The sequence below is a fragment of the Microbulbifer maximicatervae (SeqCode) genome (genome assembly GCF_052467385.1).
The window spans coordinates 3343673-3574358 of record NZ_CP174311.1; the positions used below are offsets into that span (position 1 = coordinate 3343673).

Annotated in this window: 197 protein-coding genes and 1 riboswitch (2 of these 198 cut by a window edge); of the genes, 67 read left to right on the forward strand and 130 right to left on the reverse strand. The window is 48.3% G+C overall.

Annotation, left to right across the window (positions count from 1 at the left end; translation table 11 throughout):
- The 3 genes in view from ACJJIR_RS14255 to ACJJIR_RS14265 are tightly spaced (each overlapping or abutting the next) and all read right to left on the reverse strand, a layout consistent with a single transcriptional unit that may run on beyond the window.
- Positions 1 to 748 carry the 5' portion of a 4-phosphoerythronate dehydrogenase gene (locus tag ACJJIR_RS14255; protein WP_444905845.1) on the reverse strand. Its footprint begins 374 nt before the window's first position, so the window shows 748 of its 1122 coding nt (coding positions 1-748); the start codon lies at positions 746 to 748; its stop codon lies off the left edge, out of view.
- Complete coding sequence (locus tag ACJJIR_RS14260) at positions 745 to 1638, reverse strand: 5'-3' exonuclease (protein WP_444905846.1); 894 nt, start codon at positions 1636 to 1638, stop codon at positions 745 to 747. Before ACJJIR_RS14260 ends, ACJJIR_RS14255 begins: the two co-directional genes overlap by 4 nt.
- On the reverse strand, positions 1635 to 2219 hold the full coding sequence (locus ACJJIR_RS14265; protein ID WP_444905847.1) for an elongation factor P hydroxylase: 585 nt from the start codon (positions 2217 to 2219) through the stop codon (positions 1635 to 1637). Before ACJJIR_RS14265 ends, ACJJIR_RS14260 begins: the two co-directional genes overlap by 4 nt.
- A 293-nt stretch (positions 2220 to 2512) precedes the next feature.
- Between ACJJIR_RS14265 and ACJJIR_RS14270 the strand changes: the two genes are divergently transcribed.
- Complete coding sequence (locus ACJJIR_RS14270; protein ID WP_444905848.1) at positions 2513 to 3199, forward strand: hypothetical protein; 687 nt, start codon at positions 2513 to 2515, stop codon at positions 3197 to 3199.
- Between the two features lie 75 nt (positions 3200 to 3274).
- Here the strand turns inward: ACJJIR_RS14270 and tusA are convergent, their stop codons facing one another.
- A complete protein-coding gene (gene tusA / locus ACJJIR_RS14275; protein ID WP_282933554.1) occupies positions 3275 to 3505 on the reverse strand; it encodes a sulfurtransferase TusA in 231 nt (76 codons plus the stop codon).
- Positions 3506 to 3623: 118 nt separating this feature from the next.
- On the opposite strand from tusA, the gene ACJJIR_RS14280 reads away from it, so the two are divergent.
- The gene (locus ACJJIR_RS14280) at positions 3624 to 3911 is read left to right on the forward strand and encodes an antibiotic biosynthesis monooxygenase family protein (RefSeq protein WP_413665059.1); all 288 of its coding nucleotides are present in this window, start codon (positions 3624 to 3626) and stop codon (positions 3909 to 3911) included.
- On the opposite strand, the gene ACJJIR_RS14285 is transcribed toward ACJJIR_RS14280, so the two are convergent.
- The 4 genes from ACJJIR_RS14285 to ACJJIR_RS14300 all read right to left on the reverse strand — a co-directional run bounded on the left by ACJJIR_RS14285 (position 3886) and on the right by ACJJIR_RS14300 (position 5938).
- Positions 3886 to 4524: an alpha/beta family hydrolase gene (locus ACJJIR_RS14285; protein WP_444905849.1), complete on the reverse strand. Its 639-nt coding sequence runs from the start codon at positions 4522 to 4524 to the stop codon at positions 3886 to 3888. The genes ACJJIR_RS14280 and ACJJIR_RS14285 overlap by 26 nt on opposite strands.
- Positions 4517 to 4741 carry a YheU family protein gene (locus tag ACJJIR_RS14290; protein ID WP_108732557.1) on the reverse strand — a complete coding sequence of 75 codons (225 nt, stop codon included), beginning with the start codon at positions 4739 to 4741 and terminating at the stop codon, positions 4517 to 4519. The genes ACJJIR_RS14285 and ACJJIR_RS14290 overlap by 8 nt, the downstream gene beginning before the upstream one ends.
- 62 nt (positions 4742 to 4803) lie before the next feature.
- The gene (locus tag ACJJIR_RS14295) at positions 4804 to 5616 is read right to left on the reverse strand and encodes a class I SAM-dependent methyltransferase (RefSeq protein WP_444905850.1); all 813 of its coding nucleotides are present in this window, start codon (positions 5614 to 5616) and stop codon (positions 4804 to 4806) included.
- Positions 5617 to 5632: 16 nt separating this feature from the next.
- The gene (locus ACJJIR_RS14300) at positions 5633 to 5938 is read right to left on the reverse strand and encodes an MTH1187 family thiamine-binding protein (RefSeq protein ID WP_282933558.1); all 306 of its coding nucleotides are present in this window, start codon (positions 5936 to 5938) and stop codon (positions 5633 to 5635) included.
- Between the two features lie 131 nt (positions 5939 to 6069).
- Here ACJJIR_RS14300 and ACJJIR_RS14305 point away from each other — a divergent pair, with 131 nt between their 5' ends.
- The 4 genes from ACJJIR_RS14305 (at position 6070) to mnmC (ending at position 9712) form a co-directional block, all read left to right on the forward strand.
- On the forward strand, positions 6070 to 6600 hold the full coding sequence (locus ACJJIR_RS14305) for a glycine cleavage system transcriptional repressor (protein WP_108732554.1): 531 nt from the start codon (positions 6070 to 6072) through the stop codon (positions 6598 to 6600).
- An 82-nt stretch (positions 6601 to 6682) separates the two neighbouring features.
- Complete coding sequence (gene trmL / locus ACJJIR_RS14310; RefSeq protein WP_444905851.1) at positions 6683 to 7156, forward strand: tRNA (uridine(34)/cytosine(34)/5-carboxymethylaminomethyluridine(34)-2'-O)-methyltransferase TrmL; 474 nt, start codon at positions 6683 to 6685, stop codon at positions 7154 to 7156.
- Between the two features lie 14 nt (positions 7157 to 7170).
- Complete coding sequence (fldB, locus tag ACJJIR_RS14315; RefSeq protein WP_444905852.1) at positions 7171 to 7710, forward strand: flavodoxin FldB; 540 nt, start codon at positions 7171 to 7173, stop codon at positions 7708 to 7710.
- A 13-nt stretch (positions 7711 to 7723) separates the two neighbouring features.
- Positions 7724 to 9712 (forward strand): bifunctional tRNA (5-methylaminomethyl-2-thiouridine)(34)-methyltransferase MnmC2/FAD-dependent 5-carboxymethylaminomethyl-2-thiouridine(34) oxidoreductase MnmC1, encoded by a 1989-nt coding sequence (gene mnmC / locus ACJJIR_RS14320; protein WP_444905853.1) that lies wholly within the window; start codon positions 7724 to 7726, stop codon positions 9710 to 9712.
- Here the strand turns inward: mnmC and ACJJIR_RS14325 are convergent.
- On the reverse strand, positions 9705 to 10340 hold the full coding sequence (locus ACJJIR_RS14325) for a DUF502 domain-containing protein (RefSeq protein WP_444905854.1): 636 nt from the start codon (positions 10338 to 10340) through the stop codon (positions 9705 to 9707). The two genes, mnmC and ACJJIR_RS14325, sit on opposite strands and share 8 nt — an antisense overlap.
- A 9-nt stretch (positions 10341 to 10349) precedes the next feature.
- On the opposite strand from ACJJIR_RS14325, the gene ACJJIR_RS14330 reads away from it, so the two are divergent.
- The gene (locus ACJJIR_RS14330; RefSeq protein WP_444905855.1) at positions 10350 to 11162 is read left to right on the forward strand and encodes a glutaminyl-peptide cyclotransferase; all 813 of its coding nucleotides are present in this window, start codon (positions 10350 to 10352) and stop codon (positions 11160 to 11162) included.
- On the opposite strand, the gene ACJJIR_RS14335 is transcribed toward ACJJIR_RS14330, so the two are convergent.
- A complete protein-coding gene (locus ACJJIR_RS14335; RefSeq protein WP_157953964.1) occupies positions 11146 to 11574 on the reverse strand; it encodes a hypothetical protein in 429 nt (142 codons plus the stop codon). The two genes, ACJJIR_RS14330 and ACJJIR_RS14335, sit on opposite strands and share 17 nt — an antisense overlap.
- 153 nt (positions 11575 to 11727) lie before the next feature.
- On the opposite strand from ACJJIR_RS14335, the gene recQ reads away from it, so the two are divergent.
- The 3 genes from recQ to ACJJIR_RS14350 all read left to right on the forward strand — a co-directional run bounded on the left by recQ (position 11728) and on the right by ACJJIR_RS14350 (position 15664).
- The gene (gene recQ, locus ACJJIR_RS14340; protein WP_444905856.1) at positions 11728 to 13533 is read left to right on the forward strand and encodes a DNA helicase RecQ; all 1806 of its coding nucleotides are present in this window, start codon (positions 11728 to 11730) and stop codon (positions 13531 to 13533) included.
- A 98-nt stretch (positions 13534 to 13631) separates the two neighbouring features.
- Positions 13632 to 15143, forward strand: coding sequence for a CoA-acylating methylmalonate-semialdehyde dehydrogenase (locus ACJJIR_RS14345; protein WP_444905857.1), 1512 nt, complete (start codon positions 13632 to 13634; stop codon positions 15141 to 15143).
- A 278-nt stretch (positions 15144 to 15421) separates the two neighbouring features.
- Positions 15422 to 15664, forward strand: coding sequence for a hypothetical protein (locus tag ACJJIR_RS14350; RefSeq protein WP_444905858.1), 243 nt, complete (start codon positions 15422 to 15424; stop codon positions 15662 to 15664).
- Between the two features lie 113 nt (positions 15665 to 15777).
- On the opposite strand, the gene ACJJIR_RS14355 is transcribed toward ACJJIR_RS14350, so the two are convergent.
- The 3 genes from ACJJIR_RS14355 to djlA all read right to left on the reverse strand — a co-directional run bounded on the left by ACJJIR_RS14355 (position 15778) and on the right by djlA (position 18205).
- Positions 15778 to 16623, reverse strand: coding sequence for an OmpW/AlkL family protein (locus ACJJIR_RS14355; RefSeq protein WP_444905859.1), 846 nt, complete (start codon positions 16621 to 16623; stop codon positions 15778 to 15780).
- 429 nt (positions 16624 to 17052) lie between these two features.
- Positions 17053 to 17361 carry a BolA family protein gene (locus ACJJIR_RS14360; protein ID WP_444905860.1) on the reverse strand — a complete coding sequence of 103 codons (309 nt, stop codon included), beginning with the start codon at positions 17359 to 17361 and terminating at the stop codon, positions 17053 to 17055.
- 46 nt (positions 17362 to 17407) lie between these two features.
- A complete protein-coding gene (djlA, locus tag ACJJIR_RS14365; protein WP_444905861.1) occupies positions 17408 to 18205 on the reverse strand; it encodes a co-chaperone DjlA in 798 nt (265 codons plus the stop codon).
- 236 nt (positions 18206 to 18441) lie between these two features.
- Between djlA and ACJJIR_RS14370 the strand changes: the two genes are divergently transcribed.
- The 3 genes from ACJJIR_RS14370 to ACJJIR_RS14380 all read left to right on the forward strand — a co-directional run bounded on the left by ACJJIR_RS14370 (position 18442) and on the right by ACJJIR_RS14380 (position 20970).
- A complete protein-coding gene (locus ACJJIR_RS14370; RefSeq protein WP_444905862.1) occupies positions 18442 to 19047 on the forward strand; it encodes a hypothetical protein in 606 nt (201 codons plus the stop codon).
- A 136-nt stretch (positions 19048 to 19183) separates the two neighbouring features.
- Entirely contained in the window at positions 19184 to 20602 is a 1419-nt protein-coding gene (atzF, locus tag ACJJIR_RS14375; protein WP_444905863.1) for an allophanate hydrolase, read from the forward strand.
- A gap of 23 nt (positions 20603 to 20625) precedes the next feature.
- Positions 20626 to 20970 (forward strand): allophanate hydrolase-related protein, encoded by a 345-nt coding sequence (locus ACJJIR_RS14380; RefSeq protein WP_444908426.1) that lies wholly within the window; start codon positions 20626 to 20628, stop codon positions 20968 to 20970.
- Here ACJJIR_RS14380 and ACJJIR_RS14385 read toward each other — a convergent pair.
- Entirely contained in the window at positions 20897 to 21778 is an 882-nt protein-coding gene (locus tag ACJJIR_RS14385) for a LysR family transcriptional regulator (RefSeq protein ID WP_444905864.1), read from the reverse strand. The genes ACJJIR_RS14380 and ACJJIR_RS14385 overlap by 74 nt on opposite strands.
- Before the next feature lie 193 nt (positions 21779 to 21971).
- On the opposite strand from ACJJIR_RS14385, the gene ACJJIR_RS14390 reads away from it, so the two are divergent.
- Entirely contained in the window at positions 21972 to 22520 is a 549-nt protein-coding gene (locus ACJJIR_RS14390) for a hypothetical protein (RefSeq protein WP_444905865.1), read from the forward strand.
- Complete coding sequence (locus tag ACJJIR_RS14395; RefSeq protein WP_282933577.1) at positions 22521 to 23168, forward strand: type 1 glutamine amidotransferase; 648 nt, start codon at positions 22521 to 22523, stop codon at positions 23166 to 23168.
- A 91-nt stretch (positions 23169 to 23259) separates the two neighbouring features.
- Here ACJJIR_RS14395 and ACJJIR_RS14400 read toward each other — a convergent pair whose 3' ends face one another.
- The 4 genes from ACJJIR_RS14400 to ACJJIR_RS14415 all read right to left on the reverse strand — a co-directional run bounded on the left by ACJJIR_RS14400 (position 23260) and on the right by ACJJIR_RS14415 (position 27389).
- A complete protein-coding gene (locus ACJJIR_RS14400) occupies positions 23260 to 23706 on the reverse strand; it encodes a magnesium transporter CorA family protein (protein WP_282933578.1) in 447 nt (148 codons plus the stop codon).
- 266 nt (positions 23707 to 23972) lie between these two features.
- On the reverse strand, positions 23973 to 25289 hold the full coding sequence (locus ACJJIR_RS14405; RefSeq protein ID WP_282933579.1) for a sodium ion-translocating decarboxylase subunit beta: 1317 nt from the start codon (positions 25287 to 25289) through the stop codon (positions 23973 to 23975).
- Positions 25290 to 25308: 19 nt separating this feature from the next.
- Positions 25309 to 27099, reverse strand: coding sequence for a sodium-extruding oxaloacetate decarboxylase subunit alpha (gene oadA, locus ACJJIR_RS14410; RefSeq protein WP_444905866.1), 1791 nt, complete (start codon positions 27097 to 27099; stop codon positions 25309 to 25311).
- Between the two features lie 53 nt (positions 27100 to 27152).
- Positions 27153 to 27389: an OadG family protein gene (locus tag ACJJIR_RS14415; RefSeq protein ID WP_444905867.1), complete on the reverse strand. Its 237-nt coding sequence runs from the start codon at positions 27387 to 27389 to the stop codon at positions 27153 to 27155.
- A gap of 565 nt (positions 27390 to 27954) precedes the next feature.
- Between ACJJIR_RS14415 and ACJJIR_RS14420 the strand changes: the two genes are divergently transcribed.
- Positions 27955 to 28959 (forward strand): tRNA dihydrouridine synthase, encoded by a 1005-nt coding sequence (locus tag ACJJIR_RS14420; protein ID WP_444896593.1) that lies wholly within the window; start codon positions 27955 to 27957, stop codon positions 28957 to 28959.
- A 66-nt stretch (positions 28960 to 29025) separates the two neighbouring features.
- On the opposite strand, the gene ACJJIR_RS14425 is transcribed toward ACJJIR_RS14420, so the two are convergent.
- The 10 genes from ACJJIR_RS14425 to ACJJIR_RS14470 form a co-directional block, all read right to left on the reverse strand.
- Positions 29026 to 29811 (reverse strand): outer membrane lipoprotein-sorting protein, encoded by a 786-nt coding sequence (locus ACJJIR_RS14425; RefSeq protein WP_444896592.1) that lies wholly within the window; start codon positions 29809 to 29811, stop codon positions 29026 to 29028.
- Entirely contained in the window at positions 29804 to 31018 is a 1215-nt protein-coding gene (locus ACJJIR_RS14430) for an ABC transporter permease (RefSeq protein ID WP_444896591.1), read from the reverse strand. The genes ACJJIR_RS14425 and ACJJIR_RS14430 overlap by 8 nt, the downstream gene beginning before the upstream one ends.
- Positions 31006 to 31689: an ABC transporter ATP-binding protein gene (locus ACJJIR_RS14435; protein ID WP_444896590.1), complete on the reverse strand. Its 684-nt coding sequence runs from the start codon at positions 31687 to 31689 to the stop codon at positions 31006 to 31008. Before ACJJIR_RS14435 ends, ACJJIR_RS14430 begins: the two co-directional genes overlap by 13 nt.
- 23 nt (positions 31690 to 31712) lie before the next feature.
- Positions 31713 to 32327, reverse strand: a complete 615-nt coding sequence (locus ACJJIR_RS14440; RefSeq protein ID WP_444905868.1) for a hypothetical protein — start codon at positions 32325 to 32327, stop codon at positions 31713 to 31715.
- A 613-nt stretch (positions 32328 to 32940) separates the two neighbouring features.
- Positions 32941 to 33636, reverse strand: a complete 696-nt coding sequence (locus tag ACJJIR_RS14445) for a hypothetical protein (protein WP_444905869.1) — start codon at positions 33634 to 33636, stop codon at positions 32941 to 32943.
- Between the two features lie 278 nt (positions 33637 to 33914).
- Positions 33915 to 35053 (reverse strand): IS3 family transposase gene (locus ACJJIR_RS14450; RefSeq protein WP_444905442.1). Its coding sequence is split into 2 segments (ribosomal slippage): positions 33915 to 34804 and positions 34804 to 35053, totalling 1140 coding nucleotides; the frame shifts between segments, so codons are not numbered across the junction.
- A gap of 781 nt (positions 35054 to 35834) precedes the next feature.
- Positions 35835 to 36596: a LytR/AlgR family response regulator transcription factor gene (locus ACJJIR_RS14455; RefSeq protein ID WP_444905870.1), complete on the reverse strand. Its 762-nt coding sequence runs from the start codon at positions 36594 to 36596 to the stop codon at positions 35835 to 35837.
- A complete protein-coding gene (locus tag ACJJIR_RS14460) occupies positions 36584 to 37591 on the reverse strand; it encodes a sensor histidine kinase (RefSeq protein ID WP_444905871.1) in 1008 nt (335 codons plus the stop codon). The genes ACJJIR_RS14455 and ACJJIR_RS14460 overlap by 13 nt, the downstream gene beginning before the upstream one ends.
- A 12-nt stretch (positions 37592 to 37603) precedes the next feature.
- Positions 37604 to 38773: a hypothetical protein gene (locus ACJJIR_RS14465; protein WP_444905872.1), complete on the reverse strand. Its 1170-nt coding sequence runs from the start codon at positions 38771 to 38773 to the stop codon at positions 37604 to 37606.
- Positions 38774 to 38918: 145 nt separating this feature from the next.
- On the reverse strand, positions 38919 to 39554 hold the full coding sequence (locus ACJJIR_RS14470) for a CHAP domain-containing protein (RefSeq protein WP_444905873.1): 636 nt from the start codon (positions 39552 to 39554) through the stop codon (positions 38919 to 38921).
- Positions 39555 to 39934: 380 nt separating this feature from the next.
- Here ACJJIR_RS14470 and ACJJIR_RS14475 point away from each other — a divergent pair, with 380 nt between their 5' ends.
- From ACJJIR_RS14475 to ACJJIR_RS14495, 5 genes are all read left to right on the forward strand, one after another.
- The gene (locus ACJJIR_RS14475; RefSeq protein WP_444905874.1) at positions 39935 to 41524 is read left to right on the forward strand and encodes a VCBS domain-containing protein; all 1590 of its coding nucleotides are present in this window, start codon (positions 39935 to 39937) and stop codon (positions 41522 to 41524) included.
- A 22-nt stretch (positions 41525 to 41546) separates the two neighbouring features.
- Positions 41547 to 41843, forward strand: a complete 297-nt coding sequence (locus tag ACJJIR_RS14480) for a hypothetical protein (RefSeq protein ID WP_444905875.1) — start codon at positions 41547 to 41549, stop codon at positions 41841 to 41843.
- A 576-nt stretch (positions 41844 to 42419) separates the two neighbouring features.
- Positions 42420 to 43502: an efflux RND transporter periplasmic adaptor subunit gene (locus tag ACJJIR_RS14485; RefSeq protein WP_444905876.1), complete on the forward strand. Its 1083-nt coding sequence runs from the start codon at positions 42420 to 42422 to the stop codon at positions 43500 to 43502.
- Positions 43499 to 46600: an efflux RND transporter permease subunit gene (locus tag ACJJIR_RS14490; RefSeq protein WP_444905877.1), complete on the forward strand. Its 3102-nt coding sequence runs from the start codon at positions 43499 to 43501 to the stop codon at positions 46598 to 46600. The genes ACJJIR_RS14485 and ACJJIR_RS14490 overlap by 4 nt, the downstream gene beginning before the upstream one ends.
- A 212-nt stretch (positions 46601 to 46812) precedes the next feature.
- Positions 46813 to 47145 (forward strand): hypothetical protein, encoded by a 333-nt coding sequence (locus tag ACJJIR_RS14495; RefSeq protein WP_444905878.1) that lies wholly within the window; start codon positions 46813 to 46815, stop codon positions 47143 to 47145.
- A gap of 64 nt (positions 47146 to 47209) precedes the next feature.
- Here ACJJIR_RS14495 and ACJJIR_RS14500 read toward each other — a convergent pair whose 3' ends face one another.
- Together ACJJIR_RS14500 and ACJJIR_RS14505 are read right to left on the reverse strand one after the other, a co-directional pair.
- Complete coding sequence (locus ACJJIR_RS14500; RefSeq protein WP_444905879.1) at positions 47210 to 48424, reverse strand: hypothetical protein; 1215 nt, start codon at positions 48422 to 48424, stop codon at positions 47210 to 47212.
- A 158-nt stretch (positions 48425 to 48582) separates the two neighbouring features.
- Positions 48583 to 50184, reverse strand: a complete 1602-nt coding sequence (locus ACJJIR_RS14505; RefSeq protein ID WP_444905880.1) for a sodium:solute symporter — start codon at positions 50182 to 50184, stop codon at positions 48583 to 48585.
- A 246-nt stretch (positions 50185 to 50430) separates the two neighbouring features.
- Between ACJJIR_RS14505 and ACJJIR_RS14510 the strand changes: the two genes are divergently transcribed.
- From ACJJIR_RS14510 to ACJJIR_RS14530, 5 genes are all read left to right on the forward strand, one after another.
- Entirely contained in the window at positions 50431 to 51651 is a 1221-nt protein-coding gene (locus tag ACJJIR_RS14510) for an ROK family transcriptional regulator (RefSeq protein ID WP_282933612.1), read from the forward strand.
- 114 nt (positions 51652 to 51765) lie between these two features.
- Positions 51766 to 52752, forward strand: a complete 987-nt coding sequence (locus ACJJIR_RS14515) for a glycoside hydrolase family protein (RefSeq protein WP_444905881.1) — start codon at positions 51766 to 51768, stop codon at positions 52750 to 52752.
- A 353-nt stretch (positions 52753 to 53105) separates the two neighbouring features.
- Positions 53106 to 55610: a TonB-dependent receptor gene (locus tag ACJJIR_RS14520; protein ID WP_444905882.1), complete on the forward strand. Its 2505-nt coding sequence runs from the start codon at positions 53106 to 53108 to the stop codon at positions 55608 to 55610.
- Between the two features lie 198 nt (positions 55611 to 55808).
- Positions 55809 to 56741: an ROK family protein gene (locus tag ACJJIR_RS14525; protein ID WP_444905883.1), complete on the forward strand. Its 933-nt coding sequence runs from the start codon at positions 55809 to 55811 to the stop codon at positions 56739 to 56741.
- Between the two features lie 248 nt (positions 56742 to 56989).
- A complete protein-coding gene (locus tag ACJJIR_RS14530) occupies positions 56990 to 57889 on the forward strand; it encodes an alpha/beta hydrolase (RefSeq protein ID WP_444905884.1) in 900 nt (299 codons plus the stop codon).
- A gap of 417 nt (positions 57890 to 58306) precedes the next feature.
- On the opposite strand, the gene ACJJIR_RS14535 is transcribed toward ACJJIR_RS14530, so the two are convergent.
- From ACJJIR_RS14535 to pdxH, 5 genes are all read right to left on the reverse strand, one after another.
- Positions 58307 to 59287, reverse strand: a complete 981-nt coding sequence (locus ACJJIR_RS14535) for a PQQ-binding-like beta-propeller repeat protein (protein WP_444905885.1) — start codon at positions 59285 to 59287, stop codon at positions 58307 to 58309.
- Between the two features lie 14 nt (positions 59288 to 59301).
- Positions 59302 to 59643: a hypothetical protein gene (locus ACJJIR_RS14540; RefSeq protein WP_444905886.1), complete on the reverse strand. Its 342-nt coding sequence runs from the start codon at positions 59641 to 59643 to the stop codon at positions 59302 to 59304.
- A 177-nt stretch (positions 59644 to 59820) separates the two neighbouring features.
- Positions 59821 to 61158 (reverse strand): RDD family protein, encoded by a 1338-nt coding sequence (locus ACJJIR_RS14545; protein WP_444905887.1) that lies wholly within the window; start codon positions 61156 to 61158, stop codon positions 59821 to 59823.
- Positions 61158 to 62849 (reverse strand): Hsp70 family protein, encoded by a 1692-nt coding sequence (locus ACJJIR_RS14550; RefSeq protein WP_444905888.1) that lies wholly within the window; start codon positions 62847 to 62849, stop codon positions 61158 to 61160. The genes ACJJIR_RS14545 and ACJJIR_RS14550 overlap by 1 nt, the downstream gene beginning before the upstream one ends.
- A 236-nt stretch (positions 62850 to 63085) precedes the next feature.
- Positions 63086 to 63724: a pyridoxamine 5'-phosphate oxidase gene (gene pdxH, locus ACJJIR_RS14555; protein ID WP_444896569.1), complete on the reverse strand. Its 639-nt coding sequence runs from the start codon at positions 63722 to 63724 to the stop codon at positions 63086 to 63088.
- 261 nt (positions 63725 to 63985) lie between these two features.
- Between pdxH and ACJJIR_RS14560 the strand changes: the two genes are divergently transcribed.
- The 5 genes from ACJJIR_RS14560 to tdh all read left to right on the forward strand — a co-directional run bounded on the left by ACJJIR_RS14560 (position 63986) and on the right by tdh (position 69916).
- A complete protein-coding gene (locus ACJJIR_RS14560; protein ID WP_444905889.1) occupies positions 63986 to 65599 on the forward strand; it encodes a 5-guanidino-2-oxopentanoate decarboxylase in 1614 nt (537 codons plus the stop codon).
- Between the two features lie 28 nt (positions 65600 to 65627).
- Positions 65628 to 67061: an aldehyde dehydrogenase family protein gene (locus tag ACJJIR_RS14565; RefSeq protein WP_444896567.1), complete on the forward strand. Its 1434-nt coding sequence runs from the start codon at positions 65628 to 65630 to the stop codon at positions 67059 to 67061.
- Between the two features lie 65 nt (positions 67062 to 67126).
- A riboswitch (SAM-I-IV-variant riboswitch) is annotated at positions 67127 to 67253 on the forward strand.
- Positions 67254 to 67311: 58 nt separating this feature from the next.
- Complete coding sequence (locus ACJJIR_RS14570; protein ID WP_108732493.1) at positions 67312 to 67527, forward strand: hypothetical protein; 216 nt, start codon at positions 67312 to 67314, stop codon at positions 67525 to 67527.
- Positions 67528 to 67605: 78 nt separating this feature from the next.
- Positions 67606 to 68805, forward strand: coding sequence for a glycine C-acetyltransferase (locus ACJJIR_RS14575; RefSeq protein ID WP_444905890.1), 1200 nt, complete (start codon positions 67606 to 67608; stop codon positions 68803 to 68805).
- An 85-nt stretch (positions 68806 to 68890) separates the two neighbouring features.
- Complete coding sequence (gene tdh / locus ACJJIR_RS14580; RefSeq protein WP_444896565.1) at positions 68891 to 69916, forward strand: L-threonine 3-dehydrogenase, zinc-binding type; 1026 nt, start codon at positions 68891 to 68893, stop codon at positions 69914 to 69916.
- A 210-nt stretch (positions 69917 to 70126) separates the two neighbouring features.
- Here the strand turns inward: tdh and ACJJIR_RS14585 are convergent, their stop codons facing one another.
- The 9 genes from ACJJIR_RS14585 to ACJJIR_RS14625 all read right to left on the reverse strand — a co-directional run bounded on the left by ACJJIR_RS14585 (position 70127) and on the right by ACJJIR_RS14625 (position 102663).
- The gene (locus ACJJIR_RS14585) at positions 70127 to 70438 is read right to left on the reverse strand and encodes a hypothetical protein (protein WP_444905891.1); all 312 of its coding nucleotides are present in this window, start codon (positions 70436 to 70438) and stop codon (positions 70127 to 70129) included.
- The gene (locus tag ACJJIR_RS14590) at positions 70419 to 70979 is read right to left on the reverse strand and encodes an N-acetylmuramoyl-L-alanine amidase (protein WP_444905892.1); all 561 of its coding nucleotides are present in this window, start codon (positions 70977 to 70979) and stop codon (positions 70419 to 70421) included. The genes ACJJIR_RS14585 and ACJJIR_RS14590 overlap by 20 nt, the downstream gene beginning before the upstream one ends.
- 517 nt (positions 70980 to 71496) lie before the next feature.
- Positions 71497 to 77949, reverse strand: coding sequence for a LamG-like jellyroll fold domain-containing protein (locus tag ACJJIR_RS14595; protein ID WP_444905893.1), 6453 nt, complete (start codon positions 77947 to 77949; stop codon positions 71497 to 71499).
- Between the two features lie 2235 nt (positions 77950 to 80184).
- Positions 80185 to 80541, reverse strand: coding sequence for a hypothetical protein (locus tag ACJJIR_RS14600; protein ID WP_444905894.1), 357 nt, complete (start codon positions 80539 to 80541; stop codon positions 80185 to 80187).
- Entirely contained in the window at positions 80538 to 84761 is a 4224-nt protein-coding gene (locus ACJJIR_RS14605) for an RHS repeat-associated core domain-containing protein (protein ID WP_444905895.1), read from the reverse strand. Before ACJJIR_RS14605 ends, ACJJIR_RS14600 begins: the two co-directional genes overlap by 4 nt.
- A 66-nt stretch (positions 84762 to 84827) precedes the next feature.
- Positions 84828 to 85337, reverse strand: a complete 510-nt coding sequence (locus ACJJIR_RS14610; protein WP_444905896.1) for a tetratricopeptide repeat protein — start codon at positions 85335 to 85337, stop codon at positions 84828 to 84830.
- A 37-nt stretch (positions 85338 to 85374) separates the two neighbouring features.
- Entirely contained in the window at positions 85375 to 86511 is a 1137-nt protein-coding gene (locus ACJJIR_RS14615) for a FlgD immunoglobulin-like domain containing protein (protein WP_444905897.1), read from the reverse strand.
- Positions 86508 to 87398 (reverse strand): hypothetical protein, encoded by an 891-nt coding sequence (locus tag ACJJIR_RS14620; protein WP_444905898.1) that lies wholly within the window; start codon positions 87396 to 87398, stop codon positions 86508 to 86510. Before ACJJIR_RS14620 ends, ACJJIR_RS14615 begins: the two co-directional genes overlap by 4 nt.
- Before the next feature lie 88 nt (positions 87399 to 87486).
- The gene (locus tag ACJJIR_RS14625) at positions 87487 to 102663 is read right to left on the reverse strand and encodes a beta strand repeat-containing protein (protein WP_444905899.1); all 15177 of its coding nucleotides are present in this window, start codon (positions 102661 to 102663) and stop codon (positions 87487 to 87489) included.
- A 658-nt stretch (positions 102664 to 103321) separates the two neighbouring features.
- Here ACJJIR_RS14625 and ACJJIR_RS14630 point away from each other — a divergent pair.
- The 4 genes from ACJJIR_RS14630 (at position 103322) to ACJJIR_RS14645 (ending at position 106779) form a co-directional block, all read left to right on the forward strand.
- Positions 103322 to 104326 (forward strand): chromate resistance protein ChrB domain-containing protein, encoded by a 1005-nt coding sequence (locus tag ACJJIR_RS14630; protein WP_444905900.1) that lies wholly within the window; start codon positions 103322 to 103324, stop codon positions 104324 to 104326.
- Positions 104327 to 104355: 29 nt separating this feature from the next.
- Positions 104356 to 105045, forward strand: coding sequence for a hypothetical protein (locus ACJJIR_RS14635; RefSeq protein ID WP_444905901.1), 690 nt, complete (start codon positions 104356 to 104358; stop codon positions 105043 to 105045).
- Between the two features lie 155 nt (positions 105046 to 105200).
- Positions 105201 to 106058, forward strand: a complete 858-nt coding sequence (locus tag ACJJIR_RS14640; protein WP_444905902.1) for an AraC family ligand binding domain-containing protein — start codon at positions 105201 to 105203, stop codon at positions 106056 to 106058.
- A 91-nt stretch (positions 106059 to 106149) separates the two neighbouring features.
- On the forward strand, positions 106150 to 106779 hold the full coding sequence (locus ACJJIR_RS14645) for a LysE family translocator (protein ID WP_444905903.1): 630 nt from the start codon (positions 106150 to 106152) through the stop codon (positions 106777 to 106779).
- A gap of 14 nt (positions 106780 to 106793) precedes the next feature.
- On the opposite strand, the gene ACJJIR_RS14650 is transcribed toward ACJJIR_RS14645, so the two are convergent.
- The 3 genes from ACJJIR_RS14650 to ACJJIR_RS14660 all read right to left on the reverse strand — a co-directional run bounded on the left by ACJJIR_RS14650 (position 106794) and on the right by ACJJIR_RS14660 (position 110826).
- On the reverse strand, positions 106794 to 108038 hold the full coding sequence (locus ACJJIR_RS14650) for a cation:proton antiporter (RefSeq protein WP_444905904.1): 1245 nt from the start codon (positions 108036 to 108038) through the stop codon (positions 106794 to 106796).
- A 50-nt stretch (positions 108039 to 108088) separates the two neighbouring features.
- Entirely contained in the window at positions 108089 to 109063 is a 975-nt protein-coding gene (locus ACJJIR_RS14655) for a hypothetical protein (protein ID WP_444905905.1), read from the reverse strand.
- Between the two features lie 479 nt (positions 109064 to 109542).
- Positions 109543 to 110826, reverse strand: coding sequence for a hypothetical protein (locus ACJJIR_RS14660; protein WP_444905906.1), 1284 nt, complete (start codon positions 110824 to 110826; stop codon positions 109543 to 109545).
- Between the two features lie 318 nt (positions 110827 to 111144).
- Between ACJJIR_RS14660 and ACJJIR_RS14665 the strand changes: the two genes are divergently transcribed.
- The 3 genes from ACJJIR_RS14665 (at position 111145) to ACJJIR_RS14675 (ending at position 113153) form a co-directional block, all read left to right on the forward strand.
- Positions 111145 to 111600 carry a Cif family virulence factor gene (locus tag ACJJIR_RS14665; protein ID WP_444905907.1) on the forward strand — a complete coding sequence of 152 codons (456 nt, stop codon included), beginning with the start codon at positions 111145 to 111147 and terminating at the stop codon, positions 111598 to 111600.
- A 154-nt stretch (positions 111601 to 111754) separates the two neighbouring features.
- Positions 111755 to 112846, forward strand: a complete 1092-nt coding sequence (locus tag ACJJIR_RS14670; RefSeq protein ID WP_413664984.1) for a PA0069 family radical SAM protein — start codon at positions 111755 to 111757, stop codon at positions 112844 to 112846.
- Complete coding sequence (locus tag ACJJIR_RS14675; RefSeq protein WP_444905908.1) at positions 112821 to 113153, forward strand: GIY-YIG nuclease family protein; 333 nt, start codon at positions 112821 to 112823, stop codon at positions 113151 to 113153. The genes ACJJIR_RS14670 and ACJJIR_RS14675 overlap by 26 nt, the downstream gene beginning before the upstream one ends.
- Positions 113154 to 113172: 19 nt before the next feature.
- Here the strand turns inward: ACJJIR_RS14675 and tmpT are convergent, their stop codons facing one another.
- From tmpT to ACJJIR_RS14690, 3 genes are all read right to left on the reverse strand, one after another.
- A complete protein-coding gene (tmpT, locus tag ACJJIR_RS14680) occupies positions 113173 to 113811 on the reverse strand; it encodes a thiopurine S-methyltransferase (RefSeq protein WP_444905909.1) in 639 nt (212 codons plus the stop codon).
- A gap of 240 nt (positions 113812 to 114051) precedes the next feature.
- A complete protein-coding gene (locus ACJJIR_RS14685; RefSeq protein ID WP_413664981.1) occupies positions 114052 to 114561 on the reverse strand; it encodes a DUF1097 family protein in 510 nt (169 codons plus the stop codon).
- Positions 114562 to 114921: 360 nt separating this feature from the next.
- Positions 114922 to 115617 carry an SDR family oxidoreductase gene (locus tag ACJJIR_RS14690; RefSeq protein ID WP_444905910.1) on the reverse strand — a complete coding sequence of 232 codons (696 nt, stop codon included), beginning with the start codon at positions 115615 to 115617 and terminating at the stop codon, positions 114922 to 114924.
- Positions 115618 to 115630: 13 nt separating this feature from the next.
- Here ACJJIR_RS14690 and ACJJIR_RS14695 point away from each other — a divergent pair, with 13 nt between their 5' ends.
- The 5 genes from ACJJIR_RS14695 (at position 115631) to ACJJIR_RS14715 (ending at position 120158) form a co-directional block, all read left to right on the forward strand.
- Complete coding sequence (locus ACJJIR_RS14695; RefSeq protein ID WP_413664979.1) at positions 115631 to 115993, forward strand: DUF3301 domain-containing protein; 363 nt, start codon at positions 115631 to 115633, stop codon at positions 115991 to 115993.
- Positions 115994 to 116001: 8 nt separating this feature from the next.
- Positions 116002 to 116223 carry a DUF1653 domain-containing protein gene (locus ACJJIR_RS14700; protein ID WP_413664978.1) on the forward strand — a complete coding sequence of 74 codons (222 nt, stop codon included), beginning with the start codon at positions 116002 to 116004 and terminating at the stop codon, positions 116221 to 116223.
- 385 nt (positions 116224 to 116608) lie between these two features.
- A complete protein-coding gene (locus ACJJIR_RS14705; RefSeq protein WP_444898054.1) occupies positions 116609 to 117115 on the forward strand; it encodes a phosphatase PAP2 family protein in 507 nt (168 codons plus the stop codon).
- Positions 117112 to 118185 carry an MJ1255/VC2487 family glycosyltransferase gene (locus ACJJIR_RS14710; RefSeq protein ID WP_444905911.1) on the forward strand — a complete coding sequence of 358 codons (1074 nt, stop codon included), beginning with the start codon at positions 117112 to 117114 and terminating at the stop codon, positions 118183 to 118185. Before ACJJIR_RS14705 ends, ACJJIR_RS14710 begins: the two co-directional genes overlap by 4 nt.
- Positions 118186 to 118355: 170 nt before the next feature.
- Positions 118356 to 120158: an acyl-CoA dehydrogenase gene (locus tag ACJJIR_RS14715; protein ID WP_444905912.1), complete on the forward strand. Its 1803-nt coding sequence runs from the start codon at positions 118356 to 118358 to the stop codon at positions 120156 to 120158.
- Between the two features lie 28 nt (positions 120159 to 120186).
- Here the strand turns inward: ACJJIR_RS14715 and ACJJIR_RS14720 are convergent, their stop codons facing one another.
- From ACJJIR_RS14720 to ACJJIR_RS14775, 12 genes are all read right to left on the reverse strand, one after another.
- Positions 120187 to 121554 carry an ATP-binding protein gene (locus ACJJIR_RS14720; protein WP_444905913.1) on the reverse strand — a complete coding sequence of 456 codons (1368 nt, stop codon included), beginning with the start codon at positions 121552 to 121554 and terminating at the stop codon, positions 120187 to 120189.
- A complete protein-coding gene (locus ACJJIR_RS14725; RefSeq protein WP_444905914.1) occupies positions 121551 to 122225 on the reverse strand; it encodes a response regulator transcription factor in 675 nt (224 codons plus the stop codon). The genes ACJJIR_RS14720 and ACJJIR_RS14725 overlap by 4 nt, the downstream gene beginning before the upstream one ends.
- 34 nt (positions 122226 to 122259) lie before the next feature.
- Entirely contained in the window at positions 122260 to 122577 is a 318-nt protein-coding gene (locus ACJJIR_RS14730) for a PepSY domain-containing protein (protein WP_444905915.1), read from the reverse strand.
- Positions 122578 to 122642: 65 nt separating this feature from the next.
- Positions 122643 to 123206, reverse strand: coding sequence for a glycine zipper 2TM domain-containing protein (locus ACJJIR_RS14735; RefSeq protein WP_444894508.1), 564 nt, complete (start codon positions 123204 to 123206; stop codon positions 122643 to 122645).
- 142 nt (positions 123207 to 123348) lie between these two features.
- A complete protein-coding gene (locus ACJJIR_RS14740) occupies positions 123349 to 124050 on the reverse strand; it encodes a DUF3106 domain-containing protein (protein WP_444905916.1) in 702 nt (233 codons plus the stop codon).
- On the reverse strand, positions 124043 to 124282 hold the full coding sequence (locus ACJJIR_RS14745) for a hypothetical protein (protein WP_444898060.1): 240 nt from the start codon (positions 124280 to 124282) through the stop codon (positions 124043 to 124045). Before ACJJIR_RS14745 ends, ACJJIR_RS14740 begins: the two co-directional genes overlap by 8 nt.
- Positions 124266 to 124652 carry a hypothetical protein gene (locus ACJJIR_RS14750; protein ID WP_444905917.1) on the reverse strand — a complete coding sequence of 129 codons (387 nt, stop codon included), beginning with the start codon at positions 124650 to 124652 and terminating at the stop codon, positions 124266 to 124268. The genes ACJJIR_RS14745 and ACJJIR_RS14750 overlap by 17 nt, the downstream gene beginning before the upstream one ends.
- Positions 124649 to 125173, reverse strand: coding sequence for an RNA polymerase sigma factor (locus ACJJIR_RS14755; protein WP_444898061.1), 525 nt, complete (start codon positions 125171 to 125173; stop codon positions 124649 to 124651). Before ACJJIR_RS14755 ends, ACJJIR_RS14750 begins: the two co-directional genes overlap by 4 nt.
- Positions 125174 to 125529: 356 nt before the next feature.
- Complete coding sequence (locus ACJJIR_RS14760) at positions 125530 to 125946, reverse strand: hypothetical protein (RefSeq protein WP_444905918.1); 417 nt, start codon at positions 125944 to 125946, stop codon at positions 125530 to 125532.
- 149 nt (positions 125947 to 126095) lie between these two features.
- Complete coding sequence (locus tag ACJJIR_RS14765) at positions 126096 to 127460, reverse strand: L-cystine transporter (RefSeq protein ID WP_444905919.1); 1365 nt, start codon at positions 127458 to 127460, stop codon at positions 126096 to 126098.
- A 162-nt stretch (positions 127461 to 127622) separates the two neighbouring features.
- A complete protein-coding gene (locus tag ACJJIR_RS14770) occupies positions 127623 to 128063 on the reverse strand; it encodes a TlpA family protein disulfide reductase (RefSeq protein WP_444905920.1) in 441 nt (146 codons plus the stop codon).
- Entirely contained in the window at positions 128002 to 129405 is a 1404-nt protein-coding gene (locus ACJJIR_RS14775; RefSeq protein WP_444905921.1) for a YihY family inner membrane protein, read from the reverse strand. Before ACJJIR_RS14775 ends, ACJJIR_RS14770 begins: the two co-directional genes overlap by 62 nt.
- A gap of 172 nt (positions 129406 to 129577) precedes the next feature.
- Between ACJJIR_RS14775 and arsC the strand changes: the two genes are divergently transcribed.
- The 4 genes from arsC to sppA all read left to right on the forward strand — a co-directional run bounded on the left by arsC (position 129578) and on the right by sppA (position 132852).
- Positions 129578 to 129922, forward strand: coding sequence for an arsenate reductase (glutaredoxin) (gene arsC, locus ACJJIR_RS14780; RefSeq protein WP_444905922.1), 345 nt, complete (start codon positions 129578 to 129580; stop codon positions 129920 to 129922).
- Positions 129922 to 130542, forward strand: a complete 621-nt coding sequence (gene wrbA, locus ACJJIR_RS14785; protein WP_444905923.1) for an NAD(P)H:quinone oxidoreductase — start codon at positions 129922 to 129924, stop codon at positions 130540 to 130542. The genes arsC and wrbA overlap by 1 nt, the downstream gene beginning before the upstream one ends.
- A gap of 10 nt (positions 130543 to 130552) precedes the next feature.
- Positions 130553 to 130900, forward strand: a complete 348-nt coding sequence (locus ACJJIR_RS14790; protein ID WP_413664962.1) for a DUF2069 domain-containing protein — start codon at positions 130553 to 130555, stop codon at positions 130898 to 130900.
- Between the two features lie 86 nt (positions 130901 to 130986).
- Positions 130987 to 132852, forward strand: a complete 1866-nt coding sequence (gene sppA, locus ACJJIR_RS14795) for a signal peptide peptidase SppA (protein ID WP_413664961.1) — start codon at positions 130987 to 130989, stop codon at positions 132850 to 132852.
- A gap of 30 nt (positions 132853 to 132882) precedes the next feature.
- On the opposite strand, the gene ACJJIR_RS14800 is transcribed toward sppA, so the two are convergent.
- The 21 genes from ACJJIR_RS14800 to leuC all read right to left on the reverse strand — a co-directional run bounded on the left by ACJJIR_RS14800 (position 132883) and on the right by leuC (position 158736).
- Positions 132883 to 133176, reverse strand: coding sequence for a DUF3175 domain-containing protein (locus ACJJIR_RS14800; RefSeq protein ID WP_413664960.1), 294 nt, complete (start codon positions 133174 to 133176; stop codon positions 132883 to 132885).
- 339 nt (positions 133177 to 133515) lie between these two features.
- Positions 133516 to 134724, reverse strand: a complete 1209-nt coding sequence (locus ACJJIR_RS14805) for an MFS transporter (protein WP_444905924.1) — start codon at positions 134722 to 134724, stop codon at positions 133516 to 133518.
- Between the two features lie 36 nt (positions 134725 to 134760).
- The gene (locus ACJJIR_RS14810) at positions 134761 to 136791 is read right to left on the reverse strand and encodes a transglutaminase TgpA family protein (RefSeq protein WP_444908427.1); all 2031 of its coding nucleotides are present in this window, start codon (positions 136789 to 136791) and stop codon (positions 134761 to 134763) included.
- The gene (locus ACJJIR_RS14815; protein ID WP_444905925.1) at positions 136791 to 137723 is read right to left on the reverse strand and encodes a DUF58 domain-containing protein; all 933 of its coding nucleotides are present in this window, start codon (positions 137721 to 137723) and stop codon (positions 136791 to 136793) included. The genes ACJJIR_RS14810 and ACJJIR_RS14815 overlap by 1 nt, the downstream gene beginning before the upstream one ends.
- Before the next feature lie 82 nt (positions 137724 to 137805).
- Positions 137806 to 138717 (reverse strand): AAA family ATPase, encoded by a 912-nt coding sequence (locus ACJJIR_RS14820; RefSeq protein WP_413664957.1) that lies wholly within the window; start codon positions 138715 to 138717, stop codon positions 137806 to 137808.
- Positions 138718 to 138865: 148 nt separating this feature from the next.
- Positions 138866 to 140047: an O-succinylhomoserine sulfhydrylase gene (locus ACJJIR_RS14825; RefSeq protein ID WP_444905926.1), complete on the reverse strand. Its 1182-nt coding sequence runs from the start codon at positions 140045 to 140047 to the stop codon at positions 138866 to 138868.
- A 185-nt stretch (positions 140048 to 140232) separates the two neighbouring features.
- Entirely contained in the window at positions 140233 to 141720 is a 1488-nt protein-coding gene (gene purF / locus ACJJIR_RS14830) for an amidophosphoribosyltransferase (RefSeq protein WP_282931878.1), read from the reverse strand.
- Positions 141721 to 141765: 45 nt separating this feature from the next.
- The gene (locus ACJJIR_RS14835; RefSeq protein ID WP_444905927.1) at positions 141766 to 142260 is read right to left on the reverse strand and encodes a CvpA family protein; all 495 of its coding nucleotides are present in this window, start codon (positions 142258 to 142260) and stop codon (positions 141766 to 141768) included.
- Between the two features lie 241 nt (positions 142261 to 142501).
- Entirely contained in the window at positions 142502 to 143146 is a 645-nt protein-coding gene (locus ACJJIR_RS14840; protein WP_444894518.1) for an SPOR domain-containing protein, read from the reverse strand.
- Positions 143127 to 144401, reverse strand: a complete 1275-nt coding sequence (gene folC, locus ACJJIR_RS14845; RefSeq protein WP_444894519.1) for a bifunctional tetrahydrofolate synthase/dihydrofolate synthase — start codon at positions 144399 to 144401, stop codon at positions 143127 to 143129. Before folC ends, ACJJIR_RS14840 begins: the two co-directional genes overlap by 20 nt.
- Positions 144402 to 144477: 76 nt before the next feature.
- Entirely contained in the window at positions 144478 to 145332 is an 855-nt protein-coding gene (accD, locus tag ACJJIR_RS14850) for an acetyl-CoA carboxylase, carboxyltransferase subunit beta (protein ID WP_282931874.1), read from the reverse strand.
- Between the two features lie 160 nt (positions 145333 to 145492).
- Positions 145493 to 146302: a tryptophan synthase subunit alpha gene (gene trpA / locus ACJJIR_RS14855; RefSeq protein ID WP_444905928.1), complete on the reverse strand. Its 810-nt coding sequence runs from the start codon at positions 146300 to 146302 to the stop codon at positions 145493 to 145495.
- Between the two features lie 92 nt (positions 146303 to 146394).
- Positions 146395 to 147618, reverse strand: a complete 1224-nt coding sequence (gene trpB, locus ACJJIR_RS14860; protein WP_108732438.1) for a tryptophan synthase subunit beta — start codon at positions 147616 to 147618, stop codon at positions 146395 to 146397.
- 177 nt (positions 147619 to 147795) lie between these two features.
- The gene (locus ACJJIR_RS14865; RefSeq protein WP_108732437.1) at positions 147796 to 148404 is read right to left on the reverse strand and encodes a phosphoribosylanthranilate isomerase; all 609 of its coding nucleotides are present in this window, start codon (positions 148402 to 148404) and stop codon (positions 147796 to 147798) included.
- A gap of 125 nt (positions 148405 to 148529) precedes the next feature.
- Positions 148530 to 149423: a tRNA pseudouridine(38-40) synthase TruA gene (truA, locus tag ACJJIR_RS14870; RefSeq protein ID WP_444905929.1), complete on the reverse strand. Its 894-nt coding sequence runs from the start codon at positions 149421 to 149423 to the stop codon at positions 148530 to 148532.
- A gap of 131 nt (positions 149424 to 149554) precedes the next feature.
- Positions 149555 to 152938 carry a motility hub landmark protein FimV gene (locus tag ACJJIR_RS14875; RefSeq protein ID WP_444905930.1) on the reverse strand — a complete coding sequence of 1128 codons (3384 nt, stop codon included), beginning with the start codon at positions 152936 to 152938 and terminating at the stop codon, positions 149555 to 149557.
- Between the two features lie 197 nt (positions 152939 to 153135).
- Positions 153136 to 154131: an Asd/ArgC dimerization domain-containing protein gene (locus tag ACJJIR_RS14880; protein WP_444905931.1), complete on the reverse strand. Its 996-nt coding sequence runs from the start codon at positions 154129 to 154131 to the stop codon at positions 153136 to 153138.
- A 190-nt stretch (positions 154132 to 154321) separates the two neighbouring features.
- Positions 154322 to 155437 carry an aspartate-semialdehyde dehydrogenase gene (gene asd, locus ACJJIR_RS14885; protein WP_444905932.1) on the reverse strand — a complete coding sequence of 372 codons (1116 nt, stop codon included), beginning with the start codon at positions 155435 to 155437 and terminating at the stop codon, positions 154322 to 154324.
- Positions 155438 to 155551: 114 nt separating this feature from the next.
- Positions 155552 to 156610, reverse strand: a complete 1059-nt coding sequence (gene leuB / locus ACJJIR_RS14890; protein WP_444908428.1) for a 3-isopropylmalate dehydrogenase — start codon at positions 156608 to 156610, stop codon at positions 155552 to 155554.
- 30 nt (positions 156611 to 156640) lie between these two features.
- Entirely contained in the window at positions 156641 to 157288 is a 648-nt protein-coding gene (leuD, locus tag ACJJIR_RS14895) for a 3-isopropylmalate dehydratase small subunit (RefSeq protein ID WP_444894524.1), read from the reverse strand.
- Positions 157288 to 158736, reverse strand: a complete 1449-nt coding sequence (leuC, locus tag ACJJIR_RS14900; protein ID WP_282931866.1) for a 3-isopropylmalate dehydratase large subunit — start codon at positions 158734 to 158736, stop codon at positions 157288 to 157290. The genes leuD and leuC overlap by 1 nt, the downstream gene beginning before the upstream one ends.
- A gap of 197 nt (positions 158737 to 158933) precedes the next feature.
- On the opposite strand from leuC, the gene ACJJIR_RS14905 reads away from it, so the two are divergent.
- The 3 genes from ACJJIR_RS14905 to ACJJIR_RS14915 all read left to right on the forward strand — a co-directional run bounded on the left by ACJJIR_RS14905 (position 158934) and on the right by ACJJIR_RS14915 (position 161890).
- The gene (locus ACJJIR_RS14905; RefSeq protein WP_282931865.1) at positions 158934 to 159806 is read left to right on the forward strand and encodes a LysR family transcriptional regulator; all 873 of its coding nucleotides are present in this window, start codon (positions 158934 to 158936) and stop codon (positions 159804 to 159806) included.
- A gap of 163 nt (positions 159807 to 159969) precedes the next feature.
- Positions 159970 to 160707 (forward strand): TIGR04219 family outer membrane beta-barrel protein, encoded by a 738-nt coding sequence (locus ACJJIR_RS14910; protein WP_444905933.1) that lies wholly within the window; start codon positions 159970 to 159972, stop codon positions 160705 to 160707.
- Positions 160708 to 160837: 130 nt separating this feature from the next.
- Positions 160838 to 161890 carry an NAD(P)H-dependent flavin oxidoreductase gene (locus ACJJIR_RS14915; RefSeq protein ID WP_444905934.1) on the forward strand — a complete coding sequence of 351 codons (1053 nt, stop codon included), beginning with the start codon at positions 160838 to 160840 and terminating at the stop codon, positions 161888 to 161890.
- 39 nt (positions 161891 to 161929) lie between these two features.
- Here the strand turns inward: ACJJIR_RS14915 and ACJJIR_RS14920 are convergent, their stop codons facing one another.
- Both ACJJIR_RS14920 and ACJJIR_RS14925 read right to left on the reverse strand, forming a co-directional pair.
- Positions 161930 to 162670 (reverse strand): carbon-nitrogen hydrolase family protein, encoded by a 741-nt coding sequence (locus ACJJIR_RS14920; protein WP_444905935.1) that lies wholly within the window; start codon positions 162668 to 162670, stop codon positions 161930 to 161932.
- 317 nt (positions 162671 to 162987) lie between these two features.
- Positions 162988 to 164280 (reverse strand): class-II fumarase/aspartase family protein, encoded by a 1293-nt coding sequence (locus ACJJIR_RS14925; RefSeq protein ID WP_444905936.1) that lies wholly within the window; start codon positions 164278 to 164280, stop codon positions 162988 to 162990.
- 728 nt (positions 164281 to 165008) lie between these two features.
- Between ACJJIR_RS14925 and ACJJIR_RS14930 the strand changes: the two genes are divergently transcribed.
- Together ACJJIR_RS14930 and ACJJIR_RS14935 are read left to right on the forward strand one after the other, a co-directional pair.
- Positions 165009 to 165779, forward strand: coding sequence for a class I SAM-dependent DNA methyltransferase (locus tag ACJJIR_RS14930; protein ID WP_444905937.1), 771 nt, complete (start codon positions 165009 to 165011; stop codon positions 165777 to 165779).
- Positions 165772 to 166707 (forward strand): TauD/TfdA family dioxygenase, encoded by a 936-nt coding sequence (locus tag ACJJIR_RS14935; protein ID WP_444905938.1) that lies wholly within the window; start codon positions 165772 to 165774, stop codon positions 166705 to 166707. Before ACJJIR_RS14930 ends, ACJJIR_RS14935 begins: the two co-directional genes overlap by 8 nt.
- A 388-nt stretch (positions 166708 to 167095) precedes the next feature.
- Here ACJJIR_RS14935 and ACJJIR_RS14940 read toward each other — a convergent pair whose 3' ends face one another.
- From ACJJIR_RS14940 to ACJJIR_RS15045, 22 genes are all read right to left on the reverse strand, one after another.
- The gene (locus ACJJIR_RS14940; RefSeq protein ID WP_444898083.1) at positions 167096 to 167443 is read right to left on the reverse strand and encodes a hypothetical protein; all 348 of its coding nucleotides are present in this window, start codon (positions 167441 to 167443) and stop codon (positions 167096 to 167098) included.
- 267 nt (positions 167444 to 167710) lie between these two features.
- Positions 167711 to 168205: a DoxX family protein gene (locus ACJJIR_RS14945; protein WP_444905939.1), complete on the reverse strand. Its 495-nt coding sequence runs from the start codon at positions 168203 to 168205 to the stop codon at positions 167711 to 167713.
- A 597-nt stretch (positions 168206 to 168802) separates the two neighbouring features.
- Complete coding sequence (locus tag ACJJIR_RS14950; protein WP_444905940.1) at positions 168803 to 169219, reverse strand: hypothetical protein; 417 nt, start codon at positions 169217 to 169219, stop codon at positions 168803 to 168805.
- A gap of 495 nt (positions 169220 to 169714) precedes the next feature.
- A complete protein-coding gene (locus ACJJIR_RS14955; protein ID WP_444905941.1) occupies positions 169715 to 170230 on the reverse strand; it encodes a ClbS/DfsB family four-helix bundle protein in 516 nt (171 codons plus the stop codon).
- A gap of 416 nt (positions 170231 to 170646) precedes the next feature.
- Complete coding sequence (locus ACJJIR_RS14960) at positions 170647 to 170985, reverse strand: energy transducer TonB (RefSeq protein WP_444905942.1); 339 nt, start codon at positions 170983 to 170985, stop codon at positions 170647 to 170649.
- Between the two features lie 121 nt (positions 170986 to 171106).
- The gene (locus tag ACJJIR_RS14965) at positions 171107 to 171451 is read right to left on the reverse strand and encodes a lipocalin-like domain-containing protein (RefSeq protein WP_444905943.1); all 345 of its coding nucleotides are present in this window, start codon (positions 171449 to 171451) and stop codon (positions 171107 to 171109) included.
- 61 nt (positions 171452 to 171512) lie between these two features.
- Positions 171513 to 171863: a hypothetical protein gene (locus ACJJIR_RS14970; protein WP_444905944.1), complete on the reverse strand. Its 351-nt coding sequence runs from the start codon at positions 171861 to 171863 to the stop codon at positions 171513 to 171515.
- 35 nt (positions 171864 to 171898) lie between these two features.
- Positions 171899 to 172510: a hypothetical protein gene (locus ACJJIR_RS14975; protein WP_444905945.1), complete on the reverse strand. Its 612-nt coding sequence runs from the start codon at positions 172508 to 172510 to the stop codon at positions 171899 to 171901.
- Between the two features lie 68 nt (positions 172511 to 172578).
- Complete coding sequence (locus tag ACJJIR_RS14980; RefSeq protein WP_444905946.1) at positions 172579 to 173367, reverse strand: YwqG family protein; 789 nt, start codon at positions 173365 to 173367, stop codon at positions 172579 to 172581.
- A gap of 103 nt (positions 173368 to 173470) precedes the next feature.
- Positions 173471 to 173824, reverse strand: coding sequence for a hypothetical protein (locus ACJJIR_RS14985; RefSeq protein ID WP_444905947.1), 354 nt, complete (start codon positions 173822 to 173824; stop codon positions 173471 to 173473).
- Positions 173825 to 173868: 44 nt separating this feature from the next.
- Positions 173869 to 175233, reverse strand: coding sequence for an IS4 family transposase (locus ACJJIR_RS14990; protein WP_444905948.1), 1365 nt, complete (start codon positions 175231 to 175233; stop codon positions 173869 to 173871).
- 846 nt (positions 175234 to 176079) lie between these two features.
- On the reverse strand, positions 176080 to 176463 hold the full coding sequence (locus ACJJIR_RS14995; protein ID WP_444905949.1) for a hypothetical protein: 384 nt from the start codon (positions 176461 to 176463) through the stop codon (positions 176080 to 176082).
- A gap of 96 nt (positions 176464 to 176559) precedes the next feature.
- A complete protein-coding gene (locus ACJJIR_RS15000; protein WP_444905950.1) occupies positions 176560 to 177000 on the reverse strand; it encodes a DUF6795 domain-containing protein in 441 nt (146 codons plus the stop codon).
- Between the two features lie 114 nt (positions 177001 to 177114).
- Entirely contained in the window at positions 177115 to 177621 is a 507-nt protein-coding gene (locus ACJJIR_RS15005) for a hypothetical protein (protein WP_444905951.1), read from the reverse strand.
- Between the two features lie 14 nt (positions 177622 to 177635).
- Positions 177636 to 178205: a hypothetical protein gene (locus ACJJIR_RS15010; RefSeq protein WP_444905952.1), complete on the reverse strand. Its 570-nt coding sequence runs from the start codon at positions 178203 to 178205 to the stop codon at positions 177636 to 177638.
- Between the two features lie 90 nt (positions 178206 to 178295).
- Positions 178296 to 178637: a hypothetical protein gene (locus ACJJIR_RS15015; protein WP_444905953.1), complete on the reverse strand. Its 342-nt coding sequence runs from the start codon at positions 178635 to 178637 to the stop codon at positions 178296 to 178298.
- A 103-nt stretch (positions 178638 to 178740) separates the two neighbouring features.
- Entirely contained in the window at positions 178741 to 179040 is a 300-nt protein-coding gene (locus tag ACJJIR_RS15020; protein ID WP_444905954.1) for a hypothetical protein, read from the reverse strand.
- 95 nt (positions 179041 to 179135) lie between these two features.
- Entirely contained in the window at positions 179136 to 179525 is a 390-nt protein-coding gene (locus ACJJIR_RS15025; RefSeq protein ID WP_143730940.1) for a tetratricopeptide repeat protein, read from the reverse strand.
- A 205-nt stretch (positions 179526 to 179730) separates the two neighbouring features.
- Complete coding sequence (locus ACJJIR_RS15030; RefSeq protein ID WP_444905955.1) at positions 179731 to 180213, reverse strand: hypothetical protein; 483 nt, start codon at positions 180211 to 180213, stop codon at positions 179731 to 179733.
- A 158-nt stretch (positions 180214 to 180371) separates the two neighbouring features.
- Positions 180372 to 180671 (reverse strand): hypothetical protein, encoded by a 300-nt coding sequence (locus ACJJIR_RS15035; RefSeq protein ID WP_444905956.1) that lies wholly within the window; start codon positions 180669 to 180671, stop codon positions 180372 to 180374.
- Positions 180672 to 180847: 176 nt separating this feature from the next.
- Positions 180848 to 181282: a hypothetical protein gene (locus ACJJIR_RS15040; protein WP_444905957.1), complete on the reverse strand. Its 435-nt coding sequence runs from the start codon at positions 181280 to 181282 to the stop codon at positions 180848 to 180850.
- A 138-nt stretch (positions 181283 to 181420) separates the two neighbouring features.
- Positions 181421 to 181804 carry a hypothetical protein gene (locus tag ACJJIR_RS15045; protein WP_413662942.1) on the reverse strand — a complete coding sequence of 128 codons (384 nt, stop codon included), beginning with the start codon at positions 181802 to 181804 and terminating at the stop codon, positions 181421 to 181423.
- Positions 181805 to 182114: 310 nt separating this feature from the next.
- Between ACJJIR_RS15045 and ACJJIR_RS15050 the strand changes: the two genes are divergently transcribed.
- Entirely contained in the window at positions 182115 to 183056 is a 942-nt protein-coding gene (locus tag ACJJIR_RS15050; protein ID WP_444905958.1) for an IS110 family RNA-guided transposase, read from the forward strand.
- Positions 183057 to 183095: 39 nt separating this feature from the next.
- On the opposite strand, the gene ACJJIR_RS15055 is transcribed toward ACJJIR_RS15050, so the two are convergent.
- The 9 genes from ACJJIR_RS15055 to ACJJIR_RS15095 all read right to left on the reverse strand — a co-directional run bounded on the left by ACJJIR_RS15055 (position 183096) and on the right by ACJJIR_RS15095 (position 190051).
- Positions 183096 to 183488 carry a contact-dependent growth inhibition system immunity protein gene (locus ACJJIR_RS15055; protein WP_444905959.1) on the reverse strand — a complete coding sequence of 131 codons (393 nt, stop codon included), beginning with the start codon at positions 183486 to 183488 and terminating at the stop codon, positions 183096 to 183098.
- A gap of 107 nt (positions 183489 to 183595) precedes the next feature.
- Entirely contained in the window at positions 183596 to 183895 is a 300-nt protein-coding gene (locus ACJJIR_RS15060; protein ID WP_252082806.1) for a hypothetical protein, read from the reverse strand.
- 120 nt (positions 183896 to 184015) lie between these two features.
- Complete coding sequence (locus ACJJIR_RS15065) at positions 184016 to 184585, reverse strand: hypothetical protein (protein ID WP_444905960.1); 570 nt, start codon at positions 184583 to 184585, stop codon at positions 184016 to 184018.
- A 127-nt stretch (positions 184586 to 184712) separates the two neighbouring features.
- Positions 184713 to 186002: a group II intron reverse transcriptase/maturase gene (gene ltrA / locus ACJJIR_RS15070; protein ID WP_413662935.1), complete on the reverse strand. Its 1290-nt coding sequence runs from the start codon at positions 186000 to 186002 to the stop codon at positions 184713 to 184715.
- A gap of 599 nt (positions 186003 to 186601) precedes the next feature.
- Positions 186602 to 186961 (reverse strand): hypothetical protein, encoded by a 360-nt coding sequence (locus ACJJIR_RS15075; RefSeq protein WP_444905961.1) that lies wholly within the window; start codon positions 186959 to 186961, stop codon positions 186602 to 186604.
- 91 nt (positions 186962 to 187052) lie between these two features.
- Positions 187053 to 187487, reverse strand: a complete 435-nt coding sequence (locus tag ACJJIR_RS15080) for a hypothetical protein (RefSeq protein ID WP_444905962.1) — start codon at positions 187485 to 187487, stop codon at positions 187053 to 187055.
- A 628-nt stretch (positions 187488 to 188115) separates the two neighbouring features.
- Positions 188116 to 188460 (reverse strand): hypothetical protein, encoded by a 345-nt coding sequence (locus ACJJIR_RS15085; RefSeq protein WP_444905963.1) that lies wholly within the window; start codon positions 188458 to 188460, stop codon positions 188116 to 188118.
- A 530-nt stretch (positions 188461 to 188990) separates the two neighbouring features.
- Positions 188991 to 189314 (reverse strand): hypothetical protein, encoded by a 324-nt coding sequence (locus ACJJIR_RS15090; RefSeq protein ID WP_444905964.1) that lies wholly within the window; start codon positions 189312 to 189314, stop codon positions 188991 to 188993.
- A 383-nt stretch (positions 189315 to 189697) separates the two neighbouring features.
- Entirely contained in the window at positions 189698 to 190051 is a 354-nt protein-coding gene (locus ACJJIR_RS15095) for a hypothetical protein (RefSeq protein ID WP_444905965.1), read from the reverse strand.
- An 862-nt stretch (positions 190052 to 190913) separates the two neighbouring features.
- Between ACJJIR_RS15095 and mutS the strand changes: the two genes are divergently transcribed.
- From mutS to ACJJIR_RS15115, 4 genes are all read left to right on the forward strand, one after another.
- Positions 190914 to 193565 (forward strand): DNA mismatch repair protein MutS, encoded by a 2652-nt coding sequence (mutS, locus tag ACJJIR_RS15100; RefSeq protein WP_444905966.1) that lies wholly within the window; start codon positions 190914 to 190916, stop codon positions 193563 to 193565.
- Between the two features lie 139 nt (positions 193566 to 193704).
- Positions 193705 to 194028, forward strand: a complete 324-nt coding sequence (gene fdxA, locus ACJJIR_RS15105; RefSeq protein WP_108732342.1) for a ferredoxin FdxA — start codon at positions 193705 to 193707, stop codon at positions 194026 to 194028.
- Between the two features lie 63 nt (positions 194029 to 194091).
- A complete protein-coding gene (locus ACJJIR_RS15110; RefSeq protein ID WP_444905967.1) occupies positions 194092 to 194787 on the forward strand; it encodes a polysaccharide deacetylase family protein in 696 nt (231 codons plus the stop codon).
- 45 nt (positions 194788 to 194832) lie between these two features.
- Positions 194833 to 194991: a DUF1328 domain-containing protein gene (locus ACJJIR_RS15115; protein ID WP_282931841.1), complete on the forward strand. Its 159-nt coding sequence runs from the start codon at positions 194833 to 194835 to the stop codon at positions 194989 to 194991.
- A 25-nt stretch (positions 194992 to 195016) separates the two neighbouring features.
- Here the strand turns inward: ACJJIR_RS15115 and ACJJIR_RS15120 are convergent, their stop codons facing one another.
- A complete protein-coding gene (locus ACJJIR_RS15120; RefSeq protein WP_413664916.1) occupies positions 195017 to 195559 on the reverse strand; it encodes a carboxymuconolactone decarboxylase family protein in 543 nt (180 codons plus the stop codon).
- 82 nt (positions 195560 to 195641) lie between these two features.
- On the opposite strand from ACJJIR_RS15120, the gene dinB reads away from it, so the two are divergent.
- The 4 genes from dinB (at position 195642) to ACJJIR_RS15140 (ending at position 198600) form a co-directional block, all read left to right on the forward strand.
- On the forward strand, positions 195642 to 196718 hold the full coding sequence (gene dinB, locus ACJJIR_RS15125) for a DNA polymerase IV (protein ID WP_444905968.1): 1077 nt from the start codon (positions 195642 to 195644) through the stop codon (positions 196716 to 196718).
- 273 nt (positions 196719 to 196991) lie between these two features.
- The gene (locus tag ACJJIR_RS15130; RefSeq protein WP_282931838.1) at positions 196992 to 197519 is read left to right on the forward strand and encodes an RNA polymerase sigma factor; all 528 of its coding nucleotides are present in this window, start codon (positions 196992 to 196994) and stop codon (positions 197517 to 197519) included.
- A 13-nt stretch (positions 197520 to 197532) separates the two neighbouring features.
- Positions 197533 to 197997, forward strand: coding sequence for a hypothetical protein (locus ACJJIR_RS15135; RefSeq protein ID WP_444905969.1), 465 nt, complete (start codon positions 197533 to 197535; stop codon positions 197995 to 197997).
- 75 nt (positions 197998 to 198072) lie between these two features.
- Positions 198073 to 198600 carry a hypothetical protein gene (locus tag ACJJIR_RS15140; RefSeq protein ID WP_444905970.1) on the forward strand — a complete coding sequence of 176 codons (528 nt, stop codon included), beginning with the start codon at positions 198073 to 198075 and terminating at the stop codon, positions 198598 to 198600.
- Positions 198601 to 198689: 89 nt separating this feature from the next.
- On the opposite strand, the gene ACJJIR_RS15145 is transcribed toward ACJJIR_RS15140, so the two are convergent.
- Genes ACJJIR_RS15145 through ACJJIR_RS15170 form a run of 6 tightly spaced genes read right to left on the reverse strand, consistent with a single transcriptional unit; the run spans position 198690 to position 203744 of the window.
- Complete coding sequence (locus ACJJIR_RS15145) at positions 198690 to 199148, reverse strand: MaoC family dehydratase (RefSeq protein WP_444905971.1); 459 nt, start codon at positions 199146 to 199148, stop codon at positions 198690 to 198692.
- A gap of 49 nt (positions 199149 to 199197) precedes the next feature.
- Positions 199198 to 199974, reverse strand: coding sequence for an SDR family NAD(P)-dependent oxidoreductase (locus ACJJIR_RS15150; protein WP_413664910.1), 777 nt, complete (start codon positions 199972 to 199974; stop codon positions 199198 to 199200).
- A 2-nt stretch (positions 199975 to 199976) separates the two neighbouring features.
- Positions 199977 to 200753, reverse strand: a complete 777-nt coding sequence (locus ACJJIR_RS15155) for an SDR family oxidoreductase (RefSeq protein WP_282931833.1) — start codon at positions 200751 to 200753, stop codon at positions 199977 to 199979.
- Positions 200754 to 200777: 24 nt separating this feature from the next.
- Positions 200778 to 201830 (reverse strand): phosphotransferase, encoded by a 1053-nt coding sequence (locus ACJJIR_RS15160; protein ID WP_444905972.1) that lies wholly within the window; start codon positions 201828 to 201830, stop codon positions 200778 to 200780.
- Complete coding sequence (locus ACJJIR_RS15165) at positions 201823 to 203055, reverse strand: acyl-CoA dehydrogenase family protein (protein WP_444905973.1); 1233 nt, start codon at positions 203053 to 203055, stop codon at positions 201823 to 201825. The genes ACJJIR_RS15160 and ACJJIR_RS15165 overlap by 8 nt, the downstream gene beginning before the upstream one ends.
- Positions 203056 to 203069: 14 nt before the next feature.
- Complete coding sequence (locus ACJJIR_RS15170; protein WP_444905974.1) at positions 203070 to 203744, reverse strand: histidine phosphatase family protein; 675 nt, start codon at positions 203742 to 203744, stop codon at positions 203070 to 203072.
- 108 nt (positions 203745 to 203852) lie between these two features.
- Here ACJJIR_RS15170 and ACJJIR_RS15175 point away from each other — a divergent pair, with 108 nt between their 5' ends.
- Positions 203853 to 204746: a LysR family transcriptional regulator gene (locus tag ACJJIR_RS15175; protein WP_444905975.1), complete on the forward strand. Its 894-nt coding sequence runs from the start codon at positions 203853 to 203855 to the stop codon at positions 204744 to 204746.
- A gap of 225 nt (positions 204747 to 204971) precedes the next feature.
- The gene (locus tag ACJJIR_RS15180) at positions 204972 to 207008 is read left to right on the forward strand and encodes an oxidoreductase (protein ID WP_413664906.1); all 2037 of its coding nucleotides are present in this window, start codon (positions 204972 to 204974) and stop codon (positions 207006 to 207008) included.
- Between the two features lie 84 nt (positions 207009 to 207092).
- Here ACJJIR_RS15180 and ACJJIR_RS15185 read toward each other — a convergent pair whose 3' ends face one another.
- The gene (locus ACJJIR_RS15185; protein ID WP_444905976.1) at positions 207093 to 208265 is read right to left on the reverse strand and encodes an MFS transporter; all 1173 of its coding nucleotides are present in this window, start codon (positions 208263 to 208265) and stop codon (positions 207093 to 207095) included.
- A gap of 730 nt (positions 208266 to 208995) precedes the next feature.
- Between ACJJIR_RS15185 and ACJJIR_RS15190 the strand changes: the two genes are divergently transcribed.
- Positions 208996 to 213753 (forward strand): CapA family protein, encoded by a 4758-nt coding sequence (locus tag ACJJIR_RS15190; protein ID WP_444905977.1) that lies wholly within the window; start codon positions 208996 to 208998, stop codon positions 213751 to 213753.
- Positions 213754 to 213898: 145 nt separating this feature from the next.
- Here ACJJIR_RS15190 and ACJJIR_RS15195 read toward each other — a convergent pair whose 3' ends face one another.
- The 5 genes from ACJJIR_RS15195 to ACJJIR_RS15215 form a co-directional block, all read right to left on the reverse strand.
- A complete protein-coding gene (locus tag ACJJIR_RS15195; protein ID WP_444905978.1) occupies positions 213899 to 214807 on the reverse strand; it encodes a transglutaminase-like domain-containing protein in 909 nt (302 codons plus the stop codon).
- Positions 214807 to 216051 (reverse strand): beta-barrel domain-containing protein, encoded by a 1245-nt coding sequence (locus ACJJIR_RS15200; protein ID WP_444905979.1) that lies wholly within the window; start codon positions 216049 to 216051, stop codon positions 214807 to 214809. Before ACJJIR_RS15200 ends, ACJJIR_RS15195 begins: the two co-directional genes overlap by 1 nt.
- Positions 216052 to 216073: 22 nt before the next feature.
- The gene (locus ACJJIR_RS15205; protein WP_444898133.1) at positions 216074 to 218272 is read right to left on the reverse strand and encodes a type I secretion system permease/ATPase; all 2199 of its coding nucleotides are present in this window, start codon (positions 218270 to 218272) and stop codon (positions 216074 to 216076) included.
- Complete coding sequence (locus tag ACJJIR_RS15210; RefSeq protein WP_444905980.1) at positions 218269 to 219699, reverse strand: TolC family outer membrane protein; 1431 nt, start codon at positions 219697 to 219699, stop codon at positions 218269 to 218271. The genes ACJJIR_RS15205 and ACJJIR_RS15210 overlap by 4 nt, the downstream gene beginning before the upstream one ends.
- Before the next feature lie 144 nt (positions 219700 to 219843).
- Positions 219844 to 223464, reverse strand: coding sequence for a BapA/Bap/LapF family prefix-like domain-containing protein (locus ACJJIR_RS15215; protein WP_444905981.1), 3621 nt, complete (start codon positions 223462 to 223464; stop codon positions 219844 to 219846).
- A gap of 275 nt (positions 223465 to 223739) precedes the next feature.
- Between ACJJIR_RS15215 and ACJJIR_RS15220 the strand changes: the two genes are divergently transcribed.
- Both ACJJIR_RS15220 and ACJJIR_RS15225 read left to right on the forward strand, forming a co-directional pair.
- A complete protein-coding gene (locus tag ACJJIR_RS15220) occupies positions 223740 to 225299 on the forward strand; it encodes a carboxylesterase/lipase family protein (RefSeq protein WP_444905982.1) in 1560 nt (519 codons plus the stop codon).
- A gap of 10 nt (positions 225300 to 225309) precedes the next feature.
- The gene (locus tag ACJJIR_RS15225; protein ID WP_444905983.1) at positions 225310 to 225858 is read left to right on the forward strand and encodes a histidine phosphatase family protein; all 549 of its coding nucleotides are present in this window, start codon (positions 225310 to 225312) and stop codon (positions 225856 to 225858) included.
- Positions 225859 to 225900: 42 nt separating this feature from the next.
- On the opposite strand, the gene pepN is transcribed toward ACJJIR_RS15225, so the two are convergent.
- Positions 225901 to 228552, reverse strand: coding sequence for an aminopeptidase N (pepN, locus tag ACJJIR_RS15230; RefSeq protein ID WP_444905984.1), 2652 nt, complete (start codon positions 228550 to 228552; stop codon positions 225901 to 225903).
- Positions 228553 to 229047: 495 nt separating this feature from the next.
- On the opposite strand from pepN, the gene ACJJIR_RS15235 reads away from it, so the two are divergent.
- A protein-coding gene (locus tag ACJJIR_RS15235; RefSeq protein ID WP_444905985.1) for an intermembrane phospholipid transport protein YdbH family protein crosses the window boundary here: on the forward strand, positions 229048 to 230686 show its 5' portion. 1352 nt of this gene lie beyond the right edge of the window; only the first 1639 of its 2991 coding nucleotides appear in the window; the start codon lies at positions 229048 to 229050; its stop codon lies off the right edge, out of view.

A 230686-nucleotide genomic window follows, 5' to 3' on the forward strand; every position in this document is an offset into this window, starting at 1 on the left:
CATGCTGCAATAATTCAATATCGATATCCGGTTCGTTCTCCCATACGTCCAGTACGGAAGTAAAACGCTTGCCCCGCTGGATTTCCGCCAGCAGTGCCCGGTTGTCTACCACCCCACCCCGGCCGGCGCTAATCAATACGCTGCCATCGCGGAGCTGGCGCATCTGCTCTGCTCCAATCATATGGAAACTGGGGTAGGTGCCGCCCTTAACCAGCGGTGCGTGAAGGCAAACAATATCCTGGCTCAGCACCTTTTCCAGCTCACTCGCATCCGGGTTTTCCGGTAGCCAGGGATCGTAAACTGCGCAGGAAACCCCGAGGGCATGCAAGCGCTGTTGCAATAATCCGCCCACATTGCCGCAGCCCACTATGCCGAAGCTGCGCCCATGCCAGTCAATTTCCAGTGCGGCCAGGGTGCAGAAAACATACTCCACCACGGAGTTGGCATTGCAGCCAGGCGCGGCACTCCAGAAGATCTCATTGCGCTCCAACCACTGGGTGTCCAGGTGATCAGTACCTATGGTGCAGCTGCCAACAAAGCGCACCCGGGTCCCCTCCAGCAGGCTTTGATCAACCTGGGTGACCGAGCGCACCAACAAAATATCTGCATCAATTAATTGTTCTCGGCTCAAGGTGCGGCCGTGGTAGCGCTCCAGCGTTCCCAGATCACCGAAATACTCCTCCAACGCAGGAATATTCTCATCGGCGACAATTTTTAATCCCGCACTCTGTGCAGCGCTATCCGTCATGTAAGTTCTCCATCAACACCCGCTAAGGTGCGTTCAATCTTCTTGCTCAGGCCGCCGATACCAAATTCCTCCGCCAGGGCACGGGCCAGATAGACATCTACCGGCTGTGGGCGCAAATCTGCCAGTTTTATATCCAGGGGAACCCGCTCCTCAAGACTGGTCAGGCGCTTGGCGAGGTGCAGCTGCTCTTCGTATTCCTCTATCCGGGCCACCAATCCCTTGGCTCCGCGAATGGGCATTGTGGCAAGGGTATCGAGCTGCTCCAGCAACATTTCTATAGTGTCGAATGTCTCTAACAGGCGTGCCGCAGTCTTTGGGCCAACGCCGGGTATCCCGGGAATATCATCGCTGGTGTCTCCCACCAGGGCCAGATAGTCGGGAATCTGCTCCGGGCGCACACCGAACTTTTCCCGTACGCCCTCGCCATCCAGGTGCCGGTCGTTGGCAAAATCCCACAGGGATACAGCGCCCCGAGCCAGCAGCTGCCCCAGATCCTTGTCCCGGCTCACGACCACTGGGTTATGCCGGTGCAGCTTCCGGGTTAACGTGGCCAGTATGTCATCGGCCTCGTAGCGCTCACTGGAAAAGCTGACAATACCCAGTACCTCAGCCATTTCCCGGCACGCCGCCAGCTGGAAAGCCAGGGCTTCATCGGGTAGTGCGCGACTGCACTTATAGTCCGGGTAAATCTCATTGCGAAAACAGCTTCCCAATGATTCGTCGAAGGCGCAGGCAATATAGCTCGGTTGTCGCGCCAACATATCCAACAGGAAGTTAGTAAAGCCGTAAACGGCTTCAGTGGAGTAGCCACTGCGACTTTCCCAGTTGGGCGGCAGCGCAAAGTAGTAGCGAAAAATATATACCGATGCGTCTATGAGATAACTATTCAAGAGAGATCCGCCAATTGGTAGCTGCCCCGATCAAAAGGATTGGAACAGCCGAATTCCTTCATCAGGGCTTCGGCGAATGCACGGACCCGAGGGTTGGGCCGGGTATCACAATAGTCCAGAACTTGCTGCCAGATGGCCTTTTTAAACGGGTCGCTAGCGCCCAATCCATTTTCCAGATTGTCAGCGCTCACGCGGAAACTGAGTCCGCAAGCCCGTGCAAAGATCCATTCAAGGGCCTGTGGCTTGACCTCTACCTGCTCGAACTCAGCCTGCTGGTCGGCACTGCGACCATCCGGCGCATACCAGTAACCGTAATCCGGCAACTGCCGCCGGGCCTCTCCGGCGACACACCAGTGCGCCACTTCATGCAAAGCACTGGCGGGATAGTCCAAGGTGAACTCTACCTGGTGGTAGGTTTGACCTTCCCCCCTGGGCCGGTAATAGGGCTCGCAAAAGCCCCCGCGAAGTCGGGTATTGAGCCCATTTGGGTCTGAAAAACAGTGATCGAAGACTCTGACGATACGATCAGCCATTGGCAGTTTCGTAGGAACAGAAGCCATTTCTGCGGTTGCAACAGGCAAGGCGTTCTCCGGGATACCTCAAAGGCGGGGACTATATCAACGCCTGCGCCCCGATCAAAGCGCAGGCGCTTGCGGGGCGCAAAAGGCGCTGGTTGTATTTCGGCAAATCAACATATACCTTTAGGAACAGGGATGCCGCAGAGGGCGTGTCCTTCTAGCGTCTCCCCGAGGAGGGAATTAAAGCAATCAAACACCCTCCTGCCCCAGTCTTCCTTCAGAGGTAGGGCATTTCGCTGTCGCACCTTCATCTGACGTGGAGACGGTATACAACCGGCCCTGCAAGGAGGTGTTCCATGACAGACCACAGTATCAACAATGTGGTTGACCTCTTCACCGGCGAGCCCATCGAAACTTCTGCGGACAGGCGCTTTATTCGCCTATCGCCGGAGCTAGACGGCTTGGAAATGCTCTACTCCAACAACTCCAGCGGCACAGATCTATATAGCCTGAAAGTTTTATGCTGGGGTCTCAAAGCAAATGGCGAGGTCGTAGGCCTCGTTCCCTGGTTAAACACCATAGTGGCCTGTCCCGACATCAAGGACCCTCTCGACGGACGCTTTGAGGGCTACTATGACCCCGGCATCGAGGAAATCTTCCATCAGCCCCCCATTCACAAGATCGTCGAGCTGGAGACTGCGGCGGAATACTTTGAATACGAGAGCAATAAAGCTGAGGAAGTACTCCAGGAGATCCCCGACACCATCGGCACCCACGCTGTGTTTATGGATGAACAGCGCGAGAACCTGACACTGATTGAGGTCGTCAGCTGGAGGTTGCACGCCGACGGGGATATTCACGGCATGCTAATAGACCACGATATTGTTGAAACCACTCCGGTTTTACCGGGGGATCACTGCCTGTACCCCGCGCAGGAGAGCGAGGGATTCCGGTACTTTTTCCAACACCATATCGCTAACAAAATTAAATCCGAGGACCCCGAAGCCCTGGCCGCTATCGCTGCCCTGGTGACAGCTCCCTAGGGACTGTTGGGTCTTAGTATTCAGGAGTGTGCCAGCCCCCGCCAATGGCATGGGGGCTGGAGCAACCGCGACCCGCTATTCCGCTTTTTTAATCCAGTAGACAAATTCGTCATTTTCCTCTGCGTGCTGTACCAGCTCATATCCAAGAAATTGGCAGAACTTGGGCACATCCCGCTGAGTGGAGGGGTCGGTAGCAACCATTTTCAACACTTCACCATCGGCGACATTGCGCACCGCTGAATGCAGCATCATGACGGGTTCCGGGCACAGGAGGCCACGGGCATCTAAGGTGTGATCTGACTTCATAGGTATCATTGTGCGCAATTTTGCCGCCGTCGTCATCTCCAGAGGCATGAGGGCCGCGCGGTAATTCCCTTGCGCCCGCACTAAAATCCTCATAGGGCTAACGCAATTCGGGCTGACAATGATCTACGTGTTGATAGAACGGGAAATTGCGGCAGAAATGCAGGGCAGCTATGAAGAGGCCGCCCGCAAAATCCTCACTTGCGCCTACCGCACCGTAGGCTTTATCGAGGGGCAGACCTATATCGAGAAGGGCAATCCCTTGCGGCGCTTTACACTCTCCAAATGGCAATCTGAGCTCCATTGGCAACACTGGTATACCAGCCAGGAGCGCCGCGCACAGATGAATCTACTCAACCCACTGATGGTGCGGGAAGAGCGCATTACTGTCCTGGAGATCGCAGCATAAACTGGGCAGCCAACTCTACTGCGGATTGCCAATGCTGAAGCTGGTTAAAACCGCTGGCGCGACGGGGTTTAAAGTCGTGATCGCCATCTTCCAGCCACTCGACCTCAATGGTGTTCGCCAAACCGTAGCCTTCTACCTCAGCCCGGCGGCCTAATGGGTCGCGATCTCCCTGTATCACCAAGGTCTGGCAGCGAATATCCACCAAATGCTCGGTACGCAGCTTTTCCGGCTTGCCCTGGGGGTGAAACGGATATCCCAGGCATACGGCACCGGCAATCGCCTTCTGCCCCCAGTATTCATCCGCCAATAGACTCGCCACGCGCCCGCCCATGGACTTACCACCGATAAACAGGGGCAACTCGGGGCCTAACTGGACGATTTGCTCGCGGAAAGACTCTTGCAGCTGGGGCATGGTATTGGGTGGCCGCTTACTTCCCCCGGTGCGCCGCTGCGCCATATAGGGAAACTCAAAACGGACAACTTCCACACCCTGCTCACACAACCCCTGCGCCAGGAACTGCATAAACTCACTGTCCATCGGCGCCCCGGCGCCATGGGCAAACAGGAAGCGCGCAAGGGGCTCTCTCGGGCTATCGATCAACCATTCAGACATCGGGGGGCAGGTCCTCGGCCAGGACCAGGTTTACGGTTTCTTCACCGGGCTCAAACCAGATCACCACTTGGCCGGATTGCAGCTGGCGACGCAGGCTGGCAACTTTGTCCACCAGTTCCACTTCACGCTCACCGTATTCGGTGCCCTCGCGAGTGGCGTACTCTTCCAGCAGACTTTGCAGGGTATCGGCATCTAGTTGTTCGAAGGGAATAATCATACAGCGACTAATTCAGGTAGGCTGGGAGCAGCCATAGCCACCCCCAGAATATTGTAAAACGATCAGGACTTGGGTTTGCGGAAGCGCAGGGTCATACGATCGCTCTCGCCGATAGCGAGATACTTTTCACGATCCTCTTCACCCAAGCGCATTACCGGTGGTAAGGTCCAGACGCCTTTGGGGTGGTCAGCAGTGTCTTTGGGGTTCGCATTTACCTCGCTGGCCTCTTCGAACTCAAAGCCCGCTTTTTTAGCCAGGTCAATAACATACTCCTGGGTGACATAACCACTTTTCACCATATCTTCCAGGCTGGTACCTGGCTTGGCACGGTGCTCAACGACCCCCAGAACACCACCGGGCTTCAGCGCGGCAAAAAAGCTGGCAAAAGCTTCATCGGCATAATCACGATACATCCAGTTGTGCACGTTGCGGAAAGTTACTACGGCATCGGCACTGCCTGCCGGAGCAATCTCGCGACCGGTTTGCGGGGCAAACTCAGTCACAATTACTTTCTTGTAAGCCTTATCGTTAGCAGCCAGCTTTGCTTTGAAGTTCTTCAGGGAGCGCTTGAAGTAGTCGGACTCACTATTCTCAGGGAAGTGCGCCGCGTATAGGGTCCCCTTCTTGCTCAGGTAGGGCCCGAGAATTTCGGTATACCAACCGCCGCCCGGGGTAATTTCCACTACCGTCATATCCGGCTCGATCCCCATAAACTCCAGGGTCTCCGCTGGGTTGCGGTACTGATCGCGGGCGACATAATCCTTGTTGCGATGATCCCCCTTAATGGCAGCAGAGAAATCTGCGGCCTGGGCTGTGCCCGCCAAAGCCAGTGCACCGGCCAGGGCCACCAGGGATTTCTTAAAATTGCTCGTCATAGTTTTTCCTGTGTTGTTATCGTTGGTCCAACTTCATTTGCACACTGTCGATCTTATCCTGCATAGATTGCTCGCGGTCAATACGAGTTCCCAATTTCAGACTGGAACTGATTCGGTCGGCGCCCATTTGATGCACTCGCTCGTGGCACTCTTTAACTGCCGCCATCACCTTATCCCAGTCCCCCTCGATATTGGTACCGTATGCGTGCAGGCGATAGGAAAGCCCCGCCTCTTCCAGCACCCGTTCACACTCAGCAACGTATTTACTGACGGAAACACCAACGCCGATAGGGATCACACATAAGTCCGCAATCACGTTCATCAACAGTCCCTCGTTAAAGTACTTGGATATTGGTTTCAAAATAACGCTTTTGAGATTGGCCGATAGAGTTATTCGACAAGATCCTATTACAATGTCAGCTCAACGTCTCTCGTGAAGCAAAGGAACCCTATATGCAACAGCATCTCGTTATCTCCATGATCTCTGATGACAAGCCCGGTGTCGTGGAAAAGCTTTCAGCAGTTATCGCAGATAACGGCGGCAACTGGGAAGACAGCCATATGGCCCACTTCGCTGGGAAGTTTGCCGGAATCCTGCGGGTGGCGGTGCCCGCAGATAAAAGCGAGACACTTAAAGAGGCGTTGTCAGCCCTGACAAACGCAGGCTACAACCTGGTCATTGAAGATGCCATTGCAGTATCCGCCAAACCCCAGCAGACGCTGACGCTGAAACTGGTTGGCAACGACCGTCCCGGCATAGTCCGCGAGATCTCGCGCGCCCTTACCGCCCACCATATCAATATGGAGCATCTGGAAACCACTTACGGCAGCACGCCCTGGAGCGGTGAGCCCCTGTTTAATGCCGAGTGCACCATCAGTGTGGCCGAAGACATAGATCTCGACGGCCTGCGTGACGATCTGGACCAGATTGCCAATGAACTCGGGGTCGAGATCGATTGCGAGGAGATCGCCACCCCCATCTAATTGTGGAATAATCCGCAGCCGTACAGGGCCGGGCACTGCTGTCCGGTCTAGCTAGAAGTCTCTCCAGCGCAAACGCCACCTCATGTTCAAGATTGTTCTATACCAACCTGAAATAGCGCCAAATACCGGCAATATTATTCGACTTTGTGCCAATACTGGGGCAGAGCTGCACCTTATCGAGCCCTTGGGTTTCGATATGGATGACAAACGCCTGCGTCGCGCCGGCCTCGACTACAGCGAGTACAGTCGCGTGGTGCGCCACAAGGACTGGCAGACCTTTATCGATAGAGAACAACCCGCCAGGGTGCTGGCGCTCTCCACCAAGGGGAGCAAAAGCCATACCGCGATCGAATTCCAGGCGGATGACGCCATTGTGTTCGGCCCGGAGACCCGGGGGCTACCCGCAGAGTTCCTGCAAGCAGTAGGGGCCGAAAACACGTTGCGTATCCCCATGCGTGCCGAGAGCCGCAGTATCAACCTGTCCAATGCCGCCGCCATTGTTATCTATGAGGCCTGGCGACAATTGGATTTTAGTGGCGCCGTGTCCCAGCAGTAAGAAGTTCACCTTTTATGCAAAGTTCCCAAGCCCCAATCGGACTCTTTTACGGTTCCAGCACTTGCTATACCGAAATGGCTGCGGAGAAGATCCGCCAGTGTATCGGTCCTCAATGGATTGATATCCACAATATCGCAGAGGCGGATATTGGCCTCGCCGAAGACTACGACTTCCTTTTGTTCGGCATTCCCACCTGGGACTACGGCGAACTGCAAGAGGACTGGGAAAATATCTGGGACGACTTGGCCGCGCTGGACCTGCACGAGAAAAAGGTCGCGCTGTTTGGTCTGGGCGATCAGGAAGGCTACCCCCAGTGGTTCCAGGACGCCTTGGGCTATTTGCATTCACAGCTCCTCGCCTGCGGTGCCCGTGCAGTGGGCTATTGGTCCGCAGAAGGTTACGAGTTTGAAGAATCCAAGGGGCTAACCGCCGATGGCAGCCAGTTTGTCGGGCTGGCCCTGGATGAGGAGAACGAATTCGATCTGAGCGAGGAGCGTATCCAGCGCTGGTGCGACCAGGTAATGCGCGAGTTTGGCTTGCAGGATGAGGGCTGACGGAAGTCTTATTGTGAGCGAACCGGACAAGAAGTACGCAGAAATTGAATGGCGTGAAGACGGCCAGCCGCTGTCTCGCGCCTACGACGATATCTATTTTTCCAGCGCCTCCGGCCTGGAGGAAACCCGCTACGTTTTCCTGCAGCAAAATGCCCTGGCTGAACGCTGGCAACAGCTCGCGGAGAGCGGCACCTTTACCATCGCCGAGACTGGCTTCGGCACCGGCCTGAACTTTCTCGCCGCCGCGGAGCTTTGGCAGAAAACAGCCCCGGAAAGTGCTCGCTTGCACTTTATTTCGGTCGAGAAGTTCCCACTGCGTCCCAACGACCTGCGCAGGGCACTGGATCTCTGGCCACAACTGGCCCCGTTCGCCCAGCCCTTGATTGATAGCTACCCTCCCCTGCTGGCCGCCGGCATTCACCGGCTGCACTTTGGCCCAGTCAGCCTGACCCTGATTATCGGGGAGGCAAGTGAGGCCCTGAACAGCTTGCGCCTGCAAAGGGGCAGCGATCACCAGGTAGACGCTTGGTTCCTGGACGGTTTTGCCCCAGCCAAGAACCCGGATATGTGGACACCAGAGCTGTTTAATAACATGGCCGCTCTGAGCAGTCCCAGCGCCACTTTCGCCACCTTTACCTGTGCCGGGCTGGTTAAGCGCGGACTCCGCGATGCCGGTTTTTCCCTGCGCAAGGTTCCCGGCTTCGGGCGCAAAAGAGAGATGCTGTGTGGCACTCTGGAGAGCCCACAAGTGAGCAAAACCAGAGAAACTCCGTGGCACCTGCCTCACCAGGAAAGCAAGCCTCCTAAAACCGTCGCTATTGTCGGCGCGGGAATAGCCAGTGCCACTATTGCCCGGGCACTGGCAGAGCGCGGCATCGATGTTCAGGTATTTGAACAGGGTGAGGAACCCGGCTCTGGCGGCTCTGGGAATGACCAGGGAATTCTATACGCCAAGTTATCTCCCAAGCCCGGCCCCAACGGAGACTTCAATCTCCACGCTTTGATGTTTGCCCAGCGCTACTATCGCAGCCGCTGCTCTAAAGTGAGCCACTTCAGCGGTCTACTGCAATTGGCGCAAACTGAGCGGGAACAGCAATTACAGAGTCAGGTTGCCGCCACACTGGCGGAGAGCGATGGGCAGCTATTGGCTGAACCTGTCGATGCTCGAGCGGCCAGCTCCCTGGCCGGCGTCGACCTACCCGTGGGTGGACTGCACTTTCCTCACGCCGGGTGGATTGAACCGCGCAAAGTCTGCGCCACTTTATTGCAGCATCCAAATATCACCCTGCACAGCAACAGCTTGGTAAAAGAATTAGAACGAGAATCGAGCGGTTGGTCAGTAAAAACAGACCGCAGTGACTTTCAATTTAATGCGGTAGTTCTGTGCGGTGCCAATGATATTCGCCAATTTGCCCCTGCGGCGGCCCTCCCCCTGAAGCCAATTCGCGGGCAGGTGTCCAGAGCAGCAGCCACTGAAAATTCTTCGCAGTTACAAATGGCTCTGTGCGGTGAGGGTTATATCACTCCTGCCTATCAAGGGCGTCAGAGCTTTGGGGCCACCTTTAAGCTTAAGGAGACCGCTACTGACCTACGGGTTAGCGAGCACAGCGAGAATCTACAAACCCTGGCAGAGCTACTGCCGCAAATAGCCGATGAGTTCTCACAACAGTCTCTCTCTGGCCGAGCGGCTTTGCGCGCAGCGACCCCCGACTACCTACCCTTAGTCGGCCCCTTACCCAACTGGGACTCTATCAGCGATACCTATGTCGCACTGCGCAAGAACCGCAAGCAGTACGTCCCCGAGCGGGCTGACTACCAGCAAGGTCTCTATGTAATGGGAGGCTTGGGTTCCCGTGGCTTTACCTACGCACCACTAACAGCCGAGGTACTGACTGCCTGGATGCTCAACGAGCCCCTTCCGGTCAGCGCAACCCTGGCCAAAGCACTGCACCCGGCTCGCTTTGCCATTCGCGATCTGGGTAGGAACCGGGATATCAAGTAGAGGAGGCTCCAGTCTCCTTCTTCTCTGAAGACAGCAAGTTGGCACTGCCGGAACCACAGGCGACGATCGTCTTCATCGCTGCCTCAACACTCACGCCGGGCAGTATTTCTACGCACTCTGCCGGTACGTGAAACACAAACCCGGAGGTGGGTACCGGCGCTGTGGGCACATAGACAGTCATATCTCCATTGGGGTGTTGAGAAGTGACAATTGCGGTGACAGTGAGCGGATTATCAATGCCGTGAATGCGGACCTTGGCTACCGGCCCCGCCAGCACACCTTCACCACCGCCACCAATAAACTGGATCACCACATCTTTGATGGTGCTGTAACCCGGCGCCAGGCGTCCCAACCAGTGATCCACATGGCGGTGTAACCAGCTGCCAACACTGGTTTTCACCAACAAACCAATCGCGAAACAACCACCGAGAATCAGGGCTATCACCACGAGCCTGGCAAGGGTATTCTTAAATTCTGTATGCGCCTCAAGCCACACCACAGCGGGAGCTACAAGATCACTAACTTGACCGAACAGCCACTGAAACAGCAGGACAAAGATAGCTATAGGCAGCACCACTGCGAGTCCGCCCAACAGCGTCAAAGTGATAAAAGTTTTAATTCTGGTCATAGGCTATTGATGAACCGACTTCTCGTGAACAGCTGGATACTGTTATTGCTTTACGCCCCGTGGCCACAAAGTGCAGCTGCAGAGACACAACTCCAAACAATCCCTTTTTCCATCCTGGAAGAGCGCCAGCGTGGAGGGGACCATTTCACCCAGGGGCTTTTCTACGATGGTCAACGCTGGTGGGAGAGCAGTGGTCGCTACCGCCGCTCCTGGCTCGCCGAGTATACCGACCCTGGGGCCAATCCAGTAAGACGCAAATGGCTTGCTAGGAATCGTTTCGCTGAAGGGCTCACAGTTCTCAACGATAAACTTTACCTGCTGACCTACAAGGCGGGAGAGGTCCATGTCTACCACGCAGACAAGCTCCAACATTTGAAGGTCATGCACTATCGAGGCGAAGGCTGGGGCCTCACCAGTAATGGCCAGCAGCTGATTATGAGTAATGGCAGTGGCGAACTGGTTTTCCGCGATCCCGATACTTTTGAGGTAGTGCGACACCTCAAAGTTCAAGGCGGAGGTAAAAATTGGTCCAGACTCAATGAATTGGAATTTGCCCAGGGCCTGATTTGGGCAAATATATGGCAAGAAAAACAGATTATTGCCATCGATCCGGAGAGTGGCCAGGTGCGCGGCATTATCGATCTCAGCGCTCTCAATCCGGCCGGCAGAAATCATCCTGACACCGTGGCCAATGGGATCGCCTGGGACAAAGCCAAAAATGGGCTCTGGGTAACTGGAAAGTACTGGAAACAGCTCTATTTGATTCGCCCTGCAGGACTGGGCTTTGAGCGTACCAGTAGAGTTTCTAACGCTGATCCGTAACGGTCAGCACCCCCCCATCCCGGAGATAGTCCATCGCAGACAACTGCAACTGCAAGCGATAGCCGTGCCCCCGGCTCTGTAGGCTGACGCCTTCCAAACTCGCCTCGCCGTCATACAGCGTGGTGAATTTCCCTTCTTCATTTTCCCACTGAATATTTTCAACTTTTTGCATGCCGGGTAACTCAAGAGTGACCACTGTGAACTCTTCCGGCAAAGGCTGTAGCTCAACCTGGGCAACACCCGATGCGGTCGCCAGGGAAAATGCCAGTTGGTTTTCCGGTGCTGTTTGCCACCCCAGGTGAGTGTCAGCAACAACAGATTGAACCAGATTATGTGGGGAGGTGGAGGCGCACCCCAGAAGTCCGGCAGGAACCGTCAACGACAACACAGTTGACAAAATCAATGTGCGCATAGCCCTATCCTTAGCTTGCCGCTGTGATGGCGTAGGATTATAACCCGCGAAATATGTCACAGGCGTAAAGCCGTCAATTTCATTCAATTTCAGCGGCATACTCATCAATAAACATACCACGCGCGATCGAGCCACAAGGTATACTCCCCGCCCATGAATTCCCCACAACATATTCTCGAACACGTTTTTGGCTATACCGATTTCCGCGATCCTCAAAAAGCAGTTATCGACACACTGGTAGCCGGCAATGATGCCCTGGTATTAATGCCCACCGGCGGTGGTAAATCCCTGTGCTACCAGATTCCCGCCCTGGCGCGCCCCGGGTGTGGAGTTGTAATCTCCCCCCTGATTGCCCTGATGCAGGACCAGGTAGAAGCTCTTCAGGAAGCCGGCATCCGCGCCGCTTACTTGAATTCATCAGTGGCCTATGACGAAATCCAGGCAATCGAAAGCCAGCTATTACACGGTGAGCTGGATCTCCTCTATCTAGCCCCGGAGCGGTTGCTACAGCCACGAACCCTGTCATTACTGCAACGGGTAGAACTGTCGCTGTTTGCCATTGATGAAGCCCACTGTGTTTCCCAATGGGGGCATGACTTTCGCGCCGACTATCTGCAACTCAACTGCCTGCACGAGCAATTCCCCCGGGTACCCCGTATTGCCCTGACAGCGACAGCAGACAAGCGCACCCGTGCAGAAATTGCTCGCCGCTTGGACTTGGAAGAGGCCCGCCACTTTGTCAGCAGCTTCGACCGCCCCAATATCCAGTACCGCATTGAGCCCAAGGACAACCAGCGCCGCCAACTGCTGCAATTCTTACAAAACGGACACCAGGGCAACGCCGGGGTTATTTACTGCCTGTCCCGAGCCAAAGTGGAGAACACTGCGGAGTGGTTGAGCCAGCAGGGCTTCACTGCCTTGCCCTATCACGCCGGGCTACCCGCCGAGACCCGCGCCGAGCACCAGCGCCGCTTCCTGCGTGAAGAGGGCGTCATTGTTGTCGCCACCATTGCATTTGGTATGGGGATTGATAAGCCGGATGTGCGTTTCGTTGTTCACCTGGACCTGCCCAAAAGCATCGAAGCCTACTATCAGGAAACGGGCCGTGCCGGCCGCGATGGTGGGGCCTCAGTTGCTTTACTCCTCTACGGTCTCGAGGATGTGGTAAAGATCGGCCAGATGGTGGAGTCCTCAGAGGGCAGCGAAGAACACAAGCGCCAGGAACGCAGCCGCCTGAATGCCATGCTTGGGCTGTGTGAAATCACCAGCTGCCGCCGCCAGGCCCTACTGGACTATTTTGCGGAACCCCTGGACGAACCCTGCGGCAACTGTGACACCTGTCTGGAGCCGCCTGCCACCTGGGATGCCAGTGAGGCAGCGGTAAAACTTCTCTCCTGTGTCTACCGCACCGGACAGCGCTTTGGCGCTAGCCACGTGATCGATGTACTGCGCGGCTCCGAGAACGAGAAAGTCCGCAAATTCGAGCACGATCAGCTCTCCACTCATGGCATCGGCAAAGACCTGAGCGCAGCCGAATGGCGGGCAGTCGTGCGGCAGCTGATTGTTCGCGGCTACCTGGAGGTCGAGGGGGAATTCCAGGGGCTGAGGCTCACTGAAATTTGTCGCCCGCTGCTGCGACGGGAGGAAACTCTCAGCCTGCGTAAGCTTCCCCCAAAAGCGGCTCGCTCGCAGAGCCGTGACAATCGCAGCCTGGATGATCTCAGCCCAGAAAACCAAGTGCTTTGGGAAGCCCTGCGCAACTGTCGCAAACAGTTGGCAGAAGAGCGCGGCGTGCCGCCTTATGTCGTCTTCCACGATGCGACCCTGCGCGGTATGGTACAAGCCCACCCGCAAACACGCAGCGAGCTATTAGCGGTCTCCGGCGTTGGAGACAGTAAGCTCGAACGCTTCGGCGATGCATTTTTGGCGGTTCTCAGGGATTTTCCCAAACACGAATAACTCCGAACAGTCGGGAGCTTTTCCCCAAAACACAGAGCTGTGTTACAAAGGGGCAAAGCAGTAGAACAATAATTGATAAACCCGACTGAGAGAGAACTATGAAAGTAATCGGCCACCTGATTAATGGCAACATGGTCTATGACACCGGTGCCGCAGGTAACTCCGAACTCCAAGAGGTCACCAACCCCTCCACCAACGAAGTGATCGCCCAGGTTTCGCTAGCCTCTAAAGCGACTGTTGAAGAGGCCATTAGTGCAGCTGAAGCAGCCTTCCCCGCTTGGCGAAACCTACCGACGGCCAAGCGAGTACGAATTATGTACCGCCTGCGAGACCTGCTGCAGGAGAACGCCGCAAAGATCTGTGAGCTGATTACCCTGGAACACGGCAAAGTCCTTGACGATGCGATGGGGGAATTACAGCGAGGCATCGAGAATATCGAGTACGTTTGCTCTACTCCAGAAATGCTAAAGGGCGAACACAGTAAAAATGTCGGGCCGGCAATAGACTCCTGGAGCGAATTCCAACCGCTGGGTGTTTGTGCCGGCATAACCCCCTTTAACTTCCCCGCTATGGTCCCCCTGTGGATGTGGCCCATGGCAATTGCCTGCGGCAATACCTTTGTACTAAAACCCTCCGAACGCACCCCCTCCTCTGCACTGTTTATCGCGGAGCTGGGTATAGAAGCCGGCATCCCTACAGGGGTACTGAATGTGGTTAACGGCGGTAAAGAGGCCGTCGATACACTCCTCACTGATAAACGTGTCCAAGCGGTAAGCTTTGTGGGATCGACTCCGATTGCAGAGTATGTCTACACCACAGGCACCGCCCATGGAAAAAGAGTGCAAGCGTTTGGTGGTGCCAAGAACCATGCGATCATCATGCCCGATGCCGACCTGGACAACGCTGCCGCTGCTCTAATGGGCGCAGCCTATGGTTCCTGTGGTGAACGCTGTATGGCCATCTCTGTCGCTGTAGCGGTAGGCCATGAAACCGCCGATGTCCTTGTTGAGAAGCTCAAAGTACAAATTGCTGATCTGAAAATCGGCGATGGTATGGACAGCCAAAGCGATATGGGGCCACTGGTAACCCGGCAACACTTACAAAAAGTGGAGAGTTATATTGCCGCTGGTATCGAAGAGGGTGCCGAGTTGGCTGTAGATGGGCTCAACCAAACCGTTTCCGGTTTTGAAAATGGTAATTACCTGGGCGCCTGTCTGTTCGATCGAGTCACTCCGGAAATGTCGATTCATAGTGGGGAGATATTTGGCCCGGTACTCTGTGTGATGCGTGTCGAAACCATGCAGGAGGCCATGGATATTATCGATGCTCATGAATACGGTAACGGCACCTGTCTATTTACTCGCGACGGTGAGGCCGCACGCTATTTCAGCGACAATATTAAAGTTGGAATGGTTGGTATCAACGTACCTCTGCCGGTACCGGTAGCACACCACAGTTTTGGTGGCTGGAAGCGTTCACTGTTTGGCGACCTCCACGCCTACGGCCCCGATTCAGTGCGTTTTTACACCAAGCGCAAAACCATTACCCAGCGCTGGCCTGCCAGTGGTGTAAGGGAAGGTATTCAGTTCAGTTTTCCTTCAAATCAGTAATTACTGAAACAAATCATTATAAGAAGGCCCATAACTAAGCGGGCCTTCTTCCTATCTCCAGATATAAACTGCTAGCAGGCATAAAGCTTCAGGACTCCAACCTCTACGCTCCTTAAACACTCCCCTGCCCCGATTTTCACACTTAGCACCAAAACCTTATATTTATCTCACTAACTGACTCACAAAAAAACAAATAGGTTCTTATTTTTTAATGCATCTCATTTACTTTAGATTGACAGGGTGGGATTATTTATTTAGCAATAATTGGAATAACCATTATGAAAACCAAAGGTCTCGCTATTGCCCTTATTGCTGTACTGACCGCTACCCATCAGGCAGCAGCACAACAGGATGCATCATTTAAGAAATGTAAAAAGTGGCAACAAAAAATTGAACACTTCCGCGAAGAAAGAAAAGATGGCGGATCGGGAGAGCAGATGGAGAAATGGAAAGACAAGATAAAAAAATTGAGAGAGAAATTTAAAGAATACAATTGCGATCAATATAAGCGCCACTTGTAATCAAGAATTGGCAACTGCAGCACTCAAGAAAGGTTAAGCGCCTTCCCCTTAATATCAGATGAGCATTAAATAAAAAAGGACGCCGAAGCGCCCTTTTTTGGCTGCATGTTTGATTACCAGTGGAAATCAAACTTGTAGCCTACGCCGATATTGAACGACCAGGGGTCGAAGAGGTAATCACCACCAAATCTGTGGCGATAGAACTCATTATCATCATCGGTATCGAACCAGAAGACATCTGCCTCAATATCGGTATCTACATCATAGTAAATAGCCGCGAGGTTAATCAGCCAGCTACTATCGTGACCGAAGTTAAAGTCGACACCAATTTGCCAAGTGTAACCCCAGTTGTCACCCAGGTTTACACGTCCATCCCAAGGCCGGAACACTTCAACATCATCATCGAAAACCCACCAGCCCCAATTCCTCAGGCGCTCATCGGTGAAGTCGGTATAGTTGATACCTACTCCCATATAAGGCTGAACCATGCAGCTGGGATCTAAGGGATAATAATTCAGATAAGCAGCCGTGATCTGAGGCTTCCATCTGGCGAAATCGCGACGGCGATGGAAATCATCAAAGTCTGGGTTAAAACGACGTAACCAGGGCCGGTTATCTCCTCCTGTATGGCGGTCACCCTCAGTGTAACTCAGGGATACACTCATATGGTCGGTGGCCCGCCACTCTACATTGATAAACCAGCCCCACTCATCACTGGGATCAACGTTGGAGCGGAATGCACCCCAATCGTCAATAAAATCATCCGGCCCCTCGAAGAACCTGTCCGCAAACGTGACATTATCCGAATTGGGCGAGATATAGGCCCCACCAATTCGAACCTTAAACTCCTGGGTCTTTGGTGGGGGAGGGGCATAGCCAGCCGGTCCTGCCGAAGCGACACTAGAGATTGCTAAGGCTAGGGGCGTCATAACGGGGATCAGAATACGCGTCATCTTCATTTGTGGTAACTCCATTGATATTCAGCAGATCAAACAGCAATCAGCCCAATCAATGGTCAGTCTAGTCGCACGAAGTAACAGGTGTAGAAAAAACAAACAAATGTTGGCGTGTAAAAAAGTATTTATTGTTTTCTGGCACTTAAACCGCTTTTTGGCGTTTAATTTTCCCGAACAAAGTATGATTTTTAAAATGGATAGGCGCCTCTTGGAATTCTAGCGGCCGCCAGAGCAAGAGGGGTATGAAGAGATCTAAATTTATAAACAAAAAATTAACGCCATTTCACCACTGATTCTTACAACCAGCAAAAGCTTATGAGGGCTTTCGTGACGCAAAAAGAAACTGAAAATTTTTGAATGGCTGTTTAAATGAAAAACGCGACAGGCTCCAGAACTGGAACCTGTCTGAGTTGTTTTAAATAAAGCGCTGAATTACGACTTTTTTCCACCACCCTGGCATTCAGGACTCTGGGGGGCCTGTCCCTCCCACTCTTCCGGGCTGTAGGTGTGCAAAGCCAGAGCATGTATTGGGCCAGCCATTTCTTCAGACAAAGCCGCATAGACTTTTTGATGGCGCTGCACTTTCCTTGCTGAATTGAACGCCTCACTCACCAAAACGACCCGAAAGTGCATTTCAGAGCCAACAGGCACATTGTGCATATGACTTTCACATTGCACTTCAATATGCTGAGGGGAAAATTCCGCAGTCAGTTTATGTTTAATTGTCTCAGCAAGACTCATCTATCAACTCCTTTATTTTCGATACAGCAAGGCTACTTTCCAGAACCTAGCTGACAACCTTAGCCTGTTGCTTTCTCGCCTCCACAATCGCTTCATAGGCAACAGTAATGCTTTTCATCTGATCATCAGCATGACGCATAAACTCTTCAGGCAACCCCTTGGAAGCAATTTTATCGGGATGGTACTCTGCTGCTTTTCGGCGATAAGCTAATTTAAGCTCTTTATCGCTAGTCTCCGGGGTACAACCCAGCACTGCGTAATGCTGCTCCAGATTTGCAGCCGTACTCCTACCCCCGTGCAAAAACTCATTTTGCATTGCCGCAAATAAAGATTCATGCAACCCAAGATCAACAGTGATGCGTTTTAAAATTTCTTTTTCTGCGCTGTGTAATTCACCATCGGCATAAGCAACAGCAAATAATAGGCGATACACCATTTCCCGCATTGCTTGATCGCGAACCAGCTGGCGATACTGTTTTGCGTAATCGTAAATGCTGTACTTATCAGTCTTGGCATTTTCAAAAATACGGATTGCATGCTTGCGCTCCTCAGTGCCCAGACGGAGGTTGTTTCTAATAAAGCCCTCTATAAACTCCACTTCAGCTTTAGAAACCAGGCCATCTGCCTTAGCCATTTTTGCCAACATCGAAAATAGAGTCACGATGAAGATTGTCTGGGCTCCATCCCTGCTCAGGGCCGAAGCAGCCTTCCCAAGGCGCTGCTGCAAACTGGAACCAAATGAACTGCCGATCCAGGCTCCCAATGCCGCACCAATTGGGCCGCCAAAAGGGCCACCGAACATAAAACCAAAGCCTGCACCTATCCCCGCCCCTAACCAGGACATACGCTCTCCTAGACGCTAAAAGTCGCGCCCGCTATATAAGAATCAAACATGTAAAACGCGCCTATCATACCACGTACTACGGCGCCTTAATCCCCAAATATGAATAACTGGTCACAACCCAATAGAACTGAACCCGCCAGGTCTATCTTTTGACGCGGCAATCAATCTCGAAACTATCACTAGCCCTCAGGCCCAATTATGTTTGAGAGTGAAAATCGAACTTAAAGGCAAGCCGAATGAAAATGCGGCCAAACACAGCTCTCTTTCGCCCCCTATTGGCTTTGTGTGCCATAGCACTCCTCACGTTAACCGGTTGCGATCAACATCGAGGTGCATCCCAGGAAGAGGAGGCCAGCAGCACTCCAGGGCACCAGGACTGGGAAACTATCGTAGAGGTCCTTCTGCACCCCCGCTGCCTCAATTGCCACCAGTTGGAGATGCCACTTATAAATGAAGGGTCTCCCCATGTTCCTAGAGTGGAGCGCGGTCCAGATAATATGGGGGCAGGTACCATGCGTTGCAATAACTGCCATTCAAATAAAAACAACCCTGTTACCGGTGCGCCTGGAGCTCCAGGGTGGGTTATGGCACCCATTGAGTTGAACTGGTCACAAAAATCCTCGGCTCAAATCTGCAAGCTGCTAACTACTCCCCAGGACAACGGCGGGCGAGCACCAACCAGTCAACTGGAGTTTGTCAGTACCAGCCCACTGGTATTGTGGGGATGGCACCCCGGAGACAGCCGCCAACCGGTAAATATCCCCCACGACAAGTTCATTGAAGCAATGAAAGGCTGGATTGCAGCAGGGACACCTTGCCCATCAGAGAGGGCATCAAACTAATTATGTATTTACTAAATCTAAAATTATGCGGTTTACAGTGAGATGAAAATTCTTGAAAAAATATAATCTTAGTAATACAAACATCGAAATAAATAACAGTCCGGTATCTAGTTGAAGTTATTCTCGGAACCCTTTTATGGCCCACGATTTAACGCTAGACCATCTAAGAAACACCTACTCCCAAGGTATTACAACACCGCGTGAACTCATTGCCAGTCTATTAAAGCAAGCACAGCAGCAAGCCAATTATAACGCCTGGATAACCCTATTAACGCGAGAAGAGGTAGAGCCCTATCTAGAAGCATTGGACCGAATAAGGCCCAGCGATCTGCCATTATACGGAGTGCCCTTTGCTATCAAGGATAATATTGATCTTGCTGGAGTACCTACAACAGCAGCCTGCCCAGACTTTAGCTATACCCCTCGCGAAAGCGCATTTGTTGTAAAGCTTTTGATTGAAGCAGGAGCCGTGCCGCTCGGCAAAACCAATCTCGATCAATTCGCCACCGGTCTAGTAGGTGTTCGCTCCCCTTACGGAGAAGGTAAAAACTCTTTTAACCAGGAGTATATTTCTGGCGGGAGCAGTGCGGGATCAGCTATTGCCACAGCACTTGGGCAAGTCAGTTTTGCTTTGGGAACAGATACTGCTGGCTCTGGTCGGGTACCTGCGGCACTCAATAATTTAATAGGCCATAAACCCACTCGGGGACTGCTGAGCACTACAGGGGTTGTCCCCGCCTGTAAAAGTCTCGACTGCGTGTCAATATTCGCCCTAAATTGTCAAGATGCCGCCAAGCTACTTGATATTACGGCGAAATTTGATTCAGCCGATATCTATAGCCGTACCACCCCATCTTCAAATAGGCTGCAGTACTTCCAGGAAAGCTTCCCTAACAATAAGATCAGTTTTTCTTTTGGTATACCTGAACAAGTTGATTTTCAAGGGAACAAAGAAACCCAGGCACTCTTTAATCAATCTATCAAAAAATTAAAAGTGCTGGGCGGGCAGGCTGTAACTGTAGGCTTTAATCCTTTTATAGAAGCGGCAAAGCTACTATACGAAGGTCCCTGGGTAGCCGAGCGCTGGATTGCAACTCAAGGTGTAAAACCGAAATCCATGCTTGAGGTAATCCGGAAGGTTATTAACTCCGCGAAAACAAAAACTGCAGCTGATGCTTTCTTGGGACAATACCGCTTACAGGCACTAAAGAGAATCTGTGATAAAACACTGGAGAATGTCGATTTTATCATTATTCCCACTATACCGACTGCTTACACCCGCCAGCAAATATCCGAGCAACCCATTCAAAGAAATTCTATTCTCGGAACCTACACAAATTTTATGAACTTATTGGACTATTCTGCGACCGCAGTGCCCGTTGGCTTCCTTAGCTCCGGAATTAGCTGGGGAGTCACTTTGTTTAGCCAGAAACATTGCGATATGTCCCTGCTAAGTTTTTCTAATAGTTTACACCAGGCCTGTAATCTCCCATTGGCTGCTACAGGAGAACGCCCGGGAGAGACATCTAACCAAGACAGCGGCTCTCGCCATTAGCTACACCGGACAAGCTGGCAAAAATTGTAGTCTGTGGTGCACATCTCAAAGAGCAACCTCTCAACTGGCAACTCACTGAGCGGGGAGAACAGTTACATCAGAAAACAACAACCAGTCACCAATACCGTCTCTATGTTCTCCCCGAGGAGGAGCGCCCCGCTCTGGTTCGCGATGAATCAGGAGATGGGCAAGCCATCCAGGTGGAAATATGGCAGTTGCCAACCGAATATTTCGGCAGTTTAGTTGCTGCAATACCCTCTATGGAAGCTGGCTTAACTGGCTCCAATCCAAACACTAAGCCCACTCGGCAAATTTACTTAGCCAGGAGGCATTCATTTTCCTTCCTACTACAAAGAGCTCTTCACTAGATTTTATATCGCTATCCTCCACCCTAACGACCACCCCACCCATTTCAGTTATCAGAGGCTCAGGCAGAAAAGCGAGCAGCCTACTATTTTTCACTAGCTGGCAAAGAACCCCATAATCATTTACAACGACCTGTACCTTACGAGGATAATTAATTTCCGGCCAGCCATCACTACCTATCCCCCGCTCTTCACCACAGAAGGGTGATATCCTCGGTGCGGCAAATGGATATTGCAAGATATCTGACAGTGAAGCCTTCACCTCAGCCCCCTGCTCCACGATCAAAGAGTGATCAGGCCCTGCAGCAATACACATTGATACTGAGCCAAGTGGCCGAGCATCCATTGTGGATGACAACTGCCCCAAAACCGCTCCGGTTATCAGGGCCAGGTCTACCTCCCCCCTGGATAACATCTTCAATGCCAAGGCTTCATAGGCCGATGTGAATGACAACCGCCCCCCTGCTTCCTCAGTAGTAAATTTGCGGTGGATAAATGTACCCCAGGCTAGTTGCAGCATGGTCGGAGCAGCAATTCGGCACTCCTGATTTACCTTTAGCTCGCCAACTTCAGAGCGAATTCTTCTGGAAATCGCCACCATCTCAACCGCCCGACTTTGCAGTCTGCGGCCTGCGTCATTGATTTTCAGTTGCTTGCCAACTCGATCAAACAGGCGAGTACCCAGCTCTCCTTCCAGCCGCTTTAATGTTTTACTCAATCCACCCGGGCTCGTATCCAGCCTGTCTGCGGAGCGCTGCAGGTTCTCCGTCGCAGCAATCACTAGAAACTTCTCAAGTGCTTCTATTTCCATTGTGGAATCAAATGTCTCTATTTTTGAATCGATTATTCACTAGAGTACTCTTAGAATCCCCTGCATCCAAGGTCATAGCTACACAAAACCGATGAAAAATATTCTTCTCTTTTTGGCGCTGACAATCAGCTCAAGCGTATGCTTCACACAATCTTCATTAGCACAAAGTGACAATTCAGTCGGAATTCATGGCATGGCCCTGTTTACCGTCGGCGGGCAAATTATTGCCACACACATGCCACTACATGGCGGAAAACACAGTCATCAAGTTATTTTGGAATTGGAGACTGATGACCAGGAGGAGGTGCAAAACCTCCTCAAGCGAAACGAGTTAGTTACATTGCTTCCAGAGGAATTTTCTTTACGCGAACTACGCGAGGGAAAACTCAATGCCTTTAACGCCCAAATGTTTACAGGGCATTTTGAACGAGGAGGAAAACTTGCGCTGCAAGCTGTTACTTTCAGGGTAACCTCTCGACTAATGGATAGCCCCCTTACCCGAACAGAAAATGGGCACTACCAATTAATACTTCTTAAAAATTACACTTTGCTTGTGCATGAAATTGCATCCACCCCCAGCTTCGACCAAATACTGCTGGTCAGCACCGACCATGATTTTTTCAGCGACATTTATAGCGGCAGTTTAAAACCGCTTTCGAAAAATAGCTGGCCAAAAAGCCTAACTAAAGCTGGCATCCACTATAAGGAAGAACTGTATTTTGAAAATCAGGATTTCCAGTAAATGACCAAACCAATACTGATTATCCAACATGAGGAAACTGAGGGCCCGGGGTATATTTATGACTGGGCTACAGAGAAGCGAATACCGCTTTCTATCATTAACCCACAGAAATCACCACTACCTCAAAGCGACTTTAGCGGAGTTATTATCCTTGGTGGAATGATGAACGTTTGTGAGCGTGAAAGGCTCCCCTGGCTTGCCAATGAGATTGCATGGGTAAAAAACTGCATTGAACTTCCGATCCCAATATTGGGCATCTGCCTTGGGGCACAGATTCTTGCATATGCATTGGAAGCAGAGGTCCGCCAACTTCCTCAAGAGGAAATGGGCTGGCTACCTATAAGGTCTACAACAGCACTGAATTTCAATTTAGAGAATGTATTCCAGGCACATAGCTATTTCTTTGAAATTCCGGAGGGGGCAATTTGCTTGGCAGAATCTGACTTGTGCCCTCATCAGGCGTTTATATTCGGAAAAAATGTGTTGGGATTACAATTTCATCTAGAGTGGTCACAAACGGATGTTGCCAAGTTATTTCCCGAACACTTTAAAATCCACGGCTCCCCAGAGGCGCTTCATCGCAAAGGGCGTAATTTATTATTTCAGCTGCTTGATGCGCACTTCACACAGTTAAATGTGAGTTTTTGATACTATTGATTGGGTGGGCGGAATTGGGGAATTCAGCAGGCTTCATAAACTGAATTTCCCCTAACACTCACAAACCAATTCAACAGCTCATCTATTCAGAGCACTTGATCCTTGACTCAGAGCAAAAACCACTGCGCTGAGTACAGAGTTCAAGTAATTTCCCCTTCGCCTCAATACGGCTAAAGCCATTTGAATGCATGCCTCCCGCCACTGGATCCTTCATATAACAGGCCCACTTTGGACGCTCCTCTACTAGAGCTGGCGGTACCAGTTCGGGCTGAGCGTCAATACTCGCCTGCAACTCCAAAATCAAGTCCTGAAGCCGATGGACATTTTTTCGTAACTTAACCACTTCTTTTTCTAAGTCACGAACATTTTCAGCTCCAACACCCTGTTTGTGGTCAGAGTGTACTTCTTTACGGAGCTTAACCACCTCTTTCTTTAACTGGCGGACTTCTTCCGCAGTTTGATGATTATCATGTGCAAATACACTAGTGGAGAAAAGAGCAAAGGCAATTAAGAATGGCAAACTACGCATTGGGGTTACTTCCTAATGAATTTTTATTCCAGTAAAAATTTTGGGAGGAATATAGCGCAACTAACCTTAACTCAAAATGAATTCTATCGATGGAGATGCTCTGTTGACCGGATAAACATACCAACTCCAGCTATGACTGCCTCTTCACATTATTTAAATCAGAAGGATCTGTTTTAACCAGCAAAAGCGGACAAAATGCATTTGTTTTAGGTCAACAAAAAAGGGCGAACACTGTTCGCCCTCTCTTCCAAAGCCATGGATTTTGGTTACCCGCCAGTAAGGCTCCGCACCATACTGATCATCACACCCGCAGCCACCGCAGAACCGATAACACCGGCTACGTTGGGGCCCATTGCGTGCATCAACAGGAAGTTGTGAGGATTGGATTCAAGCCCCACTTTGTTGGATACCCGCGCGGCCATAGGTACGGCAGAAACACCGGCAGAACCAATCAATGGGTTAATCTTGTGCTTGCTGAATACATTGATCAACTTGGCCATCAACACGCCAGCCGCAGTGCCGATCGCAAACGCCACAATACCCAAAGCCAAAATACCCAGGGTTTTAGGATCGAGGAATTTGTCTGCCGCCAATTTCGAACCAACGGAAAGTCCCAGGAAAATAGTGGTGATATTGATCAGCGCGTTCTGAGCGGTGTCCGACAAACGGGAAACGACTCCGCACTCACGCATCAGGTTACCAAAGCAGAACATACCCAACAGCGGTGCAGCAGCCGGCAGGAACAGGGCCACCAAAATCAGCAGCAACATCGGGAAGGCAATTTTTTCCCGCTTGCTCACATGGCGCAATTGCACCATTTCAATTTTGCGTTCCTGCTCAGTGGTCAGGGCTCGCATAATCGGCGGCTGAATCATAGGCACTAGCGCCATATACGAATAAGCCGCTACAGCAATAGCCCCCAACAGGTCCGGGGCCAATAGGCTGGAAACATAGATAGCTGTAGGGCCATCTGCTCCACCGATAATACCGATCGCAGCGGCATCGGCGATTGAGAAGTCCATAATCCCCGCTACCGAGAGACCCACAGCACCGAGCACCGTGGCAAAGATCCCAAACTGGGCCGCTGCACCGAGGAACAAGGTGCGCGGATTGGCGAGTAGCGGACCAAAGTCAGTCATAGCCCCTACGCCCATAAAAATTACCAACGGCGCAATGCCGGAAGCAATAGCTACGGAATAGAAGTTATACAGCATACCGTTGTTGAAACCGGCATCTCGGGCAAACTCAGCTGCTTGCACCTGCACGGCTGCCGGCGCACTGGCCAGAGCTTCCTTTAGCGCGGGTAAAGCTGAAGTACTATCAAGGCCCAGGATCTGGGCCATTTGCGCCAAAACAGCTCCATCTCCCTGGGTAAGGGCTGTCTCTGCGGCTGAGAGTGCCAAATCAGCACCGGGAATATTTGCCAGGATTCCGCCGAAACCGATAGGCACCAAAAGCAGGGGCTCAAAGTTTTTGCGAATGGCCAAAAACAGCAGGCCCAGGCCCACCAAAATCATAATGAACTGGCCCGATGCCATCTGCGCGACGCCGGAGGAATGCCAAAGAGTAATCAGATTATCCACGTGTGACTCCTACCTTTGGCTATGCAATAGACAGCAGGGCATCACCCACCGCCACTGAATCGCCTTCTTTTACTGCCACACTGGCGACGTTACCGGCACGAGGGGCACTCACCACAGTTTCCATCTTCATCGCTTCCAGTACTAACACCGCCTGGCCTTCGCTCACCTGATCCCCAGGCTTCACCATTACTTTGAAGATATTTCCAGCGAGAGGCGCATTAACCGGCTCACCTCCGGTAGCAGGCACGGAAGGTGCACTAGCTACAGGTGCGGGAGCACCACCGGACACAGGGGCAATATTGGTTAAGTCGCCACCATCGGCCACAGTGACGGTGTAGCTCTGCCCCTCCACAGTTACCGTATAAACTTCTTCACCTTTGTCGTTCTTGACTGCAGCGCCTTCATTACCGGTAGGTACTGGCTCGAAAGCTTCTGGATTGCCACGGTTCTTCAGGAACTTCAGACCAATCTGCGGGAAGAGTGCATAGGTAAGCACATCGTCGATCTCCCCCTCACCACCGGTCAGGGCCACATCTTGTTCACCCGCTTTCTCTTGAAGCTCCAGGGTTAACTTGTCCAACTCTGGTGCCAACAGGTCTGCCGGGCGGCAGGTAACCGGATTCGCCCCATCCAGTATCCGGACCTGCAGCTCCTGGTTAACTTCAGCTGGTGTCGCACCGTATTCGCCTTTCAAGACGGCGGCAGTCTCTTTAGAGATCGACTTGTAACGCTCTCCAGTCAGGACATTGAGCACCGCCTGGGTACCCACAATCTGGGATGTGGGGGTAACCAGCGGGATACAGCCCAGGTCTTCACGCACCCGAGGGATTTCCTCGAGTACATCATCCAGGCGATCCCCGGCGCCCTGTTCGCGCAGCTGGTTTTCCATATTGGTGAGCATGCCACCGGGAACCTGAGCCACCAGGATGCGGGAATCCACGCCTTTCAAGGAACCCTCAAACTTCGCGTACTTCTTGCGGACGTTACGGAAGTAGGCCGCAATTTCTTCCAGCAGGTTAATATCCAGCCCGGTGTCTCGCTCAGTGCCTTCCAAAATGGCCACCAACGCTTCGGTTGGGCTGTGACCATAGGTCATGGACATAGAGCTGATCGCGGTGTCCACGTTGTCGATACCCGCCTCGATACACTTGAGAGCGGTAGCCGTAGATAAACCGGTAGTAGCGTGGCACTGCATATGGATGGGGATGTCCACGGCGGCCTTCAAACGTTTCACCAGCTCGTAGCCCTCATAGGGGCGCAGCAGACCGGCCATGTCCTTGATCGCGATGGAATCCGCTCCCATATCCTCGATCTGGCGCCCCAGATCCACCCATAAGTCCATGGTGTGTACTGGGCTCACGGTATAGGAGATGGTGCCCTGAGCGTGCTTCTCTTGTTTCTTCACCGCAGCCAGTGCTGTTTTCAGGTTGCGCATATCGTTCATCGCGTCGAACACGCGGAACACGTCTACCCCATTGACTGCAGCGCGCTCTACAAACTTCTCAACCACGTCATCCGCATAGTGGCGGTAGCCGAGAATATTCTGTCCCCTGAACAGCATCTGTTGAGGCGTATTCGGCATAGCTTTCTTCAATTCACGAATACGCTCCCAGGGATCTTCGCCGAGATAGCGAATGCAGGAGTCGAAAGTGGCCCCCCCCCAGGACTCCAGAGACCAGAAGCCAACTTTATCGAGCTTCTCAGCAATCGGCAGCATATCGTCCAGTCGCAGTCGGGTAGCGAACAGTGACTGGTGGGCATCGCGCAGGACTACATCGGTAATCCCCAATGGCTTTTTAACCTCAGTCATGGGTTATCTCTCTCGGCAGAAATTATTGGAAATTGTTTGAAAGCGATTGGTGGTTAGCGTCTTTTGCGATGCTGTTCGATCGCCGCTTTAATCACCGCATGTAAATGGACCTTATCATTCCCTGCGGTTGGGGAAGGCGTGTGGGATACGGGCTCCGCTTCGGGAAAATAGCGGGAGATGATTCTCGACATAATACCGGTACCGATCACCAGCAATAGCAGAAAAGTAAAAACAATTCCCATACCAAACAGGGTGATATCTAGCCCCTGTTGCAAAAGTGTTTCTTGCACTGTTTATTCCCCCTGGCACCAGGCAATAAAACCAGCCATTCCGGACGGTTTCATCTGTCCCCGTAACACTATGAATTTACGTACCTATTTATTCAGGACAGCTGAAACACCCCAATTGATATTTTGTGCATATGTAAAATCTTCGCTCACAATTAAACAAATTTATGTCGTACAACCAATAAACTTGCCCGGGAAAATCTCACTTAGCCCAGCCGTCCCAAATTTCTGCACATCGGAATCTTATTCCCTAGACCGGTAATTTCAACCGCCGCTGCACCTGATCCTCCCCCAAAAAGAGCGGGCACACAGGAAAAAATTCATTAGTTCCAAAATGCTGATATTTTTCTATTATCAATACAAGTTGCTTTTAAAATCAAACACTTATTGGTTTCAGAGGCAACGGAGGGGTCTAAATTACCACGCCCAATTTTGGTGCAAAACATCAATAGGCTGAGTTTATTTCTCCTACTTTTATATACTGAAGAATGATCGATTTTGCGCCATTACAATAACTTGCTGATAGAATATGCGCCTTTAGATTTATGATTTACCTCTCAACTGACTTATGACCGACAAGACACCTACCCCAGAACCTACGATTTACCAGGCACCAATGGAGGGGGTAATCGACCATCACGTGCGTGCCCTGCTCTCCGCCATTGGAGGAGTCGATATCTGTGTTACAGAGTTTGTTCGTGTCACTAATACTCGCTTGCCTCGCAGAGTATTCACCCGCTTGTGCCCAGAGGTCGACAAAGGTGCAAAGACCCCAAGCGGGATTCCAGTACGGTTACAGCTGTTAGGCGGCAACCCCAATGCAATGGCAATTAATGCAGTAAAAGCAGTTGAGTTCGGTGCTACAGCAATTGATCTCAATTTCGGCTGCCCTGCAAAATCAGTGAATAACAGCGACGGTGGCGCCTGCCTATTACAAAGCCCTCACAGAGTGGAAGCTATTGTAGGAGCGGTTCGCCGCGCTGTCCCTGAAAACATCCCTGTCACCGCAAAAATCCGACTGGGCTTTAATGATCGCTCTAGCTATATGGATAACGCCCAGGCCGCAGCAGCTGGCGGCGCAAATGAACTGGCAGTACACGCTCGCTCCAAAGTCGATGGCTATAAACCCCCAGCCTACTGGGAATACATCGGTGAAATTCGCCAAAAACTGGAAATCCCAGTCATTGCCAACGGGGATATTTGGACACTTGAGGAATTTCAACGCTGCCGTGAAGTAACCGGATGCGAAGCATTTATGTTTGGTCGCAGCCTGCTAGCCAGGCCAGATTTGGGCAAGCAGATAAAAGCCTACTGCTCAGGTGAGAGCTATACAGCAATGGGCTGGCAAGAGATTATTGAAATTCTTTGGGGTTACTATCAAACCACCCGAGAAGTTTACCCTTCCAAGTATCTGGGCAATCGTATTAAACAATGGCTCGCTTACTTGAAATTGGCTTTTCCTGAAGCCCAATTGTTCTTTGATAAAATAAAACGTCTCAGGGAGGCAGAAGAGCTTGATAGAGCTTTTTCCGAAGAGCGGAAAATTCAAATAGCATCAATTGAGGCAGCCTAATTTTCCGCACCTCTGCCAGTATCGGAATTGATACTGGCAGAGGCAGTTACCCGCTCAGATCCACTCTCACAGATCCATTTTTGACTGCCGACTCAGGTAAGCCGGATTGTAAAATTTTTCCGCTAACTGATGCGCAGTGCTACTTTCGTAGTGAACTCTGGTTTCAGTGGTAGCTTTGATGCTATCAACCAAAACCATCTCCTGTACAAATAGCTCTTCATCCTTTATCCCCGATACAAAATGCGCAACCTTAGCCAACTTTCCAGATTTCAAGTAAAGCTCCGCTTGGATTGGGAAGAAACTCTCACTATCAAGCCACAATTTTATCTTTTGATAGCTGGCTCCTTTGGTTTTTGCCTCCAGCTGAAGTTTGTGGGTCAATTTATCCTTTAGAATTTCACTTGCCTCGAATTGCCCCCGATAGTCCTGGCTCCAGGTCAAAGTGGCGATATCACCAATTGAAGCCTCCCCCAGCAATCTTTGCATCGGTGTAATGCGGATAGGGCGGCGGCTGCGGGGCATCAATAGCCAGTAGTTATCCTGCAGCATCAGCATTTTTTGCCCCTCTTCACCAACACCTTTAAATACCACCAATGATTTTCTCTCAGGGCGAGTATAAACATGGTAGCGATCTTCGCTTTCTAACTCTCCCTGTTTAAAAACCTGGATGTTGGTGACAACTTTTGAAGATGACTCTCCAAGACGATAGGAATCGGCTTTGGCCAACATGCTTTCTACCTGTACAGCGGAAAAATGACTTTCCTTCTCCTCAGCCCCAGCTAAAACAAAGGGAGAGAACATCAGCAAAAAACCAATCGCCAAGCTAACTCTGCCTAATCTTAATTTATACATGGACCAATGCCTCAGTAATCGGTTTATTGACACCTTTCCGCGCCGCAAGGAAGGATGAAAAAACACATATCGCAGCTATTGCAACCGAAATCATCCAAGCCAAGTTAATAGAGAAATAAACAGTCAAAGGATACCCCGTTGTTTTTCCCGGAGGTGGCGGCATAGTAATGTCAAACATCATCAACCCAGCGCTTATCAGACCAGCCAAAATAACACCTGCTAAAGAACCCACTACAGCAAGTACTAAAGCCTCCAATATAAACCCAGTTATCAATTCCACTTTGGATGCACCCAGTGCGGACAAGGTACCTATTTCCCGTGTTCTCTCTGTTACCGACATTGCCAGCGTATTGAAAAGCGAGACAAAGATAACCAGTGCCATAATGATGCCCATCAACCCAAAAATTCGATCATAAAGACTCTTCACTCCCTGATAGAAAAAGGCACGATCCTCCCAAGTTGTAATTTCCAACTCTGGAACTAACTCACGCAGTCTTTCCTGCAAGCTCGATGTCTTATCAAGGCTGTAGCCATAGATTGCCATGGTTGAGACCCTGTCACTATCTAAAAGGAACTGCGCAGCCTGAACAGAAATATATACTTGACGCTTATCCATATCTGGAACACCAGTCCCGAAAACTCCCCTAACCTTAAAATCCATTGCATTGAGAGCCCCATGAACTGTAGAGGACATTAAAGTAATATAATCCCCAGGCCTTACATTAAGATTTCTTGCGAGATCTTTACCCAGCATAATCTCAGGATCACTGATATCTTCACGGTTTGATAAAATACTGCCCTCAGTGACATTTAGAAAAGGCCCCTTCACCCGAAATTCACTTGGCAATATCCCCTGACCTAAAAAAATAGAAGACTTATCACCATTGGAAATTAACCCTTGCAGATAAACTCTAGGCTGCACGGCCTTCACATTTTCCTCAACCAACAAGTCCCCACGTAATTTATTGGCATTATCTAAACCAAGCTGAAGAGGAAAGTCCTCATCAGAAGAGAAATATCCCGGCTGTGTTAGCACCAAATGCCCCTCACTGCGCGCCGCGCTCTCTTTAAGGGATTGATATGTAAATAGGCCAAAACCTCCGGAGGTCATCAAGGCCGTTACCACAATGGAGATAATGGCAACAGCAAGAAAGCTTCTGCGACGATTGCGCAATAAATTTAAAACCGCGACTTTTAAGCGACGCATAAAGCACTCTCCTGCAGAATTACACCATCTTTCAACTCAACAACTCTATCGCAATGACGAGTCATTCGATCATCATGACTGGCAACAATAAAAGCTGTTTTTTGCTCCACTCCCAAATTTTTCATTAACTCAATAATTTGTTGTGCGGTAACACTATCCAAGCTGGCCGTAGGTTCATCAGCAATTACCAGTTTGGGCTGATGCACCAGTGCTCGAGCGATTGCTACTCTCTGCTGTTGTCCACCTGAAAGTCGATCTGGCCTGTAGTTGGAAAACTGGGACAGCCCGACATGATCCAACATGCCCATTACACGCCGCCTTACTTCACCTTCTTTCATTCCATTCAAAAGAAGTGGAAAGGCTACATTCTCAAAGGCTGTCATTACCGGAACCAAATTAAACTTTTGGAATACAAAACCCAGCTGGGTACGACGGATCTTCATTGACTGCCGATGGCTTTTTCTCAGCACCTCGCCGGCAAAGCAGACTTCTCCGCTGTAATCATGATCCAGTAGCCCGCAAATATTTAACAAGGTACTTTTACCAGACCCCGATGGTCCGCACAGAGCTACCATAGTGCCTGCTCGAATATCCAGATTCACATCTTTTAGGGCCCTAAGTTGAACCTCACCGGAAGTGTAAGTCTTTTCAATATGAGTGAGCTGTAACATAGATTTACTACCTGTTCGCACTATTAGTCAGAGTTTTTAACATCACCACATGGATTTGATATGCCATGACTCTCAGCCTTTGCTCCCCATAAATTCACTAACGCCTTGTCACCCTCAAGCTCTGCAGCCTGCAATGCGCCACAGTAAATCCAGCGAGTAGCGTCTGGCGGCATATATCCTATGCGTGGATCGCCCATCAACTCATAATAAAGTTCAAACCCACGTTCAAAAGAATTAAAGAACTTTGGCACCTTAGTAAAAGTTGTTGCAGCAATTCCTTTGAGCAACAAGTCTTGAGGCATCCCCTGAGAGGAACGACCAGGGTTATCCATTTCTTCAATTATGGTGAGCGCCTTATCCATACGGGCAATTCCATTCTCTGCATAACTGACCTTTCTCCAGGGCAACCAGCTTTCTTTTGCCATTAGAGTCTCACTGGCTCCCAGGTAAAAAAGTGCAATAGGATCAGAAGGATTATCTTTCTGTAACGCCTTAAAAGCCTCATAGGACTCCTCTATCGCCGCCCCACCCTGTGCTGCCGCTTTTTGGTACAAATCTTCAATTTGTGCGTCCTGGGCAGCAAGAGATGAAACGCTCACCCCAAGATTTAAAGCCATTATTACAAGTAACCTTTTCATTACACTTCTCCTTGCTTCTGAATTTCTAATAGATTACCTAGCATCCAAGTATCATTCAGGACAGTGCGATGAACTGTCTCTGGGGAGGATAAGAGGCAGAAACTTATGCTGAATGGCTCTAGGGAGCCTCTGAATAACTCCGCGATACCTCTGGCATGCAGAGCGGTTCACAATCAAGGCGCGGCTTCGCAGGAATGTCTAGACCTTTCAAGAAGTCGCAACGCGGAGTGTGAATCGCTCTGCACGCCCCGAAGGGCGGGCCTTGAAGGCCACAGCTGCTGCGTTGCAGCTCTTGCAAAGGGCTACGGCCATTCACGGCGAGCTGCGCCTAACATCTGCAGCCTTCAAGACCCGCAGAGGCATTACGGAGTTATTCAGAGGCTCCCTAGAGGGTGGATAGGTGGAAAATTACTGCACGCGAAGAGATGCTATCGTTAAAGTGTCTAAACTCAGGAGAGAGTACCAATTAGTAAAGACTGCATAATCGCCAAAACATTGAAGACTTGGTATCTAAATTGATACTAATAAGAGTGCGCGATGCACATAGAGAGGATACAGACCAAAAGAGCAGTTCCTTTGATCTGTATAAAATATCAAATGAAATTTACAAAGACTAATCCACCATTGCAATATGGGTGGTCATTTCACCGACAGACTGTCCCAAATTATTTGTAGCTATAGTACGAACAATAAAAACATCGTTTTCAACATCTAAGAGTTCTACTTTTATATCTACATCTTGTCCTGCCAGCGCTAAGTTGTCCGCACATAAATCCGCAGAAGTAACTATAAAACGAGCACTATCTTCACCTGTCAACCGCCTCAAAAATATACAACATGACTTAATAAGGCTCTGCGAGGCAATAGCAACGGGCAACGCTTTCACCTTATCAAAATACCCCATGCACATTTCTGGAGTAACTCTACCGATACTTGCCGTCAGAGACATTAGATCAATATTATGTACATTAATATCAATACTTTTGGAGTAAGGGTTAATATCGCTAATAACAGGAGTGATATCATGGATACTATCACTATATATCTTATGGAAAGATCGCTCCCGCATTACATGATATTTCACGTTAAGCCGTGCCGCCACTTCACCGGCAGGGTCTAACAATTCAGCCTCAGCAACCAACTCTCTCTTATTGGTAAATACGGCTTTGGTTCGGGCCAGAAGGTGATCAGGGCGCATATCAGAAACAAAGCTATCATAAGTTTTCAAATCAGCTTTGCGCGCCAGGTAATAATGCTTGGATCTCACTGGATTGGCCAAAGCGCCAAAACAAGAGCCCAAAATTGCCAAGTGTCGACCAATCTCCGCGACATCCATTAAACTACTTTCATATGTACTTTGACATTGTACAGGCACTTTAGCAACAAGCCAGCCGTCAACGTCAAAATGTAAAGCCTCTAGTGCAAAGTAGGGAGATTTTACCTCAATTAGATCCTCAACTCATTCTACAGAAGAAGAATCCAACTTATAACTATCCAACATAATTATTCCATTAATTATCGGAGAAAATTTACACACAGGTACTCACAGCAGAATACTGTTGTGGTCAACTCCAGCCGGACACTTCTTTAAGCACATTCCTCAAATTCGATAGGGGCTAGATCTCCCAGTGTTGTATGTATTCTGCGTGAGTTGTAATAAGCAATATAGGCTCTTACATCTGCTACCGCATCCTCCCTTGTCGGATAGAGGTTTCCCGTTAACCACTCCCGCTTCAGGCTGCTGAAGAAACGTTCAGTCGGTGCGTTGTCCCAACAATTTCCCTTACGGCTCATTGAACACACCATCCCCTGCTGACTCAATAACATTTGGTAGGTATGGCTGGCATACTGACTGCCACGATCAGAGTGATGCAGGAGACCTTTTGGGGGCGTACGCAAATTGACAGCCATCATCAACGCACGAGTTACCAGGGCCGTTTCCATCTTGCGATCTAGATGCCAACCAACAATCCGGCGCGAATAGAGATCAATCACTACCGCCAAGTACAGCCAGCCCTGCGAAGTCCAAATATATGTAATATCAGTCGTCCAAACTTGATTTTTAGCACTCGGTGAGAACTCCCTATTCAGAAGGTTCTCTGCGACAGGCAGGTGATGTTTACTGTCTGTCGTCAGTGTAAATCGCTTCTTGCGCTTTACTGCCAAGCCTAGCTTTTTCATGAGCTTGCGGACTCGATAGCGCCCGACTTCAAAGCCTTCTTTACGTAACAGCTTCATTAACCGACGACTTCCGAGACTCTGTCTAGATTCTGCAAATAGGGCCTTCAAACGATGGCATAGTTGCCATGTTTGAGCATCTATTGAGCTATTACCACGGCAACACCAATCGTAATAACTAGTCTTACTTACCTGCATTACCCGGCAGAGCACCCTAACAGGAAAGCTGCCTTGCTGTTTTTCAATAAAGCTGTACTTTATTTCATTTCTTTCGCAAAGAAGGCGCTGGCCTTTTTTAGGATTTCTTTCTCCATCCGCAACTGCTTATTTTCACGTCGTAATCGCTCTAATTCTGCGCGCTCGCCTACATCCAACCTCACACCGTCTTCTTCCTGCTTCTGTTCCTTTATCCAGCGTCGCAGGTTATTGGCTGTTGTTCCTACAGCCTCTGCTGCTTTAGAAATTGAATACCCTTGCTCAGAGACTAGCGCTACGGCGTCTTTCTTAAATTCCGGCTTGAAATGCCGACGTGTACCTTTTGTTGTCATACTTCACCTCGCTTGGTAGTTTTACCATCTTAGCGAAGTGTCCGGAAGGATTAGACCACTACATACCTGCCATTACAAGAGGGAAAATAGATTACGCACTTTCGGAAAGAAGGCAGCATATATACCTTCCCAGCCATTTAAGAAAGTGGTCTAAAACAGAAAAACCATAAAGAAAAATCTTAGCCTATTTAACAAACCAAAAGAGCAGAAAATAGACCTCCAGATAGAATCTCAAGCACCAGGCATGAACAAACTCAAATCCACCAAAATAGTTAATCTACAATTAAAAAAACACTCCACCCCTCAAGTCGCGGGCAATTATGCCAATCAAACTCCTAAAGTAAATTACCGACAATTACAAAAACAACCCCCTCAGCTCACACAAGATTAATAGTCAAACTATATAGCAATAGCATACAAATATATAAACAAGCGTCCAAATTCAACCCCAAAAAGCAACCATCCTAAAGTCTTAGCAATTAAAATCACATTAAGTTTCAAGCACGGCTTTAATAGCAATTCAATAAAGCCAATATCATCTTTAACGCTATACTCTCTTATCGTAACCCCGCCTTATCACCCTTCCTTTGATCAGCGGCAGTTTGTGCATTTAGATTAAAGATCTATCGATACCAAACCAACCTGAGTGTCCGGCCTTCAAAAATAAGGGGGGGGGTAAAGTTACTAAATCTTAGGTAGCAGATATGAATCTCTGACATACATATCAATTTAATTAGAGGGATCACCCCCCTAAGTTAAGATAATTATAAGTTGTTGATCGCTACATTGTTTTAAACAACGAAGCAGCCCTGCGACTCACTGTATATTGACGCCCGTCATCCATCACCACAGATACACCGCCAGTTATTCCACGGCATACTTTTTGAATGCGCTTCACACAGACAATTGTAGAACGGTGGATCTGCCAAAATAAATCTGGTTCCAACTGGGCTAACAGCTCCTTTAGTGGGGTTCTGATAATATGCTCACCCTGACCGGAGTAAACCGTCGTATATTTGTCCTCTGCCACAAATGCCGAAACCTCATCGCAGGCAATCAGATGAATATCTTCTCCCTTGCTTGCCTTAATCCAACGAAGGTACTCAGGTCTGCTTAAGGAAAGCTGCCTCAGTAACGCCTCAATATCAGGTCCTGACTTTAGGTTACCCTCTTCCCGGTCTCTCAGGCGCTGCCGAATACGATCACAAGCTTTTTCCAATCGCTTGTCATCAATAGGTTTTAGCAGATAGTCGGCTGCCTCATGCTCAAAAGCACTTACAGCATACTCATCATAGGCCGTGATAAAAACAATAATAGGATTTGTTTGTAATTTGCCAAGAGCCTCAGCAACAGCCAAACCATCCATTCCAGGCATACGAATATCGAGAAAAACCACATCAGGCTCCTCTCGCTGGCACAGAGCTAACGCTTCGTTACCATCACAGGCTTTACCAATAACCTCAAGCTCAGGAAAAATATCGGCAAGCATTTGGTCGAGATGGTGACGCAATAAAGGCTCATCATCTGCAATTATGGCACGCATGGAAACTCCAAACGGGCAGTTACTCCGCCCTGATTATTACTTTGAATCAGTAGCTTACCACGCTCTTGGTAAAGGGTAGAAAGTCGCTCCCTAATATTGCTTAGCGCAATCCCATTGTGTTTGCTGGAGCTAAGTTTATTAGCTCCAGCAGTGAGTCCCACACCATTATCTTCCACCTCAATAACCCATTGGCCTTCCTTCTGTTTCACCCGCAACCGGACCAGTCCACCTTTGGCTGCAGGCTCAATGCCATGAAAAATTGCATTTTCCACTAAGGGTTGCACAAGTAACGGGGGAACAAATGTCTCTAAACTCACATCCCCTGATAAATCAACTTCATACTCTAACCTTTCCCCCAGGCGTATCTTTTGAATCTCTAAATAGCATTTCAAACTGCTAAGCTCAACCTTTAAAGATACCTGATCGGAACGGGATTTTTTCAAGCTAATTCGCAAGAGATCACTAAAGTTATCCAGTAGGTCTTCTGCCTTTTGAGGGTCGTGACGAATTAGCATTTTTAGATTGGCCAGAGTATTGAAAAGAAAATGAGGCTCTATCTGGCTTTGCAGCACTTTTAGCTGGCTTTGAGCAAGAGTCTTTTGTTGTTCAAGCTTTAACAATTCAGCTTCCTGACGTTCCCTCTCAAGCTGGTGAGATTGCTCCCGGTTAAGATGAACTTGATAGAGAAAAATGGAAAGAAGAATGGCAATAATTAAAAAATCAAGTGCCCGAAATTCCCCAAAACCCGATACCCACCACCAAGCATGTAGAGTTCCCAGTACAGTTGCCGCTAAACTCACTACCGCATACTTTACTTTTGAGGGCCAAGTGGGCTTGAAAAACTCGACTACCTGCCTCGTGGATGTCGCTATAAATCCGTACGCCAGAGAAATTACGCCGTGAACTGCATAGCTCCCCCCCCAGATAGCCTGAGTGATCACCGCCACCACCACACAAATTATCAATGTACGTAAGCACTCTCTTAACAGATTCACCCTTAACTCCACTCAAAAAACAATAGTCGTACTCAAGGTAAATACAGCCTGGTTTTGAAGCTGCGCAAAAGCAGACTCATCAGGACCAGCAAAATATCTTACGGATGTTCCAAGTACCCAATCGTCCGCCATCTCCCTCTCACCCCCGATAGTTAAAATAAGGCCACCATCTTCAGGCGTGTATATTAAATCTACTTTTGGATGGTACTCATTATTGGTAAGCGTCCAATGTAAAAGTAAATTATGCCTCAGGGTATTATCACTTAAAAAGGCCATTGCTGAGGATTGGCGAAGGCCATCCCACTGCACTCCCTGATTTTGGTACCATAGGCTGTTATCAAACACCTGCTCCCATTCGCTTTTCCCCCAGGCCCGACTATCAAACCAGTACTCTAAAATAACCGAATGCCCAATGCTGTTTGCCCAAGTCATTCCTATAAGAGCTTGCCAGCCATCATCCATCTGCTCCTGTTTTGGCATAGCCGTCAAAGCTGGGGCTCGCCAGCGCCAGTATTCTTGCTGGTAGCGCCATTCTGTATGGATCTCCCATTGCTCTCCATAAGTATTAACCCAGCTTCCCCCTAAGTTCATACCTCGCTGATCATCTATGTAACCCAGTAACTGCCACTCGGCACTAGCTCCAAGCTGATACCAGCGCATGGCAAATCCCTTCGGGTGGTCACCCCCAGAGGCCTGGCTGATACCGGCATCCACCAGCATTACACTTAGCTCTCCATTTTCAGTGAAACGACTGGCAGACACTACCCCAACTCCTTCGCTCACTTGAAGTGATACCGGATTCCGCTCAATGGGTAAAAACCAATCCAGGGGGCGATGTCCATAACCAACACCAAAGTCCAGGCGGCGCTTGCCCAGCAACCAATCCCAGTCCTGCCAGCTCCCCTGCCAGAAAAGCTCCTCAACTACCAACTCTAAGTCTTCACTGCCACCGCGCTCTGCCTGGTGGAATGCAGAGATCTGCCCTTCCCAAGCTTCATACTGTAGTGCCCCCTGTAGTAAAGCTTGCCGAGACACACTTGATTGCGCCTCAAAAAGTGAGCTATCAGAAGCGCGATCATAAGCGGCTGTCATCGCCAGCTCCCACTGTGATTCAAGGGCATCCGCCTGGCTAGTAGCACTACCAATCAGTAGAGGTAGCGCCCAAAGAGAATATAGTTTCATAGTTGCCTCCATTCGTGGGAAGCACACTACCAACCTTCCAGGCCCATACCATCGGATAAGACCAACGGTACTGGAATCAGATAAATGGCTTTTGACCGAGATTAATGGAGGGGGTTATCCATTAAATAACCCTCTGAAAAGTTGATTACTCTTTGCGCAACCATCCGAGAATACGGTTATTCTCTACATACCATTGCCCTGAGGGCATGAAAATAAGTGGGTAACGCTCTCGGGAGGGAGAAAATGGACCCGCGTTCTGCTGAATAATCTCCAGGGTAGCATTCTCTATATCTACCATAGAAACGATAGCTACATGGCCATAAGGGTTAAAAAGGGAGGGGCTATAAACAACGATATCGCCAATATTCGGAGGGGTATTACCTTGGTTGTGAAACTGCAGTAATCCTCTTTTGGTATTCACACTCCCGTGCTGGACTGTCAGGTCAAAAAAATCTCTAGCATGTCCAAATGTATCCGGCATTCGATGCCCAAATCGCTCGTAATAATAGCGCTTAACAAACTCAACACACTGGTACCTTAGGCCAAGATTATAACCGTCTTCCGAGGTGTTGCGCTCTTCAACATTATTAACTCCTCCATTGTAATAAACTTCTACCCCATGAAGTGAGTCTATAATCTCTCCGACAGAATAAGCTGTATTAAGGTTTAGGCGAGTAGCCAGTTGATATATCACGGCGATCAAAAGTCCTATACCGGCCACAACAACAATTAACCTATCCTTCCTTCCACCTTCTTTGATTGTTTCAACGAAAGACAACATCCATATTTCCCTCTAATCAACCCCAACTAAAAACACCCCAATTTCAGACTCCCACCTGTGCAAAAAAGCAAATGGGGTTAAGTGCACTCTACGTTCAAATATAGGTCTCATTCCTTTATCCTACTCATTACACCTAGTTAACTTTTTGAACCCTGTCATCAATTGCTCAAACGGGGTTCACACTACTTACAGACGCTAATAGCAATTGATCCAACACCGTCACAACCTGCCAAAAAAGCGATAGCTATTTTGCCTTAGGTGACCCAGAATCCAAATATAGACATTTAACTAATAATCAGCAGGAACCGGGCCACTGAGCAGCTGTCCATCAATTACAAATCGCCTTGCTCAATTAGATTAAGAAATACGTCGAGTTTGTCATGCCTGATACCCTAAAATTCCTTACAGCATTCAGCTTATCGGTTCTCCTTACAGCTTGTGGTGGAGGGTCCAGCAGTAGTAATTCCAACGATGAGACTACTGAAACCGAAACAAGTACCGACGGCGGAGACAACAGTGGTTCTGATGATTCCGATAACGGGGACGACGACAGTGATGAAGAAACGGGGGGCTACACTTTTAACCCCAGTAGTCCCCTGGCATCACTTATCGTAGGGACACAAGAGTATGCCAGTGGCACTCTCAGCCTCGAAGATACCGATAGTAATAGCCCCACTTTTCAAGCCAGCAGTGTGGCCGGAAGCTATGGAGATTTTACTCTCTATGAAAGTGGAAACTGGGAATATCAATTAAACACCAGTTCCCAGAGTTTGAATGATGGTGAGTCCGTGGAGGACACTATCTCTTTCCAGCTCACCGATGGCAGCACCCTCTCCGTGGTGTTCTCTATTCAAACCATCGAAGCCACAGAAAGCAGCATTGTCTTTATCTTTATGAACTTCTCAGATGCCGCCGTAGAAGATGATCTAAGCATTACCCAAATTGCAAATATGGCTTTCAATGACACAGATTCTCTTGATAATGCCTACCATGAAAACTCCCTGGGACAACTAAAGTTCAGCCGCCATCTAAGCAATGACACTTCACTAGATCAATACTGCTACGGTGAAGACAATGATGAGAGCACTTCTATAGACTGCTTTACCTACAGCATTGCCGACAGCCAGAATGGCGGTGTATTGAGCATCGAAGATGCGGAATCTCGCTCGGGCAGTGAATATAACGATAGCGGCTATACATGGAGAGATAGGGCAACCAGTTGGATCGAAAGCAATTACGTAGACCCCAACAACCAGCCCGTAGAGCTCAACGATTGGCGTCATCGGGTCTACATTTTCCCGGAAGCTGCGGCCAGTGCAGGACTGGTTGGCACGGGAGTCGCCTCTGTCGGAGGCCGCTGGAGCATGATAATTGCAGATAGTGATCAACTGATTATGGGCCATGAAATTGGGCACAATATTGGCCTGAGCCACGCAGGCAATGACGATAATAATGATGGGGATACCAACGATAACGGTGAGAGTGAATATGGTAGCGACGGCTCCCTAATGGGAAATGCTTGGCAATCACGACTCTTTGGAAGCGGTCATCGTGACTATATGGGCTGGTATGACTCATTCCCCGGATACACTGAAACCATTGAGGCGGTCGCAGGCAGCACCACTAGTATTGAGTTTCAAGCCATAGAACTTACTGCTGGTGAGCTTAGTGGCGATCTTCCTCAGCTCTTAAAGGCCGAAAGCATTGGTAGCAGGAATGGAGAAAACTACTATTACATCGAATACCACGTCGAGCACGACACCCTCAACCCCCGTCCACACCACGAAAATGCGGTAACAGTTCACTATCTTAGCGGCACCAGTAATAACAATGTTACCGCCAATCAGGTAGCCACACTGTCAACTACCGGGGACAGCTTTACTGACTCATCTGCTGGGATCACTATTGAATTCCTATCCACTGACAACAGCACCAACTCTGCAACTGTTTCTGTAACTTACGATGAATAATTTAATGGGGAGTAAGACCGCAATGAAAAATCTACCCTTAGCCCTACTTCTCGCCCTTTCCTCTTCAGCGATTGCCGAAGAGACCGTAACTGGCGTGTTAGAGGAAGAGATCTCCGAGAACTTTCAAACAGGAGAAGTGGATCACCGCTTCTCCGTAAAAGACGAAACTACCGGTGACTACTACTTTATCGACGCCAAAGAGGCAAAGAAGAAAGGTATGCAATCTGGTGAGCGAGTACGTATCCATGGAGAACGAGAAAACAAACGGCGTTTTCGTATACGTGAATCTCAACGCCTGGAGTTAAGACGAGAGGAGTAACGCCCTATCTAACTATAATTTTAACTCCTACCTCACAAATTCCGCATAGATCAATTCGGGTGTACAGAACATTATCAGTGCACCCGCTTTACACAACACCAATTAGCCTAACACCTAGCCACCTCAGACCTAGATACATTTTACTGGCCACATTATTAAAGTTAATTATTTAAGTCTTATAATATCGGCACATCTTTACCATTTAGGTAAGTTACAAACAGACCTATTCAAACTACGCCGATAGAAAACCCGAGTAGGTAAGTCACTCTGAAATTCACAACGCCACTCCCGCCGTCATTTACAGCTGAGCATATAAGCGCTGCAATATATGCAGTAAAACCTAGTTTTTGGCGCCAAAGACATCCATTGTGAAAGTTGACATTTTATAAAATTCTGAACGTGAACAACTCACCCCTTGTAGATTTCATCTTACCGCACCGAGATTGCAGCAAATAGCTCATCCAAATACCTTTTAGTCAAATATAATACTAAAGGCACTTCAGTCTCTTTAATTTTAAATACTAATTACCGCGCTTAAGCAATTAACTCAGAAATAAAACCGACCAGAGCCTCAGGATGAGAAACAGTAAAATTAAAAAGCTCTTTATGGGTAGCATCCCACCTATTCTGTTAATTATTGGCTCCAATAGCCTTGCCAACGATAGCCGCACAGTACTAGTAGAAGCAGCGCAACCCTGGGAGCAAGCTATTAGAACAAAGTTATTTTGCTCTGTATCATCCCCTGCCCTACATCAAATATCTAGTCACTCAGATGCTGAACTTATAGAAATAAAGCCTGTTGGCTCCATTATCAAAGCTGGTGAACTAGTAGCAGCCCAGGATGACTTTTATCTCTCCCAGCAAATGAAGATCATTCGCACCGATATTGAATTAACACAAAGCCAGCTTAACTATGCAGAAGAAGAACTAGGTAGACTGGAGAAACTTCGCTCCGCCGACATGGTTTCTCAGTCTCATTTAAATAACCTTAAGCTCAATGTGGACACCTATCAATTAACCAGGCAAAGACTCGAACAACAACTAAATACAGCTGAATATCGTTCTAAACGACTACTACACTATGCAAAAACCGATAGTCAAGTTTTAAGCATAGAAGCTAATCCTGGAGAAAACCTCAATCCAGGACAAAGAATTATGCAGTTACTCCCACTAACTGAAAACCAAATTGAATGTAGTCTCCCTGAAGAACACATAAATAAAGAAAGCCTGCTAAGCAATAGCACCTTCAAAATTGAGGAGCAAGATATTGAACTCAGAAATATCAGCCATATAGTAAACCCAGAAACACAGAACTTTAATCTCTACTTTAAAGTAAACAGACAAAAATTCAAATCCTTACTGGTTGGGCAGCGATTTGAAATAACTATGTTTACCCCTTTCGCGGGTCATAGCGAGCAAGAATACATTACTAGAATTCCTAGTGACGCCGTAATTCTTGAGAATGGGCGACAATATAAGGTTTGGACTCTAGACAACGGTCAAAGAGCAGTTAGTACCAGGGTGCAAATAATAGATACTCTCGATAATTACTTTGTCGTACGTTCAAGCATTGCTCCTGGCGATCTTTTGATTGTACTAGGTCACGAAGGGTTACAACTCAATGAAGCCGTTACTCCAACAAAGAGGGAAAACACATGAAGTCCCTGGAGAAATACAGCTCAATTATCATCTGTTGTACCTTTACCCTAATAATAGCCGGGGTTATAGCCGGGATAAATTTACCAAACGCCCTACTTCCATCCATTAATCGTCCACAAATTGCACTCGCAACCTCCTGGCCAGGAAAGACCGCAGAAGAAATAGAACAAATACTAATTGCTCCGCTAGAACAGGAGCTCTCCAGCCTAAGCCACCTCAAAGAATTGCAAACTAATGTTAATAGTAGCTGGGCTTGGACCGTAATTGACTTCCATTCGGAGGCAAATATGGAGAAAATGTATATTGAGGTCCTCTCCAAAATCAACCAAGTACCCAATTGGCCAACACAAGTTCGCAAACCGGATGTATTCAATTTTGCAAATGGTGCAGGGGCTACGCTTGGATCCTTTTTCCTATATTCTGAGAAGCCAGCTAGCGAACTTGAATTAATCGGCGCGTTTATAAATCATGTAAAGCCAGCCTTTAGCAAAGTTCCTGGTGTACAGTCTATTGAAGAGGCCGGCACACCCACTGCCCAAAGGGTCGATATTGAGTTCGATCCGGAAAAGATGACTCGGTACTCTTTAACCATTAGTGAGATAACCGAAAATCTAAACAATCTAACGGATCGTTCGGGAGGAAATCTAAAAATTGGATCAAAAGATTATGCCCTTCATTTTAAGGGGCAGATCCCACTAGAGGAACTTTCAACGCTACCTATCGCAACACGAGAAAGCCAAATCATTCAACTCTCGGATATTGCTTCGGTAAAAGAGCGTGTAGCTTCAGATTGGTTATATTTTGCCCTTGAAGGCAATAGATCTCTATACTTCTACCTACGCCCTACCGAAAATGTCAATGTTCTAGAAACCATCGCCCAGCTCAAATCAACAATAGAAGAACTAAATGACGGAGAGTTAAATCGACTGGGGATGAAGCTCGCCATAAGCCGGGATGACTCCACGGGTATTCGGAATTCCCTCAGCCTGGTATACGGAAGCCTCCTGCTGGGATCACTACTCGCCTGCCTGGTTATTTATTGGTTTTTACGTAACCCCAGAACTCTAACCCTAATATTTCTAAGTATCCCCATTTGTATCTCTCTGGTAGTTCTGGGAATGTATCTTGGAAATAGAAGTATGAACGTAGTTTCACTTGCAGGGATTGCACTTTCTATCGGGTTAATGGTCGATGCAGCAATTATTGTCGTAGAAAATATTCAAAGACTGCGCAAGCAGGGTATAAATATTCAGGAAAGTATCACGCGGGGAACCAAAGAAGTTTCGGGCCCATTAGTTTCATCTACAATATCCAGTGTTATCGTATTCCTGCCCATTATTGCCATGCAGTCAGCAACAGGGCAGCTTTTTCAGGACCTGGCCTTCACAATTTCAAGCGCATTATTAGCATCACTATTGTTTGCTCTACTAATACTACCCTCATTGGCCAGACATTTACTTGGAAAAGCAGCAATTGCTGAGGAGGGATCCAGCAGTATCAAAATCAATAAAGTGCTTGAATGGTGGGTGAAGCTTTCTATCCGTTCTGCAAGCAACCCTAAGCTAGCTTCCACTGTGATTTTGTTAGGATTACCTGTCGCACTCATTACCACTTCCTTTTCTAGCCCTGACATTGATGTCCTCCCAGACCCCAAACAAAATATGGTCTCTGTTTATATCAACTTTGAAAGTCCTTTATCCACAGAGACCATAAGAAATGAAATTGGGGAACGGGTCGTAAATAGAATCACAGCCAATAGAGAAGAAATAGAGAAACAAGTTTCAACCTATGGAATAATTTGCAACCCAAATAATTGCAATCTCTATCTATACACAAAAGGGGACTGGGATTTTGAAGAACTAAAGAGTTGGCTAAATGAAAAAGCTCTCTTTGGACTAATCGGGACTCGAATACATTTCAGACAAGGTGGTTTACTAAGGTTTGCCCTACCCAACAACCGTATTAGCCAGTTAGATATCAAAGGGGCAGAGCTATCTCGACTACAGATGGCCGGGAGTGAGCTGATGAGCCATTTACGCTTAGAGTTTCCAGAAGCACAAATTCAAGAGGGTAGCGCACTTCAAAATAGAGCGATTCGTATTGAATTTCAACCCAAGCTAGTACAATTAGCTCGTTTAGGTATTACGATATCGGAATTAAATCATCATCTGATGGCTTTAACCGACGGAATATATATTGGGCACTTCTATACGGGAACCAACACTCTTCCTTTTTACCTTAAAGCAAGAGAACCACAAAATCTTGAGACGCTCCTAAATACAGAGATACTGATTGACAGTCACGGCTTTATACCTCTACGTGAATTGACCGATGCCAAAATCACTCAAGCGCCAGCTAGTATACTTCGTGTCGGCCAGGAAGTGAGTGCATCAATAAGCTTAACTCCTCCCGAAGGCGTTGCTATGAAGTCTTTTGTCGAGGATGTTGATCAATCTGTGAAAGAGTTTTTATCAGCAAGTTCCTACAATGATCTTCATACACAGTTTAGAGGTAGCGCCAATGAACTCAACCTGTTCCTCAGTGAGTTTCTAAAGATTTTTGCAGCCGCTATTGCAGTATTGGCCTTATTATTGTATTTCGCCCAAAGGTCCGCAAAGTTAGCAGCAGCAGTACTCTGTGCTGTACCCTTATCATTCGCTGGCGGAATGATAAGCTTACAAGTTTTAAATCTATTTACTCCCCAAAGCCTGGATGTAATAACCATGATCGGCTTTGTAATCTTAATGGGACTGGTAGTTAATAATGCGATACTACTAGTCAACCAATTTCATAAGTCATTGCAAAACGGAGCCAATCAATTAGAGGCGATATATATGGCTGCCAGCTTGCGTGTCCGCCCCATTATGCTTACAACAATTACCTGTATCTTTGGCAATATCCCTTTAGTACTTAACCCCGGAAGTAGCGCAGCTATCTATCGCGGTCTAGCTGCGGTTATTACCGGCGGAATGGTGTTTAGCGCCTTATTTGTCTTGGCATTTATGTCTGCTTTACTATCACAGAAGCTGTTTAGCTCTCATACGTCTGACACTACCCAAAAGAGTGAGTTGAAACTGCCGGAAGCCTCTACTGCGTGATATCTCTCATTTGACCTCAATTTATTCACGCCCAAACTGGAAGCATTATTTTTGTGCCAGAATGGGCGTTAATACCTACTCCGAAAAGTACTTTGCGACGCAGTGCGCCACTTATTCAAGTGACTTTATTTGCTATAGTTTTATAGGATGTAGTTAACCAACATGGAGAGCAAAGGTTGAATTACCACTTATAAATTGGTAAGGAATCAAGGATGAAGTCTCTAATATATTTACTTTTGAGTATCCCATTTACACTGCCACTTATCAGCGATGCCGCTTGGACAGAGAAGGCGCAAATTTACTACTTAAAAGTACACTCGAATGGTGTAGATGTCAGACTTAGAGGATTTGTCAATCCAGAGACAGAGGTGAGCTGCGTGAGCAAGAACACCTTTTTTCTTATCAATGACGACTCTGCCATATACAACACCAAAGTATCTTTTCTGCTTTCCGCATATATGTCCCAGAAAACTGTAAAGTTCAGTTACTACGGATGTGAAGATGACAGGATTCGCTTAGGCTCAATCCGGTTTCATGATGAGTAGCCAAATCTCATATGATTGACTGGCCCTTTATAATTTGGGCCAGTCAATTCTTATCAATATCAATCTAGAAAACATCCGGATCATCTATCAAACTTGCATTTTCCAACCCATAGTACTCGATCACCCAAGCATAACTCTGGTATATCTCATAACGAGTCGGATAGGCCCGCCCCACTTCATCCCAGCGTTTCCGCGCATTGGAATAGCTGGAACCTTTGATAACTCCTGACAACTCGAACTCATCACCATTATGGGGATTCATGACCGTTGTGGTATAGGGAACTTCAACCTCGCTATTTTCCACCATCATCCGCGCCATCATCAATCCATAGGCGGGTACATTAGATGGCATGGCATCTTTAACAGTTTCCTGGTTGCTTTTGGTCGATGTTTCCCCAACGGTCGTTGAAACACTAAAAGTCTCAGAAAAACTGAATGTAATGGAGCCACTATTTTCAACAGCGCCGGGAACACCGACCTTGTAACCCTCGGTCAAGCTAACTCCAGCAGTAACCGAAATACCCATAGTATTAGTCCAGGTATCTGTTTCACTCTTCCCGTCGGTATACCAGACTTCTGTACTGTCGTTTTGGGCAATACTGCCAGAGTTTTCAAGTAATCTCTCACCAAAGAATGTCCTGGTATTGTTGGGGGTTTCCACAATCTGATCCCAGTGAATCTCTACGCCAGATTCCACCAATTCCAAACGATCCGCAACGCAAGGGTAAATACTCCAAACTTTACTATCACTCGCAGTACCAGCAAATCCAACTACTGACCGGGTTCCAATACTTAGATGGTATTCCTCCCACTTATACCAGCCATTATTACCTCCAAAGGTAATATCACGGGTTGAGTTATCAGCCATGTCTTTCAAGTAGACTCGAATCCTGGAAATATTGCCATCGCGCTTTTTATAGAAGCGCCAACCCTGAATATATTCGGTAGCACCAAGCAACTTTCGATACCCGGAGATTGTGGTTTTGCCAACCTCCTCATCTCCTGCATATAAGTATTCGAGTTTTAACCCTTTGATTCTCTCATCACCGCTAAAACTGGTTATAGCGGTGATCTTGTCTCCAGGGATTCGGGTGGTAACATAGCTATCACACATATCGAAATCGCTACCATTCCCACTCTTACCATACTGAAATATTGTATCGTACCTTAGGGTCCCACCATTATCTGATGTATTAAAGTACTGATCCAAAATATTTTCTGTTGCACTAATCTGCACAGAAGCCAATAAACCTAACATCGCTGTGACGAAATACTTCATAGTCAACACCTTCTTTATAAGATTATTCTTTTAAACGGATACAACTATCTGAGTACAACCTTTTGTCAACTTCGTCCGTGTCCAACCCTCCTGTATTGCCTTTATTGTTTAAGTTTTCCATCCTGTGGGGTGAAAAATAGAAGTAATCTGACTTCGCGCTACCAGAACGAGCCCACCACCAACGCAGTAGCGACAAGCAGTAGCACGGATAGAACTCGATAGTTCTGCCATAATGGCTGTGCTTTTAGGGATACAGTCTCAGTGTCAAAATCGCTTTTAGACCAAGTGAAAGACTTGGCTTCTTCGCTAATCTCAGTTGGATTAAGCAGGCTGGTAATCACCAATACCAGTGAACAGAAGACAAACAAAATTGGAGCAATATAGAGGAAATGTAAGTTTGTCCAGTCGAAGACTTCATTGACAAAAAAGAGGCCAACACCGCCCAAGGTACCTAATAGCAAAGTAGCTATAGCTCCCTTGGAGTTAGCACCACGCCAAAAGAATCCGATCAGGAAAAGTGCCAGTACAGGGGGAACTGCATAGGAAAGTACCTTCTGCAGATACTGAAATAAGGAACCAAAACTCTCAATCTGTGGTGCCCAAAGTACGGCAAGTATCATAAAGATAAAGGTAACCAGCTGACCTACACGCATTAACTGGTGCTGGTTTAGGCCCGGAAAAAACTTCCGCACAAAGTCCATGGTCACCAGCGTGGAAGCTGAATTAAGCGTGGAATCAATTTGCGACATTAGTGCAGCAACAAAACCAGCCAATACTAGCCCCAGGATACCAACAGGCAACAGCTCAAATAGCAGAGTTGGATAAACCATATCTGCGCGCTCTAGCTCGGGGAAAATAACAATCGCCATAGTGCCAGGCAGAACCATGATAAACAGCACGGGAAGTTTGAGCAGACCGGCAAATAAGGCTCCCCAGCGGCCGTGATTAACATCTTTTGCACTGAGTACCCTTTGCACCATAAATTGGTTAGTACACCAGAAATAAAAACCCAGCAAAGTGACTCCCGTAATTAGCCCCAACCAGGGCACACTCGAATCACCGATGGGCCGTATCAGACTCAATTGTTCCGCCGAGACCTGGGATACAACATTTTCCCAACCTCCTGCGCGATCCAGGGCAAAAATACTGATCAGGATTGAACCAAATATCAGCAGCAGCGCCTGAATGGTGTCGGTATAAATAACCGCAGCCAAACCTCCACAGATGGTGTAGATACCCGCGATCACCGCCAAAATTGAAATCGTGGTCCAAATTGGTAATTCAGGAAATATCAATTTCATTACCAGGGCCCCTGCATAGAGGCTACCTGCAGTATCAACCACAATATTCAGGAAAATAGTCAATCCCGAAAAATAAGTGCGCGCGGTGCTGTTAAAGCGACGCTCAAGCATTTCCGGCATCGTGTAAATGCGCGAGCGAAGAATTGTCGGCAGATAGAAAACGGCAAAGAAAACCAGGATAACCGCCGCCATCCACTCATAGTTGAAGACCGCTATGCCAGTGCTGTAAGCATCTCCGGCTAAGCCGATCAAAGTGGTACTCGATATATTGGAAGCGAACAGGGATAAGCCAATCAAGGGCCATACCATTTTCCTCCCAGCCAGGAAGTAGTCCTCTGCAGTATCGTGGCGGCGACTTAGGAAGAGCCCAAGGGCGATAGTGAAAACAAAATAGACGACCAGAATGGTCGCATCGACTGGGTGAAGACCAAAATCGACCGGCATAACTTCCTCGTTCACTGCTAGCAGCGTATTTTTAGAATGATTTGCTTGAACTTGGACAAAAATTAAATCACAGTGATTTAATTAAGTAAAGCCAAGCTTCAATAAACAAAAAAAGCCATATCAATCAATAAGTTATATAAACTCAGATCTTAGTACCAACGAAGCCAATAGACTAAGCAAAGGCTTTAAAGTTACACTTTTAACAATAGAACCGGACAATCGGTGGCCGGATCAGATCACGTTTCATCTCAGGGGGCACGGATGGGTAAAGGTAGCAATTCCAGTGGTTTACGCCGCTATAACGAGCGAGTGGTGCTCACGACCTTGCGGAAGACTGGCGCAGCCTCCAAGTCCGACCTAGCGCGCCAAACTGACCTCACCGCGCAGGCGGTTACCCGGATTGTCGATGATTTGGAAAACGCAGGGCTGGTGATGCGAGAGGGACGCCGACTGGGCGGCAAAGGCCAACCCTCGATTATGTACGTTATTAACCCTACTGGTGCTTACTCTGTCGGCATCAAGGTGGGACGGCGCAATATCGAGCTGCTACTAATGGATTTTGGTGGCACAGTACTAAAGAAAATTTGCCACGAGTTTGAATTCCCGGAGCCCGAATTTTTATTGGCAAAAATTGAATCGGGCCTCCAGGCACTTACTGATACCCTACCCGCTAAGGACAGAGGGAAACTAGTGGGCGTGGGTATCGCTATGCCCTGGTTTATCGGCGCCTGGACCGAAGAGCTCAATATGAGTGAAGAACTTGCCGCCCAGTGGCAGGAAATTAATTTTGCTGAAGAAGTTGCTCAGCGCACACATCTGCCGGTCTTCTTCGAGAACGACTGTTCCGCTGCTGCTGTTGCCGAATTGCAGTTTGGCAATGGCCAAGACATATCCAATTTTCTCTACGTTTATATCGGGACCTTTATCGGTGGAGGCCTGGTATTAAATGGCAGTCTGGAAACCGGCGTCCATGGCAATGCGGGCAACCTGGTTTCCCTGCCAGTACCCCGCTCAAAACTTAGCAGCACCCCTGAAAATCAAGGAGCATTTGAGCTACTCCTCAATCGCGCTTCACTATTTGGGCTGCGCAGACATTTACGAGAGTGCGGCATCGAAATTACCAGCACTTCCGAACTTGAAACGGTAATGGACCAGGCCCGCCCTCAGATCCAGGAGTGGCTGGACGACTGTGCAGATGCGCTGGTTTATGCATTTCTATCGGCAATCAGCGTACTGGACCTGGAGGCTATTATTGTCGATGCGCATTTACCCCGCTTTTTATTAGACGAACTGGTCGAAATGATCTCTCGCAGGATAAAGCAGGTGGCACCTTCAGGTGTATTTGCGCCCAAAATTGTCAGTGGAAAAATTGGAGTCGACGCCATCGCCACAGGCGGTGCGATTCTGCCTTTTTACTCAATTTTTGCACCGGATAAAACAGTTCTATTAAAGGGCGGTATACCAGGAAGAATATCTACCTGATTGCGCCTTAATTGGAACCCCAGAAAAGCATAAAAATAACTCTGGGCTCCCTAAGAATAATCAAAGCAATAATTCACCGGCAAATTTCCAATCAGCACTAATGAGGTAAATATCATGGCATTTAATCTCGATAATAAATGGGTATGGGATTTTTGGTTCGCGCAGGACGGCGACCAGTACCATGTATTTTACCTTCAAGCCGATAAATCACTGGGCGATCCTGAGCTGCGCCATTGGAATGTATCTGTCGGCCATGCCGTTTCTACGGACCTTATTCATTGGACAACGCTCCAGGATGCATTAAAACCCTCACCTCGAACTGCAACCGCCAGTGAGGAAGCTGCAGACTCTTACACTACCTGGACCGGCTGTGTACACAGAGAAGGCGATACCTGGTATATGTTTTATACCGGTACTAAATATTCGGAGAAAGGCCTGGTTCAGCGGGTCTGCCTGGCAACTTCCAAGGACTTATTACACTGGGAAAAACACCCCAACAACCCTCTGGTGGAATTAGATCCCAATTTCTACGATGGCCTGAACCTTGAGTATTGGCACGATGCATCCTGGCGTGACCCATGGATCGTTAAGGACCCCTCGCAGAATCTCTACCATATGTATGTCACTGCGCGCTGTAACCAGGGCAGCCCAGATGGGCGTGGCGCAGTTGGCTATGCCAGTTCAACGGACTTAATTCACTGGAAAGTGGGGCAACCGGTACTGGCTCCCGGCTGGTATGGCGAAATGGAAGTACCGCAAATTGAATATATCCATGGCCGCTACTACTTATTCTGCTCAGTATCGACAAAGTTCCACAGCGCTGCCCATCGACAATCCATGCAGAGTACACCACTGACTGGCACAAAATATTTTATCGCCGATGATCTGAATGGCCCATACGAAGTGGTTGGAGATGGCTTTATCGACGCAGACCAGCAGGGATCACTCTATTCCGGCCGGGTTATCCAGGGGCCGGACCAACATTGGTATCTGCTGGCTTTTAATAGGGACGATGCCGAGGGCAACTTTATCGGCGGTATCTGCGACCCCAAACGCATCGAGTTTATGGACGATGGACAATTGGAATTGGCCAAAGACTAGCAGGCAGGAATCGCAACCAAATCCTTAGGTAGATGCTCACCAGAAGCATCTACTGCCCCGTATCCCCTTCTCCCGCAACCAGTGCTACTTAGAAAGACAAGCAGCGCTGTCACAAAAAGCAAAGATCTATACCGCGAAAATTACTACTTCCCCTTGGTTTACTTATCTATTTCCTGATTCCACTGCGTAAATTCCGTAAATTTTCGTATTGCCTTTATTAAATCACGGTGATTTAATAAATGTGTTCGCGGGGAGAGGTCCCGCCCATGCGGTAACAGGAAGAGAGTCTCGAGCCCGCAGAGAACGGGCCGTGAAAAATCTAATAACCATAAGAGATGATTGAGGAGAGCGCCGTGATTGCAGAGGGCTTCCAAGCAGGTTCAGAGACACAGAAACACTTTAAACCACACTCCATAGCCCTGGCAGTTGCCATGGCCTCCAGCGTTGCGGTACCGGCAACAGCTGAGGAAATGCCGGAAATTGAAGAGGTGATGGTTACCGCAACCGCCCGACCGGTTACCAAGATGGAATCCAGCGTATCCGTTAGCGCACTGGACACTGAGGAAATGGCGAAGTACGCCCCGCGCTCTACCGCAGAGCTGTTCCGCAGCTTACCCGGTATTCGGGCGGAATCCTCCGGTGGCGGCGGCAATGCAAATATCACCGTTAGAGGTATTCCCCTGGCAACTGGCGGCTCCAAATATATGCAAATCCAGGAAGACGGATTGCCTGTATTAGAATACGGCGATATTAATTTCGGTAACACTGACAACTTTGTTCGCACCGGCTCCTCTCTCGCACGTATAGAAAGCGTACGCGGCGGCTCTGCCTCCACCTTTGCCAGCAATTCCCCTGGCGGTGTGATCAATATGATCAGCAATACCGGCGAAGAAGAGGGTGGTAATGTAGGACTTTCGTTTGGTGCGGACTACGATGAATCCCGCCTGGACTTTGGCTATGGCCACCACTTGAATGATTCTTTGCGATTCTATGTCGGCGGATTTTTAAGAGAGGGGGAAGGCATCCGCGAGACCGGCTTTGATGGGGATTCCGGCGGCCAACTCAAGGCCAACCTCACCAAAGAGTTTGATAACGGTTATGTCCGCCTCTATTACAAACATCTCGATGACCGGGTAACAACTTATCTTCCTGGCCCTGTAACCTATAAAGGCGATGGTGAATTCGGCACGGTTGCCAACTTCGATGCCAGCAGCCAAACCCTGCATTCCGATAATTATCGATACATTTCCACTTTTGATGCCTACGGCAATCCGGTAACCCGCGACTTATCCGACGGTATCGAATCACTGGTGGAAGCCTATGGCTTTGAAACCAAATTCGAATTTAATGATGGCTGGACTGTTACCGACAAATTCAGAATTTCTGATGTTAGCGGCAGCTTTATTTCCCCCTTTACCGATACTTTCGGCGATTACGGACCACAATCCACACAGGATATGGCTGATACCATTTGTGCAAATGCCGTAGGCAGTAACGGAGAGGCCATAGACTGTAGCGCCGGCACAACGGTGACTTATGCCAATGGTGAAGAAGCCGAAGGCCTCGCCTATGTCGACCTGCTCTTTGATACAGAAATACACGATTTGGGTCTGATAGTTAACGACTTTAAAGTCGATAAATTAATTCGCGATAATATTGTTGTTTCCGGTGGATTCTATTACTCCAACCAAAATATCAAAACCAGCTGGAACAGTTGGAATGCCCTAATTCAAACTGTTGACGGCAGCAATTCTGAAAACCTCACCATAACTGCCAATGCCAATGGAGATGTACTGGTAGATGATGGGGTCTGGTCTGCAAGCTTTCTTTCCTGGGCCTGGGACCTGGAATATGAAACTTATGCACCCTATATGAATGTGGCGATCGACATCGGCGACTTTACCTTCGATGTCAGTGCCCGCCACGATATGGTCAATGCCAAAGGCTCCCTGGTTTCCAGCTGCTGCGGTGGTGATACAGACTACGATCTGAATGGCGATGGTATTATCAGCGACGTGGAAAGTGCTAGCGCTTCCGATGCTTTTGGATTCACCGGCGGCGTCATCACAATGGCCAATGGATCCACCCAGCTCGTTGACTACGATGCAGACAACACCTCTTTCTCTCTCGGTGGAAATTATATTCTCAACGACAGCATGGCTATTTTTGCCCGCTACAGCGAGGGTGGTCGAGCAATTGCCGATCGGCTTCTACAAATTAGCGGCGCCCTCAACAGTGACGGAAGCCTAACCGACACCACCGATGGCTTCGACTCTGTGGACCAGCTGGAAATTGGATACAAACTCTCAACCGGCGATCTGGATTTCTTTGCAACTTACTTCAATACGGTCACTGAAGAGACCAATGCAGAAATCACTAGCGGATTAACGTTTGTACGCGAGTATGAAGCCCAAGGAATCGAGCTGGAAGCAGCCTACAGTTATGGAGACTTTTCCGTAAATGGAAACCTCACCTGGACCGACGCCGAAATTTCAAAAGATGCCAACGACAGTTCTGTCGTAGGTAATACGCCACGCCGCCAAGCTGATTTCATTTACACGATTACACCGCAATATAACTTTGGCGATGACTTTACATTTGGTGCAAGCCTCCAAGGGTCTACAGAATATTTTGTTTCTGACTCCAACCAGTTGAAACAGGAAGGTTATGTCCTGGTCAATCTGTTTGGTTCTTATTACCTAACAGAAGACCTTACCGTTTCCTTTAATGTAAACAACCTCACCGATGAATTTGTTGTTACCGAAGTTGAAGAGTCTTACGCAGAAGTTGGAGACATAGTACGCGGACGGGCTATCAGTGGCCGCTCCACAAGTGTCAGTTTCAATTACGCTTTTTGATCGTTGTTCTTCCCTACTCTAGTAAGTGGTTTGCAGTTCTGCCCATAGCTTTGCAAACCCCGAGCGTCTGGCCCCCACCGGCGCTCGGTTTTTTTCTTTCAGAAACAATATAACCAGCTATAAACTATCAGTAGTGTAATTTCAGCAACCATCAACTGATAATACGAATAACTTATGTAACCCGGGGAGCGGATTAGGATGGAAATGCAAGGCAATGCGGTAGATACCTTGCTCGGCGGAATTGAAGCCGGTGGTACCAAATTTAACTGTGTGGTAGCTGCTGGGATTAATGACATCCGTGAGCGAGCCAGCTTCCCAACCACCGATCCAGAACATACGCTATCCAAGGTCGCTCAGTTTTTTCACGAAAGCAGTCAGCGCCACGGCACTGTTTCTGCGCTGGGCATAGCCAGCTTTGGTCCGGTAAACCTGGACCCAGAATCCGCCTACTATGGCTATATTACCCAAACACCTAAAGCTGGCTGGTCCAATACCAATATGGCTGGCTACTTCAGCCAAGCCCTGTCGGTACCAGTTGCTTTCGATACAGATGTTAATGGCGCCGCCCTTGGAGAGCACCTCTGCGGCGCCGCTACAGATGTAAAGAACTTTGTCTACGTCACCATCGGTACCGGTATAGGCGCCGGCATTATGATCGACGGGCAGCTCATCAATGGATCTATGCACCCGGAAATTGGGCATATGTTGATGCCTAGAGACAGCCAAAAGGATTCTTTTAAAGGCAACTGCCCATTTCATAACAACTGCCTTGAAGGACTGGCCTCAGGTCCTGCGATAGAGGAGCGTTGGGGGCTGCGTGGCCAACACCTCGAACAACACCACCCGGCCTGGGACCTGGAGGCGGAGTACCTGGCCACTATGTGTGTCAACCTTACCAGCTGCTACTCACCACAGCGGATCATACTGGGGGGTGGAGTGATGATACAGGCGCACCTATTCAATCGCATAAGACAAAAATTCCTAGCCTTAGCCGGTGGTTACTTTCCCCAAGTCTCAGAAAGTAATATTGAACGGTATATCGTTGCACCAAAACTGGTGGGAAGATCCGGTGAAGTTGGCTCTCTGCGGATGGCCCAGCACCTATACAACACTAAAAACGTCATTGCCTAAACCAGGGAGGGGACATCCCCTTCCTGTCCATCCTCTTCTCAGTAAACGTAGTTCTTATTTCCAATATCCCTATTTCTTTGATCACGACCACTTCCTAAGCAATAACTTGCTATACAGAGTGATTCCTGCGGCAGTAACCTCCTCCCCAGCTAGCGATTGCCTTTACCTATCTGTTAGGCTTGCATATATAGATACCTCTAGTAAATAGGGCGATAACAAGAAGGTTTCAGCGCCCCTCAGGGATAGCAATGAAAATAATTAGATTATTAGTGATAGGTATTCTTAGTGCCTGTTGCCAGCTGGCAGTGGCCGGCAGTGCCGAACCCACAACTTTCACCCGCCCGGGGATACTGTCCTACAACTTTTACTCTGATTTACTAGAGCGTGAGTACGTTATTGACATAATGCTACCTCTCTCGTACACGCCGGAAAACACCGATCGCTATCCAGTCATTTATATGACCGATGGCTTTCTGCATTTCCCTATGACAGCCCCTAACCTTCTTCAGGAACAGGTTCCCGATGAGTTTGGCAATGTCAAAATGCCCCCTGTAATTCTGGTAGGTATCTCCCACGCTTTTGACAGCCCGAATTTCGCCCAGCGAGTAATGGATTTTACCCCCATGCCTGGTGTGATCAAAGGTGCTGAACTAGGTGGCGGCGCCGATCACTTTCTTGAGTTTATCGAAGAGGAACTCAAACCCTTTATCAATAATAATTTTAAAGGTAACGAAGAAGACGAAACCCTTGTGGGCCATTCCCTGGGTGGGCTTCTAGCTCTCCATGCACTTTTTAACCACACCAATAGCTTTGACCGATATGTCATTGGAAGCCCCAGTATTTGGTGGGCCGATAAGCAAATTTTAGATAGTGAATTGGCCTATGCAGAACGCAATGCCGATTTAGGAAAAAGTGTGTATTTATTTATTGGTGGTGAGGAGACTTGCAGTGAAATCGACTCAGTTTGCGCAGTAAAAGACTTCTCTCAACTAGTAAAAAAACTTAAGTCCCGTAACTACAATAGCCTTACCCTAAGAAAACGTGTATTTGATAACGAGAATCACGGTAGTGTTGTTAATCCAGGCTATGATCGAGGGATAGAAAAGGTCTTTAAGGCTAAGGTACTACCTAGAAAATATTCTTTCTAATAAACTTATTTTACCCTTTAGTAACACAATATTGATTAAGAATGAAATAACCCCCAAAAGACTGCTTCACAAAATCGTACGCACAAGAAAATAACCCTTCCCAGCTGTAGTGGCACACTACAGATCGATCTGAGATATTACAAAACTAATAGCCTATATTAGACAATTGACTAATGATCAAAGCCTTAGCTGTAAACAATTGGCCAATCAAAAATCATTCTACCTATCGAATAGGCCAGAGAGTATAGATTTCTCTATGGTCCGGCAACAATAAAATCACCTAATCTGTTCTTCAGAGTTACCAGTGTATGGAGAGCCTGGGCATACCCAGGATCTCCCAAACTCATCGAAAAATCGTATTTAACCTAATCCCAGGCAAAGTTTCATCCCTAACAATTACTAGCCACACTTCAACAATTACGTTCTTTTGAAAATATGCAAAGATTCTCTATGATCATAAACCAACAAATAAGGCTCTCTAAAAATCATAGAAGTAGCTCCTGGAAAACTAACTCCATCTTCTTTATAAAGCCAATCAAACTTATGACTAACTATATTAAATGCACCAATAGCCCCTAGCCTGCGATCTGTTGTAATTATATGATTACCATCAAGGATATAACCATCCCTTTGTGAATGTATGCACACTGATTCAAAATATGACTTATCCTGATAATTATCCTTTAACTTTCCACTTAACAAATCAAAAGCTGCGTAACTAGTTAACATTTGATGAAGGGTTCCTTTATCTTCATCAACCCTTAACCCACCCGAGAAAGTATCTATCTTCCATTCAATACTTCCTGTTTCGAGATCAAAGGCAATTACTTTGTTAGCCGCCTTAAAGGCAAATATGACAATTTCGCTACTTGCCCCAATTAACCTAGGAAGATGTTTATCACTAGCCAGGTCTACAGACCACTTAACCTCACCCGTCTTTAGATCACGCCTACTAACGCCTTTGCGCGATACCGTAAAGGCCTTGTTTAACTCAATCTCTATAAGCTCTCCAAAATTGGACTCCCAGAGAAGCTTATCTCGATATACATCCTGAATGCCAACCTTCGCCTGAAAAAGAGAATAGTCATAATCAGTCGCCACCACAATGAAGTTATCTGCGTAAAGATTAAAATTACCAATCCCACTTTTAACTGGTACTGATTTCACTCCGAGTAGTTGACCATCAAAAAACTTATACCCACTGCATGAAATACCGACAAGCAAATTATCTTTTTGTATAAATTTATTAAAATTTTCTGCAACCGATAACTCATTTATGACACTTTCACTCTGCAAGTCATATTGCACTACCTTTTTCTCTGACTGATAGATTAAAACTCCATCTACCAAAGAACAACCTCTCCTAACATTTTTTATTTCAGATAACTTTATAAACATCTAGTGCATATACCTTAATGTACAAAATCCATAAATGTCGGATGATTTCTTAATTGCCCCTGGTTGGCAAAATCCACAAACTGTTGTGGTGAGGTGATTCCATGAGATATAAATAAATCTGGATTACGTGCGAACAAATTACTCGCCTTAGTAGTGCCCTTGAATACATTTTTAAATTGCCCCTTCACAGCATCACTCATATGGTCACTAAAATAATATTCAAAAGGACTACCACCCTTAATGTACGTTTCAATATCGGAATCATCGGCGACGACCACCTCCAACATTTCTGTAATTGCATTCTGAGATTTTTTATTTTTGTATATTAAAAATAAATCTTTTTCACTTTGACTCAATTACCAATAGCTAGTCTGCATTTACCTTTTGGTAGATATAGACGCCACCTCCATTAGCAAATACCTCTTTATCAGCATATTTTATCATCTTAAGTCCAAAGCGCTTATAAATCAGACTGAAGTGTAAATATATAAGAAAAGAGTGGGTAAACCCCCACTCTTGAACTAAGTATTAGTCTAGCGACGCAAATACTCCTCTCGGGTTTTACGCATATTAACTACATGGCTCCTGCTAAGCCGGTCATGAATCAAGTTGCCCCCGAGAAAACAGTTGATAAACCAACCGATCTTCCCAAGCGCCAAACATAAAACAAAACTAACAACCCGCCATAAACCATGCCCATATCCAATGCGCTTGAAATTACGGTTAGTAACGCGATACCCCATTAAGTATTTACCCGGAGTACCCTGGAATCTAGAACTGTCCAATATCCAAGTAAAGAACAAGTACGCAATAATACAAATTCCGCCTGCCTGAAGAGTTGCCTCACTTTCGGGTCTATCGAGAGCGGCCATAAAAACAATTGAAGTTGGAAAGCCAATAACAACATAAAGCAGTAATAGATCCAGAACAACAGCTATACCTCTGGCCAATAAATGGCCAAAATAATACTGCTCGTAGTTCTCGACCAACTCCTCACTATTGGCCCTTATGACTTCGCGCCCTCCGCGAAGCCCCTGTAGTGGATCGATCTCAGACTCATGATTTTCCATGATTCCGAACAAGCTATCGCATAGTTTTTCATCCAACGATTGGTATAGGTAGGGTGCGTTTCCCCTCCAATCAAACAAACTATCGCAGTACTGTAGGACGTTTACGGAAACCATCCTTTTGGGCTTTTTTTCCTCCTCCTTTTCTTGACCGGACTGATTCAATCGGGCAAAACGATCAAAGATTGAGAGCCCCAAGTTCCAGTTGTACTCCTCATCCAGCATATGCGAACTCTTGCCGAGAAAATACCATCTTCGCTCATCGTTAAGCTCGGCATCACTGCTAAGAATTACGTCTACCTGTTTGAGGACACGCCGATATTCCTCAATCCGCAAGTCTCTTTCCTGTTTCGATACCGCTTGCTCTTCCGAGATAGGTATAGCTGCTTCGCTTTGAACACTTGATTCAGTCCTCCCCCCCTCTTTCTCTTCAATTGATACCGAAGGCTCCGGCTTTGAAAGGCTTTCGGCTTTTTCTACCGCTAAGGTATCGTTTGTATCATCTTCAGCCTGATCTACCCTAGCGGTGGAAACGATAGGATCTTCCGCTTCAAGAGGGAGTGATTCAGATGATAATTCGCTGGATGAGAGGCCGAGATTACTACTCTCCAATTCTACATCGGCTTCTTCCTCTTCCTGCAACTGTTCAGCAAGCTGCAATGCCTGCCTATACGCAGAGTGCAAAACCTGAAACTCCTCAGGTTTTTCATCTGGGCGTGTTTGCTTCAACTTTTTTGCGTAGGCACGCTTGATAGCCCTGGCATCATTGACAGGGGTAATGTCGAGGACTGCCCAAGGGTTCATTAAATCCAGTCCTCGCTATCCAACCGATCCAGAATTTCACCGACTTCTGTGCGCGCTTTGGTGATTTCTGTAGGGTTTTGTCGCTCAAGCACACTATCAAACGAAGCCAGCAGTCTGGCGATATACTCCCGCTGCTCCCCCAGGCTCGACTCATATAAACGTTCGCCACGAGCGATAATTGCCTGGTTTTTTTCATCTTCCCTTGGGTGGAACTTTAACTTTGTCAATTTCTCCAAAGCTTCAGCTTTTTGTACTTCGGTAAGAGCGCCCGGTGTGAATTCAATTAATTTATTGAAATTTTTCCCTGTTGAGACAACAGTAACGTCCACCTCCAGAAGCCCATTCATATCGTAGGTGTAACGAATGTCAGCCGCTTCCTCACCCTTTGCTTTCTTAGGCACAGGAACTGTTAGCTCACCTAAGTAAACGTTCTTTTTCACCAGGCGATTTTCTCCCTGGTATACATCGACACACAACTGCGTCTGATTATCCAGAGCAGTCCAAACCCGCCTTACAACACTAACTGGCACAACGGTATTGCGCTCAATAATAGGCATAAAGTAAGCACCGAGCTGTGGATTATCTTCATTAATAACACCAGTTCCCAGGGTATAAGGACATACATCAGTCAGGACAATATCATCCAGTGCCGAGTTCTTTTCTTTTAAGCCAGCCTGAATAGCTGCTCCCATCGCAACGACAGTGTCCGGATCCAAATGACAGGCTGGCAGACGGCCAAACATTCGACCAACCATTGAACGAAACTGGGCCATGCGTGTAGAACCGCCAACCAATACCACTTCATCAATTTTCTGTGGGGGCAAATCTGCATCGCGCATTGCCCGCTCAATTGGCCGTTTCGCTCTTAACAACAGGGGGGTGCTGAGTTTTTCAAACCACTCTGGGGTCACCTGGAACTGCAGGGAGCGCCCATCAAGTTGTAATTCAAGTTTTTGCTCAGGCTGCTGGCTAACTCGACGTTTGGCGCTTTCCATTTGCATATATAAGTTTTGCAAATCGCGAGGGCTTAAAGCCTCTTTCTTAATATCAAACTCAGCCAGGACATCATCGATCATTGCCTCAACGAAATCCTCTCCACCGAGGAAGTTGTCTCCGGCACTGGCATGAACTTCCATAATGCCATCAAAAAATTCCAGGATGGAAACATCGAAGGTGCCACCCCCAAGATCTAAAATAAGGAAGTTCCCTTCGCGCTTGTCATGTAAACCGTAAGCAATGGCAGCCGAAGTTGGCTCGTTAATTAGCCGTTCTACTTTTAATCCCGCAAGCTCTCCTGCCAACTTGGTGGCATGGCGCTGATTATCATTAAAATAAGCTGGGACACTGATTACCGCCTCGGTTACCTCTTCACCAAGAAAAGTTTCTGCATCTTCTTTGAGCGCACGTAAAATTAATGAGGAGAGTTCTGTTGCACTAAATTTCTGTTTCCCCAGGGAAACTTTGTGGTCAGTGCCCATTAAACGCTTAAACGCAGCCACAGTGGTACTACTGTGATTAATAAGACGTTCTTTAGCCGTTTTGCCGACTAGCAATGTGCCAGAATCATCAAGCCCCACAACTGACGGGGTCAAAATTTCACCCAAACGGTTGGGGATTAGTTTTACCCCCTCGTCGGTCAGTACCCCGCAAGCACTATTAGTGGTTCCCAAGTCGATACCAATAATGGCCATATTTCCCCTACCTACCCTTGGATTCGAATTGCAAAAACGATCGAATCTATAGAATTTTTAAGACATTAGTTTTAGCTATATTTATGGCGCATTATTCTAAGCGGCCTTGACCACAAATTGCCAGATAAGACACCGCTATAAAACAATATCAGGGGATAGGTACTCACAAAGTGAGGCGTGATTAAGCGGTTAGTTGTGGCCCAAAGGGCTGGGCCACGAAAAGATAAATATAAAAATTAGGGAGCGCGACGCTCTATATTCCAGCTTTCCTTTTCTTCACGGCGATAAATAAAACGATCGTGCAATCTATTTTCACCCCCCTGCCAAAACTCAACAGCATTGGGTACCACACAGTAGCCGCCCCAAAATTCTGGCAATGGAATTGTTTTACCGGCAAAGCGAGCCTTTTCTTTATCAAACTGTTGCTCGAGTTCCTCCCTGGACGAAAGCGGCCGGCTCTGGTGCGAGGCCCATGCGGCCAACTGGCTATCCAGGGGGCGCGACTGGAAATAAGCCTCTGCCTGCTCGCGGGAAACGGGCTCCACCTTCCCATAAACAATCACCTGCCGCTCGAGACGGCACCAGGGAAACAACAGCGACACCTGAGGGTTAACGGCCATATCTCGGGCCTTGTCACTCTGTAAATTGGTATAGAAAACGAAACCCTTCTCATCGAAGCCTTTCAGCAAAACAATCCGCTGCGAGGGGTGCCCGTCCGCGTTAGTGGTGGCAAGACACATGGCGCTGGCATCAACTAATTCTGCTTCAACAGCTTCTGCAAGCCACTTGCGAAACTGCTCCACGGGGGTCGGCTTCAATTCAGAGCGCCTTAAACCACCCATTTGGTATTCCCGACGCCATTGATCGATTTCCATGGTGATACTTCCTCGGTTGTTCTAGCTCAAAGTTTATTCAGCGAAGTGCCGGAAGGCTATTGTGCGGCAGCCACCTCGTCAAATTCCTCAAAATCTACTGGCAGGCAAAGTAACCCAAGCGTACAAAGTTTCCTGCCGCAGTGCCGGGTGAATCTCAATTTTCCTGCGATATTGCCTGTGAAGGTGCAGACTCTGCGGGTGCTTGCACGGCTTTTGGTGGGCCGCTAGGCTCACTGCATTTTTACACGAATAAGGAAAATAATGGTGCTTATGTCCTCTGCGCCCACATGCGCCCAGGTGCTGATGCGCCTGCTGCGCGAATACCAGGTAGAAAAAGTTTTCGGGATTCCCGGCGTACATACCATTGAACTGTATCGCGGCCTGCCCGGTAGCGACTTGATGCATATCACGCCAAGACATGAGCAGGGCGCCGCCTTTATGGCAGACGGTTATGCCCGCGCCAGCGGCAAGCCCGGTGTCTGTTTCCTGATCACTGGGCCGGGGCTGACCAACGCAGCCACTGCGATGGCGCAAGCTTACTCAGACTCAATTCCCATGCTGGTTATTTCCGCCGTCAATCGCCGGGAAGACCTTGGCATGGGCCGTGGGCGCCTACATGAGCTACCCCGCCAAAGCGATGCCAGTCGAGGCTTCTGTATCTGGCAGCACACCCTGACCCAGGCAGAACAATTACCGGAAGTGATGGCACGGGCATTCCAGCTATTGCTGTCCAGCCGCCCCGGCCCTGTCCATATCGAAATCCCTATCGATTTATTCCCGGCGCCTATGTCCGGCAATCTGGACGACTATCGCGCGGCTCCCAGTGCCATGGTACCGGCAGCCAACGCGACAGCTATCGCGACCGCAACCCAGTGGCTGCAAGCTGCCGAACGCCCGGTGATTCTGCTGGGCGGTGGCGCGCAATCTGCTGGAGAGGCGGCAACACAGGTATCAGAAAAAATTGCAGCTCCAGTCTTCCTGTCTCTGGCCGCCAAAGGCGTTGTCGATGAAAGACACCCTCTGTGTGGCGGAGCCAATCTCAGTTTCGACTGCGTGCGTGAGCGAGTAGAAGCTGCCGATGTGGTCTTGGCCGTTGGCACAGAGCTTTCGGAAACCGATCGCAATCTAGTAAGAGAGGATTACGCTTTCTCCGGCAAACTAATTCGTATCGACATTGATCCGGCTCAGCTGGTATGCAATGCCCAGCCGGACCTGGCCATTTGCGCGGATGCAGCAGAAAGCCTTCAGCAATTAAGCGAAGCCCTGGTTCAGTGCGAAGAGAGCTCAAAACAGCGCGCAGAAGAGGAAGTTTCACAATTAACCGGTAACTGCCGCAAAGAATGGTGGGAAGGTTCTGAGGAGCGCTTCCCTTGGATTGAAGCTCTGCGCGAAGCGCTGCCCGATAAGGGAATTCTGGTTACCGACTCCACACAACTGGCCTATAACACTAACCACGCCTTGCCGCTGTACCACCCTCGCAGCCATATTACCTGCACCACCGGTTACGGCACGCTGGGCTTTGCCCTGCCCGCCTCGATCGGGGCCAAGTTATCCAGCGAGCGGGATGTAGTTGCCTTGATCGGCGATGGCGGCCTGATGTTTACTCTCGGTGAGCTGGCCGTTGCAGTAGAACAGCAACTGCCCCTGCCAATACTGGTTTGGAATAACAGCGGGTATGGAGAGATTCGCGACTTTATGGATGCCGCAGAAGTACCTCAAGAAGGTGTTAATCTTCGCACTCCAGATTTTGTCGCACTGGCAAAATCTTTTGGCGCTGAAGGTTGTCGCATCGACAAACCGCAGCAATTAGCTACGGCAGTCGCAGAAGCCCTGCAACGCAAAACACCAACAATTATCGAAATCACCGCCCCTTGAACTGGCGCGAAGCAAACGGAAGCGTGACATGACAGATTTCAGCAAGCTGCATACCGACAAACTGTTTATCAATGGTGAGTGGCGCGAGCCCCTCGGCACCAGTTCCCATCCTGTGATTAACCCCGCCACTGAAGAAATGATTTGCCAGGTGGTGGAAGGCTCTGCTGAGGATGTGGATATTGCCGTTGCCGCTGCCCGCAGCGCCTTTCGCAAGTGGCGCCATACCAGCGCAGATCAGCGCTCAGCCCTGCTAAATGCCATTGCTGACGGTATGGAAGAGCGCAAGGAAGACTTGATCCAGGCGATCTCACAAACCCTCGGTTGCCCCGCCCATATCACCCGCTGGTTGCATGTGGATGGCCCTATCTACGCCATGCGTTACTACGCCGGTCGCACTTCAATCATGGAAGAGACCGAAAAGGCGGCCCACTCGGTATTAATCCGGGAGCCGATTGGCGTGTGTGGCTTTATTACCCCTTGGAATTACCCTCTGCACCAATTTGTCGGCAAAGTGGCCCCGGCTCTCGCAGCGGGCTGCACCATGATTACCAAGCCTTCGGAAACCACTCCGCTACAGGATTTCGTCATGGCGGAGATTATCCAAGCAGCCGGTGTTCCTGCGGGCGTATTTAACCTGATCCCCGGTGCTGGCTCGGTCGTCGGCGCAGAGCTGTCATCCCACCCGGGAATCGATATGGTGTCCTTTACCGGCTCCACCCGTGCAGGCGTTGAAGTTGCCAAGGCTGCAGCGCCCACAGTTAAAAGGGTAACCCAGGAGCTGGGTGGCAAATCGCCTCTGATTATCACCCCGGATGCGGATCTTAAAGCAGCAGTTCGCTGGGGCTGCGAAGATGTATTCATCAACAGTGGCCAAACCTGCACCGCACTCACCCGTATGCTGGTTCCCGCTGAGCACTATGAAGAGGCGGTGGAAGTTGCCAAGCAGGTGGCTGAAGAAGTGGCCATGGGCACTGATGCCAATGCCTTTATGGGTCCCCTATCCTCCGCTCGCCAACTGGAAATCGTGCGCGGCTACATCAAGAAAGGGATCGAGGAAGGTGCCCGCCTTGTAACTGGCGGCCTCGATCTACCCACCGAACTGGATAAAGGCTTCTATGTGAAACCCACGGTATTTGCCGACGTTCACAACGATATGGCCATTGCCCGGGAAGAAATCTTTGGCCCGGTGACCTGCCTGATCCCCTACAAGGATATGGATGAAGCCGTCGCCATTGCCAATGACACCGAATACGGTCTGTCCAGTGGCGTATGGGCTAAAGACGCCGAAAGCGCCATGCCTATCGTTCGTCGCATTGAAGCGGGCCTGTGCTTTGTCAACGGCGGTGAGTTTAACTACGACGCCCCCTTCGGCGGTTACAAGCGCTCCGGCAACGGACGCGAGTTTGGTGAGGCCGGTCTCGGTGAGTTTATCGAACTGAAATCCGTGCAGCTTCCCGCATAAACTTCTGCACCGCCCTCTAATGGGGGCGGTACTGTTGACTGCTAATCCCCTCCCCGTTATCTTTGCTCGCACATCACGAGAGTGGCTGACGCCAACGCCAACCTGCCGACCGGGGCAAGGTGGTTCTCTCTCTGCGGCACACAAGGCCTGCGGGGAGGATGGGGCTCTACCAGAGCAAACCAACCGGATTAGCGAACATCACTTCGCCGCTTCCACGTCAGTCCTCCATAGTTTTACCATTGGAGGGACCATGTCCGAATCACCGTTTTCCAGTAAAGACATTATCGAAATTCAAATTGCCAGCCAAAGAAGCCACACGGCAGTACGCGCGGTGAGAAGAGGTGATCGTCAGTTGTTGTGGCAACTACTGTTCGACACTGCCGAAGAGGCATTAAAATTTGCCACCAGTTGCCGCGCCAGTGAGCACCCTATTTCGGCCCATGAGGCCTGTGAACTGGCGGGATAAAGTAGAACCAACAGGCGCCGCGAGCTCGCGCCCGTTACCCTGTGCCAAGAGCACCCGACAGGAGCTAAAAACAATACCATGTCAAAGCCAGAACAATTCTTTGAGCACCTGCGCAGCGAACTCAAACAGATCGATGCAGACGGCCTGTACAAACGCGAGCGGATTATTACCTCCCAGCAGGCCGCTGAGATCCAGGTGAACAACGACACCCAGGTACTGAATTTTTGTGCGAACAACTACCTGGGCCTGGCCAACCACCCGGACTTGATTGAAGCGGCCAAACAGGGGCTCGAACAGTACGGCTTCGGCATGGCATCGGTGCGCTTTATATGCGGCACCCAGGACATTCACAAAGCGCTGGAATCGCGCCTTTCTGAGTTCCTGCAAACCGAAGACACCATTCTTTACACCTCCTGCTTCGACGCCAATGGCGGCCTGTTTGAAACACTGCTGGGCCCGGAAGATGCCATCATCTCCGACTCCCTCAACCACGCCTCCATCATCGACGGCGTGCGCCTGTGTAAAGCCAAGCGCTACCGTTACGCCAACAACGATATGGCGGAACTGGAGAAGCAGCTACAGGCCGCAGACGCCGCTGGCGCCAAGACCAAACTGATCGCCACTGACGGCGTTTTCTCTATGGACGGAGTTATCGCCAACCTCAAAGCCGTTTGCGATCTGGCCGACCAGTACAATGCCCTGGTAATGGTGGACGACTCCCACGCAGTGGGCTTCCTCGGAGACCACGGCCGCGGCACCCATGAATACTGCGATGTGATTGACCGCGTCGATATTATTACCGGCACCCTGGGCAAGGCCCTGGGCGGCGCTTCCGGCGGCTTTACTTCTGGCCGCAAGGAAATTATCGACATACTGCGCCAGCGTTCACGCCCCTATCTGTTCTCCAACTCTGTAGCCCCGGCGATCGTCACCGCCTCCCTGAAAGTGTTGGATATGCTGACTGAAGGCGGCGAGCTGCGTGAACAGCTGCGCGACAACTCCGCATACTTCCGCAAGCGTATGTCCGAAGCCGGCTTTACCCTGGCTGGTGCCGACCACCCGATCATCCCGGTGATGATTGGCGATGCTGCCCTGGCGCAGAAAATGGCTGACAAGATGCTGGAGCGCGGTATCTACGTAGTGGGCTTCTTCTATCCGGTAGTGCCCAAGGGCCAGGCCCGCATCCGCACCCAGATGTCCGCCGCCCACACCCGCGAGCAGCTCGACCAGTGTATCGATGCCTTCATTGAAGTTGGCCGCGAACTGAATATTATCTAAACCAAACAGCGGCGCTGATACGGTAATTCTCACAAGGAATTTACCGGAGCGGCGCCGCGCCCTGCCATTTGTAGTTTTAAAAACAATGAAAGCACTATCCAAGCTGAAATCTGAAGTGGGAATCTGGCTCACCGATGTGGAAATCCCCACACCGGGTCACAACGACCTGCTGATCAAGATTCACAAAACCGCGATTTGCGGTACCGACATGCATATCTACAACTGGGATGAATGGTCTCAAAAGACTATTCCTGTCCCTATGGTGGTTGGCCACGAATATGTGGGTGAAGTTGTCGGTATGGGGCAGGAAGTTGCAGGTTTCCAGGTAGGCGACCGTGTTTCCGGTGAAGGCCATATTACCTGCGGCCACTGCCGTAACTGTCGCGCCGGCCGCCGCCACTTGTGCCGCAACACTTACGGTGTCGGTGTAGACCGCCCCGGAGCTTTTGCAGAGTATCTGGTAATCCCCGCGCTCAATGCCTTCAAGATCCCGGATAACATTTCTGACGATCTCGCCTCTATTTTCGATCCCCTCGGTAATGCGGTACACACGGCCCTGTCTTTCGACCTGGTGGGCGAAGATGTACTGATTACCGGCGCCGGCCCTATCGGTATTATGGCTGCAGCAGTCGCCAAACATGTTGGCGCACGCCATGTAGTTATCACCGATATCAATGAATATCGCCTGGACCTGGCACGCAAGATGGGCGCTACCCGCGCCGTAAACGTTGCCAAGGAAAACCTCAGCGATGTGATGAACGAGCTGGGAATGAGCGAAGGCTTTGATGTTGGCCTGGAGATGTCCGGCGTACCCGTCGCCTTCCGCGATATGATCGCGGCGATGAACCACGGGGGCAAAATTGCCATGCTCGGTATCCCCGCAGGTGAAATGGCGATCGACTGGGGGCAGGTTATTTTTAAAGGCCTGATGATCAAAGGTATTTACGGCCGTGAGATGTTTGAGACCTGGTACAAAATGGCCAGCCTGATTCAATCCGGTCTGGATTTAACCCCCATTATCACTCACCAGTTTTCGATCGATGACTTCCAACAAGGCTTCGATACCATGGGGTCTGGTGAATCCGGTAAGGTTATCCTGAACTGGAAATAAGTCCCAATGGCTGCGGGATTGCCCGCAGCCATTCTTTCTCGCGTTATTCCAGCGCCTATACCTTTTGCGTATCAGCAAATATTACCGGCATCTTGTAAAGTCCCAAGCCTACCTTTCCATGCTCTGCCAGCCCTGGACACCCACCAAAGAAGAAATTGGAAAACCGGGGGGTACTTCTTTTGGAATAGCCCCTTATGAGCAGTGGTTTCATCATAGACGGCTTTTGTACCTAGCTCCCAGAACAACCACAAAATATAGAACAGGAATTAACCACCACAAAAAATCCACCAGGATAAAATAAATTTTCTCACCTAAAAATCCATTTTCATCAGTAAACAATACGATATACTTGCTTATATCTTCATGAGAGTTCTCTGTAATTTTATTATCAAATGAAGCCCCCTTCTTAATAGAGAAAGCTACTATTGGGTCATCCGCAAGGCTCACTTCCGCCGTAAATAACTTTACCGCAATCAGCACGCAGAAAAGCATTATGAATATTTTATGGTTTAATGAGCGCATGCTTCACCCTCATTTTATTTATAACATTCATAACAAGGTTACCAGGACAAGTGTATCCTCCATTCGGCAAATACTCTTTATGGCCACCGAGCTTTTTGATTGAAGGGAATGATGTTTTTAGGGTTTTTATTAGTGCATTTGCAGTCGAGATATGAGATTTGGAGAGTGAATCATCAAAATCCCACCATTGCTCATCATAATCCCCCATCAACAACAAACCTATTTTCTTTGTATTAGCCCCAGAAACATGTGAACCCTTATGATAAATTTTTCGCCCTTCATAGATGGTACCATTCGGATGTATTAAGTAATGATACCCAACATCATCCCATCCATTTTTCGTCATGTGTTTTTCTTCAATTCCAACAGGTGAGGTTTCCCCACCATTACCTGAATGATGAATAACAACACTATCGAAATCCCAATCTGACACAAGGTTATTCACTTTTGGGTGTTTCTTTCCCCATTTTGAGCGAATAACTACACTATGCCTCTGGATTATATTTATTCTCTTTTGATGTTGTGCCTTTGAAATACTCATTCCTTTTCCTTTTTATAACTTCCTGGTTATACCGACATCCCGAATTGCCCTAAATAGGGTGGCTCACACTTAGACCGCTCCCCCATAAAACCAGACCACCCCTGAATAATTCAGAGCCGATTTGGTAGAATTCAAATATCGGTCAAGATTACGATGCATCATACAGCAAGTCACCTTTATCAGAGCAGAATATAGCCTCAAACACCATAAAAATCGCCGAGAAGTTCCTTTTTTAAACAGATATCCTTATCCCTTGGCCACGCCTGGATTCAATCTAATCGTCGTAAAGGACCAACTCACCCTTACAGATTTTCTGCCCCTCCGGCACAGATCCTTACGTGCGCTACTAACGCATACGGCTCCTATGACAAGTCAAACACACAGGCGCTGATTTGGGTATATACATTGGATTTTATTAAGGATTTCACGTTACTCCCATGGTTGTTTTTTTGCTAGCGGACAACCTAACCGTTAGAGTACAGGCGGCGAGCTTATTCGCCGCCCGTATCACTCACTATTATTGATACAATTGCAAGGCCCCGTAATAGGTTGTGCTGGCCCCGGTAGTTGCCGAGGTAGCCTCTATCCAGAAACTGTACACACCTTCATCCGAGACCATAATCGCGTTGCCATCACTCTCTTCGTAACCAGTCCACTCCACTTCGTGGGTGGCTACTGCACCATCGCTGTCATTCGCGGCTTGCAGCTGGTTATCGATCAGGGTGATCGCTCCGGCATCTGTCGGGTCACCGATATCCGGCGGTAACAGTTTGAAGGTTACGTAGGAATCCTGATCCAACAAGTAAGCCACTTTCGAGATTTGATCGTAGCTGTGGTACATCAAATAAGGATCGGATTTAACTTCGATATTGGGTGCGTCCAGTGTGCCACTGATACTTGGGTTTATGCCGTCGATAATTACCACATTGGTGGGCAAAATTTCATGCGAAGGTATAAATGCATAAAAAGATCCTCTAGTAAGCACGCCATCAGCAGTGCGTCCATCCCAGGCTAAATAGTGGGAGCCAGCCGCCATGGGAACATCATCGTAGACAACACGGGGAGTGCTTCCATCGGGTGTTACTTCCATAGTCAAACGTATATTTGCCGTGGGTGTGACCTTAGTTTTCATAAAGTCGTTCTGTACAGCATTCATGGTGGTATCCATAGTGCCTGCGAGAATAGTAGTGGTATTGTCTTCGTCCTCAATCACATACACTCCCTCAGCACTACCACTCACTGCGGTGAGATCGTAGGTGTATGCTTCCTCCTGAACGTAATTACCTTCGCCATCCCTGCCATCCCAGCTCAAGGAGTAACTCCCGGCATTTTCAAAGGTTTCCACCACACTGCGAACCAGTACTTCGGTTTGCTCGTCTTTAATATCCAGCGTCACGGTAGCTCCCGCAGATAAATCAAAGTCAATCACCAGACTCTCACCGGCCACTGGATTGACTGTGGTTTGATTACGGCCGACATTGGCAATACTAATCAGATCAAGGATAACTGTTCGAATAATGGTGGTGACATTGCCCGCTCTGTCATTGGCGACCAAACGTATTTGATAGTCGCCAATGGCCGGTGCCTCAACAGTTCCGTCAGTGGAATTCACTACCCACTTAGCCAGTGTACTCTCGCTTACCGCAGACGTTGAAGATCCGAGGTTTACCCAGTTATCGTTGTCGCCATTCAACTGGTAATCCAGGGTGTAGCTAACAAATAAAGAGTCAGTGGCACTGCCCTGGATCTCCAGTTTGGTAGTCCCGCTGGATAAGGTATCACCGTCATTCACATTACTCATTTCTGCTATAGGTGCGGTGTTATCCAGTTCAACCCAAATGGCACCCGCTCGATAGCTGGTATTCTCCGTATCATTTATCTTCAGGAATAAATAGTAACGACCATCATTCAATACGGTGCTGCTAGTGTCGGTGCCATCCCAATTGATATTGATATTTGAACCAGTTCCAGTGAAGGTATTCACCACAGCTCCAGATTCATTACTGACCTGCAGACTCCAGTTACTGCTTGAGCTCAGTGCTGCAGTAATGGTCAATGTATCCTGGCTGCCATCACTGTTCGGAGAAAAGTATTCATAACTTCCGCTTAAGTTGGCTGCTATCGTCCGACTCTCTACTGGCAAGGCATTGCTGTAATCCAACGCAGTCTCTGGGGAGTCTACTGCGATAATATCTACCCCCCACTCTGGCGTAGCACTGCCCCACCAGTTGCCAGTAGCATTGACCAGTAGTGCTGAACTACTTCCGTAATTATTGAGGTACAAACTGCCGTTGGTATTACCATACAAGTCATTTCCGGTAATCGTCGGTGTGGGGTTAATCGCATCATTGCCCGAGCCATTGAGGTAAATACCATAAGTGTTATTGATAAACGCGTTGCCGATAAAACTCGGTGAAGAGGCCCCAGTAACGTAAGCACCGTAATGTAAACCGGTAACAATATTGTCGGTTACTGCAGGTGATGCCGTATCCATGGCTATGCCTGTACCCGCGTAATTCGCATTCTGAATTAAGCTATTGGCGATGGTACCGCTGGCAAACTCTTTAAGGCTGATTCCGCTTTCACTAAAGTCAGTAATAATACTGTTGGTAACGCTGAATGCACTGGGTGAAATGGCGGAGAGTGCGGTTTCTGCATGTTGAATATAGGCATTATCTATATTTACGCTGCCACCACTGGCCACAACTATCCCTTTCCAATCTCCAGCTGCGGGATACTGAGCCTCACTGATGAACAACACTGGTTGGGCACCGGATCCATTGACGATCAAATCACCTTCAACAATAAGCTTAGTGCCTGGATCTGCAAAAACTCTCGCTCCTGGAAGCAATTCTAATCGTGCATCAGAGCCTACGACAGTCTCTTGTATCAAATAATGATCACCAGGAGTTAGGAATAAATCACGTTGGACTCGACCTCGCAGAATAGTGGTGGATACAGGTTCGCTGCCATCAGATATAATCCAATTTGAATAGTCTACCCAAGGGGCTTCTGGAATCGATTCGTGATCATCAATTTTACTAAGAATTTCTATTGGTTGTTCAAATCCCCACCAGTTTTGTGTCGCATCAATAGTAATTTGATTTGCTTCTTCCTCAGTACCATATTTATTGGTATACAAATTTTTATTTATATTATTAAAGATCCTATTATGATTAATCACAGGTCGTGGATGTAGCGCCGGCGAGCTGGCTTTTCCGTTTACTACCAGCCCCCAATCGTTTTCAGTGATATCATTGTTGATAATCAATGGTGCCGGGGCCGGCGATATACTTGCACTATTAGAGATGTAAATACCCAACCTATTTTTGCGTAGTATGCTATTGGTTATGCTGCCAGTGATGAACATGGTTACACCCTGATCGGCTTGCTCTATTAGTGCATAGTTAATAGATGCCGCTTTAGCACTGTTTCGAACGATAAAATCCCCCCACTTTGAATCATCGTATGACGTCAAGGTGACACGCTGTGCTTCAGTACCTCGAATATCCACTTCGCCATATATAGAAATATCCGTAGTTGAGCCTTTAATATTTAATGTGGCTCCCGGTTCAAAAATGAGTTTTCCCGTGTCGTTAACCACTAAGTCTTTAAATAAAAAATGATCCCCTGCAGGCACCACGTATTCTGAATTGATTGGTTCAAAAATCGTCAGAGTTGGCAAGGTCTCTCCCTGCTCATTCAGTGGATTCGATATATCAATCCAAGGTGAACCTTCTCGAGACCTATGATCGTAAATACTATCCAGAATCGTTTTAGCATCTGTAGTGCCAAACCAATTCTTAGTGGCATCGACAACAATCTGGCTTGTTTCAGCTTCAGAGCCAAAATCATTCGTCGTTATACTTTTATTATTGTTATTGAAGATCCGATTATAATTAATCACAGGTCGCGGCTGTAGCGCCGGCGAGCTAGCTTTACCGTATATTGACAGCCCCCAATCGTTTTCAGTGATATCATTGTTGATAATCAATGGTGCCGGGGCCGGCGATATACTTGCACTATTAGAGATGTAAATACCCAACCTATTTTTGCGTAGTATGCTGTTGGTTATGCTGCCAGTGATGAACATAGTTACACCCTGATCGGCTTGCTCTATTAGTGCATAGTTAATAGATGCCGCTTTAGCACTGTTTCGAACGATAAAATCCCCCCACCTTGAATCATCATATGACGTCAAGGTGACACGCTGTGCTTCAGTACCTCGAATATCCACTTCGCCATATATAGAAATATCCGTAGTTGAGCCTTTAATATTTAATGTAGCTCCCGGTTCAAAAATGAGTTTTCCCGTGTCGTTAACCACCAAGTCTTTAAATAAAAAATGATCCCCTGCAGGCACCATGTATTCTGAATTGATTGGTTCAAAAATCGTCAGAGTTGGCAAGGTCTCTCCCTGCTCATTCAGTGGATTCGATATATCAATCCAAGGTGAACCTTCTCGAGACCTATGATCGTAAATACTATCCAGAATCGTTTTAGCATCTGTAGTGCCAAACCAATTCTTAGTGGCATCGACAACAATCTGGCTTGTTTCAGCTTCAGAGCCAAAATCATTCGTCGTTATACTTTTATTGTTGTTATTGAAGATCCGATTATAATTAATCACAGGTCGCGGCTGTAGCGCCGGCGAGCTAGCTTTACCGTATATTGACAGCCCCCAATCGTTTTCAGTGATATCATTGTTGATAATCATCGGTGTAGGGGCAGGACTGACGCTGTTGCTGTTGTCCATATATATGCCTATGCGGGTGGCATGTATTCGATTATTCATTATATTGGCTGAACCATTGAGGTTTACACCAACATCAGCGTGAGAAATAATTGAGTGGAAAATGGATACCATATCAGCATCATGACTAGTCCAGATACCCTTCCATCGTTTACTGGTGCTCAATGCGGTAAAAGTTACCGGATGCTCCTCGGTTCCTTTAACATCTAACCCACCATAGACATCAAATCGAACTTCCTCTTCGAATTCTAGAATCACCCCTGGTTCAATAGTTAATGTTTTTCCTTTGCCAACGTTAATAGGCTCCCGAACCAAATAATTAGCCTGAGGTAAACTAGAGGTCAACTCTAATGCCGCTTGAGTCAATGAAACCTTACCTTGTTGATGGCCACTCAATTCTGCAAACCGAATCGCCTCAAACAAATTGATCTCACCATCATTATCAATATCCTCCAGTGCATCATCCACGAGAGGATTGGTACCATTTTGAACTTCCCAGCTATCCGATAACCCATCATTATCAGTATCACTGATGCATGGACTCGTTCCCTTTTGATACTCAATAAAGTCGTTCAGTCCATCAAGATCCGTATCTGACAGTTCAGAGGATCCACATATTGATCGATCTAAAATATTTTCAAGGCCATCTCCATCACTATCAGGAAAAGCTATCAGGTCCGAATCAAACTCATATGTAGCTTGTTCTACCTCAATAATTGAATAACCGCCTGTGACAACTTCCTGAGAACCGGTTTGATAAGCATTTGAAAAAGGGGCGTAAAAAGCTAGGTAATCTTCGTTGTCATTGGGTGCATGTGTAGCATACTCACTGATTTCTATGGGTGTTAGCTGTTTATTCCAGATCTGAACCTCATCAAAAAGCCCTGTGCTAATTCCTTGTACTTCAGTATTTTTATAAGGCATAGCGCCAATGAATAGCGGGGTAGAACTAGTGCCTACAAAACTATAGCTGAATTCAGCTATCTGCCTACCATTAACATACACAATGGCTTGAGCTCCATCACCCGTCATCGCCACATGGGCCCACTCGTCAGGAACTATGCCGGATGGCACGGAGTTTGTGTAGCCACTCCCCAACCCTGCAAAGATGTCTCCCGTTTTATTTACCCCTAAATACATTCGATGATCGCTGCCGTCATGCGAACCTAACCGTTGATCCTTGTCAATTGCACTGTATTTTACCCAATACATCAGTGTAATTTCTGAGTGTTCGGCGGGGAAGAAGTTTGTTTTTAAATAGTTGCCATCTGCGGCTCTAAAATGCTTAGTTTCAGGGGACGGAACTGGCAATTCAGATCTGGGGGCATTATCAGCATAACCTATATTCCCACCTTCAATTAAAATGCTTTCTATCTCAGAGGTGTTTTCTGCAAATACCGTGTTATTTTGGAATCTATTAAAGTCATAGTGCGCAATTAGCTCTGGCTCATTTACAGGTGGCTTATAATTTGAATAGTATTTTATATGCTCTGGTGATAAGGGCGACTTCCATATTTGCACATCATCTATAACCCCATTAATGCCAGTAAAGTCGCCAGTGTGTCCGCTACGAACCCCTAACCATAAATTAGTTTGGCTTTGCCCGTTAAATTGATAGTCAAATACTGCTTTCTCTTCACCATTTATATAGACTTTAGCTTGTGCACCATCTCCCGTTACCGCAAAGTGAACCCACTCGCCGATTACGATACCAGACGGAACCGTACTACTATAACTATCTCCAACACCGGCAAACAAGTTATTGTTCGCATTTATACCGACATATAAACGATGATTATTTCCATCATGAGTGCCAATCGTTTGAGATTGATCTAACTCGCTAAACTTTACCCAATACATTAAGGTATGGCCAGTATCACCCGTTGGATAGTAGTTCGTGCTGACATAACCAGAATTATAAGAAAGATCTAATGAGAACTGCCCTTCTAGAATTTGATTATCGGCATTTCCATCGCTAACTTCTTGATAGAAATTACCTAATGAAACACTGCGTGATCCATCCATATCAAGATGGCTATCCGCTACATTCGGATTATGATTATTGAGACTTTCCCACTCATCCGACAATCCATCCAGATCCGTATCTGTTAGGAAAAGCGGTATTGAATACGCTGACATCCCTAATAGAGCTGACAGTAGAACAATGATAGCGATCAACAACCGAGGCGAACGTCTCATACGCCATCTATTTAGCATGGTATCTTCCTAAAGTTATAAATTCCATAAGGCGAGTAATATTTTACGTGTATAGTGTAGTGGTCTAACCCTTCCGGACACTTCGCTAAGAACGACATCACTGGTACTGGCTCCAACAATGGAAAGTGCTAGGGGCGATATCTTCACCCAGTATTACTTCACCGTAAGTGAACGCTGAAACACATACCAATGAGAGAAATAGGTATTGCATAAGTCGCTGAGAATTTTTGTGAAATGCAAACGGTCGTGACTGACTATAAACTGCACCGCGCATGAACATGCCTTCCCAATTTGCACCTTAAACCAACTTATACACAAAGAGAACATGGGAAGCTAAACGACGCAGCAATCCAAAGGATCAGCTGAAAAAAAATACTACAGAAATTAAAAGAAAATTGGGACAATCATACCAATTTCTTAATGCTGCATTTCCAACAACAATCCATTCACCCTTTATGCATCTATGCATCACACACTCAACCAAAGCTTTTGAGTGCTTCCTTCCATAAAACCATAACCAACACTTACTCCAAGTGTGATGGTTGGCGTAATTATAACCGGAGCACTAAGAAAGACATCACATAAAATGTATACAGTAATATCAGTCAAGATTATGTGTATAACCCGATAAAACTGACCTTAAAGCGGGCAGGATAGGAGTATCACCTCAATATAAAACTACCCTACAATCCATCTATTATTGTGTGTTCCAATACGTGCGTAGGGTTTTTCCTTGTAGTGGAAACAGGGAGTCCCGGCAGAATTATGAGTATCACCGTCAACGGATCGAAGAGAATAGAATAGAATAGAATAGAAGGCAATTAGCCAAAGTCTTTGCTCACGCTACTACCGACTATGTCGATATAATCACTCACTACCAAAGTGTAATTTTTATCGATTAGACATCTGCAGATGTCTAATCAGATACGAAGGTCATTATTCGCTGGCAGGCGTGCTTGTAACATATCATCTGGTTTGTAAGCTGTATGAATAAGCTTTTCCCTCGCCAGGCTAACGTCTAGGGTAAATACAGTGGTCGCTTTTGGGAAGGGCGCTTCAAGTCTCAGGCATTACTGGATGAACGGACTCTGGCAGCCAGTATGGTTTATGTGAACCTCAATCCCATACGAGCCAAAATGGCCAAAACTCTGGAAGAGTACAATTTTACTTCGATCTAACAACGTATTCAAACCGCAATTTCCGGCAAGCAACCCAAAAACCTATTGCCATTGGTGGGGGAGAACGTCTGAATATGCCTAAGGGCTTGCCTTTCCAGCTGAATCACTATTTGGCACCAATGGACTAGGGTGGTCGGCATTTAGATCCGAGGAAGCACGGCGCCATTTCTCAAAATACACCCCCGATCCTGAATCGGCTGGGTATCTCAGTAAAACACTGGCTCTACCTCAACCGGAACTTTGAAAGCCGATTTAAAAGCTTGGTGGGATCAGCAGAGGCTGTACGAAAAGCCTGCGTTCAGCTCGATAAACGATGGATACATGGGCTGCAAGACTGCCAACGATTTCTTAGCCCCACGCCCAGCTGAACAAGGTAATTTCGAACCCTAGTTATCCCCAGAGTACTGATATCCCTACCTGCCCCCGCATCTTTTTACCTACGATCAAAAAACGTTATCGGCGCCAATTCGCCACCCACTTTGTTGTAGGCACTCCATCTACCCGTTCTGTGACACAGACGTTCTCACCCAGCTTTTATCCTCCAATCCATGGCAGTCCTTTTTTTGCAAACACTGGCGATATCTCAATCGAAATTTTGAAAGTCACTTTAAAGGCTTAGTGGGATCGGTGGAGGCGGTAAAGCAAGCTTGCATCCAACTCGATAAACGCTGGGTACATGGGATAGGTGATTGCCGGCGCTTCCTCTCAGCTACGCCCTTCTAATTTATCCCTACCCCAAGTGCTCGATAGCTGCTCCTTTATCCAAAAATAGCGATTCCCAAAACCTAAGTACCAATTCCCAGTCTTTCGCCTTCTTTACCTCTTAATCAAAGAGAAAGAGCCGCCAGAGAGGGAGTCAGTTTTGTTACTGGCTCCATCCTCCCTTGTTTGGCTGTCCTAGAATCTCCAAGATTTCGAATCTTCAATCTATGGGTGTCCAGGAAAATGCTCTAATCTAAAAACGTTATCAGCGCCAATTCGCCACCCACTTTGTTGTAGGCACTCCATCTACCTGTCTTATAGCACAGAAGTTCTCACCCAGCTTTTACCCTCCAATCTATGGCTGTCCATTAATTTCTTCTTTACTATTTAAAACTGAGACAACAGTGTATGTTCTAGCTTTACTATCGAATATAAAAATATAGGAGTTCCCATCTGCGTCCAATGCCTGGTTGTTCTTAATGTGAAGATTTTCTAGATCAACACATTCACAATTCTTTAAAGTAGCTATCCACCCTTTTTGATTTGGAATTCTGCCAGTTAGCTCCGTATAAGCGATCAAAGCAGCTTCTAGTTTTTCCACAGAATAAATATTAAACTTTTGCTTTGCTGTTGACACTTTGTTTGAGTAAGAAATCTTAAGAAGTAAGCCAATACAGATTGCCAGAGATGTAACAACAATAATTTTTTTCATTGTGAGGAACACTGCTGAGTTGCAACTTTGCGACAAGATAATCTTACTCTCTGCACCCAATGAGTACAGTTATTACCCCAAAAACTGTAACTTGAGCATGATCCCATGTTAGGCTCGGAAACCTGTTCAAATACACATTCCTCATATACTTTTGATTCACATTCTCCAGGTGGCTTATCCTCAAAACATGCAGTAACACCATCATCCAGCTCTGAGGTATCATCTAGAACCCGCCCTCCCTCTGGGCAGCTACTCATAGGATAGTTACCTGCACACCGTCCTCCAGAACACAAAAAGTTATGAGGATAACCATTACCAACACTGAAACATACCTGCGCCAAACCTAATGGATCAATATGGCCTAGAGGGTTTCCACTAACGTAAGCATAAGTATTTAACCCACCATCTAAACCAATCGGATCATGTTCAAGATAACGCCCATTCTCCGCATCATAATCTCGGAAGTAGTTATAAAAATATCCACTTTCCTCATCGTAGTACTGGCCGGGGAATCGTATGTTAAATACGACAGCTTTGCCATCTCCATCTACATCATTATCGACAACAGTTTGCCCAAATGCTGTACGCGAACTGCGCCAGATAGATGCTCCATCTCCATTTATTAATAGTCTGGGCGTATCCAAATGATCGCTATAAACCACAGAAGTATCGTAGGCATCCGCAATTTGAAGCGGAGCGTAAGCACCAGGCAAAAAGTCATAACGCTGGGTAAGATTTGTAGTGCCATCATCTCCTTCAAACTCCGCTATTAATTGGGAACCATCCCATAAAAACCAAGTAGTAGTACCATCCACAGTTTTAAAGAGGCGCCGACCACTTGTGCCATAACCGTAACTGGCTGTAGTAGTACCATCTCTGTAGCCGATCAGACGATTATCTCGGTCATAAGTAAAGGTTTTATTTTCCGTTCCAGTAATAGACGTTAAATTACCATCATTGTCATAGCTTCGGATCAACGCCTCATTATTTTGGCTGACCAGCTGATTGTTACTATTGTATTCGTAAGCAGAACCATCACTTGGATCTTCCCGGTTACCTACTCCATCGTAAGTAAAAGCCTCATCTTTAAGAGGGGTGCTATCAGGATAGTCGGCACCTGTAAGCCTGCCTAACCCATCATAAGAAAATGATTGAGTACCATCATTATCGCTATAGCTAGCGATATTTTTTGCCGCATCAAAACTATAAGTTAAGGCTTCCAAAGTCGCACTGGAAGAATCAGTAACAGAGGAACTACTTAAAGTACCATCAGCATTGTAGTTATTCGTTCGAGTTATGCCGGAGGCGTAACTAAAGCTAGTCAAGCGATCGGCGTTATCGTAACCGAAGGTATGACTATTGCCAGCCAAACTAGCATTTGTTAAACGTCCATAATCATCATAGCTGAAGCTGTGACTGGCAAGTACGCCGCCCATTTCGATAGTATTATCAAAGCTAAGTTCACTAAGTTTGCCTAGAGGATTATAGGAATAGTTAAGAATACGATCTCCACCAGGAATATAGTGATTAGTAGTTTGAGATAGTCGGTTTAATGCATCGTAACTGTTCGTATAGAGCGCGGTACTTTGTATAGACGAGTCAACAGCCTGAGCCAGCCGTCCATTATCATTATAGGTAAAACTCTGGGTACGTTCTGTATTATTACCAGTTTGCTCTGTAGCGCTGGCATAATGCTCAATACTTGCCAGCCCCCCCCAATCTTCGTAGTTATACTCCAGAACCTGACCGCGAGCGCCTATTTTACTGACAAGGCGATCTCGATCATCGTAGCTATAGGTAATAGTTTCCCCACCAGGTCGAGTTTCTGTGGTTTTACGACCTAAACGATCGTAAGTATAGGTAGTGGTATTATTTTCTGGGTCGGTGACGGTCAGTAGATTATCTTTGGCATCGTAACTATAAGATGTAACAAGGCTTGGGCTTACTCCCTGCTGCTCGGTTTCGGTCAAACGATCCAATGCATCGTAAGCGTAAAGAGTTACACGATTTAATGGATCAGTCGTACTTACGATATTACCAAAGGCGTCATAACTATGGCTGACCAAAGCACCCTCTGGATCAGTAGTACTCGTGAGATTGCCACGCTCATCATAACTAGAGGTAGCGGTATTACCTAATGCATCACTGATGCTTAATTGTCGCCCCAAACTATCATAGGTATAACTCTGATAGGCAGTCTTAGTTCCTGCACTATCCTGACGTTCAGTGCCGATAAGTCGGTCTTTACCATCGTAGTTGAACAAAGTGATCTGCCCAGTAATAATCTCCTCAGTAGCGCTATCGGTATTACGCCCTATTTCCACCTGAACCAAGTTATTATCTGCGTAGCTGTAGTGAGCTTCCTCATTCAGGGCATTGGTTACCTGCACCACGCGGTTTTTATCGTCGTAGACGTAGGTAGTGGTGTTACCCATAGCATCAGTGGCGGTCAGGCGGTTACCCGCTTGGTCATACGTGTAGTTTTGGACACCGGCAGACAAGCTATTACCATTGCTGTCTTTCCAATACTCTTTAGTGGGGTAGAGGCTATCACCCGAATATTCCAACACATACTGGCTACCATCGGCGTAGGCGGTAGCAGTGAGCTGATTACGAGCGTTGTAGCTATAGCTAGTAGTTTGATAGCTTCCATCAGCCTTTAATTTTTTGATGCTGGCTAGGGTCTGGGGATTGCCGTTGCTATCATAATTAAAGGTATATTCGATGCGGAACACCGTGGTGATATCAGCAGAGGAAACTACCTCTTTACTGGATATCCATCCACCTTCATAAGTCCAGCTGGTAGTAATGACCTCACCACTAGCCAGGTTGACCGCCTTGCTCAGGCGACGGTTATCAGTGTTGTAGGTGTAATCGATAGCGCGCGCCAGGGTGCGATCGCCATTGTCATCAGCCAGGCCATAGCGCTCTTCACGGGTAACGTTGTTATTGGCATCGCGGGTTTTTACGGTGAGATAGCCCGCTTGATCCTCGTACTCCACTGTGCGACCGTCTTCGTTAAAAACGTAGCGCTCAGTAGTTGTATAGGGGTTATTACCATCAGCATCAGTAATCGTGGTGGTGACTTCGGTTTCATAACCCTCGGTAACATAGTCAAACTCAAAGGTTAGATTACCGTAGACCTCTTTGATCACCCGGTCTTCAGAATCGTAGGTTTCCTCATAGGGAGTAGCATTTTCACCTACCTGGAAATAGGTGAGGTTGTGGCCGTCGTTGCTGTCTTCGTATTTATAGGTAGACACCAACCCTTCCAGGCCGGTGACTTTAATCAGGTTGCCTGAAGTTAAGGTATTGCCTTCACTATCATCCAGCGTGTCGTGACTATAAACAACGGTGCGGCCGGTGTGGTCCACCGCTTGCGTGACACGACCGGTATCACTGTCATAACTAAAGCTAACGTAGTTGCCACTCAGGCTACCATCTGCCAGGCGCTCTTCAATTTTTTGCAACTGGTAGCTGTAGGCCACCGTCATCGGCTTAGAAGGATCGACGGAATAAAGAGAAGTACCGACGATAGGGAAGCGTTCACTGCTGTAAGTAAACTCCAGACGCTGACCGGCTTTGCTTTCCCGCGCCGTCAGGCGGCCCTCGGCATCGTAGTAATCCTTGCGTCCATTATTGTGGGCAAAGGTGTAGGTACCATCACTATCTTCACTCAGGGTTCCACGCAGCCCGGCCACATCGCTTACATAGGCACCACCACTGTAAACAAACTCGGCGCGGTGCCCGGCGCAATAGCGGATAATGACTTTATCATCGGGGTATTCATACAAGCGGTAATCGTGATCGAAGGCCCAGCCATACCCCAGGGCGCTGTCATAATCCGATTGGTTATTGTATTTCCGTATAATTTGAATCGGGTAGCTGCCTTTCACCACCATATCAGTTTCTTTGTGGCGTTCCTGACCGCTGAAAAGTACGACCGTCCCCCCCTCAACGGACTCTTTGGGGCAGCCTCCCCCAACACCACTATCACCGCCACCGCTATCATCACTGTTAGAACCGGTACCACCACCAAAGGTGTGGGCCTGGGTAGGGCTGGCGGCGATGGCCAGGGTTAAAGCCAGCATCGCTGAAGCTAGGGGCGGACGAATGGAGTTCGCGCTTGCGCAGACGCGCCGGGCGCCTTCCAAGGTTTTGCTAAATCCTGCGAGGGCTTTTAGCGGTGTTTTTAGTATTTTGTTGGCAAAACTGCTCATGGGTATTCCCTATCCCCCAACTACTGGCCAGGAGTGTGATTCTTATTCAGTACAAATCAGACGATATTATTGTGCGGCACGCCACAGGCGATAATCTTTCAAAGCGGTTTGTTCCTGCTCATCCTTGCCCTGTGCCTGGTAAGCCTGGGCTAGGCCAAGGTAGGCGTGGCCGTGCTCCGGGTGGTTTTTTATTAGGCGGCTGAAATAGGTTTCCGCTTCTGCCCACTGTTGCTGTTGAATGGCGATTTGGGCCAACAGTTGCAGGGCTTGGCGATGAGTTCTATTTTGCTTTAATACCACTGAAGCGTGCTGTTTGGCTTTTTTGTACTTGCCTAATTTCTTTTCCAGCTGGGCCAATTCAATCATGGCCGGGTAATTTTGCGGTTGCTGTCGCAGCAGGCGGTTGTACAAGGCTCGCGCCCGCTTGTAATCCTTTTGCTCAACCGCCGCTTGGGCTTCAGCTTGGGAGACCTGCTGGATATGGGCGCTCGGCTTGGCTGCGTGAGCTCCAGTACTGGCAAAAAGCGCAATGATTACCAGGGATAAAATCTGGATTAATTCCGTCGTTCGCTTCATGGTTCACATCCTTCTGAATATCTAATTCGCATTAGAGTTAATCTTTATGAGCGAGAGTGCTCGCTAATTCGTCGGCCTGGGGCTTTTCAATAACCACTTTTAGGGTGGCCATACCAAAGTTCCCCAGGTAGCCGCGCAAATTGACGGTAAGATAGTGCTCACCTGGATTGTGGTTGCGGCTGTCCCAGCGATAAGTGGTGGGGAAGTAACCCACTTCGTTCTCATAAATATACTGGCCGTCGACAAAGTACACCGGCTCAAACCTCTTTGAGGCCAGCTGCGCGATATGCTCCGGCTGTACATTAATGCGTACCGGTACAGTGCCACTAACTATCGGGGTGCCTTCGCTATTTTTGCGGTAGTCCCCCACCAGTGAAATTTCCAGCGGGAAATCTCCCCGGCTCATTGCGTCCCGTTGCGCTGGGGAGTGAATACGCGGGCGATGGGATTTCTTTTTTTGTCGCGGGCTTTGGCCCCACGGCATATCCTGCACAAAGCGGGCGCCAGAAGGTGATTTATCCCCGGTCACCAGAATGGTATTGCGGGGTAAGGCGAAGGCATTGAGAATTAATTCCAGGGCTGGGTGGCCCTTTAAATTCAGGGCGCCGGAGGCATCCTGCCCATCCCAGGCTTCTGTTTGTTGGCCAGATGCGCGCGGCACCCAGTCGATAATATTATTCAGCAGTGGGCCGTTATTTTTTAATCCCACCCGAATTGCGACGCGGGCCATTTGTGGCAGGGTGTAATCCACACTGCCCTGCTCCGCATTCCAACTCAGATCGTTTACCGCGACACTTTCACCACCGGTAATATCGGTCAGGTCGTACTCGGCAGTTTGCTCGCCGGCTTTTACACTGATGGTGTAGTGATAAGCCTCTGCGGGTACTGGGCGCCCCTGCTGGTCGGTGCCGTCCCACTGCCACTGGTGATCGCCGGCCGCCAGCTGTTCGCGGTATTCCGTTTTGATCAGCAGATCTCGGGCATCGTAGATATTAATCGTGACGTTGGCTTGCGTATCAATATGGTAATTCAGCGCGAACTGTTCTCCCTGGGCCGGGGAAAATGAGCGGGATTCAATATTGACCCCGGAAATAGACAGTCCGTAGCCAGCCAAGGGCGTAAGCAGAGCGGCCAATACTGCGGTGAGGCCGATTTTTTTTAACATCTTATTCATAATACTGACTTGCCTTGCGCGGACTGCGGCCGCCATAGGGGTTTACGGGCACCGCTGGTAAATTGGGTCAGCTGGGTTAACTCACCATCATCAAGCGTTAACCTCCACAGGTTGTAGGCGCCATCGCGGGTAGACTGAAACACAACGGCATCCCCTTTCGGGGACCAGCTGGGGGCGGCATCCAGTGCGGCATCGGTGGTGAGCTGTTTGAGTTTTCCGTTGCTCTCCCGCAACCACAGGTCGTAGTTACCAGCACGGTTACTGGAAAATACCAATCGGCCTTTTGTATCGGCGACAACATCAAAGTTGTAGAGACTGTTAAAGGTCAGCTGCCGTTTGCTTCCGGAATTCAAATCCAGCGCCCAAATATCGTGAGCTTCGCCACCATCCCCGGATAAGAAATACACGGTGTTACCATCCGGATGCCAGCGGGGTTCGTGCTGCATATGACGCATATTGGTGAGTTTTTGCTGGTCACTGCCATCTAGTGGCAAGTGCCACAAGTTGTTATCGTCAACGCTGTCGGAGGTGCTGAGAGAAAAAACTACGGATTTTCCATCCGGCGCTAAACTCGCATCAATAAAACCCTTTAGTGGCATTTCAAACGGTACTTCTTTGCCGGTGGCCAGCCCGACCTCATGCAGTTCACCCTGGCTGCCATTCACCAGCAAACGCTTACCATCGGGAAACCAACTAAGGCTGTTTTTATCGAAGGCTGAGTGGGTGAGTTGCCGGTGTTGTTGACCCTGGGTATCCATTACCCATACCTGCCAATACCCCTGTTTGCCCGGGGCCAGGTAGGCTATATCCTCTTCTGCGTGAACGCAGGCACACCATAGCAATGCACAAGTCACAATGACCACGTTGGACTTTAGTAAGGCTTTCACGTTGTTCTCTTGGTTGTTTTTTGATTTAGTGCCGACCTGACAGTTACGGCGCTAGCGGTGAGTTAAAACACCGCTAGCACCCTAACCATTATTGATACAGCTGCAATGCGCCGTAGTAAGTGGTACTGGCTCCGGTAGTTGCCGAAGTCGCTTCTATCCAGAAACTGTACACACCTTCATCCGAGACCATAATCGCGTTGCCATCGCTCTCTTCATAACCGGTCCACTCCACCTCGTGAGTGGCTACTGCACCGTCGCTGTCATTAGCGGCTTGCAGCTGGTTATCGATCAAGGTGATCGCTCCCGCATCTGTCGGGTCACCGATATCCGGCGGTAACAGTTTGAAGGTTACGTAGGAGTCCTGATCCAACAAGTAAGCCACTTTCGAGATTTGATCGTAGCTGTGATACATCAGATAAGGATCGGATTTAACTTCGATATTGGGTGCGTCCAGTGTGCCGCTGATACTTGGGGTTATGCCGTCAATAATTACCACATTGGTGGGCAGAACTTCTGGATAAGGTACATAAGTGGAAAAAGACCCTGAAGTTAGTACGCCATCCGCGGTGCGACCATCCCAAACCAAGTAGTGAGCGCCGGCTTCCATAGGTACATTATCGTAGACAACGCGCTTGTCACCTCCACTTGGTGTCACTTCCATATAGACGCGCACATTCGAAGTGGGTGTGACTGCAGCTTTCATAAAGTCGTTCTGTGCTGCATTCATAGTGGAGTCCATACTACCTATTAGGATATCGCTACTGGTGCCTGCATTCTCAATAGCGTACACACCTTCAACACCTCCGCTCACTGCGGTGAGATCATAGGTGTATGCTTCTTCCTGAACGTAATTACCCTCGCCATCCTTGCCATCCCAATTCAAAGAATAGCTACCTGCACTATCAAAAGTTTCCACCACGCTGCGAACCAGCACTTCAGTTTGCTCGTCTTTAATATCCAACGTAACGGTAGCGCCGGCAGACAAATCAAAGCTGATTACCAGATTCTCTCCAGAAACTGGGTTAACCGTAGTTTGGTTACGGCTAACATTGGCAATACTAACCAGGTCAATAGTAACCGTACGAATAATCGTAGAAATATTACCTGCTCTATCATTGGCTACCAGACGTATTTGGTAGTCACCATTGGCCGGAGCCTCAACAGTACCATCAGTGGAACTAACCACCCACTCAGCTAAGATGTTTTCGCTCACCGCTGCTGTTGAAGATATTAGACTTACCCAATTATCGGTATCACCGCTCAACTGGTAATCCATGGTGTAGTCAACGAAGAAATTGTCGATGGCACTACCTTCAATCTCTAGGGTCGTAGTCCCAGTTGATAAGGTATCGCCATTATTCACGTTACTCATTTCGGCTATGGGGGCGGTGTTATCCAACTCTACCCAAATGGCACCCGCGCGATAACTGGTATTCTCCGCATCAGTTACCTTCAAGAATAAATAGTAACGACCATCATTCAATACGGTGCTGCCACTGTCAGTACCATCCCAATCGATATTAATATCTGTACCAGTTCCAGAGAAAGTATTCACAACAGTTCCGGATTCATTACTGATTTCCAGACTCCAACTGCTACTTGAACTCAAGGTGCCAGTAATGGCTAATGTATCCTGGTTACCATCACTATTTGGGGAAAAGTATTGGTAATCTCCGTGTAAGTTGGAAGTTATTACGCGGGTCTCCGCAGCCAGGGCATTGCTGTAATCTACCGCAGTTTCTGGTGAATCAACCCCGATAATATCTACCCCCCATTCTGGCGCAGCGCTACCCCACCAGTTGCCCGTAACATTCAACACCAGCGCCGAACTGCTACCATAGTTGTTAAGGTACAAGCTGCCATTGGTATTCCCGTAGAGATCATTACCAATGATCGTAGGTGTAGGATTGGTAGCATCACTACCCGAACCATTCAGATAAATACCATAATTATTATCGATAAAACTATTACCCGTTAAGCTCGGTGAAGAGGCTCCGGTAATATAGGCACCGTAATTCAAACCGGTAACAACATTGTCAGTTACTGCTGGCGATGCGGTATCGAGAGCTATACCTGTACCTGTGTAATCCGTATTTTGGATCAGGTTATTAACAATGGTACCACCGGCAAAATTATTAATGCTGATTCCGCTTTCGCTAAAGTCAGTAATAATACTGTTGGTAACGCTGAACGCACTGGGTGAAGTCGCAGAGACTGCAGTTTCAGCATATTGGATGTAAGCATTATCAATACTGATACTGCCACCACTTGCTACAACGATACCCTGCCAATCGCCAGCCACAGGGTATTGGGCCTCACTGGTAAATATTACCGGCTGTAAACTGGAACCACTAACTACTAAATCTCCCTCTACTGTTAGTGAGTGACCGGCAGGGAATACCAATATTGCTCCAGCTTCCAGCGTTAAACTCACACCACTATTTACATTGATATCGTCAACAACAATATAGGATCCCGCAGCCAAGCTCGTGTCAGTATCAATATCCAAGCGGAGGTAGTGATCGTATACGGAATTTCCATTGGCACTGCTCAAGTAGCCACTGTAATCCACTAACGGTCGATAGGAAGTGCTATCGCTGTAATCGTAGACTTCTGCCTGTATTTCCCCTGAATCTAAAGTATTCCACCAATTGCCCGTAGCATTAACCGTAACTACACCGCTTTCGTAATAATACGTATACAAGTCGTAACTACCGTTACTGTGGATACTATTGCCGGTAATCTCAGGCTGCGGATCGTACTCTGCATCCCTCATTCCGTACAAATAAAAGCCGTAGTTACTATTATCGGTAACAGTATTACCCGTAATCGTTGGGGTGGTAGCAATACCGCTATAGCCCTTAATGTAAAAACCGTGCTGGTTATCGGTGATCACGTTATCGCTAGCAGTGACATTCGTCACACCGTACAGGTATACCCCAGCATTATCGGCATGCTGAATAGTGTTGCTACTGATTGAGCCGCTGGCGCTATAAGCGTGGATAGCACTTTCATCAAAATACTGCAAAGTACTATTACTCAGGCTAAAAGTACTGCCCGAGTTTGCATACAGGCCATAGTCCCCATACTCCAATGTCACATAGTCCAGGATCACCGTGCCGCCACTTTCCGCTACGATGCCATACCAGTCGCCAACGCTGGGGGTACTCTCATCACTGGTAAATACGATGGGGTTATCACTGGTGCCCTGGGCATCCAAGGTGCCAAAGACCTTCAGGCTAAAGTCACCACCCACTTCAATGCGAGCGCCGGGCTCAATCGTCAGGGTCACGCCACTTTGCACGTATACAGTGCTCAAGAGGGTATAAGTGTTGCCCGCTTCCAATGTGGTATCTTCACTTAGGTAACCATTCAAGCCATTGCTGATCGCTGAACTACCATCTTCGGCATCCAGATAGCCACTATAATCCACTAGTGGTCGGTAGGAGGTACTGTCAGTGTGATCAAAGATCTCCGCCGCAATCTCCCCGGAGTCTGTGGTGTTCCACCAGTTACCCGTGGCATCCACGGTGACCACACCACTTTCATAAGAGTTGGTATACAGTTCATAGCTACTATTACTGTGAATACTGTTGCCAGTAATTATCGGGCTTGGATCGTAGTCTCCATTACTTACGCCAATCAAGTAGAAACCGTAGGTACCACTACTGCTAACGGTATTACCGGTAATGGTTGGATTGGTGACACCACCGCTATAACCTTGAATATAAAAACCAAAGTCATTATCCGTGATCAGATTGCCAGTTATGCTTGGCGTGCTGGTAACCTCACTGTAGCCCCTAATATAAAAACCATAATTATTACCGGTAATCGTATTATTGCTGGCAGTAGCATTCGCCACACCATATAGAGATACACCCGCGACATCCGCATACTGAATAGTGTTATTAGTGATCGTGCCACTGGCTTGATAGGCGTAGACAGCACTTTCATCAAAATACTGCAAAGTGCTGTTGCTCAGGCTAAAAGTACTGCCTGAGTTTGCATACAGGCCATAGTCCCCGTACTCCAGCGTCACATAGTCCAGGGTCACCGTGCCGCCACTTTCTGCCACAATGCCATACCAATCCCCGACACTGGGCTCGCTTTTATCACTGGTAAATACGATCGGGCTGTCACTAGTGCCCTGGGCATCCAGGGTGCCTGAAACCTTGAGCCTAAAATTACCACCCACTTCAATGCGAGCACCGGGTTCAATCGTCAGGGTCACACCACTTTCTACATATATTGTATTCAACAGTGTGTAGGTGGTGCCCGCTACCAAAGTGGTGTCCTCGGCCAGGAAACCAATCAGGCCATTGCTGGTCGCGATACTTCCGTCTTCAGCATCCAGGTAACCACTGTAATCCACGATCGGCCGATAAGTGGCGCTGTCGGTATAGTCATAAACTTCTGCTGCGATCAATCCGGCATCCGTGGTATTCCACCAGTTGCCCGTAGCATTGATCGTAAGCCCACCAGTTTCGTAATGGTACGCTTCCAAGTCGTAGTTGCTATTACTGTGGATACTATTGCCGGTAATTACCGGTTGTGGATCGTATTCCGCGCTGTAAACACCATGCAAATAGAAACCATTGCGGCTGTTGCCGGTAACAGTATTGCCAGTAATCGTTGGGGTGGTGGCAACACCGTTATAGCCTTTAATGGAAAAGCCGTAGTAATTATTCGTGATCGTATTGTCACTGACGGTGGCATCCGCAACACCGTAGAGGTATACCCCGGCATTATCGGCATGCTGAATGGTGTTGTTATTGATTGTGCCGCTGGCGTTGTGAGCATAAACACCACTTTCGTCAAAGTACTGCAAAGTGCTGTTGCTCAGGCTAAAAGTACTGCCCGAGTTTGCATACAGGCCATAGTCCCCGTACTCCAGCGTCACATAGTCCAGGGTCACCGTGCCGCCATTTTCCGCTACGATGCCATACCAGTCGCCAACGCTGGGGGTACTCTCATCACTGGTAAATACGATGGGGTTATCACTAGTGCCCTGAGCGTCCAAGGTGCCAGAAACCTTCAGGCTAAAGTCACCACCGACTTCAATGCGAGCACCCGGCTCAATCGTCAGTGTTACATCACTTTTTACATACACCGTACTCAAGAGCGTGTAAGTGGTGTCTGACACTAAAGTGGTATCCTCGGTCAAATAACCGATCAGGCCATTATTAATCGCTGAGCTACCATCTTCGGCATCCAGATAACCACTGTAATCCACCAGCGGTCGATAGGAGGTGCTATCGGTATAATCGTAAACTTCTGCCCCAATTTCCCCCGAGTCCGTAGTGTTCCACCAGTTACCTGTGGCATTCAGGGTAAGCACACCACTTTCATAATTATAGGCAGACAAGTCATAGCTATTATTGCTGTGAATACTGTTACCAGTAATTACTGGTTGAGGGTCGTATTCTGCATTGCGAACTCCGTTTAAATAGAAACCGTAGCTGCTACTACCAGTAATAGTATTGCCGGTAATGGTTGGGTTAGTGGCACCCCCGCTATAACCTTGAATATGAAAACCGTAGTTATTATTTGTAAGTGTGTTGCCTGTCACTGTTGGGCTGGAGGCAACACCGCTATAACCCTTAATATAAAAGCCGTATTGGTTTTCGCTAATAACGTTATTACTAGCAGTGATATCCCCAGCACCGTAGAGATATACCCCGGCATTATCGGCATACTGGATAATATTGCTATTAATCGAGCCACTGGCGATATAGGCGTAAACGGCACTTTCATCAAAATACTGCAAAGTGCTGTTGCTCAGGCTAAAAGTACTGCCTGAGTTTGCATACAGGCCATAGTCCCCGTACTCCAGCGTCACATAGTCCAGGGTCACCGTGCCGCCACTTTCTGCCACAATGCCATACCAATCCCCGACACTGGGCTCGCTTTTATCGCTGGTAAATACGATCGGACTGTCACTAGTGCCCTGGGCATCCAGGGTGCCTGAAACCTTGAGCCTAAAATTACCACCCACTTCAATGCGAGCGCCGGGTTCAATCGTCAGGGTCACACCACTTTCTACATATATTGTATTCAAGAGTGTGTAAGTGGTGCCCGCTACCAAAGTGGTGTCCTCGGCCAGGAAACCAATCAGGCCATTGCTGGTCGCGATACTTCCGTCTTCAGCATCCAGGTAACCACTGTAATCCACGATCGGCCGATAAGTGGCGCTGTCGGTATAGTCATAAACTTCTGCTGCGATCAATCCGGCATCCGTGGTATTCCACCAGTTGCCCGTAGCATTGATCGTAAGCCCACCAGTTTCGTATTGGTACGCTTCCAAGTCGTAGTTGCTATTACTGTGGATACTATTGCCGGTAATTACCGGTTGTGGATCGTATTCTGCGCTGTAAACACCATGCAAATAGAAACCATTGCGGCTGTTGCCGGTAACAGTATTGCCAGTAATCGTTGGGGTGGTGGCAACACCGTTATAGCCTTTAATGTAAAAGCCGTAGTTATTATTCGTGATCGTATTGTCACTGACGGTGGCATCCACAACACCGTAGAGGTATACCCCGGCATTATCGGCATGCTGAATGGTGTTGTTATTGATTGTGGCGCTGGCGTTGTGAGCATAAACACCACTTTCGTCAAAGTACTGTAAGGTGCTGTTACTCAGACTGAAGGTGCTACCTGGGTATGCGTAAAGACCGTAGTCACCGTACTCCAAGGTCACATAGTCCAAAGTCACCGTGCCGCCACTTTCAGTCACAATACCAACCCAGTCGCCAACGCTGGGGGTACTCTCATCACTGGTAAATACGATGGGGTTATCACTAGTGCCCTGAGCGTCCAAGGTGCCAGAAACCTTCAGGCTAAAGTCACCACCGACTTCAATGCGAGCACCCGGCTCAATCGTCAGTGTTACATCACTTTTTACATACACCGTACTCAAGAGCGTGTAAGTGGTGTCTGCCACTAAAGTGGTGTCCTCGGTCAAATAACCGATCAGGCCATTATTAATCGCTGAGCTACCATCTTCGGTATCCAGATAACCACTGTAATCCACCAGCGGTCGATAGGAGGTGCTATCGGTATAGTCGTAAACTTCTGTTGCAATCTCCCCCGAGTCCGTAGTGTTCCACCAGTTACCTGTAGCATTCAGGGTAAGCACGCCACTTTCATAAGAGTTGGTATACAGATCATAGCTATTATTGCTGTGAATACTGTTACCAGTAATTACTGGTTGAGGATCGTATTCCGCGTTGCGAACCCCGTACACAGAGAAGCCGTAGTTGATACTGCCAGTAATAGTATTGCCGGTAATAGTTGGATTGGTGACGCCACCGCTATAACCTTGAATATGAAAACCGTAATTATTATTTGTAAGCGTGTTGCCTGTCATTGTTGGGCTGGTGGCAACACCGCTATAACCCTTAATATAAAAGCCGTATTGGTTTTCGCTAATAACGTTATCACTGGCAGTGACATCCCCAGCGCCGTAAAGAGATATCCCGGCATTATCGGCATACTGGATAATATTGCTATTAATCGAGCCACTAGCGATATAGGCGTAAACGGCACTTTCATCAAAATACTGCAAAGTGCTGTTGCTCAGACTAAAGGTACTGCCCGAGTTTGCATACAGGCCATAGTCCCCGTACTCCAGCGTCACATAGTCCAGGGCCACCGTGCCGCCACTTTCTGCCACAATGCCATACCAATCCCCGACACTGGGCTCACTTTTATCACTGGTAAATACGATTGGGCTGTCACTAGTACCCTGGGCATCCAGGGTACCTGCAACCTGAAGACTAAAACCTCCCCCCACTTCAATGCGAGCGCCCGGTTCTATCGTCAGAGTTACACCACTTTGCACGTACACTGTACTCAAAATGGTATAAGTAGTACCTGCCAACAGAGTGGCATCCTCGGTCAGGTAACCATTTAAAACATTACCAACCGCTGAGCTTCCATCCTCGGAATCCAAATAACCACTGTAATCCACGATCGGCCGATAGGTGGTGCTGTCGGTATAGTCATAAACTTCTGCTGCAATTAATTCAGAGTCCGTAGTATTCCACCAGTTGCCCGTAGCATTGATCGTAAGCCCACCAGTTTCGTATTGGTACGCTTCCAAGTCGTAGTTGCTATTACTGTGGATACTATTGCCGGTAATTACCGGTTGCGGATCGTATTCTGCGCTGTAAACACCATGCAAATAGAAACCATTGCGGCTGTTGCCGGTAACAGTATTGCCAGTAATCGTTGGGGTGGTGGCAACACCGTTATAGCCTTTAATGTAAAAGCCGTAGTTATTATTCGTGATCGTATTGTCACTGACGGTGACATTCGCAACACCGTAGAGATATACCCCAGCATTATCGGCATACTGAATGGTGTTGCTAGTAATTGAGCCACTGGCGCTGTAAGCGTAGATAGCACTTTCATCAAAATACTGCAAAGTGCTGTTGCTCAGGCTAAAAGTACTGCCCGAGTTTGCATACAGGCCATAGTCTCCATACTCCAGCGCCACATAGTCCAGGGCCACCGTGCCGCCATTTTCCGCTACGATGCCATACCAGTCGCCAACGCTGGGGGTACTCTCATCACTGGTAAATACAATGGGGTTATCACTAGTGCCCTGAGCGTCCAAGGTGCCAGAAACCTTCAGGCTAAAGTCACCACCGACTTCAATGCGAGCACCCGGCTCAATCGTCAGTGTTACATCACTTTTTACATACACCGTACTCAAGAGCGTGTAAGTGGTGTCTGCCACTAAAGTGGTGTCCTCGGTCAAATAACCGATCAGGCCATTATTAATCGCTGAGCTACCATCTTCGGTATCCAGATAACCACTGTAATCCACCAGCGGTCGATAGGAGGTGCTATCGGTATAGTCGTAAACTTCTGTTGCAATCTCCCCCGAGTCCGTAGTGTTCCACCAGTTACCTGTAGCATTCAGGGTAAGCACACCACTTTCATAATTATAGGCAGACAAGTCATAGCTATTATTGCCGTGAATACTGTTACCAGTAATTACTGGTTGAGGGTCGTATTCTGCATTGCGAACTCCGTTTAAATAGAAACCGTAGCTGCTACTACCAGTAATAGTATTGCCGGTAATGGTTGGGTTAGTGGCACCCCCGCTATAACCTTGAATATGAAAACCGTAGTTATTATTTGTAAGTGTGTTGCCTGTCATTGTTGGAGTGCTGGCAATACCGTTATAGCCTTTAACATAAAAGCCATAGCTGCTCTCGGTAATCATATTATTGCTAGCAGTAACATTCGCCACACCATACAGATATACACCAGCGACATCCGCATGCTGAATAGTGTTGTTAGTGATCGTGCCACTGGCTTTATAGGCGTAGACAGCACTTTCATCAAAATACTGCAAAGTGCTATTGCTCAGGCTAAAGGTACTACTCTCTGATGCATATAGACCATAGTCCCCGTACTCCAGCATCACATAGTCCAGGGTCACCGTGCCGCCACTTTCTGCCACAATGCCATACCAATCCCCGACACTGGGCTCGCTTTTATCACTGGTAAATACGATCGGGCTGTCACTAGTGCCCTGGGCATCCAGGGTGCCTGAAACCTTGAGCCTAAAATTACCACCCACTTCAATGCGAGCACCGGGTTCAATCGTCAGGGTCACACCACTTTCTACATATATTGTATTCAACAGTGTGTAGGTGGTGCCCGCTACCAAAGTGGTGTCCTCGGCCAGGAAACCAATCAGGCCATTGCTGGTCGCGATACTTCCGTCTTCAGCATCCAGGTAACCACTGTAATCCACGATCGGCCGATAAGTGGCGCTGTCGGTATAGTCATAAACTTCTGCTGCGATCAATCCGGCATCCGTGGTATTCCACCAGTTGCCCGTAGCATTGATCGTAAGCCCACCAGTTTCGTATTGGTACGCTTCCAAGTCGTAGTTGCTATTACTGTGGATACTATTGCCGGTAATTACCGGTTGTGGATCGTATTCTGCGCTGTAAACACCATGCAAATAGAAACCATTGCGGCTGTTGCCGGTAACAGTATTGCCAGTAATCGTTGGGGTGGTGGCAACACCGTTATAGCCTTTAATGTAAAAGCCGTAGTTATTATTCGTGATCGTATTGTCACTGACGGTGGCATCCACAACACCGTAGAGGTATACCCCGGCATTATCGGCATGCTGAATGGTGTTGTTATTGATTGTGGCGCTGGCGTTGTGAGCATAAACACCACTTTCGTCAAAGTACTGTAAGGTGCTGTTACTCAGACTGAAGGTGCTACCTGGGTATGCGTAAAGACCGTAGTCACCGTACTCCAAGGTCACATAGTCCAAAGTCACCGTGCCGCCACTTTCAGTCACAATACCAACCCAGTCGCCAACACTGGGAGTACTCTCATCACTGGTAAACACGATGGGGTTATCACTGGTGCCCTGAGCGTCCAAGGTGCCAGAAACCTTCAGGCTAAAGTCACCACCGACTTCAATGCGAGCACCCGGCTCAATCGTCAGTGTTACATCACTTTTTACATACACCGTACTCAAGAGCGTGTAAGTGGTGTCTGCCACCAGCGTGGTATCCTCGGTCAAATAACCGATCAGGCCATTATTAATCGCTGAGCTACCATCTTCGGCATCCAGATAACCACTGTAATCCACCAGCGGTCGATAGGAGGTGCTATCGGTATAATCGTAAACTTCTGCCCCAATTTCCCCCGAGTCCGTAGTGTTCCACCAGTTACCTGTGGCATTCAGGGTAAGCACACCACTTTCATAATTATAGGCAGACAAGTCATAGCTATTATTGCTGTGAATACTGTTACCAGTAATTACTGGTTGAGGGTCGTATTCTGCATTGCGAACTCCGTTTAAATAGAAACCGTAGCTGCTACTACCAGTAATAGTATTGCCGGTAATGGTTGGGTTAGTGGCACCCCCGCTATAACCTTGAATATGAAAACCGTAGTTATTATTTGTAAGTGTGTTGCCTGTCACTGTTGGGCTGGTGGCAACACCGCTATAACCCTTAATATAAAAGCCGTATTGGTTTTCGCTAATAACGTTATTACTAGCAGTGATATCCCCAGCACCGTAGAGATATACCCCGGCATTATCGGCATACTGGATAATATTGCTATTAATCGAGCCACTGGCGATATAGGCGTAAACGGCACTTTCATCAAAATACTGCAAAGTGCTGTTGCTCAGGCTAAAAGTACTGCCTGAGTTTGCATACAGGCCATAGTCCCCGTACTCCAGCGTCACATAGTCCAGGGTCACCGTGCCGCCACTTTCTGCCACAATGCCATACCAATCCCCGACACTGGGCTCGCTTTTATCACTGGTAAATACGATCGGGCTGTCACTAGTGCCCTGGGCATCCAGGGTGCCTGAAACCTTGAGCCTAAAATTACCACCCACTTCAATGCGAGCACCGGGTTCAATCGTCAGGGTCACACCACTTTCTACATATATTGTATTCAACAGTGTGTAGGTGGTGCCCGCTACCAAAGTGGTGTCCTCGGCCAGGAAACCAATCAGGCCATTGCTGGTCGCGATACTTCCGTCTTCAGCATCCAGGTAACCACTGTAATCCACGATCGGCCGATAAGTGGCGCTGTCGGTATAGTCATAAACTTCTGCTGCGATCAATCCGGCATCCGTGGTATTCCACCAGTTGCCCGTAGCATTGATCGTAAGCCCACCAGTTTCGTATTGGTACGCTTCCAAGTCGTAGTTGCTATTACTGTGGATACTATTGCCGGTAATTACCGGTTGTGGATCGTATTCCGCGCTGTAAACACCATGCAAATAGAAACCATTGCGGCTGTTGCCGGTAACAGTATTGCCAGTAATCGTTGGGGTGGTGGCAACACCGTTATAGCCTTTAATGTAAAAGCCGTAGTTATTATTCGTGATCGTATTGTCACTGACGGTGGCATCCACAACACCGTAGAGGTATACCCCGGCATTATCGGCATGCTGAATAGTGTTGTTATTGATTGTGCCGCTGGCGTTGTGAGCATAAACACCACTTTCGTCAAAGTACTGTAAGGTGCTGTTACTCAGACTGAAGGTGCTACCTGGGTATGCGTAAAGACCGTAGTCACCGTACTCCAAGGTCACATAGTCCAAAGTCACCGTGCCGCCACTTTCAGTCACAATACCAACCCAGTCGCCAACACTGGGAGTACTCTCATCACTGGTAAACACGATGGGGTTATCACTGGTGCCCTGGGCATCCAAGGTGCCAAGAACCCTGAGGCTAAAATTGCCACCCACTTCAATACGGGCGCCCGGTTCTATCGTCAGGGTTACATCACTTTTTACATACACCGTACTCAAGAGCGTATAAGTAGTGCCCGCCACCAGAGTGGTATCTTCGGCTAGGAACCCAAGCAGACCATTACTGATTGCCTCATCTCCATCCTCGGCATCCAGGAAGCCACTGTAATCCACTACAGGTCGGTAAGTAATACTATCGGAATAGTCATAAACTTCTGCTGCGATCAATTCAGCATCTGTGGTATTCCACCAGTTACTTGTGGCATCAACGGTAAGCGCACCACTTTCATAATAGTAAGTTTGCAGATCGTAACTGCTGTTGCTGTGAATACTATTGCCAGTAATTACCGGTTGAGGGTCATATTCAGCTGTATAAGTTCCATGTAGGTAAAAACCATTGCGACTGTTACCAGTAACGGTATTACCAGTGATCGCTGGGGTGGTGGCAACACCGCTATAACCTTTAACATAAAAGCCGTATTGGTTATTCGTGACTAGGTTATCTCTTACGGTGAGATCTGCTACACCATAGAGGCTCACCCCAGCAATATCTGCATACTGAATAATGTTGTTATGAATTGAGCCACTGGATTTGTAGGCGTATACAGCGTTTTCGTCAAAATATTGCAAGGTACTATTGCTAATACTGAATGCACTGTCCGCATCTGCGTACAGCCCATAGTCGCTATACTCTAATGTTACATAGTCCAGAGTTACCGTGCCGCCACTTTCTGCCACGATTCCATACCAATCACCAACACTGTGAGTAGCCTTATCGCTGGTAAATACAATTGGATTATCACTGGTCCCCTGAGCCTCCAGGGCACCAAAAACCTTGAGCCTAAAATTATCACCGGCTTCAATACGAGCACCGGGTTCAATTGTCAGGGTTACACCGCTTTGCACCTGCACTGTACTCAAGAGGGTGTAAGTGTTGCCCGCCTCCAAAGTGGTATCCCGTGTCAGGTAACCAAGTAAGCTATAGCTAACTGCTGCACTTCCATCCTCAGCATCGAGATAGCCACTATAATCCACGATAGGACGGTAAGAAGTACTATCCGTATAATCGTAGATTTCCGCTGCAATAGATTCTGGATCTGTAGTGTTCCACCAGTTGCCTGAAGCATCGACATTGAGCGCGCCACTTTCGTAATAGTTGGTAAACAAGTCATAACTGCTATTACTGTAAATACTATTCCCCGTAATCACCGGTTGCGGGTCATAGTCCGCATTATTTACTCCATACAAGTAGAGGCCATAACTACTGTTACCAGTAATAGTGTTTCCGGTAATAGTTGGGGTTGTAGCAGTACCACTAATACCTTTAATGTAAAAGCCATATTGGTTATCTGTAATCGTATTATCACTAACGGTGAAATCTGCTACTCCATACAGATAGACCCCGGTATTATCTGCATATTGAATTGTACTATTCTTAATTGAACCCCTAGCGCTATGGGCGTAAATACCGTGCTCGTCAAAGTGTCGTAAAGTACTATTATTGAGGCTAAAGTTACTACCGGATTTCGCATAAAGCCCGTAATCGGCGTATTCAATGGTGGTATAACTTAAATCTAATGAACCACCATCATTTGCCATGATGCCATACCAATCACCTTTGACTGGCGAAACCTGTGCACTAGTAAATACCACAGGCGTTTCCACTCCACCGGAAGTGGTAAGGCTACCATTCACCTCAAATGTATAATTTCCCTCAAAAAGGATGGTAGCACCTTCATTAATAGTAAGAGTCACCCCGCTATTAACATCTACATTACCAGTCACCAAATAGGTTTGGTGTGCCGCAAGCTCTATGTCTGTAGTAATATCACCGGACAATTCGCTCAAGACACTTAGGTTATCGTACTCAAGGGATTGATCTTCGCTTCCGGTGACTGCCACCGCAATTCCGGCTTTGACAATATCGTCAAAGCTGATTGAAACGCTATCAACCTGAGTCCAACTCACACCATCTGTAGAGATATAAGCTGTGATAGTGTCATCGTCACGTACCAATCTCAACCACTGGGGTAAAGCACCGGTTTGTCCAGTGGTAATTAATGTGTTGGCTGCGTCATCCGTATCTCGGGTGAAAAGTCCAATACTGTTATCGGCCGGATCCATCACTAGCGCAACAGCTTTATCAGTTGCTGCAGTGCCATTTCGTAATGCAATACCTGCAATACCTGACCCGCTATTACTATGACTGGATAAGCGGGCGATTAACTCTCCTTGCTGTAACAATTCTTGATAGACAAAGTGCAGGGAGTAGGCATCATCCCAGTCACCAGTATCTGCTAAGGCAGGGCAAGTAGCACTTGAGGAAAAAGTTAATGTTAGATTATCTAGGTAATTGTTGTCGCCAATCTCAAGCGATGTGGCTCGTATACCATAGCGAGATAGGTCGCCGATACCGCTACCGACCGTGTAAGAGAGACCAATATCAGCGCCTCCAACAGTAGCTGTGAAAGTATCGCCAGAGCGATTCAAGGTAACAGCTTGTCCTGAAGTTGGATGATTTCCAGCCGCAGATACATGAGCCAAATTGATTTGACTGTCTACGCCTGTAAAGTGAACAAGGGCCCAAACACCTGTCGTACCGTCCCCTTGATACTGAACACCATAGCCAACATATTCGGCATCAGTTAAATAGATACTGAGCGAATCGGTGCCGGCATCTACATCCGTTGATGAATTAATGAAAGCGCTGAGAGTAATCTCACTTGAATCACTTAGCACAGTCGGAGCTAGCAGAACTTGATCAACCTGTGCGGTTACAGTGACACGTTCATTCAGTACCGACAAGGCCTCGCCACCAAAACTATGAAACCCAAGCGATGCCAGGTCCTCACTAGAGCTGGAGGAAAAATCTTCAGAAACAAGATTTTCAGCTACACAAACTTCTGAAATCCCAAGACTTAATGCCTGCTCATCGCCACTTAGAACGACATCACCTGTGCTAGCACCAACAATTGAAAGCTGCCAGGGAGAAACTTCTTCATCCACCGCAACTTCGGCGTATGTATATGCCGAAGTACATAGCAATGAAAAACACAAGTACTGCAACAGCTGTCGAGCATCTTTTTTAAACGCCAAAAGCCGTGAATGATTATAAGCCGCGCTCCGCATGAACATGCCTTCCCAATTTGCACCTTGAATCAATCCAGGCATAACGGGCGGCAAGAAAGCTAAGTAATTCAGCTATCTCAGGGAAAGACTGAAAGGAAAAACCGCAGAAATTAAAAAAACGAAATGGGCACTGATACCACTTGCTTAATACTGCACTTCCAACAGCAATCCTTGCACCCTTTATGCATCTCGCACTCAGTCAATTTTTTTGAGTGCTTCCTTCCTTATAACTACAACCAACGCGCCATCAAGCGTTAGATGGCACAATTATAATCAAAGTTCGAAGAAAAATGTCAACTAATATATAAGTACCAGCAGCACCCAGAATAAAATGCGCAAACTCCCATAACTGACATTACAGTCAATAGAATTATGATCATGCAACCAAAACAAACCCACTTCACACTTCACCCATGCAAATAGCGGAAATCGCTTTCGCTAGAAAGCAAATATTTGCTAAAATTTTAGGTTGTGTAAAAAATAATGTGGCGCATAAAAAATTATTTATTTTGCGCCGCTACTTATGGGCTGTTCCGTGATCAAATTAAATTTAGCATCTTGTTTTCTACTTTCGACCGCAGTACTCCTTTCTGTAAGCGCTAATTCCCGCCCTACTGCTACCGACCCTGAACCCACCTACCACACCACGCATGGACTTGGGCCAGACAAGTGGGCATCTGCATGGTTACTTTCACAGCATTTGGATCCCGGCAGCCGAATAATTATCCACCCCCTACATGGCGATACTTTTGAGCCAAAAAAATCAGCAAGTTTTGACTCCGAAGGTGCAACCTTCCATCGTACCCAGCACCAGTCAACATTTGAAGTACTAGTAGAGTCCTTCGAAGTTTCAGATCCTAAGCTGGTAAAGCTAGCAAGCGTTATTAATGATATTGAAGTAAATCTATGGCGCCCCAATAGAAATCCGGAATCCATCGTCGTAGAAACTGCATTTAGGAAGCTGCAAAGAGATTATGGTGAGGAAAATATTACACTTGACTGCTACAGCCAGCTTTTTAGCAATATTTACGAATGGATAGACAGTGATAGCCAAGAACAAGTTATAGCCAGCCAAACCAATCTGATACCAGATCAGCAATGCACAAAAAATACAAAAGTAGCTTTTAACAGTCCTACAAGGCTTGTACCTGAGATTAAAGCCTCGGAGCTATTCGATCATATAAGAAGCGGCAAGAACGTTGTCTTTATTGACACTAGAGAAAGCAATGAATTTGCCGAGGCCCATATTCCAGGAGCTGTAAATATTCCCATACGCAGCTTGGGCAAGCAGCTCCCCAAATCACTGGAGAGCGCCGACATCATTATAAGTTATTGCGTTAAAGACTTTAGGGGCTTTGAGATGGCTAAAATACTTCGCCGGCGGGGATTGCAGCAAACTGCAATACTCAACCCCTACGGCATAAGAGGCTGGATTGAAGCCGAGCTTCCAGTTGCTGGCACTAAAGCGCTGACCGAACAGCAAGCTAGGGCCAACTTAGAGCAATGCATTAACAACAAAGAATGCATTAAGAATATTTAATATTTGCACTCACTTATAAAAGCGACATCATGCAGCAAGTCAATACATCCACGGAAGCGAATTTTATTGCACCGATCACTCTTACAGCTTTTAAAGCTCTAGCAGTGTGCTTTACCCTAATAACACCAGTTGTACTCTGGAGTGATACGACTGGCAGCATTGCGGACTACTTTAATTATGAAATACCTAAGGGGCAATTAGCCTACATATTCTCAAAACTGTTCGGGCTTTATAGTATTTTCTTACTGTGGCTACAAGTATGCTTAACGCTAGCCAACCCACTAACCTCCCAGAAAATGGTTACCAGAAAAGTACATATCATTCTTGGAAGTATGGTTTGTATTACCTTTATTCTACACGCAGGCTTATTTATTGCAGCCACAACCATTAGAACTGGGCACTCTACACTTAGTAATCTAATACCTACCTTTTCCCATGGGTTCTACAAAAACAGTGTTTCAATAGGCGCTATTGCATTTTGGGCATTAATCGGGTCTGTCATAGCTGGAACGATGCGTACAAACCAGAAAACCATAGCGATCTGGCTGCATCGCCTCAGCTTACCGGGTCTAATATTGGGTCTGTTACACAGTATATTAATTGGTACTGAAGCCGGATCAGGAATGATCATCGCCATTTACTGTTTGATGATTTCCAGTGTCATAACATTAGTCCTGGCTCACTACCTCAAGTATAGGAAAGACACCAAGCCCAACTAAAGATAATCCCGAGCTAGTAATAAGCCCAAATAGCTGCGGATATAACCGCAGCTATTTCCCTACCACTCTTTCATTGCTGCACACCCATCTGTAACTTTGCCTTACCACCCTTTCTTTTTGTAAAGTAATGGTTATTTATCATACGAGGGTTATCAGTGCGAAAGGAATTCTCTAAGGCTTGGCGAAGTCCGAGTCATTGCGGCATAGAGCTTTTTCACGCCTACTTCCATAAGTTTTCCTTTGCCAAGCATTGGCATGATGAACTCGCTATTGGAATCTTCCTTTCTGGCGTAGAAAAGCTCGATTATCGCGGTGAAATAGTGACTATTCCTCAGGGAACCCTTGCTGCGCTTAATCCAGGGGAGATTCATACCGGTTTTTCAGGAAGTGACTCCGGTTGGTACTACCGTATGTTTTACTTTGACACGGCGCTTATTGAGGAAACCCTCAGGGAACACACTCTACTTAACCAAACACCCGTACCATTTTTGAAGGGGCCACTATTGGATGATCCCGAGCTTTTTCAGCTCCTTTACAAGCTACATAGCAGTCTTGAAATGAACGCTTTATCCCTTTCAACAGACTCTCTACTCACGCTGGCGATTAGCCAGCTCTTTGCACGTCACGGCGACCAAAAGATCTACCCGAAGGCATTGTCTAACAAACAGGGAGTCTTGAAGGCCCGTGCTTATTTACAGGAAAACTGGCAAAGAAATGTGACACTGGATGAGTTGTGCCAATTAACTGGCATGAGTCGATATCAGCTAATTCGTAGTTTTAATGCCCAGTTTGGCGTTCCTCCACATCAATTCCTAATCCTCCTAAAAACCCAAAGGGCCCGCGCATTATTTCGTACGGGAGCCCAGGTGGCTGAGGTGGCTATCGACTGTGGGTTTTTTGATCAGAGCCATTTGAGTCGAAACTTCAAGCGTGCATTCGGTATCACACCTGCTCGCTACTTGAAGTCTGCACAGCGCAATTTTGTACAAGAACCTTCCTTCTACTCTCTCTAAGCTCACCTATCTCTGGGAAAACAAAGCACACCGTTAAACGGTGTGAGCTTCTTCTCATAGCGATATCTCTTCTACGACATGAGTAATATATATGAGCTTAGAATTTCTATTAGCCTGGCTGGCAGTAATGTTCCCACTAATTTTTAGCCCGGGACCTGCCAATATCACCTTTGCAGCAGCCGGAGCCAGCTTGGGTATTCGTCGTTCCTTACCTTTACTGGCGGGCATAGACATTGTATTTCTAATGAAGGCTTTATTAGTTGGCTTCGGATTTATGAGCTGGCTAATTCACTACCCTATGGTAATGACCTTCTTACAGTGGACTGGTGCCATCTACTTAATTTACCTTGCTTACGTTTTTATAAAGCCTAATAAAGAGCCTGGAAAAACTGCCACCAAATCGGTAAGTATTTGGCAGGGAATGCTGATTCAAAGTATGAATATTAAAGCTTGGATGATAGTAATTACTATGTTCTCTGTGTTCGCACCAAAGCAAGAGGAGAGCAATGAAAGCAGTGTTATCACCTTGATTATTATGATCACCATACTCAACTTTGTGACACATTTCTCATGGATCGCTTTTGGTCGGACCTTATCGAAAGCACTTATCAACGATAAAAATAGAAATCTGCAAAACAAGCTTTTTGCACTCAGCCTGCTTCTTGTCGCTGTGTGGTTAATTGCTGATAACCCAACCGCTATTAGCCTAAAGGCTGTATGACTTGGAACCTTAACTCAAAGGTTTAATTTATGAATCAAGCGGCCACTGGTAGTCCCCTGTACCAACAAGGAGAAAAGGACCACGCCAAATACCATAGATTGAATTGTCCACCAATAGGGCAATTCAACTGGAAGAGAAAGCACCAGAGCGACCGCAATAACCCCTCGCAGCCCGCCCCAACTCATTAATAGACGCCAGGATTTCGGTATCGGGGGGCCAACAAAGCGAGTCAGAGGTGCCACTAAGAATACAGATAATGCTCTAGCTCCTAAAGCCGCTGCTGTAGCAATAACCATCGCCAGCCATTGGTGGGTAAACATCTCAAAAGTAATCACCAATCCCATAATCACAAAAATAATACCGGTGAAAAACAGCCCCATCCACTCCCAAGTTGGACCCGCATGAATTAAATAGGTGCTATTTTGCTTACTTAAGCACGCTCGAGCAACAATTGCACATATCATTACCGAAATGATACCTGACACATGAAAAATACTTTCCGCCAAATAGAAACTACCAAATGCAGCGATTACTAACGTCATTAAAGCCGCACTGGGAGATCGTAGAAACAATATGACAAGAGTGGTTATCAAGCCGAAAATAAGTCCAATCGCAACACCACCGAAAAATACCATGCAAAAATATAGTGTCACTGAAGTTGCGTCCAATGAAGGAGCTGCAGCCCCCATCGACGAGCTTTCTACAATACCATAGGTAGCTAGCCCTAATACTAACGAATAGAGCACTACAGCTGCAGCATCATTGAAAAGGCTCTCTCCATCCACCAAGGTTAAGAGATCTTCTCCTGTTTTTTCCTGACGCAACTTATTAACTACAGAAACCGGGTCAGTAGCCGCTAAAATAGCCCCGGTCAACATGGCCGCCACCCAAGGAAAACCTTCAGGATGACCAATGCCGTAATAAGTAATTGCTGCAATAAGAACTGCACAAATGACCAAACCGAGTGTAGAGAATAACAGTACAGGTCCAATCCAGCGCTTTAAGACTTTGGGTTCCAACTGCCAGGCGGACTCAAAAATTAATACCGGTAAAATAACAAAGAATACCAGCTCTCTGATACTGGTTGCACGCAAACCTGTATCATAGTCAATTATGGGAAGTAACAAAGCCGCCAGCACTCCTGCGACAAGGCAGCCAAGTGTATTATCAATACGTAAGATCCTTGCAATGCCCAGCCCAATAACTGCAGCGGCAGCGAGATATAACCCCTGCCCTACAACAGTGACTATATCATTCACCTATCAACTCCCATTGCCAGTGCATTCGCACTTCGAATACAGACACACTCTCATTGAACACACTCATCTACAAGTAAAGACTTTACAAGTTTTAAGTATGACTCCACATACAAATGTGCACTCTCATGGCTAGTTAAGGGCTCACAGTATCCAAATACAAAAATGGTATTTCTACAGGTGGTATACGTAATAACTATTAGCAGGTGGGCAACGTGGACTTGTGCGACAATACCTGACCCAATTTCAAAGTATTTAAGCCCACCAGCTAATTGCTGCATATTACAGGTATTAGAAACACAAATACCAACAGGAAATACAGTGATTTCCGGGAATGTAGATATACATTGCGCAGCAAAAACGGAAACAGCTTCAGGGGATATCAATTTAAGTGTTGAGTATCCTTTTATTCCTATAATGGGTACCGCTTGCTCTACTTTCCATTTACTACAGCTATTGGATTTCCGCACATTAAATAAATCGACATCCTTGAATCCAAACAAATTAAAATACTCACCCGTACTTTTTCTTAGTAGTTTAGGTTCTTGGCCAATATAGCCTCCCTTCCTCTCCTGGAACCTGTCTAGATCGCAAAAAAGCACCAATCTTGACTGGCCATCCAATGCAGTATGATTGCTAACAATGATGACCCACTCAACTTCATCATTCACGTTAACTTGCAAGGTAATCCCATAGGCGCAATTTTCTATGTCAACAAATTGATTTTGCTGCCAAAGGTATTCAATCTCATATTCTAATGATTTATTTAAATGCTTTATGATTAGAGGTACTTTTTCAAATTCAACATCACAAATGCAAGAAGCCTTGGTGCCCTTCTTGGCCCTCGCCCGAAGCATTGGGTGTCTTCTATGGATAAAGGTAAAACCTCTGCAAAATTGCTCGAAAGTAACAGAATCGCGGAGGCGAACACACGATATTAGCTGAGTTCCATCGTAAGACTCATTAGTCAATTCAATAAATAGAGCTTCTTGGGACCCCAACTCACGTGAGAGTGGCTCTTTCTCCATGCAGGCCTCACATTTGCTAATGGGTACATTACATGTAATACAAGAAGCATTATCCTCAGTATAGGAAAATAGTTAGAAACTGTTTGTTGATATTGGCTATTGATACAGAGAGCAGATCACTAAGACAGTCAGCACAATCACAATCTAGTTAACAATCGATTGATTCCTTCGTCTATACAGATAAAATATTAAAAAACATTGCTAATGGATAGATATCTTATTATTCCTCACTTAAATAGAATTCAACTAACCTTCGTATGAATATCGATTATTAATAACCTCTACAAGAATTTCTTTCCACCAAATCGTCATCACCACTATGGAGAAAATCATCGCAACCGAGTAAGAAATAGCAAATGCGCCTAGCAATCTATGTATTTAAATTGATATCTTAACCAACACAACACAAGAATAATTCAATCTTCCCTTGAAATCCTCACATAAAAACAAGAAAGCATTCTAGAAACCCTGTATAAAAACTAATGAATTAGACCACCAATAATATCCATATACCGCTTTATATACAGAAGAACACTATTTCGACTCAAAAGTGGTTCACAGTAACCAAATACAAAAACCGAATTCTTATTGGTTGTATATGAAATGACCGTCAATGGGTTTAGCCCATTAGTTTGGGTCACCATTCCTTTTTCAATATCAAAAAATTTCATCCTTCCACCTAATTTACTTAAACTTCCTACATTAGATACGCAAATACCGGCAAAGAAGGATTCTGAGCCAGAGATTGTCTCTCTTGCCATAGCTTCCACCTCAGCAACAGTGTATGCAGACACAATTTTTTTTGCCATCGGACGTTGTTTAGTTAGTACCGTGTATATTTGGGACTGTAAATTTTCAGCAAAATCTATGATATCAACCGATGTAGGGTCTTCAGGAATAGATAACTGAGTAGTTTGCGAAAACGAACCAATATGCTCTAATGGGATCGGGGGGGTACATAAGCCTCTTCCATCTAAAGCTAAAATAATCTCCTCTCCCTTTTTATAGGTTGGTAGGACTACTGAAGCAATGGAAGCAATTGCACAAAGAATTGCGGTTAACTTTACTCCTCGGTCTTTACCTATTTTTGCTAGCTGATGGAGATCTTCAGGACACAATAGTCTCGCTATTGCACCAGCCTGCCGTTTACTTGCCGGTGCAACCTTCTCAACAGGCCAGTTTAATTTTTGATCATCCGCATCATGAAATATATGTTTTTCACCTACATATCCAGCGACTTCTAAATTTTTAGCGATGCTTTCCCCAAGAGGTAGCGTTTCATTGTCTCTAAAGGGTTTATTTTTTTGTACTAACTGATCCAACTGCAAGAACAGAGTCATAATAGAACGACCATCCATAATCGCATGAATATTATTGACAATAACCCACTGCACTAAACCTTCATGATTGCAAAATATGCTTAGACAATATGCATATCTATCACTGTCTATATATTTTTTGGCCTGGTTTGAGTACTCTCCCTCAAAATCCATTTCCTTATCTAGCCGGTACACATCTATAGGTATTTCGGAAAAATTCACATCACAAACCCACCGATATTTATTATCTTTCTCGACGCGGGCTCGCAAGAGGGGATGATACTGGTGTAGTATTTTAAGGCCAGAACGTAGCGTATCAATTGCTAGAGGCTCACAAACTCGAATAAAAGAAATAAGTTGCAAGCCCCCTTTTGACTGCCTAGACAGCTCTACATGAAGAGCTTCTTGGCGTCCCATCTCCCGAGAGGGTATCTCCGATTTCATGGTTGAAGCTACCGTACCTATTAGGCATTCATACCAATTATAGAAAATAATAAAACCACATATAAATCAAACAATTACGACATAAAAAGTGAAGTGACACACTATCTCGTAGCTATGCACACCTAGCGGCTTTGTAGATAAGCTCACTTTCAGTTGATATCATAATGACAGCTTTGAATCTGCTCACTAATGACAGCACTAAATATTCAAGCGAGTCGGCATGGGTATTTTCAATATACAAAATAGAATTAAATATTAACTCAGGGTCACCGGCTAGACAATCAAAGCTTTTAATTGAAATTAGACAAGGATAGAAATATGACAAATAATATGGAAATACAACAAGTTATCGATGAATTATATAGTGGAATCTCTGGCCCTTCAGGTTTTCAACGCGACTGGGAAAGACAGGCATCATTATTTTCCCCTGATGCGAAAATGATTCGCACATTTGTGGATAGCAATGGCAAGCCCCAGTCTACGATCCTCAGCGTCCAAGAATATCCAGAAAATTTTGAAAATCTAATTGCAGATCGCCCTTTCTATGAAGCTGAAATACACAACATTATCGAGCAATTTGGAAATATTGCTCACGTCTTCAGTATTTATGAGGCATGGAGCGATAAGGAGAAAACCCAATTCCTAAAAAGAGGGATAAATAGTATCCAGCTATTGAACGATGGCGAATCCTGGAAGGTAGTGCATATGATTTGGGATGACGAAAGACCCGGGCTGACAATGGAATCGAAATATAACCCCGCAGTCACTGCCTAAACAGTATCTAAGAGCACAATTAGACCCTAAGAGGCATTGCCTCTTAGGGAAACCAAATCCAGACTTATTTTCCTCTCCAGGTAAATCCGCTAAGGCTTGCAATCCTCCAAAATTAAGGCGTAAACTGTACATTAATACAGTTATCGCTAAAAAAATGTCAGATCATCCTTCCACTAAAGCGCCATCCCCATGCAAGGGCCGAGGAACCGCTTCTAACCTCCCAGGGCGCTTTGCTGAACTTTCCAGCTCCCGTGAAACTGATGGCTGGCAAGTGGAGCCTGATCAGCCGGTGAGACTAATAACCTCATCCATTGAGGAAAAGGCGAAAACTATTATCTCGACTAATCAATCTCCAGATATCCCTTTCTCCCAATCGATAAACCCCTACAGGGGATGTGAGCATGGTTGCATCTATTGTTATGCCCGCCCAGCCCATGCCTATATGGATTTATCACCAGGGCTCGATTTCGAGACCAAGATTTTCTACAAGCCAAATGCTGCTGAGCTTTTAGAGAAAGCGCTACGAAAGAAGAGCTACCAGTGCAGTCCCATCGCTCTGGGAGCCAATACCGATCCCTATCAACCTCTGGAACGAGAGAAAGAGATAACCCGTAGTTTACTGGAGCTTATGCAGGAGTTTCGCCAGCCGGTAACCATTGTCACCAAAAGCCAGCTAATCTTGCGGGACCTCCCACTGCTGGCAGAAATGGCACAAGATAACTTGGCCCAAGTCGCCATTAGTGTGACCACGCTAGATAATGCCCTTAAGCGTAAGCTTGAGCCAAGGACCGCTGGCCCTGCTGCTCGTCTGCGAACAATTGAACAGCTGAGTACAGCGGGCATTCCTACCGCAGTACTCGCTGCGCCTATGATCCCCGCTCTCAATGACTGTGAGCTGGAGTCGATTCTTGCAGCTGCACGGGAATCAGGGGCTGTAAGAGCCGCATATATCCTATTACGCCTCCCCTATGAAGTTGCCCCTCTATTTCGGGAATGGTTAGAGGTACACTACCCAGAAAGGGCAAAGCATGTCATGAGCCTGGTGCAGCAAAGCCGTGCAGGTAAGGATTATCAAAGTGAATTTTCCCAAAGGCGAACTGGCACAGGCATATTTGCTCAACTACTCCAAAGACGCTTTCAAGTGGCAATGAAAAAGCTGGGCTTGGATCATCGGCGCCTTACCTTGGATTGCTCCCAGTTCAAGCCGCCGCCTCGCACTAATGAGCAGCAGGATTTATTTTCTTGAATCTATGGGCCATATAAAAAAGAAGGAAGAGCTGAGGGTGAATTGGTTTCTCTATCTTGTTCGAACGGCCAGAGGAACACTCTATACCGGTATAACCAATGATTTGGAGAGGCGTTTTTCTGAGCACTGTAGTGATGGCCCAAAGGCGGCAAAAGCACTACGAGGTAAGGGGCCCCTTACGCTCGTGTTCTCTGTGGGGCTACCCGATAAATCAACCGCCTTGAAAATGGAGATAGCCATTAAGAAGTGGCCAAAATCAAAAAAGGAAAAACTAATACTTGGCTCTCATTCCCTGCCAGAAATTTAGCTTGTTGAGAAAGCCATTATCACTTTGGTGTTAACAACCATGCCTCTTCTCTTGCAGGAACCTTGCCTTTAAGTCCACCAACAACGTCTCTTGTCGCCAATACTTGTAGGCTATAATCGGCATCATAATATTCATAAATCAAACGGCTCCCAACAGAAAAAGGTGGGCCAGGCATCTGAGCTTGTTCATACTCGAAGGATACGAGGAGTTGAGGTGCGACTTGGGTAATAGCCATTAAGTGGCTGACATATTGCTCACGAATATCTGTGGGGAGGGCTACCAGTGCAGCCCGATCATAAATCGCTACAATCGGCCCCAACTCCTCTCTACCCAAATCGAATATGTTGCCAACAAAAATATCGATGTTGGCACCAGAGTAGCACTTCAGATTACCAACCTGGCTTACCTGTGGGATTACTGCCATTTCACTGAAGAGCTGCTTCACGGCCTCCTCATTGAGTTCACAGCCAACGACTGAGATATTCTGCTCTAATAACCAAGCAATATCTTTCGTTTTGCCACATAGCGGCAAGAAAATCCGATCACCCGGAGACAGAGAGAGACTGGAAAAGAATTCTGTCAACAACGAATTGCCGGCCGCCTCGTGAAAGCCAATATCATTTCTTTTCCACTTATCATGCCAAAATTCTTCCTTCACAACTGGCTCCTACAATCCAAGGTAAAAAAATAGATAAGAAACGAATTACATCAATGAAGAAGTGTTCTGTAGTATTCCATTTCGATACTACTTTCAGACTCATAGGGTTCAGTAAACGCCAAAGCTGTAACAAATACCATTGCTGTAGATAGCAATATACGTTTTAACATTGAACTACACCTCTATTCAATCTTACTGAACCCCTTACAACCCTTTCCCTCAAGCACTCAGATTCATCTTTCAACAAGTCCTTACTGCTCGTTGCTGACGCGGCCATAAAATATCAATCAGGCCGGCAAATGCTGCACCGATAGATACCGTTGCAATCAGTTGAAAATAGGCATCCAAGGTAATGTCCAACTGCGCAAGAAACGCAATAATGATACCAATGGCATAGCTGGTGACATTCCGAATACCGGTCACCATTCCCATTGCCCATACACTGATAATCGAGAAGAGAAGTGCAATCGGCCCAACCAGGATACTTGGGTCAATTTGCCATTTATGTGCCGCTGTTTGAGCGCCCAACCCCAACCCCAGCCCGGTCACCACACATGCGAGATTGTAGGCACCTGCCCGCCAATCACGCCCCCTGGAGTAATAGGCAATAACACCCAACACCGCTACCCATATTGGCATTCCTCCCAGATAACCGACGAGTGCCGCAACAATGAGAATTGCAAGGATTGGTGACTTCAGTAACTGGGGGGACAAGCTTTTACGCTTGGTTAAAACACTGGGCCACTTCATGATTTCCACTCCTTCGAGGACACCCTGATAAGAGGTAAGATTCCTTGCCTAAAACGTAAAACCCGCCAACACTCTGAAAGGATCTATCAGAACCATTCCTTGATATGAAGCTATTTTCAGCTAGTTCCCACTCTGGGGGATAGAAAACTTCTTCCGTATTCTTGCCCAATCTTGCAATCAGCAGGCAGTAGCACGAAGCAGATAAAACAGACTCACCCGCCGGTCATATGCAAAAAAGTTGAAATGCATAAATTCGACTGATCAAGGCTACTCAAGCGACCTCGTATTCAGGCCGGCAGAGTGTGGGAGCTGCATTCTATTAGATTCTCAAAGGAGTTTTGTCACAGCCCATTACAAGCGTTACCAGGGAATTTCTGTCCCGTCATAGTTATAAAATCGACCCGTTTTTGCTGGCGTTACTGATAAAAGCAGCTTTTTTAGTCCGCCGACACTTTCCTCAGCAGAAATCAGTGCTCCGGGGCCGCCCATAGCCGTTTTTACCCACCCCGGATGCAAAGCGAGAACCGTGATTCCTCTCGGCTCTAAATCGACAGATAAGCTTTTGACGACCTGGTTTACGGCTGTCTTTGAAGTTCGGTAGATATATCCCCCGCCAGAGCGATTATCAGCGATACTCCCAACCTTGCTGCTCATCACCGCGATTAGCTTGTGCTCGCTGGCCGCAACATTGTCACAAAAAGTTTCTGCCATCATATAGGGGGCGATAGTGTTGGACTCTAAAACTCGACGCCACTCTGCGCGGTCAACAGCGCCAAATCCCACGCCCTTCGGCCCGTAGTAACCTGCATTGTTGAGCAATATGTCTATCGGCTCTCCTTGAAAGGCCTTACCTAGAGAGATCATCTGTTCGTAGTCGGTCACATCTAGGCGAATCAACTGTATCGAGGGGTAGCGTTCTTGCAACACCGCGAGCTCAGCGGCTTTCTTCGGTTCCCGGCAACAAGCCAGGACTTTCCAGCCAATTTCGGCAAACTGGGCACACAACTCAAGTCCAATTCCCCGATTGCAGCCAGTAATTAAAATCGTGCCGGACATTGGCGCTCCTTAAATGGTATTCTTGCGGGAAAGCGATCATAGCAACTGTATAGCAATGTATTACACTCTCAGCGACATACTGTGGCTTTCCCTGTTCTTTGTGGTTCTTTGGTATATCTGGGCCAGTATGGCCGCTAAAGAGCACGTCCGGCGAGCCGCTTCTGATCACTGCCGACAGCTCGGTGTCCAACTGTTAGACGACACCGTGCTTTTGGTTCGTACTCGAATCAAAAAGGATAAGAGGGGGTTTTTCAGCCTTCACCGCAGTTACAAGTTTGAGTTTACTTCTACAGGCGAACATCGCTATTCAGGCACTGCTGTACTTCACGGGAATCGCATCCAACAGTTACAGCTTGCCCCCCACCACGTAAGTTAGAGGTACCCATGCAACGCGGCCTATATCGTCACTACAAAGGAAATCTATACGAGGTTTTACATACCGCAAAACATAGCGAATCCGAAGAGGTTATGGTTGTGTACCGAGCCCTTTATGGAAGCTATGGCGTCTGGGTGAGACCCCAAAGAACATTTAATGAAACAGTTTCTAAAAACGGCGTTAAATCTCCACGCTTTGAATTAGTCCAGGCATTTGACATAGCTGCCTGACCTGACTGAAATATAATTAATTTTGGAGGGGCCATGCTTCCTCCAAAGTCACTTTATCTGCCTATTATTTTTTCCAATAAGATAAGCAACTTTCTTCAGTTATATCTGCACCCAATCCAACTCAATCTTTTGTCTAACTTGCTGGTACTTAGGTGTACTATCAGCTTACAACTGACCCCGAAAACCCCCAGCGTTTATTAATCGAATTACTTATAATTTTGATTTGGAATAATTTTGCGCCAACTATTCGTTGGATCTTTCAGCCTTTGAAATAAGCTCTTTCATTCTATTCTTCCCGCCTCGTCAAGATTTCATTATTGCGACATAAATCGGTCAAGTCCGTGCAATAATCGATTTGTAACTTGTCGGCATGCGAGGCTTACCGATGAATCTAAAGAGTTTTGATGTGTCCATAGTGCTGTATATGGTTGAGCGGGCATCACGCCCCAGCTCTCGCCGGCGCTATCTGTGGCTATCTAAATCCGGGGATGGGTGGGCAGCCGGGGCACTTTTATTCACCTATGTATGGCTCAATTCAGCCATTCAACTGCTGTACTTGGCATGTACCGCAGTTGCCTTGGAGCGCGGATTGTACTGGGGGATAAAAAACACGACACGACGACTTCGCCCGCCCCAAGCAATCCCGGGCATGCGTCCCGTAATTGTGGCGCACGATCGTTTCAGCTTACCGTCGGGCCACACCTCATGCGCCTTCCTATTTATAACCGCGATGTCTATACAGGTGAGCCCCATGTGGAGCTTCGGTTATATCTGGGCCACCGGGGTCGGAGCCGCCAGGGTTGGCCTGGGAGTTCATTTCCCTTCTGATATTTGTGCCGGCGCTATTTTGGGGACCAGTGTCAGTTTAATTGTGAGTGCTGCCTTTATATGAAGATACTTTACGGCGTTCAATCCACGGGTAATGGGCACATCAGTCGCTCCCGTGCGCTGGCTAAGCAATTCGAAAAGTATCCAAATCTCGAGGTCCAGTGGTTATTTTCAGGCCGCCCAAGAGAAAGCTTATTTGAGATGTCTTCTTTTGGAGACTATTGGTGGCGGGAGGGAATGACTTTTATCCACAGTCACGGCCGCTTGAATAGTTTCGCAACACTGCGAAACATCAATGCAGTAAGATTCATCAAGGATATAAGAACACTGCCGGTTAATAATTTTGATTTAATTATCAGTGACTATGAACCTGTTACGGCCTGGGCAGCAAAATTTAAGAAAAAACGCAGCATCGGTATCGGCCATCAATACGCCTTTGAATACCCGATCCCTGCACCTCGAAATAAGTGGGCATCCCGCACAGTACTAAAATCATTTGCCCCAACACAAGAGAGTATCGGTTTGCATTGGCACCACTTCGGCAACCCAATACTACCGCCAATTGTCCCTCAGAAACCTGTACTCTCCCAGGAGTTGGGTGAACATATTCTAGTTTACTTGCCTTTCGAACAGCCTATTCCGATGCTGGACGAACTTTCCAGGCTGCCCTATCGGTTTATCGTCTACGGTATACCCCACAATTTACCTACCTCTAGTAATATTCAAGTTAAGGCCCCCTCAATTAATGGCTTTCAGAAGGATCTGGCAACCTCCAAAGCAGTAATCTGCAATAGCGGATTTGAATTATTGGCTGAAACCCTGGCTCTGGGAAAACCCATTCTCAGCAGGCCTCTCGCCAATCAATTTGAGCAGGAAGCCAATGCCAAAGCGCTCGATCAGCTCAAACTGGCCACAATCGTAAAACAGATAAATGCCTATACGATCGACAAGTGGCTAGCCAACTGCCCCCCTCCACTTCGGATAGTTTGGCCTGACGTGGCTCAATCACTGGGCAACTGGATTGCTTCCGGGTGCCGACAAAGCCCAGCTGAACTATCCTCCCAACTGTGGCGCAAGGTGGTACCAAAGCCCGTTGCAGAAGCAGCACCAGTATTTCAAAGAATATCCGAGTAAAAGCACTCTAATAATCGCCAAGTCTATTCATAGAATCAGTCATTGCCCAGTGCACCCTCTCCACGTTTACATATACACTTGAATCGTAGTGTTCCAGCATAAAAATATTCAATGGAAAACTACCTGGAAATTAAACGGATTACCCAAAAAGAATAATGTAAGAGGTAAACATGGCCCATCAGCTACTCAACGAGCGTGAAATCGATTTTTTGCTTTACGAATTTTTAGATACCGAGGCCCTAATCAATCGCCCTCGGTACAGTGAGCATTCCCGTGAAATTTTTGATGCAACACTGAATACTGCACACACCATTGCAGAAAAATTTTTCGCTAATCACAACGCCAAAGGCGATGCGATTGAACCGAGCTTTGATGGTGAAAACGTCAGCGTTATCGAAGAAACCAAACAGTCCTGGGATGCTTTTGCCTCTGCAGGATTTCTTGCCGCTCACTGTGATGCTGAGGAAGGCGGGCTGCAATTGCCAGAAGTTATTCTGCGCACAGCACTCGCTTATATGGCTGCAGCAAACGTTGCCAGTGCTAGCTACCCGTTCTTGACCATAGGCGCGGCCAATCTGGTTCGCACTTTCGCCAGTGAGTCGCTTAAAAAGCAATTTCTTCCACAAATGTTGGACGGGCGTTTTGCCGGGACTATGGCACTAACTGAACCGGATCAGGGCTCCGCGCTGTCAGACATTCGCACTAGCGCCCTACCAGAAGAAGACGGCAGCTACCGCATTCATGGGCAGAAAATGTATATTTCGGGTGGCGATCAAAACCTCACTGAGAATATCGTTCACCTGGTTCTGGCAAAAATTAAAGGCGCACCCGCAGGTGTGAAGGGAATATCACTTTTTCTGGTTCCCAAATTCCTTCTGGACGAGCAGGGGAATCCGGCAAAACGCAATGATGTAAAACTCGCAGGCCTGCTACATAAAATGGGCTACCGCAATACCACATCAACGGTATTGAGCTTTGGTGAGGACAGTGGCGCTGTAGGCTACCTGATCGGTGAACCCCACCAGGGCCTGAAGTATATGTTCCAAATGATGAATGAAGCCCGTATCAGTGTGGGAGCTGGCGCTTCTGTACTTGGATACCAGGGGTACACTTACTCTCTTGAGTACGCCAAGGGCCGCCCGCAGGGGCGTATGCCATCTAACCGAGATCCTGAATCCAAACAGGTCCCTATCGTCCAGCATGCCGATGTTCGCCGTATGCTACTGATGCAAAAAGCCTATGCTGAAGGTGGCTTAAGCTTGAGTGTTTATGCCACCTCACTTTACGAGGATGAGCATACAGCCCCTACAGAAGAGCAGCGCAACAATGCTGCAACACTGCTCGATCTGCTAACTCCCGTAGTAAAATCCTGGCCCTCCAAGTACTGCCTAAAAGCTAATGAGTTGGCGATTCAGGTTTTGGGGGGAGCGGGTTATATTCGTGAATACCCGGTAGAGCAGTTGTATCGAGACAATCGCCTTAACGCAATTCACGAAGGTACAGAAGGCATCCATGCCCTGGATTTACTGGCCCGGAAAGTACCGTCAAAAAATCTTGCTGGCTACCAACTGTTACAGGCAGAGATCCGCAATACGATTATGCAGGCCAGGGATAAACCTAAGCTCGAATCTATGGCCAAAATGCTGGAAGAAGCCCTGGAAAAGTTGGATGAGACAAGTTTTGCATTATTCTCCCAGCTTCAGGAAGATGTGGATCGCGGCCTGGGTAATGCCACCCTATACTTGGATTTATTTGGCTGTACCGTAGTCGCCTGGTTGTGGCTACAGCAGGCAGTTATCGCGGAAAAAGCACTGGAAAAAAATCCTAACAGTGAAGCTCAGGGTTTTTACCAGGGTAAATTACACACTGCGAAATACTATTTTGAATGGGAGCTGCCAAAAACAGAGACAGCTATCGCACTGCTGAAATCAGGCAATAGCGTTCCTTTCGACATGCAGGAAAATTGGTTCTAGTTAAACGACTTGTCGAGCAAAACGGAAATTACAGCTGCACCGTAATTTCCGTACCTCCCTGAGGAAGAGGGACTGCATTTATTTGCCCTTCATAGCTCTCAACAATATCCACTACCACGGCAAGTCCAATACCCTGCCCAGGTTGCTGTTCATCGGCACGAACGCCCCGCTGGGTAACCGCTTGCCATTTCTCACTGTCCAGCCCTGGGCCATTGTCTTTAACCCGAATAGACAGTTTGCGAGTATCTTCCATATTCTCAACGGCAACCGATAATTTCCCGTCACCATATTTATAAGCGTTATCCAGCAAGTTACCCAGGACTTCCATCAGGTCACCTTCGTCACCATAAAACAGGGTGTTTTCAGCACAGGAACTTTCGACATCACACGGCTTACTGCGATACACCTTTTCAAGCGCATCCAGTATTTTATGGAGCAGTGGCGCGACCGGTGTCCCCCGTATAATGGATTTCGGCGAACTGGTTACTGCCCGCTGCAGTTGATAACTGATAATACTGTCCATCCGCTGCACCTGATCCGTTAGCGTCTTGCCGGCGGTTGTTGAATCTCCAGAAAATTTGAGACCTTTCAATACCGCTAATGGCGTCTTCAGGCTGTGGGCCAGGTCAGCTAATGTGTGCCGGGTTTTTTCTCTCTGGCGGCGCTCATTTTCAATCAACAGATTTAAGTTATCTGTCAGTGGGCGCAGCTCCCGCGGAAAATTACCCTCCAATCGATCAGCACCCCCACGCTGCATTTCCTGAAGCGCATTAGCCAGGGCTGTCAGCGGGGCAAACCCCCAGCGCAGAACCAACCACTGTGCAAGGATTAATAACAATGCTCCCAACCCCAACCAGTGCCACATGGTTGAGCGAAACTGCCCCACTTGAGCCTGTAGCGGGGCCGCATCCTCGAGCACTGCAAAGGTAAACAAATTTTCATCTTCCAGCCCCCAGGCAACCCCTTGGCGGAAACTGCTATAACTTCCCTCTTCTCCCGGAACCGATACCTGCGAATAGGACTCCTGCCCCTGGGAAAGCGGATAGAACTCCAGCTGCGGCATTGCCAGGGCTGACTCCGAACGCCAGATAATCTCACCCTCCCGGTCAATAACAGCTCCCACCAAGCCGGAATCAGGCTGGTTGAAGCGTTGCTCGGGCAAACTCGGGGGCAGAATCAGGGTTTTACCTTCCGGCTCAGCAACCGCCAGCAGGGTGTAAATGTAGACCTGCAGCTCCCGCTGCTTGGCTTCACTCAGGGAGGTGCGATAGGCGTGCTCGAGGACTCCAGAGATAAGAAGAATAAAGCCGACCAGCACAAGACTGGTAACCAGGGCCAGACGCCCCTTTAAGGAACCCAGAATATAGGAAAGCAGGGGGAAATTGATGGATCTCACTGCGGAATCACAAAGCGATAGCCGCGCCCACGCAGAGTCTCGATAGGCTTAAGCTTGGCTGCCGCATCAATTTTTTTCCGCAGGCGTCCAATAAACACTTCTATCACATTGCTGTCCCGGTCACAGTCCTGCTCATAGATATGTTCTGTCAGGGTGGTTTTTGACACCACTTCATCCGGATGTAGCATCAGGTATTCAAGTACCTTGTACTCAAACGAAGTCAGGTCTAATTCAACTTCATCCACACTAACCCGTTGCGCACTGGTATCCAGAACGATAGGTCCGGCTTTAATCGTCGGTGATGAGAAACCTGCGGAACGGCGAACCAGGGCATTCAATCGTGCGAGCAGTTCTTCAGTATGGAAGGGTTTTACCAGGTAATCGTCCCCGCCAGCTTCCAGGCCGGAGACCCTTTCCTGCCAGTGTCCCCGAGCCGTTAAAATCAAGATAGGAAAATGCTTCTCTTCACGGCGCAGTGTTTCAATAACCTGGATACCATCAATTTTGGGTAAACCCAGGTCCATTACTGCAACGTCGTAGGGATATTCCCTCCCCAGATAAAGTGCCTCTTCTCCATCGGGGGCTTCGTCAACGGTGTACCCGGCCATGCGCAGGGACTCTGCCAGCTGCTGCCGCAGTAATGCTTCATCTTCAACTAATAGTGCGCGCATAGTAATTACCTTATTGCGGCTCGCAATTATTCTGCTATCGGGATATACGGCCGCTCTGTTTATCGACAAACACCACATAAACCTGGCTTTTGGCCGACAGTCCCTTCACCCGATACACGGCTCGCCCCTGTTTTTTGGTCTCAGAAATGGCGAGAATTTTTCCACCAAAGCGTTGTTTTACGATTGAAGCAGCCCGATCCCTTGAGATTTCTCCCCCTTGAACACGAAGAAAGTGGGGCTGGAAATTCTCCCGCTCATAAGCGGGGTAGCTGTGTACCGTGGCACTGCAGAGCGCCGGCAAAAACACAGCGGTAAAAGCAATAAAGCCAAGTAAGGTACGATTCAGTTTCACGGTGCGGCTCCTGTGGATATCCAATTTTCCACCCTTTATAAACTCCCTGCCGCCCTCAACCGGGCTCAAAGAGCCGGTGAGACGTCGACATGGACCCGGATTCTATCGCCCGGATGATGGTCAGTGCGAGTCAAGTAAACTTGCCCATTATACCGATAGCGGACATCGTATCCGACTAATTCCCTTCTTGTAGAGTATTCATCTACAACATGGCAACGGGACTCTGTTGCATAGTGGATTGGAGCATTGGCACGGCTGATCTGGTTACCTACCAGGGCGCCCACCAAAGCCCCTGCGATTGTGGCGCCGCCACGATTGTGACTGCGATGATAACCGTAGCGTCCACGGTGGCCGTGATCGCCTAAGTTATTGCCGATTGCAGCACCTATAAGTCCCCCCACTACAGTACCTGCCGGGGAAGTCGGCTCTCGATAGGCAACCTGTTCATCGCGACACTGAGTCGTCGGTGTAACAACCTGAACATCGGTGTAGACGGGAGTAACCTCGGTAACTCGCGCATAATCATAGCCACCCGCAGCATAGCCTCGGGGGCCCGCGCTGGCAGTAGAACTTAGACCCACCAGTGCCGCAACTGCCGCACCCGCGATTAGCTGTTTGTATAGTTGCACGATATATCTCCCGCTAGTCATCAACGGGAGCCAGATTACTTAAGATGATCTGAATAGACGCTGAATTACACTGTCGTACCAGCGTAGCAGCGAGGTAAAACGATAAGCCAGCCTCTCAGGATTGGAATTTGAATGGCAGGCACTATTCAGGAGCCCCAGATGAACTATCAGTCTCCTCATCACCCTCTCGTCGGTCACTGGCCTCTCGATCACGCCTAGGCCGAGAATCCTGGTGCCTTCTCCCCCTTTCGTGCTCCCTTCTGGGCCTACCTCCTCTCGCCCGGTCGCCCCTTGGTCGGTCTTCTCTGTGCCGGTTTCCCCTAGGTCTATTCTCATCGGACCTATCCCTCCTAGGCCCATCTTCCCTGAGTCTATCCCCTTGCGCTCGCTCTCCCCGAGCCCTATCACCTCTGGGCCTTTGCGGTTCACTCCTATCGCCCCTAGCTTCCCGCCAGCGCTCGCGCACTTGCTCTCTCTGTTCGGGGGACATCTGCCGATATCTCTCACGAGCCTCACGGATACTCTCACGCCTGCCTTCCGGCAGGGCACGGTACTGTCGATAAGATTCCCGCAGCTGATTACGGCGTTCCTGGGGCAGAGACTGCCATTTTTCATAGCGCTGCCGAGCATTGTCACGCTGCTCAGGGCTCATTGAGTTCCATCGACGCGCACCCCGCAACAACCTCTCCTGCTGGCTATCAGACATGTTGGGCCAGCGCTCTTCCATGCCCTGTAACAGCTTGCGATCACTATCACTTAGGCTTTTCCACTCCACCGACCACGCCATACCAGCCCAAAGCAGTGAGGCTGCCATCAAACAAGTTGCGACCAGGGTTTTAATCATGACTGTCCCCCAGCCATATATCTTTGCTTTTGGTGCCTTCTTGGGTTTGCCCGGGACCTTGAACCAACTCGGGATCTTCAGGGATAACGACATCACCTTGTTCATCGACCCACTCTTCCAGGAATAACAGGAATTCCTCCGGCAGAGGCTCTGCTTCCTCCGCCTCGGTAGTACCTGGAAATACGAGCGCACACATAGATATGATGAATAAAACACTACGAAGAGTGCCCATCCAACTCCTCCGCCAACCACTGATAAAACTCCATATCCTCAATCATCTCGATATCCATATCTTCATCCAGCAGCCAATCACCACTCACTAGCAGCTCTGTACGACTTTCATTATTGATAACAGAACTGGGCCACCATAGAGCAAGAAATAGCACTGCGGCAGAAGCCGCTGTAACTGGAAGGTATGGATACAAGGTGTTGAGTGAAAAGTACCGTTTTTTATTATTTTGATCTTGCGCTGCGGAGCGGATGCGCCGCAACTCAGCCAGGGTTTCCGTATCGAGCGAACTCTCTCTACGTATAACAGCGGCACTGGCCGCTCCGAGTATACGCTTCTCGTTAGTCGATGAATTGTTTTCTAAATTACTCATTCCATCGCCTCCAAATGAACCCGCAGGCTGCGCAATGCTCGAGAGAGGTGAGTCTTCACACTTCCCTCGCTACAAGCCATAGCCCCTGCTGTCTCACTGACATTAAAGCCTTCAACGCAGCGCAACAAAAAAGCCTGCTGTTGACGCAGAGGTAACTTTTCAATGGCGCGGTCAATGGCATCAATCGTACGTTCACCGATTAGGACACTATCCGGGCTGCGGCCGTTGGGGTCGGGAAATTCACTCAGATCCCATTCATCGCCTTCGCTATTAATAGGAAGTTTATCTTTCAACAGCTGCCAACGGGACAGGTTTTTCTTGCGACGATGCCAATCGGTTATGCGGTTATTAAGAATGGTAAAAAATAATGGGCGCCACTCCGCACTGTCTCGGCAGCTATAGCTTTTGACGAGTGCAAGCATAGAGTCCTGAACGATATCCAGCGCATCATCACGGTCCCCTACAGCATATTTCGCCATAGTGAATGCCCGCTTTTCTACTGAAGCGAGAAACTGATCCATAAAAGCCGATTGAGGTCCCTTGACGAGGATGCAATCCTTCTACAGCGATTGAGGAGCTGCCAAATAATTCCGTGATACATCAAATACGGGCAACTTACAGTCAAGGCGCGGCTTTATAGGAATGTCTAGACCTTTCAAGAAGTCGCAGCACAGAGTATGAGTGCTCTGAAAACCCCATGGGGCGGGCCTCAAAGGCCGCAGCTACTGCGTTATTCTTGCAAAGGGCTAAGGCCATGCACAGTAAGCCGCGCCTAACATCTGCAGTCTTCAAGGCCCACAGAAATATTACGGAATTAGTCAAAAGCTCCTCAGTTCGCCACAACCCACTAGATAATGCCAGCTAAAACCGGTAATGATTAATCGTTATCGTTGTCACGGGATCTGCGGTGGTGCTTTTTTTTCCGCTCGCCGCGCTCATTCTTACGATCATATCTATTATCTATTCGCTCACCCTTTTCATCGAGGCGCTCGTTAATTTTCTCACCTTTATTGTCCAGACGACTATCGATAAGATCACCTTTTTTATCCAAATGTGCAGCTAATTTATCTCTCCCATTAGCTGCCGCCCGCTCAGACCGCTGATCCAAGCGCTCGTTAATACGGTCACCCTTCTCATCCAGGCGCTCTTCAATACGATCCCCCTTGCGATCGAGTCGATTTTCAATATGGTCACCGTGATCGTGTCCATCGCCTCCACTGCTGCTTTCGGCCTGCAGTGCGAGTGGAAAACCAAGACTTAACGCCAGTACTGACAGTCCTATCAGCTTATTCATAAGTTGCTCCAGTTCCGTGAACAAAAAACTCAATGCGTTAACAGCACTGACTATAACGTCAAGCACTGGAGCTGGTTGACAGGACTCCTATAAAAAATCAGCGAAATCAGAAGACAAAAATAATCAGTGAGCAAAGTACCGTTCTCTGTTCAACCCTCTACAACTTCCGGGCCGGGCACTTCATCACCGAGCCAGCGTTGTGTCAGGGTGCCAGCAGTCATAGCGCCGTTAACATTCAGCGCGGTTCGCGCCATATCAATCAGAGGCTCAACAGAAATCAGCAGAGCCGCGATAGTGACTGGCAACCCCATCGCCGGCAATACCACTAAGGCTGCAAAGGTAGCCCCACCACCAACGCCCGCTATACCGAAAGAACTGATCATTACAACCGCCACTAAAGTAGCAATCCATACCGGGTCCCATACATTGATCCCCATGGGGACTGCCACCATCACTGCCAACATGGCCGGATAAATGCCGGCGCAGCCGTTTTGCCCAATAGTCGCACCGAAAGATGCAGAGAAATTGGCAATTGCTGGAGACGTACGCAGCTGGTCTACCTGAGTCTCGACATTCAGGGGAATAGTTGCAGCACTGGAGCGGGAGCTAAAGGCAAAGACCAGCACCGGCCATACCTTGGTGAAATAGTGCAGCGGATTGATACCATTAATCAGTAGCAGCAGACCGTGCACCAGGAACATCAAACCAATAGCCGTAAAGGAGGCCAGCACAAAACTCAATAAGTTAAGAATATCCCCCATACTGGATTTAGCGATCAGGCCGGTAACCAAAGCCATCACGCCGTAAGGGGTAAAAACCATCACTAGTCGCACCAGCTTCATAACCCAGACTTGAGCCACATGAACGAAGCGCTCAATCGCTGCGCCCTCTTCGGGAAATTCACGGCGAACCGCCAAGGCTGCCAATCCTAAAAGCACCGCGAATATAACTACCGCTATAACAGAAGTAGAGCGAGCCCCGGTCAGGTCCAGAAAAATATTGCGCGGCATAAAAGAGGTAATAATCTCAGGAATGGAAAGGTCTGTGACCTTGCCAATGCGCTCATTCAGCACTTCCACTCGCGCAGCTTCCCTGGAACCCTCAACCAATCCCGCAGCCGACAAACCAAATAGCTCGGCCATAGCCACGCCAATTAGAGCGGCCACCGCCGTTGTTCCCAATAGTACCCCCAGGACTGAAATACTGATTTTGCCCAGCGCCTGGGTATGGCTGACTTGAACTACCGCCACTAATATGGAAGTCAGCACCAGGGGCATCACGAGTAAATACAATAGATTTACGTAACTGTCCCCTATCATCTCTACCCAAGGTATCACCTCTGCGGGTGCAGCCCCCCATCCGCGAGACAGTTGCAGGGTGCCTCCAAAGATAACCCCAAGAATCAGGCCTGCCAGCACTGCTGGTGCGAGGGAGTCACGGCCTCGCTGCCAGCGAAAAAGTCCGTATATAAAAACAATAAATAGAAGCAGGAAAGCAAATGAACTGATATGCATAAGGTCTGGGTCCCACCCGGAACAAAAGGGGAAAGTGGCGGCATGCTATCAGCGATCCGCCACAAGCCTATAGATGTGTTAGTTATAGTTTTATAAAGTTTGGGAGCTTCTAATAATCCACTGTTACCCCGCCGGCTTTTACCAGCACTCCATTAGTACTCGCTATAGATTGAGAGCCGAAATGAAGTCGTCTCTATCCTGCGGCCCAACCAATGTTTTATGCCAGCGACCATCGGTACCAATAATGAACGTAGAAGGCAGCACCTCCGGCTTCTCCTGCCCCCAGCGCCCTTGCGGTTCGGCCACTAGAACGGGAAAAGTAATACCCAACTTATCCGCCTGTTTTTGTATTTCCGCAATCGGTAAATTGTCGAAGTTCACCCCAACAACAACGACATTGTTATTACCGTCGGCCAGTTGGTTAAGGACCGGGATCTCCTCTCGACAGGGCTTACACCACTCTGCCCAATAGTTAACCAGCAAAACCTTACCCGATACATCCAACTCTTCCCCATCAATGGCTAGAAGCGATTTATCGTCTTTAGCGCAGGCGCTTATTCCGCATACCAACAAAAGAAAGGTGACCGCTGCTGCTCTTGCCATCTTCACTTTGACTATTTTCATCAGGCCCACTTTCTCCCCCGCTTTCAGAGTTTGTTTGCTTATCATCAGTCCCGCCGTCGTGGCCCAGCTCAAGGGGCTTATCTTCAGCTTCCTTTTGCTCGGCCTCCAGGAACAACTCCCCAACAGTGATACCTAATTGCTCCCGGGTTGACTCTCTGGCATTGGCAAAGCGTTGCTCTACCTCTCCATACCAGGGCAATCCATCCAGACTCGCAGGAATTCCACTGGGCATCCAATCCGAACTCAGCCAACCTGCCAATTCAACCAGGGACACCGTATTCAGATCCCTTAGCAAAACATAATCATTGCGATCAGTCTGGGTCACCATACGATTAGCCTGAAGGATATTCCGCAACCTTCGCCACTGAACAAACTTGATTCCCATACGGGAAATATCTCGCTCCTTCAGAGGCCTCCCCTTCGCGCATTTCTTATACATCTGCCAGAGAACAATAAGGAGGGCAACCAGGTCAGAATGCTCCCGCTCCTGGGTCGCAGCTTGATAAACCGATAGTGTGCGCACCAACACACAGCCGGCCAATACCAGTATCCACATCAAATAAATCCAAAGCAGGAACAGGGGAACAACAGCGAATGCCCCATAGATTGCCTGGACCGAACTCCGCGCTACCAACAAGCCGAATAAGTACTTCATAACCTCGAAAACAATCGAGATTATGATCCCCCCCTCTATTCCGTGGCGCAACGGGACATAGCAATTGGGCACAGCTATGAACAATAGGGTAAAAACTATGGAGCTGAAAACAAACGGTAGAATCCTGAATAACAACGAAGTTACCTCAAAGGAATCCGCTCCACCCAAGAAAAATTTTTGTGAAAAGACAAAAGTACTTGTCGCCAGTCCCGCCCCTAATAGGATTGGACCGAGACTCAATATCGCCCAGTACAAAAGAAAACTCGAAACGCCGCTGCGGCCTTTTTGGACGTCCCAGATAGAATTAAAGGTCCCCTCGATACCGCGAAGGGTCAAACCCGCAGTAATAATCAGCATCGCGATACCAACGCCAGTCAAACGCTGTGCCTGTTCGGAAAAACTGCTGATATATTTTTGGATCTCGCGCCCACTCTGAGGCAAAAAGTGGGTGAACAGTTGATCCTGTAACCTACTCTGCAAGCCGGCAAAGTCGGGAAACAGTGACAACATGGCGTAGCTGACTGTCACTAGGGGAACTATGCCAAACAGTGTCAGGTAAGTGAGAGCAGCCGCGCGTTGCCGACAATCCTTTTCATCAAACAGTTTCCACAGTGACGTCGCAAAGCGCAGCCAGTGGTTTCCCCAATCCTTTACGGTGCTTCTCATTGTGATCTCTCTATGCCTGGACATCTCGCCCAGGCCGCAGTATTACTGCCCCAAATAGCCAAGGAGCTCCCGAAAACCCCGCAGGACGTTGGGGGAATTATTCAGAAGCGCCTTAGAACTCCGCAACATTCTTCGGTTAGAATACGCCAAACAGTAACAGGATGCCGCCACAATGTGGACGATTTACCACAACCCCCGCTGCTCAAAATCCCGCCAAACCCTACAGTTATTGCAGGATAACGGTATTGAACCGGTGGTGGTTCTCTATCTACAAACCCCACCTTCTGCCGAGGATATTCAGCAGTTGCTGCACAAACTGGATATTGATGCACGACAGTTGTTGCGCACTGGTGAAGAACCCTACAAGCAGTTAAACCTGAAAGACAAAGATCTGGCCGAATCCCAGTTAATTGACGCAATGGCTCAAAACCCTATTTTGATCCAACGCCCGATCGTTATAAAAGGCGACAAAGCAGTGATAGGACGGCCCCCTGAAAATGTACTGGGGCTGATCTGATGGATCGGGACAACGAAGGCTATGTCCTCATCCTCTACTACAGCCGCACCGGTGCTACGGCGCGCATGGCCACCGAACTGGCTCGCGGCGTAGAGACCAGCGGGATTACCGCTCGCCTGCGCACCGTGCCCGGCGTATCCCCAGACACTGAAGCCAGCGAGCCGCCGGTACCCACCGAAGGTGCCCCCTACTGTACAATCGAGGACCTGCGCAATTGCTCCGGTTTACTGATGGGCAGCCCCACCCGCTTTGGCAACATGGCCTCTCCGCTGCGCTATTTCCTTGACCAAACCAGTGATATTTGGCTCGATGGCAGCCTTACCGGTAAGCCGGCTGCGGTATTTACCGCCACTGGCAGTCTTCACGGTGGCCAGGAAACTACGCTGGTATCCATGATGCTGCCCCTGCTGCACCACGGCATGTTAATCGCCGGCATCCCATACTCCGAAGCCGCCTTAATGCGCACCCGCACTGGCGGCACACCCTATGGTGCCTCACACTGGTCCGGTGAACACGCCACATCGCTTTCCGATGACGAAGTAACCCTGTGCCGGGCACTGGGCAAACGAGTCGGCAGCCTGGCACAGACGCTGGATAATTCGCATAACGGCGACAACTAGAGGATAAAGTGTGAACGATTCTGTACAGCGCAAGCTCAAGATAGCGCTGCGAATTAACTGGATTTGTTATATCGGCATGCTCGTACTGTTTGTCGTCTGGAATCTATTCCTCGAAGGCGGCTCATTGTTCCTGTGGTGCTTGCAGACCATACCACTGCTGTTGGTACTACCTGGGTTACTAAAGCAGCACTATCGTAGCTATCTGTGGCTCTGTTTTATTCTTTTGCTGTATATCACTGCCAGTATTGTCGACGTAATGATGCCTACACGCGGCTGGCAGGATGGCGTACTGGTAGTCCTTAGCCTTATCCTATTCTTTTCATCAATGATGAGCAGCCGCTGGCATCGCATGCAATAGCCACCGGCGATACTCGCATTGCTAATGATTTTGTAACTGATAAATAGACAACGCTTGCCCCTCAGCGCACTAAGGAGTTTTGAGGTTTGACTGATTCATCCAATGAGAAAGGACTGTTCCGCAGCTTTTTTGGTGCCATTGGCGGCTCAATTACCTGGCTGAGGCGAGTGTTTACCAACCTGGTATTCCTGTTAATACTGGTATTCCTGGGTATCGCAATTTTTGGCAAGGACGAACAGCTGGTAGTCCCACAAGGCGCGGCCCTGCGCGTGGCCCCGAGTGGATTTCTGGTAGATGAGCTCAGCCAGCCCAGCGGATTACCGATTTTCTTCGGCGGCTCCCAGGGGCCAGCGGAAATCAGGGTTAAGGATCTTGTCGACTCTATCGACAAAGCCGCACAGGACAAACGCATTTCCGCACTGGTGCTTGAGCTCGACAATATGGTCGGCGGCAGTCTCAGCAAGCTCGACGAGATTGGCGCAGCCCTGCAGCGCTTCAAGGCTGCCGACAAGCCCATTTATGCGGTGGGTGACAACTACACCCAGGCACAGTATTTCCTCGCCAGCCACGCCGACAAGGTGTACCTGAATCCAATGGGTTCCGTGATGCTCACCGGCTTTGGCGTCTATCGGAATTACTATAAAAGTGCCCTTGAAAAGCTCAAAGTTAATTTCCATGTGTTCCGCGTTGGCGACTACAAGGATTTTATCGAACCCTATACTCGCGACGACATGTCTCCGGCTTCCCGTGAGAATAACCAGCGCTGGCTGCATGAACTCTGGAGTGAATACACCGAACAGGTGACCGGCCTTCGCAACCTGCCAACTGAAAGCATCGATCTATTTATCGACGAGTTACCCCAGAAACTGCAGCAGCATGAGGGCGACTGGGCACGTACTGCTCTGGCCAATAAACTGGTCGACCAACTCGCCAACCGCAACTTGGCTGTTCAAGAGCTACGCAAAACCATTGGTGAAGATGAGAACGATGAACGCAGTTATAAGGCCATCGATGCCCTCACCTATTTACGCAGCCAAAAGCTCAGCGAAGTCGCCGCCAAGAAAGAACCCAATAAGATTGCCTTAATCACCGCAAGCGGTTCTATTGTCGATGGCCGCGCTCCCGCCGGCAGGATCGGCAGCGAAAGCCTGGGAGAACTAATCGCACAGGCACGCAAAAAAGAAGTTGATGCACTGGTTCTGCGCATTGACAGTGGCGGCGGCTCCGCCTTCGCATCAGAAGCAATTCGACAAGAGCTACTCGCCACCCGCGAAGCCGATATCCCTGTCGTTATCTCCATGGGCAGTCTGGCCGCATCTGGAGGCTACTGGATTGCTACCGGCGGCGATCGAATCTGGGCCTCTCCCGCAACCCTGACAGGCTCCATTGGCGTATTTGGCGCCTTCCCAACCTTTGAAGATTCCCTCGAGGCACTGGGTATTTATACCGATGGTGTGGGCACTTCAGACCTGGCCGGCAGCATGCGGTTGGATCGTGCGCTACCCGAGGCAGCCGCCAGTATCCTGCAACAGGGAGTGGATAATACCTACGCCAGGTTCCTGAGAATTGTGGCCGAGTCCCGTGGCAGCACTCCCAAGGAAGTGCACAAAATTGCCCAGGGCCAGGTCTGGACCGGGCGCGCGGCTAAAAACCTGGGGCTGGTAGACGATCTGGGCAATCTCAATGACGCCATTGCCGACGCCGCACAGCTTGCTGAGATCGAAGAATACGATGTAATAGAGATCCAGCGCGAGCTGACTCCCGGCGAAAGATTCCTGCGCGCCCTGAGCGATAATGTGGATGCACGTATCGCCGCCAGCCTTGAGGCAAACCTGCCACTCGGCGCCTGGTTAAACAGCTTACAACCGGTTTTGGCACCAATCGGCGAACTGCAGAGCTTCCGCGACCCGCGCGGACTCTACGTGCGCTGCCTGCCCTGCCTAGCCCCCTAAAAGACTTCATCGCCTCTAGCCTGCGCCGGCTCAATGCCGGCGCGGACGCCCATAAAGCTCACGCAATTCATTTTTCGCGGCCTCCAGGATTCTGCGCCTGCGCGCAGGTAAATGGTGACCCGCACGATTGATATAAAAAGTGAGCATAGACATGGCTGAGCGGAAAGGCTCTGATTTGCGCTGCTGACTGGCCTCAGCTGCACTCTTCAGGGATTTGGCTATCGCTTTTGGATCATCCAGGCTAAATACACCGGCTTCAAGGTCCAGCGCATGGCTGTTTGTCGTGACTCTCTGTGACCATTTGGCACTTTTTACTGATACCAAACCCCACCTCCATAACCGCAGTTCCCTGTTAAATATATGGTGGCTCAACCGGATTTGGTCGTTACGGGATTCCTAAGGAGCCCCTGAATAACTCCGTAATGCCTCTGCGGGTCTTGAAGGGTGCAGATGTAAGGCGCAGCTCGCCGCGAATGGCCGTAGCCCTTTGCAAGAGCTGCAACGCAGCAGATGCGGACTTCAAGGCCCGCCCTTCGGGGCTTGCAGAGCGATTCACACTCCGCGTTGCGACTTTTTGAAAGGTCTAGACATTCCTGCGAAGCCGCGCCTTGATTGTGAACCGCTCTGCATGCCAGAGGTATCACGGAGCTATTCAGGGGCTCCCTAAACCTCGCTATCAGAAATTTTAACCTGCCGTAGAGCCCCACTCAGGGCAACCAGTGCGAATGCCAATAAACTCAGGACTCCCGCCCACAATAGTGTCGTCAAAGGCGCTGCGACCTCGCTCAAAACACCCGCTGCCAGGGCTCCCAGCGCCGCAGAGCCAAATAGGGCAAATTGATAAATGGAGATAATGCGACTGCGATAATCCGCCGGCGCCATCAATTGCACAATGCCTCGCCCCAGCCCTGCGGAGGCTGCCGCAACCGCCCCCCAACACAGACACAACAGGATCAAGCCAAACTTTGTTGGCCCCAGGCTGATAGCAATCAAGAGTGCTGCGCTGTAAAGCAAGCACATCAAAATTCCCCGCCCAGGCTCCGGTCCCTGCCCCCGTCTCAACATAGTCACCGTCGCGATCACCGTGCCCGCTATAAATGCCAGCTGCAGGGTCGCGTAGTAACCGGCACCGCGACCGTAGTCCTCGGCCAGCAGCGGTAAGACCACCAGGAAAACCCCGATATGCACAAAGCCATTGAATGCCATCAATGCGGTCAGCTCCCGCAAAACCGGGTGTTTCCATGCCTGACTGAGACCATCCAGAATCAGGGTATGGGGTCGCTTCTCTGGTGCCTTTTGACGCTCTTGAGGCTGGCGCAAGGAGAAAAGCAATAATGAAGCCACTAGCACAACGGCAATCTGTACACCCAGTAAGTGCTGCAAGCCCCACTGGTCAAATCGACTCGCTAGCAGCATCCCCACCGCCTGGCCGCCGTACTGCGCCAACATCATCCAGGTTACGGTTTTTTGCACGCCTCGCTCAGTGGCCTGCCCCTTGCGGTTGCGGGCACTACGCTGCACCAGGTTATCCCGTGCCGGCTGTAAAAAAGCGCTGCACACCCCCAGGCAAATTCCGTAAACCATCAAGGTGGATAAATTCAGGATATGGAAGGTGAAATACAACAACAATGCGGTATGGCAAAGCGCCAGGCCCAAACAGGCCAGAGCCGACACCAGAGCCGGGTCTCGCCTATCCGCCAAAGCACCGCCAAACAGCAGGAATACCAGGTTTGGCAGCAATACTGATGCCTGAATCCACCCCAATTGCAGGGCCGGAAGATCCACGATCGTCAGCGCAATCCAGGGCAGCAATATCACCTGCAACCCGGTTGCCAGGGAGGTGCCGCTATAGCCCAACAGAAACCTTTGCAATTGGGTTGGCATTCTAGATACGAAATAACTCAATGATTAATAACCTGCCAACTCACGCTTGTGCGGCGTCATATTTGCCGAGTGCCGCAACCAGAAATACCAGCTTGATAGCTTGCGAAGTGTTCTTAGCCCAGAGCCATCACCACCATAGGCGGCAGACTCAAAAGCCTCTGTCACTGCTGCGGCATAACCAGACATCTCCGGTTTTTCCTCGGCAATCCGGCGGGCATAGGATCCTGCAGTCTCACCGGAATGCCGCTGGACCCCATTGCGGGCCATGCGCCGGCAAAAGCGCTGGTAGAGCTTCTCCGCAGGCGCCAACTTGGGTCCTCCTGCGGAGCGGGCCGCCCATAAACTGATCCCCAACAAAAGCACAAGAATCGGCGCCCCCAGTAATAGGGCGATACGCATTGGAGACAGATCACCAAATAGCCGCTGTAACAAATTCTGCTGTCGATCGGCATCAAAGCTCACTACGGTTTGATACCAACGGTAGTTGATCATATCCCACTGTAAGCGCAACTGGCTGAGAATGCCGATACGGTGCAAGGGAAATAGGGAGTCCTGCATAAACTCTTCACCCGCCGCACTCTCCAGACCGTCGCGCACCCGCTCCGGAGCTACTGCCGCTGTGGGGTCTACACGTTGCCAGCCTTGACCGTCGAGCCAAATTTCAGCCCAGGCATGGGCGTCGTACTCGCGCACCAATAAGTACCCTTCTCCACTGACCCACTCACCGCCCTGGTAACCAGCCACTACTCGCGCCGGTATCCCCGCTGCACGCATGGCAAACACATAACTACCGGCAAAGTGCTCGCAGAAGCCCTGCTGGCTATCGAAAAGAAACTCATCAATAGTATCGCCGCCCAGTGCTGGAGGCTTCAGGGTATAAGTGAAAGCACTGTGGAAGTGCGACAGCAGCTGGGAGGAAACCGCCTCAGCACTGAGCCCCTGATCTCGTAGGGAAGCCATCCACTGACGAGTACGGCTATTGCCGTAACTGGGAAGTTGCAAATTCCTGCGCCGCTCCGCATTGCTGAGAGTAGCACTGAGTGACAGGGTTTCTCTCGGCCAGGAACTTACCTGGTAAGAAAAGCGGTTGAAAACCGGGGTCCGTTTTACCAGGCGATCATCCGTTGTCTCTCCCACACCCGCGCTCTCTGAAGCCGGTTTTGCCATAGCGAATAGCCAAGGGCTGCGGCTCGCTTCCTGGATAACCTGGTAGCGATAACGGGGACCCACTTGCGGAAGCACCTGCTCACCACTTCTCCAATACACTCGCCCGCCATTTCGAGGGTCAACACCATAGCCCTGGCGCCAGGTACGCCCATCAAATTCCGAGTACACCAAGCCCCTCCAGTAGCGCTGCTCAGGCGGGGGCACAGGTCCATCAAAGGAGATACGCAAGGTCGGCTTGCTGGATTTGGAAAGCTCAGTAAAGTCTCCCGGGGCCATCGAATCACTGACACCGGTGCGCCCAGCGGAGGTATTCTGCGGCACAGACCAAAGGGGCCCCAGCCGAGGCATAACCAAAAACAACAACACCATCAACGGCGTGGCCTGTGCCACCAACCGCAGGGATAACCCCAGAGCCCGGCGCGGGCGCGCACTAAAGTGTCCCAGCTGCGCCGCCAGGGCTGCAGTAATTACCAACACACTCAGTAAACCGTAAAGTGCATAGGGAATGGTCTGCTCTTGCACAAACAGAGTGGCGGCTACGAAGTAGGCCAGCAGTAGAGTGACAAAGGCATCCCTGCGGCTGACCAGTTCGAGATTTTTCAGAGTGAATGACAGCGCCAAGAGTGCAATCATCGGCTCCAAAGCAAACAAGCGCCGATAGGAAAGAGCCAGTCCCGCCACCGTCAACAGGATCACTGTCAGTTTAAGAGTCCGGCCGGGTAAATCCCTGCGCCCGCGAAAAACTTCCAGGCGCCAATAAACTGCAAAGGCCCAGGCAAAAGCCACCCACAGTGGCAGCATTGTGAATTGCGGCAAAAGGGCGACAAACTGGGCGGCAAAAATCCACAGCAAACTTTCCCTGGGCAATAAATCCTTATTCGCAATCATCACTGGCCTCGCCCGGGGTACAGGGCCAATGCCTGCAAGACCTGCTGCTGATGCTCGGGACCGAGCGAAGGCTCTATTGAAATGCCAGGCAGGCACAAACCGTATGCAATGCCTTGCTTTTCCGCTTGTAGGGTCCAGTCACAGAGATTGCTCAGGCGCATCTCTATATCCCTACCATCGAGTAAACCCCAGTCGAGCCACAAGCGCGTGTCAGTTTTGCGCTCATAGTCCTTGCTGTAAAGATCGCGTCCGGCCGCATATTGCTTCCAGGCTACATGGCGTAACGAGTCACCCGCTTGATAGGGTTTTAGCGCTGCAAAATCATCTCCCCCCCGCTTCACCTCACCAAACTCCCCCTCGGCAACAGTCTCTCCTAGCGGTAAAGGGCCCGCAGAAATTGGACGGGGGTAAACCAAAAATTCAACATCCAGGTCAATGCGGCTCCAGCAGCGAAATAACCCCAGGGGAAAACGGCTTTCAACCCTCAATCGAGGTGCCTGCACTCGCCCACGTTTTACTACCGGCATAGAGATACAAACATTTGCACTGTTCTGCTCGCACAAATCTACGCGACTGCCCTGCTCCGGTGGCCAACTCAGCTCGAGCCATTCCCGCTCCCGCTTACCCTCACAACTGACACTAATTTCCGCCTCGGCAAAATCACCAGCAAAAGCTGCCCGGGTATCCAGAAGGCGCAAGTGCACGCCACTTAAATTGGCAAAGGTGTGTAGTGGCAGCACCGCCAAAATGCTGACTAACAAAAACGTCAGAGCGAAAACCAGATTGTTTTCATAATTGGTGCCCAGCAACCACAACAATGCCACCACTATTAGAAAACCTAAGCCTGCGCGCGTGGGCAGGATAAATAAGCGACTGTGGTTCAAGGTAATCGCTCGGGCCCGCGGTGCCCGGCGACTAAGCCAGCGCTGCATAAGGTTGCGCCAATATTCCACCAGTAGGTGTATCGGATTGCGGGAAGGGTTCCGACGTTGGGGGTGACTTACACTCATCGACTCAGGCCGCGATCACATCCACTTGGCGCATCAAACGCTCAACCAACTGCTCGCCGTTGCTGCCATCGCTCTGTAATCGATGTCCTGCCACCGCCGGCAACACAGCCTGGATATCCTCCGGCAAAACATGGCCGCGATTGTGAATCAACGCCCAGGCTTTGGCTGCGCGTAAAAGGGCCAAAGCGCCTCGGGGTGATAAACCCACTGCGCAATCCGGGCTCTGGCGGGTTTGCAAAACCAGTCGCTCAAGGTAATCCAACAGACTGTCAGAAGTTTTCACCTGCGTAACCAGGTTTTGCATTTTTCCGAGTGTGGCGATATCGATTCTGGGCTTTAACTTTGCCAGCTGCTGCCTCGGATCGGCCCCCAAATACAAAGCCCGTTCCGCCTCCCGGGTGGGATAGCCGAGACTAATACGCATTAGAAAGCGATCCAACTGGGATTCCGGCAATGCAAAGGTGCCCGATTGTTGCATCGGGTTTTGCGTGGCAATCACAAAAAATGGCTGGGGCAGTGTGCGGGTCTCGCCATCGACACTCACCTGGCGCTCTTCCATGGCCTCTAACAGCGCACTTTGGGTTTTTGGCGATGAGCGATTAATCTCATCCGCCAATAACACCTGGCTAAACACAGGTCCCTCGTGAAAGTGAAATTGGCTGGACTCCCGATCAAATATCGAAACACCAAGAATATCCGCCGGCAACATATCACTGGTGAACTGCACCCGCTTATAAGTTAGCCCCAGCACCTGTGCGAGTGCATGGGCCAAGGTGGTCTTACCCATACCCGGCAGGTCTTCAATTAACAAGTGGCCTTTTGATAACAAACAGGCCAGCGCCAGCTTCACCTGGCGCTCTTTACCCAACAAAACACTGCCGATATCGGACACTATGGCGGAAACTATTTTTTGCACGGCAAATCCATTACTGCTCAATTTTTCTCAAGGGGGCTATTTCTGCACACCGGCAAGGGCGCAACAAAATGCAAACGCTACCGGTAGCAGCGGACAGTATTTCACTGTCCGCTAATAATCATAGGTAGCTGGGCGCTTACGCCAGCGCTTATAGTTGGGATAATCCACGCATCAGGTCGCGCTTGAGGTCCTCAACATTTTCCAGCCCTACCGAAATACGAATCAAATTTTCGGTAATTCCGGCGCGAGCCTTATCTTCATCACTGAGGCGGCCGTGAGTAGTGGTGGCAGGGTGCACAATAGTGGTTTTTGCATCCCCCAAGTTGGCGGTGCAGGAGAGGATTTTACAATTGTCGATCACTTTCCAAGCCTCCTCACGACCACCGCGCACAGTAAAACTCAGCACTGCGCCAAAAGCGTCTTGCTGTTCCCGCGCTAGGCGGTGTTGGGGGTGTTTAGGCAAGCCGGTGTAATTTACCTTCTCAACCATCTCCTGCTCATCGAGCCACCAAGCCAAGTCGAGTGCATTGGTGCAATGCGCCTGCATACGCAGCTTTAAAGTTTCCAGGCCTTTGAGGAATACCCAGGCATTAAACGGGCTCATACTCGGTCCGGCAGTGCGCAGGAAAACCACCAACTCATCCATTACTTCCTTGCGACCAACAGCAACACCGCCCAGGGCCCGGCCCTGGCCGTCGAGGAATTTGGTTGCGGAGTGCACCACAATATCAGCGCCCATGGATAGGGGTCGCTGCAGTGCCGGGGTACAAAAACAGTTGTCGACCACCAGCATGGCACCAGCGCTGTGGGCGACCTGTGCCAACGCGCGGATATCGGCTACTTCACACAGAGGGTTGGAAGGCGTCTCCATAAACAGCAGCTTGGTGGAACCATCTACGGCCTGCTTCCAGGCATCCATATCGGTCAAATCAACATAGCTCACCCGCACGCCGAACTTTTCCATATAGCGGCCAAATAAAGCCGTAGTTGTGCCGAAAACACTGCGGGAACAGATAACGTGGTCGCCACTTTTCAGTAACGCCATACAAATACTGAGAATGGCAGCCATGCCGCTAGCAGTGGCTACCGCAGCTTCACCACCTTCGAGAGCAGCGATGCGCTCTTCAAAAGTACGCACTGTGGGGTTGGTATAGCGGGAGTAGACGTTGCCGGAGCTTTCGCCAGAGAAGCGTGCAGCAGCCTCTGCAGCGGAGGGGAAAACATAACTGGAGGTGAGGTAAAGTGCCTCGGAGTGCTCTCCTTCCGGTGAGCGAACCTGGCCGGCGCGCACCGCCAGTGTTTCCAGAGCGTAACCGTCGTCTTCAAACATATACCGCTTCCTGGTCAGTATTTTTGGAAGCAGCCATCTTAACCGAAACGATCTTAACTGGCGCCCTCTTCTGCCGCGAGAAAAGGACGCTTACGCTTTTTTACTATTGGCAGGCTACAAAAAACGGTTTTTTGCCGCCCGCCAAATCAGGTGAGGGATATTTAGATATTCCCCCAAAGGACGAATTACAAAGCGTTGGCGTCGGCCTTTTTACGCTTGGCCGTATCATTGCGCTGAGCGTGCAGATCGTTTAGGTATTCCTCGTCCACATCACCGGTGATGTAATTGCCGTCGAATACAGAGCAATCAAAGCGATCAATTTTTTGCTTGCCACCACTGGAGCTGACTACCAGATCTTCCAGCTCCTGGTAGATCAACCAGTCTGCGCCAATCTCCTCACAGATTTCCTCGGTGGTGCGACCGTGAGCCACCAGCTCAGTGGCGGAGGGCATATCGATACCGTAGACATTCGGGTATTTTACCGCTGGTGCAGCACTGGCGAAGTACACTTTGGCAGCACCGGCATCGCGGGCCATCTGGATAATCTGCTTACAGGTAGTACCGCGCACAATGGAGTCATCTACCAGCAACACATTCTTGCCACGGAATTCCAGCTCGATGGCGTTGAGCTTCTGGCGAACCGACTTCTTGCGCTGCTTTTGACCGGGCATGATAAAGGTCCGGCCGATATAGCGGTTCTTCACCATACCTTCACGGAATTTCACCCCCAAGCGGTGGGCTACCGTCTGACCTGCCGTGCGGGCAGAATCCGGGATCGGGATAACCACGTCGATATCGTGATCCGGGCGCATGCTGAGAATTTTGTCCGCCAGATGCTCACCCTGACGCAAACGCGCCTTGTGTACCGATACGCCATCCATAATGGAGTCAGGACGGGCAAAGTACACATGCTCAAAAATACAGGGAGTCAAAGACGGGTTATCTGAACACTGCTCGGAGTGCACAGTGCCATCCAGTTCGATATAGAGCGCTTCGCCAGGAGCGACATCGCGCACCAAGGTGTAACCCAGTACGTCCAGAGCCACGGACTCGGAAGCCACCATATATTCGGTGCCCTTCTCGGTTTCACGCTTGCCGTAAACCAGTGGGCGAATTCCGTTGGGATCGCGGAAAGCAACAATGCCGTAACCGACAATCAGGGCAACGCAAGCGTAGGCGCCGCGCACGCGCTTGTGTACAGAGCGCATCGCACTGAAGATATCTTCGGCTTTCGGCTGCAGCTTGTGCAACTTGTGCAGCTCGTGGGCGAACACGTTCAGCAACACTTCCGAATCAGAATCTGTATTGATATGGCGCAGGTCCTGCTGGAAGATCTCATCGACCACCTCGTGCACATTGGTGAGGTTGCCGTTGTGAGCCATGGCGATGCCGTAGGGAGAGTTCACGTAGAACGGCTGAGCCAGCGCCGGGCCGGAGCTACCGGCAGTGGGGTAGCGGACGTGACCAATACCAAAATTGCCTTTCAGACGCTCCATGTGGCGCGCGCGGAATACGTCGCGAACCAGACCATTGGCTTTCTGCTGGTTCAGGCGATCATCGTCACAGGTAACGATACCGGCGGCATCCTGTCCCCTGTGCTGTAGCAGAGTGAGCCCATCATAGAGCTGCAGATTGACGTCACTCTTACCGACGATACCGACGATACCACACATATATTTGACCCTATTGACTCGAGAAGAGCGCTTTTGGCGCTCTATTTAAAACAACTTTACGAAGAATTCCTTAACGGAGCCCGCCAGCTCCCGCGCACTATCCTCAAATTCGAGGAAATGGGGAATCAGAACAGACTGACTCCACCAGCTGTCCTGCTCCACCGGCACCAATGCCGGAGCCAGGATCAACAGCGCCATCACGACAATGGCTCCCCGCACCAAGCCAAACGCCATTCCCAGCACTCTATCTGTACCGGATAGCCCAGTTGCCTCAACAAAGGCAGAAAGCACCGTGTTGAGACCGGCGCCAGCGAGTAAGGTGCCGATAAACAGGATGCCAAAAGCTGCAATCATTTGGAGGGAGGGGGTGTCGACGAGGTTGGATAGCATTGGCGCCAGCTGGTCGCGAAACATCATGGCGACGATAAAGGCGGCAATCCAGGTAAGCAGAGACAAGGTTTCCTTGATGAAACCTCGACTAAGGCCGATAAGCGTGGAGATACCCACAATAGCCAGAATGATCCAGTCAGCCCAATTCATTCAATCCTACCTGCGTGGCGGCTGCTGCCGCGAAGAGCGCGCATTCTAACTGAAGGGACTAAGCGCGTGAAGCCGTAGGCCAACCGATTGGAATTTATTACTTGTAGTACCGCTTTCCCTGGACGTTTGGCACAGTGGCAATCGGTTAATTGCGAATAAAAATGCAAAGTGGAAATCTGCCAGCGAGTTACCACCATCCGCCTCGGGCTGAAATAGTGGCAACCTGAAGTCAAAGGCCCGATCAGGCCTTGAACTGAAGCACGAGGGTCTGGGCTTTCAGAAGGGTATCCAATTCTTTTTTCAGTTGATGGGCATCGGCCTTGTTGACCTTTGGCCCAACAAAGACCCGCACCAGGCGACCCTTGTCTGTATCCACTGCCCGAGTATAGGCACTGTAGCCCTCGTTCATCAGGCGCAAACGCAGCTTATCCGCATTGGACTCATCCCGGTAGGAAGCCACTTGAACCACCCAGGCCACAGGCAGGCCATAGGCATCTACAAGGGGCGAGGCTCCCTTCTTCGGCGCGGCCAGTTTTTCCTCCGGCTCATCACTCTTGGCGATCTCTGACCCTTCCTCTCCCTCATCTGCTACTGGAGCCTTCGGGTTGGAGAAGTTCTCCGGCAGATCCGGCTGGAAAGCCTCACCCGGCGCCGGTGCAGGCACAGCATCCGCTACCGGTTGCGGCTCGGCAATTTCAATAGGGCGTATATCCGGCTCCGCCGGAATCTGGCTGGTTTCACTGATATTGCCTGCGGCCTCCCGGTCCAACAGGCTGGGCAAGAAAATAACGGCAAGCGCAGCCAAAACTAGCGCACCGACAATGCGCTGCTTAAATCCGTCGTTCAATCGCCCTCGGCGGGAGGGTTTACCCTCGCAATTCTCCATTACCTTCGTCTCGCATCTGCTGCAGAACCTCAGCCACAGTAAAGAAGGAACCAAATACAAGCAACCTATCTTGTGGACCAATGGTCGGCAGCAGCTGTTGTAAACCATCGGCGACGTTTGGACAGCGGCTATCGGCGTTCGTTGCCTCAACACCTGCTGCGGCCAGACCTTCCAGCAAGGTCTCTCCGCTCGCAGCGCGGCTATTGCCCGGTAACTCTGCGGGGTGCCAGGCATCCACCACATCCCGCAAAGGCGCGAAGAGTCCCACCAAATCCTTATCGGCCATGGCCGCTACCAGCGCATGGGTCTCACCATCTACAGGGTGATCTGCAAGCCATTTAGCCAAGTGTTCGGCCGCTGCCGGATTGTGCCCCACATCCAACAGCAAGTTACACCCCTGCCATTGAACCTGCTGACAGCGCCCAGGCAGGGCAATTTCAGCCAGTGCAGATTCGATCCCACTCTGGGGCAAGACATTGAGCAGAGCCAGCGCGGTAATCCCAGCAGCGATACTCGGGCGCGGCAAGTTGATCGGGGGGATCGCATGTTCCAACTCACCAAAACGGTAAAGTTCTTTTTTACCCTCTCCCAAATTGAGAGAGAAATCCTGACCTATAAAGTAACTGGAACTGGACAATTTTTCTGCCGCAGACAGCACAGATTGGGTGGGATTGCTATCAGCACAGACAAAAGGCGCCCCAGCACGTAGGACACCGGCTTTTTCACGGCCGATTATTTCCCGGTCACTGCCAAGCCAGTCCTCGTGATCAATGGCAACACTGGTGATAATAGCGAGATCCGCATCTACCAGGTTAACTGCATCCAGGCGCCCACCCAGGCCAACTTCCAGAAGTGCAAACTCGACGCCTGCCCTTTGAAATAACCAGAGCGCCGCCAGGGTGGTGTATTCAAAATAGGTCAGGCTGGTCTCACCGCGAGCAACCTCGATAGCCTCAAACGCCAGCACGAGATCTTTATCGGCAACCTCTTCACCCCCGATACGCACCCTCTCGTTAAAGCGCAGAAGGTGTGGGGAACTGTAAGCGCCTACGGAGCGCCCTCCCTTACACAGCAGCGCCTCCATAGTGGCCACGCAGGAACCCTTACCATTGGTGCCCGCCACAGTAATCACTGTCGGTGCCGGTTTCTGGATGCCCAGTGCATCGGCGACAGACGCGACGCGCTCAAGACCTAATTCAATTTCGGAAGGGTGCAGCTGCTCCAGACGGGAGAGCCAATCTTGCAGTGAAGGCATAGTTGAAAACATCGATGATGGGGGCTGCAATCAGCGGAAATTAAGCTGATCACAGCATTACCCAAGGGAATGGAAATCAGTTGCCGGTCAGTTTACCCAATATGCGGGACACTGTAGAGCGCATTTCCTTGCGAGGAATAATCATATCAATTGCGCCGTGCTCCAGCAGGAACTCACTGCGCTGGAAACCTTTCGGCAATTTCTGGCGAATGGTCTGCTCGATAATATTCGGGCCGGCAAAACCAGCGCGCGCTCCGGGCTCCGCCGCATTGATATCACCCAGCAGGGCCAGGGATGCGGAAACACCACCGTAAACCGGGTCGGTCATAATGGAGATATAAGGCACACCGGCCATCTTCATTTTTTCCAGCACCGCCGAGGTTTTGGCCATCTGCATCAGGGAGATCAGGGCCTCCTGCATCCGGGCACCACCGGTAGCAGAGAAACAAACCAACGGGATACGCTGCTCCAAGGCACGCTGAGCGGCACGGGTAAAGCGCTCGCCGACCACATAGCCCATGGAGCCACCGTGGAAAGCGAACTCAAATGCTACCGCTACCAGGGGGGCACCATTCAGGCTGCCCTGCATGGCGATCAGGGCATCCTTCTCACCAGTGGACTTTTGTGCCTGTACCAAGCGGTCTTTATATTTTTTAACGTCTTTAAACTTCAGGCGATCAACCGGCTGCACATCGGTGGCCAGCTCTTCGCGACCTTCTTCGTCGAGGAAGATATCCAGGCGGCGACGGGCGCCGATTCTAAAGTGGTGATCGCACTTGGGGCACACATCCAGATTGCGTTCCAGCTCCGGGCGATAAAGCATCGCATCGCATTTGACGCACTTCTTCCAAACCCCCTCGGGGACCTTGCTGCTGCCGGTGCGACGCTCTGTGCGAATTACCGCAGGGACAATTTTTTCTAACCAGCTCATCTCGTTTCCAAATCCGGAGGCTTTCTTTGGGCCGGCACATTTTACCGACCAGTGGGTTTCAGGCTAGGAATTAAAACACTAAGCTGAACAACAAACCCGGCCAGATCAGCCGCTATTTTTGGCTTTCTGGCCAGTTTTGTGCTTAGACCTATAGCTGCTTTTAGCGATCCAGGGCTTCGCGCATCTCGCTGACAATAGCTCCAACCGCCGTTTTAGCGGCTTCCAGGTCTGCCGCCGCATCTACCGCCGACACCAGCACGCTACCGACTACAGCACCGTCGCCATGGGCACTGACCTGGCGGGCTGAGGTACCATCTTTGATACCGAAGCCAACACACAGGGGCAGATCGGTAAACTGACGAATATGGTCCAGATTGTCACGCACTGAATCTAAATCCAGGTGGCCTGCTCCGGTAACCCCTTTCAGGGATACATAGTAAACAAAGCCACTGGCAACATCGGTAATTTCACGAATACGCTCTTCAGTAGTAGTAGGCGTCAGCAGGAAGATGTTGCGCAGGTTGCGCTCCGCCAAAAAGGCATTCAGGGAACCGGACTCTTCAGCCGGCAGATCTACGGTCAGGGCACCATCGACACCCGCAGTGGACGCCGCTTCAGCAAACTCCAATTCACCCATACGCTGAATAGGGTTGGCATAGCCCATCAGGATTACCGGGGTATCACTATCCGACTGACGAAATTCTTTCACCAAAGCCAAACATTTACGCAGCGAAGCCCCACTGGCCAGCGCTCGCTCATGCCCCTTCTGAATTACCGGGCCCTCTGCCATGGGGTCGGAAAACGGCACCCCCAATTCAATAACATCGGCCCCGCTGGCTACCAACTGATGCATCAGCGGCACAGTATTTTCCAAGCCGCCATCGCCAGCGACAATATAAGTTACCAGTGCCTTGCGGCCCTCATCGCGCAACTTGGCAAAGCGGCGATCAATTCTATTTTGTTCTGTCACAGTTTATTCCCTGAGCTACTCCTGGCAAAAAGCCAGCTCAATTATTTGATCTTCACCCATTTTGCCCGCCTCAGAGGCGGGCGGTGATATTGCTACACCTCGATACCGTCGATAGCGGCAACGGTGAAAATATCCTTATCGCCTCGGCCGGAGAGATTCACCAGGACATTCTGTTCAGGGCTCATGGAAGCCGCCAACTTGAGCGCGTACGCGACTGCATGGCTGGATTCCAATGCCGGCAAAATGCCCTCAGTGCGAGTGAGTCGACGGAAGGCATCCAGGGCTTCATCATCATCGGCGGTGACATATTCCACCCGGCCGATATCTTTCAGCCAAGAGTGCTCAGGGCCAACACCCGGGTAGTCGAGCCCTGCAGAAACCGAGTGAGTCTCGATAATCTGGCCGTCATCATCTTCCATCAGGTAGGTGCGGTTACCGTGCAGAACACCGGGAATACCATCATTCAGTGGTGCAGCATGCTTACCGGAAGCCAGGCCTTCACCGCCGGCTTCGACACCAAACATTTTCACTTCAGCGTCATTCAGGAACGGGTGGAACAGGCCGATCGCATTGGAACCACCACCGACGCAGGCCACCAGCGCATCGGGCAACTGGCCAAAGCGCTCCAAACTCTGGCGACGGGCTTCACGGCCGATAATAGAGTTGAAGTCGCGCACCAATTGCGGATAAGGGTGAGGACCAGCCACAGTGCCGATAATGTAGAAAGTATTATCGACATTGGTTACCCAATCGCGCATGGCTTCATTCATGGCGTCCTTTAGGGTCTTGGAGCCGGATTCCACCGGCACCACTTCTGCCCCGAGCAGTTTCATACGGTATACGTTGGGGGACTGGCGCTTAACGTCTTCCGCACCCATATAAACCGTACACTGCAAACCGAGACGCGCCGCCACGGTTGCCGTAGCCACACCGTGTTGACCAGCGCCGGTTTCGGCAATAACACGGGTTTTACCGCTGTGTTTGGCCAGCAGTGCCTGGCCCACCGTGTTATTTACCTTGTGCGCACCGGTATGGTTCAGGTCTTCCCTCTTAAGCCAGATTCGCGCACCGCCCGCCTGCTCAGTCAGTCGCTCAGCAAGATACAGCGGCGATGGCCTGCCTACGTAGTGCGCCAGATCGTGATCAAAGGCAGCGACAAAATCCGGATCATCTTTCAGGCGGCTATACATTGCCTGAAGCTCATCCAATGCGCTGATCAGCGTCTCCGATACAAAGCGACCGCCGTAGGGACCAAAATGTCCGCTCGCATCCGGGAAGGTGGAAAAATCGATAGCACCTGGCTTACTCACACTCATACTCCGTGGGTCACGTGGGGTTAAAACTTTCTTTCTGCTTACCTACTGTTTGAATAGTTCTCCTTGAACTATTCAAACGTCGCCAGAAAATACTGGCGCAGATGCGTCGATCTACTGGTATTTACTGGCTCGCGCCGGCCAAGCCGGCGGGCGGCACTTCCGGTACCGCCTCTAAATCTATCTCTTCGCCGCGCTGACAAACGCAAAAACTTTTTCTCGATCCTTGCGTCCCGGCTGACGCTCTACACCTCCGCTCACATCCACCCCCTGTGGGCGCGCAGCTTCTACTGCTGCAGTTACATTCGCGGGATTCAAGCCACCGGCAAGAACTATCGGGCGACTGCTATCTTGGGGAACCCTGTCCCAATCAAAGGTCTCTCCGGTACCACCGGGGACACCAGGCCTGTAGGCATCCAATAGAAAACCCCGGGCTTTGGGGTGCTCAGTCATTGCGGCTTTGACATCAAGGTCATCTTTCATCCGCAACGCTTTGATATAGGGACGCCGGAATTGTTCGCAGAAACGGGCACTTTCATCGCCGTGGAATTGCAACAGGTTAAGCGGCACCGATTCCAGTACAGCGTCCACCTCACTCTGTGCCGCATCGACAAATAACCCCGTCAGGGTGACAAATGGGGGAACTGCTGCTGCAACTTTAGCTGCCATATCAAGATCGATATAGCGCGGGCTCGGCTTATAAAATACCAGGCCCAACGCGTCGGCACCCGCATCTACAGCCATCAGGGCATCTTCTATACAAGTGATGCCGCATATTTTTACTTGCATCGTGTAACCTGGACTCAGCCGGCTGGCCGATCAAAAGAGGGAACGACGGATACTAGCAGATAGTCAGAAGGCGCGAAATGCACGCCCTCTGCCAGATTTGCTTTAGCCTCAAAAAATTCAGCAGTCTAACTGGAAAGCAAAGCACCCAAAGGTTGTGGCACCAGCAGTGGCCCAGGCTCACATTGGGGAAGCTGGAAATGATCCGGATAGCGCACATCAACGAGATACAGGCCAAACGGCGGCGCAGTCACGCCTCCGGCGGAGCGGTCCCGCTGATCCAGCACCTCTTTTACCCAAACTGGTAGACGCTCCCCTCTCCCCACAGCCATCAAAACCCCGGTGATATTGCGCACCATATGGTGAAGGAATGCGTTAGCGCTAATCTCCAAGGCAATCAGATGACCCACTGGGGCAATATTCAGGCGGGTAATTTCACGCACTGGGCTCTTGGCCTGGCACTGAGAGGCACGGTAGCTGGTGAAGTCGTGGCGGCCGATCAAGTAGCTGGCTCCCTCACGCATCGCCTCCAAGTCCAGTGAGTGCTGGGTCCAGGTTACCTCAGCGGCGCTGTGGGCCGAGCGGGTTGATGCGCTGTGGATCAGGTAGCGATAACTGCGTGCGTGAGCAGAAAAACGTGCATGGAACTGCGCCGGCATTTCCCGCGCCCAGCGCACCCGCACAGAATCCGGCAACTTGGTATTAACTCCCTGCACCCAGGCGCGGTCCGGGCGCTGCGCTCGGGTATCAAAGTGAATGACCTGATTGGTAGCATGAACGCCCGCATCGGTACGCCCGGCACAAACCAGGGTCACATCCTCCGCTGCAATAGTGGATAAAGCCCGCTCCAGATGAGCCTGGACAGTCTCCGATGCGGACTTCTGCTTCTGGAAACCGTGCAGTTTAGCTCCGCAGTATTCAACGCCCAGGGCTATGCGGCGCAGTCCTTCGGGCAGCCCCTCACCTTCAGGGACCTCCCCATTTGGCTTGTAAATATATTCCCTCTGCGTCACCTGACTCATATCACCAAAACCACTTGCTCTCCCCGCTGCGACTGCGCCGGGTAAAAATCACTGCCGGGAACTTCCCGGTAAACATAAAAAAACCTCGCAACCAGTGCGAGGTTTTTTCAAAAACGGAATACGCTGCTAGCTTACACCATCCGCTCCAGCATTTCCTCGGCGCGGTCTTTGTGTTCACCGCCACCATCCTGGGCGACCTCTTTGAGGATATCCTTGGCGCCCTCTTCGTCACCCATATCCATATAAGCTTGAGCCAGCTCCAACTTGGTCGCCATCTCATCGCCACCTTCCAGCAAACTCAACTCTGAATTGAGGTCGCTTTCCAGATTGAAGTCGAGGTCACCAAAGTCAGAATCTGACGGCTTTTCGACAATCGCCTCAACCTGCTCTATCGCTTCAGGCTTAGCTTCAACCAGGGGTTCTGGCTCAAGAGTCAAATCACCCTCAGTGGATTCATCGATGAGAGCCAGCTCATCCTCCAGGGAGAACTCCTCTTCGATTGCATCCGCATTGAAGTCCAGGTCGCTAGCCCCGGCCAGCTCCATACCTGCAGCATCGAGAGTATCCAGGTCAGCATCGAGGGATAAATCTGCTGCCGGCTCACTGCTGGCCGCGGCCACCTCTGCCGAGGACTGCTCAGTTGCGTTGAGATCCGCAGCAATATCATCCAGGTCGATACCGTCGAGATCCAGGTCGGAATCCAAGTCGCCGCCGATCATCTCCAGATCACCCTCAGAGAAGTCATCCATGGATAACTCTTCTGCAGGCTCCTGGGCAGAGGAGACTCCTTCTGTCAGGGGGATCTCCTCGCTCAAACCGCTGTCAACGGAATCCAGCTCCAGAGCATCATCCAATCCAAAGGCCGTATCCAGCTCAACCGAGGCCTCTCCTTCTGTCTGGGGCTGAATCTCTTCCTCCATCATGGAAAGATCCAGCTCAAAATCCAGGCCCGGAACGGAACCACCGCTGGTAGTTGCCTTTTCTTCCAGCTGGGCCTCAACTGAGGCCTCAGAGTTTTCTTCTGCCGCCGGCTCCAGGTCGAGGGAATCCAGATCCAACTCAGAGGTATCGAATTCTATTGGAGCATCGACACTCTCTTCTGTGTTATCAGAAAGTTCAAGCCCCAAATCGTCTTCAATCAAAGCGGGCTCTTGATTACTTGAGCCCAGATCACCCAGGTCCAACTCACCCAAATCAAGTTCATCAAGATTTAAGTCGTTTTCAACTTCTGGTTCCGATACCTCAGCAGTAACTTCCTGGCTGTCTCCGTCGAGAGCACTGTCCAGGTCCAAATCATCCAGATTAAACTCGGTATCCAGCGACTCACCTTGATCTGCGCTCGCCTGCAACGGCTCTTCAATGCTGCTATCCAACTCCAGGTCCAGGGACAGCTCTTGCTCAGAACCAGAGCTCTCCTGATCCAATGACAGATCCATAGTCAGGTCATCGAGGAGAGAGGTATCGGGCTCCAGCGCGTCACCGCTACCAACCAGTCCCGGCTCGGCGCTGGTGAAGTCATCGTCCAGGGCCGCGCCGATATCGTCGAGCTGCGCCGCTTCGAAGGACTCATTGGAAAGACCCATAGCCGGGGCTTCAAAATCCGGCGCACCAGCAATGGATTCACGCAGGCGGGCGGCGCGATCGGCAGCAGGACCGTCGCTGATGCTAAGCAGCTGGCGGTAGTGATCGTCAAACTTTTCAACGTCCTGGTTGTGGGCGTAAACCTCCATCAACATCAGGCGCGCATCGACTACCTGCGGGTCCTTTTCCAGGCCCAGCAGCAGCTTGCTTTCCGCTTCCTCATACTGCCCCAGGGACAGGTGAATCTCCGCTTCAGAAATTGGGTCATCAGTGCCTACATCGCCGAGATCGCCCAGATCGAAGGTATCGTCTGCCTCCATGCTCTCAACTGCAGCGAGAGTTTCATCGGGTTCGGCAATATTCTCAGGAATATCCAGCGGCTCTTGTTCCATAGCCATCTGCTGTTCAAGTTCCTGCTGCGCCTCTTGTTCAGCCTTGCGGCGACGCCAGGTGAACAGGCCAAATATAGCGGCCAGCAGACCCGCACCACCCAAGCCAATCAGCATTCCGTTATCGGCCAGCTGCTCCATAAAGGTTGGCTTGGGCTTGGTTTGAACTTCAACTACACGGTTACGCGTCTCTGCTGGAGCCGGTTCTGCTTCAACAGTTTCTTCTTCCGTATCAGCAGCAACATCAAACTCTTCGCTGTCTTCAATAGTCAGGCTGTCATCTAAAGACTCTACTTCAACGTCATCCGCCTCAGTGGGGTCGAGCAACACGTCTGACTGCTCCGCGGCGGCCTGCACCGCAGCCAGTTCCTCATTGGAAACATCAATCAGCGTATCCATGGTATCGATCTGCTCGTCGAGCTCGGCGATACGTTCACGCAATTCAGTGTTTTCGAGCTTGGACTTATCCAGCTCTTCCTCAGCTACTGTGAGATCGCCTTCCAGCGCCTCACTGTCATCAGTGCCGACTCCAGAACCGGAAGTAACGGACTCATTGTCCCCCGGTGCAGCCAGGCTAACGCGCCCTTCAACCGTTTCGCTGACATAGGACTCCTCCTCAACCGCACGGGCATCCAGCGGTGCGCCAGTAGCCACTTCCACTTCGGAGCGCTGGCGCCAGGAGTCATTCTGTTGAGCCACCTCAGAAATCGCCTCCGTCATAGTCAGAGTGCGCAAATCCTCGGTGTTGGGCAGGCGCAGTACGGCACCTTTCTTCAACAGGTTGATATTGTCATTAATAAAGGCTTCTGGGTTCAGCCTTTGAATCGCCAGCATGGTCTGCTGAACAGAGAACTCGCGACTGGCGCGATTTTGCAGCGCGATTTCCCACAACGTATCGGAGGAACTTACCGGGCCATATACCTGGCTATTGCTTTCACTGGTGTCTGTAGTCGTATAACGTGGCTGCGGACGAGCGGGCTCGCGAGTTTCTGGGGCAGCCCTTTCAGTTGGGGCTGGTTCGGCCGGTGCCTGACGAGCAGCCGGGGCCGGTGTTGTGCGAGGCTGGGGCTGTTGAACTGGGGCAGTGCGACGCACTTGCTGCCGCTCACGCTCAGCTGCGCGCACGGGTTGCTGCGCAGCCGTTGGGGAAAACGCCGGCAGGTCCATCAGCAGCGTATATTCGCGCAGTAGACGGCCACTGGGCCAGCGAGTCTCAACCAGGAAATTCAAAAAAGGTTCGCGAATGGCATCGCGACTGGAAATGCGAATAACCGGTTTGCCACCGGAGTAGTCCACTTCAAAACTTAAAGAAGTAAGGAGGTAAGAGCGCTCGACACCAGCGCGTTCGAATTCTTCAGGACCTGCGAGGCGAACCCTAATTTCGGTATCTTCCAAACCGCGAGTCTGCAGCAGTCCGATTTCCGCATCGAGAGGCTGGTTAAGGGTCGAGTTGAGCTTGATCTCACCTAGTCCAAGCGCCAGAGCCGCGTTGCTTCCCAGTGCACCGACTAGACCAACTGCAAGTGCCAACTTACGCACACGCATATCCGATTCCCTTTATTGTTAGAACCTTCCCAGGGTTTCCGAAAAGCGCGCCTTCAGAATATCCCCATTACTGAACGGTAATCGTTCACCTATTTGGCCGCCGTTTAGGCAGCCGCCAACTATGGCGAATTTTTCGCCAGTCTCAGCCAGGCCAAAGTTAAGATTACACCTTCACTATGGCCGCTAAGTATTAAATATCAGTAGTTTTTTAGCAACAAGTGGGCAATTTGTGCACAGTTTATTGCTACATCTTTACGCAGGTTGTCAGACACCGCACAAAGATTTAACTGTCGCTTGTTGAGTAGACTTTGGCGCAAGCGGCCGATGATTGTCACGTCACTGCCCACCGCACTTTCTGCCGAGGGCTGCTCCGCCATTTTGAGGCCAGCGCCATTTGCCAGCAGCGCACGCACTTTTTCCAGATCGACATCTTCAGTTAAAGCGACGCCCAAATTAGCTAGCTGACCGTGGAAAACAGAGACCGTATTGATGCTGGCATCGACTGCTACCGCGTCTCCAAATAAGCGGCGCAGGTCGTGAACCAAAGTCAGCTCACTGAGGGTGTGGCCACTGGCGAGCAGAGCCTCGCAGGCACTGAGCTGGTTAAACGCCAATCGATGGCCAATCTCAGGATCAATTTCTGCGTCCTGGCCACTAAACATCCGCGCGGTTTGTGCCGCCATAGCATCAATTGCGGCCTTGCCCAGAGCAGACACCGGCTGATTGAGCTGTACCTCTACCGCTTGCAGTTTATCTTTCAGGGGCGCCAGGGCTTCCGCCACCATGGAGGCGCCGGCACTTGGCAGCGCAACAACGCGGCGCTCGGCAGAAGCGAGTTCACCGCTGTTAAACATTGGGTGTACCAGGGCAACACTTTCATCGCCGCGGGTGTTGTTGGCCACGTCTACAATCCAGGCGCCATTTTGTTCTGCGGCAGCCATGGCAGCTTCAACGGCTTCGCCGGCGCTCAGCAGAATCACGACCTGCTTATCGTTAAATGTAAATTTCTCCAGGGACTCCACCGGAATATTGCGATTGGCAAATACCTGGGGGTCTACTTCCCGTTCGTCAGTCTCCAGCAAACTCAGCTGCTCGGCGGAAATTACTTCACGCTCTTCGAGTACTTCCAGCAGGGGACCAAAGGCGGCGTTATCAACACCGACAATGACCAGTTCGCGGGTGGCTTCGGACATGGCAAATCACTTCATTGAATTGGAAAGGGAAAAATGAGGGGCGATTATACCCGTGGGGAAAATTCGAAAAAGGCGCTATGACAAACAGTAGCCGTTTTTTACGCGAAGAAGTTCACAGCTTGGCAAAAAGTCCTCCACTAAAGTGGCCTATTTCCACTCTTAGTAGAGGACTTACTCAGGTTCGTACCAGTTACAGTTTGCCGAGTAAAATCAGCAGGATTCTGCGTAGGGGTTCTGCGGCGCCCCAAAGCAGCTGATCCCCTACAGTAAAGGCGTTTAAGTACTCTGGACCAACGCTCAATTTACGCAGTCGACCAACAGGAATATCCAACTTTCCGGTAACTGCTGTTGGCGTCAGGTTCTGCACCGTAGCCTCACGCTCATTAGACACCACATTTACCCAGTCGTTGGCACCATTTAACAATTGTTCAATGTCGGCAAGTGGCAAATCTTTTTTCAATTTTATGGTGAAAGCCTGGCTGTGACAGCGCATGGCACCGATACGTACGCAAGTGCCGTCCACAGGAATCGGGGTTTCGGTCTGTAAAATCTTATTTGCTTCAACTTGCGCCTTCCACTCTTCGCGGCTCTGGCCATTCTCCAACTGGGTATCGATCCAGGGCAACAAACTGCCTGCCAGTGGCGCGCCAAATTCTGCGGTGGGGAATTCTGCTGAACGCATATCTGCTGCTACTTTGCGATCAATCTCCAGAATGGCACTGGCGGGGTCGGCCAGCTCTGTTGCCACACCATCGCGCAGCGCACCCATCTGCGCAATCAACTCGCGCATATTGCGCGCACCGGCACCGCTGGCCGCCTGGTAAGTCATGGCGGTAACCCACTCGACCATGCCCGCCTTAAACAGTCCACCCAGAGCCATCAACATCAGGCTCACAGTGCAGTTGCCGCCGATAAAGTTTTTCTGTCCGGCATCAATCGCGCGATCAATCACATCGCGATTAACCGGGTCCAGCACGATCACAGCATCGTCCTGCATTCGCAGGCTGGAAGCCGCATCAATCCAGTAACCCTGCCAACCGGCCTCGCGCAAGCGGGTAAAAACTTCCTTGGTGTAATCGCCACCCTGACAGCTGACAATCGCATCCAGCTGTCTCAGTGCATCAATATCGTAAGCATCGCCCAGTGGCGGCAGGGGCCTGCCGATGTCCGGCGCCGTGCCTCCTGCGTTGGAAGTTGAGAAAAAAACCGGTTCGGCGATATGGGCAAAGTCATCCTCTGCTCGCATGCGCTCCAGTAATACCGAGCCGACCATGCCGCGCCAGCCGATAAAACCTATTTTTTGCATTGCGGTGTCCTGTATGTGAGGTGGTCAAAGTGCGCCGCCGGGAAAGCGGCGCGATAGTGGAATCGAAAATTGCGGTTTCGAAACTTGTGGAATCGAAACTTGTGGAATCGAAACTTAAAGTGCGGCTACAACGGCAGCGCCCATCTCTGCGGTAGAGACTTTCTGACAGCCGTCGGTATAAATGTCGGCAGTGCGCAAACCCTGCTCCAACACCTTGCTCACTGCTGCTTCAATCGCATCTGCGGCCTCATTCATATCGAGGGAATAGCGCAACATCATGGCAGCAGACAAAATAGTCGCCAGCGGGTTGGCGATACCCTGGCCAGCAATATCCGGAGCGGAGCCATGGCAGGGCTCGTAAAGACCAAAACCGCTTTCGTTCAAGGAGGCGGAGGGCAACATCCCAATGGAACCGGTAAGCATGGCGGCAGCATCGGAGAGAATATCGCCGAACATATTGCCGGTTACCATCACATCAAACTGCTTGGGCGCCCGCACCAATTGCATCGCCGCGTTGTCCACGTACATATGGGACAGCTCTACATCGGGATATTCCGGAGCCAGACGATCCAACACCTCGCGCCAGAGCACTGTCACTTCCAGTACATTGGCTTTGTCTACAGAACAGAGTTTGCCATTGCGCTTTTGTGCCGCCTCAAAGGCAGAGCGGGCAATGCGTTCAATTTCTGATTCGCTGTACACGTAGGTGTTAAAGCCCTGACGCTCACCATTTTCCAGGGTCTTGATACCGCGCGGCTCGCCAAAGTAAATACCGCCGGTCAATTCGCGCACAATCAGAATATCCAAGCCGGCGACCACTTCGGGCTTAAGCGAAGAGGCATCGGCCAGTTGCGGGTAGAGAATCGCCGGGCGCAGATTCGCGTAGAGGCCCAGGCCGCTGCGAATTTTTAACAAGCCCTTTTCCGGGCGAATTTCCCGCTCCAGGGTATCCCATTGAGGACCACCTACAGCACCGAGCAGCACCGCATCGCAGTCACCCGCCGCCTTCAGCGTTGCGTCGGTCAGAGGCTCACCGTGGGCATCGATAGACGAGCCACCAATCAAGCCCTGCTCAAAACTGAGCCCCAGATTGAATTTTCCCGATGCAACTTCCAGCACCGCCATGGCCTGTTCAACAATTTCCGGACCAATGCCGTCACCCGGCAGAATCATTACTTTTTTCGTCACAGGAATTTCCTTTAATTACTGAACCGCATCAAAAAGCCAAGGGGCTTTCTCTCGGCGCGCCTGCTCATAAGCGCGAATATCGTCGGCGTGCTCCAGGGTCAGACCGATATGATCGAGACCATTTAACAAACAGTGCTTGGAGAAGGCATCCACTTCAAATGGAATCAGCTCGCCACAAGGCTTGCGCACATGCTGCTGTTCCAGGTCGATGGTGAGCGCATAGCCCTCCTGCCCGTGTGTTTCCTCAAACAACTGATGCACGACATCTTCCGCCAGGACAATCGGCAAAAGACCATTTTTAAAACAGTTATTGAAAAAGATATCGGCAAAGCTGGGCGCGATAATTGCGCGGAAGCCATGATCTTCCAATGCCCAGGGCGCATGCTCACGGCTGGAACCGCAGCCAAAATTCTCCCGTGCAATCAGCACTGAACCACCCTGGTAACGGGGGAAATTAAGGGGAAAGTCCGGATTGAGCGGACGGCCGGAACAGTCCTGCCCGGGAACCCCCTCATCCAGGTAGCGCAACTCATCAAACAGGTTCGGGCCAAAGCCAGAGCGCTTAATGGATTTCAAGAACTGCTTGGGGATGATCAGGTCGGTATCCACATTGGCCCGATCCATCGGTACCACGAGACCCTCGTGCTGGGTAAACGCTTTCATCAGGCCATCTCCTCTTCCAGCTGTACCGGTGCCATCTCTCGCACATCGACAAAGTGGCCGGCAATTGCAGCCGCTGCCGCCATACTGGGACTCACCAGATGCGTGCGGCCACCGTAACCCTGGCGCCCTTCAAAGTTGCGGTTGGAGGTGGAAGCACAGTGCTCTCCCGCCCCCAGCTTGTCCGCATTCATCGCCAGACACATGGAACAGGATGGTTCGCGCCACTCAAAACCAGCTTCAACAAAAATCTCGTGCAACCCCTCGCGCTCAGCCTGGGCTTTTACGGCCTGGGAGCCCGGAACAATCAGCACCTGCTTGACGCTATCCGCCTTGTAACGACCCTTGGCAACTTCTGCCGCTGCGCGAAGATCTTCAATTCGGGAGTTGGTGCAGGAGCCGATAAATACGCGATCCAGTTTGATATCGCTGATATTCTGCCCGGCGTTCAACCCCATATATTCCAGCGCTCGCTCCATGCCCGTACGCTTGGTGGCATCGCTCTCGTCACTGGGGGTAGGTACCTGGGCGCTGATCGGCGCCACCATCTCAGGGGAAGTGCCCCAGCTGACCTGCGGCTCAATATCCTCACCGACCAATACCACGACTTCGTCGAATACCGCATCGTCATCGGAGTGCAAGTGGCTCCAGGCCTCAACTGCCCGATCCCACATTTCGTCTTTCGGTGCGTAGGGCTTGCCTTTCACGTAATCGAGAGTGATCTGGTCTACCGCCACCATCCCCGCGCGAGCACCGCCTTCAATGGCCATATTGCACACGGTCATACGGCCTTCCATGGACATGTTACGCATCACTTCGCCGCCAAACTCGATCGCGTAACCGGTACCGCCAGCAGTGCCAATTTTGCCAATGATCGCCAACACCACATCTTTAGCCGTGACACCTGGGCGCAGCTGGCCGTCGACGCGAACCAGCATATTCTTCATTTTCTTCTGGGTAAGGCACTGGGTAGCCATCACATGCTCCACCTCAGAAGTGCCAATACCGTGGGCCAAGGCGCCGAGCGCCCCGTGGGTGGAGGTATGTGAGTCGCCACAAACCACCGTCATACCCGGCAGTGTCGCACCTGTTTCCGGGCCGATCACATGCACAATACCCTGTCCCGGCTCATTGATACCGAACTGGACTACATCAAAGTCACGGCAGTTTTCATCCAGGGTCTGTACCTGGATTCGGGAGATATCATCGCGAATACCACTGACGCCAGCGGCGCGCTCGGCCGCCTCGGAAGGCACATTGTGGTCGGGAGTGGCGACTAGCGAATCCTTGCGCCAAGGTTTGCGACCAGCCAGACGCAGGCCTTCAAACGCCTGGGGGGAGGTCACCTCGTGAATCAGGTGGCGGTCGATATAGATAAGTGAGGAGCCATCATCACAGTTCTTGATCAGGTGGTCCTGCCAGAGTTTGTCGTAGAGTGTTTGCCCTGCCACAGCCATTCCTCTCAGTAGTTAAGAGCCTGAGTCTACCCAGACCCACCAAATAACACCAATTTATATTTATTATCTAAACTATTCCTAAATGGAATTCGAAAGCCAAACTGGGGTAATATCCATCTTCTGGCGTCTCTGCCATTTATCCACCGGCTCAATCTGAGCCTTTATCGACAAACCGCTTCAGGGGAAACAGCTTGGAACTACAGTGGCTGCGGGCATTTCTGGCAATCGCTGAACAGGGTTCAGTATCTGAAGGCGCCGAGCTGCTGCACCTGACTCAGCCCGCCATGAGTAAGCGCCTGGCTGCCCTGGAACAGCAACTGGGCTCCCCACTGTTTGACCGCATCGGACGGCGATTGCAGCTCACCGATGCCGGCCGCGCCCTGCTGCCCCGCGCCCGCCACATACTTAATGAAATCAGCGACACCGAGCGGGAATTGCGCGCATTGAGCAACTCGGTCAGCGGCAGCTTGCGTATCGCCACCAGCCACCACGTGGGTCTGCATCACCTACCCCCGGTGCTGAAAGAGTTCAGCTTCCGCTACCCACAGGTTGCCTTGGACATCGATTTTGTCGACTCGGAACAAGCTTACGAAGCCCTGATGGCTGCCAAATATGAATTAGCCGTGGTCACCCTGGCACTTAAGGAGTATCCGCACCTGAATGCCGAAGTGATCTGGCCCGACCCCTGTGTTGTGGTGGCTGCCCCGGATCACCCCCTGGCAAAGCTGCCGGAACTGGAACTCACCGACCTCGCCAACTATCCCGCCATACTGCCGGATATGAATACCTATACCGGGCGCCTGATCAAAAGAGAGTTTGATGCCCAGGGGTTAAAACTCACCGCGAAGCTGGCAACCAACTATCTGGAAACCATTAAGATGATGGCCTGTGTCGGTCTCGGTTGGAGTGTTCTGCCCCACACATTGGTGGACAGCAGCCTGGCTGTGCTGCCAGTCAAAAAGCTGCAAGTACTGCGAAACCTTGGCGTGATCAGTCACCGGGGCCGAACATTGAGCAATCCAGCCAGCGCGCTGCAGCAGATGCTGTTCGAAGCGGCTATTTAGAAGGTCCAGGAAAGAAGCGGTCAATTTCCTAACAGGCAATACCCAAACGCACCATTTTTACCAGTGCAAAACGTTAAAGATTTGTAAAAATGTGCAACTTAGCCACGGCACGGGAAAAATTTATCTGTAAACTCCGCGACAAATTCATCACGGAGTGAAGTCAATGAAGAAATCCGCACTTGCCTTGAGTACCCTCCTCGCCTGCGGCACCGCAAGCGCAGATACTATCCTCGGCCTTGATGCTACTGCCGGCGCATGGCTGCCAGGCTATAGCGGTAATATCGGTACCGACGAATACAAGCTGGATAACCTGTCCCTCTCGGAAGATAACATTACCTTCTTGCAGGTTGCCCTAGAGCACCCCATTCCCCTGGTGCCCAATGTGCTTCTGGCCCACAGTAATATCGATTCCGACGGTGACGATATCCTGGCCACCTCCGTTACTTTTGATGATGAAACCTTCACTGCCAATTCAGAAATCCGCACAGATCTGAACCTCACCCATACCGACGCTACCCTTTACTACGAAATTTTGGACAACTGGGTAAACCTGGATGTCGGTTTGACCGCGCGTATGTATGACGGTGAATTTACCGCAGTGAGCGATACCCAGGCAGAGACTGTCGACCTCACTGGCTACCTACCTATGGCCTACGGCATGGCGCGCTTTGATCTTCCATTTACCGGCTGGTCTGTAATTGCCCAAGGCAATGCAACGGCCTACCGTGGCGATACCCATACCGACCTGACAGCTAAAGTGCGCTGGGATTTTGTACCGGCTGTCGACTTTGCTATCGAAGCTGGTTACCGCGTAATGACTCTCGATCTGGAAGAGCTCGACGACTTGCAGAGCGATATTGAAATCAAAGGCCCATACATCGGTTTCAACCTGCACCTGTAAGCAATCCACCTAGGATTGCTGTTCGCGCTCCCCAAAAACTTTTGCAGCAGTAACGCCTGCGAGGTATAGCTACCTCGCACAATCTGCACTAAGGTGGCCCAGAAGGGGAGCGCAACTCACAGGCAGGGCCATGAATCCATTACTCGAAAAACTCGGAATTTCCCATCCCATTTTTGCAGCACCCATGGCCGGGGTATCCACACCCGCTCTCGCCGCCGCTGTATCCAATGCAGGAGGACTCGGCTCACTTGGACTCGGCGCCTGCTCAGTAGAAAAAGCCGCAGATGAAATTCGTTGTACTCACGACCAGACCGAGCACCCCTTTAATGTAAACCTCTTTTGCCACCAGCCCCCAACAAAAGATCCCCAACGGGAGCAAGCCTGGCTTTCCCATCTCGCCCCACATTTTGCCGCCTTCGATGCACCGGTTCCCAAGCTGATCAATGAACCCTATTCAACATTTATCGGCAATAAGGCCATGCTGGAAGCTTTACTCGAGCAAAAGCCACCGGTTGTCAGCTTCCACTTTGGCCTACCATCAGAAGAGTTTATCGCCGCACTAAAAGGTGCAGGGATTATCTTGATGGCCACGGCAACCTCTCCTCAAGAAGCCAAACTGGCTGAGGATGCTGGTATCGATGTTTTAATTGCCCAAGGTATTGAGGCTGGTGGGCATAGGGGGGTCTTCCACCCAGAGGGCGACCAGGAAATTGGAACTCTGGCGCTGGTCCGATTGCTGTGTTGCCACAGCAGCCTACCAATCGTTGCTGCGGGTGGCATTATGGATGGCGCTGGCATTCGCGCTGCACTCTCTCTCGGAGCCAGCGCCGTGCAAATGGGAACTGCATTTGTCCTTTGTCCGGAATCTGCAGCCTCCGACAGCTACCGCAGTGCCTTACAAAGTGAGCGCGCACAGCACACAGAGATCACCGCCAATATTTCCGGGCGCCCCGCTCGCGGTATCAGCAACCAATTCTATAAAGCGCTAAGTAAGGGCGCTCCCCCTCTGCCGGATTACCCGATCGCTTACTCCGCGGGCAAAGCCCTGGCTCAGGCAGCTGCAAAAGCAGGCAATGACGAATATGCCGTTCAATGGGCCGGACAAGGAGCCCCTCTCGCACGAGCCCTGCCCGCAGCCGGATTGGTGACAGCTTTAGTAGCAGAGCTAGAAGCGAGTAAATGAAGGGAGCTATTGGCAACTACCATTTATAGAGCTGCACAATTAAAGAGATACAATCCCCGAACACCACCCTTCATCATCGCGCTCAACGCAAACTAGTTGGCTGGCTGTATCACTCGCGCTGACAATCTCACCTTCGGGGCCCCAAGCTGCACTACAGCCGGCTGTGGAATAACCACCTGTCGGCTGATTAAAGTTCGCAATAGCCACCAGTAAATTGTGCTCTAAAGCATAATTTGCCAACTGTTGACTATCCTCCGGGTATCCCGTCGGAGTAATCAATACCCCTGCCACATAAACTGAAGCCCCCTGCTTTTCATAGGTGGCAACATGACCTGGGTTACACACATCTGCACAAATAGCCAGAGCTACAGTCTCACCTTCGACGTTCAGTGATAGATATTCAGATCCGGGAACGAACCACTTTTCTTCTCCTGGGTGCAAATGTATTTTCAAATAAACAGAAATCTCACCCTGAGGAGAAAATACGAGCGAACCGATCGCAATACCATTCTTCTGCCGAATAGGCGCACCCACAACTAGCCAAACACCACAGCTAGCTGCCAAGTCAGCTAGAGGGCTTAACTGTGGATCGTCGATCTTAAGCGCTAATTGTTCAGCCAGATCCGGCTCATAACCAGTTAATGAAAGCTCGGGAAACACCACAATAGAGGCCTTTTTCCTTACTGCGACTTTTACAGCATGGATATGTGACTCAATATTGCGTTCAATATTTCCTTTCACTGACGGCAACTGTGCCAATGCCAATTTAAACTTGCCCATCAACCCACCCTTCAGATCACCACTTAAATACAACATGAATCGACTAAATTACTGTATATGTTACACCACAAGTAATAAGCACCGATTATTGATTATGTTAATTTTTAAGTTACGCCCGCCTCTAGAATCCTTATCCTTAAATAAATATCCTACATTTTCTTCAGGTATCTATTTTAAAAAAAATAGTCGAATGAAAAAAAACCAGCCAAGATAAAGAATTAGACTCTAAGCTTAGAGAGTTTGCATTAAGAGCAGCGGACACAAGAATCAATCCACAGCAGCTAGCACTGACAATTGGGAAACGGCAGGTTACTGAGTCAGCGCTCTTTTCCAGCAAGCGTTGCATCAACCATCTCCCCGCATGATCCAAGATAGTTATGAGGGTCAAGAAGTTGATCTAACTCCGCATCAGAGAGAGCCCCCGACACCAGTCTATCTTCCTTTAACAAGTCAGAAAAAGGACGACCCGTCTCCATTGCCTGGCAGCAAATCTGGTAAACCAAATCGTGGGCATTCTCACGCCCCAGTTTCGGTCCCAGTCCCATCATTACAGCCTCAGAGAGCACTAAACCTCCAGTCATTTCCAAGTTTCGCATCATTTTTTCTGGAAATACCTGAAGTCCTTCTAGCGCAAAACGTGCCTGGGATAATACCGATGCGGTAAGACAGAATATTTCCGGCAGAACAATCCACTCTATCTCCCACGGGCCCGTAGCCCGCTCATGGTCTTCAACCATCGCTTCCAGCAAAGAGGCAACCTGCTGTCTAACCACTGGGACAGTACCGCTGATAAGAACTGCTGATAGAGGATTGTGTTTTTGGGGCATTGTACTAGACGCACCCCGGCCAGATATAAGAGGCTCCGCCACCTCCCCGACTTCTGTCTGTGCCATTAGTTTTATATCGAGGGCTATTTTTCCCAAGGTGCCAGTAATCAGCCCCAATAGACAAGCCACTTCGGTAACGCGATCTCTCATCGTATGCCAGGCGATACAAGGGACTCCGAGATCGAGTTCCTGCATAATTCCTCTTTGAACTTCTAGCCCCTGATGCCCCAGGGAAGAAAGATTACCCGCCGCACCACCAAATTCCCCTACAAACGCCCTAGACTTTATCTCTCTTAAGCGCGTTTGATGGCGATGAATACCAGCCAACCAAACTGCCGCCTTGTAGCCGAACGTTATAGGTACCGCTTGTTGAAGATTGCTGCGCCCAACCATAGGCGTATCCCTGAAACGCTTGGCCAGGCTTGCTAAAGCATCTGCGATTGCATTGACCTCCGTCTCAACAATTTCAAGCGCCGCCCTAATCTGTAAGACGGTTGCCGTATCCGTAATATCTTGAGTAGTAGCCCCCCAATGACACCACTGACCTAAATCTCGACTACACAGTGACACTAGCTGCTCTACAACACCCAGCACCGGATAACCAATCAGCTCCGTTTGCTCCTTAAGCTTTACAAAATCTATCTGCTTGGCGTCACAGTGTTGAGTAATGTCCTCTGCAGCCTCTGTAGGGATTATTTTTAACCGGGCCTGTACTTTGGCCAGCGCCGCTTCAACATCGAGATAGCGCTGAACACGCTGTTCATCCGAAAAAATCTTCCGCATTGCTGAAGTACTAAAAATATCGCAAAAAACGACAGAATCAATCGCGGTTGCTCTCATATCAAATCACGCTTAACAAGATGCCTAGACGCCAACAGGATCAAAACCACAACAACATCAGATTAGCTAAGGAAGAGATATTCTAAAAAATTAACCTAAGAATCGAGACGCCAAGAACATGGGAAACTAGAGGCGCCGTTAATCAAGCACAGCAATCCAACCTAAGAGAATTGAATACAACAAGCTAAAACATACTCCTGATTACATTACCCCGTACCCAAACAGCATCTTAAAGCGAATTTAATCCATTAAATTCAACCCCAAAAAATTAGTTTTATTTGACATATATCAACTCTAAAAACAAAAGTACTGCTAGCCTGAGCGGCATGAATAATATAAATAAAATGTGAGCTATGAATATTCTATCTCAACAAAAAGACTTTGAGGCTCCTCCCCCAGCTTTGCACACTCAACCAAGCAACAAAATCAAACAATAAAAAACTGCCAGCATGCCCACGCAAAACAAGCTGCAGAATACAAAAAAACACCAAGTGGATTTCCTGGTAACGACTAACTTTATATATTTAAAACGCTAGCCTTATCAAAACAGCAATTAAACTTAAATAATTAAAGCCGCAAGTACCTAAAATTTCACCAGCCATGTAGTAAACACTAATACACACACCACTGCATAGCATACTTTATCCCTAAAATTGAAGGAGCAGTTCGGGATGAACTTACCACTATCAACTGAAACCATCTATAACAAACAAGCTCACAGCTGGAGCCGCTCTGAGAAAATCCTACTCAGTGATTTCACCGCCCGCCCCAAAGTTTTGGAAGCAATCGGAGATATCTCCGGGAAAAACATATTGGATATGGGCTGCGGTGAAGGCTATGTATCCAGGATGCTACTTGATAAGGGAGCAGGTTCAATCTTTGGTGTTGACTCTTCCTCAGAGATGATTTCCCAGGCAAAGGAAACAGCTTCTGCTGGAAATTTGACGAAAGCAGAATATGCAATTGGAAATGCCGTTACATTTACAGAATTTCCTAGAGATAAGTTTGACCATGCTATTGCTGTATTTCTTTTCAACTATCTAACCATAGAAGAAATGACAAAGGTCATAAGTAAGGTCAAGAGTCTATTAAATAGAGGGGGCACCTTTATTTTTACAGTGCCTCACCCTTGCCTTCCGTTCATGAGGGAAGAAGTTCCTCCATTCTACTTTCAACACGGCAACTTGACTTATTTAGATGGCATAGATCAAACATTTGAAGGAAAAATATGGCGCAGAGGCGGCAAGCCAGTTTCAGTACGATGCGTGCATAAAAATTTTTCACACTATTTTGAAGCTCTGGCACAAGCTGGTTTTAAATCCCTGCCAACCGTTCAAGAACTCTCAGTGACTCAAGAGCACCTCGACCTAGATCCAGATTTTTTCTCACCACTAGCCGGCTATCCACTACACGTATTATTTAAGGTGCAAGTAAATGACTAACTTAGCCCCAAGTGAAGTAGTTCAAGCTCAAGCCTGGACTGCTAATGATATGACCGCAACTTCCAACTGGAAGTTTCTGTGGCCTTCAAACTGGAAATCTGAGGTCGAGGCTTTGGAGAGCTGGGCCAAAAAACAAAACAACCCAATTGAAAATCTGACCCAAGAATCAGTTGCCACACCTGAGTTCGACCAGCTTGCCAACCAGATAAAACATGAAATAAAACATGGTAGTGGGGTGGCATGGATACAGGGCGAGGAATCATTAAGTAAGCCAACGCTTAACCTACTATTTCTAAAGCTTAGCCTGGCAATGGGCAATACTATAGATACTTATGGCCGGCTTTATGGGATTCTCGATACAGGAAAAGACTATACTAGCGAAGCTATTCCTGTGTCTCAGACAAATGCACCCACTGGCGTCCATACTGATAGCTCACAACGTACCGTACAACCAAAGATACTTGGATTATGCTGCCTTACTCCGGCAGTTGAAGGTGGAAAATCGAAAATCGTTTCTGCGGCTCAAGTTCATGAAAACTTGCGAAAAACTGCTCCACAAAAACTAGAGATCCTGTACAATAACTATATTAGAGATTTAGTTACTCCAGGCAGTGACAAAAACATAAAAAGCATACTTGAAAACTGTTTTCCTATTTTCGAATATTCAAACGAAAAGCTCAGTATTCGTTATATGCGGTACTGGATTGAGAAAGGCCATCAGCGCGTGAACCAGCCTTTATCAAAAGAAGTACTTAAGGCTCTGGATATACTAGATAAGGAATTAAACAGTGCGGAGAATACATTAAGCTTCTACATGAACTCTGGAGATATGGTCTTCGTTGACAACACCAAAGTCCTACATGATCGGGATGGATTTATTGATACTCCGGATCAGAAGCGGGTTTATACCAGGGTATGGATTGATTAGGCTCCATCTAATCAACCCATAAACCATATACTCTTTAGCAGAACACCATCACTTTGTGAGCTAATAATTTGCGAAATACTGATTGGCAGCCTAAGAAAAACTGGAGAAGTACTTTAAACACTTCTCCAGCTTTAACGGGTGAAAGATTTCCCCGCAAAAATTTCAATTAACTTCCAATTAAACCTAACGATACCGGATACCTACTAAAGGCAGGCTAGTCTTTTTATTAACACCTCAAACACCGGACTTATGAAGCTGGAGGCTTTTGGTGGGCAAAACGAGGCCAGCTTTTCAAAGCTTCATGCTTTAACTTACACGGTTTCACTTGCCTGATTTTGACCCATGCATGCAGCAAAAGATAGGTTGCATGACATGGGATTATAAGGCATCACAGACGCTGTATTTGAACGTGCTGAATTTTACCACCATATACAACCACATCTTCCAAACCGGAATACTCTACTTTCTCTCCAGCATGTGTTTCACCTGTAAAGTTAAAGTTGAAATGAACTATCCCGGGTTTGGTTTCTGTAACACTGCATACTTCCCACTCAAGCTTTGAAAACATACCATGATGAAGTCTCTGCATAGACATGATGTCATTCACACCTAAGAATAGATCTCCTTTTCCTGACCTGAATGTGGAGCTTTCACAAAATAGTTTTGTGATTTCATCAAAGTTACTTTCGTTTGAGAGTTTGAAGTAATACTCTGCTACTTCCAAAGAACTCATCATCTTTTATTCCTCTCGATTACACATATCTGAGTTGTAGCATAGACCTACTCATAAGTGCAACGCTTTACTCAGGCCATCACCGGGATAAAGCTGCTTTGGTCTACAGCACAAAGCGAGCAGAACATAGGATTCAGCAATTTGTTATGCTTTACTCCAAACAATTGAAAAAACAACCCACATGAATATAGGAGTATTGATTCCTAGTGATAAAACACCAAAATATTGAAAACGTTTAAGCATGGGCAGTCCTTACACACAACACCTCAATCAGCCGACTGCATTAGTGGTCGACTGCTTTAAATTGTTATGACCTTTCACACACAGAAAATATGCCCATGCAATTAGTATGATTTGCAGTGGCGCACGTAATAACAAATAAACAGGCCCCCATTGATGCCCGCCAAGACCAATACCGTTTAATGCCGCATAAATATTTGCAGGAAAGAAAATAACGAAAACTACAATAGCAAGCCATGCAGCATGGAGCTGATATCTTGGCACAAAAAGAGCAATACCTATCAATAGCTCAATCAATCCAGTGAGATAGATTATCGCTAAGCGAAAAGGAACCCAAGACGGAAACATTTCCACCATGCCCTCCGTTTTAACAAAGTGCCCAACGCAGAAGAATATGAAGGTTATTCCCAATCCCCAATAGGCGTACTTTTTAACATTCAGAGGCATGCCGCTAAACTTTGAATAAATAAAAGAGATACCTAAGGGACTAGACAACAGTAAAAGAATAATTATTGGAGTTACCATAGTTTCCTCATAACGCTAAGCTCACCCACAGAGACGCATTCGCGCTGGAGCCGGTGACAGCACCTTGTGTGGTTGTTCTTGCCCGATACTGATATTGAAAGTACTTTTCGCTAACGGGTAAATTGGGAGCCATCTTCGGTGGCCACCGAAGACCTTGTTAGTCACAGTTCATTGCTGAACCGATTAGTTTATATAGACCATTAAAGAGTACGAACGTGACAGATATCCGCAAGGCACAACTCAGATAGTTATGTGGACCTCAATCCCGAATAGCAAGGTGGAGATAGCTTATCGTATGAAACCTCAATAGATCAATGTCAGAATTGATACCGGCAATAAATAACTCGATATTCATGTGAGATCTACAGGCCAATTCTTTAGTGTCACCAATAAAAATTTCATTAAGTCATTAAGAATGCCACTCAATCTCAAAGAATATTAGCAGAGTCTACAGAAAGACTCGAATTAGAGTTTGTTTGTGCATGGAAAAAGCAGACTACCCCCCCTAAATACGACCGTGAACAATAACACCTACTGGGATGAAAGCATGGCTTAAAAAATTGACGAGCAACCATAAACACTTGCTATGAGAGCCTCTCACTGCGACGTAATCCCAATGACCGAACTGATTGAGAGTGACTGTTTACAGCTGGGGGATACTCCCTCTGAGCAGCAATACTGGATAGTTATCGCCATATCATAACCCGATGCGGGCATATGAAGTAAAACACTGGGTTGCTCACTGCCGACTTTATAATCCATAGAAGAGCTTGAAATTTCCTTTTTATCAAGCAATAGAAAGGTTTGAACCCGTCCCGCTAAGCAACTTTCGAGTTTGTTAGCAAATTCAAGCTGATATAGAAAAGTATCAACACTTCCAGAATCTATTTTTTCCAACTTAATAGACAGCAAGTCAGCATTTGCTCGTGTTACTTCAGTATTTTTAGGTAGGCCGTAGGCCATAGCTTCGCCACAAAGCGCTAAAAATAAAAATTTTATAACATGCTTAAGCATAGCTCGTTTAGCTCATAATGTCGGATTCAGGCTCGCCAGGAGCGAAGCGCCACTTTTGTATTAAGGGGAGCGCAGCAACCTTACACTCAAAAGTGCGTAGCTTTGGGTGTCGACTGAAACCCCTTGTTGTGTGAGAGGATTACCATATGATACTTGTAATTACTATTACTGCTACAATATACAAAACACCATTAATCGCAGTACGAATAGTTAACGGTCGGTCAGATTCTCTAGCGCTCAATTTCTTATATAGATAAATACTACTTAAGCTAACAAATACACATATCGTAGCAATTACATAATCTTGAACGCTAGGCACTGTCTTGTCTGTAAGAATATATGCAAAAAAAAGCAAAATACCTGATATAGGAAGCCCTATAGCTGTATATGTACTTAGCAGTACGTTTTTTGTTTCACTATTCACTCTTCACCTCGAACAAAACGCTTAAATTAGGTACTTCTTAGCCGTCATCTGGGTTTACAGGTTGTATAAATTTACTTGATATTATTCTGCTTCTTAAACCTGCGCACCTTTGTGCGGATATTTTTCATTGGAGATGAAGTATTAAACTGGATCATCCTCCCAAGGGTGTAACTTTTATACCAACTATGCCCATAAAGTTCATCATTGCTCAATGAGTCTATAAGCTTCAGTATTTTTTGTATTGTAAACTGGAATTCTATCAGCAACTGTTTATAAGACCAATCCTTATAGGATGCATGAAAGTGCTGCGCTAGCCTCCCAAGTTCATTCCAGCTGTAACCTTTTTCTGGAAAATCTACTTCGAGATTATTTGCCCTAAGCTCATGCCATTTTAGGACAAGATTTCCCCAACCGATCAGGTATGAAATAGTATCAGAAACGCTTATTTCTGTATTTTTTATATTACCTTCAACACCAATCTCTCTCGAAAGCTCCTTGGGGACCCCCATATAATCAGCAAATAAATTTTCATAAGAATTTTCAATTGAGGAGATTAATTCTTCTTTATTTTTCGAAATTGAAGACATAGCTATCAATGGTTACTCGATTACAGAGTATTTATATAACGCTCGGATTTACGGTGGGTGAAGTGTAGCTTAAGCCCTTCGATCACGATAGCGGCGAATAATATGTGCTTATTCAGTGATTTAACACCCATCTCCACCAAAACCTCCTGTATCATCACTGTCAAGGTAAGCGCCAGAGCTAGAGCCCTGAGTTATTCCAAACTTTACAATAAACCACAGCACACTGGAAATTAGGAAGCCAGTAAATACTAACGGGGCAAAAACTGAGTTAAGCGAATTTTCGGAAGTAAGATCGATCATATACCAAGATCCGACTAGGCCGAAAAAATTAATTATGAATGATTTCATTTGCTCCCCTTGTACCACTTAACACCTTGCGGCGACCCATAGGGCCGCAAACTCGCTGCCTGTGATTGTTATTTCCGTATACACTCGCCGTCCAGATTGTAGCTTATTTTGCGCTTCACGCCATGAACTGGGGCAGTTACACCTATTAACTCCCTAGGCACTAACTTGTATTTCATAAGAGCTTTTCTAGCTGCCTCATCAAATACACCTTCAGGATAAGAATCTATGATTTTAACATTTTCAAAAAAACCACCAGGCATTACCGTCACTTCGAACTCTACCCAACCCTCTATGCAATTTTTAAGTGCCTCTAAAGGATAATTTGGCTTTACATAAATTATTGTTGCCGACGCAATTCCGGACATGAGAGAAATAGTGAGAGTGAATATTATTGGAATGCTCTTCATGTTCTTATTCTCAAAACGTTAAGATCAGCGGCGGCTTGTTTAGTGAACATTTAACATGCATATTGGAACGTAGCAACGGTATAAAAAACGTACAAAATAAAACGTCAGCTACATTGCCTTGTTAAGGCTTTTGCCTGCTAAACGTAAATTTATTGCCATTTTCTACCAGCCCTCTAAAGAAATCCTTATCAATCTCGGCAATATGAGCCTTTACTATATAAGAACCATCCAAGCGAAGAATGAGAGTGTTACCTATTAACTCCCAAGCTCCTTCAAAAGGTAAAACCAAACAGCCTAATTTTGGATAGTTTGTACACTTAAAAGTGTTGTCATATCTAAACTCACACTCGTCCCAGCCTGACTCACCACCAAATATGCCCCCACTCCTATCCTCCCAGGTGCCTACTAGATCCTGAGCTAAGCAAGTATTGCTACTTAGTAATAATAGAGTGACAAGCTTATTCATGAAGAACCTTAACGCCTTTAGTATGTGCGGCCGCGTAGCAAACGTCACATGTTTAATTTTATTATGTGCATTTACCTACTGCCTTAATTGAAAAATGTACTGTACCTGCATGACTTGTCTTTTTATATAGGCACAGCTCTGAGCCTATTTTTACTTGGCCAGGAGATCTTACCCCCACATGAGCCAAGTTGCCGTTAGCTAATTTGACCAAGAGCTTAGGCTCATTTCCAGTTTGGCTGCCATCATAAACCTGAGCATGCGCGACACCTGAAACAAGCTCAGTGCTTTTAGGAAAACCGACATATAAGAAGAGCACTCCAATTCCTAGCGTAACCAAGATTGCGAACAGAATGCCTTTGTGTTCGCAATACCAGAGTTCAACTGTCGCAAATATGGCCCGTTTATCTTTCATAGTCTAGACAATGCTGCCATTGCTTGTTAGCTTTTTTACTGGAAGTCCCCACGAGCTTTTAAAATACCATTTTGCTTCAAAAGAAACAGCTCATCGATATAGTTGCCGTAAACTACTACAGCAGAACTTCCCTCTATTTTGTAGTAAGGCTCTGGGAACCAATCGATGGCATGTTCTTTCTCATAACCTGTTATATCAATTACCACCGGCTCAGAGAACTCGATCTTCACTGGCTTGATCTTCGTGTTCTTATTATATGAGTGGGCATAGTCATAAGCGGCATATGCGCCAGCCCATTTCCCAGATTTAGTCTTGTAAACCGGTGTGAATTGATACTTGGAGTGATAGTAACGACCATCATGCTTCACGACATATAGAAGAACTCGCTCATAGTTAGCGAAAGGCGGCCTTCCGTAATGATCGAAAACCGTAAATTCGATTTCATTACCCTGATATGTGCCCCGATATGGATCAATTATTTTATAGGTCGCTAGAAACTGACTATCGAATGGTATTTCGCCTTCCTTTGGTGGCACAGGTTCAAGGCTTATCTTCTCCCCGATAAAGACAAAATACTTACTACCCTCCGTATCTGATAAAGCAGAACCAGAAAAAATGAGGCTTATTAATAAGATTGCTAATCGCACAATATCTCCTGAGAGCTAACGTCGCGTTCACCGGCTTGTTCGGTGCAACGCTTTGTTAGCCTTAAATTTTAACAGCACTGCAATACAATCCATGATTTAGAGAAGTCATGCTTTCTCGCGTCACTTTCTTTAATCCAGAAATAAAGCATACCCATGTCACCCCACATAGCTTCGATATCGTCGTCAGAGTCGAATTGGAGAACCATTCGCCAATCGTTTATCTGTCTCCGTAGCTGCTTAGCTTCTTCAGAGTTGTACCCTTCTGGGCCTCCGCAATTTACTCCACCACTTACAAGCTGACACTCTTCTTCCATATCATCATTTTGTACTGGTGTCGGGAAACCTCCAATTTGATGGCGAGGCTCATCTCCGTACTGTTCTTCGATAAAGTCGTAGTATTCATCGTCTTCGTCTTCAGATAAGCCAATTTCTTCCAAGCTAACTCTTTGAGCATCTGGATAGCTAGTGAAGCTCTCCGCTTTCACATACTTAATAGGTGGTGCTATATGATCTTCACTTAGATCGTTGGGCAGTTCATGAGAATACAGATCTCCAGATCCATTTTCATAGATTACAGCCCAGCCACCCTTATCATTTGGATCGAACCCCCAAGGCCACGCTTCGAGATCATAGAAGAATAGCAATCGACCACTATCAGGTAGCCAGTCTATATTTCGACTTACGTTAACTTCGCCCAGGTCTAACTGGGCAATGAACCCAAGTGGTTTATTATTTTTACGCGGCCAGTCGATAGGTGAGCGTACTACTGGCTCTCCGCTAAGAAAACTAGCCACTTTCATTTCTGTGGGAATAATCCTCAGGCACTTTTTACCGAGGCTTAGTATTCTCTCGTTCACTGATACTCATTTCCTTTGATGGGTAGGCTAACGCCTTGCACACGGGCTTAAGCTGCGAAGCAGTTTAAGTCCGAGCAGCGTAGCTGCGTTGTGCTGCAACTGGTTATGTGTGTACAGCATAAGCGCTTTGCTTAGTTTTAAGCCAGATGTAAATAGGCAGTGATAAGCAGAAAACGCCTGACTGAATTGCAATGAGGAAGAATAAAAGAAAACCCTCTTGCGGTGCATAAAATATAAGTATTGCAATAGCCATGATTAAAAAAATAGCAGCCTGAAAATATGGCTCAATGCTATGTGACCTAATCCATAGAATATAAAAGATGAAATAAGGCGCTATGGCTAGTAAAGCAAACCCATAGGTAAGCAAATCTTCAGAGGTGTAAGCCAAACTGCGAAATGGATAAAGGCAAATGAATATTGGCAGCAACATGGCTATATGATTTGTAGTTTTACGCATTCATCCTCCTATACACATAACGCCTGGGCTGTGTTTTATACACATCATTTAAGTCCATTTAAAGCCTCCGCTGCCTCCATATAATGGAGCAGTTTAGTGTAGCCCTGCCAAACAGTTTTAACTCCGGGCTCACCATCGCCATTCCGCCCCAGAAAGCCTCCAAGTCCTGCCAACATACGAGTTATATCTCTCATACTTGGAGCTTCATTTGGTGGGGAGGTTTTAGCTTGCATTATCCATATCATACGCCACTCTTTTTCAGAGTAGAATTTCGTACACGACGTATCAGGAAGCGTTCGTGCTCGTGTTGTCATGGAGTGTAGACGCCACCCAATGATCATATAGATTGCAATACAGTTCAGCATTCGCTGCTCGGTTCTAAAGCGATTACTTTCTATCTGGCATCCCCCTTTCACCACTCTAAAATAGGTTTCAATTTCCCATCGACTTCGATACCACTCAATGATGATCCTCGCTTGCTTAAAGTCCTCAACTGCAAGATCGGTCAGCAGCATCCATTCAATACCTTTTTTGCCTTCTGGTGGGCTTAATTCCTTAGCAAAAACTGCGTAAATAGAAAGAGGTCGTTTTGATTTTCCTTTTCCCTGTAATCTTACTTCTGCAATGGATACACTGACCTTAGCTTCCCTTTCTGGCTCTCCATTCCTTTTGGGGATACCTACTGAGTATTTCCCGATGGACTTCTGTTTGGTCATATAGTCCCAAAGTAAAGTCGTATCTTCTCCTTCGATCTCTAAACTACGATTAGCCTTGGCTCGAACAATATAACTTGCACGCCGCTGTTCATTTTGGTCTTCAGCTAATTGAAACCACTCATGAATATCCCCCTCTCTATCTGCGATGCTCACAATCGTGGTTTCAGGGCAGTGCTCTTGTATCTCACAAGCTGATTCATAATGGTCTAGCCAACGTCGACTCTCTTTATCTTGTATCGACTTCGTATAGCGAGAATTAGCGCTGGATTCTTTATCTCGCTGCCACATGCTACCCTCAATAATGCCCAGATTATCTCTGGATGGTGTTATAGCAATAGAGGTATGTAGGAGCTGCTGATTAGTCTCTTTGCGTCGGAGTGTTCCCATTTCTTTGCTTTCTAAATCGGTAGCAAAATTTAGGAAAGTGGTATCCTGAGGGATAAGAACAACTGGTTGAACCTTAATTCTTTCAAGAGTGGCTGATTTATGGCCACTCATAATCGAGTCAAAGCTGACTTTATCATTTTCGATAAATCGATAGGCTGCAAAGGTTTCTGCCCAAGACTTGTTTGCACAGGGAATACTACTCTTTGGGTCAGAACTTAAATTACTGAGAATATTGGACAAGCGCTTATTCAATCGTGTGTCACCCATAACTTGATTTTTCACTTCGTCCCTGACCCAGTCCTGCATAATTATCTAGCCAAATTTGTAGCTCCTATACCGTGCAAACTGTAACTCATTGATTTTCATAATAAAACTGGAAAAACTTGTGTATAAAACTTAGCGCCTGGGTATGCGGCGGACCGCGCAAAGCGCGGGCCGTCCGGTGGAAGCCACGCAGTGGCTGAAACGAACATCACCCACTTGTTATACTGTATATCACTAATTTATTTTTGATCAACCCATACAATAATATTTTTCCATTCACCCCTTTTAACTAGGCTTTTACAGTCGAATTCCGTTAACCCGCCTCTAGGCCACAACCCAGCGAAACAAAGTTCCGCTTTTGTATCAACTAAGTAAATAAAGTCTTGATGTATCTGTTGAGTGTACATCCCATTAGACCTTTCTTTAATCTTGGGCGGTTTGTCAGCGAAAACACACTGACTAAATAGAACTGAAGCTACAACAAGTATAATTCTTTTCTTCACTTGATAAATCTCATCTTTCTAAACCGAGGTATAACGCCGCTAGCAAGGGCAGCCGAAGCAACGCGTAGGCTGTCCAGCCCAGCCCCGGAGGGGTTGGTCGAGCTTGACTAGCCTGGTTATGGCTGGCGCACCTACTTGCTCTCTACCAGCCATCTTTGGCTGGCCACTGCCCGATAAATTTAAAGGGGAAAATACCATACTTTCCCAACCGGTTAACTATCTGATTGGCACTCCATAATGGCGTAGCTGGCTTGCAGGGCCTGCTGACTTAAAACGATGGCACTGGAACGAAACTGCAGTACCAAATTGCAGAAAAATTCTCAGAAAAAGTGCTCAGATAGAGATTGATGCTTGCAGCAGCTACAGAACATCTAAAAATCTGCCTTTACTTGTTATGTTTTTGTTCATTCTCGATTATCAAGCTACAACCAAAACCATCGATATATTCGGCCTTGATTTTTACACTTATGCTACCGGCATATAGTAACTTACCTACATACGTAGCGCCCTTATCTTCAATCTTTAGCTCTGCTGCGCCAGCGCTATTATTTTGAGGTGACGAAAATACAGCCCACACCAATGACGGTTTATATTTCTCAATTTTTGGCAAGTGCACTTTATAAGTTCCGCCAGTACTGTCGCCTTCCATTTTTTCAAATGTTATTCGCTCGTCATTTTCTTTGACCTCAGGCTTGCCGCACGCAAAAGAGGTTGCCCTAACAATATTTGGGAATAAGACAATGACGATTAATATGATAGCTCTACTCATAGGAAACATAACGCCTCAAACACCGGCATGGTGAAGTTGGCGGCTTTTTGGTACAAAAATGGTGACAGCTTTACCATGTCCGAGTGCTTTGACTTGTTACATTCTGGTACATAGCACAGCACCCTTGCGTGTATTTACTGGCTCTTGTGAAATATCACATTTTAATGTTGCATTGTCTTTTTCAGTGACAATACCAACAGACTCGCCTCGCCAAAGTGTCAAAGATGATTCATTGACAACTGCACATACTTTCCATGAAAAAACACTGTCTCCCATAACGGTGAAGAGAGAAAAATGCTCGTCAGCTGGCAATAGAAACTTTCCTTCTTTGTCAGTGACCACCTCTCGATAACTATCGGGACAATCCTCTACAGGTTTAAGCCAATCTGTGCGTGCAGCCTTGATAGTAACACCTGACATAGGTTTACCATTATCTATAAGCACCCCTCCAATTTCTGGTGCCCAGATTTCAGTGTGGGGATTAATTGCACACGCCGAAATCAAAAATGTGATTGCTAGTAATATTGCGATTTTCATAGTTTGGGAATGTAACGCCTGCATCACCAGCCGGAGATAATTGGAGGCTTTTTTGCAGTTATACCGCAAAAAAGGTGCAAATTGCCGGAGGTCGGGTGCATACCCTGGTTATGTTTATTTCTCGTTCCATGTTAACCCCAATTGGGTTACCACTACAAAATCACTAAATTCTACAAAGAATAAAATGTACTCATCACCGTCATCATCAAGAAATCTTAAAATCGTATGTTCTTGACTAATAAATCTATTCCAAGGGCCATCTTCTTGGTCTGATGTTGAGATAAGACCATAATACTCAATTAGATTCCAATCTAAATTATCTAAAGCCCTAGTTTTGGTATCCGATATTTTCTTATAAATATGATTGATGAATAATTGATAAGTAGCTTTGTAATCAGATTGTCTTTGCTCTATGAGCTTTCCAAACTCACCAATACTTTTTATTGTATCTTCGACAAAAGAGTTTAAACCAGCATCCTTTTCGACAAGTGTTGCACTAAACATCCTTTTCGGACAGTCGATCACACATCTTAATGCATTGAGGAAGCCATTCAACTCAATTACTGCAGGCTCTGCTCTATGAATTTCAAGATTATTTGTTTTAATGGAACGACCTCTCAAAAAACATAACGCCGCTAGGAGCGGAAAAAATTACGTAGCGAAGCGAAGAAGTTTTTGTCCGACTGCCTAGCTTTGTTAGGAGGTGGCGGCTTCGGAAAATCATTGTTTCTGTACAATTTGATATAATCATGGACGTTCCCCCCTTCAAAACATCCATCATCTAAAAATGGCTCATCAATTTCTGGGCAATTCCCGGTGGTGTAAAGCAATGTGGAAGCCCCCTTTTCATCCAGCCCCATAAAAACATCACCATTATCAGTTAATGTTTTAGTAAAAACCTCGATGCAACCAAAATACCTAAGAAAAGCGGGCATATCATCCCAAGAGAAATCATTATTTTCCTCAAAGAAAAAAGATACTTCGGTATCAGATTGTACTGATATATTGTAGATAGACCACTCTGGATCAACATGATATTTCACATCAGATATATCTGATCCTAGCATCGCAAACAACTCAATCAGCTTGGACTTGTCATAGCTTGATCCATTTGGAGGCGTTGGAAAATTATTTAAAATGGAGCAAAACCTCTCCTTTAGCTTGGCACCATCAAACTTGCAGTACACCTCAGTGGTTACTTCCATATGGCCTCCTAAACGCCTTGATCTGCGGCCGCAGCGAAGCGGAGGTCCGGTGTTGGCAACGCAGTTGCCGGAACGAACAGCATCAACTTGTTAAGTGATTTTTTCGCGCACCTGAAGATCAAAATCATTACCTTTCACGTAAACCCACTTTCCTATGTATATCGTAGAAACCCCTGACAACTTCAATTTACCTGAGAAATCTCGGATAAGCTCATTAGTAAAAGTCCTGTTGTCACCAAGTAGGAATACTCTAGTTTCTGTTTCTTCAGGGCTCACAGTATGCGCTCTCGTAACATCGACTCGAAACTCACCATAGTTGCCAAGAATCCACTCCCAGTAATTTTCAACGTCATATGAAATATTAACCAGCCCAAGGATCTCCCCTATCTGTTCGAGGCTCTTTTCAGTTCTAAACCAAATATCTGAGTTCAACTTCATGTCCCTGATCATCACTTAACGTCGGCCACACAGGCGAGCGCTTTCAGCGAGTCCAGCCAAATGCGTTTTTTGCATTTGGCGATTGTGCTGGCCCTTGTTAACTGCGGTCATCTTTGAAAGCTTCCGCGTTGAGGGAATATGCAAGTTCAGAGCATATTGACATAGGAACCCCACTGGTCAGTAGAACACCATTTTCCAGGCTTATATTGCCAACTTTATCCCCGCCTTCTAGATAGAAAGCTATGCCTTCACCAGAGAAAAGAACCTCCTCATTGGTAAAAGGGTTAGTTCCTTTCTTATCAGGAGCTTGCTCGAGGGCTTGATGACTGGAGATTATGCTACTCCATTGAGCAAGCTGTATATCACCATCGCTTTTGATGATTTTGCCGAAGTCCATTTTATCTCCTGGAAAGTTAACGCCCCTGCCAGCGGCAGCCGCTTGCGGCTGTCCAGCCCACGCAGTGGGCGGTGCTGCGCAGGCTTGTTAAGTTCTCAATGTTCATTGCTTCGCAAGAACTCTTTATATTGATCTGTAGCTCGCATTTCTTTGAAATCATCAATGCCAGCAATCATATCTATTATTCCAGGGGTTTTCTTGGCTTCGATACTGACAAATTTTACAAATCTATCTGTGTCTTTAGCTAACGCCAAATTTCGAAATATTCTGTATTGTGCACGATAATCATCAGGTTGAAGTTGATAGGCATTAAAGAAGGCCTGGACTGCTTCTGAATGCTTCCCAAGATTTTCAAGGGTGATGCCGTAGTTGAACCAGCTTGTTGGGATTTTAGGTGATCGATCAATGATCTCTCGAATTACTGGTAGAGCCTTTTCCCATTCATTGTTTTCTGAATAGTACTGATACTTCTCGACAATATTCATTTCCTTTCCATAGACAAAGGGGCTTAAAAGAAGCACTAAAAATAGAGATAGATTTTTCAACGTCGGATTTCCGTATCTAGGTGAACTTAACGCCCAGCGCAGGCGCAGCCAGCGCGGAGCGCATTTTGTGTTAATGTTTGAGCGCCAGCGAGTAACACAAAAGGTGCGTAGCGTTGGCTGTCGCTCTGCCGCTGCTTGTTATGAGCTACCACCGGTTTTGCCACTTACTTTCTACCAAATTGAATTCATGGTTACTGTCGTGCGGTGTAATATTAGCCTTCAAATTAAAGCCCTGGCCGCCCACAGCTTGCCAACATTTTGAGAACCACTCAATTAACTCATTTGTAGCGATATCCCATGGGTCAAGCGACTCATCTTTGCTTGTATACTCTTCTTCTAGCTCATACGGGTATACGTGTTCGATTTTCAACAAACCTGGATCTACGGGTGAGGGGTATTCAGCTTTTCCATCTACGTAGATAAAGTGCTCTGAATTATCTTTATCCATAAAGAATGCCCGAACTGGGAATCCTGACGAGAACCCATCAACGAAAATCTCAAATGCGAGCGTATCAACCTCTTTGGGATAATCGAACTCAATTAATTTTTTGAGAATAGGCCTCAAATCCTCACTCAGGTTTTCTAAGTGCTCTGCGACCTTACCTTTAAATTCTTGCTCGATGTTCATTTCTCTCGCTACTCATAACGCCCGCAACAGGGGCGACCAATGCTATGCACATTTTGTGCGAAACTGGGAGCGCAGCGATCCGCACAAAATGTGCATAGCGTTGGGTGTCCCGTGGAGGTCCGAAGGGCCGGAGCATCCTGCTTGCGTTTGTTATGAATTTAGCACGCCACTTCACGAATCTCTTCAATTGCAGGTAACCCAGAAAAAATGCCGACTAGCCCAGACACATAGGTAGTCTTACCAATACACCTTTCCATCTCGGAGTGAACGCTGCCATTTCTAATTGCTGTGTCGGAGAATAACAGTAAACTCAATACGTTAGCTGGAGGCTGTGTCTGTAAATTAATATGATCCTTTGATGGGATTAATACTAAAACATTGCCTCTAGGCGGTTTGTACATATAACCGACAACTTGAACATGCTTGCCATAGTAATTTTCAAACATACCGACAACCATAGGCACATCTCCTCGCATAAACCCACCGGACGGCTTATTGCTACAAGCGGTCAGCCCCAAGAGAACTAGTAGTAGTATTGATTTAGTATTTCTCATGAATTCATAACGTCCGGCTCTACGGCTGGTAAAAGTGGAGGCGAAGCCGGAGCTTTTACCAGTCCGACAGCAGCCGCTTGTTAGCTTATGGGTCGATTAGCGAATTTACCTACACCCCTGCCACCAAGTTTATATCCCGAATACACAACGAACATTGCTAAGATGGAGTACAAGACTACAAAAGTTAATTCTAGCTGGCCTTTGATCAGGTAACCAACATACAACCCAGTTACTAAAATCAACAAATAGTGAGTGTATGTCATCGAGTTTCTATTCTTTCTCCCGCAATAAATACCTGCCAAGAATGGGAACAACATTCCTACTGCAAAGTTAATCATTTTTACTATTAGTTTATCTGGATCTGGTTCATCTAATGGGAGATTATTTCCTAAGACCCTATCAGCAGTATAAAAAACCGCGAACGCTAAAATTGTTGCAAAGTATCCACCGATGCTAATAACTAGACTGCCAAATAGCCCTCTGAATTTTACTGTGCCCTTTACTTTTTCAGTCATTTCCATGTTCCACTTCATCCCCATTTATGTTTTATGTCAGTAATGTATCTCAAGTTCAAAAAAAGCTAACGCCCGCCGCACAGGCGAGCAACTTGTTGCGAGTCCAGCACACGAAGTGCGCGCTTGTGCCGGCTCTTGTTAGAGAGCGAGCGCACTACCGGCACTGACATGAAACGGTTCGCCAACAACCTCAACTGCTTCTGGAACAGGCAAGTTGTTACCACAACAGTCTATTTCAATGTACTCAACCATTCCTGATTTTCCTGAGAATATTAGGATCTCTAACGTTTTACCGGCTTCTGCAAGATTAAAGTGTGCTTCAAAAATTACACCATATTTACCTGGAACTGCAATTGCTTTGGTGAAAGCCGGGACCAGGACCTTGAAACTATTACAACCGCACTGACAGAACTCAGAAAACACGGCTTTATCGAGGTGATTCTTTAGCGCTGGTGCATCAGGGAACTGACATCTCTCTAAAATAAAGTTAATCCAATCCCGCGCCCTATGTTCGTTATTCATTGGTTCTCTAACGCCAAGCGAATGGGCTGGCGCTGCGTAGCAGTGACAGTCCAGGCCAACTGGTTGGCCGAGCATTGCGCGCCTTGTATGGTTGTTCTTGATCGATTCTGATGTTGAAAATCCTTTTCGCTAACGGGTAAATTGAGACCCACCTTCGGCGGCCACCGAAGGCCTTGTTTGTCACAGTTCGTTGCTGCGCCGGTTTATAAAGACCGTTAACAAGTAGGAACGTGACAGACACTCACTAGGCATAACTCGAATAGTCATGTGGGCCTCGAGCCCGAATAGCAAGGCGGAGATAGCTTATCTTATGGAACCTCAAGAGATCAATGTCGGTATCGATACCAGCAGTAAACAACTCGATATTTATGTGAGACCTACTGGCCAGTTTTTTAGTGTTACCAATGATAAAAGTGGCATTAAGGATGCCATTAAACAACTTCACCCCCTTAAACCTCAAAGAGTATTAATAGAGTCTACGGGAAGACTCGAGTTAGAGTTTGTTTGCGCCGCCGGCAAAGCAGGATTACCTATTGTTGTTTGCAATCCTTCTCAGATAAGAAGCTTCGCTAAATCCGCAGGGCGCCTCGCCAAAACCGACAAGCTAGATGCAATGGATATTGCACATTTTGGTGAGGCCATGAAGCCAAGGCTGTCGGTACTAAAGCCAGAAAAGCTTAGGGAGATCAGTGACTTACTGGCGGTAAGAAGTCAGTGTTTAGAGATGAGCACAATGCAAAAGAATCGGCTTCAGAGAATGCCGAAATCAGTACACAAACCTATACAGACCATTCTAAACACCATCAAAAAAGAGCTACAAGGTATCGACAAGCAACTGGATAAACTGGTTAACAGTGTGTCTGAGTGGCGGCAAAGGCGCGACCTATTGTTGAGTGCTAAAGGGGTCGGAAATGTATTGGCTTATACGTTGATGAGTGAACTTCCCGAGCTAGGAAAATTGAACCGTAAAGAAATCGCTGCACTTGTCGGTATCGCCCCGATGAACCGTGATAGCGGCAGCTTCCAGGGAAAGAGATATATTCGGGGTGGAAGGCATCGTGTACGTACGGTTCTGTTTGTTTCCATTATGTCGGCCATACAACATCATCCCAAATTAAAGCCGATGTATAAGCGATTAGTCGACGCTGGCAAACCTAAAAAGGTCGCTCTGATTGCCTGCATGAGAAAGCAGATTACGATTCTGAATACGATGGTGAAAAATAACACCTACTGGGATGAAAGTATGGCTTAATAACTTGACGAACAACCATAGTCACTTGTTATGGCTCATTTATTGGTAAACCCGAGAGCTCAAAGGTGGAATAAGCTCTTCTGTGATTGTACCCATTATTATTTCTAATTCGCTTTTGATTTCTACGAGTTGGTTGTTGAACTCTGGATACTGCTGCCAAAAGTTATCAGGCACTGCAGCAATATTTGCCAGTAAATCTCCTTTGTACATGTCACCTTCGGCCAATGGGTTTACAGCAAGAATATCAAGAGCAACGGGAACCAGAAACCTTAAACCAATTTTTTGACCAATTAGCATGCGTAGGTTTTCGACTGAAAGTTCCGCTAAAGGAACTGACCATAAACGGCGACATTCAGCGGCTAGACTTGAACCAAAGTCAGGCCTGCCCCATTTTTCTTTGTGTAGTTCTTCGAGAGATTTTGATAGATCCACGATAATCCTTTAAGGGCCATAACGCCTAGCACACGGGCGGCCGAAGCAAAGCGTAGGCCGTCCAGCCCACATATTTTGTGGGCAATCGTGCTGCTTTTTGTTATGCATTAGCCTCTCCGCCAGTCTTTAATAGTTGCAATAAGTAGGGCTATGAAAATTACTAGAAGGAAAAAGGCAACACCATAGCCCACGGCACCATCTACTTTAGCTCCTTTGGCCTCCCAATGCCCATAGGTTATAAGCTGATATAGCATTGCAAAAGATATGAAGCCACTAGTAAATACAGCTAGTAACATATGCCGCAAATTGAAAAGCTTTTTCCCAAAAGCAAGCTCCCCCCATGAAGGAGTCTCGATTTTTCTATCGAGGCCTTTTCGACGCCATCGGCGGTCTTTGAGATTAGACATAGTTTTTATTCATAACGCCGCAATCAGACGCGGCTTACTTTGTGTGCTTTTTGCACGAAAATGGGATCGCAGCGACCGTGCAAAAGGTGCACAAAGTAAGACGTCAGCTGCATTGCTTTGTTATGTGCTTACCGACGCTGCGGCCTCAGCACTTTCACATTCCCGGAAAAGCTTTTGTAAGTTTTCATTAAACCAAGACACTGCCTCTAAGCTCACAGTGTTCTTAAACTCGTCTATTTCGAAATCAGAAATTGATTTTGGATGCATTAGCGAGTTTCGCAACTCAAAGAATTTTCCCAAACTGTCCCACCTATGATCACTTATGTTTGGTGAAAAATGGATACTATGCAGCTTTGCGAAACAGGAAAATAGGAACAAGATACTTGGTTTTAGTTTTTGGAACTGATCTTTTTCCTCTAATTTTCCTTTGCTATTGAGCAGCACTGTTTTTTCTTTTAGCGCCAATATTTCCTGATAGTTAAAGATTGTGGGTACATCTTCAAGGGCAGCAAGACAAACCAATCGCAATTGGTACAACGTACCCTCTATGTATGCCGCACTTGTTCTGTATATTGTCCTGAGAGAGAACGGTGTTGGATCATTCCGTGCAATATCTCTTGCAGCTCGAATATCCTCTAGTAGCAGAGACTGAAACTGCCACATTTCCTTATATGCGTCTTTAACTCTCACAATTTATCCTTGGGCACAGTAGTGGTAGGACAGCCGGTTACCCTAACTGCCCCCACGCAGATCCGGACGTGCGGAACTACCGCATCCGGCTCTTCAGTAATATATTCGCTCGTGTAAAGCACGAACCCTAATACCAGTCCACAAGTATACTGCGTTTGTATACTCGCGGTGGCTTTAGCCCAAAATATCCCAGCATTTCCTTTAGACTATTCCAGTTGTAACTCTTGCGCTGACTCCGCCGGTTGAGCCATTTGTGTATGCTGTGTAAAACATAGCTGTACAAACGGGACAAGCTTCGACTGTTGTCTGGTAGACCGAAGTAGTTCTGGAAGCCCTGTAGCTTGCGCTTCAGTGTGGGAAGCCACTCTCTCAGGCGCTCACTGCGCTTGGCTTTGATCCAGTGGTAGAGCGCTTCCATTGCGCCCTTCTGTTTCTTTACGGCAGTCCGGCGCCTGAGCCTGGGGCGTTTATTGACGTCCAGGCTCCAGTAGAACTCAAAGCCCAGAAACTGGAACTGCCGTTTTCGACCCGGATGGAAGCGACTAAACCGCTTCAGGTGCGTTTTCTCGGGAGCTAACTGTAGGCCAAACTTGTTCAGCCGTTGCGGTAGCACCCGGTAAAAGCGCTCTGCATCCGTTTTCAATTGGAAGGCCACAACAAAGTCGTCGGCGTAGCGGATTAGCATGGCTCTGCCACGCATACGCGGCTTGACCTTCTTCTCGAACCACAAATCCAGGGCGTAGTGCAGATAGATGTTCGCCAGTACCGGACTGATCACACCTCCTTGCGGGGTGCCTGCTGCCGGTTTACTGAACTTACCATCTGGGGTTTGCACGCGCACCTTAAGCCACTGTTTAATCAGTGTCAGCAGGGCTTTGTCGTCGATACGAAGGGCTAGCATGCGCAGTAACCAGTCGTGATCCAGCTGATCGAAGAAGCCTTTAATATCGGCTTCAACGATGTAGCCGTAGCCTTTGAATTGCAGGTTTAAGCCAAGGCTATGTACGGCTTGGTGGGCACTTTTCCTGGGGCGGTAGCCGTAGCTAAAGGGCAGAAAATCCTGCTCCCAGATACTTTGCAGTAGCTGCGCTACGCTCTGCTGCACCAGTTTGTCTTCCACCGTAGGCAGCCCCAGTGGGCGCTGCTTGCCATTGCCTTTGGGAATTAATACCCGCTTAATCGCCTGGGTGCGGTAGCATTTGTCACACAGCCGTTGATGTAGGCATTGGATATTTTGCGGCAGACCTTGCCGGTAAACTTCGGTTGTTACTCCATCGATACCGGGGCGGGCCTGCTTGTTAAGCTGGCCCCAGCTTTGATACAGCAGGTTGGAATTTAGCAGTCCGTATAAATTCTGAAACCTGTGCGTGGGGTGGCTCTGTGCTTTAAATGCGATGGCGTGCAAGGCGGTTGTCATAGTGTATCCAGCCCTACTTTGTCCGGACTATGTTTCTGTTGCACACCGATATTACTGTCAGCCCCTTCGCCATGTAAGCGGCTTTCCCGCTCTCGGACTACTATGAGCTGATCCGACTTCCGAGTGGTCTTCGTTAGTTTCACCATTAGGCTTAACGTCCCTACCTGTTCCTTCAGGAACCTGCTCGGATCTCTCAAGTTCTCAATACCTCTCTTTCTACATGCCACGGCTTGATAACCCCGCCGATCCGCCACAACCTCACCAATGCGGTTGCTTTGCCTGGACTTCGATGGCGTTACACATCTCGTCAATCGGAGCTCATTTTATTATCGGAGCGATACCAGCACTTCAGGGTCACGATAAGCCCTATGGCCTATAGAATTCTCTGTGTACGCTTCACATAGTTTGTTCACAGTGAGAAAAAAAATGAGTATATTTTTTTTCTTTCTGTTCCGCCCTACGCGCAACACTCGATACAGGTGGCTGGTTAGGCCTTACCCGACAGGGACTTCCACCCTGCAAGAAGCATCAAGTTTAGCTTGACGCACTAACGCCCGCCTCAACGGCCGGAGGTCCGATTGCAGGCGCTTGTTAAATGCTTACTGCACATTATTTGACTGTAGGTTTTTGATAACACGTTTAGCTAAGTCTTTTTTTATTGGATAATTGATAGCTGGATTAGCTAACCAAAATATCATTTCATCCAATGTACCCTTGTACTCATTAAGAAGCCCAATGTCTTCACGATGTTCGATCGCATTTGCCCAGTCTCTGACTTGTAGATCACTTAATTCACCAGAGATATAGCGTTCAAGTACATTTTCTAGGTGAGATGGCCTTAAAGTTACCAAGTCAGTTTCTGAATCCCAGCCGTACGACTTGAGATCTCCCAGAATTCGATTTATTGGAGCCTTATACTCAACTAGCTTTGTAACTAAAACCTTGCGCGATTCCATCATAAGCACTTAACGCCTTGCTTTGGGGCAGCCGGAACAAAGCGAAGCGGCGAGTAGGCTGTCCCAGCCACGTAGTGGCGACAACAGCAACTTGTTACGTGTTGGGCTTACCAATACCAATTGTTTCAAAGTACTTACCTTCCGGTGATTCTGTTACAGGGCGCCACAGCCATAAGCCTAAATCCGGTATTTCAAAAGTATACCCATCATCTTCGGAATGTGGCACCAAACCTGTTATTTCTTGTATTTTTTCTAGGGACTGAGGTACCGGCAAGTTAAGTACCTTAATACCCGACATTAATATTTCAAAACCACTATCCCGTGACAACTCTATGCTTTCTACTTTTGGAGATGAACCCTCATAGAATATTTGAAAGCCTGAAGAATAGAATGCATCTGTGGCATGCACAGAAGTAGGAGTTTTTATGAAGCTCTCTGGTTCTACACCCATGAATTTAATGGCTTCGGAACGGTTCATTCCCAATTTTACAGGACCAATTCCTATTTTTGGTTTCACTTCAAATTGCATGACTTTCTTCTTTAGTGCTCACGACTTAAGACACGTAACGCCGCGCACACGGGCGGCTTACTTTATGCGCGTTTTGCGCGAAAATGGGAGCGAAGCGACCAGCGCAAGACGCGCATAAAGTAAGCCGTCCCTTTGCTGCGCTTTGTTAAGCATTACTCGCCACCACTGTTGACAGTGCACTTGAAATCTCGGAGTACCTACTTCCAAGAACTAAAGCTGTAAGCAATGTCAATATCAATACAGCGCTGAAAAAACCAAATTTCAGAGCTTTTTCCCCTTTATTCATTGAACAATAAACCCAAATCAAATTGAAAATAAAAAGCCCTGTAATAAGTCCAATGGACAACCACTTCAGCACGAACGGGAGCCAAAGGTCGAAGCATGGGCCTAACTTAATGGATTCAAAAAAAGGCAAGCCGACTATTAGGAGTGCGCAAAGTCCCATGTTTCTGATGCTATCAAATAGCGTTTTTATATCATCTAGGAAAGCTTTTCTGTTCATTTGATTTTTTGAGATCACCTATTGCTTAACGACTACAACAGGGGCGGCTGGAGCGCAGCGAAGGCCGTCCCGCGAAGGGGCCGAAGGCCCGTAGCAATCTGCTTGTACTTGTTAAGCATTGCGACGCTATAAGCCAGAATAACTTTGATAAACTTCATGATCTTTGTAGTTCCCTTGCTTATTTAAGTTGATATATATTTGAATGGTACATTCATAGAATAGCCAAAGAAATATAGATTCAAATTTACAGTCAGCCTCATTTTCTCGTACTACGGCCTGGTATCTAAAAGAATACTTATCGTAAGAATACACAATATTTGCTGAGGCTAAATATTCTTCAATTGCTTGCTTACTATCGCCTTGCGATAGATTAGTAGAAATACTTTCCTGTATTTTCTCGACTGTATTGAGACTATTACCCCAAACAGGATTGCTAATCATTACTAGTGCTAAAATGGTAGCTATCTTCAATGCTCTTCCTTGAACGCTTAACGCCGCCAACAGCTGCGGCTTTGTAGTTGATTGGTATTGCGCTAGCGTAGCGGAAAGCGCATAAGCCAAGCAACGGAAAAGCCGTCAGATGCTTGGCTTTGTTATGAGTTTTTAATACCGCGTATTGTTTTAACTATATGATGTATTAACCCACCAGCTATGAACAACCATAACCCTATACCCACAAGCATGTTCATCCAATATCCACCAGGATCGTCTGCTAATGTATATTGCTCTCTCCCCCCCTTCCTATACTGCCCATCTCGCCAGAAAAGTACCCATTTGCGAGCATCACTGCGCCCAGCACTAAAACTATCAACATTAGTAATATTGCAGTAATTAACTGCAATATTTTCATTGTTTTTGGTTCTTCCACTCCGTACTACCCATTACTCATAACGCCTGCAGCACACGCGAGCGTAGCGAGTCGAGGCCGATAGGCCGGTGTGGCTGCGTTTGTTAAATTCCTGCTCATACATCAACGCATTGACCAGTGTATGTCATGAAATTCATACAAAAACAAAGAAATGCGATTTTGTATTTTTGTCTATCCTTACGGTGAAATAAGTCATGACATTTCCGCTAATAGACTTATAGTAACCGTTAGATCCATCACTCACCACTTTCGGTGTGTATGAATCCAGAACGCTATTATCTAGTCCGCCATATATTCTTCCCGTTGATCGGTTGACATGAAACTCTTTTCCAATCGCGTCTGTATAAAAATCTTGAGTTAAAGGACCCGCGTTAAAATCCTTGACGGTACACCAAAAGGAACTCCCATAGGCACTAATGCTCATGCTTATAGCAGCAAGAATAGTGATGTATTTCATTCGTGGCTTATCTCCGAGTGGAATTTAACGCCTGCAGCAACGGCCGTAATGTAGCAGCGGAGCTGCGGAATGAAGGTCCAGCCCCGAAGGGGCGCTGTTGCCTGCATTTGTTAAAGTGCTATTGCTTGAATTCACTGCCTTACCTATTTTTTAATGAAACTATATAAGAGCAAACCAGCGAAGACGCAGGGGTAAACAAAGATAAAGTAATAAATCCCTGTGAAGAAGCCAAGAAGAGGCGCTGCCCATATATCCCGACCAGTAATTGTGTCAGATAGTACTGCGTAAATTGTGGCTATGACCATTGCTAGTATGAGCAAGGCCCCACAAATAATAAACGCTCTACTCGCTGCTCTCCTGATCATAGTTGCACTTTAACGCTTTTAGCACCAGCGCCGCAGGCGTCGGGTGCCTAAACTAGTTAAATGTTGCACATATTCGCCTATTGTGATTCCGCCTGCAATACCACCAATCAGTGGCAATGCTACAAATTGCGCATGATAAAAATCCATAGATTGAACTCTTAGGCTATTTAAGGCCAAAAGCACAACAGAGATAGCAAGACCTAAAGTTAAGACAACGTACTTAGAAACCCCTAACTTCTTAGCAAGAACCAAGCCCACCATCCCTGAAAGTAGTCCTTGAGTAAAATAGCTCTTAATATTTAGGAAGATGTCCAAATAGCGCGGTAAATCGAACAGGCCTGGCGGGCGAAAGTAAAGTGACGAACACAACATTGCACTCACCATAGTGACCACTAGTACTGTGTATTTACCGATCATATTCATATGACATTTAACAGTTAATTCAAAAGCAGCGTCTATATATCACCCTTCTCTATAATTCTACTGCCCTCAATCAAAGCCCGCTTAAAAACCCAATAAAATCAAAAAAATACATTGAGTGGCACGAAACGAAACAAGTAGATATAAAGCAGCGTCTTTATAATTCCGCGCTCTCCCTGCTTTATATCATTTTTCACATCCTTTAAAAATCAATAAGTTATAGAATTTTCCCCAGAAATAGGAGCAGCGTCTTTTGAATTCTGATATACGAAGCAGGACTTAGTTATCAGTGCTGTATTTCATCAGCCTACTATGTACATATGTCCCAGCTGGAGGGATGCGCTACCGCGTAAAGAATTGGCTTGCTTAGTACTCGACCTTACTGAGTCAGGAATCTTTTTTATTGAGATCAGCAGCAGACTCATTAGAGCAAAGAAAAGTGACGGTCCTTACCCCAAAGACGAAAACGTCCCGCTTCCCTACAAGGCTCTCATAAAATCACAGGGTCGCTGCTGGCCATTTCACTTGCAGTTGATAAGCCATCCATAGTGGTTTGCCCCCCACTCTGCTATTCTGCGCCCCCTATAAAGAAGCCCTTCGAACTTTGGCCTGGACCTTTCTGTTCAGATCTTTCCCGATTGCATGCTTCAGGAACATCAGGTTTGGGCTTGCCGTTCATTATTTGATCGAACGCTTCTGCTTATTAAGCCCCCGAGGAAACCTGCCCCCTACCCCAATCTGAGCCGGCCGCCACTCCTGCGGGGCTCTTGGGGTTTGCAAACACTTTTGTAACTTACTGATTTTCTTAGAAAAAATGCCAAAAACCGCAAACAAGACCAAGGCCGCGAAACCCGAACACACCCCCATGATGCAGCAATACATGCGCATCAAGGCCCAGCATCCCCAAGAGCTGGTGTTCTACCGCATGGGGGACTTTTACGAGCTGTTCTTTGATGATGCCAAGAAGGCGGCTGAGCTGTTGGATGTCACCCTTACTGCCCGTGGTAAGTCCGGGGGGGAACCTATCCCCATGGCCGGTATTCCCTACCATGCAGCTGAGGGCTACTTGGCGCGGCTAATTAAAGCTGGTGTTTCCGTTGCCATCTGTGAACAAATCGGTGATCCCGCCACTAGCAAAGGGCCGGTTGAGCGCCAGGTAGTACGTATTGTTACTCCGGGCACGGTCACCGACGAGGCACTTCTCAACGATCGCCGCGATAACCTCCTGGCTGCTATTTCACACTTGGGCGATGTATTTGGCCTGGCACTGCTGGACCTGGCAACCGGTCGTTTTGTGGTTCAGGAAACAGATACTCTGGAAGCCCTGGCCGAGCAGGTGCAGCGCCACAATCCCGCTGAACTGCTTGCGCCGGAAGACCTTTGCCTACCGGCTGAGATCGAGCGTCGCGCGGGCGTGCGCCGCCGCGCACCTTGGGAGTTCGAGCTTGAGAGCGCTTTGCGTCTGCTCAACCAGCAATTCGGCACCATGAACCTGGAGGCCTTTGGTTGTAGCCATATGCACGGTGCTGTTATCGCTGCCGGCTGTTTGCTGCAATACGCACGGGACACCCAGCGTACCGAGCTGCCCCATATTCGCGGCCTGCTGACGGAAAGTGGTAATGAGACAGTCGCCTTGGATGGTGCCAGTCGCCGCAATCTGGAGATTGATCTGAACCTGAACGGTGGCGATGACAATACCCTATTGTCGGTCTTCGATAGCTGTAAAACCGCTATGGGTAGCCGCTTGCTGCGCCGCTGGTTTAACAACCCCTTGCGCCAGCTGACCACCTTGCGCAACCGCCAGGACGCCATCGCAGCGTTAATTGCCGATTATGGCTTTGAGCCTCTGCGTGATGCCCTCAAACCTGTAGGCGATATGGAGCGAATCCTGGGCCGTTTGGCACTGCGCTCTGCACGCCCTCGGGATTTGGCTCGCCTGGGCCAGTCCCTAGCTCAATTCCCGGAAATCCAGCAACAGTTGGCAGAATCTGACGCAACTTTATTGAGTGAGTTGTGCAGCCAGATCGGCGAGTGGCCTGAAACAGTAGAGCTTCTGCAAGATGCCATTATTGAAAACCCTCCGGTAGTAATTCGCGACGGTGGCGTTATTGCTACCGGCTACGACGAAGAACTGGACGAGCTGCGCGCTATCAGTGAAAACGCCGGCGATTACCTGGTGCAACTAGAGCAGCGGGAAAAAGAGCGCACCGGTATCCCCACCCTTAAGGTGGGTTACAACCGGGTGCACGGCTACTTTATTGAAATCAGTCGCGGGCAAAGCGATAAGGCGCCAGCTGAATATATTCGCCGCCAGACCCTGAAAAATGCAGAGCGCTTCATTACTCCCGAGCTAAAGGAGTTTGAAGACAAGGCGCTCTCCGCCAAGAGCCGCGCGCTAGCTCGTGAAAAGGCATTGTACGAAGAGCTGATCAATCAGCTGAATGAGTCCCTGGCAGAGCTCCAAGCCGCTGCTGCGGGTATCTCCGAATTAGACGTGCTGGCATGCTTGGCCGAGCGCGCTGACGATTTGCGCCTGTGCCGTCCCGAACTGGGCACTGAGCCTGGTCTGCATATTACCGGCGGGCGCCACCCGGTGGTGGAGCAGGTATTGGACGAGCCCTTTGTGGCCAACGATATTGAGTTGCACGACGACCGCCGCATGTTGGTGATTACCGGTCCAAACATGGGCGGTAAATCTACCTATATGCGCCAGACAGCATTGATTGCCCTGTTGGCCCACTGTGGCAGTTACGTACCCGCCGACAGTGCCCAGATCGGCTTGCTCGATCGTATCTTCACTCGCATCGGCAGTGCCGATGACCTGGCCGGTGGCCGCTCCACCTTTATGGTGGAAATGACCGAGACCGCCAATATCCTGCGCAATGCCACCGAGCACAGTTTGGTACTGATGGATGAGATTGGCCGCGGTACCAGCACTTACGACGGTCTGTCCCTGGCCTGGGCCTGTGCCCACTACCTGGCGGGGGAAGTGCGCGCCTTTACACTGTTCGCCACCCATTACTTTGAACTGACTGACCTGCCCAGCCAATGCTCTGAGGCCGCCAACATCCACTTGGATGCCACCGAGCACGGAGAGGGAATTGTCTTCCTGCACCGCATCCAGGAAGGGCCCGCCTCTAAAAGTTACGGGTTGCAGGTGGCCAAACTGGCCGGTATCCCCAGTGATGTATTGACCGAGGCCCGCGCGCGCTTGGCAGCATTGGAAGCCGGCGCCCAGTCGGTAGATGTGCCAGCTCCTATTGCTACGCCTGCACTGGCCCCCAAACAGGAGCCGGAAGAAGCCGCTGTGCCAATGGCCGCGGGCCCTGGTTCCCCCCAGCAGGTAGATCTGTTTGGCAGCCCGAGCCACCCGGCCGTGGATGCCCTTGAGGAGCTTGATCCGGACGATTTGACGCCACGCCAGGCACTGGAAGCGCTCTATTCTTTACGCAAGTTACTGAAGTAAAAGACCGGGCGACCCTGGTCGCCCAATTCATCCTGTTATAAACAGTGAACTAAATCGACTGAAAAGCCACTACAATTCGCGCCAGTAATTGATAAAATCCGCTGCACGAAGAATTCAGTGGCACTATCGAGGGACAAACATGACATTCGTAATTGGGGAAAACTGCATTAAGTGTAAATACACCGACTGTGTAGAGGTTTGCCCGGTAGACTGTTTTTACGAAGGCCCCAACTTCCTGGTAATTCACCCAGACGAGTGTATCGACTGCGCCCTGTGTGAGCCGGAGTGCCCCGCCAACGCGATTTTCTCTGAGGATGAGGTTCCGGACGATCAGCAGGAATTTATCGAGTTGAACGCAGAACTCGCCGAGGTATGGCCCAATATTACTGAGAAGAAAGACCCATTACCGGATGCCGAGGAGTGGGACGGCAAGAAGGGCAAGCTGGACCAGCTGGAGCGCTAAACAAGTTCAAAGAAAAAAAGCCGTCATTGACGGCTTTTTTTCTATCTGTGGAAACCCCAAAAAATGAAAATAATAATTAATGCTATTTGCATTTGGCTTTTTGTATTTTCAACCTGTGCCCAGGCAATTACCGGCAAGGATAAATGGGTAGCGCTTATTTTTGATGAGGGACCCTCCCCCGACAAAACCGAGCCACTGTTAAAGCGGCTCGAATCTTTGGAAGTGACCGCCACTTTTTTCCCTACAGGGCAGGAAATGGAAAGGTACCCGGAGCAGACCCAGGCAATCATTCAGGCTGGCCATCAGTTAGGCAACCATGGTTACTCACACACAAACCTTTCCCAGATGCCTTTGAGCAGTGCCAAGGAAGAGATTAAAAAAACCTGTCGGCTACTACAAAGTAATGGCTATACCAGCAAGCCCATGTTTCTCCCTCCTCACGGAAAGATGTCTGACGAGCTGGGCACGCTTTTAAGCGATCACCAGTTCAAGATTGCTCACTGGGATATCGATCCTACTGAGCAACTGGAAGCAGGCGGCGCTCAAGTCGCAGCTGACTATATATCCCAGAGGGCAAAAGACGGAAGTGTAGTTCTGCTGCATCCCATGTATGGTCAGCACCATCAGGTAATGGAGGCCCTGCCCCTCATTACTGCGCAACTCAGGCAAAAGGGCTTCCAGTTTGCCACACTGGAGCAACTAACCCTGATGAAAGCAGGCGACCATTTGGAACCTGTGGAGCGGGACTCTATCAATTAGCGGAACGGGAGCCCAAGGCTCCCTCCACTCTATTGGGAGCCTCTTATGTTGCGCTGGGCTGTCACCTTCCTGGTTATTGCGCTGATCGCCGCCTTCTTTGGCTTTAGTGGCATCGCTTCGACCGCAACTGAAATAGCCAAGATTCTTTTCTTTATTTTCCTTGTGATGTTTGTGCTGGCACTAATTTTCGGCAGACCCAAGTAGAACAGCCGCCCAAGGGCGCCTGTTATTACTTCTTGTGAGGCACTCGGGTCGGCGCCAGGCTGAGCACTTCAGCAATGTGATTGGCCCCCAGTACCATCTCCATTACCCCCAACGCCTCAAGAATCTCATCATCACCGGCACCGAGCTTTCGCGCAGCGGCGATCAGGTGCTCGCGATGGTCATCAGGGGCGCTGTTGGCATTGCGCGCCAAGTCAAACAGGGCGTGCTCTTTTTCAGAAAAGTGCACATGCTTGGGGTCAGTGCGAATCCGCATCACTTCATCGGTTTCCACCCCAAGCATTTGCAGAGACATACTGTGATGGTAAATGCCATAGTCACAGTGGTTATCGGCTGAGACTGCCAGGCCAATGGCTTCTTTCAGCTGCGCCGACAAACAGCCGTGAATCATCACCGTCTTAAACTTGTACCAGTTTGCCTCAAGCAATCCGGGGTGTTGGGCGTAGACACGGAACAGACTGGGGATTCCCCCCAGCTCGTCATCAATCTCAGCAAAAACCCGGGCTACATCATCGGAAGCTGGGTGCTCGACCAACGGAATACTGCTCATTATTCACCTACCTGTCATCGCCGGGTGTCCGAGTGGCATAAATTACTTTCTGGCACGACATAACACTGTATATAATCACAGCATGAGAAAGATTATCCACTGTGATTGTGACTGCTTCTACGCTTCGGTCGAAATGCGTGACGATCCCAATCTCCGTGGACGCCCTTTGGCCGTTGGAGGCAGTAGCGACCGGCGCGGAGTGATCTCTACCTGCAACTATGAAGCCCGCAGCTATGGGGTTCGCTCCGCGATGCCTACCGCCCAGGCCAAGAAACTGTGCCCTGATTTGATTGTAGTACCCGGCAACATGGCTAAGTACCGGGAGGTCAGCGGGCAGATACGGGAGATATTTCTCGACTACTGCGATGATATTGAGCCCCTATCCCTGGACGAAGCCTTCCTGGATGTCACCGACAGTGGCCGCTGCCACGGCAGCGCTACCCTAATCGCTGAGGAGATCCGGCAACGGGTGCGCGGCACACTGGGTATCACAATTTCTGCCGGGGTGGCCCCGAATAAATTCCTGGCCAAAATTGCCAGTGATTGGCAGAAGCCTGACGGATTGACAGTCATTACGCCGAGCGAGGTCGATCAATTTGTTTTGCGCCTGCCTATCAACAAAATACACGGCGTGGGACGGGTAACCGCAGAGAAAATGCATCGACAAGGCATTCGCACTTGCGCGGATTTACGCAATTTTTCACAAGTTGAACTGAGTAAGAAGTTTGGCAAATTTGGCCGCCGCCTTTACGACCTTTGCCGTGGTGTTGACGATCGCCCGGTAAGCGGCGATGGCTCCCGCAAGAGTGTTAGTGTCGAGCGCACCTTTCGCGAAGACTTATCCAGTTTTGACGAATGGCTGGAACAGCTGACAGAGCTGTATATGCGTCTGCTGGAGCGCCTGGAAAAACTCGGCGATCGTTACGAAGTAAATGGCGCCACCGTTAAAGTAAAGTACGCAGATTTTACTACCAGCACCCACGAGCGCAGCAGCCGTGCCGGGCGTATTTCTGAATTCCGCCAGCTACTGAAGGAGTGTCGAGAAAAACGCCCTGCTCCCATCCGCCTTCTTGGGGTAGGCTTGCGACTCACAGACCTCCGGGCGGGTCAAGGCCCTGTTCAATTGCCACTACCCTTGCCGGAGCAAGCCTCTTTTTGACGTTTGATTGCTTAATTAGGCGCATCATCACTTATTGATAAATCTGGCGTTGGCCCTTACCCGAGCAACCACCTCTCAAACCAGAGGCAACTATACTTCGCAAGCCCGAAGATTCGTATCTGTCGTACCGTGACATCGGCTGAAATTATAAGTACTGGCCAGAGAATAATTTCGACGCAGAACCATACTACAATCTTCTTTATTGACGCCGCATAAACCAATACTCGGCCAGTGGTTCGAGGCGGGATAATTTGCGTACGGAGGCTCAAGACATTGTCTCTCAAAGAGTTACGCCAGCTATCTGACGAGGCGCTATTCCAATACTACAAGGAGTCGCGCAAACCTGCTGTGTTCCGTCAACTCTACGGCCGCCATAAAGATTCCCTGTATCGCTACTGTATGCAAATGGCGCCATCTTCAACCACTTTACTCTTGCAAAAACTCTGGCGTGGTCTTTTGGAAAATCCGCCAGAACTGCACGGGCGCCTGCTTAAAAGTTGGCTTTACATCCAAGTCAATAAATTGCTCAAGCTTGAGGAATTTTCCAGCTCGAAGAAATCCGCGCATGAATCTCCCCAGCAGAATAGAATTCTCGCAGCGATTCAAAATTTACCTTCTCAATTGCGCAATGTTTTATTACTGCATATGGAATGCAAGCTGCCACTGGCAACCGTGGCCGATATCGAGCAGCTCTCTCTCAATAAATGCCGCACCCTATATCATCGCGCCCGCACCGCACTGGACGAAGCGATATATGGTTCGGAGAGAAGACCTTGGCAAGTAGAAGTTATCGAAGAGTAATCGAGTTAATGCTATGAGCAATTGGGAAAATCAATACTTTAAAGAAGCCGAGACGTTGACTTCCCCGCAGCAGCTGGATGACGATCTATATAAAACAGCCCAAACCTATAAGCCGAAAGTAAACGTCAATCATCTACTCTCTCGTGCAACAGTAAGTTGTAGCTTGGTAACCGCCTTGCTATTGCTTCTTCATCCAGCCCAACACCTGGGTGCCTTCACTCACAAGGCAAATTCCACCGAGCAGCATTTGTACGAGCCGGCGTTAAGGGATTGGAAAGAAACTGTGATGGCAGTTACCCCAGCGCCAGATCCCTGGCTCGCACTACGCAATCAGGTAAATAGTGGCGAGTATGTTGCCTTGTGCCACTATTGGCGGGCAGAACAGCAGGATGGAAGTGAAGAATCCCTACCCGATGAATTACGTAAAAGTGCTAAGCGTCACTGCCGGATTTTATCGAGCACGGCTTCAAGGAGCTAGAAACAACTGATATCAAGTTCAAGCGGCCAATTCGAATTCTCACTCCCTATACAGTCTCAACTTAGCCACTACACTGTGGTGGGCATCTACGGTGCCGGTGGTCCTTCTGCCGGAGAAAATCCGGTACTAAAGTCGGTAATCAACCAACTTCAAGGGCGGATATTTTCCCACACACGAAAGCTAACTATTTACCGTCACCTTAAAAATGGGATTTCGCGCAAAAAAGCAGCGATATTGTTTGGCTACAGCAGAGGGGGAAATGCTGCAATAAAAATCGCCAATGCACTTGGCCGGCAAGGCATCTCTATACAATGCCTGGTGATATTTGATGCCCACAGCATCAATGACAAAAGAAAATTCAAACTCAAATATGACAATATCAAAAGGGCTTACAACTTCTATCAAAGAAACCCCAGAACCGCCGGAAAATATGGCTGGTGGGGTATAAACCCCTACTGGGGATGCACCCTATTCTCACCATTTATCGAAGTCCAACAATTTGACTTTACTGGCGAGTACTACAAAAAAGGTATTCCCGCTTCTCACTTGAATATTGTTCGCATGGGTCTCAACACCCTTAAACAAGAAGAAGCATTTATGTAAACTCGCCTTATATAACTCTCAAACAGATCGAAACCACCACTTTCCACCACGACTTAAAAAAATGGTGGTCCGGCCTTATACTGACCCCACTAGGTAATCTGTAGAAAAATCCACTCTGCAACTAAAGCTGGCTTCGCCTCACCCTCTATTTCCATTGTTACCATCAGCTTAATTTGATACTGGGACTCTTTTTTCTCCGTAATATCCAGTATTTTCCCGGAGACGCGCACCCGGCTACCGGTCTTTACCGGGTTGATAAAACGGACTTTATCCAAACCATAATTCACCCCCATATAAGCACCTGCAACCGTTATCTGTAGAGCCCCTACAAAATAAGGCAGCAGTGACAATGAGAGAAAACCATGGGCAACCGTTCCCCCAAAAGGCGTTTTGGCGGCGGCCTCTGGGTCTACATGAATAAACTGTCGATCCAAGGTGCACTCTGCAAAGCTATCAACTCTCTGCTGGTCAATTTCAAACCAGTCTGTGGGCTCTGTTTCAAAGCCAATGTAATAGCCGAGGCTATCAGGTGAAATTTCTACAGGCATCGAAGGCTCCTTTTCGATTCTCTATTCGCTTTCTCAGCGACTCCCAACCTCAATAGGCCGAGAGGCCGCCATCTACTGCCAGTGCCTGCCCGGTAATGTAAGTCATTTTTGGGGAAACCAGCATCAACATGGCCGCTACGACTTCTTCCGGCTTGCCCAGGCGTTTCATCGGGCATCCCTCAGCGAGAAACGCTTGAACTTGTTCAGGGCTGGCATCTTCAGTTGCAATATCGGTAACCATCGGGGTCAGACAATAGAAGGGGCAAATCGCGTTTACACGGATACCGTACTTGGCGTTTTCCATCGCTGCCGTTTTGGTCAGGCCGATCACACCATGTTTTGCCGCTGCGTAAGAGGCTATCTTGGGAGCACCTCCCAGCCCCGCCATAGAGGAAACATTCAGTACAGCTCCACTGGTCATCTTCAATAGGGGCAACTGGTGTTTAAGCCCCAGGAAAACCCCCTTAAGGTTAACGTTGTACTGAAGGTCCATCATGGCCTCATCTGTCTGCTTGAGAGACATCATCGGAGGCGCGATTCCGGCATTGTTAACAGCGATATCCAGCTGTCCAAATTCTGATTGGGCCAGTTGCGCCAGAGCAGCGCAATCAGACTCTTGGGAAACATCACAGCGCTGGGCGCGCACAGCGATATTTTGGCTTCCCAGCTTGTCCGCCAACTGCATCAAGGCCTCTTCATTGATATCTCCCAATACCAAACGAGCACCCCGAGAACCAAGTTCCTCTGCTAGTAATTTTCCAAATCCACTGGCAGCGCCGGTAATCAATGCGACTTTATCGCTAAAATCGAGAATTGGATCATGCATGGTTAAATCCCCCCACACGAAGTCAAACCACCATCTACAACGACACACTCTCCAGTCGTGTAACTGGAAGCATCGGAGACCAAATACAAAACGGTGCCCGCCATCTCTTCCGGCTCCGCATGACGGTGCATGGGAATATGGCCAACCGCAGTTTTATAAATATCCTCGTGGGAAAACAATGCCCCGGCGAATTTGGTTTTTGTAAGCCCTGGTAGTAGAGCATTCACCCGGATATTAAATTGCGCACACTCCTTGGCAAACGCTTTGGTCATATTGACCACCGCCGCCTTGGTAATTGAGTAAATACCCTGCCCAACACCCGGCTGCAAGGCATTCACTGAGGCGGTATTTACAATAACGCCACCACCCTGCTCTCGCATCAACTTGCCGGCTTCTACCGACATAAAGAAATAACCGCGTATATTGACCTCTACCGTCTTTTCGAAGGCCGCTAGATCAGTATCAAGAATATGGCCAAAATAGGGATTAGTCGCCGCATTGTTGACCAAAATATCCAAGCGACCAAATCGCTCGCGAATATCGCCAATAACCTGCTGGATATTATCCATATTGCCGATATGACAGGGGATTGCATCGGCACAGCCACCGGCATCCACAATTGCATCGGCTACGGCCTGACACCCTTCAATTTTTCTGCTGGAAACCAAAACATGGGCACCCTGCTCAGCCAAAAGTTTTGCGATGGCCTCACCAATACCCCGACTGGCACCCGTCACCAGGGCAATTTTTCCCGAGAGATCAAAAATATTCTTTGCCATTTCTTATCCTTATAATTTCACAAGTTAACCGTTAGCAGCGATATCCAATGCAGCTTGTGCGAGGGGTTCTACCAGGGCTCCCAGTTTTGCCGCATTTTTATTGGAGGCATTGCCGTCTTTTGCACGCTTCACCACCCCCTGAACAATCGCTACCAGGCGAAAGAAGCTAAAAGCCAGATAAAACGGCCAATTATCAATCCCATCAATACCCATTCGCTGGCAGTATTTGGCCACATACTCTTTTTCGGAGGGGATACCCAAGGCCTTTATATCCAAGCCTAATAGGCCGGACATTTTGTCTTTGCCAGCGGGCATTCGCATTTGCATACACTGGTAAGCGAGGTCGGCATAGGGATGTCCCAGTGTGGAAAGTTCCCAATCCAAAAGCGCTATGACCTTGGGCTCCTGAGGATGGAAAATCATATTGTCGAGCCGGTAATCACCGTGCACCAATGCGATACGCCCATCATCATCCGGTAAAACGTCACCCAACCAGGCCATCAACTCATCCATTGCGGCAATGGGCTCCAGCTCAGAGGCTCGATATTGAGTGCTCCAGCGGTCCAACTGCCGCTGGAAGTAATTACCTGGTCGGCCGTAATCCGAAAGGCCTACGGCATTAATATCCAAACTGTGCATGGCCGCCAGTACACGATTCATTTCATCGTACATAGCGCTACGCTGCTCGGCGTCAACTTCCGGCAGTGCCGCATTCCAGAATATCCGACCCTCACAATATTCCATTAAATAAAACATAGAACCGATTAGGTCCCGGTCCTCACAGAGGTGCAATACCCTGGGCACCGGCACATTAGTATCGGCGAGTGCCGACATTACCCGGTACTCCCGATCTACGGCATGGGCAGATTTCAATAACTTGCCCGGAGGCTGGCGTCGCAAAACATATGATCGCGCCGGGGTCTGCAACTTGAAAGTGGGGTTAGACTGGCCACCGGGAAATTTGGTGACCGTTACAGGCCCATTGAAACCGTCGACTTTGCCGGACAAATATTCTTGCAGTCGCTCAACAGGCAGCTCTTCCACAGAGCTGCGCAAATTCTTTACCGTCTCAGTCACTGAGTCCTCCATGATTTTCTGCGGCGGCATAGTGAGCTGCCAGGTTTCTGCCCAACTGCATCATATGAACTTGATCGGGACCATCCGCCAGACGGATGGTCCGAGCATAGGCATAGTGATGGGCGAGACTGTAATCCTGCCCCAATCCCGCGGCGCCGTGAATCTGTATGGCGCGATCTATCACCTTACAAGCCATCTGTGGCGCAACAATTTTTATCATTGCGATTAAATCTTTGGCCGCCTTATTGCCAAGTCGATCCATTTGCGCAGCGGCCTTCAGAGTCAGCAGGCGTGCCTGCTCGATTTCGCAGGCGGATTTGGCAATATCTTCCCGTACCGATCCCTGCTTGCTCATCGGGCGACCAAAAACAATGCGCTGCTCCGCGCGTGCCGACATCATCTCCAGCGCTCTTTGAGCCTGGCCAATTAAGCGCATACAGTGGTGTATCCTGCCCGGCCCCAAGCGTCCCTGTGCAATTTCAAAACCGCGCCCCTCTCCAAGAATTAAATGGCTGGCAGGCACCCGGACATTTTCAAAAATCACCTCTGCATGCCCTTCCGGTGCATCGTCATAACCGAATACCGTCATCGGGCGAACTATTTTGACTCCAGGCGTATCGGTGGGTACCAGGATTTGCGACTGCTGCTGGTGACGATTGGGATTTTCCGGGTCGGTCTTACCCATCACGATCATCACTTTACAGCGTTTATTCATCAGGCCACTGATATAAAACTTGTGGCCGTTAATAACGTAACTGTCGCCATCGCGGGTAATCGACGTTTCAATATTAGTGGCATCGGAGGAGGCAACCCGGGGTTCGGTCATAGCAAAGGCAGAGCGAATTTTTCCATCCAAAAGCGGGGTTAACCATTGTTCCCGCTGGGCCTCAGAACCGTACTGAGCCAAAACTTCCATATTGCCGGTATCCGGGGCATTACAATTAAATACCTCCGATGCGAAAAGCACTTTCCCCATTTCCTCAGCCAGGGGCGCATACTCCAGGTTATTGAGCCCGGCACCGTAACGGGGATCCGGCAAGAACAGATTCCAGAGTTCCGCTTCCCGGGCTTTAATCTTTAATTCTGCCAAAATCGCCGGCTCTCCCCAGCGATCCTCCTGCAACTGCTGCATAAATATCGCTTCGGCGGGATAGATATACTCCTGCATAAAATTTTGCAGGCGTTCCAGCAGTCCTTTTACCTTGTCTGAGTATTCAAATTCCATCGCTACCTGCCCAATCAACTGTAAGTGATATGTTCGTGACGCCCATCCCGATCCAGGTGCGGCACATGATTGAAACTGTGCAGACTGATATTTTCTGCACTGAAAAATAAACGGCTAACGGCTGTGTTTTGGATTTGCATATTGAGATTGGCGACGGTGGAAATTGAGCCGCCCAATATTTGCGTCAACATCATGGCAATGGCACCGCCCGAACTAACAACCAGGGTTCGGCTGCCTTTGGGGCTATCGCAAATGTTTTTAAGCGCATCTGCGATTCTGGCTTCAAAATGCGACCAGGTTTCCGGTGGACTGATCTCACCGGCAGCCCAAGCCAGCATCCCCTTCTTCAGGAATCGATAAAAATCGGCGCGACTGGCACCTGCTCCCGGTGCCCGATCCGGGTATAGCTCACTGTAATGCTTGGCAACCGCTAGAAAATCAAATTCATTAAGCTGGGGGAGTACACTGCGAGTATTTTCACTGGGGAGTTCCAACCCCTCGCAAATACCGTCCAAAGTTTGCCGATGCCGAGTTAGGTTGCCGCACAGCAGCCGGTCGAAACGAATACCCTTATCCCGCCAGTATTCACCCAACCAGCGCGACTGTTGCCAGCCAGTATCGGAGAGATTGTCATAGTCATCGGCCCCAAATGAAGCCTGTCCGTGACGTACCAGAATAAATTCAGCCACCTATTTCCCTCCCCTTTTGATCTCCCCAACCCTATCCCCAGCATTTGAATCATCAAAGTTTATTATGCGAATATTGAATCATTCATGAGAGTGATGACGGTGGCAGCAATGCAATTACAGCGAATCGACATGAACCTCTTTCCCGTGCTGGAGGCGATATACGCAACCCGAAACCTGACTCGTGCCGCTGAGCAACTGCACATCACCCAGCCGGCTGTCAGTAATGCTCTGGCACGACTTCGCCGTACGTTAGACGACCCACTATTCACTCGCAGTCCCACCGGTATGGCACCGACGCCACTGACTGAAAGTATTATGCCGAAGGTCCAGGAAGCTCTTTCTCTACTGGGGGCAAGCCTTAGCGAGCAGCGTCACTTTGTGCCACAGGAAGCCAGAAAAACCTTGCGCCTCTCCATGAACGATATGGCGGAGACTTTCCTTTTACCCAGGCTGCTGGAAGTGCTGGAGCAGGAGGCCCCAGGTATTACTGTCGAGTCTTTCCAGGTCCCAAGGGAGCAGCTGGTCAAGGAACTGGCCGCCAACACGCTGGACTTTGCCCTGGATGTTCCCGTACCCACTTCCCCACAGATAAAACAACAGCGACTGATGAACGATCGCTACCTGTGTATGTTGCGCCACGATCACCCCTTGGCGGATTCCGCCAGCCTTACCCTGGAACAGTACCTGAAGCTGGAACATATCCATGTCTCCAGCCGTCGCAGTGGTCCTGGCCTGGAAGATATTGCCCTGAACAAGTTAGGGCGCCGTCGCAATGTGAAATTGAGGGTCCAGCACTACCGGGTCGCACCGTTAGTGGTATTGAGAACCGACCTGGCACTGACAGTCCCCGCCAGCCTGGCGCGACAGTACTCAGCCCGATTGTTTGAGCTTCCGTTTCAAATACCGCAAATGGACTGGCACCTGCTGTGGCATAAAAATCAACACGACGACCCAGCCAATCAATGGCTGCGAAACAAGTTGGTAAGCTTGGTAGAGGAGTAAATGAGCCTCTGTATACGTCGAGACAGGGAACCCTTAAAAAACACTTTATTTATAGATGAGAATGGGACGCATCAAGGTTAGATAGGGCCCGTAATTGATCACTGAATTCGACCGGTTAAGTCACTGTTTCACAGTGGGCCGTCTTGTTATCCTGCTGGGCAACGATATGCACCTTTTTGCATATACATAAATGAACCCTAAAGGTTACAAGAAGAGAAATTTGCCATGTCCCAAGCCTACCCTAATATGCTTGCCCCCCTGGACCTGGGCTTCACCACCCTGAAAAACCGGGTGCTGATGGGCTCCATGCACACCAACCTGGAAGAACACCCCAATGGCTTCACCCGTTTGGCGGCCTTTTTTGCCGAACGTGCCCGCGGTGGCGTTGGCCTGATTGTAACCGGTGGTATTGCCCCGAACGAAGAGAGTGGCGTATTCCAGGGCGCTTCGAAGATGACCACTTCGGAAGAAGCCCAGCAGCACCGCGAAGTCACCGATGCTGTTCACGCTGAGGGCGGCAAGATCTGTATGCAGATCCTGCACACCGGCCGCTACGCCTACAACGAAAACCTGATCGCACCCTCTCCCATCCAGGCGCCGATCAACCCCTTCACCCCGCGCGAATTGACCAGCGAGGAAATCGAAGGCCAGATCGATGACTATGTACGCTGCGCCACCCTGGCTCGCGAAGCCGGCTATGACGGTGTGGAGATCATGGGCTCCGAGGGTTACTTTATTAACCAGTTCATCGTGAAACGCACCAACAAGCGTACCGATGAATGGGGCGGCTCCTTCGAAAACCGTATCCGCCTGCCGATCGAAGTTGTGCGCCGCGTACGGGAAGCCGTCGGCGAGAACTTTATTATTATTTACCGCCTGTCCATGTTGGACCTGGTAGAAGATGGCAGTGACTTCGATGAAGTAGTGGCTCTGGGCCAGGCTATCGAAAAAGCTGGCGCCACAATTATCAATACCGGCATCGGCTGGCACGAAGCGCGAGTTCCCACTATTGCCACCAGTGTTCCCCGCGCGGCATTTACCGATATCACCGCCAAGGTGAAAAAGCACCTGTCTATCCCGGTAGTCGCCAGCAACCGTATCAATGTGCCGGAAGTCGCCGAAGAAGTTCTGTCCTCCGGCCAGGCTGACATGATCTCCATGGCACGCCCCTTCCTGGCAGACTCTGAGTTCGTCAACAAAGCCGCCGAAGGCCGCGCCGACGAGATCAACACTTGCATTGGCTGTAACCAAGCGTGTCTGGACCACACCTTCCAGCTGAAACTGACTTCCTGCCTGGTAAACCCCCGCGCTTGTCACGAAACCGAATTGAACTACCTGCCTACCGACAACGTGAAAAAGGTAGCTGTAATCGGCGCCGGCCCTGCGGGCATGGCCGCATCTACCGTTGCCGCAGAGCGTGGACACGAAGTAACCCTGTTCGAAGGCAGCGATAAGATTGGTGGCCAGTTCAATATCGCCAAGCAGATCCCCGGCAAGGCAGAATTTCAGGAAACCCTGCGCTACTTTAAGCGCCGCCTGGAAGTCACCGGTGTTGAAGTAAAACTTAATACCATTGCCACAGCGGAAGACCTGCAATCTTTTGATGAAGTGATTATTGCTACCGGTATCGAGCCGCGCACTCCACCGATCCCCGGCATTGAGAGCGATAAAGTCCTGGGTTACCTGGATGTACTGAAGCACAAGAAGCCGGTTGGCGAGAAGGTTGCCATTATCGGTGCCGGCGGTATCGGCTTTGATGTAGCGGAGTACCTGACCCACGATGGCCCCCACTCCACTGAAGATGAAGTGGTCGCCAGCGATAAGGAAGAATTCTTCAACGAATGGGGTGTCGATATTGCCCTGGAGAATCGCTCCGGCCTGAAGCCACGCGAAGCAGTAAGCTCTCCGCGCCAAGTATACCTATTGCAACGCAAAACCACCAAAGTGGGCGCGGGCCTGGGTAAAACCACCGGCTGGATTCATCGCGGCAGCTTGCAGCATCGCAAGGTAGAGATGATTGCTGGTGCCCTTTACGACAAAATTGACGATAAAGGCCTGCATATCCGCGTTGGCGAAGAGGAAAAGGTACTGGAAGTCGACAATATTATTGTCTGCGCCGGTCAGGAGCCTGCACGCAAGCTATACGAAGCTCTGCAAGAGCGCGGCGTAACCACCCACCTGATTGGTGGCGCTGATGAAGCCGCAGAACTCGATGCCAAGCGCGCTATCGACCAAGGCTCTCGTCTCGCTGCCGAGATCTAATCTCCCGGCGATCACAATATAAAATACCCCCGCCAATTCGAATTGGCGGGGGTATTTTTTTGCCCTTAAATTCTGTGTCCCGTGCTAGGAGACATTGGCGACTCGATCCGCGACAACCGTTCCCTCAGGCTCAGGCCACTCAGGGCGAGACAGATACTCGGTAAGGCGATAGAGCACGAACACAACTCCACATAACGCCACTAACAAGCCGTATAAGGCCGGGCCACTCCACCATTGAATAATCACTCCACCAATTAATGGCGCCATCGACCAGCCAATGGCATAAAAGGAAGAGGCCCCAAAATAGGTACCGCGTAAATGGGATGGTGCCAGCCGGTCAATTTGAATGCTCATGGTTGGAAACAAAATTGCCTCAGCCAGACTCAAAATAAAAGTCGCTCCGAGCCAACCCCAAAACCAATCTACCGGATTTAGGGCATACCAAATCTGGGAGATCGACAAAATACCCAACCCAATCACAATACGGGTGTTAATGGCCAGCGGCCCCATTAACTTCATAATGGGAAACTGCAGTAATACTATCGTCGACGCATTAACAAAGATCATGCTGGATATCAGCTCTACCAATCCCGGCGCTTCAGCGCGGGTGAGGTATTGCACCAAGCTTGAATCCATATGCGCATAGATAAACAGCGTTAAAATATTCGCAATAATCACCACCAGAAATACCTGATCACGGCTCAATACCGAGAGCGTATTTCCCAGAGATACGCCCGCATCCCTTTGCTTACTCGCTAAACGTCCACTCTCGGTTCTGGCAAAACCCCAAACAAAGGCGAGGGCTAAGAGTAAGTAGCTGAGAGAGGTGAGCCCAAAAGTGGATTGCTGCGCACTCAAACCAGCCCAGACACCCACAATCGGCCCCAGCGCGGCCCCCACATTAATCAGGAAGTAGCGGAATTGCAGCGCCAATTCACGGCTGGCTTGATCGTCAATTAAGTCGCCTATCAGCGCACTCGCTGGCGGCTCCCACACCGCGCGACCAATAGCACACAGGGTCATCGCACAGATAAATCCTACCAAGGTTTGCGTCACAGCCAACAAGGCAAAGGAAAAAATACTCACAATACAGCCAAGCAATAGCATATTGCGACGCCCATAGCGATCCGATAGCGCACCGGTAAAGAAGCCCAATACAGCAGCACCAACGGCAGATGCACTCAAGATCAAACCAATTTCAGCCGCACCGAGGTGAAACTTTTCAAACAGAAGGATGGCCAGGAAAGGCCAGACCATAAAATAAGTTCCACGGCTAAAAAAACTGCCAATTAAAATAATCCAAACTAACGGAGGGAAGCTCCTCAAGCTTCTCCACCACTTCCCATTCATGGTTACTACTCCAATAGATTCACTGCCAACAATTCGATAGAGGCACCTGTCCTGTATGGTTTAAGTTGGCTGGTTCCAGATAAAAGAATGGCGCCAAGGCCACTCGGCGAGTGCCCGCAAGACATTGGTACAAATACAAACCCGGAAGGTTCTTTCACTATTCGGCCAAGGTGCCCATCTTTCAGAGGAGGGCAAGCAGCCTACCTCTGAAAATTAAGAAGCAGACAAAGAAGAGTTTCAGTAAGCAAGATGAATTTGAGACAAACAACCTATATTTACCGACAAAAAAACCCGAGATGATAAGATCCCGGGTTTCCTTCTTGGCAGAAAATGCTCCTGCCCTGCGGCTAAACCTTGGTATTAACCCAAACTGTTAATTACAGGTTAATAGAGAATAATCTGAGTGAGTTGCACAACAATCATTCTGAATACGGTTACCCAATACTATCCGACAAGATTTGTTTTGAAAACCCAAATTGACAGATAAAACAAAAAAATATTTACCACACCACCACCTCAGTACAAACCACTAAAAGCAGAATCTTCCCCCCCGTCTATACTCGTTCAGGAAAAGCACCCGAGCCGACCAGCAGAAAAAATACTGCCACGCTTTTTTAATAGAGAGATAAGTCGCGACATGTCCCTATCCAACATGCTCGTTCAAGTGCGTGCTCAGGTTGAGCAGGCATTGAGGAGCCAACGCCCTCCTTATACGTTGTTTTTTTCAATTAGCGATGCAAAGAAGCGTGCCGTCGTAAAACATAAAACGGCGGCAGATATTGCAGAGGTATGGCAAGACCTAGCAAAGATCATCCAAAGTGCAGCAAAATCGCACAGGGTGAACCCCTGTTGGTTGAGAGTTGACTGGGTAACTCAAAAAAGTGCAATGACGTTTGCTGGGCTGGAACAAATACTTAGAGATACCAAACGATCATACTTTCGCTATGGTCTGGCATTGGATGATAACTGTGATGTCGCATTCCTTGAACAGGAACTCAATGCTAATGCCATGCTTTATGGCGGGAATCAGATCGATCACGTCATCATCAACGAGAATAATTTCCTTGCCTATGCTAAGAAACGTTTTGGGCTAAACACCAAGTTAGATTTTTCAGATGACAGCCCAGTATATCTTCTGTCAACTCAGGGGATTTTTTGTGAAGCTAAACGTGAACCCGTCTGCCTCTATGGTCCAGGATTAGACGCTGGTCGGCGTATCATCGAAAAACTAAATGCTAATACTGTTACGAAATTAATTAAAACAAGCAGCCATTACCTGGGCAGCCAAGTCAAAAACAATGGAGCATTCCACTATGGTTGGCATGCCTGCTTCGACCGGAAGATAGATACCTATAACAATTTGCGTCATGCAAGCAGTACCTATGCGATGATTGAAGCCTGGGAGGTAACCGGTGATAAAGCACTGATGACTTCCATCCTTCGGTCACTAAAGTACCTGACAGAAAAGCTAATACAATCCGCGCTCCTTCCTTCAGGGAAGATGGGTGCATTTTTAGTAGAGTCGAATAATGAGATTAAATTAGGGGGCAACGCTGTATCACTCCTGGCACTAGTAAAGTACTCTGAGGTAACAAAAACCGAACACTACTCCGATTTAATGGAGCAGCTGGCACTTGGTATGGAGTACATGCAAGATGCCGTCACTGGGCAATTTTGTCATGTTCTTGAATATCCGGAACTTCAAGTTAAAGACAAGCATAGAGTCATCTATTACGATGGTGAAGCTGCCTTTGGTTTAATGCGTCTTTACGGATTTACTAAAGATTCCCGCTGGCTGACATTGGTCGAGAAGGCATTCAATTATTTTATCCGAGCTGAGCACTGGCGTGCCCACGATCACTGGCTGAGCTACTGTGTCAATGAGCTGACACTATATCGCCCTGAAGAAAAGTATTATCAGTTCGGTATTCGCAACTTTTCCAGTTACTTGGATTTTGTTGAAAATAGAATCACCACCTTCCCAACTCTGCTTGAATTGATGATGGCTGCTGAAAAGATGGTGACTCGCTTACGCAAAGAGCCCAAGTTTCAGTACCTACTAGACCAGGTAGATCTAAAGCACTTTTACAGAGCGTTACACAAACGTGCAATGTACCTCCTAAACGGCTATTTCTGGCCCGAAATAGCCATGTACTTCAAGAATCCCAGACGCATCTTAGGAAGCTTTTTTATACGGCACCATGCTTTCAGAGTTCGTATTGATGATGTCGAGCACTATCTATCTGGTTTTATCGCCTATCGAAATTATCTCATTGCCGCCAAAGATATACCGGAGGATATTGAGGAGGCATACCAAGAAATGCTTATCGAACCAGCTGCCGATTCACACAAGTCATTGCCTGTGCTCGCTTGGGGGGGGGACGTAAACTTGGCACGAAGGCAACATTATCGCACGGCACAATTTGGAACCGAGAAAGTCCTCGGCACAATTATTGCCCTAAAAAACGCAGATATAAGCGTAGTGAATCTAGAGTGTGTGATAGGGACTGAGGGCGAACAAGGAATCAGTAAGGGAGAGTCATCCCCATACTATTACCGAGCCCGCCCTGAAATGCTATCCGTGTTAATGGAGGCCGGTATTGATGTCGTTGTTACTGCAAACAATCATAGTGGGGACTATGGAAGCAAAGCACTTTTGGAGCAGCAACACTGGCTGGATGCAACCGGTATCGGTTACGCTGGATCAGGTATTAATATCGAAGAAGCACTTACCCCAGTATATCGTCCCGCCGGTCGGCTAAACATCGCCATTTTCTCTATTGATGCCACACAGCCTCGCTTTGCCGCAGGTCCAAGTACGCCTGGTTGCGCTCATCTACCACTTACCATACCCAACCTCTGGCTTGATAACCTAAAGCCTAGGATTGAAGCAGCGCGCAAAAAAGCACATCTCGTGCTCGTCGCTGTTCATTGGGGAAACAACAGAGAACCAAAACCAAGCGAAGATGAAATAACCATTGGCCACGCCATTATCGATGCCGGAGCAGATGGTATATTAGGTACCAGCGCACATAACCTACAAGGTATTGAAATTTATCAGGACAGACCTATTATCCACGATGCTGGGGATCTTTTGTTCGATGCGGTCCGACGTAACCTAGCCGATAGTGGAATCTTTCGCCTCCAATTAAGCGAAAATGGAATAGAAAAAATCATTTTTGTGCCCGTAGGTGTTGGGTTTGGTTTCAGTAAGCAACTAAGTGGAGATGTAGCAAAAGATCTTACGCAACGATTTTCGAAAGCTTGCTCAGAGCTGGGGACACACCTGACCTTAAATCCAGATGGTAGCGGAACCATTCTACTGTCACCTCCAGACAGGCAATACCGTAAACTTCCCCATCTTCTTAAAACCCATTACAAACGAGAAGTAATTAGAGAAAAACGTCCATTGAATCCTAATTGGACTGTAGATCAGGTCCCCTTAGATGCTCGCATCCCCTCAATAAAATGCGGGCCGCTTAAACTATTGGGAGTAAGATTTTTTCCGCGTGAAATAAAGACTAGACAAATGTTATGGGTAGAGTCATTTTGGACTACCGATAAAAAGGTAAAGGAGGATTTCCGTTTAGATTTTCGAGCGATCCCAATCAAAGAAACATCTATGCCTTATTGGGGAAAGGCGATGGACCACGATCCTTGTGATTGGCAAGTACCCACTTCTCGATGGGAACCAGGAAGAATCTACCGTGACTTTTATGGGTTAAGGGCCCCGGCAGCCAATCAAATTAAGCCTGTTCACCTTCAACTTGCCGTAGGTATTATTTCCAACACACAACAAGTAAAGCCTGTAATTGTTGGCGGAATGATTACACAGCTAAACTTTTCTAAGAAGCCGCCACAAATTCCTACATACAAAACAGATTTTCCTCCGGCTGTATACCAACATACGCCTATGCAGACTTGGAATGCTCAACAACTTGAACTAGTTTCTGGAGGAAAATGGCTAACGCCGCCACCTGAAAATTGGTACATTCGCAGCGTAATTTCTGGGAGTGGATTTTTAGACCAAGCAGTGGGGCCTGTCTTATTTGTTGCTCATACAAGTAAAGACAGAGATTTTCACGAACAGCGCTCAAAGCCATCTGCCAATTACTTTGACTGCCATAAAACCCTTCCTGAATTTGCACATCGTATTGCTGGCGCCATTGTTTCCCACCCTGTAGATGGATTACCTAAGGAACTGCCTGTACTTCAAGTTGAAGACCCATTAAAAGTTATAATTGAGCTCGGATTAGCAGCCAGAAAACGATTCCAAGGCGATGTCATTGCCATTACAGGTACTGCAGGAAAATCAAGCACCCTAAAAATGCTTGTGCAAATTCTGGGCCCCAAAGAAAAGATATTATCCAGTTTAGGTAACTATAACTCACGTGTAGGCGCACCTTCGATGCTTGCCAGTCTAAATCCTGACCATGAAGCTGCCGTTATCGAAGTGGCTCAGAGCGCATTATGGATGAAACGAGGCCCCATCACAAGACAGATAAAACCAACTATATCTATAATTACGGAAATTGGTCTATCACAAACTAACCATCGCATAAAATCAGTTGAAGACACTGCGAAATGGAAATCGTGCATTTTTGACGGATTAACGAATTCTTCAGTAGCTATATTAGGGGACCACCTAAAGTGCTTCGACTATATTCTTTCGCAAGCAAAAAAATATGCTAAAAAAATAATAGTGTTTGGCAAAGGAGAAAGGGCAGATGTTAAGATAATAAATATTGATGCCGATGAAACTGGAAGCAATGTCACACTACAGTTCCCAACTCAAAGATTAGAATTAAAGGTTCCCGCACCCAGCACTGGCATGATGTACAATGCCATAGCTGCTATTTGTGCAGCTTACGCGCTAGATAAAGACCTAGCCCAATGCGCAAATAGATTGCTTGACCTAGAACTTGATGAGGGACATTTAAAAAGAAAAAATTTAAACATTCAAGGTAAATCCCTAACACTTATTGATGATAGCTGGAACGCTGAAGTTTGCTCCATGATTAATGCATTCTCAGTATTTTCTCAGAGTAAAATAAAAAATAATGGACGAAGAATTGCGGTACTAGGTCGCATTGTCCATTTAGGTAAAAAAGCACAAGAATTACATGAAAGTCTCACTCACCCCTTACTCAACAGCAATGTTAACTGGGTAATAACACACGGTGAGGAAATGAAATTTCTCCGGGAGTTATTACCGGAAGAAATTTTAGGACCACATTTTTCAGAGGCTTCACCTCTCGTTGACTATCTAGCTGATTTCTCCCAGGATTCAGACCTAATACTTATCAAAGGATCCAGAAGGGACTCCGACTTTGGCTCAATCCCCATCCTACTAGAAAAACTTCAAAAAACCGGACAACCCATAGAGGTAGAATAAAAGTTAAAATCCAACACATGACAACTCAAGAAAAACATGATACAGATCAAACTTACACATCTGGCCGACAGATGTAATTCGCTATACCACTGCACGCCCTACTAAACCCACCCATAACAAATAATTGAATCCAGAAATTCAATATTTATTGCAAACTCCACAAAACAGAAACACTAACATTATTTTTTTTACCTTTAAAATCTTTCGGAAACAAATTAGACCAAACCCATGAAAACTCTCGAGTAAGAACAATTTTACTTATACTACCCTTACCGAAACCATATCCAAGATAAGGCTTCTGCGCCAAATTGGGGTCTACCGGCACCCACCGACCACCCATAAAAACTTCAGCGGCATGATGATTAGGTCGATCAAATCTTTTTTTCTTGGAAAAAAGAAACTCTGAAGTAACTCTTGCAGGATACCCCATAGAGCGTGCCAATGCGACAAAAAGCGCCGCATGCTCTGTACAATCACCCTCCCCTGACTCAAGGCCCGCCAGAGCGCCTTTTGTAGGCTGAACTTTATATTTAATTATTGCTTGAGGAATCAAAAAAGCTGCCCTCAAACGACTCTCTTCATCTTCAAAAGTATTTTGTATTTTAAGGGATAACTTTTTAATTGGAGTGGAATCTGACTCGATAAACCTCGCTGACTCTAAGTAAGTACCACTTGGAAAAAAGTCTCGCCCCCTGCTCAATTGAGTATAATCATATGAAGTAAGCATTAAATCAAACTCAACAATCCTGGAAACTGTCCTTCCAGCAGGAATACTCAGCACAAACTCAAGGTACTTAGAACCCCCTACACCATGCTTCTTGTAAATAATTTTTTCTGGATAATTATATCTAATCTTCTTTAATGACTGCTGCAAACTATACTCTACAGGCATAGAAAGTCTTTGAACATAACCATTAATATCCTGCTTCGAAGAGTTCGTAATTGCGACCTCAACCGAAAGAGTAACAATTTTTGATTCAGCTTGAGATAAGCTAGAAAGACCAAAGAAGCCAAAAACAATGTGCACCAATGAGTTAGCTAACCATTTCGCCATTACCTTTCCCGTAGCGCCTCACCCGCCTTATTGATTGGCTTCATAAGATAATCAAAAACAGTTTTCGAACCCGTTTTTATATCTACCGCTGCAATCATACCTGGCACTATCGGAAATTTATTACCCTCATGATTTTCCAGAGAATCAGTATCTGTGAGGATGAAAACCTTATAATAGTATTCGCCTGGCACAAACTCATCTTGAATCGTATCAGGAGATATAGTCGTCACTGTACCATTTAAGTCACCATAAATCGTATAGTCGTATGCAGTAATTTTTACTTTAGCTACCTGCCCAGGACGAATAAATGCGATATCCCTGGGGGAAATTTTTGCTTCAACTAAAAGCTGATCATCAAGTGGGACAATCTCCATTATCTTTCCATTTGGGGGGATTACGCCACCAATAGTTGTAACCTCAATAGCTTTAACAATGCCTCTTACAGGAGATTTGTGAGTAAGTCTTATTAGTGAGTCAGAACGCCCCTCAACTACAGAAGACAGCGCCTCAACTTCAGCACTAAAGTTTGCCAACTCCTCTCGGGCTTTCACCATGTACATAGATTTTATCTCATTTATCTTTGTCTCCAACTCAGACTTTTGTCTTTGCAGACGTAAAAGATCAACACTACTGGCTGCCCCTGATTCGACAAGCGACCTGGTGATAGACAACTCTTTATTGACCAACTCTAGGGTTTCCTTTGAACCTTTCAACGATTCTGCTAATCCTCTCCGCCGCGTATCAAATAGTTTTCTTTCTTTAGCAATAAGCTCCGCATGCGAAGACAGTTCCTCTGGAAATTTAATCGATGTACTATTTACCTCAGCACTCAATCGCGCGACACTAGCCAAAGCAGCTCTGTAGCGAGCCAATATTTCTTCTACATTCGAACGTAATTTTGTAGGATCCAACTGCGCCAACACTTCACCCTTTTCGACAATATCCCCCTCAGAAACTTTAAGATCCTCCAGTATTCCTCCCTCTAATGATTGGATAATCTGTGAACGCGAAGTCGGAACCACTTTACCAGCGCCAGAAGAAACCTCATCAACCTTGGCCAAGTAAGACCAAAAAACCAACGCGGCTAACAATAAAAAAAATACCCAAACTATTCTTCCTGAGCGTACGAGAGATGCATCATCAATATCATCCTCATATTGTTTTTCATCATTTTGTGAATCAATATCTAAGAGAGCGATGCGTTTTGGTTCGCGGCGAAAACCGAAGTCATCTGGAATTGGCATTACAGCTTCTCCATCCTAACCTCTAGGAAACTTCTTCATCCTTCTTAGGATCCTTCCGTCGAGAAAGAATAGAGAGTGCTTTTTCTTTTGGCTCATCGAGAACAACTCGACCACTATCCAGCACAATTATTCGATCTACAAAGCTAAGGATGCTAGTTCTATGAGTTGCAATAACAACTGTTTTGTTTACACTCCAATCTGATAATGCACAAATAAATTTTTTCTCAGTGGCTTCGTCCAGTGCTGAAGTAGGCTCATCCAGCAAAAGAACATTTGGTTGACGTAATAAAATCCTAGCAATCAGCAGAGACTGCTTTTGCCCTCCAGACAGCCCGTAGCCACCTTCTTGAATCATAGATCCCAAGCCTTTCGGGAGCTTACTCACAAAAGTCTCGGCACCACTCATTTTAAGTGCGACGAGAATTTCATCATCGCTGGCATTGGGAGAACCTAAGACAAGATTTTCATAAATAGTCCCATGGAATAGCCCTGTCTTTTGGCTAAGGAGAGAAATATCTCGTCTTACATCAGCGGGATCTATATGAGCCAAGCTGACATCATCTAACCGTAACTGACCACGAGCGGGCTCAATATAACCCGACAGTGCATGTAGCAACGTTGACTTACCGGATCCATTTCGACCTAATATAGCAATCCGTTCACCTTGAGTAATTTTTAATTCAGGAATAACTAGAGCGGGATCAGACGTATCATCTCCATAGTTATAAACCGACTGTTTAAAGTGATAATTTCCTTGAAGCGAGGACTTCTGCACTTTCTTTTCATCTTCAGGGTTATCAACCGGTAACTGCATAATCTGATCAATTCCTTTCATCGCAAACCGGGCTTGCTGCCAGCGGCTTAAAACCTGGGTGATATTTGCCATTGGTGACATCATCCGCGAACCAAGAATAGAGGCAGCAACCAGTGCGCCCGTTGTCATGTCGCCAGCCATGACCATCGGAGCTCCAAATAACACAACTACAGCAAAAACTGATGACTGCACGTTATGGGTCCAACTCAGTAAAACACCAACCAGATATCGCAGCTTTAGATTGGAATCTGCGGTGACTGCGTTGAAATGATTCCACTGCCCTTGAAAGCGCTGTTCCGCCTGCATGGCTTTTATATCTTCCAGCCCTTGAACCGTTTCTATTAGCATTGCATTACGTAGCGCTCCTTCTTTAATAGATTCCTTCGATAACTTTGCAAGCCTCGGCTGAAGAAGCAACCCAGGAATAATTAACAAGAAAACTGCTACAAGAGGTATTAGTGCCAAGCTCCCAGCAACCCACCACATAACAAACAGAAAGAGTACAAAAAAAGGTAAATCTGCAAGAGCCAAAACGGTGGAAGATGTAAACAATTCTCTTATGCGCTCAAGGTCTCTAATCTGAGAGATAAATGTACCGGTTGATTTTGGTCTGGCTTGATCTTTAACCCTAATAGCATGCCCAAAAACCAAATCCGACATACGAATATCAGCACGCTTCCCCAGCAAGTCCGTTACCCTGACTCGCATAGTACGCATAATAAAATCAAAGATAATTGCTACTACAACACCGCTAAATAGAACGTAAAGGGTAGGAAAAGACTCAGCTGGAATGACTCTGTCATAGACCTGTTTTGAAAAAACAATTCCAGCTAGTGCTAGAGAATTTGCAATTGTTGTGGCAATCATCACATGAAAATAGGGTTTCAAATCCCTAAGGATAATCCGGCGAAACCAATGCTTGTCTTCAGTCTTAACATAGTCATCTATACGAGAGTCTGTTGCCGTTCTCCTGGGACGAAATATAGCCAGGTTCAGAACATTATTTTTTAAATCGTCCAGATGTACTGTACTCTTTAGACCTTTATCGCCACAGTAGATAACACTCAGTTCCATATCTTTAGATACAGACTCTACAACAACTAACTGACCATCCACCAATTGGGCAACAATGGGCAAACGCCACGAATTGATCGCAGACTCATTGAACGAGCTGAATGTTGCCGTAAGCCCGGCCTGTCGCGCCATCTGCCTAACAACGCTTTCTATAGAGTTATATCCCCCCCAATTCCCAGCTATTCGGACCCTTTCATAAGAGCAATCAATTCGATAATGTCGAGCAATAGAAATTATTGCCTCACACCAAGGAGTAACGTTAGCGGCATTATTTTTAGAGCTGGAAAATGGCTTTTCAATTTCACCCGCAATATCTAATTGGCTTCCATTCAAGGCAACACCTCCACACCCTGAATCTCGGTTCCATCCAGTTTAAATGCCTCGCGCAAACCACCACGACTATGTAGACAATCTATTTTTAGAAGGTGCAAATCAAAAATCGTATTATTTTTTTCTCGGCGGGCAATGTGTAGCTCCTGTTCTGAATTTAGCAAATCAATTAGAGTCCGCGTGCCTAGAGTGGAATACTGCTGTTTATATAGATCCCTTGTTTCAGCTATAGCGCTCTCCCTAGCGCTAAGCGAACTCAAACTACGCATTAACCCTTCAGCTTCTTCTTGTGCCTCACGATATTTTTGGGTTACAAATAATTGTGCCGAGTCTCTCGCCGCATCAGCCGACAGCAAGGCATAACTCGCCCCCTCTCTTCCGGCAGATATCTTTCCACCTTGATAAATAGGCATGGAAACATTAAAGAAAATCGCCTTCTCATTACTATCAAGTGCATTGGCATCAACATAGTTTTGATCCAAGTACTGATTCACATTTCCATCAAGGGTTAAGGTTGGCCATGCATTTGCTTTTGCCGATTTAAGCTGTGCTTCAGCTTCAGCTCTAGATGCGGCAGCAATAAGTACATCTGGTACTGACGACAAATCAAAAGACTGGACATCACATGCTTGTGCGACGTCCTCAGGAACATACATAGCCACCCGAAATGGAGATTGGAATCCAGTGAGATTCTGTAAAGTGGTACGCCATCGGCGTAACAAAGCTTCTACTTGCTGTTTAGATGCCTGTGCAGCATCAACTCTTGATTGCGCCTGTAACACATCTGAGCGGGAACTAACTCCACGCTCCTTTCGAATTTGCACAAGATCAGCAATAGCAGATACGCCATTAACTTGTGCATCAGAAGTTAAAAGGAGAGACTGATAGCGCTGAACCTCAATTGCCGCTTTTGCGGTTCTCCTTGCAACTTCGTCAATAGATTGGAGAACTTCAGCCTGAGACCTTTGTACACCAGCCTTTGCAAAGTCAACATTGCTAGATACTTTGCCAAAGTCATAAACCATCTGGGAAATATTCACCTGGAACGCGTGTCCATCACCTTCGCTTTTGTACTCGGAGTCGTTCCCGGCCACAATTCCAGCATTCAATCGAGGAAAATATCCCGATCGTGCAGCTTTGACGCCTTGCCTCTGCTGATAGAGATTCCCAACGGCTTCTGCAATTAATGGATGCCAACCGACGGCTTGGTGCACCACTTCAAGCATATTGAATTCAGTTCGCTTTATACCTTCCTCATACTCCCTAAAGGAAAACTTTTTTAATGAATCATAAGCCTCTACTTCCATGCTTCTTGGGCTAATTACTTCAGAGGAACGGGGAGAAATTAATATATCGGCGTCACCTGTGATTGACCAAAACACCAGAGTCAACACAAATGATATTTTCATTTTCTGTTTAAACACTTCCACTATATTCACTTTCAATAATTACCGGGAGGTTAAACACTCTATTAACATCTAATTACATAAATTCTGTAGAGTGGCCACAAAAGTCTAGCCAAAAAAAACCGGGCCTTACGGCCCGGTACTTAAGTTAATTTTTCGCTTTCAGATCTAAGTGTCGCTCAAGCTGTTTTGTTGCCACATATCTCCGATAGTGTCGTCAATTGCTGCCGACATCTCCATCGAATCCATTACTCCACTAGAAATTTGGCTCGTATCTACGCCAGCCACCTCTCCAGCAGACTCGAATATTTGAGTATCGCTACCCACAGATTCGAATAGATCATCAAGAGTCAAGTCAGAGCCACTACCCAGCATGTCAATACCAGGCACAGTTGCAGTACCAACATCCAATATGCCGTCAGAGTCCATTGCCACATCTGATCCAATATTGATGATGGTAATGTCAATATCAATATCGATATCAACTGAAATGTCGATGTTGATATCAATGTCAACGCTAGTATCGGCATCGGCATCGGCATCGGCATCGGCATCGGCATCGGCATCGGCATCGGCATCGGCATCGGCATCGGCATCGGCATCCGCGTCAGAATCCCAAACAAATATCTCATCTGTTGGCATTCCAATACTTTCAACCATGAAAGCGACACCTTCATCTGGGAGCGCATCTGGCTCTTGGTAGTCCCTTCCAATATTGATAATGATGATATCAACGTCGATATCGATATCGATGTCGATATCAATATTTATGTCGATATCCACATCGGCATCAGCGTCGGCATCGGCATCTGCATCTGCATCTGCATCTGCATCAGCATCAGCATCAGCATCAGCATCAGCATCAGCATCAGCATCAGCATCAGCATCAGCATCTGCATCTCCGTCCGGTTCCCAAGTGAATAACGGCGGATCTGCCAAAATATCTCCGTCGCCACCCAGAGTCGCTACATCACTTCCATGAAGTGCGCTCTGCTCGTGCGGATGATGTCCGATATTGATAATGATGATGTCAACGTCGATATCAATATCAATGTCGATATCAATATTTATGTCGATATCTACGTCGGCATCCGCGTCGGCATCGGCATCGGCATCAGCGTCGGCATCCGCATCCGCATCGGCATCCGCATCGGCGTCGGCGTCGGCATCCGCATCCGCATCCGCATCCGCATCCGCATCCGCATCAGCATCAGCGTCGGCGTCGGCGTCGGCGTCGGCATCGGCGTCGGCATCTGCATCCGCATCTGCATCCGCGTCGGCGTCGGCGTCGGCGTCGGCATCGGCATCAGCGTCGGCATCCGCGTCCGCGTCCGCGTCGGCATCCGCGTCGGCATCCGCGTCGGCATCGGCATCCGCATCGGCGTCGGCATCGGCGTCAGCATCGGCGTCAGCATCGGCATCCGCATCAGCGTCGGCATCGGCGTCGGCGTCGGCATCTGCGTCGGCATCCGCATCCGCATCCGCGTCAGCGTCAGCGTCGGCATCCGCGTCGGCATCCGCATCCGCATCGGCATCCGCGTCGGCATCGGCATCGGCATCGGCATCGGCATCGGCATCGGCATCGGCATCGGCATCGGCATCGGCATCGGCATCAGCATCTGCATCTGCGTCGGCATCCGCATCCGCGTCAGCGTCGGCATCAGCGTCGGCATCCGCATCTGCGTCGGCATCGGCATCGGCATCGGCATCGGCATCGGCATCGGCATCAGCGTCGGCGTCGGCATCGGCATCGGCATCGGCATCGGCATCGGCATCGGCATCTGCATCAGCATCAGCATCCGCATCGGCATCCGCATCCGCATCCGCGTCGGCATCCGCGTCGGCATCGGCATCGGCATCCGCGTCGGCATCGGCATCGGCATCGGCATCGGCATCGGCATCGGCATCGGCATCGGCATCAGCATCGGCATCGGCATCGGCATCGGCATCGGCATCGGCATCAGCATCTGCATCTGCGTCGGCATCCGCATCCGCATCCGCGTCAGCGTCGGCATCCGCATCTGCGTCGGCATCGGCATCGGCATCGGCATCGGCATCGGCATCGGCGTCGGCGTCGGCGTCGGCATCGGCATCGGCATCGGCATCGGCATCGGCATCGGCATCGGCATCAGCGTCGGCGTCGGCGTCGGCATCGGCATCGGCATCGGCATCGGCATCGGCATCTGCATCAGCATCGGCATCCGCATCCGCGTCGGCATCCGCGTCGGCATCGGCATCGGCATCCGCGTCGGCATCCGCATCAGCATCTGCGTCGGCATCGGCATCGGCATCGGCATCGGCATCCGCGTCGGCATCAGCGTCGGCATCAGCGTCGGCATCCGCGTCGGCATCCGCATCTGCGTCGGCGTCGGCATCGGCATCGGCATCGGCATCGGCATCGGCATCAGCGTCGGCGTCGGCGTCGGCGTCGGCATCGGCATCGGCATCGGCATCGGCATCGGCATCAGCATCCGCATCGGCATCCGCATCCGCATCCGCGTCAGCATCTGCATCCGCGTCGGCATCCGCGTCGGCATCGGCATCCGCGTCGGCATCCGCGTCGGCATCGGCATCGGCATCTGCGTCGGCATCTGCATCCGCGTCGGCATCTGCGTCGGCATCTGCGTCGGCATCCGCGTCGGCATCGGCATCGGCATCGGCATCGGCATCGGCATCGGCATCAGCATCTGCATCTGCGTCGGCATCCGCATCCGCATCCGCGTCAGCGTCAGCGTCGGCATCAGCGTCGGCATCCGCGTCGGCATCCGCATCTGCGTCGGCATCGGCATCGGCATCGGCATCGGCATCGGCATCAGCGTCGGCGTCGGCATCGGCATCGGCATCGGCATCGGCATCGGCATCGGCATCGGCATCGGCATCTGCATCAGCATCCGCATCGGCATCCGCATCCGCGTCGGCATCCGCGTCGGCATCCGCGTCGGCATCGGCATCGGCATCCGCGTCGGCATCCGCATCAGCATCTGCGTCGGCATCGGCATCGGCATCGGCATCGGCATCGGCATCGGCATCCGCGTCAGCATCGGCATCGGCATCCGCGTCGGCATCAGCGTCGGCATCAGCGTCGGCATCCGCGTCGGCATCCGCGTCGGCATCCGCATCTGCGTCGGCATCGGCATCGGCATCGGCATCGGCATCGGCATCGGCATCAGCGTCGGCGTCGGCGTCGGCGTCGGCGTCGGCATCGGCATCGGCATCGGCATCGGCATCTGCGTCGGCATCAGCATCCGCGTCGGCATCGGCATCGGCATCGGCATCGGCATCGGCATCGGCATCGGCATCGGCATCGGCATCAGCATCAGCATCAGCATCAGCATCAGAGTCAGAGTCAGGAATAAAAAATTGATCGCGATTGTCATCATCGTTATCGCTAGCCGCTACAGCGATAACAACAACTCCAAGTGCAATTAATGCAGGAATCCACCAAGAAATACCCGGATCGACTGGTGCTGGTGCTGGATAAGAAGCGCCACCAGCCGCAGCAAAGGCAGAGATTAAATCTCCATTAGAAGCTAACATAAGAGGCTCTCCAGCCCCTGTTAGCACTAGCTCACTGTGCTCGCCATCTTCATCTAACAGGTAAAACCCTGAAACAATGACGATCTGGCCGGATTTTAAAACAATAACGAGGTCTAATCCGTCCTTGGAAAAAGACGCAATATCCTCAGGATCTGCGGGCATTTCGACAAGACCAGGAGAGGTCAAAGATAGCCCCTCCAGTGATCGCTCGTCGATTGAGCCCGTGGATTTGTCAAAGATTTTCGCAATCATGCTCTCACCAACTTCAAACGGTGCAACTTCCTAAATACACAGTTCATGGCCTGAGCTTAAAGACGGAAAATACCCCACTTTGAGCCCATCCGTGACTAGATTCACTAATACATTGCCTTACTAATTTTCCTCCATAAAAAAACAATTACGCCAGTACGTTTTTACGCGCACTACTTTTGTATGGACGTAATTCAAAACGTTTTCAAGGAGGAGTTAGGCAGCGGCAGGAGAAAAACAGTTTTCGTGCTAACTTCAGCAAGATTAGGAAGTTACAAATGACTACAGACCCGGAAATTGGCAGGCACTTAAACAAAAAACCTACACCCGTTGTTGATACGCCTGCCGGGCCAATCATCGGAACCACAGATGAAGAAACTGGCGTATATAAATTCTTGGGTATTCCCTACGCTCTCCCTCCTGTAGGGAATTTACGTTGGCTACCACCGCAAGAGTTGGACCCCTGGAAAAATCCTTTCCAAGCGCATAGCTTTGGTTCACCAGCAGCGCAAAACTCATCCGCCCTAATGGAAGTTCGAGATCAAAACGGGAATCTTCCTGAAAGGGAGGAATGCCTCTATTTGAATGTATTTTCTCCCGCAATGTCGCAAGGAAAAAAGCTGCCAGTAATGTTTTGGGTTCATGGCGGCTCTTTTTACATGGGATCAGGATGCCAAGAAATTTACAATGGTAAATACTTAGCAGCTAGCGGTCGGACAATTGTTGTCACTATAAACTACCGTTTAGGCGCACTGGGATTTCTACGTCTAAAGGATATTAGTGATATACCATCAACCGGCAATGAAGGGCTTTTAGATCAAATAGCCGCCCTACAATGGGTTCAAAAAAATATCTCAGCATTTGGCGGAGATCCAAACAATATCACTCTTTTCGGTGAATCAGCTGGGGCAATGAGTATTGCCTCCTTACTTGAAACTCCACAATGTAAAGGTCTTATACGCCGTGCAATTGTCCAGAGTGGGCACCCAAGAGCCTCCCACTCCCTGCAAAGCGCTAACCATGTTGGTAAGACTTTCATTCAACAATATGAAAAAATCTCTGGTGGCATCTCACTACAAAATTGTCCAACCAAACTTCTTCTGAAAACCCAAAAAGCAATACTATCTGACACGTCGATGACAGCAAAATGGGGGCAACTGCCATTTAAACCTGTCGCAGACAGGGAACTTTTTTCCCCTGAAAAGAAGCTCTCCCCGACACACCAAACATCCCTTTTGTTAGGGAACAATTTGGAGGAATGGAATCTCTTTAGCGCGATAAACCCTGAAAGCTTTAACATGGACTACCGGCAAATATGCACTCATCTGGAATGGCTTATCTCAGAATCCGAGCTAAAGCCCCTACTCAGACATTACTATCAACTAGCAAAAAAAATGACAGACAACCCCTGGCCAGAGTGGAGCCGAGCCTGGAACCTTTTGCTCACTGATATGGTATTCACCTTGCCTGGGCTGAGACACCTACAAAGTCATCAGGGGGAAAACTATCACTATCACTTTGCACAACCTCTCGCAGCACAGCCATTGCTAGGGGCCTGTCACGCCGTTGAGCTTGGCTATGTATTTGGAACCCATAGCGATCACTCCTTGAAAACACTATATGGTGCTGAAGAAAACCCCCATTTATTAAGTGCCTCAATGCAACAAGCTTGGCTGAATTTTGCTGAAACAGGGAACCCCGGCAATGATTGGCCAGAGTTTTCAGGAAAACACAGTAAGCGATTTGGCAATCATCCCTCAGCCAGAGCGTTTAACTCACCAGAGCTTCTCAGTTTATGGCAACATATACCCGACGATAGTTTGAATGGTTATCTTTAGGTTGGCATAGATGGCAAGAATTTTTTTAATCAGGCATGGAGAAGCAGCGAAAGGGGAGCACATCCCCGACCCAATACTCACAGACGAAGGTTACAAGCAGGCAGAAGAGCTAGCCCTAAAACTTTCCTCTCTAGAGAAAGTTCAATTAATCAGCAGCCCCAAACTCCGTGCACAGCAAACAGCAAAGCCTTTGGCCGAAGTTTGGGATATAGAGGTTGTAATTGAAAATGCAGTGACGGAAATACCTACACCAGAAGAAATACCCAAAGCTCAACGCCTAACCTGGTTACGAACATTACTTACTGGAGAGTGGGACCCCTGCGACAGAGAACAAAAAGACTGGCGCGAGGGAATAATCAGGTATTTGGAAAGTCTTTCAGAGGACACCTTTATCTTCTGCCATTTTATGGTCATCAATTCAGTTGTTGCACATATCCGAAACCACCAAAAAGTACAACAGTTTAGGCCCGATTACACTTCAATCACTGAGCTAAAAAATGATGGGAACAAGCTACATTTAGTTCAGCTAGGCGAAGAAAAAGTTAACAAAATCCTATAAAAAAATGGGGTATGTGCAGCATACCCCAAGCAGGTATTTATTTTAAATCAAGCTTTTGCTGACCACCTCAAACAAATCCTTAGATAGGTCTCCCGAATCAGCAACCCTTTGCAGGGCAACTTTCATCTTCTCACCCAGGCTACCAGAGTATTTTTTCCAACGTGTGATCGGTATAACCAGCCTTGCTGAAATTTGTGGATTTAGCTTGTCCAAGGCCAGAACCTGATCGGCAACAAACTCAAACCCGCTACCATCGCTCTTATGGAATTGCTTAAAATTACGATTAGCAAAACCACCTATTACAGACCTTACTTTATTGGGGTTTTTCATTTCAAAAGCAGGGTGATCCATAAGTGCACGAATATTTTCCAATGTACCGCGCTTGGGACTACAACTCTGCTGGCTCAGCCATAGTTCTACGACTTGAGTATCGGTTTTCCAGCGCTCATAAAATTGCTCAATCAACCCCCTGGCTCGGTCTTCCGGTGCATGATTAATAATAACAGCGAGAGCCGCTGCACTATCTGTCATATTACTAGCGCTCTCAAACTGAACCTGGGCTATATTTAAGGCCTCCTCAGTTTCTGTTATGCACATATAGGATAAACAGGTATTTTTGAGTCGTCTTTGCGCAACATCTAACGCATTCGGGCTATAGGGCTTTGTCGTATTCAATTCTAGATAGCGCTTGCGAAATTCATCAAATAATTCACCTGCAATTACCTTCCTTACAAAATCCCTCGCAACAATTATTGCTTCCGCATCAATAAATGATGACTCTTCAGCGATAAACTGCTCACTGGGCAACTGCAAGATCTCTGCAACCAGCGCTAGATCGAGATCAACATCCTGTAAAACCTCTTTATAAGCACTGATTAAACTTGATTGTACCTGTAGTTCCTCACCTTTACGAAAAGCCACCTGAAGATCACACAAAGCACTTAATGCTAGGCGCTGACTTGCATCCCAGCGGTTAAACGTGTCCTTATCCTTCCTCATTAAAAATTGAAGCTGCTCATTACTATAGTTATACCTTATTTTTACTGGAGCAGAGAAGCCCCGCAGCAATGAGGGTAAAGGCTTCTCCGTAAGTCCGGAAAACTCAAAAGATTGCTCATCTTCTGTTAACTGTAAAACAGTTTCAGTATCACCCTGCTCATTGAGTACAAGCTCTGCGCCATCAGCCCCCAGCAATCCAATTCTTATTGGTAAGTGGAAAGGTAACTTCTCTTCCTGACCCGGCGATGAAGGGCAAGACTGGCGAATAGCTAGCCTATAAGTGCCATCAGTTTCATTAAAGCTATCTGTCACATCAAGTATCGGCGTGCCTGCTTGGCTATACCAGTTGCGGAATTGCTTCAGTTCAACCTTGTTAGCATCTTCCATCGCCTTGACGAAATCTTCACAGGTTACCGCGCAGCCATCGTGCCGCTGAAAGTACAAGTCACTTCCTTTGCGGAATCCTTCTGCACCTAAGAGTGTATGAATCATCCGTACAACTTCCGCACCCTTTTCATAAATTGTCAGAGTGTAAAAGTTTGAAATTTCTATATAAGAATCTGGCCTGATAGGATGGGCCATAGGGCCGGCATCTTCAGCAAACTGGGTAGTACGCAAAAGGGATACATCTTCAATACGCTTAACCGCTCGGGAATTAAGGTCAGCGGAGAACTCTGCATCACGAAATACGGTAAAACCTTCCTTCAGACTCAACTGAAACCAATCCCGGCAGGTGACCCGATTACCGGACCAATTGTGAAAGTACTCATGCCCTACAATAGACTCGATCCGCTGAAAAGCTGAGTCCGTCGCTGTTTCTGGGCTAGCGAGCACGCAGGCCGAATTGAAAATATTCAATCCTTTGTTTTCCATAGCCCCCATATTGAAATGATCAACAGCAACAACCATAAAGATATCTAGGTCATATTCCCTTCCGTAAGTTTCCTCATCCCAACGCATCGCATTTTTAAGGGATCGCATAGCATGATCACACTTCCCAATATTTTTCGCTTCCGTAAAGATCTGCAACTTAACCTTTCTACCAGAGGCTGTTGTGAAGCTATCTTCCACATGCTCCAAATCCCCGGCTACCAACGCAAATAAGTAAGCCGGCTTGGCAAATGGATCTTCCCAAGTTACAAACTGACGACCATCTTCATATCTACCTTTCTCAATTTCATTGCCGTTGGAAAGTAGTACCGGGTGGTCCATCGGCGCGACGATGGTGGTGGTAAATTTGGACATAACATCCGGCCGATCAGGATAGAAAGTAATTTTTCTAAATCCTTCAGCTTCACATTGAGTGCAATACATACCATTAGAGAGATATAATCCCTCTAAAGATGTGTTTTCCTCCGGATTTATCCGATTGCGGATTTCCAGCAGAAATTCTGGTTTCTCTACAGGGATAGACAGGCCCTCAGGTAGAACCTGATAATCAGATGTAGATAACAAAACTCCATCCAAAGAAACCGAAAGTAATTCCAGCTCAACACCATCCAGCACTAAAGGCGGCAGCCCTGCGTCCGCTTGCGGATTTCTGCGAATATTCAAACGAGATTTGACCAAAGTTGCCTTGGGTTCCAGCTCAAAATGTAAATCAGTAGCATCCACCAGGTAATCTGGTACTTGATAGTCTTTCAGGTAAATGGTCTTTGGCTGGCTATCATTCATTATTGAAACACCTTCAGTCATTCTATGCCCTTCCGGGGCAGTATGAATTCGATTAATTGGACCAACAATATCGTTACCCGGGCTAATACTATTTATCACCCAAGTTAAAAACCGGACTATAGCTTCCCAGCGCGATTGGTGCCACGCATAGATAAGTTAGATTAATACTTGCCCTTGCAGCCTTGCCCACCGGCACTCTTGGTACGTCTGCCCCCACAGACGTGGCGGTAATAGCGGCGGAGAAATAAAAACTATCAATATGTTCATTTAAATAGCTAAAAACTATTAACTGATAGTCGATTATCTATCCATATAAAGCACTTATTGTCTGCCCCACCCTACAGCACAGTAGATACTCATCAACATGGCGAGAAATTGCAGCCAGTATAATTATCCAATCTGGTAAACTCGCCATAAGGTAGAAGTAAGGGATTAAAGTATTCCTACTCCGCCCTTTTGTAACGAATAATAGATTTAAGTTTGAGCTAATCTCTTGCGGGAACTCCGAGGTTAAGTGTGCGTAAACTCCGTATATCCATCATAACCCTATCTTGTTTTTTAGCTGCGCTCATAGCAGCTAGCTGGTGGAAAAAGGATATCGTTGCTTCTCAGCTAATCAACATTTTCTCAGGAGAGGTAGTTATTCAGGAGCTGTCAGGACTACGACTGGGTTTTAAAGAAGTTTCGATCCAGGAAGTTCGCCTAAAATCCAGTGTAAATAGCATTATCCTCCTTGAGGGAGTAAAAATTGTCTATCCTTTCCATATTATTTATGATCGAGATAACACTCAAAAAATTGAACTATCAATAGAAAAGCTAACCAGGAGCATGGAAGCTGAAGATATCGTTACCAAAGCCCATATCGACGAGCAGCTCCCGGAAAATAATGTCAAGACAAATAGTACATTTTCGTTAAGTGCCCTAAGCCAAAGTCTAACCCGCTTTTTGCCATGCAAGATATCTGTTAAGCAAATAGTACTCGATGACCAATTGATTGGCGGTCCACTAAATATAGCCCGCGACAACATAAAAATTCATGCCGAAACTCCCCTTAAACACCCCCAGTTTGGCGAGCTTAATTTATATTTTGAGGCTTTTTTAGGTTTGTCAGAAATCAAACTAAAACCCAGAATACTAACTAACAACTCAAAGATTCTGTCTGAAGCTGATATAACTATTGCTAAACTAAAAACTGACACATGGGTTTTAAACAGTAAACTTGTATCAGAGCTAGAATCTATAGCCCCACTGATAGAGGTATTTGAACCTAAAGCTAGCTCCACAACTAAGCCGACAGTATCAGGCAAAATTATAGCTACCACCGCGATTAGCTTGCCAGACAATCTGCTATCCATTTCAAGCTACCGAGAAATTGACATTCAACTTAATGGCAATGATCTAAAGGCCACAATCCCATACGCTCAACTAAACTCCGATATAGAAGCCCAATTATCTATAAGTAATCCAATAAAAATAACACTTGAATCACTATTTCCATTTAAACCTCAACATATCAAGGGGAATGGCGAGCTTGATATATCTTTAGGTACGGATAAAAACACCAATACCCCGCTATTAAGTGCGAACTTTAGCTCGAGCACATCGGCAACATCTCCCGAATTAGATATCGAAGGTACTTTTCATCTAACAAGTGCAAATACTATAGTTAATTCCCCCCTATATCTCAGGCACTTGCCAGCACTACCTATAGATAGTGTTAATGGAGATGTGGCATTTAAGGGTAAACTTCAACTAAGTTCGCTTAACAATATTAACTCTCCAGAAGTAAATAGCTTTCAATTAGAATTAATACCAAACCAAACTATTCAATTGGATATTTCAGCTTCCACATCAGGGAAAAACTCGCCTTTAATTACTACCGGATTACATCAAAGCAAGATTCAGGCAAGCATTAAAGATCTTATCTCCATTACAGGTGACCTGACCAATCCCAACAAAAGAGATATTGAGGTCGAACAAGGATCTCTAACTGCAACAATACAAGGCTCCAATGGGGACTCGACAGTACAGTTAACCGCTAGCGGCATACAATGTCACTTCTCTGATATCAGTGCCTGTAACTTTGAGCTGAAGACAAAGGTACCCCAACTTTATGAGCGGGCCAGAGAATTAGCAGTTACCAATCTGAGCTCAA

Excerpts from the sequence above, each read along its gene's own strand:
- ACJJIR_RS14270 (WP_444905848.1), top strand. The coding sequence starts at position 2,513 with ATGACAGACCACAGTATCAACAATGTGGTTGACCTCTTCACCGGCGAG.
- tusA (WP_282933554.1), bottom strand. The coding sequence starts at position 3,505 with ATGAAGTCAGATCACACCTTAGATGCCCGTGGCCTCCTGTGCCCGGAA.
- ACJJIR_RS14280 (WP_413665059.1), top strand. The coding sequence starts at position 3,624 with ATGATCTACGTGTTGATAGAACGGGAAATTGCGGCAGAAATGCAGGGC.
- ACJJIR_RS14285 (WP_444905849.1), bottom strand. The coding sequence starts at position 4,524 with ATGTCTGAATGGTTGATCGATAGCCCGAGAGAGCCCCTTGCGCGCTTC.
- ACJJIR_RS14290 (WP_108732557.1), bottom strand. The coding sequence starts at position 4,741 with ATGATTATTCCCTTCGAACAACTAGATGCCGATACCCTGCAAAGTCTG.
- ACJJIR_RS14295 (WP_444905850.1), bottom strand. The coding sequence starts at position 5,616 with ATGACGAGCAATTTTAAGAAATCCCTGGTGGCCCTGGCCGGTGCACTG.
- ACJJIR_RS14300 (WP_282933558.1), bottom strand. The coding sequence starts at position 5,938 with ATGAACGTGATTGCGGACTTATGTGTGATCCCTATCGGCGTTGGTGTT.
- ACJJIR_RS14305 (WP_108732554.1), top strand. The coding sequence starts at position 6,070 with ATGCAACAGCATCTCGTTATCTCCATGATCTCTGATGACAAGCCCGGT.
- trmL (WP_444905851.1), top strand. The coding sequence starts at position 6,683 with ATGTTCAAGATTGTTCTATACCAACCTGAAATAGCGCCAAATACCGGC.
- fldB (WP_444905852.1), top strand. The coding sequence starts at position 7,171 with ATGCAAAGTTCCCAAGCCCCAATCGGACTCTTTTACGGTTCCAGCACT.
- ACJJIR_RS14325 (WP_444905854.1), bottom strand. The coding sequence starts at position 10,340 with ATGACCAGAATTAAAACTTTTATCACTTTGACGCTGTTGGGCGGACTC.
- ACJJIR_RS14330 (WP_444905855.1), top strand. The coding sequence starts at position 10,350 with ATGAACCGACTTCTCGTGAACAGCTGGATACTGTTATTGCTTTACGCC.
- ACJJIR_RS14335 (WP_157953964.1), bottom strand. The coding sequence starts at position 11,574 with ATGCGCACATTGATTTTGTCAACTGTGTTGTCGTTGACGGTTCCTGCC.
- recQ (WP_444905856.1), top strand. The coding sequence starts at position 11,728 with ATGAATTCCCCACAACATATTCTCGAACACGTTTTTGGCTATACCGAT.
- ACJJIR_RS14345 (WP_444905857.1), top strand. The coding sequence starts at position 13,632 with ATGAAAGTAATCGGCCACCTGATTAATGGCAACATGGTCTATGACACC.
- ACJJIR_RS14350 (WP_444905858.1), top strand. The coding sequence starts at position 15,422 with ATGAAAACCAAAGGTCTCGCTATTGCCCTTATTGCTGTACTGACCGCT.
- ACJJIR_RS14355 (WP_444905859.1), bottom strand. The coding sequence starts at position 16,623 with ATGAAGATGACGCGTATTCTGATCCCCGTTATGACGCCCCTAGCCTTA.
- ACJJIR_RS14360 (WP_444905860.1), bottom strand. The coding sequence starts at position 17,361 with ATGAGTCTTGCTGAGACAATTAAACATAAACTGACTGCGGAATTTTCC.
- djlA (WP_444905861.1), bottom strand. The coding sequence starts at position 18,205 with ATGTCCTGGTTAGGGGCGGGGATAGGTGCAGGCTTTGGTTTTATGTTC.
- ACJJIR_RS14370 (WP_444905862.1), top strand. The coding sequence starts at position 18,442 with ATGAAAATGCGGCCAAACACAGCTCTCTTTCGCCCCCTATTGGCTTTG.
- atzF (WP_444905863.1), top strand. The coding sequence starts at position 19,184 with ATGGCCCACGATTTAACGCTAGACCATCTAAGAAACACCTACTCCCAA.
- ACJJIR_RS14385 (WP_444905864.1), bottom strand. The coding sequence starts at position 21,778 with ATGGAAATAGAAGCACTTGAGAAGTTTCTAGTGATTGCTGCGACGGAG.
- ACJJIR_RS14390 (WP_444905865.1), top strand. The coding sequence starts at position 21,972 with ATGGCCCTGTTTACCGTCGGCGGGCAAATTATTGCCACACACATGCCA.
- ACJJIR_RS14395 (WP_282933577.1), top strand. The coding sequence starts at position 22,521 with ATGACCAAACCAATACTGATTATCCAACATGAGGAAACTGAGGGCCCG.
- ACJJIR_RS14400 (WP_282933578.1), bottom strand. The coding sequence starts at position 23,706 with ATGCGTAGTTTGCCATTCTTAATTGCCTTTGCTCTTTTCTCCACTAGT.
- oadA (WP_444905866.1), bottom strand. The coding sequence starts at position 27,099 with ATGACTGAGGTTAAAAAGCCATTGGGGATTACCGATGTAGTCCTGCGC.
- ACJJIR_RS14420 (WP_444896593.1), top strand. The coding sequence starts at position 27,955 with ATGACCGACAAGACACCTACCCCAGAACCTACGATTTACCAGGCACCA.
- ACJJIR_RS14425 (WP_444896592.1), bottom strand. The coding sequence starts at position 29,811 with ATGTATAAATTAAGATTAGGCAGAGTTAGCTTGGCGATTGGTTTTTTG.
- ACJJIR_RS14430 (WP_444896591.1), bottom strand. The coding sequence starts at position 31,018 with ATGCGTCGCTTAAAAGTCGCGGTTTTAAATTTATTGCGCAATCGTCGC.
- ACJJIR_RS14435 (WP_444896590.1), bottom strand. The coding sequence starts at position 31,689 with ATGTTACAGCTCACTCATATTGAAAAGACTTACACTTCCGGTGAGGTT.
- ACJJIR_RS14440 (WP_444905868.1), bottom strand. The coding sequence starts at position 32,327 with ATGAAAAGGTTACTTGTAATAATGGCTTTAAATCTTGGGGTGAGCGTT.
- ACJJIR_RS14455 (WP_444905870.1), bottom strand. The coding sequence starts at position 36,596 with ATGCGTGCCATAATTGCAGATGATGAGCCTTTATTGCGTCACCATCTC.
- ACJJIR_RS14465 (WP_444905872.1), bottom strand. The coding sequence starts at position 38,773 with ATGAAACTATATTCTCTTTGGGCGCTACCTCTACTGATTGGTAGTGCT.
- ACJJIR_RS14470 (WP_444905873.1), bottom strand. The coding sequence starts at position 39,554 with ATGTTGTCTTTCGTTGAAACAATCAAAGAAGGTGGAAGGAAGGATAGG.
- ACJJIR_RS14475 (WP_444905874.1), top strand. The coding sequence starts at position 39,935 with ATGCCTGATACCCTAAAATTCCTTACAGCATTCAGCTTATCGGTTCTC.
- ACJJIR_RS14480 (WP_444905875.1), top strand. The coding sequence starts at position 41,547 with ATGAAAAATCTACCCTTAGCCCTACTTCTCGCCCTTTCCTCTTCAGCG.
- ACJJIR_RS14485 (WP_444905876.1), top strand. The coding sequence starts at position 42,420 with ATGAGAAACAGTAAAATTAAAAAGCTCTTTATGGGTAGCATCCCACCT.
- ACJJIR_RS14490 (WP_444905877.1), top strand. The coding sequence starts at position 43,499 with ATGAAGTCCCTGGAGAAATACAGCTCAATTATCATCTGTTGTACCTTT.
- ACJJIR_RS14495 (WP_444905878.1), top strand. The coding sequence starts at position 46,813 with ATGAAGTCTCTAATATATTTACTTTTGAGTATCCCATTTACACTGCCA.
- ACJJIR_RS14500 (WP_444905879.1), bottom strand. The coding sequence starts at position 48,424 with ATGAAGTATTTCGTCACAGCGATGTTAGGTTTATTGGCTTCTGTGCAG.
- ACJJIR_RS14510 (WP_282933612.1), top strand. The coding sequence starts at position 50,431 with ATGGGTAAAGGTAGCAATTCCAGTGGTTTACGCCGCTATAACGAGCGA.
- ACJJIR_RS14515 (WP_444905881.1), top strand. The coding sequence starts at position 51,766 with ATGGCATTTAATCTCGATAATAAATGGGTATGGGATTTTTGGTTCGCG.
- ACJJIR_RS14525 (WP_444905883.1), top strand. The coding sequence starts at position 55,809 with ATGGAAATGCAAGGCAATGCGGTAGATACCTTGCTCGGCGGAATTGAA.
- ACJJIR_RS14530 (WP_444905884.1), top strand. The coding sequence starts at position 56,990 with ATGAAAATAATTAGATTATTAGTGATAGGTATTCTTAGTGCCTGTTGC.
- ACJJIR_RS14535 (WP_444905885.1), bottom strand. The coding sequence starts at position 59,287 with ATGTTTATAAAGTTATCTGAAATAAAAAATGTTAGGAGAGGTTGTTCT.
- ACJJIR_RS14545 (WP_444905887.1), bottom strand. The coding sequence starts at position 61,158 with ATGAACCCTTGGGCAGTCCTCGACATTACCCCTGTCAATGATGCCAGG.
- ACJJIR_RS14550 (WP_444905888.1), bottom strand. The coding sequence starts at position 62,849 with ATGGCCATTATTGGTATCGACTTGGGAACCACTAATAGTGCTTGCGGG.
- pdxH (WP_444896569.1), bottom strand. The coding sequence starts at position 63,724 with ATGGAAATCGATCAATGGCGTCGGGAATACCAAATGGGTGGTTTAAGG.
- ACJJIR_RS14560 (WP_444905889.1), top strand. The coding sequence starts at position 63,986 with ATGGTGCTTATGTCCTCTGCGCCCACATGCGCCCAGGTGCTGATGCGC.
- ACJJIR_RS14565 (WP_444896567.1), top strand. The coding sequence starts at position 65,628 with ATGACAGATTTCAGCAAGCTGCATACCGACAAACTGTTTATCAATGGT.
- ACJJIR_RS14570 (WP_108732493.1), top strand. The coding sequence starts at position 67,312 with ATGTCCGAATCACCGTTTTCCAGTAAAGACATTATCGAAATTCAAATT.
- ACJJIR_RS14575 (WP_444905890.1), top strand. The coding sequence starts at position 67,606 with ATGTCAAAGCCAGAACAATTCTTTGAGCACCTGCGCAGCGAACTCAAA.
- tdh (WP_444896565.1), top strand. The coding sequence starts at position 68,891 with ATGAAAGCACTATCCAAGCTGAAATCTGAAGTGGGAATCTGGCTCACC.
- ACJJIR_RS14585 (WP_444905891.1), bottom strand. The coding sequence starts at position 70,438 with ATGCGCTCATTAAACCATAAAATATTCATAATGCTTTTCTGCGTGCTG.
- ACJJIR_RS14590 (WP_444905892.1), bottom strand. The coding sequence starts at position 70,979 with ATGAGTATTTCAAAGGCACAACATCAAAAGAGAATAAATATAATCCAG.
- ACJJIR_RS14595 (WP_444905893.1), bottom strand. The coding sequence starts at position 77,949 with ATGCTAAATAGATGGCGTATGAGACGTTCGCCTCGGTTGTTGATCGCT.
- ACJJIR_RS14600 (WP_444905894.1), bottom strand. The coding sequence starts at position 80,541 with ATGAAAAAAATTATTGTTGTTACATCTCTGGCAATCTGTATTGGCTTA.
- ACJJIR_RS14605 (WP_444905895.1), bottom strand. The coding sequence starts at position 84,761 with ATGAGCAGTTTTGCCAACAAAATACTAAAAACACCGCTAAAAGCCCTC.
- ACJJIR_RS14610 (WP_444905896.1), bottom strand. The coding sequence starts at position 85,337 with ATGAAGCGAACGACGGAATTAATCCAGATTTTATCCCTGGTAATCATT.
- ACJJIR_RS14615 (WP_444905897.1), bottom strand. The coding sequence starts at position 86,511 with ATGAATAAGATGTTAAAAAAAATCGGCCTCACCGCAGTATTGGCCGCT.
- ACJJIR_RS14635 (WP_444905901.1), top strand. The coding sequence starts at position 104,356 with ATGCAGCAAGTCAATACATCCACGGAAGCGAATTTTATTGCACCGATC.
- ACJJIR_RS14645 (WP_444905903.1), top strand. The coding sequence starts at position 106,150 with ATGAGCTTAGAATTTCTATTAGCCTGGCTGGCAGTAATGTTCCCACTA.
- ACJJIR_RS14655 (WP_444905905.1), bottom strand. The coding sequence starts at position 109,063 with ATGGAGAAAGAGCCACTCTCACGTGAGTTGGGGTCCCAAGAAGCTCTA.
- ACJJIR_RS14660 (WP_444905906.1), bottom strand. The coding sequence starts at position 110,826 with ATGAAATCGGAGATACCCTCTCGGGAGATGGGACGCCAAGAAGCTCTT.
- ACJJIR_RS14665 (WP_444905907.1), top strand. The coding sequence starts at position 111,145 with ATGACAAATAATATGGAAATACAACAAGTTATCGATGAATTATATAGT.
- ACJJIR_RS14670 (WP_413664984.1), top strand. The coding sequence starts at position 111,755 with ATGTCAGATCATCCTTCCACTAAAGCGCCATCCCCATGCAAGGGCCGA.
- ACJJIR_RS14675 (WP_444905908.1), top strand. The coding sequence starts at position 112,821 with ATGAGCAGCAGGATTTATTTTCTTGAATCTATGGGCCATATAAAAAAG.
- ACJJIR_RS14685 (WP_413664981.1), bottom strand. The coding sequence starts at position 114,561 with ATGAAGTGGCCCAGTGTTTTAACCAAGCGTAAAAGCTTGTCCCCCCAG.
- ACJJIR_RS14690 (WP_444905910.1), bottom strand. The coding sequence starts at position 115,617 with ATGTCCGGCACGATTTTAATTACTGGCTGCAATCGGGGAATTGGACTT.
- ACJJIR_RS14695 (WP_413664979.1), top strand. The coding sequence starts at position 115,631 with ATGGTATTCTTGCGGGAAAGCGATCATAGCAACTGTATAGCAATGTAT.
- ACJJIR_RS14700 (WP_413664978.1), top strand. The coding sequence starts at position 116,002 with ATGCAACGCGGCCTATATCGTCACTACAAAGGAAATCTATACGAGGTT.
- ACJJIR_RS14705 (WP_444898054.1), top strand. The coding sequence starts at position 116,609 with ATGAATCTAAAGAGTTTTGATGTGTCCATAGTGCTGTATATGGTTGAG.
- ACJJIR_RS14710 (WP_444905911.1), top strand. The coding sequence starts at position 117,112 with ATGAAGATACTTTACGGCGTTCAATCCACGGGTAATGGGCACATCAGT.
- ACJJIR_RS14715 (WP_444905912.1), top strand. The coding sequence starts at position 118,356 with ATGGCCCATCAGCTACTCAACGAGCGTGAAATCGATTTTTTGCTTTAC.
- ACJJIR_RS14725 (WP_444905914.1), bottom strand. The coding sequence starts at position 122,225 with ATGCGCGCACTATTAGTTGAAGATGAAGCATTACTGCGGCAGCAGCTG.
- ACJJIR_RS14740 (WP_444905916.1), bottom strand. The coding sequence starts at position 124,050 with ATGATTAAAACCCTGGTCGCAACTTGTTTGATGGCAGCCTCACTGCTT.
- ACJJIR_RS14745 (WP_444898060.1), bottom strand. The coding sequence starts at position 124,282 with ATGGGCACTCTTCGTAGTGTTTTATTCATCATATCTATGTGTGCGCTC.
- ACJJIR_RS14750 (WP_444905917.1), bottom strand. The coding sequence starts at position 124,652 with ATGAGTAATTTAGAAAACAATTCATCGACTAACGAGAAGCGTATACTC.
- ACJJIR_RS14755 (WP_444898061.1), bottom strand. The coding sequence starts at position 125,173 with ATGGATCAGTTTCTCGCTTCAGTAGAAAAGCGGGCATTCACTATGGCG.
- ACJJIR_RS14760 (WP_444905918.1), bottom strand. The coding sequence starts at position 125,946 with ATGAATAAGCTGATAGGACTGTCAGTACTGGCGTTAAGTCTTGGTTTT.
- ACJJIR_RS14765 (WP_444905919.1), bottom strand. The coding sequence starts at position 127,460 with ATGCATATCAGTTCATTTGCTTTCCTGCTTCTATTTATTGTTTTTATA.
- ACJJIR_RS14770 (WP_444905920.1), bottom strand. The coding sequence starts at position 128,063 with ATGGCAAGAGCAGCAGCGGTCACCTTTCTTTTGTTGGTATGCGGAATA.
- ACJJIR_RS14775 (WP_444905921.1), bottom strand. The coding sequence starts at position 129,405 with ATGAGAAGCACCGTAAAGGATTGGGGAAACCACTGGCTGCGCTTTGCG.
- arsC (WP_444905922.1), top strand. The coding sequence starts at position 129,578 with ATGTGGACGATTTACCACAACCCCCGCTGCTCAAAATCCCGCCAAACC.
- wrbA (WP_444905923.1), top strand. The coding sequence starts at position 129,922 with ATGGATCGGGACAACGAAGGCTATGTCCTCATCCTCTACTACAGCCGC.
- ACJJIR_RS14810 (WP_444908427.1), bottom strand. The coding sequence starts at position 136,791 with ATGATTGCGAATAAGGATTTATTGCCCAGGGAAAGTTTGCTGTGGATT.
- ACJJIR_RS14815 (WP_444905925.1), bottom strand. The coding sequence starts at position 137,723 with ATGCAGCGCTGGCTTAGTCGCCGGGCACCGCGGGCCCGAGCGATTACC.
- ACJJIR_RS14825 (WP_444905926.1), bottom strand. The coding sequence starts at position 140,047 with ATGTTTGAAGACGACGGTTACGCTCTGGAAACACTGGCGGTGCGCGCC.
- purF (WP_282931878.1), bottom strand. The coding sequence starts at position 141,720 with ATGTGTGGTATCGTCGGTATCGTCGGTAAGAGTGACGTCAATCTGCAG.
- ACJJIR_RS14835 (WP_444905927.1), bottom strand. The coding sequence starts at position 142,260 with ATGAATTGGGCTGACTGGATCATTCTGGCTATTGTGGGTATCTCCACG.
- ACJJIR_RS14840 (WP_444894518.1), bottom strand. The coding sequence starts at position 143,146 with ATGGAGAATTGCGAGGGTAAACCCTCCCGCCGAGGGCGATTGAACGAC.
- folC (WP_444894519.1), bottom strand. The coding sequence starts at position 144,401 with ATGCCTTCACTGCAAGATTGGCTCTCCCGTCTGGAGCAGCTGCACCCT.
- accD (WP_282931874.1), bottom strand. The coding sequence starts at position 145,332 with ATGAGCTGGTTAGAAAAAATTGTCCCTGCGGTAATTCGCACAGAGCGT.
- trpB (WP_108732438.1), bottom strand. The coding sequence starts at position 147,618 with ATGAGTGTGAGTAAGCCAGGTGCTATCGATTTTTCCACCTTCCCGGAT.
- ACJJIR_RS14865 (WP_108732437.1), bottom strand. The coding sequence starts at position 148,404 with ATGCAAGTAAAAATATGCGGCATCACTTGTATAGAAGATGCCCTGATG.
- truA (WP_444905929.1), bottom strand. The coding sequence starts at position 149,423 with ATGAGTCAGGTGACGCAGAGGGAATATATTTACAAGCCAAATGGGGAG.
- ACJJIR_RS14875 (WP_444905930.1), bottom strand. The coding sequence starts at position 152,938 with ATGCGTGTGCGTAAGTTGGCACTTGCAGTTGGTCTAGTCGGTGCACTG.
- ACJJIR_RS14880 (WP_444905931.1), bottom strand. The coding sequence starts at position 154,131 with ATGTCCGAAGCCACCCGCGAACTGGTCATTGTCGGTGTTGATAACGCC.
- asd (WP_444905932.1), bottom strand. The coding sequence starts at position 155,437 with ATGCAAAAAATAGGTTTTATCGGCTGGCGCGGCATGGTCGGCTCGGTA.
- leuB (WP_444908428.1), bottom strand. The coding sequence starts at position 156,610 with ATGATTCTGCCGGGTGACGGCATTGGTCCGGAAATTGTTGAACAGGCC.
- leuD (WP_444894524.1), bottom strand. The coding sequence starts at position 157,288 with ATGAAAGCGTTTACCCAGCACGAGGGTCTCGTGGTACCGATGGATCGG.
- ACJJIR_RS14910 (WP_444905933.1), top strand. The coding sequence starts at position 159,970 with ATGAAGAAATCCGCACTTGCCTTGAGTACCCTCCTCGCCTGCGGCACC.
- ACJJIR_RS14915 (WP_444905934.1), top strand. The coding sequence starts at position 160,838 with ATGAATCCATTACTCGAAAAACTCGGAATTTCCCATCCCATTTTTGCA.
- ACJJIR_RS14920 (WP_444905935.1), bottom strand. The coding sequence starts at position 162,670 with ATGGGCAAGTTTAAATTGGCATTGGCACAGTTGCCGTCAGTGAAAGGA.
- ACJJIR_RS14925 (WP_444905936.1), bottom strand. The coding sequence starts at position 164,280 with ATGCGGAAGATTTTTTCGGATGAACAGCGTGTTCAGCGCTATCTCGAT.
- ACJJIR_RS14930 (WP_444905937.1), top strand. The coding sequence starts at position 165,009 with ATGAACTTACCACTATCAACTGAAACCATCTATAACAAACAAGCTCAC.
- ACJJIR_RS14935 (WP_444905938.1), top strand. The coding sequence starts at position 165,772 with ATGACTAACTTAGCCCCAAGTGAAGTAGTTCAAGCTCAAGCCTGGACT.
- ACJJIR_RS14940 (WP_444898083.1), bottom strand. The coding sequence starts at position 167,443 with ATGATGAGTTCTTTGGAAGTAGCAGAGTATTACTTCAAACTCTCAAAC.
- ACJJIR_RS14945 (WP_444905939.1), bottom strand. The coding sequence starts at position 168,205 with ATGGTAACTCCAATAATTATTCTTTTACTGTTGTCTAGTCCCTTAGGT.
- ACJJIR_RS14950 (WP_444905940.1), bottom strand. The coding sequence starts at position 169,219 with ATGCTTAAGCATGTTATAAAATTTTTATTTTTAGCGCTTTGTGGCGAA.
- ACJJIR_RS14955 (WP_444905941.1), bottom strand. The coding sequence starts at position 170,230 with ATGTCTTCAATTTCGAAAAATAAAGAAGAATTAATCTCCTCAATTGAA.
- ACJJIR_RS14960 (WP_444905942.1), bottom strand. The coding sequence starts at position 170,985 with ATGAAGAGCATTCCAATAATATTCACTCTCACTATTTCTCTCATGTCC.
- ACJJIR_RS14965 (WP_444905943.1), bottom strand. The coding sequence starts at position 171,451 with ATGAATAAGCTTGTCACTCTATTATTACTAAGTAGCAATACTTGCTTA.
- ACJJIR_RS14970 (WP_444905944.1), bottom strand. The coding sequence starts at position 171,863 with ATGAAAGATAAACGGGCCATATTTGCGACAGTTGAACTCTGGTATTGC.
- ACJJIR_RS14985 (WP_444905947.1), bottom strand. The coding sequence starts at position 173,824 with ATGCGTAAAACTACAAATCATATAGCCATGTTGCTGCCAATATTCATT.
- ACJJIR_RS14990 (WP_444905948.1), bottom strand. The coding sequence starts at position 175,233 with ATGCAGGACTGGGTCAGGGACGAAGTGAAAAATCAAGTTATGGGTGAC.
- ACJJIR_RS14995 (WP_444905949.1), bottom strand. The coding sequence starts at position 176,463 with ATGAGTAGAGCTATCATATTAATCGTCATTGTCTTATTCCCAAATATT.
- ACJJIR_RS15000 (WP_444905950.1), bottom strand. The coding sequence starts at position 177,000 with ATGAAAATCGCAATATTACTAGCAATCACATTTTTGATTTCGGCGTGT.
- ACJJIR_RS15010 (WP_444905952.1), bottom strand. The coding sequence starts at position 178,205 with ATGGAAGTAACCACTGAGGTGTACTGCAAGTTTGATGGTGCCAAGCTA.
- ACJJIR_RS15020 (WP_444905954.1), bottom strand. The coding sequence starts at position 179,040 with ATGGACTTCGGCAAAATCATCAAAAGCGATGGTGATATACAGCTTGCT.
- ACJJIR_RS15025 (WP_143730940.1), bottom strand. The coding sequence starts at position 179,525 with ATGAATATTGTCGAGAAGTATCAGTACTATTCAGAAAACAATGAATGG.
- ACJJIR_RS15030 (WP_444905955.1), bottom strand. The coding sequence starts at position 180,213 with ATGAACATCGAGCAAGAATTTAAAGGTAAGGTCGCAGAGCACTTAGAA.
- ACJJIR_RS15035 (WP_444905956.1), bottom strand. The coding sequence starts at position 180,671 with ATGGTTGTCGGTATGTTTGAAAATTACTATGGCAAGCATGTTCAAGTT.
- ACJJIR_RS15040 (WP_444905957.1), bottom strand. The coding sequence starts at position 181,282 with ATGACTGAAAAAGTAAAGGGCACAGTAAAATTCAGAGGGCTATTTGGC.
- ACJJIR_RS15045 (WP_413662942.1), bottom strand. The coding sequence starts at position 181,804 with ATGAATAACGAACATAGGGCGCGGGATTGGATTAACTTTATTTTAGAG.
- ACJJIR_RS15050 (WP_444905958.1), top strand. The coding sequence starts at position 182,115 with ATGGAACCTCAAGAGATCAATGTCGGTATCGATACCAGCAGTAAACAA.
- ACJJIR_RS15060 (WP_252082806.1), bottom strand. The coding sequence starts at position 183,895 with ATGTCTAATCTCAAAGACCGCCGATGGCGTCGAAAAGGCCTCGATAGA.
- ltrA (WP_413662935.1), bottom strand. The coding sequence starts at position 186,002 with ATGACAACCGCCTTGCACGCCATCGCATTTAAAGCACAGAGCCACCCC.
- ACJJIR_RS15075 (WP_444905961.1), bottom strand. The coding sequence starts at position 186,961 with ATGATGGAATCGCGCAAGGTTTTAGTTACAAAGCTAGTTGAGTATAAG.
- ACJJIR_RS15080 (WP_444905962.1), bottom strand. The coding sequence starts at position 187,487 with ATGCAATTTGAAGTGAAACCAAAAATAGGAATTGGTCCTGTAAAATTG.
- ACJJIR_RS15090 (WP_444905964.1), bottom strand. The coding sequence starts at position 189,314 with ATGAAATACATCACTATTCTTGCTGCTATAAGCATGAGCATTAGTGCC.
- ACJJIR_RS15095 (WP_444905965.1), bottom strand. The coding sequence starts at position 190,051 with ATGTTGTGTTCGTCACTTTACTTTCGCCCGCCAGGCCTGTTCGATTTA.
- mutS (WP_444905966.1), top strand. The coding sequence starts at position 190,914 with ATGCCAAAAACCGCAAACAAGACCAAGGCCGCGAAACCCGAACACACC.
- fdxA (WP_108732342.1), top strand. The coding sequence starts at position 193,705 with ATGACATTCGTAATTGGGGAAAACTGCATTAAGTGTAAATACACCGAC.
- ACJJIR_RS15110 (WP_444905967.1), top strand. The coding sequence starts at position 194,092 with ATGAAAATAATAATTAATGCTATTTGCATTTGGCTTTTTGTATTTTCA.
- ACJJIR_RS15115 (WP_282931841.1), top strand. The coding sequence starts at position 194,833 with ATGTTGCGCTGGGCTGTCACCTTCCTGGTTATTGCGCTGATCGCCGCC.
- ACJJIR_RS15120 (WP_413664916.1), bottom strand. The coding sequence starts at position 195,559 with ATGAGCAGTATTCCGTTGGTCGAGCACCCAGCTTCCGATGATGTAGCC.
- dinB (WP_444905968.1), top strand. The coding sequence starts at position 195,642 with ATGAGAAAGATTATCCACTGTGATTGTGACTGCTTCTACGCTTCGGTC.
- ACJJIR_RS15135 (WP_444905969.1), top strand. The coding sequence starts at position 197,533 with ATGAGCAATTGGGAAAATCAATACTTTAAAGAAGCCGAGACGTTGACT.
- ACJJIR_RS15145 (WP_444905971.1), bottom strand. The coding sequence starts at position 199,148 with ATGCCTGTAGAAATTTCACCTGATAGCCTCGGCTATTACATTGGCTTT.
- ACJJIR_RS15150 (WP_413664910.1), bottom strand. The coding sequence starts at position 199,974 with ATGCATGATCCAATTCTCGATTTTAGCGATAAAGTCGCATTGATTACC.
- ACJJIR_RS15155 (WP_282931833.1), bottom strand. The coding sequence starts at position 200,753 with ATGGCAAAGAATATTTTTGATCTCTCGGGAAAAATTGCCCTGGTGACG.
- ACJJIR_RS15165 (WP_444905973.1), bottom strand. The coding sequence starts at position 203,055 with ATGGAATTTGAATACTCAGACAAGGTAAAAGGACTGCTGGAACGCCTG.
- ACJJIR_RS15175 (WP_444905975.1), top strand. The coding sequence starts at position 203,853 with ATGCAATTACAGCGAATCGACATGAACCTCTTTCCCGTGCTGGAGGCG.
- ACJJIR_RS15180 (WP_413664906.1), top strand. The coding sequence starts at position 204,972 with ATGTCCCAAGCCTACCCTAATATGCTTGCCCCCCTGGACCTGGGCTTC.
- ACJJIR_RS15185 (WP_444905976.1), bottom strand. The coding sequence starts at position 208,265 with ATGGTCTGGCCTTTCCTGGCCATCCTTCTGTTTGAAAAGTTTCACCTC.
- ACJJIR_RS15190 (WP_444905977.1), top strand. The coding sequence starts at position 208,996 with ATGTCCCTATCCAACATGCTCGTTCAAGTGCGTGCTCAGGTTGAGCAG.
- ACJJIR_RS15195 (WP_444905978.1), bottom strand. The coding sequence starts at position 214,807 with ATGGCGAAATGGTTAGCTAACTCATTGGTGCACATTGTTTTTGGCTTC.
- ACJJIR_RS15200 (WP_444905979.1), bottom strand. The coding sequence starts at position 216,051 with ATGCCAATTCCAGATGACTTCGGTTTTCGCCGCGAACCAAAACGCATC.
- ACJJIR_RS15215 (WP_444905981.1), bottom strand. The coding sequence starts at position 223,464 with ATGATTGCGAAAATCTTTGACAAATCCACGGGCTCAATCGACGAGCGA.
- ACJJIR_RS15220 (WP_444905982.1), top strand. The coding sequence starts at position 223,740 with ATGACTACAGACCCGGAAATTGGCAGGCACTTAAACAAAAAACCTACA.
- ACJJIR_RS15225 (WP_444905983.1), top strand. The coding sequence starts at position 225,310 with ATGGCAAGAATTTTTTTAATCAGGCATGGAGAAGCAGCGAAAGGGGAG.
- pepN (WP_444905984.1), bottom strand. The coding sequence starts at position 228,552 with ATGACTGAAGGTGTTTCAATAATGAATGATAGCCAGCCAAAGACCATT.